At 55.4% G+C, this 165297-nt stretch carries 111 protein-coding genes, 1 tRNA gene and 1 CRISPR repeat array; of the genes, 52 read left to right on the top strand and 60 right to left on the bottom strand.

Annotation, left to right across the window (positions count from 1 at the left end):
- Positions 1-130: 130 nt before the first annotated feature.
- Complete coding sequence (locus tag OSO_RS0123750; RefSeq protein ID WP_237729328.1) at positions 131-1150, top strand: hypothetical protein; 1020 nt, start codon at positions 131-133, stop codon at positions 1148-1150.
- Between the two features lie 802 nt (positions 1151-1952).
- On the opposite strand, the gene OSO_RS0123730 is transcribed toward OSO_RS0123750, so the two are convergent.
- Both OSO_RS0123730 and OSO_RS0123725 read right to left on the bottom strand, forming a co-directional pair.
- A complete protein-coding gene (locus OSO_RS0123730; RefSeq protein ID WP_010585568.1) occupies positions 1953-3080 on the bottom strand; it encodes a S1C family serine protease in 1128 nt (375 codons plus the stop codon).
- A gap of 18 nt (positions 3081-3098) precedes the next feature.
- A complete protein-coding gene (locus OSO_RS0123725) occupies positions 3099-4871 on the bottom strand; it encodes a S1C family serine protease (protein ID WP_040593098.1) in 1773 nt (590 codons plus the stop codon).
- 303 nt (positions 4872-5174) lie between these two features.
- Between OSO_RS0123725 and OSO_RS0123720 the strand changes: the two genes are divergently transcribed.
- Complete coding sequence (locus OSO_RS0123720; RefSeq protein ID WP_010585566.1) at positions 5175-6638, top strand: amidohydrolase family protein; 1464 nt, start codon at positions 5175-5177, stop codon at positions 6636-6638.
- 200 nt (positions 6639-6838) lie between these two features.
- On the opposite strand, the gene OSO_RS44820 is transcribed toward OSO_RS0123720, so the two are convergent.
- A complete protein-coding gene (locus OSO_RS44820; protein ID WP_010585565.1) occupies positions 6839-8038 on the bottom strand; it encodes a PLP-dependent transferase in 1200 nt (399 codons plus the stop codon).
- Here OSO_RS44820 and OSO_RS52310 point away from each other — a divergent pair.
- Complete coding sequence (locus OSO_RS52310) at positions 8037-8159, top strand: hypothetical protein (RefSeq protein ID WP_261340391.1); 123 nt, start codon at positions 8037-8039, stop codon at positions 8157-8159. The genes OSO_RS44820 and OSO_RS52310 overlap by 2 nt on opposite strands.
- Here the strand turns inward: OSO_RS52310 and OSO_RS0123705 are convergent.
- Positions 8156-13897: a beta strand repeat-containing protein gene (locus OSO_RS0123705; RefSeq protein ID WP_010585564.1), complete on the bottom strand. Its 5742-nt coding sequence runs from the start codon at positions 13895-13897 to the stop codon at positions 8156-8158. The two genes, OSO_RS52310 and OSO_RS0123705, sit on opposite strands and share 4 nt — an antisense overlap.
- A gap of 765 nt (positions 13898-14662) precedes the next feature.
- Between OSO_RS0123705 and OSO_RS44815 the strand changes: the two genes are divergently transcribed.
- Both OSO_RS44815 and OSO_RS0123680 read left to right on the top strand, forming a co-directional pair.
- Complete coding sequence (locus tag OSO_RS44815; RefSeq protein ID WP_010585562.1) at positions 14663-15889, top strand: magnesium transporter; 1227 nt, start codon at positions 14663-14665, stop codon at positions 15887-15889.
- 445 nt (positions 15890-16334) lie between these two features.
- The gene (locus OSO_RS0123680) at positions 16335-16934 is read left to right on the top strand and encodes a DUF4126 domain-containing protein (protein ID WP_010585560.1); all 600 of its coding nucleotides are present in this window, start codon (positions 16335-16337) and stop codon (positions 16932-16934) included.
- Between the two features lie 47 nt (positions 16935-16981).
- Here OSO_RS0123680 and ku read toward each other — a convergent pair whose 3' ends face one another.
- The 5 genes from ku to OSO_RS44800 all read right to left on the bottom strand — a co-directional run bounded on the left by ku (position 16982) and on the right by OSO_RS44800 (position 25182).
- Positions 16982-17878, bottom strand: a complete 897-nt coding sequence (gene ku / locus OSO_RS0123675; RefSeq protein WP_029247392.1) for a non-homologous end joining protein Ku — start codon at positions 17876-17878, stop codon at positions 16982-16984.
- 259 nt (positions 17879-18137) lie between these two features.
- Positions 18138-19349, bottom strand: a complete 1212-nt coding sequence (locus OSO_RS44810) for a patatin-like phospholipase family protein (RefSeq protein ID WP_010585558.1) — start codon at positions 19347-19349, stop codon at positions 18138-18140.
- 202 nt (positions 19350-19551) lie between these two features.
- Positions 19552-23088, bottom strand: coding sequence for an efflux RND transporter permease subunit (locus OSO_RS0123660; protein ID WP_010585557.1), 3537 nt, complete (start codon positions 23086-23088; stop codon positions 19552-19554).
- Between the two features lie 12 nt (positions 23089-23100).
- A complete protein-coding gene (locus OSO_RS44805) occupies positions 23101-24300 on the bottom strand; it encodes an efflux RND transporter periplasmic adaptor subunit (RefSeq protein WP_010585556.1) in 1200 nt (399 codons plus the stop codon).
- A 192-nt stretch (positions 24301-24492) separates the two neighbouring features.
- On the bottom strand, positions 24493-25182 hold the full coding sequence (locus tag OSO_RS44800) for a TetR/AcrR family transcriptional regulator (RefSeq protein WP_010585555.1): 690 nt from the start codon (positions 25180-25182) through the stop codon (positions 24493-24495).
- Between the two features lie 319 nt (positions 25183-25501).
- Here OSO_RS44800 and OSO_RS0123645 point away from each other — a divergent pair, with 319 nt between their 5' ends.
- From OSO_RS0123645 to OSO_RS0123625, 5 genes are all read left to right on the top strand, one after another.
- The gene (locus tag OSO_RS0123645) at positions 25502-26176 is read left to right on the top strand and encodes a response regulator transcription factor (RefSeq protein WP_010585554.1); all 675 of its coding nucleotides are present in this window, start codon (positions 25502-25504) and stop codon (positions 26174-26176) included.
- The gene (locus OSO_RS0123640; RefSeq protein ID WP_010585553.1) at positions 26173-27633 is read left to right on the top strand and encodes a sensor histidine kinase; all 1461 of its coding nucleotides are present in this window, start codon (positions 26173-26175) and stop codon (positions 27631-27633) included. Before OSO_RS0123645 ends, OSO_RS0123640 begins: the two co-directional genes overlap by 4 nt.
- 135 nt (positions 27634-27768) lie before the next feature.
- On the top strand, positions 27769-29067 hold the full coding sequence (locus OSO_RS0123635) for an efflux RND transporter periplasmic adaptor subunit (protein WP_202799970.1): 1299 nt from the start codon (positions 27769-27771) through the stop codon (positions 29065-29067).
- A 225-nt stretch (positions 29068-29292) separates the two neighbouring features.
- Positions 29293-32370, top strand: coding sequence for an efflux RND transporter permease subunit (locus OSO_RS0123630; RefSeq protein WP_010585551.1), 3078 nt, complete (start codon positions 29293-29295; stop codon positions 32368-32370).
- Positions 32371-32608: 238 nt separating this feature from the next.
- Positions 32609-34135, top strand: coding sequence for a TolC family protein (locus OSO_RS0123625; RefSeq protein WP_010585550.1), 1527 nt, complete (start codon positions 32609-32611; stop codon positions 34133-34135).
- Between the two features lie 119 nt (positions 34136-34254).
- On the opposite strand, the gene OSO_RS48460 is transcribed toward OSO_RS0123625, so the two are convergent.
- Positions 34255-35133, bottom strand: coding sequence for a hypothetical protein (locus tag OSO_RS48460; protein ID WP_010585549.1), 879 nt, complete (start codon positions 35131-35133; stop codon positions 34255-34257).
- A 989-nt stretch (positions 35134-36122) separates the two neighbouring features.
- Here OSO_RS48460 and OSO_RS0123600 point away from each other — a divergent pair.
- The 4 genes from OSO_RS0123600 to OSO_RS0123575 all read left to right on the top strand — a co-directional run bounded on the left by OSO_RS0123600 (position 36123) and on the right by OSO_RS0123575 (position 43003).
- A complete protein-coding gene (locus OSO_RS0123600; protein ID WP_202799969.1) occupies positions 36123-38861 on the top strand; it encodes a chemotaxis protein CheB in 2739 nt (912 codons plus the stop codon).
- On the top strand, positions 38858-40483 hold the full coding sequence (locus OSO_RS0123595; protein ID WP_010585546.1) for a PAS domain-containing sensor histidine kinase: 1626 nt from the start codon (positions 38858-38860) through the stop codon (positions 40481-40483). Before OSO_RS0123600 ends, OSO_RS0123595 begins: the two co-directional genes overlap by 4 nt.
- A 1008-nt stretch (positions 40484-41491) precedes the next feature.
- Complete coding sequence (locus tag OSO_RS0123580; RefSeq protein WP_010585544.1) at positions 41492-42640, top strand: fatty acid desaturase; 1149 nt, start codon at positions 41492-41494, stop codon at positions 42638-42640.
- A gap of 159 nt (positions 42641-42799) precedes the next feature.
- On the top strand, positions 42800-43003 hold the full coding sequence (locus OSO_RS0123575) for a DUF4177 domain-containing protein (RefSeq protein ID WP_010585543.1): 204 nt from the start codon (positions 42800-42802) through the stop codon (positions 43001-43003).
- Positions 43004-43164: 161 nt separating this feature from the next.
- Here the strand turns inward: OSO_RS0123575 and OSO_RS52305 are convergent, their stop codons facing one another.
- Positions 43165-43293 carry a hypothetical protein gene (locus OSO_RS52305; RefSeq protein WP_261340390.1) on the bottom strand — a complete coding sequence of 43 codons (129 nt, stop codon included), beginning with the start codon at positions 43291-43293 and terminating at the stop codon, positions 43165-43167.
- A 537-nt stretch (positions 43294-43830) separates the two neighbouring features.
- Here OSO_RS52305 and ppk2 point away from each other — a divergent pair.
- The 6 genes from ppk2 (at position 43831) to OSO_RS0123535 (ending at position 49710) form a co-directional block, all read left to right on the top strand.
- On the top strand, positions 43831-45018 hold the full coding sequence (gene ppk2 / locus OSO_RS0123565; protein ID WP_010585541.1) for a polyphosphate kinase 2: 1188 nt from the start codon (positions 43831-43833) through the stop codon (positions 45016-45018).
- Positions 45019-45195: 177 nt separating this feature from the next.
- On the top strand, positions 45196-46602 hold the full coding sequence (locus OSO_RS0123555) for a TrkH family potassium uptake protein (RefSeq protein WP_010585540.1): 1407 nt from the start codon (positions 45196-45198) through the stop codon (positions 46600-46602).
- A gap of 36 nt (positions 46603-46638) precedes the next feature.
- Positions 46639-47295, top strand: coding sequence for a potassium channel family protein (locus OSO_RS0123550; protein WP_029247389.1), 657 nt, complete (start codon positions 46639-46641; stop codon positions 47293-47295).
- A gap of 208 nt (positions 47296-47503) precedes the next feature.
- The gene (locus tag OSO_RS0123545; RefSeq protein WP_029247388.1) at positions 47504-47950 is read left to right on the top strand and encodes a Fur family transcriptional regulator; all 447 of its coding nucleotides are present in this window, start codon (positions 47504-47506) and stop codon (positions 47948-47950) included.
- 268 nt (positions 47951-48218) lie between these two features.
- On the top strand, positions 48219-48635 hold the full coding sequence (locus OSO_RS0123540) for a DUF2946 family protein (protein ID WP_157605409.1): 417 nt from the start codon (positions 48219-48221) through the stop codon (positions 48633-48635).
- Between the two features lie 181 nt (positions 48636-48816).
- The gene (locus tag OSO_RS0123535; protein WP_029247387.1) at positions 48817-49710 is read left to right on the top strand and encodes a DUF1559 domain-containing protein; all 894 of its coding nucleotides are present in this window, start codon (positions 48817-48819) and stop codon (positions 49708-49710) included.
- Positions 49711-49864: 154 nt separating this feature from the next.
- On the opposite strand, the gene OSO_RS51750 is transcribed toward OSO_RS0123535, so the two are convergent.
- Positions 49865-51562, bottom strand: coding sequence for an FKBP-type peptidyl-prolyl cis-trans isomerase (locus tag OSO_RS51750; RefSeq protein WP_010585535.1), 1698 nt, complete (start codon positions 51560-51562; stop codon positions 49865-49867).
- A gap of 357 nt (positions 51563-51919) precedes the next feature.
- On the opposite strand from OSO_RS51750, the gene OSO_RS0123520 reads away from it, so the two are divergent.
- The 7 genes from OSO_RS0123520 (at position 51920) to OSO_RS0123485 (ending at position 59209) form a co-directional block, all read left to right on the top strand.
- On the top strand, positions 51920-52435 hold the full coding sequence (locus OSO_RS0123520; RefSeq protein WP_010585534.1) for a hypothetical protein: 516 nt from the start codon (positions 51920-51922) through the stop codon (positions 52433-52435).
- Between the two features lie 424 nt (positions 52436-52859).
- The gene (locus tag OSO_RS0123515) at positions 52860-53672 is read left to right on the top strand and encodes a YopT-type cysteine protease domain-containing protein (RefSeq protein WP_029247385.1); all 813 of its coding nucleotides are present in this window, start codon (positions 52860-52862) and stop codon (positions 53670-53672) included.
- A gap of 583 nt (positions 53673-54255) precedes the next feature.
- A complete protein-coding gene (locus tag OSO_RS0123510) occupies positions 54256-54828 on the top strand; it encodes a carboxypeptidase-like regulatory domain-containing protein (RefSeq protein WP_010585532.1) in 573 nt (190 codons plus the stop codon).
- 174 nt (positions 54829-55002) lie between these two features.
- On the top strand, positions 55003-56535 hold the full coding sequence (locus OSO_RS0123505) for a hypothetical protein (RefSeq protein ID WP_157605408.1): 1533 nt from the start codon (positions 55003-55005) through the stop codon (positions 56533-56535).
- 420 nt (positions 56536-56955) lie between these two features.
- Entirely contained in the window at positions 56956-57846 is an 891-nt protein-coding gene (locus OSO_RS0123495) for a PDZ domain-containing protein (RefSeq protein WP_010585529.1), read from the top strand.
- Between the two features lie 72 nt (positions 57847-57918).
- Complete coding sequence (locus tag OSO_RS0123490; protein WP_010585528.1) at positions 57919-58566, top strand: hypothetical protein; 648 nt, start codon at positions 57919-57921, stop codon at positions 58564-58566.
- 154 nt (positions 58567-58720) lie between these two features.
- Positions 58721-59209 (top strand): hypothetical protein, encoded by a 489-nt coding sequence (locus tag OSO_RS0123485; RefSeq protein WP_010585527.1) that lies wholly within the window; start codon positions 58721-58723, stop codon positions 59207-59209.
- On the opposite strand, the gene OSO_RS0123480 is transcribed toward OSO_RS0123485, so the two are convergent.
- A complete protein-coding gene (locus OSO_RS0123480; protein ID WP_157605407.1) occupies positions 59201-60211 on the bottom strand; it encodes a zinc metalloprotease in 1011 nt (336 codons plus the stop codon). The two genes, OSO_RS0123485 and OSO_RS0123480, sit on opposite strands and share 9 nt — an antisense overlap.
- A 1648-nt stretch (positions 60212-61859) precedes the next feature.
- Between OSO_RS0123480 and OSO_RS0123465 the strand changes: the two genes are divergently transcribed.
- A complete protein-coding gene (locus OSO_RS0123465; RefSeq protein ID WP_010585523.1) occupies positions 61860-62426 on the top strand; it encodes a DNA-3-methyladenine glycosylase in 567 nt (188 codons plus the stop codon).
- 808 nt (positions 62427-63234) lie between these two features.
- Positions 63235-66525: a CRISPR direct-repeat array (repeat unit 36 nt; unit sequence GCTTCAATGGAGCCGCGCTGGTTTAGCGCGGAGAAC).
- A 474-nt stretch (positions 66526-66999) separates the two neighbouring features.
- Here OSO_RS0123465 and cas2 read toward each other — a convergent pair.
- The 8 genes from cas2 to OSO_RS0123385 all read right to left on the bottom strand — a co-directional run bounded on the left by cas2 (position 67000) and on the right by OSO_RS0123385 (position 79591).
- Positions 67000-67293: a CRISPR-associated endonuclease Cas2 gene (gene cas2 / locus OSO_RS0123450; protein ID WP_010585520.1), complete on the bottom strand. Its 294-nt coding sequence runs from the start codon at positions 67291-67293 to the stop codon at positions 67000-67002.
- A 216-nt stretch (positions 67294-67509) separates the two neighbouring features.
- The gene (locus OSO_RS52070) at positions 67510-69438 is read right to left on the bottom strand and encodes a CRISPR-associated endonuclease Cas4/Cas1 (RefSeq protein ID WP_010585519.1); all 1929 of its coding nucleotides are present in this window, start codon (positions 69436-69438) and stop codon (positions 67510-67512) included.
- 609 nt (positions 69439-70047) lie between these two features.
- A complete protein-coding gene (gene csb2, locus OSO_RS0123435) occupies positions 70048-71598 on the bottom strand; it encodes a type I-G CRISPR-associated protein Csb2 (RefSeq protein ID WP_010585517.1) in 1551 nt (516 codons plus the stop codon).
- On the bottom strand, positions 71595-72701 hold the full coding sequence (gene cas7g / locus OSO_RS0123425; RefSeq protein ID WP_010585516.1) for a type I-G CRISPR-associated RAMP protein Csb1/Cas7g: 1107 nt from the start codon (positions 72699-72701) through the stop codon (positions 71595-71597). The genes csb2 and cas7g overlap by 4 nt, the downstream gene beginning before the upstream one ends.
- Positions 72694-76341 (bottom strand): type I-G CRISPR-associated helicase/endonuclease Cas3g, encoded by a 3648-nt coding sequence (cas3g, locus tag OSO_RS0123420; RefSeq protein WP_010585515.1) that lies wholly within the window; start codon positions 76339-76341, stop codon positions 72694-72696. Before cas3g ends, cas7g begins: the two co-directional genes overlap by 8 nt.
- A gap of 1339 nt (positions 76342-77680) precedes the next feature.
- On the bottom strand, positions 77681-77785 hold the full coding sequence (locus tag OSO_RS50010; RefSeq protein ID WP_010585513.1) for a DUF4269 domain-containing protein: 105 nt from the start codon (positions 77783-77785) through the stop codon (positions 77681-77683).
- A 628-nt stretch (positions 77786-78413) separates the two neighbouring features.
- Positions 78414-78884, bottom strand: coding sequence for a hypothetical protein (locus OSO_RS0123395; RefSeq protein WP_157605406.1), 471 nt, complete (start codon positions 78882-78884; stop codon positions 78414-78416).
- A 428-nt stretch (positions 78885-79312) separates the two neighbouring features.
- Entirely contained in the window at positions 79313-79591 is a 279-nt protein-coding gene (locus OSO_RS0123385; RefSeq protein ID WP_010585510.1) for a hypothetical protein, read from the bottom strand.
- A 904-nt stretch (positions 79592-80495) separates the two neighbouring features.
- On the opposite strand from OSO_RS0123385, the gene OSO_RS0123375 reads away from it, so the two are divergent.
- Positions 80496-81371, top strand: coding sequence for a hypothetical protein (locus tag OSO_RS0123375; RefSeq protein WP_010585508.1), 876 nt, complete (start codon positions 80496-80498; stop codon positions 81369-81371).
- Positions 81372-81714: 343 nt separating this feature from the next.
- Here the strand turns inward: OSO_RS0123375 and OSO_RS44790 are convergent, their stop codons facing one another.
- Complete coding sequence (locus OSO_RS44790; RefSeq protein WP_010585507.1) at positions 81715-82263, bottom strand: DUF4269 domain-containing protein; 549 nt, start codon at positions 82261-82263, stop codon at positions 81715-81717.
- Positions 82264-82542: 279 nt separating this feature from the next.
- On the opposite strand from OSO_RS44790, the gene OSO_RS50935 reads away from it, so the two are divergent.
- Together OSO_RS50935 and OSO_RS48455 are read left to right on the top strand one after the other, a co-directional pair.
- Positions 82543-82686, top strand: a complete 144-nt coding sequence (locus OSO_RS50935) for a hypothetical protein (protein ID WP_157605405.1) — start codon at positions 82543-82545, stop codon at positions 82684-82686.
- A gap of 437 nt (positions 82687-83123) precedes the next feature.
- Entirely contained in the window at positions 83124-85778 is a 2655-nt protein-coding gene (locus OSO_RS48455) for a hybrid sensor histidine kinase/response regulator (RefSeq protein WP_010585506.1), read from the top strand.
- Between the two features lie 83 nt (positions 85779-85861).
- On the opposite strand, the gene OSO_RS0123355 is transcribed toward OSO_RS48455, so the two are convergent.
- Positions 85862-86473, bottom strand: coding sequence for a hypothetical protein (locus tag OSO_RS0123355; protein ID WP_010585505.1), 612 nt, complete (start codon positions 86471-86473; stop codon positions 85862-85864).
- Between the two features lie 704 nt (positions 86474-87177).
- On the opposite strand from OSO_RS0123355, the gene OSO_RS0123345 reads away from it, so the two are divergent.
- The gene (locus OSO_RS0123345) at positions 87178-88020 is read left to right on the top strand and encodes a transglutaminase-like domain-containing protein (RefSeq protein ID WP_010585503.1); all 843 of its coding nucleotides are present in this window, start codon (positions 87178-87180) and stop codon (positions 88018-88020) included.
- Positions 88021-88424: 404 nt separating this feature from the next.
- Here OSO_RS0123345 and OSO_RS0123335 read toward each other — a convergent pair whose 3' ends face one another.
- Complete coding sequence (locus tag OSO_RS0123335) at positions 88425-90152, bottom strand: CocE/NonD family hydrolase (RefSeq protein WP_010585502.1); 1728 nt, start codon at positions 90150-90152, stop codon at positions 88425-88427.
- 653 nt (positions 90153-90805) lie between these two features.
- Here OSO_RS0123335 and OSO_RS44780 point away from each other — a divergent pair.
- Both OSO_RS44780 and OSO_RS0123315 read left to right on the top strand, forming a co-directional pair.
- Positions 90806-91420, top strand: a complete 615-nt coding sequence (locus tag OSO_RS44780) for a LysM peptidoglycan-binding domain-containing protein (protein ID WP_010585500.1) — start codon at positions 90806-90808, stop codon at positions 91418-91420.
- 54 nt (positions 91421-91474) lie between these two features.
- Entirely contained in the window at positions 91475-91786 is a 312-nt protein-coding gene (locus OSO_RS0123315; protein WP_010585499.1) for a hypothetical protein, read from the top strand.
- A 76-nt stretch (positions 91787-91862) separates the two neighbouring features.
- Here the strand turns inward: OSO_RS0123315 and OSO_RS0123310 are convergent, their stop codons facing one another.
- Both OSO_RS0123310 and OSO_RS0123305 read right to left on the bottom strand, forming a co-directional pair.
- On the bottom strand, positions 91863-92777 hold the full coding sequence (locus tag OSO_RS0123310; protein WP_202799968.1) for a phosphatidylinositol-specific phospholipase C/glycerophosphodiester phosphodiesterase family protein: 915 nt from the start codon (positions 92775-92777) through the stop codon (positions 91863-91865).
- A gap of 56 nt (positions 92778-92833) precedes the next feature.
- Positions 92834-94021, bottom strand: coding sequence for a hypothetical protein (locus OSO_RS0123305; protein WP_010585497.1), 1188 nt, complete (start codon positions 94019-94021; stop codon positions 92834-92836).
- A gap of 913 nt (positions 94022-94934) precedes the next feature.
- On the opposite strand from OSO_RS0123305, the gene OSO_RS44775 reads away from it, so the two are divergent.
- On the top strand, positions 94935-95345 hold the full coding sequence (locus OSO_RS44775) for a response regulator (protein ID WP_010585496.1): 411 nt from the start codon (positions 94935-94937) through the stop codon (positions 95343-95345).
- Between the two features lie 370 nt (positions 95346-95715).
- Here OSO_RS44775 and OSO_RS0123270 read toward each other — a convergent pair whose 3' ends face one another.
- From OSO_RS0123270 to OSO_RS0123260, 3 genes are all read right to left on the bottom strand, one after another.
- Positions 95716-96312 carry a cysteine hydrolase family protein gene (locus OSO_RS0123270; RefSeq protein ID WP_010585495.1) on the bottom strand — a complete coding sequence of 199 codons (597 nt, stop codon included), beginning with the start codon at positions 96310-96312 and terminating at the stop codon, positions 95716-95718.
- Positions 96313-96357: 45 nt separating this feature from the next.
- Positions 96358-97530: a zinc-dependent alcohol dehydrogenase gene (locus OSO_RS0123265; RefSeq protein ID WP_010585494.1), complete on the bottom strand. Its 1173-nt coding sequence runs from the start codon at positions 97528-97530 to the stop codon at positions 96358-96360.
- 92 nt (positions 97531-97622) lie between these two features.
- Positions 97623-98495 carry an SDR family oxidoreductase gene (locus OSO_RS0123260; protein WP_010585493.1) on the bottom strand — a complete coding sequence of 291 codons (873 nt, stop codon included), beginning with the start codon at positions 98493-98495 and terminating at the stop codon, positions 97623-97625.
- Between the two features lie 601 nt (positions 98496-99096).
- Between OSO_RS0123260 and OSO_RS44770 the strand changes: the two genes are divergently transcribed.
- The 4 genes from OSO_RS44770 to OSO_RS48450 all read left to right on the top strand — a co-directional run bounded on the left by OSO_RS44770 (position 99097) and on the right by OSO_RS48450 (position 104804).
- A complete protein-coding gene (locus tag OSO_RS44770; RefSeq protein WP_063710440.1) occupies positions 99097-99531 on the top strand; it encodes a hypothetical protein in 435 nt (144 codons plus the stop codon).
- 476 nt (positions 99532-100007) lie between these two features.
- A complete protein-coding gene (locus tag OSO_RS0123250) occupies positions 100008-102182 on the top strand; it encodes a catalase (protein WP_010585491.1) in 2175 nt (724 codons plus the stop codon).
- Positions 102183-102336: 154 nt separating this feature from the next.
- Complete coding sequence (locus OSO_RS0123245; RefSeq protein WP_010585490.1) at positions 102337-103557, top strand: NAD(P)/FAD-dependent oxidoreductase; 1221 nt, start codon at positions 102337-102339, stop codon at positions 103555-103557.
- 314 nt (positions 103558-103871) lie between these two features.
- Positions 103872-104804 (top strand): leucine-rich repeat domain-containing protein, encoded by a 933-nt coding sequence (locus OSO_RS48450; protein ID WP_010585488.1) that lies wholly within the window; start codon positions 103872-103874, stop codon positions 104802-104804.
- A gap of 312 nt (positions 104805-105116) precedes the next feature.
- Here OSO_RS48450 and OSO_RS49495 read toward each other — a convergent pair whose 3' ends face one another.
- The 4 genes from OSO_RS49495 to OSO_RS0123200 all read right to left on the bottom strand — a co-directional run bounded on the left by OSO_RS49495 (position 105117) and on the right by OSO_RS0123200 (position 110172).
- On the bottom strand, positions 105117-106943 hold the full coding sequence (locus OSO_RS49495; RefSeq protein ID WP_010585486.1) for a DUF4129 domain-containing protein: 1827 nt from the start codon (positions 106941-106943) through the stop codon (positions 105117-105119).
- Positions 106944-106946: 3 nt separating this feature from the next.
- On the bottom strand, positions 106947-108254 hold the full coding sequence (locus OSO_RS50930) for a DUF58 domain-containing protein (RefSeq protein WP_010585485.1): 1308 nt from the start codon (positions 108252-108254) through the stop codon (positions 106947-106949).
- Complete coding sequence (locus OSO_RS0123215) at positions 108254-109216, bottom strand: AAA family ATPase (protein WP_010585484.1); 963 nt, start codon at positions 109214-109216, stop codon at positions 108254-108256. The genes OSO_RS50930 and OSO_RS0123215 overlap by 1 nt, the downstream gene beginning before the upstream one ends.
- A gap of 473 nt (positions 109217-109689) precedes the next feature.
- On the bottom strand, positions 109690-110172 hold the full coding sequence (locus OSO_RS0123200; protein ID WP_010585482.1) for an Hcp family type VI secretion system effector: 483 nt from the start codon (positions 110170-110172) through the stop codon (positions 109690-109692).
- A 1000-nt stretch (positions 110173-111172) separates the two neighbouring features.
- On the opposite strand from OSO_RS0123200, the gene OSO_RS0123175 reads away from it, so the two are divergent.
- Genes OSO_RS0123175 through OSO_RS0123155 form a run of 5 tightly spaced genes read left to right on the top strand, consistent with a single transcriptional unit; the run spans position 111173 to position 115703 of the window.
- Positions 111173-112159, top strand: coding sequence for a DUF1559 family PulG-like putative transporter (locus OSO_RS0123175; protein WP_010585480.1), 987 nt, complete (start codon positions 111173-111175; stop codon positions 112157-112159).
- Between the two features lie 56 nt (positions 112160-112215).
- Entirely contained in the window at positions 112216-112662 is a 447-nt protein-coding gene (locus tag OSO_RS44760) for a hypothetical protein (protein ID WP_040593080.1), read from the top strand.
- Between the two features lie 40 nt (positions 112663-112702).
- Positions 112703-113866, top strand: a complete 1164-nt coding sequence (locus OSO_RS0123165; protein WP_010585478.1) for an ABC transporter substrate-binding protein — start codon at positions 112703-112705, stop codon at positions 113864-113866.
- Positions 113866-114924, top strand: coding sequence for a FecCD family ABC transporter permease (locus OSO_RS0123160; protein ID WP_010585477.1), 1059 nt, complete (start codon positions 113866-113868; stop codon positions 114922-114924). Before OSO_RS0123165 ends, OSO_RS0123160 begins: the two co-directional genes overlap by 1 nt.
- Complete coding sequence (locus tag OSO_RS0123155; protein WP_010585476.1) at positions 114921-115703, top strand: ABC transporter ATP-binding protein; 783 nt, start codon at positions 114921-114923, stop codon at positions 115701-115703. The genes OSO_RS0123160 and OSO_RS0123155 overlap by 4 nt, the downstream gene beginning before the upstream one ends.
- A gap of 214 nt (positions 115704-115917) precedes the next feature.
- Here the strand turns inward: OSO_RS0123155 and OSO_RS0123150 are convergent, their stop codons facing one another.
- Positions 115918-116619, bottom strand: a complete 702-nt coding sequence (locus OSO_RS0123150) for a hypothetical protein (RefSeq protein WP_010585475.1) — start codon at positions 116617-116619, stop codon at positions 115918-115920.
- Positions 116620-116627: 8 nt separating this feature from the next.
- Positions 116628-117257 (bottom strand): hypothetical protein, encoded by a 630-nt coding sequence (locus tag OSO_RS44755; protein WP_157605404.1) that lies wholly within the window; start codon positions 117255-117257, stop codon positions 116628-116630.
- A 555-nt stretch (positions 117258-117812) separates the two neighbouring features.
- On the opposite strand from OSO_RS44755, the gene OSO_RS0123140 reads away from it, so the two are divergent.
- A complete protein-coding gene (locus OSO_RS0123140; RefSeq protein ID WP_157605403.1) occupies positions 117813-119075 on the top strand; it encodes an MFS transporter in 1263 nt (420 codons plus the stop codon).
- 326 nt (positions 119076-119401) lie between these two features.
- Here OSO_RS0123140 and OSO_RS0123130 read toward each other — a convergent pair whose 3' ends face one another.
- The 5 genes from OSO_RS0123130 to OSO_RS0123105 form a co-directional block, all read right to left on the bottom strand.
- Positions 119402-120709 (bottom strand): DUF6161 domain-containing protein, encoded by a 1308-nt coding sequence (locus tag OSO_RS0123130; RefSeq protein ID WP_010585471.1) that lies wholly within the window; start codon positions 120707-120709, stop codon positions 119402-119404.
- A 192-nt stretch (positions 120710-120901) separates the two neighbouring features.
- Positions 120902-121546 (bottom strand): Gabija anti-defense Gad2 family protein, encoded by a 645-nt coding sequence (locus OSO_RS0123120; RefSeq protein WP_010585470.1) that lies wholly within the window; start codon positions 121544-121546, stop codon positions 120902-120904.
- Between the two features lie 4 nt (positions 121547-121550).
- Positions 121551-121757 (bottom strand): hypothetical protein, encoded by a 207-nt coding sequence (locus OSO_RS0123115; RefSeq protein WP_010585469.1) that lies wholly within the window; start codon positions 121755-121757, stop codon positions 121551-121553.
- A gap of 3 nt (positions 121758-121760) precedes the next feature.
- Entirely contained in the window at positions 121761-122078 is a 318-nt protein-coding gene (locus OSO_RS0123110; RefSeq protein ID WP_010585468.1) for a hypothetical protein, read from the bottom strand.
- A gap of 191 nt (positions 122079-122269) precedes the next feature.
- Positions 122270-122962 (bottom strand): hypothetical protein, encoded by a 693-nt coding sequence (locus OSO_RS0123105; protein WP_010585467.1) that lies wholly within the window; start codon positions 122960-122962, stop codon positions 122270-122272.
- Between the two features lie 358 nt (positions 122963-123320).
- Here OSO_RS0123105 and OSO_RS0123100 point away from each other — a divergent pair, with 358 nt between their 5' ends.
- A complete protein-coding gene (locus tag OSO_RS0123100) occupies positions 123321-123773 on the top strand; it encodes a hypothetical protein (protein WP_010585466.1) in 453 nt (150 codons plus the stop codon).
- Between the two features lie 37 nt (positions 123774-123810).
- Here OSO_RS0123100 and OSO_RS0123095 read toward each other — a convergent pair whose 3' ends face one another.
- The 9 genes from OSO_RS0123095 to OSO_RS0123040 form a co-directional block, all read right to left on the bottom strand.
- Complete coding sequence (locus OSO_RS0123095) at positions 123811-126366, bottom strand: hypothetical protein (RefSeq protein ID WP_010585465.1); 2556 nt, start codon at positions 126364-126366, stop codon at positions 123811-123813.
- 523 nt (positions 126367-126889) lie between these two features.
- Positions 126890-128833 (bottom strand): hypothetical protein, encoded by a 1944-nt coding sequence (locus tag OSO_RS0123085; protein WP_010585463.1) that lies wholly within the window; start codon positions 128831-128833, stop codon positions 126890-126892.
- A gap of 756 nt (positions 128834-129589) precedes the next feature.
- Positions 129590-129808: a hypothetical protein gene (locus tag OSO_RS0123070; RefSeq protein ID WP_010585460.1), complete on the bottom strand. Its 219-nt coding sequence runs from the start codon at positions 129806-129808 to the stop codon at positions 129590-129592.
- Positions 129809-129956: 148 nt separating this feature from the next.
- Positions 129957-130373 (bottom strand): hypothetical protein, encoded by a 417-nt coding sequence (locus OSO_RS0123065; RefSeq protein ID WP_010585459.1) that lies wholly within the window; start codon positions 130371-130373, stop codon positions 129957-129959.
- A gap of 94 nt (positions 130374-130467) precedes the next feature.
- Complete coding sequence (locus OSO_RS0123060; protein WP_010585458.1) at positions 130468-131037, bottom strand: hypothetical protein; 570 nt, start codon at positions 131035-131037, stop codon at positions 130468-130470.
- Positions 131038-131130: 93 nt separating this feature from the next.
- Positions 131131-131424, bottom strand: coding sequence for a DUF1580 domain-containing protein (locus OSO_RS44750; RefSeq protein ID WP_010585457.1), 294 nt, complete (start codon positions 131422-131424; stop codon positions 131131-131133).
- 113 nt (positions 131425-131537) lie between these two features.
- Complete coding sequence (locus OSO_RS0123050; protein ID WP_010585456.1) at positions 131538-132365, bottom strand: hypothetical protein; 828 nt, start codon at positions 132363-132365, stop codon at positions 131538-131540.
- A gap of 118 nt (positions 132366-132483) precedes the next feature.
- Positions 132484-133563: a tyrosine-type recombinase/integrase gene (locus OSO_RS0123045; RefSeq protein WP_010585455.1), complete on the bottom strand. Its 1080-nt coding sequence runs from the start codon at positions 133561-133563 to the stop codon at positions 132484-132486.
- Between the two features lie 141 nt (positions 133564-133704).
- Positions 133705-133777 (bottom strand) — tRNA-Lys (locus tag OSO_RS0123040).
- 198 nt (positions 133778-133975) lie between these two features.
- On the opposite strand from OSO_RS0123040, the gene OSO_RS0123030 reads away from it, so the two are divergent.
- The 6 genes from OSO_RS0123030 to OSO_RS0122985 all read left to right on the top strand — a co-directional run bounded on the left by OSO_RS0123030 (position 133976) and on the right by OSO_RS0122985 (position 148042).
- Complete coding sequence (locus OSO_RS0123030) at positions 133976-135175, top strand: class I SAM-dependent rRNA methyltransferase (protein WP_010585454.1); 1200 nt, start codon at positions 133976-133978, stop codon at positions 135173-135175.
- A 228-nt stretch (positions 135176-135403) separates the two neighbouring features.
- Complete coding sequence (locus OSO_RS0123025) at positions 135404-137083, top strand: rhomboid family intramembrane serine protease (protein ID WP_010585453.1); 1680 nt, start codon at positions 135404-135406, stop codon at positions 137081-137083.
- Between the two features lie 262 nt (positions 137084-137345).
- Positions 137346-139124: a 30S ribosomal protein S1 gene (locus OSO_RS0123015; protein WP_010585452.1), complete on the top strand. Its 1779-nt coding sequence runs from the start codon at positions 137346-137348 to the stop codon at positions 139122-139124.
- 687 nt (positions 139125-139811) lie between these two features.
- Complete coding sequence (locus OSO_RS0123005; protein ID WP_010585450.1) at positions 139812-140654, top strand: sigma-70 family RNA polymerase sigma factor; 843 nt, start codon at positions 139812-139814, stop codon at positions 140652-140654.
- A gap of 723 nt (positions 140655-141377) precedes the next feature.
- Positions 141378-144437, top strand: coding sequence for a hypothetical protein (locus OSO_RS0122995; protein WP_157605402.1), 3060 nt, complete (start codon positions 141378-141380; stop codon positions 144435-144437).
- A gap of 248 nt (positions 144438-144685) precedes the next feature.
- Positions 144686-148042 carry a PVC-type heme-binding CxxCH protein gene (locus OSO_RS0122985; protein WP_010585448.1) on the top strand — a complete coding sequence of 1119 codons (3357 nt, stop codon included), beginning with the start codon at positions 144686-144688 and terminating at the stop codon, positions 148040-148042.
- A gap of 1120 nt (positions 148043-149162) precedes the next feature.
- On the opposite strand, the gene OSO_RS0122980 is transcribed toward OSO_RS0122985, so the two are convergent.
- The 11 genes from OSO_RS0122980 to lexA all read right to left on the bottom strand — a co-directional run bounded on the left by OSO_RS0122980 (position 149163) and on the right by lexA (position 165116).
- Positions 149163-150311, bottom strand: a complete 1149-nt coding sequence (locus OSO_RS0122980; RefSeq protein ID WP_029247362.1) for a hypothetical protein — start codon at positions 150309-150311, stop codon at positions 149163-149165.
- A 214-nt stretch (positions 150312-150525) separates the two neighbouring features.
- Positions 150526-151443 carry a hypothetical protein gene (locus OSO_RS0122970; protein ID WP_010585445.1) on the bottom strand — a complete coding sequence of 306 codons (918 nt, stop codon included), beginning with the start codon at positions 151441-151443 and terminating at the stop codon, positions 150526-150528.
- The gene (locus tag OSO_RS0122965; RefSeq protein WP_010585444.1) at positions 151443-152273 is read right to left on the bottom strand and encodes a hypothetical protein; all 831 of its coding nucleotides are present in this window, start codon (positions 152271-152273) and stop codon (positions 151443-151445) included. The genes OSO_RS0122970 and OSO_RS0122965 overlap by 1 nt, the downstream gene beginning before the upstream one ends.
- Positions 152274-153149, bottom strand: a complete 876-nt coding sequence (locus tag OSO_RS0122960; protein WP_010585443.1) for a MotA/TolQ/ExbB proton channel family protein — start codon at positions 153147-153149, stop codon at positions 152274-152276.
- A gap of 194 nt (positions 153150-153343) precedes the next feature.
- On the bottom strand, positions 153344-154108 hold the full coding sequence (locus tag OSO_RS50000) for a GYF domain-containing protein (RefSeq protein ID WP_010585442.1): 765 nt from the start codon (positions 154106-154108) through the stop codon (positions 153344-153346).
- Between the two features lie 145 nt (positions 154109-154253).
- Positions 154254-157205 (bottom strand): hypothetical protein, encoded by a 2952-nt coding sequence (locus OSO_RS0122950; RefSeq protein WP_010585441.1) that lies wholly within the window; start codon positions 157203-157205, stop codon positions 154254-154256.
- Positions 157206-157238: 33 nt separating this feature from the next.
- Positions 157239-159866 carry a GAP1-N2 domain-containing protein gene (locus OSO_RS0122945; protein ID WP_010585440.1) on the bottom strand — a complete coding sequence of 876 codons (2628 nt, stop codon included), beginning with the start codon at positions 159864-159866 and terminating at the stop codon, positions 157239-157241.
- Between the two features lie 75 nt (positions 159867-159941).
- Complete coding sequence (locus OSO_RS0122940) at positions 159942-161252, bottom strand: hypothetical protein (protein WP_010585439.1); 1311 nt, start codon at positions 161250-161252, stop codon at positions 159942-159944.
- A gap of 84 nt (positions 161253-161336) precedes the next feature.
- Positions 161337-161954 carry a hypothetical protein gene (locus tag OSO_RS0122935; RefSeq protein WP_010585438.1) on the bottom strand — a complete coding sequence of 206 codons (618 nt, stop codon included), beginning with the start codon at positions 161952-161954 and terminating at the stop codon, positions 161337-161339.
- A 314-nt stretch (positions 161955-162268) separates the two neighbouring features.
- Complete coding sequence (locus OSO_RS0122925) at positions 162269-163576, bottom strand: hypothetical protein (protein ID WP_010585437.1); 1308 nt, start codon at positions 163574-163576, stop codon at positions 162269-162271.
- 895 nt (positions 163577-164471) lie between these two features.
- Positions 164472-165116, bottom strand: coding sequence for a transcriptional repressor LexA (gene lexA / locus OSO_RS0122920; RefSeq protein WP_010585436.1), 645 nt, complete (start codon positions 165114-165116; stop codon positions 164472-164474).
- Positions 165117-165297: the final 181 nt, after the last annotated feature.

The raw sequence follows: 165297 nt of genomic DNA, 5'->3' as shown, positions 1-165297 counted from the left end.
GCTGCCAGAACCAGAATTCACCCACAGATTCTGGTGAGGAGGCAATTGGAAAAGCAATACTCGCGGGAGTTCGAACTGAACAATGAAGAAGAGTAAGAGTTGCGGTCGCAGGTCTTGTGAGTCAAGTGCTGTGCCTGCGTTTTTCCTAATTATTCTCAGCAGCATTATCCTCGGGTTGCCGATCGGTTCTGTGTGCAAGGAAGTTGATTCCTCGGCGGCTGCGGCGGCATTGCTGCGCGGCGTCGCAACACGCCGGAATGAGTATCGGTCGATAAAGGCAGAGCTGATCCTTGAAACAAGGCGTGTGAAGACAGATCGAAACGCGGTGTCTTATCATTTTAATATTGAGCAAAGCAATGGAAAGAGGCGTTGCGAGCAGCTGAGCGATTCGATCGAGCCTTCGGTGTATATTATCAGCGAAGACGCGGTTTCTGGGTTTATCAGAAGGCCATCTGCCGATTTGGACTTGTTTGATTTGAGTGAAGGAGTCGGCCGCCGGGGCATATATGCTTTCGACCCTAAGATAATTGGATTGGCAAATATCCATGCAGCTCACGCGTCCGTTGACGGCCTTTTGTGGCTGGAGCGATATGACTCAATTACGCATGAAGGTGCAGAAAAGATTAACGGAGTGATTGCGACGCGGATTAAGCTGACTCAAAAAGATATGATATCAGAGTTTTGGATTTCGGAGTCGGATTTTCGTGTCCACAAGCGGACAAATGTATGGGAGCGATCTGGTGAAACGGCTGTCATTGAATCTATTTTTAACGGCGATGACCCAACGTCGCCTTTTCCAACAGAAGTTAGTATTCGGAGCTTCCGCGATGGTCAGGAAACGTATGATACTCTGAAAGTAATTACGATGAACCTTGCAGCGGAGATTGCCCCCCAGCGATTCGAGATCGCATCAATAGGCCTTCCCATAAATACGATGATAAACGATTATCGAATAAATCGGATTGTCGGCTACTGGGATGGAAGCAAGATTTCTCCGGACCCAGTTTTGGATCTCTCAAACCATGAAAAAGATGAGTTAAAAATGTCGACGAGTAACGGGATGCGGTGGCTTGTTGCGCTTGCTAATGTCATCGTATTGTTATTACTCGGCGTCTTGTTTTTGTGGTCGAAGAGGCGCAGGCCTCGCTAGCTTGCGGCTCAGTATTTTTTAATGAATCTAATAGATCGAAGGTACCCGTTCCAATGCTGTCCGGCACGGCATATCTTAACGAGTGAATTCAAGGGTCGAGCACATTTGCCGCGCGATGTGCATTCGTCAATGGCCTGTCTCCGGTGAATGTCCGTCAGTTGATGATCTTTCACCAGGGGGCGAAGTTGTCCCCCGAGTTCCTGGATCATCTCGATCAACTGTTCAGGATCGAAGATTATAGAAGTTTCGGACAGCGAACCGAGTGCCGCGCGACCACATCCTAATCGCGATTGGACATTGGGAAGTTCGCTCGCCTGCTGAGCGGCCCGCAATGATGATCAGGTCGGATTGAAGCGATAAAGCAGCACCAGTGCGGCGTACTGGTCGAAATGAAGTTCTCGGCTCCACGCTTTATCACGAGCGCCTCCGCCGTCGCGCTATCGCTTCAGAAGTGGAATCAACTGGTCGATATCTTTGGGACCGACGATATCTTTTGCTGTCATTGCGCTCGGAGAGTTCGCATTTTCAACTTCAGATGGCGTATCCATACGCTGGCATTAGCCAACGAAGTTGCTTGCGCAAAAAGCGTGCCAAGCTGTGTTGGAGCAGCCCCGAATTTCATCGGCAACGGGTTGCCTGGTTGATCCATTGGGAATCGAAAGAGACTGTCCGGTCCTTCAGACCTCAGAATCTTCTGATTGTGATCTGGTCCAGAACCTATGGCGGCGACGCCTCCGACTCTGGCTAGGAGACTTGCCGGCCAGTTCGGGCCTGAAGATCTGCCGTGCCCAAGAAGGGAAAACTACTCTTCTTCCTTCTTGGGGACGGCGAGAGTGAACGTGACGAGCTTGTCGTCGCGGCGGACCACCAGCTTCAGTTGGTCGCCGCTTTCCAGTCGTCCCAGCTCATCCTGCAGGATACGGCACGACGGAACGAGCAAGTCGCCGACGAACAGGATCAAGTCGTTTGGTTTCAGTCCGGCTGCTTCGGCCAGCGATCCCGGAAGAACACGATCGATGTAGGCTGGGGTTCGTGCCACGACATCGGGAATTGTCACAAAGCCAAAGTCCGCTGCCTCGTATCGTCGGGGTCTTGCTTTGACGATGCCATCTTCGTTTTCGTCGTCTGGTTTCTTGGACGAGAATCGTCCGGCGATGATCTGATCAATGGTTTCACGCAGTTCTTCGATCGGCATCACATAGTTCAACCAGGTGTTCGTCTGCGTGTTTCGTAGCTCTTTTCCGATCATGCCAATCAAGCGTCCGTCCCAAGTGGTCAGGACTCCACCCGCGGCACCGGAATTGTTCGTAACGGCATCGACGACATAGACGGGGCCGGTGTAGGGCGACTCGAAGGCACCGCGTCGTGCTGTCAGGTTGGTTTTTGCGGCGATCACTCCGTGAATCACAGACACGGGCTCGTCGCCGGTCGCGACTTTGAATGCATTGCTGAAGCCCAGTACGCGACTGCCGGGGGCGGCGGTGGTCGCCTGCGTCAGATCGAAATATGGCAACCCTTCTGCTTCGATTTTCAGAAGTGCCATGTCGAGCGGCGGTTCCGCGGCGATGACTTTTCCTTCAAACCGGCGTCCGTCGTGTAAGACCACGGCGACGGTGTCACTGTCCAGAATGTGGCTTTGCGCTGTGACGATATGCCCTTGCGGGGATACCAGAAATCCCGATCCGTACGAGTACAGATTTTTTCCGCCGCCCGCACCAAAAATCTTCACCACTTTGGGGGCGACACGTCCGATCGTGCCCGACATCGATTGTGCCGACGCTGTGGTCGAAGAGGTCAGCAGCACGCTCATGATCGCAAGAATGGGCAACGACCGGATCAGAAACGCGGGATATGAAGATCGCTGATGTCGTGCTGTCATGAGTTGTTGCCAGGTCTGAAAGGCGGGAATCGTCACTCGTGAGGAATTCATCTCAAGGTGAATCACCCGCTATTTGTTGGATTCGGTGGGTTTATCGGTTCCCGTTGATGTTGATGCTTCGACCCCGATCAAGTCGAAGATGCCGTATTCAGTGTCTCCATAGCGGACCATCCATCGGTTGGGAAAACGATTTCCCTGGAACTCGCCATACTGCAAAAATCGAATGTCACACGAATCGCTGTCGATGCCCAGGGACGAGTCGAAACCGATCAGGGTTCCGTCCGATGCCCGGAAGTACCAGCGGCACTCCAGCGTCGATTTTTTCGTGACCAGGACATCGACATGCATCGCCCGGCCGTCCAGCGGCTGACTGCCATCGTAAAAGACCTCATTGAATGCGGTTGGCCCTTCTGTCAGCAGCAACTTGAATTGATAGAGTGCCGCCAGTAAGCCGCCCGTGCCCGGCGGTTCGTCTAGAAAATCGGTTCCGTCGAGGTTCTGGAGTCCGGGGGCGCGTTTGGTGAACTGTGCGGTGAGAGCTTGGGGATACAATTTCAACTGGAAGGTATCTCCGTCAGCGGTTCGTCCTGAAAGATTCCATTTTCCGACGGCTCCGTGCCAATTCGCAAATCGCTCGAGCCCCGCGAGAACGCGTTGTTGTTCCAGGCGGTTGAAGTAGTAGTTGGCGTAACCGGCTTTCTTCTCGAAGAGTTGTTTGTATTCATCGGGAAGTTCGTCCTTGGGCAATTGAGCACTGGTGCCGTCGGAATGTGGCGGACCATCTGGATCGTGTCGTTCTGGGTGCGGCTGTTTGGAGCCTGCGGATTTGGCGATCTCTGACCGCTGATGCAGTGCGGGCAGTTGAACGATGATTTCGTTCTTCTTTCCATCGCGGCGATAGACCAAGGGCAACGACCATCCCGAGGGATAAATTCCCAGAATGTTTTTGAACTGATTCACGCTGCCGATGGGGCGGCCTGCAAACGAAATGATTTCGTCGTCTTCGCGCAGGCCACGTCGGTAAACATCCGACGTTTCGAGAATCGAATCGACCAGCACTGTTCGATCGGAACCTGAACGAACCGTCGCACCCAAGGTCGCATGGTCGACGATCTGGCCGCCTCGCAATTGATCCATGAAGTGCTTGATCTGATTGATCGAGATCGCGTAACCCGCGCCAATGTTCACGCGGCCGCGTTTCTCGACCGCAATCCGTCCATTGATTCCAATCAGCTCGCCCGCAGCATTGAACAAGGGGCCGCCTGAATTGCCGGGGTTGATCGACGTATCGACTTGAATGCAATCGGTGTATTCCAGAAACGTTCCGGCGGGGTACTGATAACGATGGACGCCACTGACCATTCCAAACGTGACGGTCGGCTGAAAGTCCGTTGCCAACAAGAATGGATTGCCCATAGCGTACGTCCAGTCGCCTGCCGAAACGAGATCGCTATCGCCAAGTGGCGCGTGAGGGAAATCGGTCCGTCCCAAGAGTTTCAGCAGCGCCACATCGCCCGTTGGATCAATGCCGACGATGACCGCGTCGTACAGCACACCATCGTTCAGGCCACACTTCATGAAGTCGCCACAGGCGCTCGTGACGTGATAGTTTGAGAGTGCATATCCATCCGGGGTGACCAGGACCCCTGATCCGCCGCCGTTACCGTCCGGCGAGAAGATCGCCACGACTGTCTTCGCGGCTTTGTTCACGATGTCCATCCGCGACTGCTGCGCCTCGAGCACCGCTGGATCGGCGGCGACAAGCGACTCGCCATTCAGGGCGATCAATCCGAAGAAGAGACTCCACAGCGTCTTTGAACACAGCGTTATTGAACTCTTCATGAAGCACTTTCTGAACGGCCATGGACGTGTTGCCACTGCAACATGTGGCTTCTTCTGTGATATCAGGTTCGCTGATCCGATGCCCTTGCGGAAGTGTAGCATCCGAAAAAAGTGAAAATCCGCCTGCGGCAATCGTATCTGATCCAGGTGATCTGCGTGGATCGGATTCCGAGATTTTGTCATCAGAATCGAATCGTGAAATCCTGGAATGATATACTGCCGCGCACGGTCTCGTGTCGCCGATTGAAAGACCTCTGTGATGACGTGGTCAACACCTCATCCCTTGAGCGAGAGTGACATTACATGGCGGATCGAAATGCTCTGATGGCCGTCGCGGTGAAATTCAATTCGGCGAAATTCAAGACGACGAGACGATCTCGATCGCCCATTGCGAAGTCGGGACCGGCCTTGGCGGTGTTCAGTGTTCTGCTATGGCTGATGGCCGATCATCGGACTGGCGAGACTGCTGAAGCCCGGACTTCGATCGAACAATGCAGTGTCTTGGATGTCGAATCCGGCGAAATGGTACCGAACCAGACGATCGTGATTCGCGGCTCGCAGATTGAACGCGTTGTCGGTGCACAGGAAATCGGTCCAATGCCCGGTGATGTTCGAAGGATCGACGGCCGTGGAAAATATGCGATTCCCGGTCTGATCGACGCGCACGTGCATGTGGTGCATGTCCTGGATTTCGCACATGTCACCGGTGACGAAGTCTTACCGCTTTATCTCGCCGCCGGAGTGACGTCGGTTCGCAGTACAGGAGACGAACTGGTTGCGGGCCGATTGGTTGCTCGGTTTGCAGCCAGTCATCCAGAACGTGCTCCGCGGGTCTTTACCTGCAGCCCGTTGCTCGACGGCGACCCACCCATTCATCGTGATATCGGCTACGCGATCACCGATCCGGGTCGAGTCGGCGAGCTGTTCGACGAGCTGAAGGCCTGGGACGTGCGTACGGTCAAAATCTATGCGGGGACCGCACGTCCTGTCGGACGGGCGATCATCGACGAAAGTCATCGGCGCGGACTTTTTGTGACGGCACACTTGGGACGATACTCCGCACAGGATGCCGTGGCCGACGGTGTCAATGGTCTCGAACATATCTGGTCGGTGTTCAACTATGTGATCCCCCCAGAGGTTTCGGGGCAGCCGGGTCATCGGGGGCGGCTGGACGTGAACAATCCACTCAGCGAATCGCTGGTTTCGGAACTGGCCAGACAAAAGATCTTTGTCGATCCGACGTTGAGCGTATTTCGCAATATGTTGCTACTGCCGGACGTTCTTGAGCCGTGCGATCAGCGTGATTGCGAGTCGGTTCCCAAACGATTGCGAGATTTTTGGCCGGTCTATCTGAAGCGATCAGGATGCCCGCAAGGGGGGCCGCTTGAGGACCGGCGACGTGAGTTCGCCAAATTTCAAGAACTGACCGGAAAGCTCTATCGGGCTGGCGTTCCGATTCAGGCGGGAACGGATGCTCCTGAACCGAATGTTCCGCCGGGTTTGTCCCTGCATCTGGAATTGGAACTGCTAGTCGGTTCTGGATTGCCTCCCGCTGCAGCGATTCGTGCCGCCACGCTGAACAATGCGACAACGCTTGGTGAACGCGATCGGTTGGGAACGATTACGGCCGGCAAAGTTGCAGATCTGGTGTTGTTGTCTGCCAATCCGCTGGACGATATTCGGCACACACGCTCGATCGAACGGGTGTTTCACGAGGGAATTGAATCGCACCCTGCCGACTTGTTGAAGCTTGTCCCACCCGAATGAAACCGATTGATCGATCTGTCCGCGGGCGACGTAGCCGTTCAAAGGCCGAGGACGAACTCATTTTCCGTGCTAAAGGGATGGTTGACTCCAGTCGATGCGCTCTGGATTCCAATTGAACCGGGAACATATGCCTGTCCCCTTGTCTTTGGACTGTGCACGATGACGCGGGCGACGTATGTGAAATGCGGCGTGTCCATGGTTCAGCGACGGTGCTCCGCAATGACGTTGCGAATCGATGTGACAATCTCACCAGCATCGCCCGGAAGCAGGCAGTTGGGATTCAGCACGGCCTGATCAGGATTGGTTTCGTCCTCGGCCAGGATGATTTTCTTTGGTCGCGAACGCAATTTCAGGATCAATCGCCGAACGGTCATTCCTGTCGGAGGCGTGCCAGATTCAATGAGCAGGTTGGGATACGGCTGTCCGTTTGCGGCTTGTGAACGTTTGGTAATCCGCAGTTCCGTAATTCCGCTCAACCCTTGTTGGATTTCGTCGATCGCCGCGTGCCATTGTACGATTTCCGCTTGATGATCCCGTTTTGCATACCGTTCGAGTGCCGCCATCAGGCCGATCATCGACTCTTTGCTGACTTTCATCGAGCGGCCAATTCCATGGCGGGGCGGCCGGCTGATCCAGCCTTCGTCAATCCACGCTTGCAGTGACCAGGTTCCCGCCCGAACGTCCATATCGACCATCTGTACCCAGGCGCTGCGGATGAGGCCTGTGCGGCCACACAGGATTCCCGATGCCTGGGGGCCGCCGAGATGCTTTCCGCCGCTGTAAGCCACCAGGTCGGCGCCGCGGTGGATGAAGGACGTTAAATTCTCGACGGGAAGCATTGAGAAGGCCGCATCAATGATGACGGGTAGCCCGTGTCGGTGTGCCAGTTCGATCAAGGCGGTGAGATCAGGGATCTCGGTCATTGACAGCCAGACCCAGCCGATCGCCGCGGTGCGTGCGTGAATCTGGCGTTCAATCTGTGCGAGGGCGTCCGGGGCTTTATAGTCGAGTGAGACCAGTTTTGCGCCGGACAGGCGAATCGGATGGTCGTAGTCGAATGGCCCGGCGAGGGGGTAAATGATTTCATCGCGCGGGCATTGAGACGCATCTGGCAGGGCGTCCATGAGTTCGGGGCGATTCCCCGCCAGGCAGGCCGCGGCCGCCAATGTCAGCGCGGCCGCGGCGCCGCAGGTGATGATTCCCGCTTCGGCCCCGGTGGAGCGCTGGATCAGTTGACTGGCGGCGCGTAGCACGTCGTCGATTTCGACGTATTGCGTACTGGCGGCGGCCATCGCCGCGATGACGTCTGGGTGGGGACAACTGCCACTCACACGGGAGGCATAGCCGACGGCATTGACGATCGGCGGAATTCCGAACTGGGCATAGATATCAGTAGTCATGACGTTCTTTCAAATTCTCAAATCACAAGTGGTGATCCTGCCAATCGAGAAAGACACAAAGCCGCCTCCAGAATTGGATGCGGCTTTGTGCGATGTCGTCAGGTCTGCAGAGTCAGACTAGTTGGCGAACGGGTCGCCAGGGTTCGTGCTTGCGTCCGAGGGGAACACTCCGACCGGATTCGGGAATGTTCCGGCCGCCGTGGGTCGCAAGTAGTAGTTTGCATCGTAGAGCTGAGCTTGAAGGTCTTGAGTCACTCCTACGCCCGAGATGCTTGAGATGAACGAGTTATTGCTGTTCACGTTGAACGCATCGTCGATCTGGAACAGTTGTGCCAATCGTGGGAAACCAGGAGGTCGCGTATCGAACGGATCCTTAAGTCCTTCCCAGATCCAAACGGCACCATTTGGGCTGTCGCTTCCCAGAAGTCCGCCGGACAGGTTGGTCATCGGATTGACGAAGTTCGCAGTGTTACCAATGTTGTTATTCATCCGCAGATCCAACTGAGCCGTTGGGTCAAGTTCGACTTGTGACGGTGTGGTGAGTGAGCCTTTGACACTCGGTAACTGGACGAGCACGGCACCGTTTGTTTGGTTGTACTGAATGAAAGACTCGGTTCGAATCGATGATCCCACGTTTCCTCGCAAGTCGTTGCCCTGGAGGTCTGCTGCCAGGTAAGAGCCGGTACCGATTCGCAGTTTGATGCCGTCGGCGTTGTTGATGTCCTGATTCTGGCCGTTTTCCTTAATCTTGTTGTTTGTCAAGAACAGTTGTGAGTTCGAGACGGTGGCGAGATTCATCCAGTTGCTCAACAGGAATCCGTCCTTGATTTTCGAACTGGCGATCCCGCTGGCTCCATAGTTCATCGCGTATCCGCCTGTCGAGTTCACATAGTCAACAGGGTTGAGCGGCACGTTCGACGATCCTGGTGGATCTGGTGGGCTGAAGAATCCATACTGACGTTGATCTTGGATGAGGCCTGGATTCGATTCGAAGAAGAGCCCGTAGGTGCCGTTGTTCGAAATCACGTTACCCGTAAAATTGAACGTGTTAATTCCGGATTGCCCACCATAGCGACTCCATCGGTCACCGCCCGAGTGTCCAAGCAACTCGATTCGAACCCCACTTTGACCATTGTTGACAATGGTACTGTTGGTGACGTTCGCATTGATCTGTCCATAGCCGTCGTACCAGCGAGTTGTGGTTCTCGTCGCGTATTCGGCAGGGTTAAATCCATCACCAAGCAGGCTGTTGTAGTACAACTGGATTCCATTGCCCTTATTATTGGAGATCGTGGTGTTGTTGACATTCAGCGTCCCGATTCCGGCATGTTCGTATTCGGTCATAAACGTTGCCAGTCCGACGGTATTGGGGTCACTCGAATTCAACTGCGCCGCGGTCAACTGTCGTGACAGGACGACGTCAAAGTCGATTCCATCGCCACCGTTGCCCTGGGCAGCCGTCCCACCGATCAGAATCGAATTCGCATTGAGTGTGACGTTCCCGAAGTTGCCGACGTCGACGTGGATCCCGTCGGCGCGATTGGACTGAATCACGGTCTGGTGGACAGGGGTGACATTTCCGTCACTCTGAATCGTCACATTGTGAACGCCACCTTCCATTTGCATCAGGAAGCCGTTGTTTCCATTATTGGAGATGACCGTATCGCCGTGGACCGAGTTGATATTGAACAACGTCCCGGACTCTGCGTCATCCAGTGGGGCATTCGTGACCTGACTGCTCAGGAAGATCCCGTTGGCACCGTTCCCCGTTGCCTCGATATGGTCGAACGTCGAAGCGATGTTGGCCGCGACGTTTCCAAATGCGGCACCGGGTGCCATGTCGATATGGAAGCCGTTGCCAAGGTTGTTGTTGAACGAACTGTTGAGGACGTTCATGACTTCAACGGATTGACCATATGCATTCATGCGAGCACCATCGATACCATTACCATCCATCGAGCTGTTGATGATATTGATGGTGTTTGCGGTTCCCGTTTGCTGCTGATTCGGATTGGTTGGGTCCGATCCGAGTCCCAGAAAGAACAGTCCGTTCGAAGCGTTGGAGTTCATCGTCGAATTCGAGATGTTCGCCAGGATGAGCGATCCCGCATAACGATTGATTCCAATTCCGTTCTCACCGTTGGAGTCCATGGCTGACTTGGAGATATTGACGTTCAGCAATGACGTGTCGTTGGACGCGAGCTGGATCCCGTTTGCTTCGTTTGCCGTAAACGTGCTGTTATTGTCCACGATCAAGTTCAGGATCCCTCGACCACGCGAGGTGGCGGACAGACCGCTTCCACCGGCATTGTTCGAAGTCAGTCCGTGGAAGGTGTAGTTCGCCGTCGAGTTTCCACCCGCCGACACCGCGATGTTGTCACCGCCCGTCAGAGAAGGATTCACAGCACTACCAATTCCGTTACCACTGACCTGATTGCCCGAGCTGTTGAAGTTCAGCGTGGCATTTCCGTTCGACGAAACGTTGAAGGCGTTGCCACCGTTTCCGGTTGGGTTCGTTGGGTCAGTCGAGTTACCCAGCAAGTTGTTAGAGAGGCTGTTGACGTTCATTGTTCCGTACCCGTCGGCAGAAACGTTAATTCCGTTGTTGAAGTTTGACGTCACGGTGTTGCTTTGCATCAAGACGTCGAATTCTGCGGTCGGTACGGTTCCGTTCATTTGGACCGAGATTCCACCACCCGTGAACACGGGATTGAAGTTGGCATCCGTTCCGATGCCGTTGAACTGCAACGTGTTGTTGGCAATGGTCAGGTCGGTTGATCGGGCGGCACCGTTGGTTTCGACATGGATACCAAATCCTGCGACACCCGAGATGTTGTTGTTTGTGATTGTCGAGGCATTGACTGTGGCATTGCCCGAAGCGGCAATATGGATCCCATCGCTGCCACTGCCGTATCCAGGATCAAGCGGTCCGAATGTCGTTGCGGTTGCTGATGCGGTCGTGATCCCGTTCAAGGTCGTGGTGTGAACGGCTGCACGAGCGGTAGAACCATCGTTGAATGTCACCGTGAGTGTGGAGTTGTTGACCTGTGCCGCCGTCGCGATCGTGGTTCTGTCGCCTTGCAACAACAGGACTGGTGCGTTGAACGATGTTCCGCTGGTGAAATTGGCCTGGTTGAATCCGAGCTTCAACTGTTGACCGAAATCGACCATACCGAGGTTGGCGTTGTCCGCTGGCAAAGCTCCTGCAGCGGCCACGGTGAGTGGACTTGTTCCCGTTTGTACTGCAACGTTGTTGACCGATGCGAGCAGGTTGTCGCCTGCGGCAGGCTGGATCACGACGGGGTTCGGTCGAAGTTCGGTCGGTCCACTTGGTGCGAGCAAGGATGCGGACGACGATAGGTCCCATGTCATCCCTGTGATCGTGGCAGCCGTTCGTCCCGCCAAGGCGGTGGACAGGTTTTGCAGTGTGAATGGATCGGTTCCACTCGTCCCGGTGAAGGTGAATGTGAACTGATCGATTGGCGGCGGTGCATTCAGCGTGTAGGTGTTCTTGATCAAGTTGTTGGTCAGGTTGTACGTGAGCACCGAAGTTCCCGTGACGGCAAAGTCGACGGCGTTGCCGGGGGTCAGGATCTTCGTACCGGATGAGCTGAAGACATCGTTGGCGTAGAACGAGTTGCCAGGATTGAAGGTGGAACCGTCAGGATTCGTGGACGTTGCGCCCCCGATGTTGATGACCGTCGTGCCGCTGTCTGCGACCAATCCGATTCCAAATCGATGGTTGGCGTGCGTCGAAGTTGGTTTGACGCCGAACTCGCTATTGATCACCGAGTCGGCCGCACTTCCAAACGTGTTCTTGAAGATCGAGAATGCCACGTTCGAGTTGTTTGTGCTGTCGATGTGCAATCCATCGAGCACGTTGGAAACGAACGTGTTGTTGACGATCCCGTTTGCTGAAGTCGCGGTGTTCTGGAAGTCCAGCGTTCCACCATTGGCGGTCAGGTTCAAACCATTCCCAAGGTTGCCATCAAAGGTGTTGGAGCGGGTGATGGCGGGAGATGTCGAGGTTGCCGCAGAATCCAGGCCCCCAATGAGGCCCCCGATTTTGGAACCGGCCAGGGCGTCAATTCTCAGGCCGTCTCCGCCGTTGGTCTTGAAGGTATTGTTCTGCACGATGACTTCCAGATTCGGAACAGACGGAGGTGATCCGTTGTTCGTGATCTGGATGCCGTTATTGATGTTGTTCTGGATGGTGTTGTTGAAGAACTGGGCTTGAGTTCCACCGCTGATGGTCCCCGACAGGTTGGTCAGCTTGACGCCGTTCAATCCACCCTCAATGGTGTTGTTGCTGATGTTCACCGCGGTATTGTTGTTACCGAAGATCCCATTGCCGGTCGAACTGCCGACGATGTCAAATCCAGAAACCTGTTGGGCTTTTGTATTCCCGCCCACGAGGGTGATCACGTCTCCGCCCGAGCTGTTGTACAGAATCGGTGCTGCCCCGCCGGTGAACCCAGGGATTGGCAAGGTGATTCCCGGCAGGTTTTCCGTCACGAAGGTCTGTTGAACCGTGGTACTGAGCAACTGCTGACCACTGTAGACGTTAAGCGTCGATTTCGTGTCCAGGTTGTCGTGTGTGCCGTTGATATTGGGGCGGACGAGGATGATGTCGTATCGCTGTTGTTGTGCAACGGAAACGGCCTCGTAGTTGGCGATGCTGCTGAACGGATTGTTCACACTGCCGTCACCGTTCGTCGTGGCATTCGGGTCAATGTTGGCGACGAAGTAAGCCTGATGAGTGTTGGGGTTAATCGCTGCGTCATACGTGGAATAGGTCTCGGTCTTGGCGACGACGCGATTCTGGCGGAAGACGTTCTGGACGAGCTTGTCCTGCACGCGAAGGTTGCGCATCCAGCGGCCGGGACGGCCATTCGGAATGTTCATGAAGACCTGGAACTGAGTGTTCAGGCCGAACATGTGATCGTTCGTCACTTGAACACCGAACGACACGTCTTCGTTGATTTGGGCTTGAATGCGTCCGCTGACCCCGGTGAAACTTCCGGCGTTGGCTCCGGAACCCATGTAGTAGTAGCCACCGAGATAGGCATTCAGACCATAGCGGCCCAGGAATGGAGTGGGACCACCCATTTCGGCGTCCAAGCCCGAGAAGGCTTGTTCAACCGTGTTGGTTCGCAGTAAGCCGATTCCATTTCCGAACAACGCCGCGGTTCCCACCAGGCTTGAATTCAAGACATGGTCGGCGCTGCTGACGGGCAGGTAACCGTTGATTCGGTAGTCGACGTAACGTCCAAGCGATTCCAGGCTCAAGCCCAACTGCTGGTAGGGCTTGGCGTGGCCGTTGTCGAAGTCGTAGAAGCCCGCCACACCAATGATGCGGTCAATGTCTTCCATCCAGTGCCGCCAGCCACCGCCGACGGTCGCACCACCGCGACCATCATAAGTGACCAGGCCCAGGCCGGTGGCGAACAAGATCGACGTGTCGTCGATTTTGTACGGCATGAAGACCCCGATATTGGAGTAGCCGGCGTTGTAGCCATACAGGCCCCCGCCGCGCGAATCCACGGTAAACCGCGGTGTCATCACCTGGTCGACCGCTGACACGCGGAAATAGTTCCCATAACCGGGCTGTCCGGGCCCTCGCGGCGCTGGCATGGATGGAGCGGCTGATGGGCCGAAATCCACGACACCAGGTTGGTAATTCGGGACCTCCTGCACTGTTCCCTGGATCTGCTCGATCTCGGGGACTTGTACCGGGGCCTGTGCTCGTCGACCGAGCTGGACGGTGCCGATGGACTCAGATTCCTGAGCCCAAACCATTCCGAACATGGCCGCCGGAGCGACCAGGCCCAATAAACACCGTTTGACTGTGAGATTCATCGGTTACTCCAGCGTCCTGCTGCGAAAACCCACCACTGTTCCGACCTTGTGTCAGAGCCGACCTGTTGTCAGACCCTAACGGTTATTCCGCCTCTAGCGGTTATCCTGTGTTTTCGGAAAAGTCGGGTGAGTCGGATGAGCGAAAAATCGTTAGAACTCTCACTTTTGGCGTAATCGGAAGATCTCACCTAATTTCCCAGGTTCAACAAGGCTCCGTGTGTTCTTCAAAATCACGGGTCGATCGAGATTCCGTCCCCAACTGACGGAAAATCCGCCGCTTCGGACAGGCAGATTCTGCCGAGCCGTTTCAAGTTGTGTTCGTGTGTTTAGGTGGCAGCTGAAACACGGCGACAGGCCGTTCGGTGATCTCAGCTCACACGTCGTTCAGCGTCGTCGGTCGCGAAGCGGGCAAAGTCGCAGAGTGGTCTTTGGGGAATTCGGTGAGCCGACAGGGCTCAACTGGACGTTGCGCCGTCGCATGTTCGAAGTCGAAACGCGGATTGGAATTCAGGTGAACATTTTTTGCGACAGCGAGTTACGTTGTGATCCGACACCACGGAAGTTACGTTACGACTTCAGTCTTGGGCTGGCCTGTCAATGAGAGTTGTCACGAAAGGCTGTCAAGTGGGGGACAGCTCGAGGTCTTTGATTGTGACAACCCGAATTGTTCTAAGAGCTTCACTGCAGTGACCGGGCTGGGGTGATCGAAGTTTTGACGTACTGACATCCGCGCGACGGACATCACCGCATTTGGGAAGGGATGCCATGACCAATGAACCGACGAGCCCTCTTCCTTCGCCGGATCGTCCTTTGAATTCGCCCAGCGATGTGCCTGCCAGCGGCGGCGGTCCGGTCAGAAAAGCTAGCATTACGACTACGGAGCAGACCGTCGAGGTTCGCGGCGCGACGGCTGAGGTGACGCCTGCCGACGTGATGTCGGCAGAGGTGGGGACGGCACCCGTTCTGCCGTCAGCGTTGAGGGACCCGTTATTCGTGACAAGCACTGGCAGTGTGCGGGATATCTTGAATGACCCTGTCACGCAACATATGAACGCGTTCGCGCCCCTACTCCGTGACGACCAATCCGTCGGGGCGTCTTTGGAACTGATCCGTGACAGCCAGATTCCTGGCCGCGTAATCTATTTCTATGTTGTCGATGGCGAGGGGCGGCTGAAAGGCGTGGTATCGACTCGCAAGCTGTTATTCACTTCGCCGCAAACGAAGATCGCCGAGATTATGGCGACGCAGGTTCTGTCAATTCCGTCGACGGCAACGGTGCTGGAAGCGTGCGAACGTTTCACCGTTCATAAGTTATTGGCGTTTCCCGTCGTCGACGACAACCAGAAGATTCTGGGGGTCATCGACATCGATTTGTATACCGACGAAATTCAAGAGATCGATCGACGCCACGACAGTGAAGACCTGTTCCAGCTGATCGGTGTGCACCTGACGGAAGCTCAAAAGGGCAATGCCGGGCAAGCGTTCATGGGGCGTTTTCCCTGGTTGCTGTGCAATGTCGCCGGCGGGATGCTGTCAGCTTTCATTGCCGACGCCTATCAGGACGTCTCGACTCTGGCCGTCGTCGCCCCGTTTATATCGCTCGTCACGGCACTTGCCGAAAGCGTCAGTATCCAGTCGGTTTCGCTCGCAATTCAGTCGCTTCATTCGCAGCCGTCTCAATGGTCGATGTTCGCGCGGCGGGTGGGACTGGAACTGCTGGTCGGTCTGTTTCTCGGCGCCGCCAGCGGCCTGACCGTCGCCCTGGTCGCCTTCGCCTGGAAAGGCAGCGTACTCGTCGCACTCAGCTTGTTCCTGGGCATCGCCGGCGGTGTCGTCGCGTCAGCGGGAATCGGCCTGAGCATGCCATACTTATTGAAACTCTGTCGCCTCGACCCTCAATTGGCCTCAGGACCGATCGCACTCACGCTCAGCGATATCGTGACCTTGTTCTGCTACTTTAATCTGGGACGAATGTTGCTCGGCGGATTCTGACACCGTCCCGGAAGAACTTTCGGCATGTTTTCGTCGGTGGCGAACATGCAGGATGAGGCCGGCATTCATGATCACGAAGCCCGAGACGAACGTTGTCCAACCGATTGCTTTGGCAGTGGGTGAGACACAAGCGCGAAGCAGTTTGAGAAGTGCCAGGTCGACCCATTGGGGGACTTGCCACTCGTTCGCGAGAAACTGCCCGAAACGCAACAGATTGATCGAGATCAGGACGGGCGCGATCATCGCGCAAAAGCCAGCCATCAAAAGGCAGAGAAACGGGTATTCAGCGATCAAGCGCTGTATACGAGACATCGTCAGATCACCAATCGGTTTTGCTCAACCAAAGTAAGTTGCGAAGGCCAATTCTAGCAACCACGTTCATTGCGGACATGATACGCTGATCCAGCACCCTTGTAATGTTCTCTCTGGAAACGAGACAGATCGCATGGATCTCCTGCTAGGCCTTTTCATCGGGATTGGATTGAGCGCCGCATGTGGATTTCGGGTATTCGTCCCCTTGCTTGGGATGAGTATTGCATCGCAGAGCGGTCATCTCACGCTGGCTTCCGGCTTTGAGTGGATTGGAACCTGGCCCGCGATGTTCGCATTTGGATCGGCAACGGTTTTGGAGATTGGCGCGTTTTACGTGCCCTGGATCGATAATCTGATGGACACCATTGCAACGCCGGCGGCGCTGGTTGCCGGAACAATGGTGACCGCTTCCCAACTTGGTGATGCGTCCCCGTTTCTGAAATGGTCCTTAGCCGTGATTGCTGGCGGCGGCGTTTGTGGATTAATTCAGTCCGGAACGGTCATCACGCGCGCTGCGTCGTCGGGATCAACGGGTGGGCTCGGCAACTTCGCTGTGTCAACGGTTGAACTCGTGTCGTCGATCACGATGACATTTTTAGTCCTTGTCCTGCCGATGATCGCCATGGCGGTTCTGTTCTGTCTGCTGGTCTGGACGGTCATCCTGATCGTTCGCTGGAAATTCCGCGCACCATCTGTCGCAGACCCGCACAGCAATCAAGTGGCCTCAATGTAATTCGTTCGAGTTCACTAAGGATTGGGCGTCAACTGTGTAACAGGCAGTCATGCGCGTTTCGCCGATTTACGTTTGGCCGCAATTGCCGAGCGTTTCAATTGTGCCATGGACGGTTCTGATTTCGCCGACTTCGCATTCCGTGATCTTGCGGTGGACTGCGGCTTGGCCGCCGCCAGACTCTTCTTCAACGCGTCCATGAGATTGATGACGTCAGGTTGATCCAGCTTGCGTGTTGAAGTCCGCTTGTGTCCCTTCAGCTTGTCTTCAATCAGTTCGGACATTCGATTGTTGTATTCATCTTTGAACTCGGCCAGATCGACAGTGTTGCTGTAGAACGCTTCGAATAGTGTCCGCGTCAGTTTCAACTCACTTGGTGTCACCTCCACATCTGTCAGTTGGGCTTCGTATTCGTCGGACGCCTTGACCTGCACCGCATTACTGAGCGTCGTCATGACAAGCAGCTTGCCCACCGGTCGAACCGCGACGAGACTGTCTCTGCCGTTGACAATCCGTTTCCCAAGCGCGATTCGATTCTGTTCGCGCAGACATTGCTCAATGACGGCGTAAGGCTTTCGGGCAATTCCGCCCTCAGGCAACAGATAGGCACTTTGTTCTGTCAGATAGATCGGATCGAGCGCCGACGTCGCAATGATTGATTGAATGTCGATGCTCTTCTCTTCCTTCAGGAATTGTTCCGTCAGTTCCTCTTTCTGGATCACGACATACTCACCTTTGGCAAACTCGTAACCAGAGACGATTTCATCTGCGGGAACCGCCCCATGGATCGGGCACGTCTTGACATACTTGATCCGGCTGCGGCACGACGCATGCAATTGGTGGAAGTGGATTTCGCCTTCGGTTGAGCTCACCGCCGAGTAAGATGTGACGGGGACCGAGACGAGGCTCAATTTCAGAAAGCCTTTCCAATTCGGGCGGGGCATCATTGGGATCACCTGTGAATGAAGGCAGGCCTCTCCTCCATGCACAATTCTCGAAGCTTCCCAAGCTCGCGGATGTTAACCGCTGCAATTCCAAGGCCGATGTCGGAAAAAACGAACACGCCGATGGGGGCACCAGTTGTCATTGAAGTCGGGGAAGGCATGGAGCCGACGTATGATCGATCTGCTTCCACTTTGAACGCGGATCGACTCGTGTTTCCAGTTGTTCACTCGCGATCCCAAATTGACGAGCAGGACCGCGCGATCAAGATCGGACGTCTCTGTCGTCCGTCTGAGAAAATCGAACTCCTGATCGCGGCACGGGCCATTCTGCGGGGGCGATGCCGGGAGGCTCGTGTCTCCACAAGGTCTCCGATTCTCCCATTGTTCGTCCCAGCTCGAACAGGTCTCGCATGGTTTGTGCACTGCCGTTCATGGAATCGAGATTGATGGTCGCATGTTGGGGAACCGCGGACAACCGAAAATCGGCTCCTGTCCGCTGCGCCAGCACATAGGCTCTCTTCAGATCACTTTCCATTTGGGCCTGCATCAATCCTCTCAGGGAGGCGTCCGAGACGCGCAAGATGCCCCCATCGACCGGCCGTCGATCCGGTGCCAACTTGCCGGCGACAATCACGTATACCGTCGAAGGTTTCTCGGCGGGATCTGTCGACCTTCCATCGCCGAGTCCCAGCATTTGTGGCAGCAGAAACAGCGAGTTGCTGACACCTCCATCGGCGTGCAATTCTGTATAGCGTTTGCCGTCGACATCAATGTTGATTTGAATCGGAGGTAGCAGTCCTGGAACCGAGCAGGAAGCCAGCAGAATGTTTCGGAAGAGCGGCAATTTGTTCGGATCATTTCCGGCGGCGATCGCGCCCAGGTCCCACACGACGAATTGTTGCGAGTCCAGGTTCGTTGTTCCGACGTAAAGCCGCCTGCCCTGTCGATGCTCGTGCGCAATCTTCTGCAGCATGTCGGCGGTGACTTCGGTGGCGATGCGTTGTCGCAGGGGTTCGGAATCGGCGAAGGCATTCGACCAGGGAAGTGCCAGAAGCGAATAAGGGCGATAAATCTTCATTCCACGCTGAGACGCGTACAGCCGTTTCAGATCGCCGTCGTAGTCTGAACCCAGAAAGGCGAATGGCGCGATTAACGCGCCTGTACTGACACCCGTCACCATGTCATAACGCGGACGATTACCGGATTCCGACCAACCATTCAGAACCCCGGCGACGAATGCGCCGTTCAACCCGCCACCCGACAAAACGAGGATCTGCTTGGTACGCGAGAATCCGTCGTCGCTTGCCGAACTCTGCTGAATTTCGGAATCTTCGGGCGTCGTCTGTGCGTCGCGATCGATCAGCCGAACCGCGGGATTCAAGGTCAACGGGGGAAATTCCCTGAATGTCGCGCAACCAGCGATCAGGGCGATCCACAAGGGCACAAATCCCCGGCGGATGCATTTCGATAACATGGACAACTCCTTTTGTCACGTTTTCGAAGCCATTCAATCGACAAGGGGTTCCGCGTCACTATCGTAGCGCTGTCACATCAGAATGCCAGATGTTTCGCTCTCAACGAACGCGTCTCTGCCGTGGGCCTATTGATCATTTCAATCTCTTCCGGCATTCATTGCCGATAGAGTGTCTCGACTCACATCGATTCTGACTGCATCGTCAATCCTTAGGCTGGCCCTTGGGGGCCGTCGCTTCGACAGGCTGAGGCGTCGTTGGCGCACTGTTCGTCACAATCGCGTGGGTGGAAGGGGCTTCGCCCCTGGGATGTGCGGCAAGTGCTGGCTTCGGGCCCGTTCCCATCCAGTCGCTCATTTGACGCACGACATAGAAGAACACAGGTGTTAAGTAGATTCCGAACAGTGTGACACCCAGCATCCCGGCAAATACGGCCGTGCCCAGGGTACGGCGCATCTCGGCACCTGCACCGTGAGAAATGACCAATGGCAGCACTCCCAAAATAAAGGCGAAGGATGTCATGATGATGGGACGCAAGCGAACTTTGGCGGCTTCCAGTGAGGCATCGTAGAGCGAGGCACCTTCTTTCTGACGATCACGAGCGAATTCCACAATCAGAATCGCGTTCTTACACGCCAGTCCGACGAGCACCACAAAGCCGACCTGTACGAAGATGTTGATGTCCATGCGGGCCATCGCAATTCCCGCCAGTGCACTCGACAAGCACATCGGGACGACCAGAATGACCGCCATTGGCAGCGACCAGCTTTCGTAGAGTCCGGACAGCACGAAGAACACCAGAATGACCCCAAGAGCGAACGCGCTAAAGGGGTTCTGTTGTAGATCGCGAAACGACTCAAGCTTGCTCGACTGTTTCTGAAGATACATCAGGTCCGTCCATTCGTAGGTCATGGACCGTGGCAATTCCTGCTGTGCTAAAGCTTCCATCGTGTTCAGGACATCGCCGGTACTCATTTCGGGCCGTGATGCCCCAGAGATGGTTGCGGCGGGGAACATGTTGTAGCGCGTGACGACCAATGGTCCGCCATTGTCGCGGATATTAAGAAGGCTTCCGAGGGGAATCATGTCGCCCGTGATGCTTCGAACTTTCATTTGCTTGACGGATTCGGCATCGATTCGAAATGGCGCATCGGCTTGAACATTGACTTGCCAGGTTCGGCCGAAGCGATTGAAGTCATTCACATAGTTTCCGCCCAGATACACCTGAAGTGTCGCGAAGACATCTGTCAGCGCGACCCCCAATGTTTTACATTTGACGCGATCCACATCGGCGTACAACTGGGGCGTACTGGCGCGAAATCCATTGAACAATCCGACCAGACCCGGTTGTTGGTTGCCCTTGTCGACCAGGTTGTCGGCCTGGCCCTGAAGTGTCACAAAATTCACATCGCCAATCGTCTCGACCATCAGCTTGAAGCCTCCCGCACTTCCTAGTCCGTCGACGGCCGGTGCCCCAAAGACGTTGACGCGAGCTTCAAGAATCTCTTTCTGAATCCGCTGACGAAGCTTTGCGGCAATGGCGTCAGCACTGAGCGACGGTGACAGTCGTTCGTCGAATGGTTTTAACGTGATGAACATCGATCCGAGGTTCGATCCCACGGTATTCAGCACGAATGAACGGCCGGGATTCCCCAGCGTATGGGCGACACCGGGCGTCTCGAGTGCGATCCGTTCGACGGCCAGACTGACTTCTTTCGTTCGCTCCAGGGATGCCGAGTCGGGAAGTTGGATCGTCGCAATCAAACGCCCTTTGTCCTGCGAGGGAATGAAACCGACTGGCACCCGGGTAAATCCGTATCCGGTCAATCCGATGATCCCACCGTAAATCAGCAGGACGATCACGTTCAATCTCAGTGCCCAGCCAACGCTTTTTCCATACAGGTCCGTCGTGCGATCGAAGATCCAATTGAAGGCCTGAAAGAACTTTCCCAGCGTCCAGTTGACGGGTTTGATAATCAATCGGCCGATAATCCCCCCCACGATCGCACCCGGAATGAACAGCAAGACCTGCAGACCCGCGTTGCGAATGACGTCCAACAGTGATTGAGGGCCCCCTTCTCCCGCCTCACCATGAACCGACAATCCCAGATGGGTGCCGAACATCAATTTCAGCAGCCAGACCGACACCATGCCGCCAACCAGTCCAAAGAACCACCACGGCAAAGCCTCTTTCCCTTCATGGCCATGCTCGCCAATCTTGCGCCCGGCAAAGATTGAGGCCGCGCGAGCGGGGGTCATCGTCATGGCGTTAATGGCCGAGATAATCATCGACGCGGCGATCGTGAGCGCGAACTGACGGAAAAACTGGCCCGTGATTCCGCCCAGAAAGGCACTGGGCAGGAAGACAGAACTGAGAACCAATGTGATGGCGACGATCGGTCCGGTGATCTCGCTCATGGCCTGGATCGTGGCCTCGCGCACGGGTAGGCCTTTCTCGAGCCACCGTTCAATATTTTCCAGCACCACGATGGCGTCATCGACCACAATCCCGATCGCGAGCACGAGGCCGAACAGAGTCAGGTTGTTCAGTGAAAACCCAAGAAGGGCCATCACGGCGAATGTGCCGATCAGCGACACGCCGACGTCGATGACGGGTAGCAGCAACGCTTTCCAGTCTTGCAGGAACAGCAAGACAACGACGGCCACCAGAATCACGGCGTCGCGCAGGGATTTGAATACTTCTCCGATCGATTCATGAATGAACGGGGTCGTGTCATACGCGATTTCGTATTTCAGCCCTTTGGGAAATCGTGACTCCAACTCGTGCATCTTGGCTTTAATCAGATCGGCCGTGTCGAGTGCGTTCGATCCTGGAAGCTGAAAGATGGCCAGCCCGACCGACGGCTTCATGTCGAGCGTCAAGGTTTGATCCTGGCTTCTGGCGCCGAGCTCCGTTCTTGCCACATCCTTGAGATAGGTGACTTCACCGTCGGTGCCGGTGGCCAGAATGATATTGCCGAACTGTTCGGCGTCGGTCAGTCGTCCCAGTGTGCTGACGGTGAACTGAAAGTTCTGTCCCTTTGGCACAGGGGCCTGCCCGATCTGGCCGGCAGCGACTTGAACATTCTGCTCACGCAGGACATTGACAACATCGCTGGCGGAAAGGCTACGTGAGGCCAGTTCATTCGGGTCGAGCCAAACCCGCATGCTGTAGTCTTGCCCGCCGAAGGTAAAGACGTCACCGACGCCCTTGAGTCGAGCCAGCGAGTCCAACAATTGAATCGTGGCGTAGTTGCTCAGGTAAAGCTGATCGTAATAAAGCTCATTCGTGGTCGGATTGACGTCGGAGTACAGATTCACGACGAGCAGGATGTCCGGTGATCGCTTTTTGACCGTGACGCCAACGGCCTTGACCACATCGGGTAGAACGGGCTGCGCAATGGCGACGCGGTTCTGCACCAGCACTTGCGCCATATTCAGGTCGGTTCCGAGCTCAAAGGTGACATCCAATGAATAGGAACCGTCATTGCTGCTTTGCGACGACATGTACATCATGTTTTCGACACCGTTGATCTGCTGCTCGATCGGAGCGGCGACGGTATCGGCAACGACTTGTGCATTCGCACCGGGATAGTTCGCCTTCACCTGGACGGTCGGCGGTGCGATTTGCGGATACTGCGCGACCGGTAGCAGTGCGGCCGCGATCAGTCCCATCAGGACGATGATGATCGAGATCACCCAGGCGAGCACCGGTCGATCGATAAAGAAGCGAGCGAGCATGTATGGGCCTCGTCAATGGGCAGGCGAGCGCTCTTCTGCGCTGCTGTCAGGTGAAGTGCTGGGCACAGACGAACCGGGCATTTCGACCAGTTTGGGATCGACGGTCACTCCGGGCCGGATGCGCTGCAATCCATTGACGATCACATGATCCGTCGGAGACAGGCCCGCTTCGATCACGCGCAAACCATCATCAACGGCACCTAAGGTGACGGGACGTGAATCGACTTTATTGTCTTTGTCGACGATATAAACAATCTTTTGGCCCTGATCGGTATCAATCGCGCGATCAGAGACAAGCAACGCATCATGTGGTTCGCCAATCGGAATTCGCACTCGTCCGAACATGCCCGGTGTTAGAAACTGATCTTCGTTCGGAAAAACGGCACGAATCCGCAACGTGCCTGTCTTGGGGTTCAGTTGGTTGTCGACAAAGTTGATCGTGCCGTCTCGTTGAAAGCCGCGTCTGTTCGCGAGTCCCAGTTTGACATGGATATCTGTGTCTCTGGCCGACTTCGCTTTCCCTTCGCGAATCATCTCGCGCACGTGAAGCACGGTTTGCTCGTCCACATCGGCATAGACGTAGATCGGATCGACCGAGACGATGGTGGTCAGCAGCGTGGTGTCTTGCTGGATCAAGTTGCCGACGGTCTGATTGTACCGGCTGACTCGCCCGTCGATCGGTGACAGGACTTTGGTAAATGCCAGATTGAGCTCGTTTGTTTCGAGCGTCGCCTTTGCGGTGCCGACGTTCGCGATTGCCTGGTCTTCTGCGGATTGGAATTGATCCAGATCCTGCTGACTGATGGTGCCAGGCGACTTTTGAGCCAGGGTCTTGTTGCGAACGTTATCCGCTTTGGCCTTGGTCAGCAGGGCTTCATTGGCGGCCACTTGTGCCTTGGCGAAGTTCACCTGAGCCTGATAGGGCCGAGGATCGATCTCAAACAGCAGTTCCCCCTTTTTGACCAGCGCGCCTTCTTTGAAATGGATCTTTTCGAGGTACCCGTCCACTCTGGCACGGACATCCACGGTTTCGACGGCGGACGTTCGGCCGGTCAGGTCCGAAAAGTCACTGACGTTTTTCTTGAGCGGAAGGCTGACTGTCACCGGCACAGGTGCCGTTTGGACGGGACCGGAAGGCCCCCGACCACAGCCGGTCAGTGGGAGGCTGAGCATCAACGATGCCGTCGTCAAAAACTTGATAAAGCCTCTCATGAGCGCCTCGCTTGGACATCGCAGGGGTCTGAACACAGAGAGATTTGGGCTGTCATTCGTGTCCTTTCTCGCAGGATCACTGGTGAGCTCAACAGATCGATGAGATTATTACGACAAACCCAGAATCGTCGAATCGGGATCTGCAATGTTCTCGAAGCCGTAAGCGTTCACTCACATTGATGGCCAACTCAACTATTCCGCGAACAGCAGCAACGCCTTCGGGTTGTAGTATCGAGAAATCGCTTCTTCCTTCAGTCCCATCCCACGTAGCGTGAACCACGCGACCTGCTCCACCAGTTTGTCGCGTGACACTCCGTAATGTACGACCGGCGTGGCCGGCATGAGATAGGTCCTGATCATCGCAGACAGATGATGCACAAACCAACAGCCCAGTTCAGGAATGACTGGGCCGTCGTAAGCGTCACCAGCGGCAATTGAAGCGTTTAGGCAACTGACCATCATCTGGTTCAGCCGCAAGGGCAATCCGTTCAGACACAAACGGACAAACTCGCCATCTTCAGTTAAGCTTCGCAGCATCAATCGAGCATGAATCGCTTTGTCTGGATGTCGTTCCGCATCAAACAGGACTCGCGAAACCATGAAATGCACGAGCAGGACAAGTGTGGATGCCGAGGGCTCAAGCGATTCCAGCCGGCCAATTTCATCAAAGATCCGCTCATTGCAGCAGGCCAATTGCATCGCGGTGTAGAGCGCTTCCTTATTCGGGAAATGCTTGAACATCAAGGCTTCCGAGACCCCGGCGGCGACGGCCAGTTCGCGCGTCGTCGTGCCATCGAAACCCTTCTCGGCAAATAACTGTCGCGCGGCCTGGATGATCTCCGCACGTCGCTGCTCGGCACTCAGTTTTTTAGCGGCCTGCATTCTCGCGTCCCTTGCATTCGCACACTTTCCCTCTCCATTGTGATGGTGAGTGTACGCTTACTTTGTGGGGTGGTCAAGAACATTTCGACGTGCGAGCGTGTCTTAACAAGCGATTGAAAACATAGGGACCTGTTCCACCCAGACTGAAATGACACCATGACTCTCGTGAAATCCAGTTAATGTCGACTGGGCGGACTTCTCCCATCACGACTGACATCCGACAATCCATTCCATCGTAAAGTGTCTCGTTGCTTGGCCCCCAGCGGTCACGCAGTGTCATCGCCCGATCCAGGTGAAATGGCAGCAGGTGATCCGTTCCATGACTCACGTCCTCGTCATTGAAGATCATCCGAAACTTTCGGCGAGCATTGTTCGCACCTTGCAAGAGTCTGGATTTGATGCCACGGGCGTTCTGACGCTGAATGACGCGACAAAAACGCTGTCACCTTCCATGGGCCTGGTGGTGCTCGACCTGATGCTGCCCGACGGATCGGGCCTGGAATGGCTGGCCAGTCTACGGAAGGCCGACAATCGCGTACCGGTCCTGATCCTGACGGCGCGCGATACGATTCAAGACCGCGTCGCAGGGCTTGATCTGGGAGCGGATGACTACCTGGTGAAACCGTTTGCCCTGGACGAACTTCTGGCGCGAATTCGCGCACTGCTCCGACGCGACGCCAATCCCAGTACGACTGCGCTGACGGTGGGGGAATTGACCGTCGACTTTCTCGCGCGTACGGCCATGCGCGATTCCCGTCTGCTTGACTTGCAGAACCGACAATTCGAATTGCTCGTCTACTTGATGCGGCATGCCAACGAGGTCGTCACACGGGAAATGATCGCGAGTGACGTCTGGAGGGAGCCGACGGCGACCTGGACCAACGTGATCGATGTGCACATCAATCAGTTGCGTAAGAAACTGGAGGGATCGGGGCGTCCGGCCCTGCTGCATACCATCCGCGGCAAGGGTTATGTGCTGGGGGATCTGCCATGAATCGACTTTCGATTCGCTGGCGCCTGACGCTCTGGTATGCAGGCGCCCTGGCCGCCGTTTTGATCGCATTCTGCCTGATCCTGATGTTGTTGACACGGCATCAACTTCTCGCCCGCACCGACGCCGCCTTGCGTGAAGAACTTCAGGAGTTGGCTCTGGAAGTCCGGCTCGCCCAAAGTACCGAAGAATTCCAGAAACATGTCCGGGCACGATTCTTTCAGCACGACATCTATGAGTTCGTGATCACAAACGATCGAGGAGACGTCTTATTTGTCAGTTCCGGTTTATCTGCGGCGCAGACGGAACGACTGCTGCCGACAAAGCCGAACGCAACACTCGAATATCGTGACCGGGAACTCGACAACCGCCATCTCGTCCGCGTGGCGAGTTCTTCGGTCCCGGGGCCGCAAGGGACCGTCATCCTCCAGTCACTGACATCGCTCAATCCTCTCAATGCCGATCTGCGGACCATGCAACTGCTGATGCTCGTGCTCCTGCCGCTGGGGGTGCTCTTCGCCGGAGCGGGCGGGTACTTCCTTGCGGCGCGTGCTCTGGCCCCAGTTGAGCAAATCGTCCGCGTGGCCGAGACCATCACCATTTCGAATTTGCATCAACGGATTCAGGTCGTCAATTCAAAGGACGAGCTTGGCCATCTCGCTGCGACGCTCAATTCATTGATTGGTCGACTTGAGCAGGCCGTCGATGAGATTCAGCGTTTTACCGCTGACGCATCTCACGAACTTCGCACCCCGCTGTCGGTCTTGCGTGCGGCGGCCGAGTCGACGTTGCGTCGACGCCGTTCGCCGGAAGAGTATGAACAGACCCTCACCTCAATTGTTGAAGAGGCAACGCGCTTGGGCCGCCTGGCTGATCAGTTGCTGAATCTCAGCCGCCATGATGCCGGCTTGACCCAATGTCGCCGCGATCCGGTCCGAGTCGATGCCGTGATTCTGGATGTGATCGAACAGCTTCGGCCATTGGCGATCAGTCGCGGCATTTCACTGAACGTGACGGAGTTGGTCGAGTGCGAAACGATTGGCGACGACGTGATGCTTGGGCAAGCGTTGTCCAACGTCGTCGAGAACGGGCTGAAATATACCTCAAGCGGCGGCCAGGTGACTTTGGGTTGCAAGATGGTTGGAGAGGTCATTCAACTGCGGATTCAGGATACGGGAATTGGGATCGCTCCAGAGCATCTGCCGCGCGTATTTGATCGATTTTATCGTGTGGATTCGTCGCGCAACTGTGCGATGGGCGGGGCGGGCCTGGGGCTCGCGATCGCTCGTTCGGCGATTCAAATCCAGGGTGGAGACATTGAGATCGAAAGCCAGCCGAGCGTCGGGACGACGCTCACGATTCGGTTACGAGGAGTGTCGGTGGAACAGGAGGTTTCATCCGTAGTCGAGGCGAACGCCACCGGAGTCGAAATGAGTCGTGGAGTTTCAAGCCTGAATTGACACGTCGATCGACTCGCCACGACCAGGCGAGCAAGCTTGGGGGCGAGGCTCGCCCGCCTGTCAGGATCGTGTGGCCATGCCGCAAATTTTGTTCAATCCGATTTCTGATTGAACGTCACGATGGGAATTCATCCAATGTTGATTTGGACAATGCCGTGTTCCTTGTCATCCCATCACTGGGGACTCGTCCTGAGCGCGAGCGTCATGATCGTCTCAGCAAATGGCTGCCAGAAGGAAGCTTCGTCTGCGGCGAAATCGGCGCCGATCACGGCCGCAAAGACAACATATCCCGTCAGCGAGGGGAAGCTGAACACGATCGAATTGACGGATGCGGCGGTAGGACGACTCGGCGTGGAAACGGCCAAGGTTGAAGAACGTACGATGTCGCGGAGCCGGCCGTATGGTGCCGACATCATTCTGCCGACAGGTTCCGCGGTGATTGTTTCGGCGCCGCTCGCAGGAAAAGTGACGTCGGTTGACCAGCAAAAATTCGTAGAAGCCGGCCAGCGGGTTCAGGAAGGACACGAACTTCTCAGGCTGCTGCCACTATTGTCACCGGAACGTTCGGTCCTGACGCCATCCGAACGAATCCGTTTTGCCGAGGCGAAGCAAGCATTGGCTCAATCCCGCATTGATGCGGAGGGGATTGTGCAACAGGCGACCGTTCAGGTTGAAGCGGCCAAGATTGCCCTGGAGCGTGCCGAGCGATTGCTACGTGACAAGGCGGGCACCGTGCGTGCCGTGGATGAGGCAACGGCTCAGCTGCAGCTCACCGAAAAGGCACTCGCAGCCGCAACGACGCGGAAGCAACTGGTCGACAGTGTAAAATTCGATGAAGAGGCGGGCACACTCGAACCGATTTCGATTCCTTCCCCGTTGTCGGGGATTGTCCGCGCGACACAGGTTCGGCCTGGAGAACTTGTCGCGGCGGGGGCACCCCTGTTTGACGTCATCGATGATGACATCCTGTGGGTGAAGGTGCCCGTCTATGTTGGGGATCTCGCCGAACTCGACCTGACTCAGACCGCGCGGCTGACATTGCTTAGCGGCCGCCATTCGGCGAGCGATATTTTCGTGAAGCCCGCGGCGCTGCCTCCGACATCGATTCCACTGGCGGCCGCAGTCGATGTCTACTACACCCTGCCCAATGACCAGCGTGCGTTCCAGCCCGGACAGAAAATCGCGGCTCATCTGGGACTGAAGGGCGATGCGAAACAACTGGCAATCCCCTGGTCGTCGGTTATCCATGATATTTATGGCGGGCAATGGGTCTATGAAATGACGGGCGAGCGAACGTTTGTTCGTCGCCGGGTGGATATCGGTTGGGTCGACGGCACCTGGGCCGCGATTCGACGCGGACTGCAGCCCGGAACGTCCGTCGTCACCGCGGGGGCCGCGGAACTCGCAGGAACCGAATTCGGGTTCGCCAAGTAGTCGTGGTTTGGGGTTGGTAACGCGTATTCGTGACCTCGTTACACAAGTTCCCGCTTGAGATTTCTCGTTACCAAGCTCCCACTTGGTAACGCCTATTACGATCTAATTTTCTGTCGAACAGTCACGTGGCCCGGGGCACATGCACATGTCTGATGTGTCGGAAGCGTTGCCAAGCGGGAGCTTGATCACAAGCAAATCCCGAACACGCACGAGAGGAATTTGCAAATGAGTTGGCTCGTAGAGATCGCGCTTCGGCTGCGGGTGGCCGTCCTGGCCCTGGCAGTTTTGTTGATCGTCGCTGGGATTCGACTCATACCCCACTTGCCCCTCGATGTGTTCCCCGAATTCTCACCGCCTTACGTGGAAGTTCAGACCGAAGCACCCGGGCTGTCGGCCGAAGAGGTCGAGAATCTGGTGACGTTTCCTTTAGAAAATGTCCTGATCGGCACGCCCGGTCTTGATGCGCTGCGGTCAAAATCGGTGCTGGGTTTGTCCCAGATCAAGCTGCTGTTGCATCAAGGCGCGGATCTCTACCGAGCACGGCAATTGGTGCAGGAACGGCTCGCAGCCGAAACTCCGCGATTGCCAGCCGTCTCACGTCCGCCGGTGATCTTGCAGCCGCTTTCGTCACTCAGTCGCATGATGAAAATCGGAGTCTGGTCCGAAAAGCTGTCGCAACGAGACTTGACGGAACTCGCGGTGTGGACAATCCGACCGCGTCTGATGGCCATCCCGGGCGTCGCGAACGTTGCAATCTGGGGACAGCGCGACAAACAGTTACAGGTCCTCGTTGATCCCGATCGACTTCGTGCCCATCACGTGACCCTCGATGCCGTGGTCAAATCCGCCGCCGATGCGGTGGTACTGGACGCCGGGGGATTCGTCGATACCCCCAATCAGCGAATGGCGGTCCGGCAACTGCCCCCGATTTATGGTCCAGAAGACCTGGCCAAGACGGTTGTCTCGTTTCGTGAAGGCGCCGTCTTGCGCTTGGGGGATGTCGCGCACGTTCAGATCGGCTCGCCGCCCGCCATCGGTGATGCCATCATTAATGATGGTCCAGGGCTGTTGCTCATCGTCGAGAAGCAACCGGCCGCCAACATGCTGGAGGTAACTCGAAAAGTCGAGCAGGCGCTGGAGGCTTTGAAGCCCGGCCTGAAGGATGTGGAGCTCGATCCCACCATCTTCAGGCCCGCGACCTTCATTGAACGGTCAATCGACAATTTGACCCATGCGCTGCTGACAGGGTGCATACTGGTTGTCATTGTGCTTGTGGCCTTCCTGTACGACTGGCGGACGGCCGTGATTAGCCTGACCGCCATCCCGTTGTCGTTGGTTGCGACAATTGTTGTACTTTACTGGTGGGGCCTGACGATCAACACGATGATAATCGCGGGCCTTGTCATCGCATTGGGTGAAGTCGTCGATGATGCGATCATTGATGTCGAGAATATCGTCCGGCGATTACGGCTGAATCGTGCCGCCGCGACGCCGCGTTCCGCTTTTCGAGTCGTCCTGGATGCGTCACTGGAGGTACGCAGCGCGGTGGTCTATGCGACTCTGATTATCGTATTAGTGTTCCTGCCCGTTTTCTTTCTGGATGGATTGCCCGGCGCGTTCTTTCGTCCCCTGGCGATTGGTTATGTATTGGCGATTCTGGCGTCACTATTGACGGCACTGGTCGTGACTCCGGCTCTGTCGCTCATGATCCTGCCGAACAGCCAGCAATCATCGCACGAGGCGCCATTCAGCCGCTGGCTGCGTCGACCCTACCAAAAGGTCTTGCCCTGGTTTGTCTCGCGTCCGAAGTCTTCACTTGGGTTTCTAGCAGTCGCGTTCATTGCGACCGCGTTTCTTGTGAACAGCCTCGGCCAGGAATTCTTGCCGAACTTTCAAGAAACCGATTTTCTGATGCACTTTGTCGAAAAGCCCGGCACGTCGATCGAAGCGATGGATCGAATTACAATTCAAGCGAGTCGCGAATTGCGGTCGATTCCCGGTGTGCGCAACTTCGGAAGTCACATTGGTCGTGCGGAAGTCGCTGACGAAGTCGTGGGGCCAAACTTCACCGAGCTTTGGATCAGCATCGATCCCAATGTGCCCTACGGGCCGACATTGAACAAGATTCAAGAGGCGGTCGACGGATATCCGGGGCTGTATCGTGATGTGCTGACGTTCCTTCGCGAACGCGTCAAAGAAGTGCTGACAGGAGCCAGTTCCAGTATTGTTGTGCGAATCTACGGAGCGGATTTGGCCGTCTTGCGCAGCAAGGCGAAGGAAGTCAGCGAGGCGATGGCAAAGGTCGACGGGGTCGCCAATCTGAAGGTTGAAGCACAGGTGCTGGTCCCGCAGGTGCAGGTTCGTCTTCGTCAGGACGCGGCTGAACGATTTGGGCTTACGCCCGGTCAGGTTCGACGCGCCGTCACCACCCTGCTTCGTGGTATGAAAGTTGGCGAAGTCTACGAGGATCAGAAGAAGTTTGATGTTGTGGTCTGGGGAATGGAAGACTCGCGAACAGACCTGAACGCACTACATGATTTGCGAATCGATACCCCAACGGGGGGACAAGTTCCGCTGAAAGATGTTGCCGATGTCGAAATCGTTCCTGCTCCGAACGAAGTCAAACGCGAAGGGGGATCGCGAAGAATCGATGTCACGTGCGATGCCAAGGGCCGCGATTTGGGGTCAGTGGCGCGCGATATCGAGGCCGTGGTCGGGACACTGCCGTTCGACCGAGGATATCACCCCGAATTCCTGGGCGAGTATACCGCTCGGCAGGAGTCCCAGCGGCGTCTATTCAGCCTGGGAGCCATCTCATTGATTGGTATCCTGCTCATTCTGTACATCGATTTCCAGTCGGTACAGCTCACGCTAATGGTCGCGCTGACGATTCCGTTCGCGTTGATCGGCGGCGTGGTGGCCGCATGGATCGCAGGCGGCGTCCTCTCGCTTGGTTCGCTGATCGGATTTGTCACCGTGCTGGGTATCGCCGCACGCAACGGCATCATGCTGGTCAGTCACTACCGGCATTTGCAAGAGGTCGAAGGCGAACCGTTTGGGTTGGGGTTGGTCATTCGCGGCGCTGAGGAGCGTTTGATTCCAATTTTGATGACCGTCCTCACGACCGCTCTGGCACTGCTACCGTTGGCCATCTCCGGGAATAAGCCGGGGCACGAAATCGAGTACCCCTTGGCGGTCGTTATCGTCGGGGGATTGGTCACTTCGACTGTTCTCAATTTGTTTTTGTTGCCCCCGCTATATTTACTGTGGGGACGGAATGCCGTCGTTCCTCCGGAAAACTGATAGGAACGGTGCGACCAATCCTGCCCGAAATGTCGACGCAGGCCCGATTGGCGGCAAATCCAGCAGTGTGCCGGTTGAAGTGGCGCGACTTTAATGCCTGCAGATGTCTCGAAGATTAACTCCATTTTTTTGAGTCAAGTTGGCTCCTTCCCTGGGGCACCCTTTCGCCGACTTTGAACTGTGAGCCCAGCGGGCGCGATCGCGCGAAGGAGGGGCGACAGGGATCGAAGGAGCGAAGATGGCCTCGTACACAAAGACTCTGTGTCTTTTGATGGTGGTTTGTTGCGGTTGCCGCGCGGCGGAGAATCGTCATTCCATCAGCCATCGTCCACGGCAGAAGGCCACTTCGAACAATGTGGTCGCGCGTTCCGACGGCGAAACGACGGATCGCAATCTCGTTGCCGATAACACCATCGCGAATGACGTCGAGGCAGACTCGGGCCGAACGATCCTGACGGTCTCTGGCGAGGAACCGGCGCGGGATGACGATGCCAAGACGCCGGTCCCACCCACGAGCAGTCTGTCATTGGCGAGCAGCATTGCGCTGGGGTTGTCGCAGAACCCTGATCTGACCGCGCTTCGGCAGGCCGAACATGTCAGCGTCGCGGCCCTTGGAGTCGCCGAGACGTATCCGTTCAATCCCTCCGTTCAAGTGCAGGCGACGCCCTATCAGGACAATGCGCGAACCGAAACCCCTGGGACGACCTATCACTACATTCTGCTCATGCAGACGATTCAGTTGGCACACCAGCAGCAGTTTCGCGAACAAGGGGCGGTGTCGACTTTGAACAGCACGCGATGGAATATCCATCAAGCGGAATTGCAGAACGTCGCTCAAACCGAGCGGCTCTATTTCACGACGCTCTATTTGAGCGGATTATTGGAGTTGGCCAAAGCGAACGACGACAACAACCAGCAACTGCTGCAGACGTTGGAAAAGCAGCTTGAGGCGGGACAGGCGACCGCGGCCGATGCGGCAATTGTGCGTGTTGATGCACGCTCCACACACCATCAGCTTCGGCTGGCCAAGGTGAATTACGAAACGGCGTTGCGCGACTTCAAGCGGCAGATCGGAATCGATCCTGATGACCCGTCATCCGTTGTCGGCGACCTGCGTGTCATGAGCTGGCGAACGCCGTCACTGATCTTTTTCGAGCCGCAAGCGATCAAGGCTGACCTGGTTCCAGAGCGCGAACAGCAGCGCGAAAAGTTCATGATTGCCAGCAAGGCCGCCGCGCGTCCGGACGTGATGGCCGCGCTGTCCGACATCGAAGTCGCTCGAGCGAACCTTTGCCTGGCAACGGCTTCTCGCACGCCAGACCTTCAAATTGGCCCGTACTATCAACGCACGGCCGATGGAACGACGTTCCTGGGGTTCAGGGCCCAAGTCGATTTGATGATTGTCAATTCGGGCAAGCCTCTTGAGCGACAGCGGGCTGCAGAACTGAATCAAAGGGCAATGATGTGGCAGCAGACGGCACGACGTGCCGAGCTCGAAGCCGCCGCCGCATGGGAACGGTACAAGCTGGCGTACGACGCCGTTGCGGAAGAGGCTCAATCCGGGATTGGGGAACTTCCGAATGAGTTGCAGCGTTTGGAACAGCAGTTCTTGGCCGGTGAAGTGGACTTGGTGCGTGTTGTCCAGGCCCGCGCCAGCATTATCCAGAACCAGCGTGCTCGTCTCGATCTGATGAATGAGCTTTCTCAATCCGCGGCCAATCTGACCGGCGTCACGGGAATTCCCGTCGAAGAATTGCTGGAATAACGCGTCTCGCTCGCGTGTCGAAACACGTGCCTGGTTCCCTATCTGTTCAAACGCGCCATGACATCGTAAACGCCAGCGTGCCTGTCTTTATTCACCAGGCTGTTACTGGGACGCGCAGTCTACGGATTCGAAGCATGAGCCGGAATGAGCTCTGCTGTGATAAGGTAGACTGTTTCGATCGTTGTCTTCGTCACCGTTGTTTTTTTGAATCGATCGCCGATGACGGGAAGGTTGCCCATCAAGGGCACGATCGACGTACTGGCCGCATTCCGTACGAGGGGCTCTCCCCATACGGCAATCGTCTGTCCAGGCTGTAGCAGTTGAATCGAATCGAGCTCGACCGGCGTCCCTTTGGAGTTCCGCGTCGATGCTTGAACCCGAACCTTGTTGCTCGATTGCAGCGTCGTTGTCATCACCAGGGAAGACGTTTGCTTCCAGTCGAATGTCTCAACCGCAGTCTGGTGGCGGTCACCCTCTTGCGTCGAGTCGATATTTGGAGACACGCACTGTTGAAACGCCTCGACTTCCGTCAGGTTGGTCCGATCAAGCTGCGCGAATGTGACCGGTTGACCATCATAGGAAATTCGGGTTTGCCCCCGACCAAGATGCGATTGATCGGAGCTGAGGAGTCTTGTGATCGACGGCCCGATGGACTTGCTCTTCAGGACTCGAGACTTGAAGGTCTGTCGGCCGATTGTCTCGGACGTCGCTTCTTCTGAAGACGATGCTGCAAAAAGTTTGTCAAATAGGGCGTCGGTGTTCGGTGCGCGCGTGTATCGCAAGCATCGCACCTGAATCGCAAATCGAGTTTCAGACGACTCGTCGACCTCGCGAACGCGGGCCGGCATCGTGAAGTCCAACTTTGTCGTTACGGTCGGATTTGTTTCACTGCCGATCGCCATTAAGGGAAGCTGCGGAGGATTTTGCTCGTAAGCACGTCGTTGGATCGTCACGAACAGCATCAATGTGCAGACGACGGCAAGAATCAAGTATTTCATGTCCGACTTCCATGTCGTAAGGAATTGTGTTGCCAGGCACAATCAACAGACTGCCAGGTCAAAACGACGTGGGCGAGTCTACATTAAACGCGCTTTCTGGTCGATACACGGCGGATTCCAATAAACTGGCAAAATGTGACGGTCCCCCTCGCTCCGGGCTATGAATGGATACGAGGTTGGTCTCTGCCGAATTGGAGCACTTGTTACTTCACCATCAATGATTGGGCGTTTCGTCTTCACTCTGAAGGAGTGCCCTCACCTGCTCCCAATTGAAGACCTGTGACAGCACTGGCCAAGCTCTAATCAATCGAATCAGGGTGGCCCAATCGCGTAGAATGGCACCGATTCCAATTCCAAAAAGCAGGAATGCAAACCGGATGTCCTCGTTTGCGAGAAAGAAAAATCCACCACTGACTGTGGCGACAAGGATCATGAGATGCGCCGGAAGGTATAAGCAAATCAAGCCCCCAAAGGATGGAGGCTTCTGGTGAAAACGTTGATACTGAACAAGCAAATTGCGTTGAAAATGGGTAAGCAACATGGATTGCAATCGTTCCTTGATAGATCGGTCAGCAGCGAAATTTGCTGTGAGAGACGATGAAAATCGGTAAGGCGATAGGCAAGTTCACGTGTTCGAAACTCGACGAAACGAGCGAAAGACGAAATTCGCTCGCGATTTCCCCGGACATATTACGGATTGCCAAGCGTGCGTGTACATTCGAGGTGCCTATTCGGACAAAATCATTGATCACTTGCCAAGTTTCGATTCCGAAGTACCTGTTGCGCTAGCAGCCTGTTGAAGTGACGGGGACTGGCTCCGACCAGATTAAAAAACGCCATGACATCGTAAATACCGATGTGCCTATTCCCCTTACTTTAACAGGCGGCTAGATGACGCGATCGGTGTTCCGCCACGAAGGGTTAGTACCACGAACACTCCCAACCGCTCCGATGATCCACTGTCCGAATTATCCACTAACAGCAATGAAGTGACTGCTGATACCTCATCGATCGCGGCTCCTCCACAAGTGGATGGTTCCACCATTGTCGGAATTGGCGCCTCGGCAGGGGGACTTGAGGCATTAGAGCTATTTTTCAAGAGCGTTCCAGTCGCCTCGGGCTTCGCGTTCGTTGTGGTTCAGCATCTTGATCCGACTCACAAGGCGGCGCTTGTCCAATTGATTCAGCGGTCCACGCCGATGCCGGTGGTCGAAATCGAGGATCAGATGCGGGTCGAAAAAGATCACATTTATGTGATCCCTCCCAATCGAGATCTGTCGATTTTCAGTGGCAGGCTGCACCTGCTTGAGCCGGCCGAGCGTCGCGGACTAAGGCTGCCAATCGACTTCTTCTTTCGTTCACTCGCCCAGGATCAAAAGGAGCGTAGTGTTGGCGTGATCCTTTCCGGTATGGGGTCGGATGGCACGCTTGGACTGCGAGCGATCAAGGAAATGGGTGGGACGGTCTTTGCACAGGCCCCCGGGTCAGCCAAGTTCGATAGCATGCCTCGCAGTGCGATTGATGCCGGGTTCTGTGACGTTATCGCTGCGGCCGAAGAACTCGGTCCGAAACTCGTCGCCGTTCTTCGGCACCTGCCTGGCTCCAGGAACTCTGCTGATCTGAGTGTCCGCGATGCGGATCGAGTGGGGTTGGATAAGGTGATCGTCTTGCTGCGCGAGCAAACGGGTCAGGACTTTTCACAGTATAAGAAAACGACGATCTATCGCCGAATCGAGCGGCGGATGGGCCTGCATCAATTGATCGGAATCAACGATTATGTCCGATACCTGCGCAATAATCCTCAAGAAGTCACCCTGCTCTTTAAAGAACTTCTAATTGGAGTCACGAGTTTCTTTCGCGATCCGCCAATGTGGGAACAACTCAAGGAGGAGATCTTGCCCGCTCTCGTGGCAGGACAACCTCAAGGAGGACAAATCCGTGCCTGGACCGCGGGATGTTCGACAGGGGAAGAGGCTTACACGCTGGCAATGATTTTTTATGAGGTTCTCGACGCCGCGAGCCCCCCTGTTCCATTGACGCTGCAAATCTTTGCAACCGATCTGGACAAAGACGCAATTGACAGGGCCCGCGCGGGGATTTTCCCGGACAATATCGTGGCGCATGTATCCGAGGAACGTCTTCAAAAGTTTTTTGAACGCGATGATCGCGGCTATCGAATCCGCGGTGATATTCGCGAAATGGTCATCTTTGCGCCACAGAACATGACGATGGACCCTCCGTTTACCAGGCTCGATCTGGTGATTTGCCGCAATGTTCTGATCTATCTTGAGCCCAAATTGCAAAAGGAGCTGCTTCAGCTCTTTCACTACTGTCTCAATCCGCGTGGAATCCTGGTCCTGGGAAATTCGGAAACGGTGGCGCAGTGTCCCGACCTGTTCGATTCCCACGCTGGAAAAACGCGAATCTATCGTCGACTTGACGATTTGATGCGCACCAGTCGCGTCGAACTTCCTTCCACGTTCGGTCGTGTTCGGACTACGTCGGTCGCGACGTCCAACGCACCCGCGCCGGTCACAAATCTACAGACGTTGGCGGACTCGTTGATGCTCAGCAGCTATTGTTCGCCCGCCGTGCTGACGACGGCATCGGGTGACATTACGTACTTTGGCGGAAAGGTGGGGAAGTATCTTGAACCCGCCGCGGGAAAGGCGAACCTCAGTATCTTTGCGATGGTACGTAAACGACTGGGAGGGGCGTTGCACGCGGCATTTGCCAAATCGGTTCGAGAGAAAATCCCCGTCACCATGAGCGACGTGCTCTTGGAAGCAGACGGCCGAGAGCAATCGGTCAAGATCACCGTTCAGCCGGTGATGCAGCCATCGGAACTCAGGGAATTGTTTTTGGTGCTCTTTGCCGACATCGATGGCGTCATCCGTGATCAACCAGGCAGTCAAGTCGAGCAAGTCTGGGCTTATGCCGATCGAATTGCCGAGCTCACGGAGGAAGTGCAGCAAGCTCGAAGCGAGTTGCAGGCCGCGCACGAGGAAATGCAGACGTCTCAGGAGGAACTGAAATCTGCGAATGAAGAACTGCAGTCGACGAATGAAGAGCTTCAAAGTACCAATGAAGAACTGACCACATCGAAAGAAGAGATGCAGTCGATGAACGAAGAACTGCAAACTCTGAATCAGGAGTTGCAGGCCAAAGTCGACGAATTGTCGGAAGCTAGCGATGACATGAAGAATTTGCTGAACAATACCGAAATTGCCATTCTGTTTTTGGATAACAATCTCAAGGTTCGGCGATTCACAAATCAAACGACGCGTATCATTAAATTGATTCCGAGTGATGCGGGCCGTTCGATTACCGATTTGGTCTCGGTTCTGGACTATCCAACGATGGCCCAGGATGTCAACGATGTGCTGCGGACTCTTTGCTTTCATGAATGTCAAGCCACGACAAACGATGGCCGCTGGTTCACGGTGCGCATCATGCCTTATCGCGCACATGACAATCGAATCGATGGAGTCGTGGTCACATTTGTCGATATCAGTGATTCGAAAAAACTCGAAATGACATTGCGTCAAACACTGGCAGCATTGCAAGATCGCTGTTCAGGACAAACAATAGAGCTTGAAACGGCCAAAACATTGGAACTGCTGATTCAACAGGCACAAGTTGTCCTCAATAAGAAGCTAACCGATCAATCGATTGAACTTTCTGTTCTTAAGGCAGACCTCAACACGAACAAAAAGAATCAACCATGACCCTGGAGCCGCGACCGGAGGGGGCCGACCTGCGTCGCCGAGCAGAATTGCGTCTTCCCAATGAGACGCCGCACGCCAATTCGCTTCGCTCGGGCGAAGAGACTGAACGATTGCTGCACGAACTACAGGTTCACCAGATTGAACTGGAAATGCAGAATGAGGAACTGCGCGAATCGCGATTGCAGTTGGAAAAACTGACCGCGCAGATGACTGACCTCTATGACTTCGCCCCGATTGGTTATGTCACCTTGGGCGTGGATGGCGTCATCAAACAAGCGAACCTGGCGGCGGCGGAGCTCATTGAAACTGAACGTGCACAAATGGTTGGGCGAAAGCTGGCTTCGTTCGTGCTGGATATGGATCGCAGGGCATTCAAAACGAAGTTCATGAGCATTTTTGACGAGGATTGTCCGCAGACCTTCGACGTGTGTCTCAAGCAAAAATCAGGTGCCGTAAGGATTGTACAAATCCGGGCGACTCGCACGCCCGATGCACAGGAATGCCGCGCCGCGCTGATCGAGATCACGGAACAGTCACAGGCGCAATCGGCTTTGCGTGAGAGCGATCAACGCTTTCGTGCCGTGATCGAGGCGCTCCAGGAGGGGTTCACGCTCGAGACTCCCGATGAGGGGGTCGTGCTATGCAATCAGAGCGCATGGCGAATTCTGGGACTGACTCATACGCAGTTGATGGGACGTCTGATGGTGGACCCACAGTGGCGAGCCGTCCATGAAGACGGGACCGTGTTTCCTAACGATGAATTTCCCGCCGCAGTCACGATGCGTGATGGAATCGCCCAGAGTCAAGTCGTTATGGGATTTGATAAGCCGAATGGAGACTTGGTTTGGATCTCCGTCAATTCCGTTCCGCTGAATCATCAATCGCTACCCAGGACGGTGGCCGTGACATTCACGGACATTACTGATCGCAAGCGGATCGAAAAGGCGCTAGCGGCCAGTCAACTTCGCATGGAACAGCTCTCACGACAGCTTTTGACAACACGTGAGACCGAATTGCAGGCGTTGTCGCGCGAGCTGCATGATGAAATTGGACAGTTGTTGACAGTGATGAGAATGAACCTGCGAAGGACGCAGTCCCTCGTCGATGACGAGATTCGTGGACGACTCGATGAGAATATCTCCTTGATCGATCAGGGGATCGGCAGGGTTCGCGATCTGTCGCTCCGGTTGCAGCCACCGCATCTCAAAGAGTTGGGGCTTGTCGCCGCGTTACACTGGTATCTAAGGCACCAGGGGGAACTGACGGGAATCGAGATTCATCTGGCGGTGGGAGACACCGAAATCGACATTCCGAAAGAACTGGGGTTTGTCTGCTTTCGAATCACGCAAGAAGCGATCACCAATGCCATTCGCCATGCCAATATGGCGCGTGCGGAAGTCGAATTGCGACGCGATGCCAATCAACTGGTGCTGACAATCAGCGATGATGGACGCGGGTTCGATGTCGATGCGGCATTTGAGCGTGCCGCTGTGGGGGGCAGCCTGGGCCTGATCAATATGTCAGAGCGTGCACGACTGGCAGGAGGTGACCTGAAAGTGACCTCCGCACCCGGTGCCGGAACGAAAATCTATGCCTGGTTCCCGTTCCTTCCGCAAGATTGACCACACGGATTGCCGACCTCGTCTGGCAGAGAGACTGAACGTTGAGTTGCCCCTTGTTCGTGGTCTCACAGTGAGACGGCGTCCTGTTGAAGCAAGTCGATGACGTCATCGGGTTCTCCCTCCCGAAACTGACCTCCCTGCAAAATCAGGGAACAGGTATACAGTTCGTTTTCCAGAATCCTGGGATGGTTTGGTATTCCCGGCTCGCGTTAGGAAAGGCGAGCCATCAAGTGTTCGTTCGCGACATGCCGTCAGGATCGTCGTTTCGAATTCGCCTTGTGGATCTTCGAACCTGAATTGCGCCGATGCGCTTATCGCGAGGCCAGCGGGCCTGTGGGCAAAGCTCGGGAATCTGTCATGTCAGGACAAGATGGTTGTCCCACAAGGTAGTCGTTCATAGGCCGGGGACTGACTCATTTTCATGCGGTCAAGAGAAGGCTTACCTAGTCGATGCAGTGTGGAATTTAATTTAATCGGGAATATATGCCTGCCCCCTCTCTTCGAGCTGCGAACGTTTACTCCGGCGAGTCAATGTTGTGATGGTAACTCTGAATTGGCGGACTCAAAAAGTTCGGATGTCGGGTTACGGAACGGGGAATGCACTGATCGTCGTGTGTTGACGCATTCCGAAACCGTTCACAGGCCGGGGACTGGTTCATTCTCCCGCGGTCAAGGGAAGGATTACTTGAGTCGATGCCCTGTAAATTCCAGTTTAACCGGGAAAATCTGTCTGTCCCGCTGTCTTCCGACCGTTAACGGTGACACGCAATCCGGTCGAAAGTCGGGATCGCGACGATGCAATCAACGAATGGATGTCTCAATGGAATGATCGGGCCAATCTTTCACTGCCAATCACGATCACAGCCTGCTGAAATCACGGGACTAGCTCAATACGGATTTGAAAACATACAGATTCGAATCGGTACAGATTCGAAAACGCCACGACCAGGTGAACACGAAGATGCTTGCCCCCTGATTTCAATAAGCTGATAACCAAGCGAGTGAAGTATGGACCCACATGCCAAAGCGATTCTCCATACCCTTCCGGATGATCGCCGCCAACGCAGTACCATGGTGGGTGTCGTCTTGTTTACCGTGTGTCTCTGCGCGTGGATGATTTGCGTCCTGACGGTTGCTCTGGCGCCCATTTGGCTGTCAGTTTTTGCATCAATTGTGAGTGGATTCGCCATCTCGACATTGTTTATCGTCGGCCACGATGCTTGTCATGGAAGTTTGGTTCCCTCTCGTCGCCTGAATCGAATCATTGCGACCTTAGCATTTCTACCGGCATTGCACCCCTTCTCGACATGGAAAAGAAATCACAATGGGATGCATCATGTTTGGACGAATCTCAAGCACGAAGATCCTGGTTACGCGCCGTGGTCCTTCGACGAATTCCGACGGCTGCCGCTCATCAGGCGGTTGATGGAACGCGTATATCGCACGCGGACGACGGCTGGGTTGGGGCTGTTCTATTTCGTAGAAGTCTGGTGCAAATATCAGATCTTTCCTGGGCGGGCTCACGGTCCAGCGAACCAACATGAGTTTCAACGAGATCGTTTGCTCGTCACCGTCTTTCTGATCGGGCAGTGCGCCGGAATGTACTTGATGGCGAGTGTCACCAATCGACCATCGCCGGTGTTGTTTACGATCTTTGCGATTGTGGCTCCGTATGCCGTCTTCTTTTCGTTGATGGGATTCGTCACCTTTCAACATCATACGCATCCAGAAATTCCCTGGTTCGATCAACGTGAGGAATGGACCTATTTTCAAGGCCAGGTCCGGGGAACCACGCACATTCAGTTTCCACGCTTCTGCGATGTCATTCTGTTGAACATTCTTGAACATTCTGCCCACCATGTTGACCCGTTGATTCCGCTGTACCGCCTTCCCGAAAGCCAAAACGCTTTGGAGGACGCCTATCCCCAGACCGTCAAAATCATCGCCTGGAATCCGCTCGTCCTCTGGAAGACACTCAGTTGCTGCAAGCTTTACGACTACGAACAGCATCGCTGGCTCGACTTTGCAGGAAAACCAACAACAGCAAGGCAGTACATTGCGGGCTCGTCGTTGGCGCCGTCTTGCAAGGACCACGTCAAGATCGCGAGCAGTGTTGTCGCGTGCGATCTCGTTCCGAGCGGGGTTGATCGCCTCTAAGTGCGGGATTCATCGACGTCTCGCGGGATTCGCCTTACGTTTGTGTGATCCGCGACGGCTGTTTCCACGTTCTAAGTCTGCTGCCGATTGACGGATTGCAGGCAACAACGGCAGACGCCGTCGGCCTGTCACCAGAAAATTCACGAACGGAATTGGGTCATGTCCACGCAATGGGAATATCAGACGCTGAAGCTGCAGACAGAGTTCGGCTACACCACCGGAACCGATTTTGATTCGAGCGGCTTTCAGGTCAAACTCAATCAACATGGCGAACAGGGGTGGGAACTCGTTTCCGTCTGCCCCATCGAAAAAGTCCGAGGGGGCGCGAAATTCCTGATTGCGGTCATGAAAAGACCAAGGTAATCCTTGGCAGAGTAACCGTCGATTGATGCCAGGGAGATCTCAGGCCGGGGATGGCTCATGTCCCCACGGCAACGTGAAGGATTGCTTTGGTCGAAACGATGTGGGTTCCGATGACCCGGGAAAATGCGCCCGTCCCTTGCCGTCGAGATGTGGCGCGGCGGTCATCCCCAGACGTGAAGCATGATTCGGCCGATCGTCCGGCGCATCGTGTCTGGCGGTGTCGTTACAAAGTAGGCAATCAGCGCAACGACGGCGCAAGGAATGGCTTTTTCGAGAATTGTGTCGCGCATCGTTCGTGTTCCCCGTGGCCCGAAGGAATCACTGAACCCTATTTCGAAAATATGACCGATTTGATCGCGCTCGCCAGATTGGCTTCGGATTGCGCAGAGTTCCGAAAAACCCGAGCCATCAATTAGGCTTGTATCGCTTTCTCTCGATTTTCGAGGTTTCGCGGTGCGTACGTTTAACGGTTCGCTTATCGCAACGTCGACCGTCTGGTGTGCGAGTAGGAGCCTTCAAATGTCGAATCACTCGATTATGGATTGCCCTGGGGTTGTGGGAATGCCCATAATTGCGGATGGCAATCCGTCGTTTGGAACGTGACCGCCCACTTCGATTACGACGTTCCAGTATCTGTAATCACGCCGCCCATCGAAACGTCATTGCGGTAGCCGCCTCTTGAAATCAAGGACGGCCACAATCGTGTTCATGATGTCATTGCGTTTTTAAATCGATGCGGAGTCAGCCCCGCTTAATCAACTTTCCACGTGTGGTCTTCGGGCAACTGCGCCGTAAGGCACTTCGAATATTTTGGGATTTGCAGATTCATGGTCAGAAATTCATCACGACCTCCGGACGATACGACGTCCAAACCGCCCGCATCGTCGAAGTCAGCTGCGGCAAGAAATGGTCGTAAACCGCGAACCGTCAAAAAAGGGGACACCGTCCCCGAACTCCGGGCATCCGATATCGCCAAGTTCGAGGCAGGGGAATCGGTCAACGCCGCGCAAGACGCGCTGGTCGAAGCCGTCAAAGACGTTGTCGACATCACGATCCCGCATGACGCTGCCTCACTGGCCCGCTCCTTGCAAGCGATTGTGGAAGGAGCATCTCCCGATGACGCGGCATTGTTGCGACAAGTGATGCAGCAGGTCGCCGTTCCCGAGTCCAGCAAGGACGTGAATCCCGACGCAGAGTTGGCTGAAGACTGGCGAGACGGCGGGTATCCCTACAAGAACCTGCTGTCGCGGAAAAGTTATGAAACCCAGAAGTATCATCTTCAGGTCGAACTGCTGAAGTTTCAGGCCTGGGTCAAGTCCGCAAAACAGAAGGTTGTGATCTTGTTTGAGGGCCGCGATGCGGCCGGCAAGGGAGGAACCATTAAGCGGTTTATGGAACATCTCAATCCTCGCGGTGCCCGCGTTGTCGCTCTCGAAAAGCCCAGTGACGTCGAACGGGGACAATGGTACTTCCAGCGCTATGTGCAGCATCTTCCGACCGCCGGCGAAATCGTGATGTTCGATCGATCTTGGTACAACCGCGCGGGCGTCGAGCGAGTCATGGGGTATTGCACAAATGAGGAATACTCCGAATTTATTCGCCAGGCGCCCGAATTCGAACGGAATCTGGTTCGTAGCGGCGTGCATCTGGTCAAGTTCTGGTTCTCGGTCAGCCAGTCTGAGCAGCGACGACGATTCGAAGAACGAAAGGCCCATCCGTTAAAACAATGGAAACTGTCTCCGGTCGATCTGTCATCGATTGATAAATGGAATGACTACACACGAGCGAAAGAAGCCATGTTTTTCAGTACGGACACGGCGGATGCGCCGTGGACCGTGCTGAAGTCCGATTGCAAGAAGCGGGCTCGTCTTAATGCAATGCGATATGTGCTTCACCGCTTGCCGTACACGAACAAAGACATCAAAGCGATCGGCCCGCTTGATGCATTGCTCGTCGGCAGGGCCAATATCGTCTACGAGCGGGGTGAGAATCCGGCGGGCGTCCCGGTGATGTAAACGGTTGTTGACACGCGATGGATTGCCGTCTTCGAATCGTCCGTATCGCACGCCCCGGAAAAACAAAAATGGCGGTGTGGATGCGAACGCTGCGGATCGCCGATACCATGAAGTGCTTTCGGATTCAGAAAGAACTCCCACCCACGCCTTCCGGGTAGAAGAACTCATCCCGTCATCATGATCGGTCAGAAACAGTCCGTCGTCCGGAAATGGGATTTTACCGTCGGACGCCTTCCCTGGTGGAAGCGATTGACGCCACCTCAATTGTTCGTGGGCTCCTTTGCGCTGCTCGTTGCATTTGGCACGATCGGCTTCAAGTGCCTGCCCGGACTCTACACTGGCGCGCCTCTGACCTGGGAAGAATCGCTTTTTACGACGACAAGCGCGGTCTGCGTGACCGGGTTGATTGTGGTCGACACAGCCACTCGTTTTACGCCGCTCGGTCAGGCTTATGTGCTCTTGCTGATTCAGTTGGGCGGGCTGGGGGTCATCGCCTTTACCAGTCTTGTCATGGTGATCCTGGGCAAGCGACTTTCGTTGCGGCACGAGTCGCTGGCGAGTGCCTCTGCGAGTGCCGCCACATCTCTCGAACCGCGACAACTGGTGTTCGATGTCGTTCGCTTTACGATCTATATCGAAGCGGCCGGTGCCGCGCTGCTGTATCTGATCTGGGTCCCTCGTCTGGGTTGGCGTGGAGCGATCTGGCCGGCCGTATTCCATTCGATCAGTGCCTTCTGCAATGCGGGTTTTTCGACATTCTCGGATTCGTTGATTGGCTATCAGGAATCTCCCGCAACACTGATTGTGATTTCGGCCTTGATCGTGGCAGGCGGTCTTGGTTTCTTGACGCTCGAAGAGCTCGCCCCATTTGTTCAACCTCACTGGCATAAACAGAAGTTCCGCGTATCGATCAACTCGCGGCTGGTACTGATCACAACCACGATCCTGGTTTTCGGTGGCGCGGCCGCCTGCGCGATCCTGGAGTGGAATCAAACTTTGAAAGATCTGCCGACCGGGGACCGTCTGGCCAATGCACTCTTTATGAGCGTCACGGCGCGAACGGCGGGGTTCAATTCCATCGACTATGCAAAGGCTTCAGACAGCACCAATTTCTTAACCATCCTGCTGATGACGATCGGGGGTTCGCCCGGGTCGACCGCGGGGGGGATTAAAACGACGACCTTCGCGTTGCTGGGCTTGCTCGCCTGGTCGCGGATGAAGGGGGACGATCCAATTCATATTTTTGGACGCTCGCTTCCCAAAGATACGATTGATCGAGCCGTTGGCCTGAGCGTCATTTCGTTTACCACTGTCACAGTCGGAATTCTGTTTCTGGCGGTGACGGAACGCGGAACGGAAACGGGAGGTTTTCTCGATCGGATGTTCGAAGCGGTCAGCGCGTTCAATACGGTCGGTGTTTCAACAGGCATCACGGCCAACCTGTCTTCGGCGGGCAAGGGAATTATCATTACATTGATGTTTGTCGGTCGCGTTGGGCCGCTCAGTGCTGCGGCAATCCTCGCCCGCCCGGCGAAAACGATGGCACGTTTTCGCTACGCATACGAAGATGTCATGGTCGGATGATGCTTTACGGCAGCGTGCGCCAGAGATAGGAATGAAATGAAAAGGTTTGTGGTGGTGGGCTTGGGAAACTTCGGCAGCAGCATTGCCGAAGCGCTCTATGGTCAAGGGCATGAAGTGATCGCCGTCGATCCTCGTCCAGATGCTGTCGATCGTGTCGCGGCGGTGGTGACGCGGGCGGCGGTTGCCGATGGAAAAGATCAGGAATCGCTCAAACGCATCGGGGCGAAAGGCGCCGACGTCGGCATCGTCAGTACCGGCGACGATATTACCGCCAGTATTCTGGCCGCGATGGCGCTGCGCGATCTCGATGTCAAAGATGTGTACGCCAAAGTCATCTCGCGCGATCATGCTCGCGTGATGGAACGCATGGGGGTGACGGAAACCGTCTTTCCAGAACGTGACTCGGCACTGGCACTCGCCTCGCGCTTGTCGGGTTTGGCCGTGCTCAACTATGTCCGCCTGGGAACGGGGTTCAGTATTCAGGAAATGGCCGTCCGCGACGAATGGATTGGCAAGTCGCTGCGCGAACTGGAGCTTCGCAAACGATACTCCATTTCAGTGATTGCCCTCCATGATATGCTGACGGATGAAATCACGTCGGCCCTTGATCCCGACGCACGACTCAAGGAATCCGAGACGTTGCTGGTCGCGGGGCAGGACGAGTTCCTGGCACGCGCGGCCCGGCAGTCGTAACGGGCGTAACTCACCCGCAGGCTTCACGTCACTCTGTAGTGTGGACTTGCGAATGGACGTCTCGATCACGTAACCGGAATGGCCGTGCTGGAGTAGGGGCTCGGGCCTTTCTGGACGGAACCACCCGTTGTGCGAATTGCCTCACATTTGCCTGGCCTTGTATGATTGGGCAGTTACCGCGTCGATTTAAGGGATGGATCGAGCATTCATGAAAAAGAAACAGGCAGAGTCTGGCGAGATCGAAGCGGTTGCTCAATTGCGGCAACTGCTGTCGGACGTTGGCCTGCGGACGACGGCCGCAAGGACGGCGGTGCTGCGCTGGTTGCAACGTTCAAAAGCACCCGCCACCCATGCGGAAATTGCGTTGGATCTCGTTCCCCTCGGTTTTGATAAGGCAACCGTCTTCCGAAACCTGAACGACCTTTCGGACGTGGGGCTCGTGACACGTTCCGAGTTGGGTGACCGTGTCTGGCGATTTGAGCTTCGGAATCCAGCGCATACGGACGTTCCACATCCGCACTTCGTCTGTATCGATTGCGGTCGAATCATCTGTCTACATGACCTGGATTTGCCTCATTCGGCGAAGAAAGAGTTAGCCCCCGTGGGAAAAGTGACCGAGATTATGATGCGTGGGCGCTGCGTCGCATGCGGCTGATTGTTGTGTGAACTGCCGCACGAAAATTCATGCTGCGCGGAAATCGTCGAAATTCCTTTTTTTGCATAAATTTGTTCTTGCACTTCGATTGCATTACGCGTAGGTTCAGTCAGGATCTCGTGGAGTTTCCAACCTGAATTGACACGTCGATGAACTCGCAAGAAGCAGGCCAACAAGCCTGCGGGCGGTGCTCATTAACATGTTGAGTCCGAACGGTTGCGCCACTTGTCGAAATTCAATCGGATTGATCTGCCTCGGGAATGATGTTGTGTTTGGCCGTCTGACACATCTGGTTGCTCTAGTCGCCATGGTGGCCCACATTTGGGTCAACCTGATTGTGGCGCCGTGGCACCATTTGGTCGCGCATCAACTGCCCGCCGCCCACGCCGGTGATCACGACCGAGCCTCGCGTGTTGAACATTGTCATTGCCATCACCATGTTCACTGCAAGCCCGCTTCGACTGCGACGCGGTCCGATCAACAGTCGTCGCAGGTGCCGATGGCTCCGCACGATGACGATAGTTGTCCCGTTTGTCATGTTCTGACGCAATCGTTTGCGCAGATCGAGATTCCGCCTGTTCTGCCCACGCGTGAGAGTCGCGAACAGACTCCACCCGTGTTCGTGATCCAGCCATCGCTGGGGGCGTTGATCGACCCTGTATCGCGCGGACCACCATTGGTCTGATTGCGTCTATTCTTTTTTGCGCCAGCGCGCTGCCCATTCGTTTCTGGCAACGCTAGCTGCGCCTCTCTTGCTTCGTCGCGGCATCATGACGTCGATTGCGGCCGCATCATTGCGCCACAAGATCGCTCGTTCGCCTGCGCATTTATCGATTTATCATTCGCCTTGTCTGAAGGACTGTGTCATGTTGCGCCCAAAATCGGTTCGTGGATTTACGTTGATCGAGCTCTTGGTGGTCATTGCCATCATTGCCGTTCTCATCGCCCTTTTACTTCCTGCCGTCCAGCAGGCGCGAGAAGCGGCACGCAGAACCCAGTGCCGGAACAATCTCAAGCAAATCGGTTTGGCACTACACAATTATCATGACATTTCGAATTCGTTGCCGCCCGGTTGGGTGGGAATTACGAATGGAGCGTCCGATATTTATGGAATAAATGGCTGGGGTTGGGCATCGCGAATCCTGCCTCAGCTCGATCAAGGTCCGCTGTTCAATCAGTTGAACTTCAACCTGAAAATGGAATCCACAACCAACGAGACAACACGCTTAACACCTCTTGCCGCCTTTCGGTGCCCTTCCGATGTGGCGCCAGGAACCACCTGGACAATCCAGGATGCGGGTGGAACCGATCTCGTCAAATTGCCCGTCGGCAATTACGTTGGCGTGTTCGGTACCAGCGACATCGACGATTGCGTGGGCCTTCCGAATAGCCCCTGCATGGGTGAGGGCGCGTTTTTTCAGAACAGTCGCATTCAATTTCGTGATTTCACCGATGGACTCAGTAACAGCATCGTGGTCGGAGAACACAAAACTCGCCGCGATGTCGGATTTAACTGGACGTCGACCTGGGCCGGTGTGGTCGCCAACGGTGACGACGCCATCGTGCGGATTCTGGGCACGTGCGATCACACGCCAAACAGCCCCGCGAATCATATCGACGACTTCAGCAGCTACCACGTTGGCGGGGCAAACTTTGTGATGGGCGACGGCGCCGTTCGCTTTGTCAGCACAAACATCGATCTTGGCGTGTATCAACACCTGGCCACGCGCGCTGCAGGGGATCTTGTCGGCGAATTCTAATCAAAGCCCGCTTCGATGTCCTGTTACGTCCTGAGACCAATCTCTGGACGTAACAGATATCCGGTCGATGTGATCCCGGTGTCAACGTAGCGATGGCCATCGCGTTCAGGAGGCGCGTTGCGGCTTGGGGGGCGACGCGGGTCTTTCACATCGATCAGGTCGAGGAAACCAGTTTTACGTCGAAGATCAAAACGCTGTTCGGGGGGATTTTTGCGCCTGAACCCGTCGTCCCGTAGCCCAATGCCGACGGAATGATGAGTTGGGCCACTGTCCCGACCTTCAGCAAGGCAAATGCTTCGTCCCACCCTTTGATGACCGAGCCCGCGCCAAGTGTGAATGTGTAAGGTTCTACATGGCCGAACTGCGGGTCGGTGCTGGAATCGAACGTTGTTCCCTTGGTTCCATCCGAATTCAGGACGTACCCAGTGTAGTCCACGCTGACACTTTTCCCGGCTGTCGGCACCGCACCGGTTCCCTGGGTCGTGATGACATAGTTCAGACCCGACGCGGTTTTCGTCGACGTCAAACTATTGTTGGTCAAGTATTTGCTGATGATGGCCTGTTCGCTGGTGATCGTACCGGTCCCGGTCGCAGAGTTACCACGCGAGTCGGAACTGGTGACGGTCACCGTTGTCGTCTGAGCGGTCAGCGGAGCAGTCGCCAGATTCAATGACCAGTTTCCGGCGGAAGGCGACGTCAGTTGGGCATCGGTTCCCAGCGTATACGTCTTGCCATTGACGGTGACCTTCAGAATCGGTCCATCCGTGGAATCGTATGTCCCCTTAATGATTGGCGTTGTTGTCGCCGCAGATTGAGAGGTGACGGTCGGCGTTGCGATTGTCGTGCTCGACATGACGACATGTGCGTGTTTGTATGTTGGGGTCGTCGAAGTTGACGAAACAGAACCCTGCCACTGATTCACGACAGTCTCGCCGCGCCGCATACCCCTGATCGAGACTGCACCCTTGAAGTCATTGGGGCCATCGGTGGACGTGAGCAGATTGATGACGCCGTCACGTCGCATATCGAATGAGACCGAACCGCTGAATGTCGAATCTTTTGAGTTGATCGTGCCGTCGCGACCCATTCTGACCATGACCGAACCGCCATACGTTGACCCCGTCGACGTGAAGGTGTTGTTCCTTCCTGCTTCGAGGTCGCGCAGGTTGCCGTTGATCGTTGATTGATTGACGATCAACTGACCGACTCGATCCGTGACGTTCCCTTTGACCGTCGTGGATTCGAGGTCAAGCGTATCCCCTGACGAGAATCCCAGGTGGACATCGAGATTGGAGTTCACAGTCGACTGGTCGAGCTTCACCGTGTCGTTGTGTCGTCCGCCGCTGATGCGAACCGAATCGGCGATGACCTTTGTCAGTGTTAACGAGTTGTCCTGTCTGCCAATACCCAGATTGATATTCAGCGATGACAGGGCGGCCGTGCCGTCGCCCGTCACGGTGACCGTGTTGGCATTCCGGTTCAATCGCATGGAGATTGCCGCCGGGCCAGTGATAGTTGCGGTATATGTTGTCAGCGTCTGGTTACCAACTTGGAACGATGTGCCGTTCTGACCGGTCAATACAACTTGCGTCCCCGTATAGGTGATACTGAAGTTGTCGCCCGTCGACTGACGGCCGCGAGTGACGTCGGTCAGATCAATCGAATTGCCATTCACTTGGACGGCGACGAGATTGGTCAGGAGCCGTCGCGATTCGAGAAGCTCCACTTGGGAAACCACCGCACCGCTGCGTGAGCCTGCCGTTGAGTGGATCGATTCCATCCGTCGACGAGGCTGACGATTTCGTGATCCGAGCAACCACGCAGCAACTCGCTGATTCCAATTCCGCAGCATTGTCTGGTCTCAAGCTATAGAGTGATGGCAGGTGCGAAATCATCCGCAACCCCATTCAAGAATGTTCGCCAGAGCGTAACCGACTTGGGATGGTCCAAGCAACTTAAATAATCGGAGATGAACGCAGAACATTGCATGAAATGATTGGAATTGCCTTTGAATCTGTCCGTCCTGCATTGGCCGTCGCAGAAGTTGCAAAGAGTTGTCTGCCGAATCGCCTGTTGAAGTAACGGGGACTGGCTCGGGCCAGATTAAAAAGTGCCATGACATCGTGAATGCCAAGGTTCCTGTCCCCCTGACTTCTACAAGCTGCTGAAGTGATTGCGTTGTATCGGATACGCTAGGATTCTTCGCACTATGTACATCCTTAAGGAAAAGATGGTCTTACAGGCGGTACCGATGTCGAATGTTGCAAAGTCGGCAAAATTCATTCGCAGGGGCTGTTGGTCAGCGGGGGCAGTGGCCGTCTGCGCGCTGGGACTCATTCTATACCAACAGACCAATAATCAATTGACGATCACGAATCATCTTGATGTTCCCGTGACGATTGAAAGCGTCTTGACTCAGGTGAGTGACGACGAGCCGGTGTCCGCGTTGCCGGTACTCGTCGGTGGTCAGACGGTCGCATCGGGACAGGCGTTTCGAAGTTCTTTTCGCGGTCAGCCTCACGCGCGGCTGCGGATCACTTATCATCTTGGTGATGGCCCAACGTTCTATCATGAGTATGGGACAATTCGAACATGGGGTTTCCGAGTCTTGATGACGTTTCAAGACAAATCCGCTCCGCATTTGGTCGTTACAGCCAGCCGTCTTCGTGAATGGATCGAGGTCCACCGCAGTTGGCTGCCGTTCCATGGAAAGTGGTTTGATTAGTAAATGAGTTCTCATTGTGACTGTCCGCTGGAATGACGGAATGGGTGGTCGATTGTGCTCAATAGGCCTCATCTCTCACGTACACAGGGTTTTTTGGAATTCCGAGCCGGGTATCAGAACAGGCTCCATTTTCTCGTTTCTTGAACCGATAACGAAGCGCTTCGTCGGATTCTTCAGCAAACGATATCCTGTGATCTGATGAGCTTGCAGAATTGCCTCCGTCGATTGGGTTTACGACGTATTGTTTCACCAAGCAAAACATGACAGCGTCGTGATGACTGCGGCTTTCCTTGATGTCAGTCCATGGTTTGAGTATTCGCTTGTGACGTGTCGGTCGTTAGTGATAACTTTTGCGGGCGATCCCCGCGTTTCAGGAACTTCGAGATTGGATTGAGCCACGTTGCGTGCTTGTCACGATCTCGGCATGTGGAGAATGTTGATGGGTATTACGAGCTATCTTGTCAACCGAATTCAAAAGTCTGCTGAAGAATACAAAGGGCATTGTACCCATACTTTCTCTCAGACCCTCGAACCCGTCTCGTCGATGATTGGCAAGAGCAAGAAGACGAAAGACGGAATCTGTCAGGCTCTTAGCGAAATGTGGATCGTCTTCCACGCACACGATGGATCGATCTGGAACTGGCTTTGCCCCGATGGCAAAGTGAACTCTTCGGCGCTGGCGAACGTCGCGTACAACTTCAACTATGGGACGTCCATGTTCGAAGGCAAAGGAAGTGCCATCACCGATCAGGATCAGAATTCGGATCTGTGGTTCCTGCAGTATGGAATTCGCCGCCGAACCGATATGAAAATGTCCAAGGTCAATATGTCCGTGGGCGGGAAACTGCAAAAGGTGAATGTCGCGAACCGGGCGACCGCATCGGCGGATCGTGGAGGAGGTTCGCGAATGGGACAGGGTAAGGCGTTGGGGAATGCACTCATCAGTGGCTCGATGGTCAAGAACATGGGGCTGGGTGATGGTACCTATCGCATGATCGGCATTCATGGTTCAGTCGGTGGACATTGCATGTGTGCCTTCGTTGGCCAGGACGTTTGTTTTTTTGACCCGAACTTCGGTGAGTTCTACTTCCCCAAACGCGATGATTTCGCGAAATGGTTTGGAGACTATTTTTGGCCGAAGTCCTTCTATGATTGGGCACTCTCCAATAAATTCGAACTCCGGGATTACGCACGCGCCGTCGGTGCGGGTGCAAAAAACTTCAGCGGCAAATTCTGACCGAAGTTGGAAAACCGTCTGAGCGTTCATGCTCGATTTTCATCATCCGTCGAAACCTGATTTGATCCGCCAGTCACGCGTCGGGGCAGGAATTCCGCCCCGCACATGACTGGCGTGATTGTCGGGTTGCAGGTTCCACACCGGAACGAAGGTCTCTAATCACGATTTCGGTGTTTGAGTGGTCCGTCGCCGACCGAAAATATTTCTCCAAATTTGGGGGCTGTACGAGCTCTTTTCGGCCAGCAGCCCGTTGAAATCCCGCGGACAAACACCTCGAAATCGATGAGTCGCATGCGGGGGTTCGTGCACTGACTGTCCTGACGCGCCTGGGGTTGCGGTGGGCGAAAGTATTCGACGGAACGGACGATTTCCTTTGAATCGGGTTTGCGGCAGTCGTGACGTACGCAAGTGTGGCGAACTTTAACGATTCATCTTAACGCACTGAACGAAAGCCCTGTGATATCACGATCCTGTAAGACATAGTGGACAAGCAGTTCCTAAAGTCCGGGCATCGTGGGCAGGTGGGGCATTTGTCTCTCTTCGAGGCGGATTGGCAATCTGACGTCAGTTTAGGAGCCGGGGCGTGAATAAAGGATTATTCCTTCTCAAGAATTCGGTGGTCGCGCTGGCCGCCGTCGGCGTCGTTTGTAGCCCTCCACCAATTTTTGCCGGACCAGCGACGCAGGCGCAGCCCGTCGTCAAAACCTTGCCCGCGACAACGATTCTCGACATTCGCCTGGAAAAGTCTGGGGCATTCGTGGGAAGGGTCGTCGATCATTCCGGTAACCCCGCGATCGGCGCAAAGATTGTCGTCAAACAGGGCCGGAACGAGGTCGGGCATGCGGTGGCTGATCAGCATGGCGCGTTCCAGATTCCCGCGATGAAGACCGGGATCTATCAAGTCCGCTCGGGCGCGACCGAGGGGCTTTACCGTTTCTGGACCGAACAAACGGCCCCTCCGACAGCGACACCACAAGGGCTTCTGGTCCTTGGCGAAAACGGTGCTCGCGGTCAATTCGGCTCCATTGGCCCGGCTGGAATTCTGATGGTTGCGACGGGGGCCGCACTGGTGGCGGTTGCCGTGACGGCCGTGGCGACGGCCCATGGCAACAAAGACGTCACTGACGACAGCGTGCATTGCTGCGTGTCTCCCTGAACGACACCAGGCCTGCTTGTGCCGATCCGTCCGCGGCCGCGAATCAAACTCCGGCTGCAACTCACACGGCGGATCCACCTCGCGAGAAGGCTGAATGAGTTCGAGAATCCGACTCACGACCGAGACCTCTTCTTCGGAAAGATGTCTCGAATTGAAATAGAAGGATCGATGACGATGAGAAACTTTCTTCAACCCTGCATGGCGTTCATTTCCCCCTGGGTGATCGCTGGAGGGCTCATCGGCGGACCGTCGGATGCCATCGCCGACGCGACGCAGCAATCCAAGCCGCGTAAGGCGGTACGAGTCTCGCGAAGGACGTCGCGCGTTGACGATGCCATCGTGCAAGTCAGCGGAACCAGTACCGACGAAGACTTCTTTGATCGTGCCCTGTTGCCTGCGAGTTCGATCGTTCCGTTCGAGGGAACGTCCTCGCAAAATTGCACGACCGGCACCAATGGACTGAGCCAACAGCAATGCGTGCCGGGTGGCATGCCAGGCACTACGCCGGGGGCCATGCCACCTGCGACAAATCCGCAACCAACGCTCGATACCCCGAGCGGACTTTCTGATCCGGATTCGGTATTTCCTCGATCGCCCGAACCACCCTCGCCAGCGATGAATCCGATTACATCGCTGTCCGCTGGTCAAGGTGCATCGACCGCCGCCAGCTATGTTCCGGCATTCATGGGGGACTTCTTCGGTCAGGGAAGTACCGTGATCTGTAACAATGGCAATGCGTACGGCGGCGACGGAGGTGGTTTTCTGGCTGGCAAGGGAAGTGTTTCTGTTGCCACGTCGACCCCAGTCGGGATCATGAAACTCGCCGAGAATACCAGCCCCCTGCCCCGTGATCGCGTCTTCTTGAGTTACAACTACTTCTCGAACGTGAGGCTGACGCCGGACGGCATTCCCGTGAATCGCCTGACGCCGGGGGTTGAAAAAACCTTCTTCAACGGAAACGCCTCGGTTGAAGTGCGGGTCCCCATGGCATTGACACTGGGATCCGGCACGACAATCGGACAGGGGTATGATACGAACCAGTACGAACTGGGAAATCTGACGACCTTCTTCAAAGGTCTGCTTTACCGGGACGAGCAGTATGCCTGGTCCGCGGGCTTTGGAGTAGCCGCGCCCACCGCCAATGGCACCACGCTGTTTGATGCTCAAGGAGCGACCGTCGCTCAGATCAACAATCAGGCCTGGCACGCTCTGCCATTCCTCGGCTGCGTGTATACACCCAACGATCGTTTTTTCGCACAGGGGCTGTTCCAATTCGATTTTGCCACCAATGGAAACTCGGTTTATACCCAGAATGATTCGCAGGTCCTGCAGAAGGACGGAATCCTCACCGACCCCGCGTACATGTTCACGAGCTTCGGTGCTGGCTATTGGATGTACCAGTCCCCAGACCCCACCTCGAGGCTCACCCGAATCGCGTTGTTGACAGAGCTGCATATCAATCGAACCCTTCAGTCCACCGATTCTGTCCAGGGGACCCAGGTGAACACCGGTGTGCGGCAAGACCCATTCCGAACGGTGAACGCGCTTGTGGGAACAAACATCATGTTGGGACAAACGAACTCGTTGCTGCTGGGTTACGTCTTTCCCATGGATGGTGGTCAACGCGTCTTCGACGGTGAATTCCGAGTCCTGTTCAACTGGTACTTCGGCGGCGTTCCCAATCGAGCCACTCGCGTCCAGTTCTAACCCGGACGTCGCCAGGGCTCTGTCGTGGTCTGTTCGTGTGAACCTCCCGGTGGCGGCCCCCTGCTGTCGCCGGTAGCCCAGGTTCAAAGAATCGAGCGAAAAGAACGTCGTTCCCGTTGCGGCTCCGATTCCCTGCCCCCGCAGCTCAACAAATTGGCTTGCGGAATCGTCATTCCCGTCGCGGATCGACATGCCTGTTGCATCAGATAAGTGGCCGAGCCAGGCGAAATTTGGGCGGCAACGGTGGGTAAACCGGATGTGCATTTCAGCGCCATCCCCACCGACCGTGATCGAACCCTCACTATTCGCTCTTCTCTCGGTCTCGACAGGCCAATCACACTTGACGACATCCGCCCAGAGACGCTGTGATACAGGGACTTGAATACGCCTTCCAAGTCCGAAATCGTAGGAGACTGGTCGATGCGACTTGCACATCTTTTTGTTCCGATTCTGCTGGTGACGTCGGTTTTGACGGTCACCGGCTCTCACGCCGCTGAAGACATGTTGGCGCTCGACACTCCCTTTATTGGCGCGAAGGTCGAACCGCTGGCCGACGCCGTGTTCGAAGCGAAAGAACGAACGAAAGAGTCCCTGCCCAAGTTCGGACTTGTCGTCCGTTGTATTGATGCCGGCGGTCCCGCGGCGGTTGGGGGATTGAAAAAGCTCGACATTCTCAATTCGATCAATTCGAAGCCGGTGAAATCGATCGACGAATTGCGTGCGGTGATGGATAAGCTGCCTAAGGGAACTCCGTGGACCATCGTGTACCATCGGCTGAGCAGCCCCAAAGGCGACGTGGCCACTTGGAAGCGTGAAACGGCGACCCTGACCGCGACGACCGCTCGGCAATATCTGGCAGAGTCGATGAAGTCGACGCATGACGAAGCGTCCGGTGCGACGTTCATCGAGTACTCGCACTCGCCCGAACTTGGCGAGGGGACGACCGTCGTGCCGTACATTGTGAAGGCGAAAGATGGAACGGTCGCCATGCGGATGCGAATTCAGTACTCGGCCCGCGATTGGATGTTTATTCAGAAGTTCGTAATTAAAGTCGACCGCGATGATTCCGATTATTTTGACGCGAATGACGAACACAAAGTCGAACGGGGTCACGCGGCGGGCATGATTTGGGAATGGATGGATTACCCTGTCACAAGCGGTCCAACCGACTTGCTGCGACGGATCGTGAAATCCAAAAAGGCCGTCCTGCGATATGAAGGGAAACAGACAAAACAAGAGCGTGAGCTCGACGATGATGACCGTCGTCGAATCATGTTCGTCCTGATGGCGCGCGACCTGATCAAAGCCTGAATGTCGACACGCGGTCCACGATGCGTTTGATCCCAGCGGGAACGATCGCTTGAGTGCCGCAGGACGCCGACCATGCCAAGCGTATCCCATGGCAGGCGAAACGTCTTGGGACTCGTGACGCTGGTGCTCGCGTGCCTTTGCGTGGCGGGTTGGGTCAGCAGCATCCGGCAGGAAGTATGTCTGTATCTGACGCAGAAGGACCGAACCCCGTTCATGGTGGTGTCCAGAGACCACTATCTGTGTGTCGTCGTGGCCCACCATTCGATCCCACTTGAGTCCCGCCTCGGGCCGTTGTGGTTGGGATGGCGAACCGGCGATTCCACGCCAGAATCCAACGAGGCATATTGGACGTTGGTGAATTTCGATTCTCCCGAAATTAAGAAGTCGCATTGGTACCTCGGGCCACTCTGTAACCGTCCACAGACTGAAGAGAGGGGGACAGGCACATTTTCCCGGATCAATTGGAATTCACAGTGCATCGACGAGGGTAAGCGTTCCCTTTACCGCGGGAAAATGAGCCAGTCCCCGGTCTGTGAACGGTTACGGCCAATACTGCTCGGAACCAACACCGATACGACCCCAACGTATCAACTGACGAATTGGTTTGTTGCCGTTCCATATTGGCTCATTGGTGTTCCGCTCACGATACCGGCCGGATGGTTGCTGCTTTCCCAACCGTTGCCGCGGCCTTCGCAATCCAAAGCACTAACAGACTGTTGAAGTGGCGGGGACTGGCTCCGACCGGATTGAAAAACGCCATGATATTGTGAATGCCGAGGTACCTGTCCCCCCTTACTTCTACAGACTGCTGGTGCCTTCGCTTTCGTCTTCGAAACGCCTTGCGGAAATCCATTCAGCGAAAGTGGAGTGACCCATGGGGAACTTCTTCCACAGCCGACGGCGACGTTTGGGAATCCTGTTTCTCCTTTGTTCCGGTGCGTTTGTGGTCGGCTGGGTTCGCAGCCTGTTTCTGGCGGACCTGCTTGTCACGTCGATGGGCCAGCGATGGATCATCAATGTTCGATCCGATCAGTGTGGACTTGGAGTGATTGCCGCGGCCTATGGTTCTGACAGTCCTTCACTGAGTGGCTCGTGGTCGTCGCATCCCATCGATCCTGCCAGCTCATCCGATCCGATGTCCGAGGTGTCGGTCCCGGTGCGTCTGGATTTGCCAGGCTTTCATTTTGGGTGTTCTGGAAGCGATCTCTCGAAAGACCGCTACTACGCGATTTGCTTTATCTCGTATTGGCTGATTGTGATCCCCCTGTTGCTCATCACGAGTTTTCTGCTCTTCAGTCATCGTTCGACACGCAAACCGAGTTCGCTTGTCGAGGTCCCGGCGGCGCCTGAAGTCTCACAATAGCTTCGGCTGAACTTTCGTGCGGGAGACGGCCCAGTCTTCGGGTTTGGTTCCGGTATGCAACGCCAGTCGGCTGGCCCAGGGGGCGGCATTGGTTTCGTCGAAGTTTGTCCCGCCGCCCATGACGTTGGCGCCGCGATCGGGAACGCCAAAGGTGCCGTAACAGGCCTGGCCGTTGCTGCCGCCGTTGAACAGTCCGGGCAATGCACTGGGATTGGGCACGTGCTCGTCCAGAAAGACCGCGATCTGACAGAGATTATCGTTGTGACTGACCCCGATGTGCGGCAGGCCCAACGCATGGCCGACTTCATGAACCACTGTCGAGTATTTTTTTGCTTCGTGCCACGCTCCGGTGTTGTCCTGGCTCCATTGTGATCGTGTCTTCACGTCGAGCGCATCGTACTGGTCGGCGTCTGAACGGAAGGCCCCGCTATTCATATTGGCGTCGGTCACACCCAGTCGCGTTTTAGCGTCCTGCAAATCCAGGTTGACGACATTGATGGAGCGATGCGCACCCGCGGCGCTTCCAACAATGCTGACGTACAGATGACAGTAGATATTCGGACGGACGCTGCGACTGCCCTGTTTGACGTCGAGCGCCGAGAAGCTTGCCGGGGGAATCAGCCAGAAACGATCGTTCCACTTGGCGCATTCTCGTTTGAAGCCCGTCGTGAAATTGGTCCATTCCGGCTTACCCCAGGGGCGGATCAAGAACATTTTCGGCGGAGTGTCGGCGTCGAAAAACGGGAGCCGCAGCCAGGTGGGAAGGATATCGGGCAGGATCGGATTCAGATTGATTTTCAGGACCAGAGTCAGTGTATGATTCTGACAGCCGTCATGCAGGATCAAACTGGAATCGTACGCGACGGTGAAACCGCCGCCACTGCTGGCCGTACAGATCATCTCGGTCGCCAACCCCGTTTTAGGATCGGTCTTCGTGGTGCGTGGGACGGAACCGTTGGCGAAAAGGGCGCTGACCCAAGTGGAACTGACGGGAACAGCCATGATCGCATCCCCCATTCTGAAAAGAGGCGTATTTCGAACTCGCCCGCTGGAATCTATTGTCCACCCGTGCCCGCGAAACGTTGCGTAAATTCCGTGGGCATCCACTCGTTTCTCGTCGTCGTTTTTCTCGTTACCAAGCTCCGCTTGGTGACCCCTCCTTGGGTGTCGCTTTCTGTCGAGCTGGAAAGTGGTCTGGGACCTCGCATGTAATTCCTATGGGGAGGGAGCGTTAAGCGTTACCAAGCGGGAGCTTGGTAACGAGGAGAAGGCGCGGGGAACGCGAGAGGAGGAGGAAACCCGAACCAGGAAAAACGCCAATCATGCCGATCGTGGAGAAGTTCTTGTCTTTGAAGGACTTCCATGATGCTGGCGAACGGTGCCGTTCGTTTGCAAAAGGAGTTATGTCGTCTCCCTGAGGAAGGCCATCGGGACCCTGCGGGTGCACAGTGGAATCGCTCAAGCAGAGTTTGGATGTTTGCCGATTTCCATAGTGTCACACAGCGACCGCGGGACTGAATGCCGCGACGACGCTGAACCAAATCCAGCAGGGGCTGGCGGTGCCCGTAGGCCAAACTACGGATTCTTTCGCCTTTCGCGAATTTCCCAACGAAATGTGCTCACGTTTGAGTGCTTGATCTTTCCTTGGGTCGGTGTGCCGTCGCTTTGCGATGCCCGTAATCACGCCCCTGTTCGGAATCTGTGTCATGTCGGATCGTACTTTCCTGCGCCTGGTGTGCGCCCTGGTTGCCGCGACGTTTGCCATGTTTCTGACCACCACCGTCACGATCGCGTCCGTGTTAATCGCCATTCACTAACGCGCAGTCAGAACGAACAATGACAGGTCGGGCGGCCGGGGCTGGACGAGCAAAACGCTGGATGCCGCAGGGTTTCGGTAAAGACTTCCTGCTCCGACCGCACGAAGATTGACGGATGATCAGACGCTCGCCGCACCTCGTGTTCAGTTCCATCATTTTAGCTGAGGGGGGCAATCCTGAGATTCGCTGATCATCTTGATCATGTCGATCGCCTTGTTGTGGAAGATCCCATTTCTTATGGACTTATGTTTGCATCCCACACGATGCTCATGATGCGCAAGATGCTCATTTGAGCGCCTTGATGCATCATGCGGGAGCAGCCTGTGGAACTGGCGGGAGCGGGCTCCGTCTTCCACGGCGGGGACGGATTGACGTTCCCGCGTCAAAGGAAAGACTGGCTTGGATCGAATCACGGTAGATTCCAATCATCTGGGAAAATGGATTTGTCCACCTCACTCTTCACGTCACGAGATCATACGATTTGTACCGATCGCGTCAGGGCCAAACTGGCTCATTGTTCTAAACGTTTGGAAGACTGGTCGCAGAGCGTCACGGGTTTCAAAAACAGTGAGGGGCATCGGGTGTGTCGTTCAGGGGCCAGAGAGCGGAACAACCCCCGTTCGTCGGCAACACGTTTTGGGGTGACGAATGCCTCGCATGGTGTCGCGCGGTTTCCGCGATCAGAATGCGTCAGTCCGCAACGTGTGAGCGATGAGGCTGCCGCGCGGTTGCTGGTTTGGTGACGCTGCGAGTCTTGCAGAGGGCTAAGAAAGAGAAACGGCAGTCGCGAACGTACGAGGGCGATTCACGAGAGAATTGAGAATTGAGTGGTGATGAAACTGGAGCAGAATTTTTTCGCAAAGCCCGCGATTCAGCTCGCGCAAGATCTGATTGGCAAAGTCATGGTCCGTAGGATCGGGACGGAACAGTTCCGCGCGCGGATCGTGGAAACGGAAGCGTATGTCGGCGCACACGACTTGGCGTGTCACGCCGCGAAAGGGCGAACGAAGCGAACAGAAGTTATGTTTGGCCCTTCGGGCCGCGCGTACGTCTACCTGATTTATGGCATGTATGACATGTTCAACGTGGTTGCGGCCGAAATCGATGATCCGCAAGCCGTTCTGATTCGCGCCGCGGAGCCATTGGATGGATGGCCCGTTGATCTCTCGGGACCAGGCAAATTCGCTCGGGCATTTGGCATCACGCGCCGCGACAATGAGCTGGATTTGACCGGGGATGACTTGTACTTCATTGATGACCCGCACGACCGCCCGCAGGTTTGTGCAACGCCGAGGATCGGCATTGATTATGCGGAAGAGTGGAAGCACGAATTGCTTCGCTTCGTCGACCCGGAAAGCGATGCGCTCTCGAGTCGAAAGTGGCTCAACGAACGCCGGTAATTGGACCCGTCGCCGACGTTTTTCGTCAGCTCTCCTTTCTATTCCTCGTTACCAAGCTCCGCTTGGTAACGCCTCTGAGGCTCCCGAGCCCCTTTCCGGCTGGTCGGATAACGAGATCGTATGAGGCGTTACCAAGCAGGAGCTTGGTAACGAGGAGCGAAGATGGAGGAGCGAACGAAAAAATGAACAACGGCCTGTAGGGCTGGCAATTCGAATGCAAAGCGGATTCGGTTCGAGTGAATGGTCGGCCCTACAGGCCTTCAAGGAGTTTTGTGGAACTGGACCCAGCCCGTCGGAGTCCTGCGGCCTCCTTTGGACTGGGCTGGTGGAATGGCTGGGCCTTTGGCCCGCAGGAACCGCCACGGTTGGATCACCTTCTCTCGTTACCAAGTCCCCGCTCCCCTCTCGTTGTTCCTCGTTACCAAGCTCCGCTTGGTAACGCCTCTTGCAATCTCGGTTCCTTCTGACCACCACAACGTGGTGGAGTGAACAAGCCCAGGGGAACGATCGTTTCGATCGTTCCCCTGGGTATGACCATCGTCAAGATTTTGCCCTGTCAGGGCAAAAGGACAGTCCAAATCGGATCATCGATCGCTTCCTGCCGCCCGTTACAGGGCGGTGAATCTTGTGGAGATCTGTTACCTAGGGCCGCGATCGAAGCGATCACAGCCCTGGGCTTTCACCCGTCCGCCCGCTGCGGGGCGGAAGAACGAGCTCACACTCGACGGATCGAATCTCGCAACGGGGCCGCGCGGGATTGGCGCGGAGAACATAAACGCATCGACGTAGGTGTGCGCGACGCAAACCAGCTTCAATGGAGCCGCGCTGGTTTAGCGCGGAGAACACGACGAACAAGCAAACGCGGGTGACGCCGCAAGGGGCTTCAACGGAGCCGCGCTGGTTTAGCGCGGAGAACTCAAGCTGCCCCTGGCTTCAATGCTCTTTGCGCGTCGCTTCAATGGAGCCGCGCTGATTTAGCGCGGAGAACGGGACCGGGGCAGATGGTGATTTCTACCTCGACGCCGCCCTTCAATGGAGCCGCGCTGATTTAGCGCGGAGAACAATGGACTCGGTCCGGTCACCACGTATTACGAGCACCTTCAATGGAGCCGCGCTGGTTTAGCGCGGAGAACCCCAGCCGTAACGACGAAAAGGCGGATGGCCGACTCGCTTCAATGGAGCCGCGCTGGTTTAGCGCGGAGAACTATTTCGTCGAGTCGTCATGCGGTTGCCCCTGGATGTCGCTTCAATGGAGCCGCGCTGGTTTAGCGCGGAGAACTTACCACAACTGGAGTGTTAGACTTAGCCACAATCCGCTTCAATGGAGCCGCGCTGATTTAGCGCGGAGAACGCACCTGGTCGGATCGTTCGTTCGGAAAATAGCCGTGGCTTCAATGGAGCCGCGCTGATTTAGCGCGGAGAACGTGAATACCATTCGGGATTCGGACAGACTACCGCTCGCTTCAATGGAGCCGCGCTGATTTAGCGCGGAGAACAAGGAAGCTGCTATGGAACGGGGAACCGATCGTACAGCTTCAATGGAGCCGCGCTGATTTAGCGCGGAGAACGAACCTGTCCTGGAAACGCGGCGGGCCCGGCAACTCGCTTCAATGGAGCCGCGCTGATTTAGCGCGGAGAACGTGGCGTGTACATCACGTGTCGATCGGCTTGATCGCGCTTCAATGGAGCCGCGCTGATTTAGCGCGGAGAACTATCAGTCGCTCTCGGCACTGGAACGCAACCTGCCCGCTTCAATGGAGCCGCGCTGATTTAGCGCGGAGAACCTCTCTACTGCTGTTAGTGCAGGAGAACCGATTTTCGCTTCAATGGAGCCGCGCTGATTTAGCGCGGAGAACTCACGCGGAGGACGGTTCCTTCAACCAGGGACGACGTGCTTCAATGGAGCCGCGCTGATTTAGCGCGGAGAACCAGAAAGCAATAAAAAGTATTGCTCCGGAGTCCATCGCTTCAATGGAGCCGCGCTGATTTAGCGCGGAGAACGACGCCTGTTCGTTGGACTTCCCATGCCCATGAAACGCTTCAATGGAGCCGCGCTGATTTAGCGCGGAGAACTCGTCGTCAGGGTTGTAAACGCGAGGGGCAGCAACCGCTTCAATGGAGCCGCGCTGATTTAGCGCGGAGAACGTACCGGATTGTGTCCATGATCAACTGATCCCTCTGGCTTCAATGGAGCCGCGCTGATTTAGCGCGGAGAACGGCATGACTCCAGAAGAGGAGTCGGCCATCGAAAAGCTTCAATGGAGCCGCGCTGATTTAGCGCGGAGAACAAAACTTCGGTGCCAGATCGATCGTGCTGGCACACAGGCTTCAATGGAGCCGCGCTGATTTAGCGCGGAGAACGCTGGAATCCGGTGAACCAGAGATCAGTCAGATGCCGGCTTCAATGGAGCCGCGCTGATTTAGCGCGGAGAACGTACTCTTCCGATCTGAGCCGATACGCGAAACGTTGCTGCTTCAATGGAGCCGCGCTGATTTAGCGCGGAGAACCTACTACACAACGACGACGACTCTTCCGAATCAGCAGGCTTCAATGGAGCCGCGCTGATTTAGCGCGGAGAACCAGAACACCGGCCACTTTTTCGTGTCCAAGCATTGACGGCTTCAATGGAGCCGCGCTGATTTAGCGCGGAGAACGAATCAGCGTGCCGTTTACCGCAGTCGTGGCAACATTGCTTCAATGGAGCCGCGCTGATTTAGCGCGGAGAACAACGCTGCGGGAACGATCGTGAACAAGTGGAGAATCGCTTCAATGGAGCCGCGCTGATTTAGCGCGGAGAACCCACTGGCAGCAAGACAGCTTGCTGCCAGTTCTCTTGCTTCAATGGAGCCGCGCTGATTTAGCGCGGAGAACCAGATGAGTGCCATCTCTGCCCCCCTGGCGGTGATGGCTTCAATGGAGCCGCGCTGGTTTAGCGCGGAGAACGGGCACACCATCTTTACTTAACTCCTTACCAACCAAAGCTTCAATGGAGCCGCGCTGGTTTAGCGCGGAGAACTCGTCAACTCGTAGACTCCCACCAGCGTCATCATCCGGCTTCAATGGAGCCGCGCTGGTTTAGCGCGGAGAACGTCCGATGTACTCGCGAAGAAAGGGTCCCGCAACACGCTTCAATGGAGCCGCGCTGGTTTAGCGCGGAGAACCTCGCAGGCGAGCACCTTGCACTTTCCCACAACCGGCTTCAATGGAGCCGCGCTGGTTTAGCGCGGAGAACCTCTTCGTGGTTCTTTATACGCTTTCGCGTTTAATAGCTTCAATGGAGCCGCGCTGGTTTAGCGCGGAGAACCGACTGGACTGGCGCCACGGCAACTGTTGAGTTTGGCTTCAATGGAGCCGCGCTGGTTTAGCGCGGAGAACTCCAAGCTGCCTGCGAACATACATACTTCGGCTCAGCTTCAATGGAGCCGCGCTGGTTTAGCGCGGAGAACCTTGACCGTCGATCAGCTTCGTCGCGGAATTGTTGGCTTCAATGGAGCCGCGCTGGTTTAGCGCGGAGAACGAGTCGGCGTCGGGGTATGTCGAAGATTCGATCCGAGCTTCAATGGAGCCGCGCTGGTTTAGCGCGGAGAACCCGTCCAGTATGAGCCGGGCCACAAGCCAGACAAATCGCTTCAATGGAGCCGCGCTGGTTTAGCGCGGAGAACTAGGGCCTCGCGTACCATGTCCCGCCGATTCTCCGCAGCTTCAATGGAGCCGCGCTGGTTTAGCGCGGAGAACGCTTGATCGAATTGACGATGCAATCAGTTCCGGTCTTGCTTCAATGGAGCCGCGCTGGTTTAGCGCGGAGAACAATATGCGGGTTGTCGGACTGACCGCTACTCCGTTTCGCTTCAATGGAGCCGCGCTGGTTTAGCGCGGAGAACCGTCTCGCAGGGCAGGTTTGACCCGAAGTGCGAATCGCTTCAATGGAGCCGCGCTGGTTTAGCGCGGAGAACAGTGTGACACATGTCATCGAAGGACGAGGACGCATGGCTTCAATGGAGCCGCGCTGGTTTAGCGCGGAGAACTGCCAATGTCAATCTGCGGAGGGTGCCCGTCCGCCTGGCTTCAATGGAGCCGCGCTGGTTTAGCGCGGAGAACCGCCCGGGGTCTAAATCTTGACGGGGTGGGCGGTTGTGGGGGCTGTTGCGAGAGGTTGTGATTTTTTTGATTGAAAATCGGCATCTTTAACAACAGCCTTTCTGGAAGGCGTGACAGGCCTTGTGGTTAACGGCTTCGAGCGATCACGGGGTTTCTTGCGGCACCGTACCGCTCGAACAATCGATCTGTCGGATTTCACTCGAATTGCCAAAGATCGTCATCGTCAACCGAAATGACTGTTTGCGAACGGCGATCATATCCGTGTGCGACGCAATTTCAAAAGGATCGTCCACTGCAGTCGCGAAGGCAGGTGATGTCTGCGTGTACTCTGATTGAGTCATCAGTGTGCGGTGAATGGGGTGTCCGAGTTTGCATGCGGGGCGTTCACCGCCGAAGGCAACGCCGGATGGCGTCCACGATTTCATGGCATTTGTAAATCTCGGCGGAGCCAGTCTTCGTGATTTCGAACGGCCGTCACACGATGACGGCCGTCCGAGTGGGGACTGCCATTCGTGAACTGCCCCAGAACTCGACGCACTCGTCGCCGCGCGCGCCTGCGGGGCCCAGATCCACAATCATCACTCGGTCGACGTCCAAGTTGAGGATGTCCCAAAGCTGCTCTTTCAGGGACTGACGTTGCATCGGACTGAGTTCGCAACGGAAGACCGAGTACTGCAGTGGGGTGCCAAATCCACAGAGCTTGCGGTACGTCAGGCGCAGCCGCTTGGCGTCGCAGACGTCATAGCTGACAAGATACACGTTCTTCATGATGGTTCCCTTGATCTTGTTCTTCAATCAGACGCCTGGGCAAATCGTCCCCAACGGGCGGGATCGGAGAGGGACACAGACCCATTTTCATCGGCATGGGGTGGCTTAGTTGCAAATGCCTCGCGCTGTGTCTCGTATTCTCTGTGATGAAAACGCGCCAGTTCCCAACCCGTGGATGGAGAGCTGCAAACAATCGTGAGCAGGCAACATCGGCAATCATCTCGTACAAAATCCCGGGTACGCGGCAAGCTCGCCCAGCACAACACGTGAGAGCAATCGCGCCTGGACCTCAAGCACTCGTCGATAGCTGATCTTGTATCCAAAAATTGGATGCGTGATCTCTTGTTCCATCCGTCGTTCGAACGCAGCGATTACCGCCTTGCGACCTGGCTCGGTCAGCGTGACGGCACCCGCTCGCGACAAAAAACTGGACTGCGCAATTTCCCCGTTGTTGATCAGCATCATGACGGTGGAATCACCGATCAGAGGACGAAACTCTTCCGCGAGATCCAGGGCCAATGACGGCCGGCCGTAGCGTGGCTTGTGAAAGAATCCCAGCAGCGGATCAAAGCCGACGGCCTGCACGGCGATCGTCACTTCTTTCGCCAGCAGTGAATAGACGAAGCTGAGCAGCGCATTGATAGGGTCACGCGGGGGACGTCGATTTCTGCCGCGAAAGTCAAATGTGTCTCCGCCTTTCAAAAGCTTTGCCAAGCCGGAGAAGTAGATCTTGGCGGCCATTCCTTCCAACCCCAGCAGTGATTCGGCCGACGGCGCTCGTTGGGCCTTTTGCGCCCATTCTGCCAGTTGCTCCAAGTCACGGGATGATCCGTTTCGGCTCGCCAACGTGGGATCGTGATCGGAAGGCTCGAATACAGGGGCGTCTTCTGTGACGGGAGGTGTCTCGTTTGGTGGTGCTGCCGCGCTGCCGTTGTTTTTTGCGTGGGCATGCCGCCTGAGCATGGTGCGGCCGTTTTTGATTTTTGCCGTGATGAATCCCCTGGCCAGGGAGAGTGACGTCTCGGGATCGGCGGCCGCGGCGAATTGAGCGATTCTCAGTTCGATGTTTTTCCGGACGTGTCCTGTTGTCATGGCGACGAACCAGCCGCCGTAGCTGAAGTGGCAGACGGGAATGCCTCGGTCAACGACTTCTCGCAGCGCCTGCGCCGACATCTGCACGTTCCCAAACAATGACAGTTGTGAGACTTCGATGAGGGGAACGCTGACCAGTTTGGCCTCGCGATGACGTACGACCAGACGTTCGCCATCTTTTCCCACGTACGCCCCCTGCTCTTTGATATAGAGCGGCAAGGCGTCATCGCGCGCGGGAATTAGTTGCCGGATTGCCGGAGTGCCCAGCGCGCCGAGAGGCCTACGAGGAATGGGGGGTGTGTTTGTCGTAGAGGCGGCGTCTGCCTGGTTGTCTCGGAGAAGGAGATTCGTTTCATCAGGCAGGCAGATTCCGACCAGGGAACAGCGTGGGCATTTGGGGCTGTCGACCAGCGGCAGCGGGATCTGTTCGGTCCGTCCCATTTCTCGCAGCCGCCGGACGAGTTCACGGGTTCTGAGGATCAACGCGTCGTCAAACGGTACGGTGACACGATGCCGGGACTCGATGTAGTAGAGTTCGCCGGAATCGCATTGATATCCATTTTCTCGCAGGATCAAGCCTTGCGCACAAAGCTGCACGCGTTCGGGTTCCCAGGCCTGATGTGGATTCGGCGGAATCGCACCTTTCTTATATTCGACAGGCGTGACGGATGAACCTTCCAGTTCTAGCAGATCGAGCTTCGCGACCAGCCCTTCCCGGTATGCGGACAACGTCAACGCACGCGTTTTCAGTAACGGTTCCGTTGCAGCAGTCTCGTTGTCGCCCGCGGAGTCCTGGCACGGACCCTGCGCCGCAGGGATCGGACGAGCCGACGGCCGATCGACATTGCGATGACCGAAAGTGCCTTGTTTGGTATCGAGATTGTCGGTGAATTCCCCTTGGACCCATTCGAGATAGGCCAGTCGCGGGCAGTAGGTGAATTCGTTCAGCATTCGAACGGGGATGAGTTCTTCGTCAGTGAAGAGCAATTCCGGTTCGTCATCTCCCAAAAGAATCGCGGCCAGATCGAGGGATGAGGTAGACAGTGACGGCATAGATCACCTGATTCATGGTGGATCGTCATCCATAACGAAGGGGCTGGACCAGAAATCATCGCACGCAGAAACCTCGGCGCATGACAGCGCACAATCGGATTGAGTGCGACAAACAATCAAAGCAATTCAAATGCGACGAATCGCGTGTTTCGACAATTGAAATGCCGTCATTTGGACCACGGACCACGGACCACGGACGAATGACGGGGCGAATCCGAAGCCTGATTCCAATCGGAAGCACGGGTGGTCATTTCGGACCAGTCCGCGAGTGTCGTAATTCTTCCGTCCCGAATTGCCGATGGACCGCGTGGTCATTAATTCGGGTGAGCCGAGACGCGTTCACTCTCGGAACTTTATTACTCTCTCGAAGAAACACACAAACTGATGACAATGGACGTGACCCGAGTCAGAACGTGTCATACGACGCGCGCTTGAACAACTTGAATTCGAACGCGGAAGGTCCGAGGGCTAACGCTTCTTGACGCCTAGTTGTCTCTTTGCATGTCGTGGATCTCCCCGCGATTCGAAGTACAGGCGATGCGGAAGCACCGCCTTGGCGGTGGCTGGACAATTCAAGTGACCATTCAGGGGGGACCTTTCGGGACGAACTCACGACTCGTCCAGTCTTGCAAACAGGCCGAAGCCCCGAAATCGACCGCTTCCGACGACGATGGGACCGCGGATCGGAAATGGGAAGCGAATCTTGACGTGATAGCGAGGTGATTGATTGAGGTTCTCCGGAGGCAGATATCGTGACGCCAGATCCACGCCAGAGTGAAATCCGACATTGCGACATTCGAGTTCGGTCTGGGTCATGAGGTCCTCTGCGTAACCTGCTTGCCGGAACGCTTTTCGAAGCAGCGAATCCAATCTGCTATCGAGGCGGGCGAGGTATCGCTTCTGAGTCTCGGCGTCACGCACGTCTTTGAGCTTACGACGTAAGTGATCTGGGTCGTCGTAGCCGGGAAGAATTACAGGTGTCACGGTCGACCATGTTCGGGCCTCGTCAGTGTACTGTCTTAAGACTGCGTCGGAGGTGGGAAGGATCGTCATGAGTCCCGCGACGTTGTTGTGATGAACCAGTTCTGTACCTGCCATTGCCTGCAATGCCCACTTCGCTTCTTTGCTGCAGTGCGCCGGTGCTGCAATCAGGACACGACGAATTGCCTCGACTCGTTTCAGTGCGTAATTGATGGTGGGCAAAGGCAAATACTGAAACCGATCTGGGCTTATGCTGCCATTTGATGGTTGTGAACCATCGGGCACCTTACCATGAACAAAGACATTGATCCGTTCGTCGGACCAACCTTGATTGTGCGCCACTTCTGCGACGGCATGACGCAGCATTCCAGCGATGTCGCGAGTGCGGCGGATTGGATCAAACGATTTCATGCCGCTCGCATCTGGTTTCAAGATCGTGAACGCGGCAAACTGCCGCCGTGCGGGTTCCATCGCGCGGCGATACCCCATAATCCGAAACTTCGACAATGGGGGCACTGGTTTAAAACCATCTGGACCAATTCGTTCGAGGAATGCCCGGTGTTTGGCGTTCAATGCGGCGAGCGTGCCATCGATCGGAACACGTAAGGAAGTGGTGCGAGATCCTTCAGAGGGATGCCAGACTTCTCCGTTGAGTTGGGCCACTTCTGTGCTGCTGAGAAGTTCTGCATTTCCGGCGACCATATCAATCCCCCATCCCAAATGGGTGACGGATCTTGCCGCCGCCTGAATGACGTCGAAGTACTGACAGATCCCCTCTTCGAAAGGAAACAAGAATCGAATCGTTTCCTCGAGCAAGTTTGTAGGCCGAACATCTTTTTCGACCCGATATTTGGCCATACTCGATTCGGTGTCACCGCGGGCCCATGCGGCGGTCATCAAGTCTCCTGAGTTGTTTGGCACATACGTCCGGTAACCGAATCGTTCGTGTTGAAACGCAGGCGTTACGATTGATGGTTGAATCCGTTCCAGCCACTGGAGGGCTGGGGTCGCAATCTCCGCGAATTGTTGTTCGCTCCACCGTCTGGCCGATGCCGAAACCAATGCCTGGAAAAGCCGTAGTGGCGATGGTGGCCACTCGGGATTATCGTCTGGTCCGCGTCCGTGAAATTGCGGTACTGGATCAAGGAATCGCAGCGTAAGACAGAGTACTGAAGTCATTCGGCCCCCTCCGTCGTGTCGGCGGTTGCCGCATTTCGTCGGCCGCGAGAGCGGGTAGGTTTGACGTCGCCTTCGCCTTTGATATCCGCGCTGGCGAGCTTTGAATCGAATGTCACCGTTTTCCCTTCTCCAACTCCGAATGCCTTGGCGACAGCGGTCGCGTACTTGAGCGCTTCAGCGTTTGTCAGTTTCAGCGGCTCACGTTTTCCGTCGGCGTGCACCAATTCAAATTCGCGAGGTTTGGACCCGGGGACAAGGTTACATCCCTGGCGAAGGTAAGTCGCTGGATTGGATGTGAATGCAACGAGTGATAGCCCGAGCACGTACCTGCGAAGGGTGACGGTCTTTTTGGGATCACTTCCTGCGGAAAGCAGACGCAATGCACCAAGGCTTAACGTGGCGTCCCGTCGTACCCCTCCAGATGCAATCACGCCGCCATGCGAGCCCGTCGCGGGAACGTGGACAAACCCGCGTTCGGCGTAGGCGTCTTTCTGTGACTTGTCTGTTGTCTCGGGCAGAAGATTGTCGCCGATATAGTCGGTTGAGGGATTATATTGGGCAGATCGCTTGAGACGCTTCACATCAAACGCACGGATTGTCGACGCAATTAATCGCGGCAGCTTTGCCTGGGTGTCTCGAGAATCCCAGACTCCGAAGACCAGCGAAGTCGGAGCGATCTTTGCCATCGGCTCGGCGTCGCCTTTGAGAACGGACTTGAATGCGTCTTGGAGTTCTTTCTGCAACGGCGTGCACCGCACGAGTGCATCCCCCGCGCGATGGCCGGCTTCCAAAATGCTAATCGACTTTGGTCCGGCCGTGACGGAGATCTGTGGTATTAGATGTGCAAAATCAGGTTTTGCAAACATCGGCTCGATACGGTTGGCCTGCGACCCGATGCTGTCAACCAGACAGATGTTCTTGTCACCTTCGGGTGGATCGATGTTGTAGCCACCGGGAAACACTTTTTTGTCCTCGGCCGCCGCGTAAGTTGCCGGGAACAGGACACCATCGGGGCCTTCGACAGGTTCAAGAAATTCACGGATGACGAGAGCCGCAAATTCATCGGTCGTCAGCCAGGCGTCAAATTGTGAAACGTCACTCATCGGAGTCTCCAGTAAACGGAATGGCGGGCAGAAAACTTTTCAGGTACTTCGTGCGATACAAGAGCCGAAATTCGAACTGATCTGATCCGGGAACGGGCAGTGCATTCGCAGCCGCGGCAGACGCGATGCTGGCCGGAAGTGGTCTGTTCCAGACGACATAGAGAAATCGATTGTCATTTGAAATCTGATGGGGGCGAAATCGTTGGAGCCCGATGAACGCGAGGAGTTCCAAGGCGGGGCGAGCTGTGGACTCGATTCGCGTCAGAGCGCTTGCCGCGAGTGGGTCGAAACTGAATCCCACATCAATGGCTCCCCCTTGGCTTCCAAGATCGGAATCGAAATTGAACGGTAATCCGCATCCAATCGACGAGAACTTCAGGCAGTCCTCATTTCGCCACGAATTCTGTTCCAGGTTGTCTTTCATTGATGTGGCGATGCCGAGCACGGATTGTTGACCAGCCCAGGTTTTGAACCGACTGCCGCCCGCGGCATCGTCGACGAACCAATCCAGTCGAAGATCGAATGGGGCTTGAAGAGCGAGAGGTGCCTCGCGCAGGAGCTTCCCCAAATCCTTGTACTCGTCCTCAAGTCCCGCAACGTTCTTCCGTTCTTTCGCTGACATGGACGATAGTTCTTTGAACCGAGCATGTTCCGTCACAGTCATGATGTTCGTGAGTTGGCATTCCACGAATGTGTTCAAAAGGGTTTTCAGGTCGCCCTGACAGGCGAGGCAGAAGCGACTCGCATCAAACCAACCTTCGACCCCGGGCCAGAGGCATTCGGCAAGTTCAAACAATCCACAGCAGGCAAAAAACTGCCCTGGATTGGCGGGATTCAGGTTGACCTGAATGGAAGGTGTCGCACGGGGACGCACCGGGGCTCGCAGCGTTTTTGTTACCGGTTCTGGCCAGATACCTTCTTCAGTGTTGCCAATCGGCGTGGCATCGATTCGCCTTGAATCAAGAGCGTCGGCCGCACGCAAAATCGATTCCAGATAGGCCAAGCCCCAGCGTCCGAAGGTGCGCTGCAGCCGGGCAAATCGTGCTGGGACTTCCGCCAGAACAAACTCGATGATGTCTGATGAGGATTCGCTGTCGTTCGCCTCGGAATTTGTGAAATGAGGTCGGCCGCGACCGTGATGCGTGCCAATCAAATGCAGAGCGAGATCGCGTTGTTGATCGTTCAGGGTTGCGAGCTCTTCGACAAATTCTGGCACACCATGCAGATCGATCAGAGAACCAAATTCATGACGATAGCGTTTGAGATTCTCGGGAGGTCGCCCATGGATGGTTTTGCAAACAGGCGAATTCGTCTTGTCGTTTCCGGCTCCTCGCTGCCAGACGGCTCTTCCTTTTCCAAGATCATGCCAGACTGCTGCAAGCTCGATTGCGCGAGTCAATTCCTCGGTGAATCCGAGACCACGACAAATCTTGCGAGCATAGAGCCGTACGCCTTCGAGGTGCTTTTGCAGGATGGGCCATTCCGGTGTTCCAGCGGTTTCCTTTTTTGAGGAGATCAATTGCAGAACAAGATACTCCTGCAGGCCCAGGCCGTCAGAATCTTCTTCCACCATGCCTTGGAGGCTGAGGCTGAATTCCAAATGTGCCGGCGGAAGCTTGTGTTCTCGAAAGAGCCGAGTAAGTTCGCGATACCGCTTGTTTTGGAGGTTGATCTGGCAACGAACGTCCTCAGAAAGACCTGGGATTGGTGAAACCGGGATGAGCCAGCTTTGACCCTCCGAATCGGTGCTAATGGTGAATCTCAACCGCGAATTCTCGATCGCACTGGCGAACACGTCATAGTGACGTGCTGCAGAATAGGCTTCTGCACCTTCGAGCGTGCCGTCCGACGATAGTCCCCCAGCCTGAGGTGGTAATACGACCGTCCGCCCGGCCAAAGTGACGACAAAGCCCGTACCTCGCTTCGCGACGATGTCAGAGACGTTTTTGTCGCTGATGAGCGAGCCATCGGGCTCGATGATCCAGAGCGGAAGATCGGGGGTTCGCGTCGCAATTTTCTGAAGCTGATCGTAAGCACGGCCCTTGCCATAGGTGGCGACTCGCAAAAGTTCGTGTGGCTTGAGAGGGACGTGATCAAGCAGTTCTTCGATGTCTCTTGTCGAGACTCGTCCAGCGGTCAACGTGACTTCGTTGCGCCAGGCAAACTGTGTCTCTGCCGTATCGTCGTTTTCGATTCCGTGAAGATAGGGTATGACGGGCGGACGACCTGGAAGTTTCGATTTGATTGTCGTAAGAGCCCAGGCATCAAACAGGATCTTGGACGTTGGCAAGATTTCTGGTGCTGGAGCGAATGCCGCTTCCTTCTCTTGAGAAGTCAGTTCTCCAATGGCCTTCGGGCTGGCGTTGCCGTGGAGATCGCTCAAGAGCTTGAGCGTTTTTGCTCGGCGTCGATCGAGTTCGTTCTCTGCTGACATGTCGGTCGGGTGGACGACATGGATCTCAGAGTCGGGCTGAGATCCAAAGCGGTTCACGCGTCCGAAACGCTGTGCCATACTGTCGAATGTGGACAGATCGCAGACGAGATGATCGGCAGAGATGTTGACCCCGACTTCGCCCGCGGACGTGCAGACGAGGAAGACTGTTTCATTCGAGCGTGGCGCCTCGGGAAGAAATCTCTTGAAGAGTGGTTGATCTGCGAGTCGATCTCGTTCGAGTCCGCGTAGCGTACCGGTGAGTTGTTTGACCTTCTGGTGCGCGGCTTCCAATCGAGTCACAATTTTGGCAACGTCATCGATTCGGCGTACAAACACAATAATGGCTTGCTTCGAGTCCTTGTACTGCAAAGCCAATATTGCGATCTGATCGGCAACTGCTTTCTCGTCTTTCACTTCGTGCAGTCGAACAGTTTTCTTTGCACACAGCCGACGCCAGACGAAATGGATGGGTTCGGTCGGAGTGGCGGGCTGTTTTGGAGGGGGATTTTTTTCGGCCTCGGTCAGCGCAAACGTCTCTGCACTTTGGCGTGGCGTTGCTGTCAATTCCATGACGTGAAACTGGCGAAACTCTTTGCAGCGATCTTGCTCCTTTTGGATGGAAACGAGGCACGCTTGAAACGCCGGTTCCAGATGTGCCTCATCATGGACGAGCAACACGTCCTGTCCCAGAAATCCGGCGTGTAACGGTTTCGACTTGAACCCAAGTCCGTACCCACCGAATAGCAGCCGACTGCCGATCATATCCACGGTGCCAATGATGACCGCAGGTCGAGCCGGGTCTGCGGACCATTCGCGATTGTCCGCGAACTGGCCGCGAAGTGTGCTGATCGCAAGTGGTGGCTCGTCAGTTGGTAGGTCGAGTCCGCAGAGTGCCAGCAATGGCTCGTGAAGTCCCGCTGCCATGAGATTGTTTCGCAGCCGCATGACTTCCGTTGTCGTTTGGTCTACGACCGTGCGTCGATTCACAACATAGACCAGACGACGTGGAACTTGAGTCGGGTGCTTCGCAAGCGCCATAAGCCAAAGTGCGACGACGGATGTCTTTCCGATACCAGTTGGCAGGCTGCATGCCGATGGGAATTTTCCCATTCGGAACCAGTCTTCATAAAGAGCGTGTTGCCACGGGAATGGTCGTTGCGTTGTAAGCTTCTGAAAAGCATAGTCAAACTGCTCTGAATCATTCATTTTAATTGCCTATACAGAGCTTGCCGTCGATCCGATGTTTAGAAGACAAGTAATTGCAGTGGTATGAATGGCACGTGAGTTTGTGCTCAGATGCAGCCGTGGGCGGTGAAAGTGTCTCTCAAGACTGAGTGCACTTCGGTTATGGGAAACGTGCTCTCACATCGCATTTGCGACAGGGCAACCGCACGGATACCTGCCGTCCTCTGGCAGCGAATCTGCACGAATTCGCGTCCGCGAGTTCGATCTGGCACGCGATGACAAGAATGTTACGGAGGAAGGAACCTTCCTCCGTAATTTGCAATCGGCGTCAACTAGCGGCTAGCGTGGTTTCGGATTGCTCAAGATGGGGGGCTCTCCTTCAGGCAGGTCGAGTCCACCTTTCTTGTTTCCGCGTTTGCGCAAAAGGATCAATCGGCGGAGCACGTCTTCAATTGAAAACGCGTGGCAGCCAGCACTGAGTCGCTGAAGTACAGCCTTCGCGAAATTCGTTGCCATCCGCTGGATGGATCAGAATTTCGTCAACTGACTTGTTAATCTGATGATAGATCTGGCGAACTGCTCCATCAATCGGACTGTCTTTAACTCTTGCCATTCTCTTTGGCTCCCGCCCCAACTCAGAATTGACTGAAGGGAGTGCAAATGCGAGGATCAAGAACGTCGGGGGGCGACGAGTTCCGGCTCGGATTTGCCTCACAAGCGACACGCGGCGTCCTGGGGTAACTGCCAAGTAGTCAGGACGCCGCTCGATTTTAATTATTTGTGCATAAAAATGCAACGTAAATGGTGCGTTTAATTTATTTGTTTCCGAACTAATTAATTCAAATATCTAGAACATGCTGATAGGCTGCTGTCCGCGTAGACGTTGCGCGGCTCCATTGAAGCTAGATTTTTGACTGCGTAAGTTCCGTACGTACTATATTTCCGCAGCGAGAGCTGTGGCCCCATTGAGAGTATTGTGCGGTCCATAAGTTCCCTCTTGTCACTGTCATCGGGGCGACCCGGGAGTGTCTGGAAGAAGCTTCGCGAGGATTTGTCGAGTTGAGGTAATGCCGCTCCCCACCCCAGTATCGAGTCAATTTTGTCGAACGCCGTTTGCGCCGACCTTTAGAAGTGAGTGGCCGCCAACGGGTCGAGAAGTCGTCGGCCGAGATCCTGTGAAACCGCTTCGAACCAGGTCAAGCAGTTAGGTGCGCGCTTCGTCGCGATAACGACTCCGCGGTAGTGCCAGATGATCCACAGCCGTTCGCTTACGAGAAGGGCATTGCAAGTTCGCGATGCGATTTCCTTCACCATCACTTTGGTGGAGCGTTTCCGCCAAAGCAGGCGAGCGATTCTGTGGCTAAGGCTGCGAGGTCGGGACGGTGGCCGTCTCGAGCGTCAGCAGGGATTCGTAGGGGTCGCTTTGCAGACCCAGAGCCTGTGCGAAGGCGGGCTCGGTTTTCATGCCGGATTGTTTCCATCGTTTCCAAGTTCTTGCTCCCCTCTCGTTGTTCCGCGTTTCCTCGTTACCAAGCTCCGCTTGGTAACGCCTCTGAGGCTCCCGAGCCCCTTTCCGGCTGGTCGGAAAATGAGATCGTATGAGGCGTTACCAAGCGGAGCTTGGTAACGAGGAGCGAACTGGACTCAGCCCGTCAGAGTCCTGCGGCTTCCTTTGGGCCGGGCTGGTGGAATGGCTGGGCCTTTGGCCCGCAGGAACTGCCCCGGTTGGATCACCTTTTCGGGATGTCAAACGTTAAAGCCATTCCGATGTCACCCATTTGTGGGGACACAAATGGGTGACATCGCGATTCTGGTCCAGATGCCGGGGACGAATCGCCCTTGGGGCTTGCCGACTCTCGTGGCGTCATTGGAGTTTTGAACAACCTGAGTACAAAGCGGTCGTCGAAAGACTATCGCGCGCACGAAAAATACAATTGATCGAAGTCATCACACTCGCGTTGTGACGGAAAATGTCCAGCGAACATGTCCGCACAAGTTCGAAAATATTCTCGGCAATTCCACCAGTTCCTTGGACTTCGTAAAGAATGAGCACACAGTACTGACGAGGGCGCGATGCCGCAGCGAAAGCCAGTTCAGACATCAGAATGACGGCATTTGCGTATTTGGTTGGCGATCAAATCTGCGAAGGCCTGGGCGCCGGCCTTATCAGGACCACTTGCAAAGAAATCCAGTACGATGATCGATCCTTCATTCGAAAATCGATAGATCATTTGGCGTCGGATCCGACGAGCCGCGAGAACAAAAAACCAACACGAGGAAATGACGGCAAAAGGCCGCGTCCAAAAGACTAAAGTTTCCGTCGGAAGTCCCTCGGTGACGAAGCCGACGAGAACCGCCGCGCAACCAAATACAAAAGACGCTATCACATACAGGATGAAAAGGCGGCTACGAAAAGTGATGTAGCCATAGACGGGTTGAAGGCTCACGAGCGGCACCGTTGCTTTGATCTCATTTCGTTGAACCGTGCCAGTGACAATGACCTTGTCGGGATATAACCGAAAGTCGCGCCTGATGGTGAGGTACCTTTCGCGATAGATCTGCAATAGATCATCAGACTCGTTGTCGTTCAACATGAGAGTTCAATCAGGATGTGACGCAGCAGGATGTGACGCAGCAGGATGAGCGTAAGCACTCCATGCACGATATCGCTCAGGCTGCAAGCGAACAAGCACTTGAGCAAACTCTCGTTGCGTTAGATTATGCACGTCATCACGTTATCTGACACACTCAAGTCCGAACATCAAGGCAGTCCAAGACGTCAGGGCTTGGCGTCAGTTTTGAGTGCTCAGAAGTTTTCTTGCTTCACTGCGAAGATGGAAGCGGTGGTGGATCACTCGACTGCGTGTGGCGTCCACCGTTTGGCGATTCGAGGTCGCGGGTTCGCAGGAGGCGTCACCAAGCGGGAGCTTGGTAACGAGGAAAAACGAACGAGGAATTCTCAAGACGGAATAACGAGAACCTGGTTCGCAGGCTAATTCATCGATGGAACGGGAATCAGGCGGCGGTGACGCAGGCGAATCATCACTTCCAAATACCCTTGCTCGGTGCTGCCAGCGACAGTGGCCAATTCGTCGCCGAATCGGTCATTTCCGAAATGGCTGAGCAGCTTTTCAATTCCGAGCTCGGGTGTCTTTCCACCAAAAGAAATTTGCGGTTGGTCTTCGAAGGATGCAAACCAATAGCCGCCCATTTTCTCGACGATGACTTTGATGAGTTTTCGGATGATGTCAATTCCGCAAAGTGGTTTCACAAGGGTGTCACTGACGGGTGTTGTCGTGAAATGCGAAACGCAAAACGTGTTCCCGATGCCCTCATTTGTGTGGCGAAGTCTGTGTTGCCGAAACCTACGGATGGATTGATCAAGCAGCCTATTGAAGCCAGGAGGGCAGGCACCTTGACCGCCGGGATTTCTTGGCGTGTTTTCATTAGGGCTGAGTCAGTTCCTGTGACTTCAGCAGGGTGCTTGACGTCGAAAAGAGTGGTCGTCAAACGTCCAACAGGCAATCCAGTTCGGTCGGCCATCCACCGCTTCCGTGATACTGTTAACGATGATTGGGAATACGTCATCCATACCCTCCTTCTCCATACCTTCTGATCGCGATCGAGATTCGGCTCGAACATGATTCCTGACCGAATATTGAACCACGCGACGTGTCTCGGTGATGCGACCATGACTCGTTGAAATCGATTCAATCGGGCCGAGATGCAAAGTCAGTAATGTGGGGGCAGCCTTCCCAATTGGCCGTGGAATCCGCTATTCCCGATGTTGCCACGTGATGCACGGACTGAAACGTGGTCTCTACCGGAATTCAACTTGGGAATTCCACTGGTCCTGACTTAGCAGCCTCTTGAAGTCAGGGTGACAGCCGCCTTGGTCTTTACGGTGTCATGGCGTTTTTCAGTCTGATGGGGGCCAGTCCCCGTGACTTCAACAGGCTGCTCGATCTGAGATGAGACATAGACGCTCAATCTCGGCTTCGGTATGTTACCTTCTTCGCTCAGGTGCGATCTGCGAGGGAGCACACCAGGACGGGGTTTGACAGCCTGTTGCAGTCAGGGGGACAGGCACCTTGGCGTTGACGACGTCATGGCGTTTTTTAAGCTGGCGGGAGCCAGTCCCCGTTACTTCAACAGACTGTTAAGGAGAATCTGGAATGCAGGGCCTGTTTCAGGGATGGCGGCGTCGGTGTGGAATTGTCACGCTCGTGATGGCGTTTGCGGCTTTGGGCGGCTGGGTGCGAAGCCTGACCGTGTTTGATCATCTCGGGTATCGAATCACGAACGGATTTTATTCGCTCGATTCCAACCTGGGGACGTTCATGACGCGCCGTTCGACGACATCGGCCACGATCAACGCGAATATGTTGAATCTGGCGGCGCCGATGATTTTCAACACCGTTTCGATTCAGCCTGCGACGGGTCCCGTGTCTGCGATTCCGAATGCGGCCACACCGACCATGACGGGCGTCATTCTGGCAGTGGATGCGTCGACGATCCAAATGCCGCCGGTCAACGCCGCCGTGTTTGTCGCTGGTAGCCCCACGATTGCCGCCACGACCGAGCCGAGCACGGTCAGTCCGACGGATGACAATATCGAATCTGAGGAACCGGCCGAGGACTCGGAGCCGGTCTCGTCGGCCGAGCCTGCTGGATTCACGGACTGTGTCGTCAGCAACTTCCAGGTCCAGCCCGTTCCGTCGGGAAACACGACGCTGGTGTTGACCACGTTGCCTTCGACCTCTCCGTTTCGCTGGATCACAAGCCGCACGGTGGATCAGAGTCACTTTCTGAGTGGCATGCCGATTGTGAGCGAATGGAAGTTTTGCGGCGTGCATTACATGCTGTCGCGGATGGACATGACAGACGGCGATGGAGTGATCAAACCGTTGTCTGAAACCATATCGCTGACGGTCCCCTACTGGATCGTCGCGATTCCTCTGATTTTGCTGAGCGCCTACTTGCTGGTCTCGGCCCCAAAACTCAGAGCAAGTCCCGCAATTCCGCCAATCAACTCCGCAACCTCCTCCTGATCGATCTGTAAGATGAGACCGGTTATGAGAAAGGCATCAGAATCGAAAACATGTCAGCAGCCTGTTGATGTGAAGGCGACAGACACCTTGGCAGTCACGATATTATGGCGTTCGTTAATCTGGTCGGAGCCAATTCCCGTTACTTCAGCAGGCTACAAAGTGGATTTGTGGCGACTCACCTGCGAATGTTTTCCCTAAAAGGTTCCTGACACCTTTTAGGCTATTCAGGAGTCTCTGAATAGGCCGAGCGGCATTTTCGTGCGTTCTCACTGGCGGCAAGGTGACGAATCTCACTTGCCGAACGACACGCGTGGCGCGGATAACGTCGATGATCGAAGTCGGATTATGACTCGGTCGAGATGATGCGGTGGTTGTGGAGCGATGCGGCGGCCAAGGCTGCGAGGTCGGGATCGGTGGCTGTCTCGAGCGTCAGCAGGGATTCATAGGGGTCGCCAGGCAGGCTCAGGACCTGTGCGAATGCGGGTTCGGTTTTCATGCCGGATTGTTTTCGCTGCAGGATCAATGGCCTCAGGCGTGGTTCGAGTTTCAGCAGGCGCTGCTCGATCAGAAAATGTCGGACTCCCCATTGTGATTCGACGGGGGTTGATTGGCAAAACAACTCTATCTGCCACCCGTGCGAGTCAAAAGAGGCGACCACCGAGGGTTCGCCGCGTGCCTCGATGGTGCGACATTGAAATTGCGGTCTGGTGCCGAATTGCTGGGTCGCGAACTGGCGGAATTGCGACAGATCGGACGCGCTGCAGGCGACATCAATGTCACTGGAGGGAACTTCGAGCCCGAGAGGCGGCGTTCCAATCACGATGGGCCGATACTCTTGAAGGATCGAGAGCAGGTCCAATTCGTTGAGCACGATTTCATAGTCCGGTCGCATTGGTTCCTCGGCGGTGTCTCGAAAAGTGAGGCGGATGTTTATTGGGTAAGTTTGGGGTAGTGCCCCTGCTCCGAGTACTTCGATTCGTATCGCGTCGCACGCGCTTGTCGGCGCAATGTTGCCTCAGTCCGCGTAGAACGATGTTTGATGGAGTGGTTGTTTCGAAACCACGGGGTAGACACTCTGGTATTGCCGATGTCGCGGAGTTGTCTCCTGTTCATCGGAACCCGTTCTGATAGTGTTTCGAGGCACTTTGATGCAATGGGGCAGGAACAAAAGATGCGGAATATTGACGCTGACCAAATACTTGCCGCAATCGAGAAGGGTGAGCTCAAAGCGATTGGTGACGATGGTGTCATTGTGCTGACCGCGAATGGATCACTGTTTTGGACGATCACCGAAGCGCCGACGCCTCAAGTCTAAAAAGGTCACCGACCACACTGTGACAATCCTGAGCGGAGAGGTATCCGTTGCCGAGATTGACTGTCAATCCAACATGGACGCAGGAAAGATTTCGTCAATCCTGCGAGAACTGCTGGTCATGGTTTGACCGCCGATTGTAATCCGTTTGCAAACTCATCTGGGGCATCACGATGGCATGTTGGCTTCAAATTACCGGAAGAGGGTCTCCGTGATTTCCAATCGCTGTTAACCTCTGCATGGCTGAACGGTGTCTTCGTGGATTGCTCCTGAATAGGGAATCGACACGTGAGCTGAATTTTGAATCCGGGCAACCATCGCAAGTGGTTTTGGGTATGCTTGACCGGTCTTTTAATCACGTTCATTGAAAATATTGAACCCGCTCGATGATCGCCAGCTGACGGGGCTGTGATCGAGTTGGGACCTGAGGCGGAGGCGGTTTGAAAACGTTGGTGAAAACGTACGGTGTGACGGTTCTCGCAGTGGTGATCGCCACGGTCGTCCGTTGGGTGCTGAATCCGCTCCTGGGCAGTGAAGCCCCTTTTTCGACATTCATCATCGCGGTTGTGTTTGTCGCCTGGTGGCAAGGATTCTGGGAAACTGTCCTGGCGATCGCTCTCGGCTTTGTCGCGGCCGCAGTCTTCTTCGTGCCTTTGCCGCTTTCCCTGTTTGAGATCTCCGTTCCGGCGTTCAGTCGGTTTGGAATGTATCTGCTCATTTGTGGTGCCATCGCGACGTTTGGAGAGAACGCCCGGAGGGCTCAACGAAGCACGCAAGACGCCAGGGATCTAGCTGAGCAACGCGCGGAAATGCTTCGGATCACATTCGCCAGTATTGGTGACGCAGTGATCACGACGGATGGGCTTGGCAACGTCAGCTATTTGAATAGCGTAGCCGAGACGTTGACGGGATGGGCCAGTTCCGAGGCATCGGGACAACCGTTGCAAACCGTGTTTCAAATCGTCAACGAAGCGAGCCGACAGGCCGTTCACAATCCTGCTTTTAAAGCGCTGAAACTTGGTGTCATTGTCGGACTGGCGAATCATACGGTTCTGATCGCGAAAGACGGAGTTGAGCATCCGATTGATGATAGTGCCGCGCCGATCTTCAACAAAAATGGCGAGATCGTCGGTTGTGTGCTCGTGTTTCGCGATGTCACCGAACGGAAACAGCAGCAAAAACAATTGGAGGACGCACTGTCTCGATTGGAGTCGACACTGGTTGCCGGAGAGATCGGAACCTGGGAGTTTGACATCTCTCAGAACGCCGTTCGCGCCGACCAAAATCTGGCTCGAATGTTTGGTGTGTCATCGCAGGACGCTTCTGGCGGACCTCTCGAAGCATTTACGCGAGTGATCCATCCCGACGATCATCCGCGTGTTGCAGAATCCATTGGTCGTGCGATCGAAAGCGGAACGAATTTCGAATCGGAATATCGTGTCATCGATTCCAACCAATCGATTCGTTGGGTGATTGCCCGAGGGCGAATTGAGCGCGATGCGACGGGGAAGGCGGTTCGGCTGCCGGGTGTTGTGGTAGATATTACGCAGCAGAGAATGGCCGAAGAGCGACTTCGAGCGAGTGAAGAACGTCGAAGGCAAGCGTTGGACTCTGCGGAACTGGGTGCCTGGCATCTTGACCCGGCGACGATGTCACTTTCGACTGATGAGCGTTTTCGAGCCATCTTCGGGGTCAAGGACGGTCATCTTCCCTACGAGGCGGCGGTCGCTTTGATTCACGAAGAGGATCGACCCCGAGTTCAGCAGGCGGTTGATGCTGCCACCCGTGCCGTGAATCCGCTCCCTTACGAAGTGGACTACCGGGTCATCCTTCCGAATGGCGAACTTCGCTGGGTCTTTGCCAAAGGACGGGCAAACTACAGCCAACGCGGAACCGTACGGCAATTGGTCAGCTTCGATGGAACCGTTGCAGATATCACAGAACGCAAAAGAATGGAGAACGATTTGCGGCAGCTCGCTGCGGATTTGTCAGAGGCAGATCACCGCAAAGATGAGTTTTTGGCGACACTGGCCCATGAGCTGCGCAATCCTTTGGCTCCCATTCGCAGCGGTCTCGAAGTGATGCGTCTGGCGGGGCGTGACCCCGGGTCTGTTGAACAGGCTCGGCGGATGATGGAGCGGCAGCTCACGCAACTAGTGCGGCTTGTCGATGATCTGATGGACGTCAGTCGCATCAGCCAGGGGAAACTCGAACTGCGGACGGAACCACTCGATCTTGCGACGGTCATTCATAGCGCGATCGAAACGAGTAAAGGTTTGATCGACGAGATGGGGCATCAGTTGATTGTGGAGTTGTCTTCACAGCCGGTGATCGTGCAAGCCGATTTGACCCGGTTGGCTCAGGTGTTTATGAACCTTGTGAACAATTCGGCCAAATACAGCAATTGTGGCAGCCGGATCTGGATCACGACGACACTGCGCGAACGAGATGTCGTCGTCACCGTTCAAGACGAAGGAATCGGGATTGCGCCGGATCACTTGCCGATCGTGTTTGATTTGTTCTCGCAAATTGAGCACTCGCTGACAAAAGCCCAGGGTGGGTTGGGGATCGGATTGTCATTGGTGAAGCGACTGGTCGAAATGCACGGCGGGCACGTTGAGGCGCGGAGCGAAGGGACGGGCAAGGGAAGCCAATTTTCGGTGACATTGCCGTTGCTGACGAAGAAGCCGGATATCGAGGTGCCCACCGCGGACAACGGTTCCATCACTTCAACGACGTTGCGGATTCTGGTTGTTGACGACAATCGCGACGGGGCGGATAGTCTCTCGATGATGTTGACGTTTTTGGGGAATCAGATTCGGACGGCCTACGACGGCGCCGAAGCCGTTGTGGCGGCCGAGGAGTTTCAGCCCAATGTGATTTTGCTGGACATCGGACTGCCTAAGCTCAATGGGTATGAAGCCTGTGCACGGATACGCGCGTTGCCGGGTGGCAAGGATGTGATCATTATCGCACTCACGGGGTGGGGCGCGGATGAGGACCGGAACCGGACGCGGGCTGCTGGATTTAATCATCACATCGTGAAACCCGTCGACCCGCAATTGCTCATGAAAATGCTCGCCGAGATTCCATGACGTCGTGACGACGCGGCGTGAGAAGGATAGATCGTACGACGCTGGCGGGTGATACTCGCAGAGCGAGCACGGCAAAGTGGCTGTTAGCTCGCGAGCCGTTCGACGATTCGTTCGGCCATTTCGCGGAGTTTGGGGATCTTCTTCCAGTGGCCGATCTTGTTGTACGACTTGTCGTCAGGGAACGCTTCGTAGATGACCTGGCAGCCTTGGACTATCGTGGAACACGGTTTCGTGCCAGCGAGAAAGTTGTCGGTGACCTTAAGGATCATCGGGGGCAGTTCGATGCCCCACTCGGGCTTGTTTGCCTGGACGACGGTGAGGTCCACCAGACCATGCCGCTCGTCGAACAGATGCGGCACGATGACGGCCAGGTGACCGGACCAGTGGTTGTGTGGCAGCAGGTTCTCGGGGGTGTACCCGATGTAGACATGTGCGCTACCCGACTGATTGAAATCGGCAATTTCCGCTTCCGTGCGGGGGATGCCGAATTGTTCCATCCATTCGCGGGCTTTGGCATTGTAGATCGAGACGCGTACCGTCATCGGATAGGCATCGGGGTATCGCCAGGCGCGAAGGCACCGGGTGAGTAGTGCCGAAACGGTGATGCAGGAGTTGTGGTCTCGGTACCTTTGAAGTTCTCGCATCACTTCCGTGCGGAGAACTTCGATTGAGTTCGAAACATCTTCAATGGACATACGCTGTCCCGTAACCTTGGTGAGCGAGGCCGAACTTACGAGGGAGGCAAATGTGCAACTATCGGCCCGAAATTTCGAACGCCCTGAACGAGCGTGCAGAGATGCCCTACGGCTATTGGGGATCTGGCAGGATGAGTTTCATCCGATTGTTTCAGCTTTCGGAATTTCGGTTGTCAATCTGTCAGAAAAACGACGTATCGGAACTCGTTCTGACGCTTTCTTTTCCATGCCTGAATTTTAGTGACTTGTCAGGCAGTTTCTGCGGAAGGCGACGTCAGCAAATCCGAGTTGTCTGAACTGGCGTGCTCAGGAATATCCTGAGTCCGACGAGATGTGATGTCTACGAATGTGCATGTTGTCCGCGCGGGTTGGTTGTTTGGCGTTCAGCATTCGCCGAGATGGGGGTTGCGTCATCATCGATTGAGTTTGGGGCCACTTGCACGCTGCGCGTCCGATGGGAACGCACTGGAGGGGGGACACGGAGACGCAGAGACACGGAGAGGAACGGTAATGAAATGCGATTGCGGTATGAGTTGTGCGTCGACTGGTCGCGGGACGCATGGCAGATTGTATTCGGTCACAGAGTTTGTTGCGCGCAGGGGCGCGGTTTTGCGGAGGGAAACGGAGCCCTTTAACGGCCTGTGAACAGTGATCATCGTGGAGTCTGCCGATGTGTGCGGAGAAGTGGCTGATCGAACTTAAGCATGATTCTGGAAAGCGAGACCGTCATTCAGATTAAGGTTGGATACGAACTGGTTTTTGATTGCCCGCAACCGACGCCGATGTTGCTGATGCTGAACATTCATTTCAGTCATGCGTATGAGATCGTCAAGCCGGACCAACTCGTCGTCAGTCCGTCAGTCGACATTCAGTGTTATCGCGATGGATTTGGGAATTGGTGCAGTCGGCTTGAGGCGCCTGCCGGTCGCACGAAGATCAGTACGTCGGCCGTTGTTCGTTGCAATGGAACGGTTGATGCCGTTGCCTTGGAGGCGCGTCAGCATCCGGTCTGGGAGTTGCCTGAAGAGACTTTGGTCTATTTGCTCGCCAGTCGGTATTGTGAGACCGATTTGTTAATGCAGACGGCATGGAGCTTGTTTGGCGGCACGCCACTGGGGTGGTCTCGCGTGCAAGCGGTGTGTGATTTCGTCCACAACCATATTCGCTTCGATTACACGAAGGCTCGAGCCACGCGCACGGCTGTCGAAGCCTACAACGAGCGGGTCGGCGTTTGTCGCGACTATGCACATCTGGCGGTGGCACTCTGTCGTTGCCTGAACATTCCCGCGCGGTATTGCACGGGGTATGTGGGTGATATTGGCCGTCCGTACAACCCGGCTCCCATGGATTTTGCGGGATGGATCGAGGTGTTTCTTGGCGGTCGGTGGTACACATTTGATCCGCGCAACAATGATGCGCGGATGGGACGGGTGTTGATTGCGCGGGGCCGCGATGCGGTCGATGTGGCCATCAGTACCACCTTCGGTCCAAATACGCTCGCAAGTTTCTCGGTCATCTATGAACAACTCGCCGACCCAGGTTCCTGATGTGAAGGACGTGTTTCAAGCGTCAAAAGTCACGGTTCAGGGACCCGAGTGGAGACGCTGTTTCGCTGGGCATTTTCGGCCGCGGCTGCCTGTTCTTCATGCAGGATTGTGGAGCTTTGTCGCGGTTCAGTTGGATCGGGTGACGCTCCACACGATCTACTACTCGTCACGGCGGAAGGAATGCATCGTTTGCCCAATTTGGACCGTCCGTTTGCCATGACAGAGCAAAACTTTGCGGCGTCATTCCCAGGGGAACGATCGTACTGATCGCACCCCTGGGCTTGTTCACTCCACCACGCTGTGGTGTTAAGAGAGACGGAAATCGTTCACGCAGCGTCCTCGTGAGAGCAGTGTTTCTCGAAGAACGCAACTTCAAAACGATTCGACAGGAATGCCAGTCGAGTTCAAGGCAGACAAGGCAGCAAAAGTCGCGAGCCTGTTTTCAAGCCATGATAGACTTTTTCGGTTGAGATCGTCGTCTTCTTTCCAAATGGTCCCTCGCCAGTGTTGGGATTGCGGTCGAACAAGGGAAAGTAGCTGCCGCAAATATCGATGCGCAGGCGATGTCCCGGTTGAAGTTGTGCGGCGATCGGGCCCAGGTCGATGAGCAATCGATAAACTTGATCCGGTTGCAAGAGCGTCGGGGATTGCTCTGAGTCGCGGAAACGGCCTCGCAGAATGCCGACGGCCAGATTTTGCGAGAAACCGTTGGGATGCACGTCAATCAATTTTGCAACCCAATCCGCATCCGGGGTGTCGGCCGAAACGAACAGTTCCAGTTGGGCGTCACCGGCAAATGTGAGGGGTTCTTTGAGAGGCTCGGTCGAATAGACCAGCACATCGTTTCGTTCTTCGATGGTCCGTTGATCGACCGGTGCCCACGTGGCGGCAAAGAGATCGCGGGACGACGTGACGGGACAGGCGGGCACTGGGTTGTCTGGATCGGCCCGGAACGCGTCGGCGGGTTCGTCGGCCTGAGGAGGGTGTCGATCCAAGCGGCCATTGCCCTGGCTGGTGTTCGCGCGGCCTTCGGAGTGGAGGTAAAAGCGAGTGGGATCGGTGGAATGCGGTGGCCATGTGGCGGCTTCGTGCCAGGCGTTGTCTCCCATCGAGAAATAACGAACGGCGGGAATCGGCTTGGATGCGGCCGCGGAATTTGGCTTGAGGACTCGATCAAACCATGCCAGGTTTTCTCCCAACGCATCAAGTTCTGCGCGTGGACCGAAATCGATCTCACCGACTTTCGATTTTCCAATGGTGCCGTGATCCCAAGGGCCGAGAATCAACTGCTGAGTTCGTCGCGTTTCTGGATCTTTCGCCTGCTTCTGCATGCGGACGAAATTGTTGACCGATTCGCGAGAGAAAAAGTCATAGACTCCGACGACATGCTGGATGGGCATTTTCAGATCGGTGATTTCGTCCGTCATGTCGAGCCGCTTCCAATAGCCATTTGGTGTCGTGTGTGTCAGCATGCCTTCCAGCCAGGGGATGGGCCAGCCGATCTCGCGATCGATGTTGCTCAGCGGGAGGAAACGAATGGTGTGATTCCAGTCCTTGGTCAATTCGGCATTAGCAGGCCGGACGGACTGTGACGAGGCCCAGCCGGTGATCAATGACAATCGCACCGCGCCGCCCAGATACAGATTGCGATAGAAGCTGCTGAAGGTCGCGGTGGGGGTGATCGTGACCAGGCCGGGCGGATGTTCGACCGCGGCCTGCCATTGCGTGGCTCCGACATACGAACTGCCCCACATTCCGATCTGGCCGTTGCACCAGGTCTGTTGCGTTAGCCATTCGATTGTGTCAAATCCATCCTGCCCTTCGTTGTTGTAGGGGACGAAGGTCCCTTCGGATTCATGTCGTCCACGGCAATCCTGTACGACGGCAATGTATCCCGCGGCGGCGAATCGTTCGGCTGCCGATTTTCCACCGAGTTTGTTGTAGGGTGAGCGCATCAGCAGCACGGGACCGCGCGGAGTGTCGGGCAGGGAATAGACGTCCGTGGCCAGAAGAACGCCATCCCGCATCGGAACTTTGATGGTCTTCCGAGTGATCGTCGGAGGCGTGTCGCCCCAGAGGGTGTTCGGTCCGGCAATCGTCCAGATCAGGAGAAGGATCAAGGCGTGTCGCATGCAAATCCCTGTTCAGAAGGTGTTGATTTTCCAGGCTCGCAGTCTGTTGAAATCAATGGGCGGGCAACTTGCGGTTCACAACGTCAGGCATTGTTGGATCTGCATGGAGTCGTCCTCGTTGTTTCAACAGACTGCCAGAACGAAGCTTCGACTCAGGCAGTGCCCGATGGACGCCGAAGATTGACGGATCATGGTCGGCATTTCGCCAAATCGCAATCCGACCGAGCCTTTCAACCTCAGATTGAATGAGGTCCTTAGGGCGTCACCCTGCAGAAGCAAGAAAGGCGAAACCAGGGGCATCTTCTGTCGTGCGCGAATAGCGAGGCGAGGGTGCTGCTGTTGCTGACCTTCCAGCTTTGAAGCACTCGCGCACCTCGCGATGGATTCGGTGTGACATTGGGGCTCTTGCAAGATGCGACAAGGTTAAACCCTTCGCGACTTTCGCGAGCGATCCTGGATGAGCAACTTGAGCGTCGCGTTGCGGACGGAGGCCACGAATTCATCCGGCAACATCGGATGCGTGACGAGTTCACATTTTGAGTTCGAAGTGGTAGTGTTCTCATTATCACTAGCGTTAGTGGTGTTTCGATGTAGGCCGCTTACGGGAAATGGCATGTGAATTCCAACAAACGGTTTGTGCAACGAGGTTCGCTATGAAAACAAAGTCGCACTCGGTTAAGGCTGGCGAAACATTGGCGTCAATCGCAAAACATGAATATGACGACGCTCATTTGTATCGAGCGCTTGCGCGTTACAACCGAATCGTTAATGCAGATGTCATCAAGGTTGGGCAAGTCATCCAATTGCCTTTGATGGAAGACCTTAAAAATCACTCGAAAGTTGCGCCGACTTCGGCCGGCAATTCATTTGAACATCAGAGTTCGGCGAAAGCATCCGCCTCGTCGTCAACTCGGCCAACGCGAGCCGGTCCAAAGTCTGCTGCGGTCAAAGGGGGCAAATTCAAGGCGACTCCTGCCGTCGTCGTTGTCGTCAAAAAAGCGACTGATGAAGAACTGATGTCTTGGGTTTACTTCGGGAGATTGCCGTTGTCGGGCGGAAGCGTTCCCGTCGATCGAGGACGTCGGTTTCCCAAAGAGCAACTGAAGGACTTTGCAAAGTTCAAAGATTTCATGACTGGCGTTGAGCAAGAGGCTTATAACCGAAAATTGCCTGTGTACGGCAAAGAATCGTTCCCCGTGAAGGGCACCGAGCCGCTTGATGGAATGGGAAACGTGGTCACTCGCAACATGCTCTTGAATAGTCAGTAATCACCAGAAACAGTGTTTCGGTCTTGTTTTTCAACCCCGATTCAAAGTGGCTCGATGCAAATCATTTACGAATCATTTATGGGACCGCTTCCGTCGTCGTATGTCGAAGTGCACCGCTGGGCAAGTTCAGAAGAGGTTGAACAGTGGAAGTCGGCGCCGACACATATTCCTTTGACTTTAAAAGGCGGAGAACGTGTCTTTGTCACATTGCCGGGAGCACCGAAGCCTGGTGGTACAGGTCCATTTCGTATTGAGTTTGCGATTCCGTCGGCGATGCTTCAACCCGCCGGTACCCCTCAATGGCGACAAATCTTCGGACCTGTCGCGAACGCTCCGCTGCTCAATCTTCGAATTGTTCGTCCGTAAAGGTGTTTTGGGGGCACAATCCGCCTGCTAATACGTCTGCGCTTTCCAAAATTGTGACGGCGTTGGAGATCACTCATCACGGTGTGGGCGAATCGAGTGATTGCGAGATCAGGAACTTGCGTAAGCCAACTAAGTTGTCGGTGTTAATGAGATCGACTTTGGCCGACAGCAGTTCTTTCCACGCGAGTTCGTTTTCGGGGGTGGCCCAGAAGCGGACCTGTTGGCCGCGTTCATGAGCGCGTGTGACCAGATCGACCAGTTTCGCTCGTTCGTCGGCTGGCAATGGTCCTTCGCCCTTCCAGGTGAAGAGTGCGCCCCAGCGGGCGCTGATCCACGGCATCAACTCGGCGGCGAACTGCAAATCGAGATCTTCGGGACGGCCGTCGATGCCGACATAGCGTATGGGTTGCTTCGTGATGAGGTCGCGGGCGCGGTTTCCGCTGAGGACGATCGTCACCGCCTTTCGTTCGAAGCGGCGGTTTTGCGTTACAGAAAGGATGTCGGCGTAGCGGGTGAGAGTTCGGTCCAGCACCGTGTATGTCTCGTCGGCGTCTGTTTTGACGTCGATCAAGAGTGAGAAATGGAAGCCTGGACCATAGACCCAACCTTTGCGCGATCGAATTCGTTCGCGGAGTGGATCGAGGTAAAGCGACTCCAAGGTGCGTCCTGGCAGCAGGTCTTTTTCTTCGTGACCGATCAACAGTTGATCGCCCTTCAGGAAGATGTCGGCTTCGACACTGCCGAATCCTTGGTCGAGCGCGTCTTGCAGCGGACGAGCGTGCAAGTAGTCGTTGTGTGCATGGGCCTGTTTGAAGGGAATCACGGCAGACGCGTCATCCGCGACGACTAAGGACGGGCCTCCTGAGGCCATAAGACTGAGCACGAGCACCATCCAGTATGCCCTGGGCTGGCGCGTCATGAGGGACGCTGCCGTGGGCGGGTGTACCGGATCACCTAGCGGACCATGCAGTTGGCGTCTGATGTGGCGCATAAGAAAGGCTCCGATGATTGAATGAAGAGGTGTCAAGGCCTCGGCAATCCGACATGTTACAGCAGCAGTTCGAGCAACTTTGGCAGGATTTCATTCAACGGGATCACGGTGGCAATCAGCGGAACCATCGGAAGCAGGGCAGACACCACCAGTACTGCAAATCCCTTCAAGTCGAACGGGATCAACCACATATCATCGACGTGGTTGTACGCAGTGGCGATGTCCGCGAGCGATTGAACATCCGAAGAGCCAAGCAAGGGCTCGCTCGCCTTGGTTGCGGGCTGGGGATTTTCAATCCACTTCTCATCGAATGCACGATCGTGGCGTAAAACCAGCCGGCTGTAGTTCAGAAGTCCACGAAATCGCAAACGCGATAGGCCACCGGCGAAAGCCAGAAGAGGCATATGGATCACGATGATTGCCAGAATCACAAACACGATGACGTGGTACTTCAAGCGGTCAAGCGATTCATGGCCGTGCAGGATTTCGTAGGCAAACCCGGCCGAAATCACGGCCGACACCGCCATGAGAACGGACGCGAAACTTGCGAGTCCCCAACCAAGAAAGCCCAGACCTCCCGCGTGATCTGGGTGAGTCGGAGTCAAGCGCAGGTCCAGTCGCGAGACACGGAACAAGAATAGCGCCCACAGCGAGAAAATGAACAACCAGCGAATGAGGAAGAACAAGAGAACCGGCAGGCTGACGAGGGCGTACCACCATCCTGCGGGAGTGATCGAACTGTCGAGATGTTCCCAGCTCGAGGCTTCTCCCCGCATGATGATCAGTCTCATGGTGATTGAGATTCCCCATGCCAGCGCGGCGATTGCAAGCTCGGCATAGATTGAGACACGGATCCTGATCACTTCGTTGACGGCAGCGATGAACCGCGTTCTTTCCTGTTCAGGAATGATGGCCGATTGAATGAAATGCCGCACTTGAACAATCAGGCTGAGAGCGACGACGACCTCCGCCAGTTCCAAGACCGGCAGCACAAACAGGAACCGACCGTATAACGCCGGGTCATGCAGCAAGGGAACGTCGACGCGCCCACTGACGGCGTGGCCCGAAGCCAACGACAACAACAGGAGTGGGATCCACGTCACGGCGACGAGAACGACGACTCGTGTCAGTCGGATTGCAAACTGTGTTTCAGAATTCGTGATCCTTCTCGTGAGCAGTTCGTCAAAACCACCTGCCACAAGCGGAAAATCGATCGAGTCTGCGGTATCAGGAGTGGTCGTCACAGCAGTTCCGCTATTTCAGAAGAGGATCGCTCGATCATGATTTGAGAGGACTCTCAATCAGAGAATAGCGCTCTTATGACAAATTCATACGTTGAATACCACTCGTGTCGCGTTGCGCGATTCGCAGGACCTCGCTTCTTCGAGGTTGAGATGCCATCTTCACCGTCTGCAGAAGGAACGGTGGCTGGTTTCACTTGGATGTGAAAGCTCGTGATATTGCAAATGCCGAGCGGCCCCCTTGCTGCTTCACCTGCTGCTAAAGGTGCGAACGGACGAAGGATATTCTTTCGTGTTCGGCATGCGCATGAAATCCATCATCAGATTGAGACGCCACGCGTCTTGATCGTGAAGCTGCTTCTGATCGTGAGAGCTGGTTTGACATCAAAACTTTGCCATCCGGCACATTTCGTAATTCATCACGCTCCACTTCGCTTGAGTCAACGGGTCAGGAACTTGGGGCGGTCAATGATCACGACGCTTGTGAGCGGCCTTTACGACCTCAATCCTCGGCACGTTCGCGAACGATTTCATCCGTCGAGTTCCATCAAGACCCGGAGCAGAGAATCGATATGTCGTCGTTCATGTTGCCGAATCCTGCGATGTCAGCTCAAACGTTCACGCGATGTGTGGTCGTTCTAGGATGAAAGTCCGCTCGCGTGACGCAGGACACTTTGGCTTCAAGCGCTAAGTCTGTCATAATAAGTGCGGAGTTCATCAAGGGAGAATGGTACGCGGTTGCAGAGGTCATGGAGGTTCATGAGTTTACAGCCGATCCCTTTCAACTTCCTCAGATACGAATCGACGGTCTTGACGCGTTTCGTATCATGATGACATCGACAAGCCGGAGTTCGTGGGGCCTGCCATCGCGGTGGCGTTGCCGGACTCAAATTTCGCCAAATGGATTGAATGAAGCATGAAGCAAGCCGCATCTCCTGGATATCGCGCCTCCACTGTCAATCCCCGAGTCCTTGTCGTTGATGACAATCCTGACATCACTTCGACGTTGGCGGTACTTTTACGAGAGGATGGATTCGAGACGTCGGTGGTCCACAATGGTGTCGATGCATTGACATCGGTTGAGAGGTATCAGCCCGACGTTGTCCTGCTTGATCTGAACCTGCCCAGGATGAATGGCATTCAAGCTTGCGCGGCCATTAGGCAAATGGACCTGACGTCCCAACCTGCCATCATTGCCATGACAGGCTACGGCGCGGATCGAGACGTGGAGTTCTGTCTCACGAATGGCTTCGATGGACATTCTGTTAAGGGGCGGCATGTCTCAGAACTGAAGGCCTTGATCCATCAGCTCCTTGCGAGAAAGTGATCTGTCTGGGATCGGGATTCTCGCAACCCGGTATTGCGGAATTTTTGTATCGAAGCCGTTCGATCCCGATCGTTATGGCGCTGTCCAAAGCCGGTTCATGCGTGGCCGCAGGAGTCGCATGACGAGATCACAATCGATCGAAGGCTGGCCGCATTTGCGATGTTCGTTCGTTGATCGATCTCGTTCGATTTGGCGGCCTGTTGAAGTCAGGAGGACTGGCACATGCCATTCATGATGTCATGGCTTTTTGAACTCGTCAGAGCCAGTCCCCCGTTACTTCAATAGGCTGTTGAATGTCGTCAGTGACGTCTGTTTTTTTCAGCTCAACAATGATCTGCAACATGGCCATCGGCCATCGGGGGAAGATCTGTCATGTCTTCTGCCGCAGTTCGATTGCGTCTGAACGGCGAAGATCGGCCTTGAGAATCGTACGCATTTCGTCCAACGCAAATCGATTCAATTCTGTGGTGTTCGATGCAACGCAATCAGAAGGCACGATGAGCGAAAAATCTCGCATGTAGGCGTCATTGGGTGTGAAGAGCACGCGGATGTTCGTTGCGATTCCCGTGACGATCAATCTTTCGGCACCATGATATCTGAGCAGTGTCTCTAAAGTCGTCGAGAAGAAGCCAGAGTGTTTCGGCTTCAACACGAAGTAATCGCCTTCCTCAGGACGAAGCTGCCGAACGAAATTTTCCCCTCGTCCTTCGTCGTGCAGGCAATGCGCGATTTGCGCCCGGAGATCAGAACGCCATCGACCGAAGTTATCGTTCACGTAATGGACAGGAACTCCGATTGACCGAGCCTTTTGAGCCAGTCTCGCGATCGCTGGTGCGATACCCTGTGCCTGCGACAGCAGTTGCTCTCCTTCTGGGAAATCGAAGTCGTTAATCACATCAATGAGGAGCAGTGCCAGGCCACACTTATCAGGCGCATTCCCATGCAAGTCGGGATTAATGGCTGGCATCAGAAACTCTCCGCCATGCGGCCGAACCCATCTGATCCGCTCTGCTTATGGTGTTAGCACAACTTTGATGCAGCCCTCTTTTTTGTCTCGGAATGTCTTATACGCTTCGGGGGCATCGGCGAGCTTCACGCGATGCGTGATGATCGCTGACGGATCGATCAAGCCGTCTTCGATCTTCTTCAAAAGCGGTTTCATATATTTTTGCATGTGCGTTTGGCCCGATTTCATTGTCAGGCCCTTGTTCATGAAGGCTCCGAAAGGAAGCTTATCGGGGTAGCCTGCATAGGCACCGGGAACGGAGATGGTTCCTCCTTTTCGACAGCTCATAATCGCCTGCTGAAGGACATAGCCTCGGTCTGTTGACATGCTGACCGACGATTTGAGTGCATCATATGCGGCACCGGTCATTCCGGCGGCGTGCGCTTCGCAGCCTACAGCATCAATGCATCGATCTGGACCGCGTCCTTTTGTCATCTCATCCAAGCGAACGGCGACGTTTTCCTTCTCAAAATTGATGACTTCCGCTTTTCCGTACGTTCGAGCAAGTTCGAGACGTTCCGCAACGCGATCGATTGCGATGACCCTTTCAGCACCCATCATCCAGCAACTTTGAATGGCGAACTGCGCGACAGGTCCGCAACTCCAGACGGCGACCGTGTCACCGGCTTCGATCCCGCAGTTCTCGGCTGCCATGTAACCCGTGGGAAAGATATCGGACAGGAATAAAACCTTTTCGTCGGGAAGTCCCGATTCGATTTTCAACGGGCCGATATCCGCATAGGGGACGCGAAGAAATTCTGCCTGTCCGCCCGAGAAGCCGCCAAAGAGATGCGAAAAGCCGAATAACCCTGCGGGGGCATGGCCCATTGCGACTTTCGCTTGATCCGCATTCGGATTCGAGTTGTCACAGCAGGAATAAAGCTGTTTTTGACAAAAGAAGCAGCTTCCGCACGAGATGGTAAACGGTACGACGACGCGGTCTCCGATTTTCAAATTGCGAATGGCACTTCCCACTTCGACCACTTCACCCATCGGTTCGTGACCGAGAATATCGCCGCTCGCCATCGTGGGGACGTACCCATTGAGAAGGTGCAAGTCTGAACCGCAGATACCGCTTGCGGTAATTTTGATAATTGCATCGCGAGGATCCTGGATCTTGGGATCGGGAACCGTGTCGACTCGAACGTCGCCAACCTTGTGCCAACAGAGAGCTTTCATATTCGACCTCATCCGCTCGAGTGAAATTGCCATGAGAATTTTGCAGTTGCTTCGATTTCGGTCGGGACAGAATGGTGGAAAGCGGATGGGGATCATCCTGCTTTCGTTTCGCCTCCGAGAATCGTCAGGACCTCGCCGCTGATGTAGCTTGAGTCGACTTCTGACGCGAAGAACACATACGCTGGCGACACCTCATCGGGCTGGCCTGGGCGCCCCATCGGTGTATCCTGTCCATGTTTAGCGACCTTTTCCGCCGGTTTGGAAACGGGTTGCAGTGGTGTCCAAATGGGACCGGGCGCGACGCAGTTCACCCGGATGTGACGATCGGCGAGATTCTGTGCCAGTGATTTCGTGAAGGCATGGATTGCGCCTTTCGTGGAGGCATAGTCAATCAGGTCCTTGCTGCCTTCGAGGCCGGTAATTGACCCTGTATTAATGATTGAGCTTCCCGATTTCAGGTGAGGCAACGCCGCACGAACGAGGTAGAAATAACCGAAGATGTTTGTGCGGAATGTCTTTTCCCACTCTTCATCGGTAATGGCTTCGGGTGATGCATGTGTTTGTTGATACGCTGCGTTATTCACAAGGATGTCGAGCTTTCCGAAATGCCGAATCGTCGCTTCAACGGCCTGCTTGCAAAACACGCTGTGCGTGACATCGCCGGGGATGAGAAGTGCCCGACGGCCTTCTGCTTCAACGGCTGACTTTGTTGTCTCTGTGTCCGATTGTTCGGCAGGGAGATAGATAATTGCGACATCGGCACCTTCGCGAGCGTAAAGGACGGCGACCGCGCGGCCGATGCCAGAATCGCCGCCGGAAATCAGCGCGACTCGATCGAGCAACTTCTCCGCACCTTTGTACCCGCGAGCTTGATACTGGGGTTGTGGACTCATCTCTGAGTCGAGGCCTGGCTTGGGTTGCACTTGTGGTTTCATCGGTGACTTGGGACGTGTATCGGTCGACATTGGCAAATCCTCTCAGGACGCGGCAACGGATTGGTAGAGTTCTGGCCTACAGACTTTGAGGCTGGAAACGAGGCGAACAGAAGTTCTGATAAACGTTTGGCCTGTGAGCATGAATTGTTCCCGAGTCTTCGTTTGGATGCCGTCACCGAGATGAAGGGATGCGATTCACGCAATTTTGCATCGACTATCGTGACCTTCGCTTGACCGCGGGAAAATGAGCCAATCCCCGGCCGGTGAACGGTTACCCCTAAAACTTAGGCATATTGATCGGTGATTGCGGACCTCTCGGGTCGACGATTCGAATCGGGCGTGAGGTCTGCAGGCGACGCCGAGTACAACCAGGTGAGGGTTTGGGACATGTGCAATCGGGAACGGATTGCGCGCTTGGCTTTCGGCGTGGATTGCAATCGATCAGGGACGGTGAGACCGATTGGCCATTAGGGCCCATCTTGAGCAACAGACTCGCCGCATTCCGCTGGAAATAAGACGTATGGGAATTGGTACGCCTTCTGCAACGGCTTGTGAATCAGCAGGCACCACTCTGTCGGAGTTGCGTCTGGGTGACTTCAATCCGAATTCCCATCACAAAGGATCAGTTCCAATGGCAACCACACAATATACTCGTCCCTCCTGGTACACCGATGAAGACGATTCCGCCTGGTCGAAAGTCCAAGCAGCGTTTCGCCGTGATTGGAAACAGACCAAGCACGATTTCGGCGGAAATGAGCCGAATTTGAATCAGCAAGTCGGCGATACGATTTCTCAAGCCGCGGGATCGAAACCGATTCCGCCTGGCAATGCAAAAACGCCACATTCCAACGATGGCAAGCTCGACGCCTACAACGACGACGATGAGCCAGCGTACCGCTATGGGTATGCGGCAAGTCGACACTTCAACAGTGAGTGGGACGACAAGACCGAAGCGGCGTTGCGCAAAGACTTTGGCGACTCAACGGAATGGGAACGCCGGCAAGCGGCCATTCGACGCGGGTGGGCCTACGGCAAGAACAAAGACTGCGGTCCGTGCGACAAATAGTGGAATAGGTTTTGCGCCTTGACGACGTGGCGCTGGCTGCGTCTTGAGGGACAAAACTTCAAAGCTGGAACTGAGGTGAGGTCGGGGGCTCGCGATCACGATTGCGAGTTCCCGTCCTTCTCAGTTTTCAATCCATTGCGCTATTGTTTCTTGGATGGAACTCATCATCAGCACGTGGTCGTCGCAGTACTACGATCGTATTGCGCGTGATCGCCGGTGGCTGTTGCCTCTTCGCTTCAGGTGCTCTGGGCGATGGTCATTGCGACGACCTAACGGCATTTTTGGTCACCTGTCGCGGCATTTCGAGGTGCCTGGTGACTGAGGAGCGGCATTGGATCGTCCTGATTCGACAGCATTTCCCCACTTCAGGGGTGTTCTCTCAACTTGTCGTCTCGTGCATTCGACAATGCCGAATCCAGCATGATGCGGTGATGGCGATCCTAATTATACGTTCGCAGTTGTAGGAAAAAATCTCCATGGCGAAGAAACGTTCGACACATCCATCAGCAAATTCGTCACCTAATGCCAAGGCCATCGATCTCGATCAGCATACGGTTGATGGAGCCGGAGAGTTCTTGACGAGCAATCAAGGCGTGCGGATCAACGACGATCACAATTCGCTAAAGGCGGGGGATCGAGGACCGACGCTACTCGAAGATTTTTTGTTACGTGAAAAAATTACGCACTTCGACCACGAGCGGATTCCCGAGCGCGTGGTTCATGCGCGAGGCAGTGGAGCGCACGGATACTTTGAATTGACGCAATCGATGGCCAAGTATTCGCGCGCGTCGTTTCTACAGGAGGCTGGCCACCGAACGCCGGTCTTCGTCCGTTTTTCAACCGTTGCTGGATCGCGCGGTTCATCGGATCTCGCCCGTGACGTGCGTGGGTTTGCTGTGAAATTTTATACCGACGAGGGGAATTTCGATCTTGTTGGGAACAACATGCCGGTGTTCTTTATTCAGGACGCGATGAAATTCCCTGATCTGATTCACGCGGTCAAACCTGAGCCGCACAATGAGATTCCGCAAGCAGCGAGCGCTCACGATACCTTTTGGGACTTCATCTCACACACGCCAGAAGCGGCGCACATGATCATGTGGGTGATGTCCGATCGTGCTCTTCCGAGAAGCCTTCGCATGATGGAAGGCTTCGGGGTTCACACATTTCGATTTATTAACGCCAACAATGAATCGTACTTCATCAAATGGCATCTCAAGCCTGTACTGGGCATGAAGTCTGTATTGTGGGATGAAGCGGTTCGGATCTCGGGTGCAGATCCGGATTTTCACCGTCGCGATCTGTGGGAGTCGATTGCGAGTGGCAATGCGGCCGAATGGGACGTCGGCGTGCAATTGATTCCCGAGAAAGATGAACACAAGTTCGATTTTGACCTGCTTGATCCAACAAAGCTGGTCCCTGAAGAACTCGTCCCGATCACATCGTTTGGACGCCTTGTGCTGGATCGCAATCCGGACAACTTTTTCGCGGAAGTGGAGCAGGTTGCGTTTCATACCGGCAACATCGTTCCGGGAATTGACTTCACAAACGATCCCTTGCTGCAAGGACGATTGTTCTCGTATACGGACACGCAATTGATTCGCCTGGGTGGTCCGAATTTCCATGAGATTCCGATCAATCGCCCAATCAATCCCGTGCACAATAATCAGCGTGACGGGTTCATGCGTCAAATGATCAATCGAGGTAAGACGGCCTACGATCCGAATTCACTTGGGGGAAATGATCCTCACCAGGCCAAGAGTTCTGAAGGCGGATTTGTGTCGATGATGGAACGGATCGACGCTGCGAAGGTTCGAGCTCGCAGTCGCAGTTTCACGGATCACTTCAGTCAAGCGGCGATGTTCTTTCAGAGCCAGTCGCCCATCGAACAAACCCACATCATGAACGCACTTCGTTTTGAATTGGGAAAGTGCGACACGTTGGCCGTCCGCGAACGCATGCTGTACCTGCTGTCACAAATCGACGGTGGGCTGGCTGACGATGTGGCGACTGGATTGGGAATGCATGTTCCCAAAAAGATCGACGGATACTTGAATGCGAATGTGGGAGCCGACACAGACGCAAAAGCGTTGCAACCGAAGAAGTTCGTCGGCGAGGCCCCCCAATCGCCGCCCCTCAGTATCGTGCTCTCGGCGAAGCCTGGAATGAAAACGGCTCGAATTGCCATGCTGGTGACGCCTGGCTTCGACGAGAAAAGCTTCCTTGTTGTCAAACGTGCCCTGATCGCCGCGGGGGGCGACCCCAAGGTGATTGCACCTCACGCCGGGATGGTTATGGGGGATGAGAAAACGGAAATCGCGGTCGACTTCAGTCTGCCCACGGTGTGTTCGGTACTATTCGACGCCGTCTATGTGGCGGGGGGAACTGAGAGTAACACCATCCTTGAGAGCGATCCGCGTGCTATCGAGTTCGTGGAGGAAGCGTATCGACATTGCAAAGCGATCGCAGCCACCGGAAACGCCGTTGAATTCCTGATGACAACCCGGGTTAGCAAGGGGATTACGGATCATGACGATGCGATCGCGACCGGCGAAGATCGCACGGCCGGACGAGTCGCCGACCTGTTTGTGAATGCGATCAGCCAGCATCGCAACTGGTCTCGCGAGCCGAAACTATTTCCAATTCGTTAACAGCCTGACGAAGTAAGGGGGGCAGTCATCTTCGCTTTGACGATGTCAGAACACTTGTATTTAAGCGAGCCAGAGCCAGTTCCCGTTATTTCAGCAGACCATTAATACGACGAAAACTTCTGTTTAATCTCAACCCGCAAAGTGCGTTGAATTCATGAAACTTCATTCCGAGCGGCCATTCTGGTTTTTGAACAATGGACTGATTCAAAGTTATCCCACGCTGGAAAACGCCGTCACCGCGGACGTCGTTGTTGTCGGTGCGGGAATCACGGGTGGCTTGATTGCAGATCAATTAACTCAGCACGGCCTGTCAGTTGTCATGCTGGATTCGCGCGATGTCGGGTGTGGAAGTACCTGCGCGAGTACCGCACTTCTTCAGTACGAAATCGACACCTTGTTGCAAGATCTTCAGCGGTGGTGCGGCCCCGTCGCGAACGATCTCTATCGGTCCGGGGTCGATGCCTGCCGCTATCTCAAATCGATTAGCGACGAACTGGATTTCGACGTGGGGTTCCGTGAGCGACCTTCGTGCTACTTAGCCTCTTCGGAAGCCGACGTCGCGAAATTGCGTGTGGAGTGTGACATCCGCCAGGCGGAGGGACTTCCGGTTGAGTTTTGGGATGCGGATGTTGTGGAGTCCCGATTCGATTTTCCGGCTCCAGCGGCCCTGTGGTCCCGCAGTACTGCACAGCTTGATCCGTATCGAATGACGCATGCGCTGTTACGACGAGTGATCGATCGAGGGAGTCAAGTCTTTGACCGGAGTGGCGTCTGTGATTTTCGAATTGGAGAGAATGACGTTACGTTTGTGACGGAGCGGGGATCCGCGACAGGACGGTATGGAATTATCGCATGTGGTTACGAAAGTCAGACGTTTCTTCCGACGAAGGTTGCCAAGCTGCAAAGCACGTTCGCCTTTATTAGTGAACCGTTAAGTCATTTTCCGGGTTGGCCGGAAGAATGTCTCATTTGGGAATCTGCACGACCCTATCTGTATTTACGAACGACTCCGGATCATCGCTTGCTGGCGGGTGGCGAAGATCTTGCATTCCAAAACGAGGCACTGCGCGACAGCTTACTGTCAACCCGCGTCGCCTCGATTGAAAAGCGGGTTCGCCAAATGTTTCCACGAATTCCGTTTCTCATCGATCACTCTTGGGCAGGTACATTTGCTGAAACGGACGACGGCTTGCCGTTCATTGGCACCCACGATGAACGACCGGGGCTTCTGTTCGCACTTTGCTATGGGGGAAACGGAATTACGTTCAGCGTGTTGGCGGCACAAATCTTGCGAGACCACTTGCTCGGAAAAGTGCATCCGCTTGCTTCGGCTGTTGCCTTTGATCGGCCTTCGCTGAAGTACGTTGACAAGTGAGGATGACCAGAATGCAGGCTCGTCGATTCCTGAGAGTGATTCACGATGACCGTATGAATTTCCGAAATGGTGATCCGGCACAATCGAAAACGAGCTCAGCGAATTCGATTTGGCGATCGCAATGTTTCATAAAGTTTAATGCAGTGGTGTGATCTGGCGGTGAGCAAAAATTGGCCCGCTTGATGTACCAACGCAATTCGATCAAACGCGGCGTTTCGATGAGGTTGACGACTTGAGACATTTCGGCTGGAATTTCTTTACGCAAGAATTTCATTCGCCGGAATTACAACATCGTTGAAACCAATTGGGACGCAATGGGCTATTCATCTCGCCAGCAATCCGTGGTATTTCGATGGGGGCGGTATTGTTGGGGACGGATCGCGATTGCCATCGCACTCATTCTGGCGTTCTTTGCGTATCATTGGCTGCAAAACATCCGCGAGTATCAAATTGAGCAGCCGCTTGTTCGAAAAATCCAAGCCGCTGGCGGCAAGCTTCAATTTCGAGTTCCACGAAGGGTTTTCCCGTACGCGCTACCTCTGCCCGTCTTTTTTCGTGTGAACGGAGTCCAATTCATCGATTGCAAAATTCCAGGCGAGGTTTTCCCCGTATTGGCGTCTCTTAATCATTTGGAGCATCTGGACTTTTACAATTCGAAAATCGGTGATTCGCGGTTCGGAGATGCCGAACTGAAACTGATGGCAGGACTGAAATCCCTTCGCTCAATCAATGTCGTCCTCTCACAAGTCACCGATGATGGGCTGAAAGAGTTGGAGTCGATGGACCGTTTGGAATCACTTGCTTTGTCATCGACAAAGATCACAGATGCGGGACTTCGGCATTTATTGAGGTTGAAGAAGCTCTCACGGCTTCAACTTGCACAAACGGCGGTCAGCGACGAAGGGTTAAAAACGATCTCATCGCTGCACAGTCTTAGTTTGCTCGATCTCTACGGGACACGCATTACGGATCAAGGGCTGAAGAGTCTCGAATTGCTGCGGAAACTCGAATATCTCGACCTGGGTGGGACGGCAATTTCGAATGCGGGGTTGGCACACTTAGGGGTATTGCCGAACCTCGTGACTGTGGGCGTTCGCGGCACCCAAATCGGAGACTCTGGACTTGAGCAACTCACGTCGATCTCCAGTCTTCGGTATCTGTATTTGAATATGGCCCAAACCACGAAAGAGGGACGAGCCGACTTTCGACGCGCGCTGCCAAAATGCGAAGTCGATCCGAATCCGTAGTCCGTGAATGTGACGCAAGTTTGCGATGGTTCTATTGGGGGATCCTCGTATTGCCGCAGTATCACTTCACGTCGAAAGTGGATATGCCAATGATTCGTGCATCGTCCAAGTTTTGATCGAAGCGAAACACATCGTTGACGTCAACGACATCAGATTCTTCCGTAGCCGTCCACAGCCCGAAGAGAGGGGGACAGGCACATTTTCCCGATTCATTGGAATCCGCAGTGCAATTACCAGAGAAATCCATCCTTTTGTCGCGGGAAAATGAGCCAGTCCCCGGCCTGTAAACGGTTACGATTCTTCCGCGAGCTGCTACTTGCGTTTGGCTCTGCGATTTGTTGAGACGGAGGCCTCTGGATTGCGATCCAGGCTGGTCCAAAGGTGTTGCAGCACGGTTATCGTTTCTCGACTGGGGCTTTGGTTGCCGTAGGCGATTCCCGCGTAAAGCTTTGCAGTCGGCATTACACTTTCCGCCAAATCGGGAAAGCGTAGAGACAGCACCTCGGCGAATTCGAGAGGAGTCTGTTCCTCGGCTCGGCCGAGATTCCGTTGGTCGGCCCATGCCGTCAAGGCATCGAAGGAATAGACCACGATGGCCACTGGGGACATCTGCAAATGGGCTCCCGATACGAAGGGGTTGGTGAAGGACGAGAATAGACGCTTCGGCCGTTTTGGAGGCTCGTCAATCGATGGTGCTGAATTGTGAGTTGATTGCCACTGGAAGAGGGACATTAAAGCGTCCCATAGTCGTGCCAAGGTTGCCAGAATCCGTTCGCGGTAAACGATGACTAAGAAGGCCGCCAGCAGGAACAACGCTCCATAGACCATCCATTTGAAGAATGACGCGATCATCGCGAGGAGAGGCCTGTGTCCTGCGACGGGTGGCTGGGACGGTTGTGACGAAGGCCGTGTCACGGACTGTTCTGTGGGCTTCTGCATGCCTGCAGTCGGCTCCGGCCCTGGTTGATTCTTTGGCCCACTTGCGTCTTGGGGCCTTTCACCAGAATTCTGTTTGCCGTTTCCAGACGTCGATTGGTTTGAGGGTGAGGATTTTGATGAGGTTGACTGCGAATCATCTTTGCTCGAAGGCCCGCGCGAGGATTGCGTTTCGCCCTGTTGAGATGGAGACCGCGAATCTCCGTTGGCTGTCGGTGACGGGTCTGATTCGTTCGGCTGCTTCTGAATCGACGGATCTGACGATGGGGGCTTATCGGTTCTGGCTTGCCTCCCGTTGGGATCAACTTTCCCAATGGGACGTCCCGGGCTTTTTCCCTTGTCATTCCCCATTAGCGCGAAGCGGGAGGCTTGTTGAAGCTTTTCATCCATTCGGTCGATCAAAGCCGTCAGCGTATATTCCCCTTGGGGTCTGGGAATCAGCATCGCAATCAGCAGGATGATGCCAGCCAGCAGACTGCCGCCCATCAACCAGTTGGCGGCCATTGTGGGCGGCATGTGCAAATTGCGCTGCCTGAGATATCGACGCAATCCTAGAAAGCTGGTGGCGAGTAGCAGCCCCAAGGCTGATGTGACGTAGACCGTCAAAAGTTGAAACCCGTAGGCTCGCCGTGCCGAGTCCTGAAGGGGAATAAATAACTGGCCGACTCCGAACAAAGGCAGAGCGGTCAACGAGAAGTAAACGACCCACAATCCGGGTGTATGCGGGCGTGCTTGCGAGGCGTCCAGAGGCGTCTGGTGATCCGTTTCGGTGAGATCCTGCGGACGTTCCGAAAGTTGAGCGATCTGCAATAATCCTTCCCCGGACGCATCCTGGCTGTCGTCGATCAGAGTGCAGTCCCAGGTCAACTTTCCGGCACACCACCAGATGACGCCAAGAAGGATGAAGGCGATCAGAATCTGGTCGGCATACGTTGCCGCAAACAGCCCTGTCACGGCGGCCAGTCCGATGCCGAATAGTGCGGCGTGTTGACGTCCTTCTTGAATGGCGATCCGGGCGATCAAAACCGATCCGAACACGAACCAGCCGAGAACCCACAGCATCCGTTCGCGATACCGTCCGGAATAACTGATTTCCAACAGGAAGAAGGCCAGGCTGCCGATGAGCGACATGATAAGTGCCGGACTGATGGCGATCACCAGATAGTCGGCCAATGTCATGACTCGTCGCGCCGTTTTCGCCATAGTCTATCGCATCCACGGTTCGGAACTGAGATTGGCAATATCCGCTTCGCTGGTGATCGTTCGCACGGGGATATGATTGGCGATCAATTGACCAATCGCCGGCCGGTCGCTGATTTCGTCCGGCATGATTAACACGGCAGAGACTGCCCAGCCTTGTTGCCTGAGTGAACCGAGCACGACGGCTGTTTCCATGGAAATCCCCGCCAGAACGGCGGCAATCGTGGCATCGCGGGGAAAATGACTCGATGACTCTTGAACCAACTCGGCCAAGGTCAAACCCGTCGTGAGTTCCAGGCGGGCCAGTGATTCCCGAATTCGATACAAGGTGGATTCTCCCCGTCGTGTCTCGACGATGACTGGACGAAGTCGGTCGTTCGCCTCATTCAATTTGACGGCCTTCATGGCCAGGGAACGAGTTCGAAATTCGTTTCGCATGCCTTCCGTTCGAATTCGATCTGCCGCGTCACGTCCATTCGTCACTAGTCCGGTCTGTTGGCCAAGTTCATAGACGGCATTTGCCAGCGATAAGGCCGTTGTGACCGCCAAGTCCGATCGATAGGGTTCGCCTACAGGGGGATAACTGGACTCGTGAAAATCGAGCAGTACCGTCACACCCGCCACGCAGGATGGTTCAAAGACTTTAGAATGTAGTACACCGGTGCGAGCGGTGGACTTCCAATCAATTCGGTTCAGAGCATCTCCCCGGCGGTATTCTCGCACTCCCGCAATTCGCGAAGGGTCTTCAAACAGACGATGCGTCAGGCGGATCTCTCCGACGGGTCGACGTGAGGCCAGATCATAGCCGGGGATGGGAACGATTCTTGGGAAGACAAGTACATAGTTGGGATGGGTTGCCACCCGAAACCTGCGGTGAAGTCCAAAGAGATCGCCACTTTCGAACAGCGTAGGTCCGAGCTGAAAATAGCCACGACCTTTGAATGTGACTTGGTAACGCAACGCATGAGTGCCTCGACTTCCCAGTTGAAAAATCGCAGTCCGCCGACCGCTCAACGCGATGCGTGGCGGTTTTTGAAGGAGCGCTGCCGATGGGACAGAATCCTCGACCAGCAGCCAGGGAATCGGTAACCGGCCACGATTTCGAAAGTGTACGATCACGGCGACTTTATCGCCGATTTCGGCCGAGACTCGGCTGCATTCCCGCGTGACTTCGACGTTCTCAATCCAGTCATGGGCGAGAAGCCGGCTGACGAGCATGACACCGAGCAGCACGTACATCGCGTAGACCAGAAGGCCCAGTTGAAACGTGATGCCGATCGCGAGCAAAGTGATGGCCCCCAGCAGCCACCGCATCAACATTCCTCCTCGACTCGGTCGGGCATAGTCGGGACAGAGATCTCGTCGAGAATTTCCTGAACGACCTGCACCGGAGTGATCTTTCTTAAACGGCTTTCCGGACGAAGAATGAGCCGATGGGTTAACACGGGCAGCGCCATTCTTTTGACATCGTCTGGCAAGACGAATTCGTTTCCTCGAATTGCGGCACAGGCTTGTGCACCGCGAAAGAGCGCTATCGAAGCTCGAGGACTGCCACCCAACGCCACGTCGTTGTGGTCCCGGGTCGCTCGAACGATTTCGACGATATAGTCACGCACGCGCGGGGCAACATGAATCTCATGGACGGCCGCCTGGCAGGCCAGGACTTCGGCCGGAGAGACGACGGGCGTCAGTCGCTCGATCGGATGTTCGCGGCGCAAGAGTTCGAGCATTCGGGACTCTTCGTCTTGACTGGGATATCCGAGTGAAAGACGCAAGAAAAAACGGTCAAGCTGTGCTTCAGGAAGTGGAAACGTACCTTCGTGATCGATGGGGTTTTGCGTCGCGATCACGAAAAAGGGGGATTCCAGTCGATGCGTGGTGCCGTCCACGGTCACGGAACGCTCCGCCATCGCTTCCAGCAATGATGCCTGCGTTCTCGGTGTTGTGCGATTGATTTCATCTGCCAGGACGATCTGCGCGAACACGGGACCGGCGCGAAATTCAAAATCGGTGGTCTTCGGGTTGAAGATCGAGGCCCCGGTCACATCCGATGGCAGCAAATCGGGCGTGCATTGGATTCGCTTAAAAGAACCGCCGACACTCACGGCCAGGGCGCGGGCAAACATGGTTTTCGCAACACCCGGCACATCCTCCAGCAGAACGTGCCCCTCGCACAGGTATGCCGCCAATGCGAGCAGAATCTCCTGTCGTTTTCCGACGACAACCGTTTCGATGTTCGCCAGAATCTTCCGGGCAACGGGTTTTACTTTCGACATCCGTCGCTCCGTGGATTCTGAGCCGGCCGTACATGACTGCGGCGGGATTGGTGATGGCCGATGGGTATCCGTATTTCGAGATACCGCCGGCTCGACCTTCTTCGGCGGTTGTTGGCGTAGCGATTGTACGGAGCAAGACTCTTATCGAGGATAAAGACGCAATGACTTTAATTGCGTCTCGCAATTGTGACAAGCTCGCGAGTCGAATTCGTCCAAAATACGGAATTGAAATGAATGGCGTTGGGGGGGCGTGTTACGATCGGCGAACCGGCTGATTGTTGTCCACAGTCGAATCGCCGAAGCGATGGAAGTAACCGAACACCACGCCTCAAACCATCGTCATCATGGTTTAAGGCATGGTGTTCGGTGCCCTGATAGTCGCACGTGTAGAGGCACACGACGCGGCAAAAACAAAAGCACTTCGCAAGCCCATTGAAGAACTCGCGAAGTGCTTTGTGGTGCGTGAACGTTGATCAGTCCGAGGCGCCCGTGACGATGTTCCAGTTGACGGGGACTTCGCCGCCCTTGGTTCCGTCGTCTTTTTGACCCGTGTAGGTCACGGTGACTTTTCGGAAGGACAGAGAAACGCTTTCCATCCCGTGCTGATCACCGCCGCAGGAAGGGTTCCAGCTCGTGACAAACACGCCTTCCATTTCCATCTTGTAGTATTCGATCGGATCACCGCCGCTGGACAGGCGAAGGATGAGCGTCGCTTTTTCGAAGTGCGTTCCATTCATCGTCTTCAAGAAGAACTCAGGGCTGGCGTTGTCGATGCGTTTGACGATCGACAGATCGTGGGTGTCACCCTTGGCGGTGCCTGCCCCCCCACCGAAGTGGACTGAGGACGCGTTTGCGGCACCCCAGGAGATGCTCAGAACGTCGATCCAGCCTTCCTTGCCCTTGATCTTCGATTCGCCCGTGATTCCTTCGACTTCCAGCAGAATGTCAGCGGCCATGATTCGTCACTCCTAATTACTTGAAAGATTGTTTCGACTGTGTTGTTCGACGTGCGTTTGTCGCACTGGGCACGAGAATGATCTGCCCTTGAAGCGAAAGGTTGCGTGCATTTCGCTTGTCTTTTTAAAGACGACCCAAAAAAGTCAAGAATTCTGGGTTTTCAGCCGTCGATTGCTCATCAAGGGTGTTCGTCGAACGATCGAGTTGACTTCGGAGAGGAATCCGTACCCGTTCACAGGCCGAAGCGAGGGAGAAAGGCAAAAGTTCCCAGTTCAATCGAAATCCACAGAGCATCGACGAGAGTCATTCTTCCCTTTACTGGGTGAAATCGAGCCAGTTCGCGGCCTGTGAATGGTGACGAGGAATCCAGACATCGCATCGGCAGGTGACAGATTCACCATCGTGATGAAAAAATCACCAACCGTTCAAGTTCTCTGAGAACCGGCAATTGGTTGGGGTCTCCACCAATCCATGAAGCAACCGCTGCTAATCATTCCCGATTCCGCACCCGCAGCCGATCCAATTGGCGTCGCTTAGCATGGTCGCAAAGAGCGGCACAGCCTTTGCTTATCGGTTCGTTCTTGGTCATCCCGGCATCATGCGCGTGAGGACCACGGGGGCAGAGAATTCCGCGTGGGATTCATTCTCTTTCCTTGTGAGCGGGAGCAAAGCCATGATCAAAATGGCGGTCTGCTTGTCAGGAAATCTACCATCAAATTTGCGAGTCAAAGCTCGGCCGATCAAGAGCGTGTGCCCTGTGTGCTCGACTCCTGAAGCGCCCGTCACGAATCCGCGGATTCGTGGCGGATCGAATCTCGTACCTCGCCTGTGACGAAGAATTATGAAAAGAATCCTCAAAGATACACCGATCGCACGCGAGCTGAACACAGGATCCCAACGTTTTTCGGCTTCCTCGACTCGCAAGACAACGCTCGCTTTTCATTCGTCGTCATTCGCGGCGAATGCCTTATGAAACTTTAAGAAGAGACTCCGTCGGTTATGAGAAAAATGCGTGGCTTCACACTCATTGAACTTCTGGTCGTGATCGCCATTATCGCTGTCTTGATCGCCTTACTGTTACCTGCCGTTCAACAGGCTCGCGAAGCGGCTCGCCGCACTCAATGCAAGAACAATCTCAAGCAGTTGGCGCTCGCAATGCACAATTACGCCAACGACTATGGAATGCTTCCGATTCCTGACATCGGAATCACGTTCGCGCCGCGTACCCCGACGCACTGGGATATGAGTTGGGGAATTTCTCTCTTGCCGCAGTTGGATCAAGCTCCCCTATTCAACCTACTCAATCAGAGCGCGCCGAACGGCGTTTCCGATGCGTTGAATCAGGCTGTTGTCTCCGCAATTCTTCCCGCTTTTGTTTGTCCGACGACGCCTCGAAGCGGGTTGATCCAAGGCATTATTGAAATCCAAACTCCGATTGCGTCTGCGGTTGTCAATCCGTCGTTCACGGCGGCTCCGGGGGATTACCTGATTCCTCGTAGTTTTCAGGATTCGGCATTCACGCCGAGCGAGGTGTTTGGCGCATTCTGCTACGCGAATGGCTCCGGGACGCTCGATCAGACCCGTGCAGGTGCCCGATTTCAAGATGTTACGGACGGACTTTCGAACACCGTGTTGCTGGTGGAACGCGCCGGGTTTCCGACCTTGCTGGTCTCGCAAGGCGGTGTCACCAAAAGTCCCACGAATTCCACTTTACCTGTCGTCGTCCAGAAGCATTTCAATGGGTGGTGGGCCTCCACACAAAACGATCGAGTGCGGGCCTGGAATGCTCAAGGGACGACTTACGGTGCCGGCCCTTGCGTCATCAATTGTTCCAACGATTGGGGTGGGGCATACTCATTTCATACTGGTGGAATGCAGTCGCCGCTGGCGGATGGTTCCGTTCGGTTTTTGAACGCGAACCTTGATAAAGGGGTCTTTCGCGCCTTGATTGGCAAAAGCGATGGCATCGTCGTCGGTGAATTTTGAACGTGGATCTTGTGAAACGGTCGGAGTTTGACCGATGTCGATTTTTGGAAGATCGCATGATCCGATGGTGGACTGTATTCCTGATGGTGGTGCCCCTGATCCTGCAGGGTTGCAGCGACAAACCACAGGGAAATGACTGGCTTTCGACGTACTCCAGCAAGGGATATGTCATCGTCAAAGGTGACCCTGCCAAGGGTGCGATCGTCCGCCTGTTTCCGATGGCTCCCCAGGCAGGTGCGAAATCGCCTGTGATACCGACAGGAACTGTGAATGAAGACGGCCTCTTTGAGTTAACCTCGTACCGCACCGGCGATGGTGCTCCAGAGGGCGACTATTGGGTCACCGTGGAATGGCCCGATCCGACGATGAACGCGACCAAAGGCGGCATGCCTGAAGATCCACCGGATCGACTCTTGGGCCGATTTTCCGACCCACGCCGTTCGAAATTGAAGGCTCACATCTCTCCTCAAGATAATTTGCTGGAAGACATCTCACTCGATTGAGTTTGATTGTCCCGATTCGCCATTGAGATAAGGCCCGACGATGCGGCACAGGGTTTTCGCGAGTGTATTGATACTGTTGTTCTGCGCGTGCCTTACGGGCTGGTGGATCAGTCGCTCGTCGACCCCGTTACCACCGCCGACTACCAGTTCGAGGCAGGTCATCGATCTTGCCGGGCGTCAGGTCCTCATTCCCGAACAAGTGAATCGTTTCGTTCTGATGCGCGGGATGGGCCTATACGATGTCGCCGTGTTGCTCGGCGAAGAAACCCCACAGAAGCTTGTCGGCTGGGATTCTTCTCTGAAGTCGAGCGACCGCGACGCCTACGAGAAATTCGTCGAACGATTTCCGCGGCTGGCGGAGGTTCCGATGCTCGGTGATACTCTTCGCAAAGGAGTCAGCGCGGAATCGATCCTAGCGCTACAGCCGGATCTTGTGATCGGCGGCACTTATATGATCGGCCAAACAGAATGCCTGGAGCAAGTCGCGCAGGCCGGCGTGCCCGTCCTGTACTTGAGTTCCGACGATCCGTTCCATGATCCACAACAGAGTCTAGCGCTGCTGGGCGAAGTCTTTGGGATGCAGCAACGAGCCCAAGAAATGATCGAATGGGTGAACCGCGAAATGAACGTTGTGCAGGATCGACTGTCGCGTCTGGATGGGCCGATTCCATCAATTTACGTCGAGGCGGGAAATTTTGGACCCGGGAAATATGGCAATACGTTTGGTTGCAATCTGCAAAAGCAACGGATGAATTGGGGCAGCATTCTGGCTCAGATCCGATGTCAGAATGTTGCCGAGGATCTTTCCGGTCCTTACGGAATGGCCGTCATTCAACCCGAATATTTGCTGGCGCGCAACCCAGATGTCGTCGTGATCACCGGTGCCTGCTGGGAGGCATTTCCCGAAAGCCTGCACCTGGGATATGCCGCCGATCCAGAGAAAGCTCGCAGCAATCTACGGGATTACCAGGCACGTCCCGGCTGGTCCGAATTGAACGCGGTGAGGGATGGACGTGTCTATGGTTTGAATACACGTCTGGGCAGCCATATCATGAGTTTTGCCGCCGTGCAGCAGCTCGCCAAATGGCTTTATCCTTCCCAATTTCAGGATCTCGATCCACGTCAGCGGCTGCAGGAATTTCATGAAAAATACATGCCGATCGGCTTTAGTGGCACTTGGATGGTCGAACTAAAGGATCGTTGATGTCTTGTGATTCTTCGGCATGCCAATTCAACGATGAATATCGTCGGCGAAGATTGAAACGGCTGTCGATCCTGATTGTCGTCGCACTACTGACGGCCGGTTCGTTCGTTGTGGACCTGATCACAGGCCCCGCGGCTCTGTCTCTGCAGGAAATCGCATCGACGATCTTTCGACCAACGACAGTGAGCAGAACGCAACAGGTGATCGTGTGGTCATTTCGACTTCCCACTGCGATCCTGGGTATTGCCGTCGGCTCTGCACTGGGCTTGGCGGGAAGTCAAATGCAGTCGGTGCTCAACAACCGACTGGCCAGCCCGTACACCCTCGGAGTTTCCGCTGCGGCCGCGTTTGGAGCCGCGCTGGTCATTGTTTTCGGGACGGGGCGAATGGGGCTGGCGTCAACAGTTGCGATACCAGCGGGCGCATTCATCTCTGCGCTAGGATGCTCATTGGCGCTATTTGCCATCGGACGTTCCCAGGGCGGCGCATCCGAGACGCTGATCGTGGCTGGAGTCGCCTTGCACTTTCTTTTCAGTTCTGGTCTCGCGTTACTTCAATACACGGCAACCAATGATGCGCTCAATGCCATTATCTTCTGGACGTTCGGTAGCCTTCAGGGAGCGACATGGCACAAAGTGGCCATTCTTGCGGTCGTCCTGTGCGGAACGTTTGCAGTGATTCTGCCCAAGGTGTGGCAGTTAACCGCTCTTCAGCTCGGTGATGAGTATGCATTGAGCTTGGGGGTCGACGTCGGGAAATTGAAATTGCAGACGATCCTTGTTGTTTCGGTCTTGACCGCGACTGCTGTCTGCTTCACCGGTTCAATCGGGTTTGTTGGATTGGTCGCTCCTCATCTCGCGCGAATGGCGGTTGGTGAAGATCAGCGTTTTTTTATCGTTCTCTCGGCGGGCTTCGGAGCATTGCTCGTTTCGCTTGCAGCGGTACTCTGCAAGACGGTCGTCCCGGGAACCGTGTTTCCCATTGGAATTGTGACGGCGGCCATCGGCTCGCCTGTCTTTGCAGCCATGGCGATCTGGACGCGGAGAACTCGGCCATGACGTTGCATGCGGCCGACGTGTCGTTTCAGTATGGCCCCCGCCGTGTTCTCAATCAGGTGAGTCTTTCCTTTGCCCCCGGCGTCACAGGACTGGTGGGGCCCAATGCTGCGGGAAAATCGACCTTACTAAAATGCCTGTGCGGCGTCCTGTCGCCAACAGGCCATATCTCGTTGATGGGGCGATCAATTCGCGAATATTCACGGCGTGAAATCTCTCAAGCCATCGGGTATTTACCTCAGGCTGGCTTCCATCGCGGGGGGCTGACCGTTTTTGAAACGGTACTATTAGGGCGGCTACATGATCTCAGTTGGCGAATTTCTTCGACGGACGCTCAGTGCGTCCATTCGCTGTTAGAAGAGATGGCGCTGACGAGCGTCGCCAATCGTATGATTCAAGAATTGAGCGGTGGTCAGGCGCAGCTTGTCGCCATTGCCCAAGCCTTGATTCGTCATCCTTCGATCCTGTTGCTCGATGAACCCACGTCGAATCTCGATCTTCGCCGTCAATTCGAGATCTGTTCTCGAATCCAGCAAATCACCAAGTCCCGTGGCGTCATCACTGTCATTTCGTTGCATGATTTAAACCTGGCGGCTCGGTTCGCTGACCATATCGCGGTGTTACGGGATGGCGCGATTTATGCCGCAGGTACTCCTTCCGACGTATTGACTGCCAAAATGATGGCCGATGTTTACCAAGTCGACACTGAGGTCACCCATGACAGTTCGGGCAATCCCACGGTTTTCGTTCGAGGCCCCAGTCTGGGAGTGCCATCGGTGTGATGAAACGGTCAGGGCATAAGACTGTGAAATGCCTTTCTGGCGATATCGTTCACGGATCCGTTTCTGGTTCTTGAGCGTCAGCCCTTAGCCGCCTGTAGAAGTAAGGGAGGCACGACTTGGTCATTGATGATGTCGTGGCATTTTTCTATCGAGTCGGAGTCAGTCACCATTACTTCAACAGGCTGTTCGCCGATGTGACCAACGGACCCAGGGGTCAATAGGATCTCGTTGGGGCGTACGGCTGATAAGCCAGTACCTCTTGCGCCAGCTCGGGGCGATAGTGATTATTCATTTGCATCCACAGATCTTCATCCACGGATTCTTGTTCCTCTAAACGCCGTACAGCGCGTAACATCAGGCGCCACCCTTCTGCGTGTGCTGGCGCATCGCGATGAAATGAGCCAAATCTCATCTTCACGAGTTCGCCAGGCCGCAACCGAGAACGTTGTAGCTTACCGTTCGCAACCATTCGTTCGATCGCCAAGTTGTACAGAACCTGTTGAGGATGCCCTAAGGGATAATCGGGCAGTTCAACTTCGCCCGTGATATATTCGGTTAACGAGACATCGCCGAATACACAAATGATCGTTTCGAGCTTGCGCACGCTTTCATCGCAATTCTGATAATCGGGACCGCTGCCGTCGGCGCGGCCTGGAACAAGATCGGAGTGCCAGCCGAGCAATTGATGGAGCGGATACCAATCTTTGCGAAGCCAGGCGAGCTTGGATCGAATCGTCAATCGCGGGTCTTCTTGCCACGATTCGGGCAGTAATTTAACAAAGGCCTTTGTGGCGGGGCCACCGAGCCGTAGTGCTGTGTCTCGAGAGGCTTGAAAGAGATTGCGTTCCTCAGCGATGATGTGCTGCGGAAATTCGGGGGCAATCGCAATCGTTTCAAAACGCGACTGAAAAATCATCACAAGTCTCACAAGTTGGTCGCATTGCGGATACCGTTGACGAGAGGTCGATTGTCGTTTCGCGTGGCGCGAATCCAGAACTGGAAACCGCTCGCAGTCGCTGCGCTGTGTCGGTGAAAAGAACCCCAGGGATAGCGATACATCGTGTATGCTGGCACGGAATGGACTGTCAAACGCTTTGCGTCAATTTCCGCTTGAAGCCGAGAATGCCGCTCACGGATCAGATTCATGGATTGCGGTTCAACGGCGTATTCGGCTTCTGCTGCTTTCCCTTCCAGAAACTCAATCCCTGAAGGGCCAAAACAACAGGCGATATGCTCAGCCTCGCGCTGGGCATTTGATTGTGCTGGTGCACCGTCAATACGTCCTGGAAACGGTTCATGACACCAGTACACGTGCCCCTGCCGAAAACCCGGGCGGAGCCAGACAAGCGTTGAATCGATGACGAGATGGCCAGCCGTCCATTCCTTGGGCAAAGCATCGAGAAACGTCGTCGCGATGGGCCCCGAGGTCTCTCGTGCGAACCCAAGCCCTGCCGCAAACAATGGCGTTTCATTGCGGGGGTTGAGATGCGCAAGTTTGAGTTCATCCAAGCAAACGACAACCTCACGAGTCTGTGTCCCGACCACCGCAGTCATTCGCAAGCTTCCTTGATCTTTACGCTGACCGATGAGGGAGAGTGGTTCCGTTCTGTGGTCCGCGGAACGTCGAGTCCTTCGCAAGCGGACAACACCAATCTCATCTCGAATCAAGCGAACCTGAAAAGCCGTTTTCTCTTGAAATAGATCGTCAGCGTCTACGGCAAATTGTATCGCCAATCTGAAGAACATTCGATCACTCGTATCAACGACACCTCAGTCCGAAAAGAGAAACTTGGCTCACGTTCGATGGCTGCTCACCAAGAGTGGAGCTTGAAGGCGACGCAAGTGCTGGGCCGGGGCTCCGTCAACGCAACCTCGCGACTCCGACCGAGCATGTATTTCACTCTCGACGGGACGTCAGTCCGACTTTTGGTGGCGAGCGACTATTCCGGCCGCGACGCAAGTTGTATAAGCCGTTTATTGGGGACGACGACCGAGGCAGAGGCCCTGAACACGTCCCCGAGTTTTGCCTGGAAACGATCGGCGTCGGTCCCTCACGATGCTTTCGACGTTTGCGTGATACCGTGCTTTTTTTCTGACCGACCATCCGTGATGCTGTTCCGCTTTTCGCTCTACGGTTTCCTCAAAAATCAAACCTATTTCGAGCCGTTCATCGTCCTGTTCTTCCTGGAACAGGGGCTGCACTTCTTCGAGATCGGGATCGCGATGGGAGTCGGCGCGGCTGTCTCGAACATGATGGAAATTCCGACCGGCGCCCTTGCTGACCTTTATGGTCGTCGTCGCTGCATGATCGCGTCATTTGTCATCTACATCCTTTCGTTTCTCGTGCTCGCCACAGGTACCCAATATTGGCAGCTACTGTGTGGAGTCGCAATGTGTGGTGGTGCCGATGCATTTCGAGGTGGCATCCACAAGGCGATGATCCTGGATTGGTTGCGCGCTCAAGGACGCGAGAACGAACGGACACGTATTTACGGTTACACGCGGTCGTGGTCGAAGATTGGTTCGGCCGTGTCAGTCCTGATCGGTGCCGGATTGGTTTTTGCCACCTCCAATTACCGAATGATTATTTACTTTGCGATCATCCCTTATGTGCTGAACCTGATTAATCTGGCGACGTACCCTGCGTATCTCGATACGGTGCCGAAACAGAAGGTGTCACTGAGGGCGGTCGCATGGCACATGTGGCAAGTGGCTCGCGAATCACTGCACCATCCGGCGCTGCGGCAGCTGACCGCCGAGACGATGGGATTTCAGGGCGTCTATGAAGCTGTCAAAGATTACTTGCAGCCAGTACTGAAAATGACAGCACTCTCGCTGCCGTTGTTCTTAAGTTTTGGAGACAAGCAGCGGTCGGCACTGCTGATCGGCTTGGTCTATTTCTTCCTGCATTTACTCGCAAGCGCCTCATCACGGAACGCACATCGTGTGTCCCGATGGTTCGGAGGTGACGAACGGGCTTCTCTGCGGGTTTGGCAATTTGTCGCGCTGGCCTACATCGTGCTCTTGCCCGCGCTTTATTGCCAAGCCTCCTGGATCGTAATCCCCATCTTCGTGCTGCTCGCCTGCGCGCAAAACATCTGGCGTCCGATGGTCATCAGCCGCTTCGATGCTCATTCTGATCCAAGCATCGGTGCGACCCTGCTCTCCATCGAATCGCAAGCGGCCTCGCTGGCGACTCTGATTCTCGCGCCGCTGCTCGGATGGCTGATCGACTTGGCAACGTTCCTGGAAGCCAGCACCACTGAACGCAGTTTCTGGCCAATTGCGATCATCGGAGCCATCCCCGCGATCCTATTTTCGATTCGCCGACAGACGCTTCCAACGGCCGTTTCAAAACAGGGCTCAGAATAAGGCGATCGTTTTCCGATCCCTCACCAGCCGAATTCTCGCCGCGACCTTTGCAGCACTGCCGGATACCGGCCAACGATGCAAGTCATTGCTGCCAATGAAAAAACCGCTCAGTCGATTCGACTGAGCGGTCAATTTGCCCCCACTAGGGCTCGAAGCCAATTCGAAAAACACGCTGATTTCGCAAAACGACCTATTTAATAGGCTTTTCAGGATGATAACGCATTCGCAAACGAACGCAAGTCGGCGCATAAAACAGCGTCTTTCGACAGTATTCCGGGGAAAATCCGGTCAGAATCCGGTCATCGCGCAGCAGTGGCGAGCACAGGTCAGGATATACCGCCTGAACCGCTGGAACTGCTCTTCTTGCCAAATGCCTCGCTAATCGACTGCCACGGGATTCCGTCATCTTTCACTATTCCGTCCGACGTGTGCCGGAAAATGTTTTGCAGCGCGTGCGGAAGTATTTGCTCTTTGAGGTCTTCTTTGCCCACCAAGTCGGGGTCATTCAGAAGCGCCAAGTAAGTCCTGACAACTATCTCTCTTTCCATCGCATCAGCTTCTAGGTGGGAATGGCTAAGGTAATTTCTCACGAAAAGGCGAAGTGGCCACGCGGCAATCATTGCCATCACAACAAAACGAATCGCCGATGTGACTGTTGAATGCGTGAGCAGCGTCGAAACTCCCGCAGCGTCAATGTCTCCGCTTTTAATGAGCAGCTTCACTTCCGTCGGTATCCCACTCATCATGTACTGCAACCATGGGAGAAGGATGAAAGCTGCTGCAGCATAAACGAGGGCAACTTTGCCCCATAAATTTGACTTCCCTCGGTGATGCCCTGCCCGACTATTCCAAAACTCAACTGCGGATCGAACTGCCAGTTCGTCTTGAAATTTCTTCTGGATCGATTCCATCTCGTCCGCATGACCCTGAACCATCTCTTCGTGTTCTTTGGCCGCCTCCGCCATTTGCGACTTAAGATTCGCAATATGTTCGGCTGACTCTCGCGCCAGGGCCGTAGCGAGATCACGCTGTTCTTGAAAAACACGATGCTCGTCCCCGAGGATTTTCCTCCACTCAGCTTGTAGGGACTTCATCGCCTTTTTCTCGGCAGCCGATGATTTAAAACCTGTCAAAAACTCGACGCCCCTGAACGCTGCGGTCAACATCTGAGGCCGAAGCACTCCGCTAGAATCAGTACTTATCTGCCCAGGACGATGCCAAATCCACCAAAGCCACATCGCTTGCTCTTGGTCTTGATCTTTCATGTCGAGGATAAACACACCAAATCGGCCTCGCGAATGAGAGTAAAGCCGCTTGGTAACGTAGTATTCGACGATCTTGCTTTTGAACTGCTCAATTAAACGAGTACTCACCGTTTCGGTTGAATCACCACTATTCGACCACTGATTCGCCCTTCGATCCATCTCAAGCTTCACTTCTCGAAGATTCTGCAACCCATCCGTGCGCTGCTTGTTCGGGCCAGATTGATCATTGACAAACACCCAAACATTGCACTCTCGATCGATCCATTCGTACATCTCTTTGATTGAAAAGAATTCGTTGACTCCGCCATTTTCCCCAAGATCAAGAGTCAACAGAGGAGCATGCGGTTTCTCAGCAGTCTTTTCGGCCATTCTGATGTCTCGGTTGCTCAAGTTTTTAGGTTTACGGAAGTGCCGTATATTGCGCTTTGGAGCTAACGGTTGTCATCCGCGAAAACCTGTCTCCGAAATTCCAGCAACGAAAACGCCCCGCCATAATGAACGGGCGGGGCGGAAACGATCGCAATCGATTCAGCGAAACACAATGCGAATTTACATGGATGCCTAGAACCAAGGATATGGCGCTTCGTGGCTCATGGCCGCGACCAGCTGTCGCTTGGGTGCTGAGTCAACAGCCTCAAAACGACCGAACCGTTGCCCGCCATGCGAGTAGAACTGAAGTTCGTTCTCGACGGGGTTTGCGAAGTCGACGGATTGCATGGCCTTCGCCAGCTTCAGCAGGGTTCCCTTGCACGGCTGAAACCCCTTTCCGATGTACCTCGGCAACCGGGCAAGCGTTCCCAGGGGATAGTCAAGCTGGTTGATCGAAAGCCGGTTTGCTGCCAAGTCTTCGAAGAAATCCTCGTGCACGTAGACGAGCCCTGATTGGTCGATCGCCGCGCAGCAGACCGTGAAGTCAAACTCGGCGATCGTTTCCTCTGGACCGTCGAAGAACCGGTTCTTGATCAACTGGATATGCTGCCCCTTGAACATGTATCCACGGATGTTCGGTTTGTCATAGATCCTCGTGGAGTTGGTTCGTTCGATGGTCCAGATTCCCTCGGCGAGATCGTCTGGATTGCGGAAGAAAACGTCCACATCGCTGTTGCAGGGCTTCCGCTGGAAGTAGTCGCGAAGACTTCCGCCAGCAATCCAGCCGGTGGGGAGTGCCTGCAAGGTTTCGCGGAACCAGCCGTAGCATTCGGACATGGATTTATCGCTTGGATGAACACAGATTGGTTTGTTTTTCATAACGAGTGACCTTCGTTGAACGTGTGAGTTTTGATCGGTGTAGATTCAGGTAGTCACGTCCTTTTTGGGTGATCGTGACGTCGATTCGCGCATCAGCGTCGAACGGCTCGCCATCTGGTCGTTGCCAGATGATCAGAATGGCGGGAATTCGCGGGACGGTTTCCGCCATGGGTCAACCGCCTTTCGCCGCTGCCAGCTTCCTTGCGTACTTTTGGCTTGCCCGCTCAGCACGGTACAGGTTGCCATTCGCTCGCCAGAATCGTTCGTCCTCACACCAGCCGGACTGAATCGCTCGACACTCTTCCGCAATCTGAAGCGGGGTCGGCAGGTAGCCGGGAGACTTTTGCATCCCCCCTTTCAGATTCGCGAGTTCATGAATCCGGTCGTCGTCATCGTCCGGTACGAAAATCCGCAGTTCATCGACTGCCAGGTCAGGCGAATGAATCGCCAACGGTGCTGTCTGCGCGTGCAGATTCAGAGATACGTGCATGGGGATGCACCTTTCTTTCATCCCGAGAGTGGGGATGAAAAGGAAGCCCGTCGCTCCACGACTGACCCTAGGCGGCTACGAACCGCCCGCACGCCTCGCGGTTATGTGCACAGTTGCAGAGCGACGGACTTTTTCTTTCGTAGATGATTTAGGGTTCGTAGTTGTCGCCGGTGGTTGTAGATACCGGCAGATCATTTAGGACCGACATTCTTGCCGTAGTCCATGGGCGTTGTCAACGGTTCGCGGGATGGCGGTAGGTGGGAAGAAGATCGCATCGCCTCGACGAAGTCACAAATATGCTTTGCTGCCGGGCTTTTGAATATGGGGATGACGCCTTCGCGCCCGATCCACTTCTCAAGCCTCCAGGCTATGTAATTCCACGAATTCTTCAACGTGCCGAATCGAACCCAAAGCGGAATCTCTGCGATTAGGTAATCCTGAGAATAAATCCCGAGCCGAAACCTGCTAGACATCATTCCCGCCATACTTTTCACGGCCGTGGCCAATGCTTGCTCGTAAAAATGGGACTTGAGTGAGAAGACGGCAATCATTCCCGATTCGAATGGGCCATTGTCCTTCACGATTACCTCTCGCTTGCGGTATTCGACTTGCGACAGCTGAAATGAATACTCTGTATCGTCTGCCTCAAACAGCAAATTCACTTTCAGGCCGTGAACAGCCAAACCTCGGTTTCGAAGAATCACGTCAAAACAATGAAATAGCTTGCCTCCATTTTCAGTATGGTTCCATCTGCCTGCCCCATCAAACCCTATCGCTTGAATCCAGACGGTTGCCGTTACTCGATAGGCGAGCCATGCAATCCAAAGCGCGACAGCAGACAGGATAAGCGACAGGAAGTTGAGGTCAGGCATCCAGTCAGACATAGTGCAATCCATGCGTAAGGTTGAACGTCCAATACTAGAACGCATTCTCCAGCAATTTGGATTAAAATCCGCTGGAAAGATTGCACAATTACCAACCAGAGAAGCCGCAGCAATCAAGAAAATGTGGACGAAAAAGCCCAATTGAAGCCACATAGTTTGGAAACAATTGTTTCCAAACTGCCATCAACTGAGTCCCAGGCTCACGCAATCGCCCGCTGTGATGACGACGACGAGGCCCGTGCTCAAGTCTGGTCCGCAGTCGTAGCCGAATCTGGCGAAAAACCAGTTACCCTTGCCCCTCACCCTGAGGGCTGCCAGAATACAGACGAAACGTCACGAATTGTCCACGAGCCAGACCATGCGCGAATTCTTCAGTGGCTGGAAACGCAAGCTGGGCGTCTTGACGCTGCTGATGGCGTGCTTGTTTGCGGCGGCGTGGACAAGGAGTTTAGGAAACCTCGATCTCATCTATCTGAATGGAAAAAAAACAAACCTAATTGTCGTTTCAGGCTGCCAGAAGCTTCAGTTCGCTGCTGGCGGTCGATTCAGTCTGGTTTACCCGAGCTCACAGGAAATTCCGAACCGTCAGTACGGGGTGTACTGGCAGCCCGAGAAGCTTCTTCCAAGTCGATCTATCATTGATTTCTTCGAGTATCCAGCATCAGAGATTAAGATGTATACAGATGAGAACGGGAATGAAGAGGCAATGATTCCGTATTGGTCGATCGTCCTCCCGCTGACCGCGTTATCCGCCTACCTGCTCCTCAGCAAGCCACGGGTGAGAACGCCAGTTCCAGAAAACCGGGTTTGACGAATTCATCAAACCCGGTCCAACCGCCAGCCAGCCGCTACTGGCCAATCATCCCCAATTGGTTTTGAGTGTTCTGAGCGGATTTCGTTGCCGCAGCTTTTTGGCCCTTCTGAGCCGCCATGATCTGTTGCACGACCTGTTGAACGCCTGCCAGGGCTTGCTGCTGTTGTTCCATCGTCTTGAACGTCTCAATCATTGACGCGACCATCGACTGATTGACGCCTGACTGTTGCCCGAACTGCTGAAGTGTCGCTGACGCGACTTTCGCTTGTGCCTGCTCAACTTCGCCCTGATTGAGATTTCCGTTCTCAAAATCGTTCACGACAGACCGGCGAGCCTTCGACTCGGCAACCTTCTGATTTCGTTCGTACGTTTGGCGAGCCCGTCTCTCGGCAGGCGATTCTGGCCCCCCGCCTTCGTGCATCTGATTAATCAGGTCTACGTCTTTATCCGCCTGGGCGTCCATCGCCTTCGAGGCGCGGGCCTTCTGCATTGCCTTCAAAACGTCTTGCTGATTGGTGTTCGCCATCATGGCCTTCGGATCGAACGCCTGAGACAACGCCCCTTGTTCGAGGGCCTTCGCTTTGTCGTGGCGTTCCTGTTCAGCGCGGAACATTTCAGCCTGAGCCTCACGATACTTCGCGGAGTTGGCTTCAATCGTGTCACGCTGGAATTTGCCATTCTCGGCCATGCGAGACTTTTCGCGGTCGAACCGAATCTTGTCAGCGTCACTCAACAGTTTGGCGTCGGCGACCGCCTTATCCGTGGCGCTGGCCTTAGATCGGTCGTTTTCAACTCGCTCTTTCTGGATCGCGTCCAGCTTCCGTTTCGTCTCGACGTCGATCTGACGCAGTTTCTCGTCGTGGAGACGCCCGGCAAACTCCTTATCCATCGCCGCCATCTCGGCTTTGATGGCGGGTTCCTTCGCACCACCAGACCGCATTTTCTCAGCGGCAATCTGTTTTGCGATCGCCAGTTCCTCTTTGGCCAGTGTGATCTGCCGTTCTGCAGCCTGATCCTGCTTTTGGTGTCCCAAGGCTTCGGCGAACTTGTTGTAGGAATCAGCCCGTTTCCGCTCTGCGTCCATGACCTTCTGCATTTGGGCAACGCGATTCTCTTCAGCCTTGACCAATTCGGCGTAACGCTTCTGACGTCCCTCGTGAGCCTTCTTTTCGGCTTCCTCGGTTTCCTTGATGACAGCCCGCTTCCGGTCTTCAACGGCCTTCATTGCTGCCGCGTGCGCCTGCGCTGACTCTTCAGCCGCCTTCAGCGCCCGTTGGTTGTTTTCAATTTCCGCCTTCGTGGCCTTCTCTGGGTCGATTTTCTTGACTGCCCAGTCCGTTCGAGCCAGCTCGCCACCCTTCTTTTGGAGGGCCAGAATCTCGTTGTTGATCCCCTCAATCGTTTTGATGGACGCGACACGCTCCTTTTCTTCACGGTCGCGAGCCTCGTCCGCCATTTGCTGTTGGATCGATCGCAATCGTTCAAATCCTGGGGCTTGCCGTTCCCGCATGGCTTCCAGCCCCGCATGGACTTCCTTTAGCTCACGGATTGCAAGGATCTCGTCAACGTATGCTTGATAGCTCCCGCCAGACATCTGGACAGCCAAGGCGCGGGCGGAAATCACCCCATCATCAAGAGCTTTGTTCAGACTGTTGACGCTATCTGTCAAATACGTGGCGGAAGCCGTCACCGATTCGTCGAACATCTTCCCCAGCCCGGTCGACAAATCAGGAATCAAGTCGATCAGCGCCCCGATCGCTTCGCCGGATTCACCCATGTTGAGAGAAACCGTTGATCCGAGATCGCCAAACGCGGAACTCAAACGATCGAGATTGCTCGAATACTTCTCGACCGTCTTCACACCGAAGGTTTCTTCAAGGTATTTGTTAACGTCCTGAACCCCCCGCGACGTTGCAAGTTCGTCGAGAGTCATGCCCAGGCGTTCCGCTTCGGCAATGAACTTGTCGAACGCCGCAGCCTGTTCCGATGTCTGATTTGTCACGTCCTCGGTGAATCCCTCGAACTTCTTGCCGGTGTTGTCCAACACGAGCTCAAAGCCCTTCCAGGCAGCGATACCAGCTAGAACGTACGGGCCTGCGGTGGCAGCCGCGCCAAGGGTCGCGCTGCCGGTGGCGATTGCGGCCTGTTCGACACCGAACAGTGCAGCCTTTTTGGCTGCCTGCAGGGCGACAAATTTGGCGGTATCAGACGCGGCCGATGCCATGTATCCGGCTGCCGCGCCAGCAGCTAGGCCGTAGAAGCCGTTCGAAGCTTCAGCAGCTTCACCGAAAGCGGCCTTCAGCCCGCTGATCGCCACGGTTCCGCCGATTGCCCATCGTGCAACCGAAGCGCCCTCTTGAATCGCAGCTTTCGACACTTCGCCGAACGTGGTTATGGCAGTCTTGCCAAGATCGGCGAAATTCGTGCTGGCTTCGTTCAGCACAATCGTTTGTTCGGTGAACGACTGATTGAGAACATTGACGGACTTGGCGGATTGCTCCGCTTCAATCGCCATCTCTTCGAGATGCTGGTTGATCAGGTCCAAGCCGTTCGAGACTTGGTCATCGAGATTCAAGGTCATGGTCGCCATTGCGAATCCTTTCGCGTTTGGTGGGAGAGATTGCCGTCCGGAACATCCGGACGGGTGGTTTTTTCGTCGTTCGCCAGTTCGGCAGGTTCTTCCAGCGAGATGGTTGGTACCCACTTACGTGTTGGGTGCGTGATCAAACACACTTGCTTGGCTTTTTTGACTGGCCGATAAACCACCCAGTTTAACATCGTGCTAAATAACTAAAGTGTGTTGCGCACCGCACCTATACCGTATGTAGGCTCCTTTCAATCCCTCGGGAGGACCCGTTGCCGACCCGGCAATCGTCGCCATGAGGTCGCTGATCAACCAACCGACGACACTCTGCCGCAACTGTTCCGCAACAGTTGCGATGTGATTTGGAGTAGTTTCAATCACTGGAATACTCTACAAAAATAGGATTATTTAAGAACTCTCTCTATTACTACTCCAACTATTGCACCCGGTCTTCAGCCTGCCCACGCTCTCCTCCCTTATGCATTGAGAGGTGGGTGCAATAGTGCAATAGTTGCAACAGTTGGAGTAGTTATTCGGCGATGGCCATGAACCGGATGCTCTTCGGCCCTCTGACGGGCTGGTACAATTCCGACGTCAGTTGTTCCATTTCGATCAGCTTGGCCAAGGTTTCGTCGAGTTCTCTCTTCGACGAGTTGCGAATATGGCGACTCAATTCGGATCGTGTCCTACCTTCAGCCCCTGCTGCACGAATGAATCTCATCACCTTCTGACCGCGTGCATCGAATGCACCATCAGCGACATGGTCGTTTGCCAGTTGCTCGATGCGTGCGGTCAGCATCAATGAGAGTTCACAACCCCAACGGGCAGACTCACCAGTGATGGCAGCGGATTCACGATCGCGAGAACACTGCTGAATGAGCGCCAGCTTCTTGGCGTTCTCGACACACCTAACCCATATTTGTGTGCCACGGGATTCCTCGATTCGCCTGTTCGCCCGGACGATCGAGTCGAGTTGAGTGTATGCCTCTCGGGCCTCGGGGCTGATCACCAGCTTGCGGGCTGCTGGGAGCTTTCCCTCGTCGCATGGAACGTGATTGATCCACCAACCGACAGCTTCCCGCAGTGGTTCGGGTACGTCGGCAAACTCGGGTTCCTGCGAATCTGGATCGTTGTCTGAGACTTCAATGATCAAGACGCGGCTTATGAAGCCATCTGATAGGGCTTCGCGTGTCAGAGAACTGAAGAACGACCCGGGCACGGTGGTTGCGAATAGAACGCAATTCGGAAAGAGGATTCGAACGTTCTTCTTTGGATCACTGTAGCAAGGGGCCGTGTATACCGAATCAGCCTGACTGTACAGCTTAAGCAAGACGTCGACAATCTGCGACAGGTGCGGGGAGTTGCCCGGATTCCCAAGGGTCGCCATGAAACGGCCGAATTCGTCGATCTGAAGAATAAGCGATGGACGTTGAGCCAAAGCCGAATGTAGGCCAGATGACGACGCAAGCGAGTCCTTTGCCATTTCGTCTGCACCAACAGAAAGCAGCAATTGCTTGTTGATGCGCCTACTCTGTTCTTTCCCGCAGCCGCTCGCCCCAACCCCGACAACGTAGATGTTTGGGCAGATGCCGCTGGAATCTCTCACCTTCTGGCCGGTGATCGTGGCGACGAACGTTAAGGCACCGCCAAGGGCAAGTTCAGGCTGTCGGCGCGGGGCCGTTCGAAGGTTGAAATCAATGATTTCCTGCATCAGTCCGCCAGGATTCCAAATCTGATCGAGGCTGACACCGAAAACCGATTTGAAAGCGGGCTTGGTTTTGGCAACGGTTGGCGATGATTGGATTGGCTCAGACGTAGCGGCTTCCTGCTCGGTTTCCACAAGATAAAAATCCTTGAAGACGGGTTGGCTACAATCTGCGTTCACCCAATCCCGGAGGCTTTCGACCCAAGATTGGAACGCGGGAACATGTTGGCGGATGAACGTAAGAATTCCGGCTTGCTTGGCGTCGAACTCTTGGTCCGCAAGCTCTCGCTTGGGCGAAGTCCCGCAAGCGATTGATTCAGCCAGTTCAAACAAAACGATTCCGCTGATAAGCCCGTGGTGAGCGCCACGCGTCCGGGCGGCTTCGACTTCGTGACCATCTACATAAATTCCGAAGTGACTGCCGACGCTGGCTTTTTCGCGAGCCTGGGCACGAGCGGTCTTCGCTGCCTGCTCCAAGTCGTAAATCTCACTGGCGACGTCGAACGGCTCAAGCGACGAGCTTTTGAAGATAAGCAGTGTTTCGGCTGCAGATCGCTCGAACGCCACTCGGTAAGCCTTCTCGGCTTCCGGATTGCCGTGATCGTAATTATCTGCATAGAACGCACAGTGGCCGGGCGAATTGCGGAGTTCAATTTCTCGCTCCAACTCGTCCTGATCTGCGAAAACCGTATTACTACAAATGTCGTCAAACTTGCAGTTTGACTCGAAATTCTTATTGACCAATAGCGAAGTGTTTGATACAGTCATTTCAGAAGAAACCTTTCGACCCCGTTCGCTCCACCTTGGCGGGATAGCAGCGAACGGGGCTGTTGTTTTTATGGGTAGGCGGTCATGCGGCCGGACCGCTGCCGCGAAAATCCAGTGAAGTCATCTCGCGGCGGGAAGAATTGGCAGACTCGCGAGTGAACCGGCCCAGGCTGGCATTGAATCGGGAGAATTTGAGAGATGATCGCTGTTGTTTAATTTGTCGAATATCTTCTTCAATTCGTTTCCGGCGAGGATCACCCAGGGAGAGCCGGTTGAGTTCAACGAATTTTGTGGCCAGTCGTTCAGTCTTAGCCCGCCGAGCGGCGTCATTCTTATGTGAATGGAACCGTTTCGCCATTTTCGACTTTTACCTCCAAAAAACCTGACCGGACGCAAAGCCCGATCAGGTTCACTTCCCGATCCTACGAAACGAGCCGCTTCAAATCCCCGACGAGCGTACGCAGCTTTTCGTGATTGGCTTTCTCGTTCGGACTTTGGCCAAACGTCCGGGAACACTTGAAAGTCAGGGAGTCGAGGTTGCTCAATCCAGTTCGAAGCCTGTCGAGATCGTTCGTTACGGCGGACTGATCCAATCCGTTGCGCTTGGATAGGCGACGGAGATTTTCGCCCTCCGATATGCGAGCAACGAGTTTCGAGCGAAGGTCAGAGACTGCGGTTTCCAGCGTCATGTGTGATGCGTCCTTGCATGCGAGGATAAAAAGTGGAGCAACTAGGCGTTGCTCCACTTGCTGACCGTTAAGCCTGGCACTCAGGTACGGCCAAGATTTCGTTAAGCAAGCGGGCCGCTGCCTGCTTGACCGCTGGACTCGGTCCGCGAGCAAAGTTCATCGTTGCCGGGTGGTAAGCCCGGCCGAACTCGTCGCGAGCCAATCGAAGCGACCCCAATTTGCCGGGATTCTTCGAAAGGATTGAATCAGCGGTCTTCATCATCGAAGTGTAGATGCTCTTTGACACGGCGAGGTTTCCTCAAAAAAGGGAGATTGAATTTACGGCCTTGCAGAACACACGACCGTGGTGGGATCGAGGTCGTTAAACCTGAAAAGCTGTTAGAGGCACGAAATCGGGTTGGCAGAATTCTGCAAACCCGATTAACACGAACCGGTCAGACCGCTTGGGTGGCCGGGGCTTCACTTGCTGGCGCAGGCGCGGGGGCTGGCTTCACGTTTTCAGGGCTTCGGGTGTAGTGCTCATTGATCGCCTGATAGACGGGATCGATCGCCTTCGGATTTTGGGCCATGAACAACTTCAGGTTGTCCATTGAGAACGCGACGGGCTTGCCGGTTTCGTCCTCAATGCCATTCCAGTCTTTGATGCAGTCGAGTCGGCGACTCAGATCATTAACCGTTGCATTCATTCTGGATTTCTCGTCGTGCATATAGCCCAGCGAAGCCAGAAATCCATCTTTTAAGAGCCGATCGTCGAGCGTCAGCGGACGCAGAACGATCGTGATTGGTCCGCCTTCGAAATCGATCTGAACTTCACGTGGCTCTGGAATGCGGAGGCGAATACAAACTGACATAACGTGGTTCATCCTTGAAATTGGCTGTTAAAAAAGGCCGTGAGGCACCCCCCACGGCCGCGTATGGGAGAGATAGACCAAACTGGCGGGCGAATCAGATCGCCGCTAGAACCTTCTGCTTGTATGCTTCAAGTCGTTGCCTGACGGTATTCACAAGTTCTCGGTTGTTCCGAAGCACCTCGGCGAGAGACGTGGTAATTTCCCGAAGTGCTTCGGCCCGCTCGTTGCCTTCGCGGACAGAGACGTGGCGAATGATCATTCCTGGGATGTAACTGCCACGATCCCCGTCTTCTGGGGCGATAAACCCGAGATCAAGAAGCCCCTGATGAACCTTTGCCTTTGCGGCATCGGTGTCTTCGATTGCCTTTTGGTACATTTCGTGGAGGGCATGCTTCAGTTCGGTTTCGATGAAATGCTCGATCGAATCGCAGATCGGCTCGATCTGGCAAAGCAACTCACGACTCCTTTTTTGAAGCTTTAAACCGTCCGATTCAAAGTTGGCGCTGTCGTATTTTTCTCCGCTGAGAACTTCAGTTTTCGCATTGACCTCTTCACAGCCTCGGACTCGCGAATCGTCCTTGGGTTTGATGTCGTCAAAAATCTTCACGACATGCTCAGGCAGTCCTTCGGGCATAGCCGGAAATGCAATTCGATCGATAATCATTCGTCACAGTCCTTTGTGAAAATAGGCGACGGTCAAGAGAGTTAGCCCAGGCAACGCCGTCGATCGGGCTGGGCTGGTGAGAGAACGTCGCGGTTAGATACCGTGTTGAGCGAGCACTACGCGCGCGGCCTCAGATTGCCGCTGACGTTGAGCAGGCGAAATCGCTGCGGGTTGCTCGGATTTGTTCTGAGCGGCAACCCAACGGCTTATGGCTTGGCGGCTCGTATAACGCTGGCCCGCCACTTTTGTAGTTTCAAGCCGTACGCCGTTCGCGCCACGATCGGCCCATCGGTAGATTGTGGCCTTGTGGACTTTTTTCCGGCCGGGAAAGCAATCTGTGCAATCCTTCAGCGGAATCAATGCTTCAATTTCTGTGTCAATCGCCATGTCTGCCTCCTGTCATTGTGATTTGCGTTGGAATACTTCCGCACGCGACAGGATCAGACATTAAGAGATCATTGGCCCCAATTGGTGACATTAAGGTTATGTGTCACAAGATGTCACGGATTAGGTTTTTCACCTGAAACTCGTTTTCTTTCCCGAGAGATGCTCTGACGTACGGTTTCTTTTGATACGGTATCGTTGTGCTGTGAGTTCCATTTCTGGGCGATCGCAGAGTCGTCCAATCCGGTTTCGTGAAGACGCAGAAACTCACTATTCCGTTGAGCCGTTGGTCGTGGCCGTGGCTTCCGCTTGGGGCGATCTTCTGGAGCGTCAAGCAGGTTGTTTGCTCGAAGCGAAGCAAAAAACAGCTCAACAGTCGGCTCAACGATTCGAACGAATTCCGAAAGCCTCTCCTTAAGAGCTTTTGTGGATTCTGTCTCGTCGTCACCTAACTCCCTGACGTCGAGTACGCCGCTTTCCACTGCTCCGATGGTCCAAGCATCTTCTATCAAAACTCGACAGTTTTGGTTGGCGATCTTTGCAATCCAATAGAGTCTATGCTTGGTCAATTCTTTCATGATCGACACTGATGGTTCTGTTCTCTTCTTCGCCCAAAAGTCGTTGGCGAGGAGTGAAGCCATCATTTCTTCGAAGAACTTTGACTTCGCCGCAGCGATTTGAAGTCCACAAAGGTCTCTCCATGGCTCCTCAACTGCGACTTCGCCAAGCCAATACGTGCAATCGTCCAACTCATCAGAACGATCCAGCCATTCAATGGAGGCGATTTCGCCCCAAAGCCATTCCAGAAGTTCTGGCACAGTTCTGTCGGGCGAAAAACTCTCCATATTGGAATCAGGGCTAAAAAACGGCTCTAACCCAATCTTGGGAATCGGCAGGGGGACGACATGAACGTCACCCCAAGGATTTAGGTTTTCTGCTTCCACGTCGTCGGCTCCTGCTTGCCGATGCCTGAATTTAAAAACAACTCGGAAGCGGGTTCAGGTTTCCCGTTTGTCGACTGGCCGGTCTATCCGAGTTGAATTTCCAACGATCAGAATGCCGTTAGCCGTGCTGGCGGGCAACATTCAACGCTCTGGTATCTTTCACGTGAGCGTAGATTTGAGTTGTCCGCTGATCGCTGTGCCCCAGGATCGCCTGGGCGTCATCTAGATCGCCAAGCTCACGGATGTTCGTCGCGCAGTTGTGCCGCAGCCAGTGCCCCGTGAATTTTGGCAACTCAAGTTTCGTGCACCAGTACACGATCGTTTTCGAGAACGAGTCGCGACGGACTGGGAACAGCTTTGCCGACGTATTTGATCGAAGGTACTTTTTGAGGATCAGTTTCGCCTTTGGACCGAAGGCCAGTACGCGAGTTTTCCCCTTGTGACGCATCTTGTGGTCCGCAAGTGTTGCCGACCAGACGTCGCCGGTTGCGTCGATCATTGCCGTCGTGAGCGAGACCAGCTCCCCAGGTCGAGCCCCGGTCAGTAAGCAAAGGTCGATCATGTCCCGCGTACGGACGTTCACCTTGGCTCGCACGGCTTCAATGTGCTCGATCGGAACGGCGACTCTCGGTGGCAGTTCGACGGCATCACACCGACCTTCGAGCAGGGGTTCCAGTGTTTTCAGCTTTTCAAGAACTTCGGGGCCGACGAGATCGTGCGAAACGGCAAATTTGAAGACTTGCCGAATGCGGCCTACGCTCTTGTTGATGTACCGGCGTGACCAGCCAAGCTCGATCATCTTGTCTCGCACTGCTCGAAGCTTTGGCGCAGAGAATCCAATGTCCTCGTCTTCGGATCTTGTCCGTCGCCAAGCTTCCGTCATTCCGTAAAGTTCGACCAAGGGACGAAGAGCCGATTGAAAAGAAGCGTATTCGGCGGTTTGCTCGCCATCCTTCCGATAGTGCTTTTCGGCGTGTTTCATGAAAGCCAATACAACCTCGGCGATCGTGATCCCCATCGTAGGGCTGGCGATTGCCCTGACGGTTGCGCCAGAAGAATGTTGAGCGATCACTCGCCCGTAGGCTTCATGACTCTCGATTGAACCATAGGGGCCAAGATAAATGTCGCGACCGTTAATGGTGACGACTGCCCTGCCGCTGGTTTTGTTGTGCCGGTACGATGGTACTCGTTTCGCCATGAATGCAGCTCCTGTTGAAATCCGGTCAAACTGACTGGAATATTTCAGGCGTTTTGCTGCACTCGCGAACACCGCGAGGTAACGTTAACTCGTTTCAGCTCGAGAATTTAGCGGGGCGGAAAATCAATTCCGCCCCGCCATTGCCCCCACTAGGGCTCGAACCTAGAACCTAATGATTAAGAGTCATTTGCTCTACCAATTGAGCTATAGGGGCTGCGAGGCGGGATTCTAATGTTGGGGCATTCGTTGAGCAAGCGAAGGGATGCGTTACGGGGATAAAAATTGCGGAAGCTGTTTGATCGGCGGAGGATGGGGCTTCCGTGTGTGAGGATTCGACTGGCTGGGAAACTTGATCCAGGCGGGATTACGAGCATCCTTTCGTGTCGCGGGGGAATCCTTTATCGTTTTGAGGATGTCGCTCATTCAACTCTCTTCGTCGCCGGTGGTTCTGCGATTAAATCGCGATCTCGTTCGGACTATCAAACGTGGTCATCCGTGGGTTTATGCGGATGCGCTGCGCGAGCTTCCCAAAGCCAAGCCGGGAACCCCCGCCGTGCTGCTGGATAACAAGAGGGGCCAGGCGGTTGCTCGGGGGTACTATGACCCGGGATGCCCCGTCGCGCTACGGATCTGTGAGACGGAACCCGATGTGGCGCTGGATGATCGGTGGGCTGAACGACGGCTCAAGACCGCTCGATCGCTGCGAAATGTGTTCGCGGCAACGGGGACGACGAACGGGTATCGGCTGTTCAATGGAGAAGGCGACGGGTTACCGGGGTTGGTGGCGGACGTCTATGCCGACACGGCCGCGGTGAAACTCGACGGCGATGGGCCGGTTGGTTTCTGGGACGCTGCCGAGATTGCCGAATGGATGACACGCGAAATCGGTCTGAGTCGGATTTATGAGCGGCGAAAAGAGCGCGGCGCGGGAGGGCGCAATCTGGTGGGGGCGGTTCCTGAACAGCCGGTTGAGTTTCTGGAAAATGGTCTGACGTTTACCGCGGACGTTGTTCGCGGACAGAAGACCGGCTTTTTTCTGGATCAAAGGGACAACCGGCAGCAGATTCGCGGGTGGTCGCGTGCGAGTCGGGTGTTGAATGTGTTTTCGTACACCGGCGGTTTTTCGATCGCGGCCGGGGCGGGTGGTGCGTCGCACGTGACGTCGGTCGATGTGGCTCCAGCGGCGATTGACGCGGCGAATGATCATTGGCTGCGAAATGGATTTGACGCGAGCCAGCATGAGGGTGTTGTCGCGGACGCGTTTGAATTCCTGGCGGATGCGGCGCGCGACCGGCAGAAGTGGGATTTGGTGGTGCTTGATCCACCTTCGTTTGCTCCGAATCGGGAATCGGTGCCGAAAGCGATGACCGCCTATCAGAACGTGATCGAAGCCGGGGCCCGCGTGACGGCCAATCGAGGGTTACTCGCCGCGGCGTCGTGTTCGAGTCATCTCGATCTGCCGATGTTCTTGGAGTGCTGCGAAGAAGGGGTTTCGAAAGCCCGTCGCCGCGGAACGGTGGTCACAATCGGCGGTCAGCCGTGCGATCATCCCACGCCGCTCGCCCTGCCCGAGTTTCGGTATTTGAAGTTCGTGTTACTAAGACTCGACTGACGGAAAGCGGACTTAGGGCCCGGGCTGGATCTTTTGGGACGTGATCTTCGTGAGGGGCGTTACCAAACGGGAGCTTGGTAGCGAGAAGGAACCAACGAGAAGGAACCAGAAGGAGAGTGATCAGGGCCGACGAAGGCGCTAGTGGACAAAACCTCCACAGCGGGGTATCACTCATCTCTTCCATGCACGGATTTTCACACCCCTCCCCTTCTTGGCAGCGGGTATTCGATGATCATTCCGTATAGCACCGACGCTCCGATCTACCATTTCCCGTGGATGACGATCGTGTTGATCGTCGTGAATGGCGTCACATTCGCCATCACAGCGATGGGGTTTCAGAGTCAGGGGTGGCTGCTGACGTACGGAAATGGCCTGCATCCGCTGGAATGGGTGGCTTACAACTTTCTGCACTTCGGACCATTCCATCTGGTCGGGAACATCTTCTTCCTATGGGCCTTTGGGATTGTGGTCGAAGGCAAGCTGGGCTGGTGGAAGTATCTGCTGCTGTACCTGGGAATTGGAGTGCTCGGCGGCGTGCTGATTCAAACGGCGATGCTGGGCTATATCCGAGATGAAGATCTTGTTGCTCGCCACGGGTGGGAATCGGGCGGTGTAAATTCGGATCGCCGTGCATTACGGCCGTTCGCACCACACCAGTGGTTGTGGAGCGGCAATTCGCTGTTCGCGCAGGATGAGGTCGCGCGGGACCGGGATTTCGGTGACGAGCGGGATGACGACGAGCCACTCGGCAATCCGAATGGGGTGGGGCAGCCCGCTCAAGTCCGATTGCCGAATGGGCGCGTGCTCAAGTTTGACGAAGCGGGCGAAGCGGACGGCAAGGATTTGCATTTCTATCACGCGGGTGCGGGTGGCGCGTCACTGGTGATTTATGGATTGATGGCGATCGTGTTGATGTGGGCTCCGCGAAACGAGATTTACTGCGTCTGGATCGGCGGGTGGGTAGGGCTTCGAGCGACCTTAATTGAGTTCGAATATCTCTACTTTTGTGGATTTTACATTGTCATTCAGGTGCTCACCGCGGTGTTCAGCGCCAGTGGGTTTGAAGTGACCGGGGCCGTCGGGCATGCGCTCGGGGCGCTCATTGGATTTGGCGTGGGCGCGTTGTTCGTCAAGCAGAAGTGGGTCGATTGCGAAGGCTGGGACCTGTTCTCGATCCTGCAGGGCAAGCAACCGGGGACGGAGCTGGTGGGCGGCTGGCAGGGTACCTACGTCCATCGATCGAAAGAGCGACGCGATATCGTCGTGGCCCTGGGTGAAGATGTTCCTGACCAGACGAGGTTCGGTGCGGCGAAAACGAAAAAGAAGAAACGCCTCAAGCCGAAGCTGAGGGAGCTCAAATCGCTTGAAGAGACGGCGGATTCGGCCGCGGATTCTTCTGTGATTGACGTTGTGCCGCGTTCAAAAGTGCGACCAGCCCATGCGGAACCCCCGCCGGTGGTGCCGCCCGTGGCTGCTCGGACGAGAGAACTGGGTGGTGCAGATGAGTCTCTCGACCCCCTATCGCGGATTCGGCAGTACTTGTTTGAGGGGGAAATCGGCCGGGCGTTGGGGGAGTTTCGCGATTGTCGTGAGGCGGACAAGTATTTTCGGTTGCCGCGGGAAGAGCTGCGGATGATGGCCAACGAGTTGTTCAAGCAAAAGGCGATTCCGGAGTCGGCGGCCCTCTTGGAAGAATACATTCAGCGGTTTCGAGATGATGCGGACAAGCCGCGAGTCAAATTGGCCGTGCTTTACGTGAAATATTTGAAACGGCCGACGGCGGCGCTGAAGCTGCTGGCGACTGTTGAAGCGGCCTCGCTTCCCGAAGACTATCGGGGAATCTATCGCACAGCGGGCCGTGAGGCGCAGCGGATGATTTCTGAGGGGGCGACGGACGCGACAGGATGAGTGGCAATTGGTGAGATGGTCGTTTTTCGGCCAAATCGGCGTGAAATTGCCGTCAAAGTGAGCGTTGGTCCCCTAGCCCGAAACGGCGTAAGTCTCTAGAATTCCGTTTCTCCAAACTCGTAATCAGGCGCGGAAGGTCCGTGTTGGCGGGATTGGCGTTCTTTATTTCCTTGGAAGAATGTGGCGATTCGTCGCGACAGATTTCCTCGGTGATGCGTCGAAGTGTGTTCGAGCATTGCCGTAAAAGTACATCGGAATCAGCATGGTTGATCGGAATTTACTGCGAGAGTTTGATATCACGGACGAAGAGCTGGAGATGGCTGCCGACATCTCGCTCGCCGAAGCAGAGCATCTGGAAGAGGGAAGTCTCGACCATCTCTACAACCGTCGTGATGAAGGTTACGACGTCAACGCGGTCCTCGAAGGAACCGTCGTTCGCGTCGAAGGCGAAGAAGTTCTGATCGACATCGGGTACAAGAGCGAAGGCATTGTCCCGATCGACGAATGGGAAATTCCCCCCGTCGCGGGCGACAAAGTTTCCGTGCTGCTCGAGGAAATCGAAGACGAATTCGGCCTGATTCTGTTGTCGAAGAAGAAAGCCGACCGCATCCGCGAGTGGGAAAAGGTCATCAGCACCCACAAAGAAGGCGACGTTGTCGCTGGAAAGGTCTTGCGAAAGATCAAGGGTGGTTTGCTGGTCGACATCGGCGTGAACGTCTTCCTGCCCGCCAGCCAGGTCGATATTCGCCGTCCACAAGACATCGAATTCTATCGTGACAAAGTCATCGAGTGTCTGATTCTGAAGATCGATGAATCCCGCCGCAACATCGTCGTTTCTCGTCGCCGCCTGATCGAGCTGCAGCGCGAGAAGATGAAGAAAGACCTGCTGTCGGAAATCACCGAAGGTCAACTGCGCAAGGGAACGGTCAAGAACATCGCCGATTTCGGTGCGTTCGTGGACCTGGGCGGTATCGACGGTTTGCTGCACATCACCGACATGAGCTGGGGACGCATCGGCCATCCATCCGAGATGGTGAAGATCGACCAGGAAGTCGAAGTCATGATTCTGCACGTCGATCGCGACAAAGAAAAGATCGCTCTCGGCCTGAAGCAGAAGGAAAAGAGCCCTTGGGACAACGTCGAAGGCAAGTACCCAGTCGGAACGAAGATCCGCGGGGAAGTCGTCAACGTCATGTCGTACGGTGCGTTCGTCAAGCTGGAAGACGGCATCGAAGGCTTGGTTCACATCAGCGAAATGTCCTGGACGAAACGCGTCAATCACCCGACAGAACTCGTCAATCCTGGCGACGAAGTCGATGTGGTTGTGCTCGGCATCAACAAGGACAAGCAAGAAATTTCGCTGGGCATGAAGCAAGCTCAGCCGAATCCTTGGGACGAAGTGGCGGCCAAGTACCCACCAGGCGCCAGCGTCAGCGGTACGGTTCGCAACCTGACCAACTACGGTGCCTTCATCGAGTTGGAAGAGGGCGTGGACGGCTTGCTGCACGTCAGCGACATGTCCTGGACCCGCAAGATCTCGCACGCCAACGAAATGCTGAAGAAGGGCGATCCGATCACCTGCCAGGTGATCTCGGTCGACCAAGAGCGCAAGCGAATTGCACTCGGCCTGAAGCAGCTGGCTGGGGACCCATGGGAAACCACGATTCCCGAAAAATACCAACCCGGTGCCCAGGTTATCGGCAAGGTTACGAAGATCACCAACTTCGGTGTCTTCGTCGAGCTTGAGCCGGAACTCGAAGGCCTGCTTCACGTTTCGGAACTCTCAGACCAGAAGGTCGAGAACCCCGAAACGTTCGTCAAGGTTGGTCAGGAACTGGACGTCCGTATCCTTCGCATCGATTCGACAGACCGCAAAATCGGTCTCAGCCGCAAGTCGAACCTCGATCTGAGTGGTTCGGAAGAAGGCAAGTCGGGCGATTCCAGCGGGGCTCCAAAGCCACGTACGGAACTCAAGGGTGGTATGGAAGGTGGATCGGGCGGTCCACTGTTCTCGCTGGGTGGAAGCACCGAGAAGGAATAGTGGTACAGCCACGTTATGCTGACGCACCTGCGTGCATTGCCCGCAGGTGCCTTGGCTCGATGATCGCGAGTGGACCGGCTTGGTCGCTCGCGATTGAGGATCCGATCGATTCGAGATAGGTCGATTCGGCAGGTTGTGTTCAGTCGATTGTGTGAAGACCTGCCATCTACGAGCAGTGATGGCAGATTGATCGCGATCTGAAGACGATCTGAAGACGATCTGAACGAAATTGCAGAGATAGAAAACGCGGCGGAGGCATTGCCCCCGCCGCGTTTTTTTACGTCTAGATGGCCAATTTGTTGCCGCAGTTTGCCCGCGCATTACAACTGGCCACGAGACGCAACTCGATGGCCGAAAATGTGATGTGTTTTCCTATCGGCGGCAGACGATTCGCGTCGTGTCCGAAGCTGGTGGAGGCCGCGTACGTCACGTTTTGGCATTCGTCAATGTCTACGCCTGCGGATTTGGTGAAAAAGTCGACCCCTGTTCGTCATCTTCCGCAGGTCCGTTTTTTTGCGCCCGCAGACAAGTTTCTCTGACCGAAACCAGCGTTCAGATCGTCTCGCTCTGAAATTTCCGACTGGTCAAACCGATAAATGAGATAGAGCTGACAAGCAGCCATTGGTGTTGCCACAGGAGGTGGCCGCGTTGTAAGTCTCGAAACTCCTGAATGGCAGACCCCCTGAGATGGCCAAAACAACTCGAATTCGCGAATCGTTCTCCGCGGTGCAAACCCCGCTGGAAACTTATCTTCGCGAAATCAATGAAACCGCGCTGCTGACCGCCGATGAAGAGAAAGAACTCTCACGCCAGATTTCGAATGGCGAGACGGCGGCCCGCGACCGCATGGTTCGTGCGAACCTGCGATTGGTTGTGAATATTGCGCGGGCCTACACGAACAAAGGCCTGCCGCTGCAGGATTTGATCGAAGAGGGCAATTTGGGTTTGCTGCGGGCGGTCGAGGGCTTCGATCCCGACATGAACACCCGCTTCAGTACCTATGCCAGCTACTGGATCAAGCAGTCAATCAAGCGATCCCTGATCAATTCTGCGAAAACGATTCGCATTCCCGCCTATATGGTGGAGTTGCTGACGAAATGGCGGCGTGCGACGGCCAAGCTGAACGATGAACTGGGCCGGGTTCCCACTCAAGATGAAGTGGCCAAAGAGCTGGGGCTTCCCAAGAAGAAGATGAGCATCGTCAAGACGGCGATCCAGCTCTACACGCAAACTCCCCAGACCGACGACGAAGAGAGCGGTTGGATGATGAGCGACATGGTCGCTGACGAGCGTGCGAAGGGCCCCGAAGACGAACTGTTGGATACGGACAATCTGAAGCACGTCTTCCGAATGCTCGATACGATGGATCCGCGGGAAGCCACCATCCTGCGGATGCGATTCGGTCTGGATGATGCCGAACCACGGACGCTGAAGGAAATTGGTGAATCGCTGGGGCTGACCCGCGAACGCGTTCGCCAGATCGAAAGCGATGCCTTGAAGCGAATCGCCAAGGAAATCCTCGGCGAATAGGGAGACTGACGCTCTGTCCTGACAGACTGTTGAATACCGTCTGCAGGTTCATTCGCCTGCAGGTTGCGTGTTTCTCAACATGTCAATTCAGGGTTGAAGCTCCCGTCGTGTGATGTTGGGTTGGTCGATGGTTGCCGATGATGTGAGGCCTGTTGAGGCGGTTGGTACTCCGCCAGCCTCGGTGCACTCAGTCGGCGCGGGTTTGAGCGAATGTGGATTCCTGTGGACGGACGCGTCGGCTGGAATGAACGTTCAAGGCTCCCCGCAGCGGAACGTGGGATGATTGGCGCACCGTCTCCCACTCTGGTCTGCTGATCGGTCACGATGGGCAACGTGAGGGATGCGCACCCTCACGGAATGCCTCATGTGCCGCAAGCTTCTTAAACCTCGCAGCTTTTCATGTGGCCGGGGCATGGCTCCTCGCGTGGACCGTATGTCGCGAACGTCCCCTGCGGAGATGGAGCGGGACTTTTTGATGCGTTTGCGGCCCGATTTCCTGAGCGATTTCGGTGTGCGTTACGAAAATCTTCGAATAGCCCCTCGGAAACGGGCCAAGTCCGGCAGATGTTGCCGGAACCCAAATTGACCGGTTTTTTAACCGGGCCTATACTCCCGGCCCTTTCGTGGCCAAGGGAGAAGATCACATTCGCCACTGCGCGATGTCCGCGCATCGATCCTTGTCATCTACTTATCGTTGTAACACCCTTCGAATCGGGAGCGCCCGTGTCGGGCAGGAACCACCTGTTAACTACCGGTTGGTTACTTGTGGCGTCGGCAGTGATCATCACTGCGGGCGTGATGCTGTCGCGCGCACCGATTCGGGGATCGGACGATGCGTTGGTCGGCAAATCGGTTGCCACCATCCAGATCAAGGCCGATTGGAGTCAGGAATGGACGGACGAGAACGGCACGATTGCGTTGTTTCGTGGAAATTGCCGCATCGAGCAGGGAAATACGCATTCGACTGCCGACAGCATGGTCATCTGGGCTCATCGCTCGGACGACGAAACCGGGAAAGTCGAGCGGTTGTCCGTCTATCTGGAAGGTGACGTCCGGATTGAAGATCTGAACGGCGCGCGGAACGAATCGTCGCACTCATTAGAACTCGATGCGGCCCGCGGTATCACGCTAACTGTGCGTGGACGCACGACCGATCGACCCGGGGAAGATGATCCGCTTTACAAGCGGGCGGTATTGCGGAAGTTTGGCCCGTCGCGAAGCAAGTTGCGTCAGACACAGTTGACTGTTCCCGTTGCTGCGGCCCAGCCGACACAGGTTTTGCCGGGATTGGGAATCCCAGGTGCCGCCGGCACTCGACGGATTCGCGTGTCGCCGCGCAGCATGAGCAGCCCCTTTAACATCCACAGTGAACTGTCCACGGATACGACCCCGTACGAGCAGGTCACGCGGATCACTGGCGGAGTGAACATCCTGATCGAGGGAATTCCGCTCGAAAATGGGATCGACTTGGGTGTGATCGACCTCTCGGCGGATCGTGTCGTGATCTGGACCGACGATTTCCAGGAAATCCAGCAGCAGTCCACCGATCAAAAGTACCAAATCTATCTCGAAGGAAATATCGAGGTACGACAGCGAGACAACGAACGACAAATCGAAAACGTGATCAAAGCCTCGCGCGCCTACTATGACATTCGCGATCATCGTGCGACGATCCTGGACGGCGAGCTCGACGCCTACATCGCGCAGCTCGATACCAGCGTCCGATTGCGTGCGGATCGGATCATGCAGAACTCAGAGAAGAATTTTCATGCCCAGAATGGGTGGGTGACCACCAGCCAATATGGCGTGCCTGGCTATCGCATCCAATCGAGCGACATCTACTTCGAGAGCCGCGACCAGGGGCTGTTTGCGAACGACGCACCACCACGCGTGAATCCGCAAACGGGGACGGTCATTCCTGAAGATCACTACTGGATCACGGCACTCAATACGCAGTTCCTGGTGGATCAATTCCCGCTGTTTAACATTCCTCGCGTCAGCGTGCCGGCCGAAGACATTACGACCAGCACCCCGCTTCGAACCGGCTCGGTGGGATTTGACCGAATCTTTGGAGCTCAACTTCGGACGACGTGGGATGTGTTCTCGTTGTTCAGTTTGAACCGACCTCAGAATCCCGACACGACGTTGTTGCTCAATGTCGACTACCTCAGTAATCGCGGAGTCGGAGCGGGCCTACAAGGAAACTATAAGGGCACGGACGATTACGGCCGCAAGTATTTTGGAACTGGATTCGGTTCGTACTTCAACGACAGCGGAGTGGACAATCTCGGTGCCGACCGCCGTAGTCTCGTGCCGCCGACCACCAATCGTGGTCTGTTCCAGTTGGAACACGAGTATGATCTCGACGACATCAACGCGAAGCTGTTCGGAGAACTCAGTTCCGTCAGCGATCGCAACGTTCAAGAGCAATATCGCGAGCGGTTGTTTGATACGGGCAAAGATCTCGAGACGAAACTTCAGTTCAATCAAAACCTGACAGACAACATCGCCTATACGGTGCTCGGTCGCACGCAACTGAACTGGTACGACAACAATACACAGTGGTTGCCGCGTGGGGATCTGTATGTCCTCGGTGAGCCCATCCTGGGTAATCTGATCAACTACAGCAGCCATTCGTCGGTTGGTTACGGGGTGATGACCCCGGCCGCGGCTCCCACCGATCCGCAAGAAGTGTTTACTCCCCTGCCCTACTATCAAAATGCCAGCGGGCTGGTGGCGCAGTCACGGCACGAGGTTGAGCTTCCGTTCAATCTTGGCGCGTTGAAAGTGGCACCTTACGCCCTGGGTGAAGCGGCGTATTGGGGCGACAGCATGTCGGGCGACCCCATCAGCCGTCTGTATGGACGCGGTGGTTTCCGATCGAGCATTTCGTTCCAGCGAGTCTTCCCGAATTTGCAAAGCGAGATCTTCAACCTGAATGGGTTGGTCCATAAATCACAGGTCGATGTCGACTACAGCATTTCAGGGTCAACCCGACGGCTTAATGACATCCTGCAGTGGAATGAGTTCGACGACAACGCTCAAGAACGTTTTCGTATGCGATTCGTTCAGGACACTTTCGGTGGTGTGCTACCGGTGCAGTTTGATCCGCGATTCTACGCCGTTCGATCAGGGGCGGGATCGTCTGTAACGGCACCGTACGGTGAACTTGTCGACAGCCAGCAGGTCGCGCGATTCAACTGGCATCAGCGGTTGCAGACGCGCGTCGGCCCGCCGAATCTGCAACGCGTGAAAGACTGGATGACCTTGGACCTGGGGGCGTCTGTCTTCCCCGATTCGAACCGCGATAACTTTGGTCAGACGTTTGGGTTGGTCAATTCACGTTACGCCTGGCACGTGGGGGACCGGACGTCGATTCTGGCAAGCAGCCTGTACGACTTCTTCCCGGAAGGACAACAGCTTTGGAGCGTCGGTGTCCTGACACAGCGAAGCCTGCGAGGCAGCGTCTACGTGGGGCTTCGCCAGGTGAAAGGCGGACCGCTCGACAGCCAGATTGCGACCGTGACGCTCAGCGAAGTGCTGAGTCCCAAGTGGGTCGTTTCGGCGACCACGGGGTACGACATCGCACAAAGCCGCAGCGCCGGGCAGGGATTCACGATCACGCGTGTCGGCGAGTGGTTGCTGGTGCATGTCGGCGCAAACATCGACGTCAGCAAGAACAATGTCGGCATGGGGATTTCCCTCGAGCCACGTCTGGGACGCGGCGCGATTTCCTCGACGCAACTGGGCTCGCTGCTCGGGGTCGCACAGCCGCAGTATTGATCCGCGCGTTGTCGAACCCGATAGGATTGAACCTCTGGGGACGGCGTGTTGAATCTCACCCCACTGTGGTCTGTTGAAATCATGGGGCGCTCGATCGACGCTCAAAAATGCCACGACATTCTCTGTGACAAGATGCATGATTTCTCACTCAATGCCTTGGGTGGGAAAACCGTCGTTGCCCTGAATTTACTGGGCCGAGTAAGATTCGTTCGGTACTGTTTGCCTTCCTTCCAGACCACGGATGTCACATGCCTTGTTCGCCCGTCCGGTTGATCCCTTCATGTCGTACCTTCGTTTTGCTGGGCCTTCTCTTTGCCTCACGAACTGTCCTGTCTGACGAAATTGGTGTTCGCGTTCCCGAGGGGTTCGAAGTCACCGAGTTCGCGAGTGACGATTTGGCTCACAACATCTTCTCGATGACGGTGGACTCGAAAGGCCGCGTCGTCGTCGCGGGGGCGGGCTACGTCAAGATCCTGATCGACAGCGACGGTGATGGAAAAGCGGATCGTGCCCAGCTCTTCTCGGAGTTTCCCAAGAGCGGAGCTCAAGGGATGTACTTTAATGGTCGCTCGCTGGTGTGTGTCGGCGACGGTGCCATTCTGCGGCTGAAAGATGCCAATGGTGACGACGTGGCCGATGGTCCGCCGGAAACATTCTTGAAACTGCGTGCGGGGGGCGAGCACGATGGCCACTCGATTCAACAGGGTCCTGATGGCTGGTGGTATGTCATCGCGGGAAACACGGCAGGAGTGAATTCGCGCTATGCGACGTTGGCCACTTCGCCCGTTAAGAATCCGCGAGCGGGCGTGCTGTTCCGCTTGAAACCTGATTTGACCGGAGGGGAACTGCTGGCCGACGGGTATCGCAACACCTATGACTTTGCCTTCAACCCCCAGGGTGACATCTTCACCTATGACAGCGATGAAGAGCGGGAGATCTCACTTCCCTGGTATCGACCGACGCGAGTTTATCACTCGCTGACCGGAGCCGACCACGGCTGGGTCAGCAAGAGCTGGATGCGACGTGACGGTTACTTTGATATGCCTCCCGCGGTGGCGTCGTTTGGACGCGGTTCTCCAACCGGGGTGGCGTGCTATCGGCATACTCAGTTTCCCGAGAAGTACCGCGGAGCGTTGTTTGTTCTCGACTGGACCTACGGACGGGTTCACGCCCTGCCCCTCAAACCGGCGGGTGATACGTGGTCGAGCGAGCCCGAACTGTTCATGAGCGCGACAGGTCAGAACGGATTTGCCCCCACCGATGTCGAAGTTGGGCCGGATGGATCGTTGTATGTCAGCGTCGGCGGGCGTGGCACTCGCGGTGCCGTCTATCGCATTCGACACCGTGACAGTGCGAATGCCGGAAGTGAGCCGAAGACGCTGGAAGCGGTCACGGGCGAGGATCGCTTGAACGAAGTCCTCACGGCAAGGCAACCGCTGAGCAGTTGGTCGCGTGCGAGCTGGAAACCGCTGGCGCTGGAACTGGGGCCGGTGGCATTCAAGAACGCGTTGCTCGATGAATCGCAGGCACCTGCCAACCGCGTCCGCGCGATCGAAGTGCTGGTCGAGATGTTTCAGGGAATCGACACCGCCACATTGAATGCCGTTGCGAAAAGTTCTTCCGAGGAAGTGCGTGCGCGGGCGATCTGGGGGTATGGCCGGACGACGGCGGCACCACTGGATGCCACGGCGTTCGCCCCGTTCCTGGACGACCCCAGTCCATTGGTGGGACGCTGTGCGCTCGAAGCCTGCATGAGCCTCAATCCGAATGGCTTCGACTGGTCCAAACTCGTGGGCGGCCTGGCCAAACGGCTGGGCGGACCAGATCGATTCAATCGCAGTCTGGCAGCGTCGATCGTAACGCGCATGGACGAGCGGCTGCTGTCGACGATGTCGGCCGAAGCCACGAAAGTGGGAACGCGCGCGGTGATCAGCTATGCCTTCGGCTGGCTCGGTCGTTTCAACGACAGTACGCAACGCGTGCGAAGTGTGATTCCCTCGATCGCCGTCGCGGTCTTGAAGAAGCGAGACAATCCCCTCGAACTGAAACGCGACGCGGTCCGGCTGCTGCAAATTTCTCTCGGTGACATGGGGCCGGGTGCCGAAAAGGCGACCGCCTTCGATGGCTATTCGAGCAAGATTGCGCTCGAACAGTTTGAACGCGAACTCGATCCGCTGCGGGTTCAACTGGCGGAAGTCTTTCCCACGGGGGATACCGAACTCGACCTCGAAATGACGCGACTGTTCGCGATGCTGACGACGTATAGTGCCAAAGTCATCGACGCGGTCTGCGGACGACTGACGGAAGAATCCGACCCGATTGACGATATTCACCAACTGGTGTCGCTGGCTCGATGTCCCATGACGCACTCGGTCAGTCAGCGAGACAAGATCGTGCGAGCGCTTGTGCTGCTGGAAGAGAAAATTCGCACGCGCAAGTTGGCTCAAGACGCCAGTTGGGCCGATCGCGTGAAAGAAACGTGGGTCAAGCTGGCGCTCGCCGATCAGTTTCTCGCGCCGTCGATCGTGGGGCATCCCAAGTTCGGCTGGCCGGGGCATACCATTTTTCTGAATCAGATGCCGCCCGAACTGCTGACGGTTGCTCGTGCGGCGTTCGTCAAAGCGATTGCCGAAACGCCTGACTATGGCTGGACGAACGATGTGGTGTTTGCCCTGGGCGATTCCGAGGACCCCGCCCATCGCAATCTGCTGCGTGAGCAGTTTGAGCGGTTTCCCGTTCGCGGAGCCGTGCTGGTTGTGCTGAGTCGCAAGCCGGAAGCGATCGATCGATCGAAGTTCGTTGCCGGATTGGAGTGGTCGCAGACCGAAGTGCAGTCGGCCTGTCTGACGGCATTGGAAAAGCTGGGACCGAGCAGCGAACCGGCGGAACAGGTTGCCCTCGTTAAATCGCTCCGACGCCTGGGAGCCGACGCGTCGGAGTATGCGGCGCGCGAGAAGGTGGTGGCGCTGCTGGAGCGGAACAACAAGACGGTGTTCCCGTTTGAGAAAGGGAAAGCGGGTTATCGGCCTCAACCCGAGACCGTCAAGAACTGGACCAAATGGGTCGAAACTCACTTCCCGAATGAACCGGGCCTGAACACGGGAACGAATGAAGCGGAACTGGCCGATCTGAAACGGCTCTTGGTCGAGACCAACTGGGACCAAGGAGACGTGGCTCGGGGTTCCGAGTTGTTCACGCGGCGAAGCTGTCGACAGTGCCACGGGGGACGGACAGCGCTGGGACCAGACCTCGCGGGCGCTGCGGGCCGATTCTCGCGCGAGGATCTCTTTTTGGCGATCTTGCTTCCCAGCCGCGATGTGTCGGCGCGGTATCAGACGACGGTCGTTTCGACCCATGATGGGAAGACCTACACGGGCCTGATCGTCTACGAATCGGTTGACGGTTTTCTGTTACGCAATGCCACGGGGCAGACATTCCGCATCGAAACACCGCAAGTCGAAGAGCGACGAAAGTCACCGGTATCGCTGATGCCGACGGGACTGCTGAAGGGATTGACGTCACAAGAAATCGCGGATCTGTATGCGTACTTGAAAAGCATCAGTGAAATTCGCACGTCCGACAACATCAAGACGTCTGCGGAATAGTCGGCCCCAGGTTTCCCCCCGATCCGAATCTCTCTCGGGGGAACACGACCACGTTGATCGAGTCCCGCCGCCCCGTAGGTGGCGGCAGGAACCCACACGAGTCCGCGCCGTTTCGCGGGCGGTACCGTTCACAGGCCGGGGACTGGCTCATTTTCCCGCGCCAAAAGGATAGGTTTCTCGGGTTTTTGCACTGCGGATTCTAATGAGCCGGGAAATTGTGCCTGTCCCCCTCTCTTCGGGCTGTGAACGGTGACCGCGAGACGGTACGGCCACATTGATCGTGTCCTGCCGCCCCTGCAGGGCGGCGTTGCCCAGATGCCGGTAACCTAGGGGAGCGATCGAAACGCTCGCACCCCTAGGCTTGTACCCTTCCGCCCGCTACGGGGCGGAGGATGAAGGCGCACGTTGGACGATTGATCCTGGCGATGGGACGGAGGTTTTTTCCGCTGGTTCCCGAGTCACCATAAGATGACGTTCGAGTGAGATGATGTCACGGTGAGATGATGTCACGGTGAGATGACGTTCGAGCGCGATGATCTCACCATCAGTTGACGTCCGAAGAATCCTCGGGCCTGTAAGGCCCGACGGGTACCAGCCCAGGGTTGCGATCGTTTCGATCGCTACCCTGGGTCACAGTCGGCCATTGTCCCGCCGCCCCGTAGGTGGCGGCAGGAACCCATACGGGCCCGCGCCGTTTCGCGAGGCGGTACGGCCACAGGCCGGGGACTGGCTCATTTTCCCGCGACAAAAGGATAGGTTTCTCTGGTTTTTGCACTGCGGATTCTAATGAGCCGGGAAATTGTGCCTGTCCCCCTCTCTTCGGGCTGTGAACGGTGACCGCGAGACGGTACGTCCACATTGATCGTGTCCTGCCGCCCCTGCAGGGCGGCGTTTCCCAGATGCCGATGACCCAGGGGAGCGATCGAAACGCTCGCACCCCTGGGCTTGTACACTTCCGCCCGCTTCGGGGCGGAGGATGGAGCTGCATCTGCACCGACAACCGTCGAACCGCGCATCGGTCTGAGGCTTCTTCGAGCTGACGGACGCATGTAAGCTGCTTCACGTCCGACTGACCGCAATTGCTCGCGCTCATGTGTGCGGGAATTCCCCATCGTCCGCGTCAATTTCTTCGTTGCGCCACGTCGGGGTCTTGGCCGGTGAAGCACGCCTGGCAGTCGACGCGTCCTCGTCCGCTGCAGGTGGGGCACGCGACGAGCGTGTGGACCGGCGTCACGGTCGATTGGTTGCCCAACCCCAGATTCCGCGTTTGACCAACGGCATCCGACCTCACGGCCGTTTTCTTGCCGGCACAGGTGCGGCAGGTGACGGTTTGTTTGCCCTGGCAGTAGCAGCACGATCGATCTTCAAGCTCCGACGTCTTGCTGAACGATTTGTATTCCTGAAGCGACTTCTCGGTGCGATCGAGAGGCATGTAGAGCCAACCAACTCCCTGTTGATAGGCGTCCTCATTCGGTTTGAGGGCGATGATCGTTTTCAGTTGGTCGTTCTTGATCTCGAGGATCTTTGCGCGGTTCAGCATCCGTCCGAGATTCTGTTCGACTTCCTTGGGCCGTGGGTCGGATTTCAGTGCCTGGCTGAAGTAATTTCGTGCCGCCGGATACTTGCGGGCATTGATCGCAACCAGCCCCAGATTGTTTAGCGTCGGGATATGATTGGCTTCGCGCTCCAGCACACGCTTGAGGTGAATTTCGGCATTCTTCGGCTCGTTGAGGCCGATTCCGGAATAGATCAGTCCCAGATAGAAGTCGGCACGAATCTCTTTGGGATAGGCCCCGCTGGCCTGCTTGAGTGTGATGATCGCCTCTTTGCCCTTTTGATCACGGATGAGCTGTGCCGCTTTGACGATCCGTTTTTCGAAATCTTCGGCCGTCGGGTTGGTCGATTCGGGAGTGACCTCGTCGGGTTCTTCTTCGGGCATCGGTTCCTCGGGCACGCTCGCGCTCGTGGATGCGACTTCGGCCAGCGCGGTGTCTGTGTGTGCCTTTGTCGTGGCCTCGGGGCTAGGGCTTTCATTGACCGGCGAATCGGTGTCCGATGGACTGAGGTCCGCGAGCGGTTGTTGGTCTTCGTCGCTCGGTTGTGATTGCGTCATGGGGGACGTGACGTCGAGTTGGGTCGTGTCGACGGCCGGCGCAGTGGATTCCGCTTGTGCCACCGACGAGTCGTGATGCAGGGCGCGCTGTTGCAGGATGGCGACAATGATCAGCATTCCCAGGAGGAGGCTGGCACCACCAATCATGAGCGACATGGTGGATGAGGCCTTCTGTCGAGACCTGGGGCCCGAGCGACGATTCGCGCCAAGTGGTTGGCCGTTGGATCTCTTCGATCGTGGTGGTGCGGAACTCTGTTCGGAAGAGTCGTCAAAGTTGTGCCGAGACGGCTTGCCCATGGTTCGGTCCTTAACACGGATTCTGACGGTTTGAGTTGCGATGGATCGTCGATGGATGTTGGGTCTGCGTGAGCTACTGCACTTGATCGCGGCCTTGGCCACTATCCGAAATGGGGTCGCCTTCACGTGTGGGGAAGATGCGATATTCAAACCCCATCTCGATCGCGCGATCCCGCGCGTAACGAAATTCTTCGAACGAGTCGGGGCGGACGACAAAGCACAACGTGCAACGGCCCGGCGGGAACGGCTTCAACGCTCTGCGGACCGCCTCTTTCGACAGTTTGGAGTCGTCCAGCGGGATACCGGCCAGGGGGTTGGGTTGCGTCACCAACCAGTCAAATTCGGCACCGACGACAACAAAGTCGTCCAAGTTCAAACCCGTTCGTTCCAGTCCGTCGTACTTGTGCCAGACATACAGGCGACCGTAATTCAGAATGAGGGCGATCTCGATTTTGTTCTTCGCGGCGTGCATCACGGGCATTTTGGTTTCGTGGACCCGCGACTGTTGCTCGGCGGCCAGTTTGGCTTCGGCCGCGGCCAGCCGTTCCTGGGACTCGGCCAGCTTCGCTTCGATCGTCTTGGTTTCCTGTTCCAGAGTTTCGACGTCGATGACTGCTTCCGTGTTGGCGATCAATTGTTGATCGACGTCGCGCTGGAGTGCGTCTTGTCGAGCGGTCAGTTCGGCGCGTGTAACGAGAAGCTGCCGATGCGATTCGGGAGCGAAGTCTTGGACGAGCAAATTCTGAGCGTCACGGTTGAGTCGTCGCCGCGCCAGTTCCTCGACGGCCGACTCGAATCGCTCGGTCGTTTTTGCGAATTCGTCTGCGGAAACCGGAATTTGATCAGGGGTGGTTGAGACGGGGCTGGCGCCGGTCTGCTGTAAGAGCAGCACGACCAGGATCGCAATGAACAGCACACCTCCGAACGTATTGCAGATCGTGTCGAGCAACAGTTCGAGGCTATCCTGCTTGGATGCGTGACGACGAGCCATCAGGGAACCGCTCCTCGTTCGGGATGGAGCAACACCTGATCGTCACCGATCAAATCGGAGCCATGCGTGATTTGCTTCTTTTCCAGGGCATCGAGAACCTCTTCGAACGATCGCGTTCCATTGGGGCGGACGAGCACGAGGAAATAGGAGGAATACAGATTCTGTTGATCGATCCAGAGCATCAGTTGCTTGACGGCCGAGGAACCCAGCAGCGTGAGCCCTGAGACAAATCGACGCGGCTTGGCCGCACGACCCATCGGAGCGACGACGAGGTCGGCTCCATCAATCTCGATGATCCAGCCCGTGCGCGTCGTTCCTCGCGGCATGGCATAGATGAGACGATTCTCGGCCTGTTCCTCGCTGCGTTGCCGTTCGAGATCGGCGATGAGCGTTTCGTTTTTTGCGGTCTGCTGTTTGGAGGGTTCGAGTTCGAATTGCTCGACCAAGAGCAGTTTGCGGCGTGTGGCGGTGGACTCGGCGAGTTGTCGCAGACGGGTGCGTTCGAGTTCCAGCGCGGCGATCGCCCTTTCGCGTTCTTCGATGTCGGCTTGCAGTTCCGCGGGCGACGTGGCGGCAACGTCGCGAATCAAATCGTCAGTGGTGTCGGAGGCCTGCTGCAGTTGAGCCAGTTCCGCCTCAACCTGCTGCAGCCGTTCGACGACTTCGAGGGCGAGCACCGTCGAGGAATCATTCGCCTGGGACTGCTTCCGCTGGACGAGATCCAGGGCGAGCAGCAGCGTGACGACGGTCACGATGGCGGTGACGGACGTAATGATGTCCTGAAACGAGAACAGGGAAATCGTGGGGCCGGAACGACCGCGACGGGACATTTACTCGTCTCCCCGCAGTTCGAACGGCATCAGTCTGAGGCGACTGACGATTTGTTTTGAGCAGTATTCGCTGCACGCATCGAGAAATTCCTCTTCACTTTTCTTGAGCGCGGTTTGAATGAGTTGAATGACGAGTGCCGCCACCAGGCCGTGGAGCGTGGTTTCGAAGGCGGTGGAGAGCCCGCCCGTCACCCCGCGGAGCGCGACCTTGATCTGTTCGAAATCGGTCGAGGACGAAAGAACGTTACCGAACCCGCCGATCGCGACGGATAGACCTTCGACCGTGCCGATGAAGCCCAGCACGGGGATGGCCCAGACGAATCCTTGAAGCAGCGAGTAACTCGTTTCCATCCCCGACTCGTCGGTGTCTGCCTGCGCACGGAGGATGTCATCGACATCCGTCACGCGTCCCAGGTTTCGCAAGTTGGAAAGCGCCGTCATGATTCGATGAAAGACGACGAACTGGCGGGGATCGTCGACGCATTCGTGCATGCGATGGAACACTTCGTCCACGGTTTGTGGCGTCAGCACGAATTCGGGATCTGAAGGAACGATCGCCAATTGCAGCGCCCGTTGCTGCATCCGCAGTTTGCTCCATTTCAGGCAGAGAATGGCGATCGACCAGCACGATAAAAACACGATGCAGGCGGGGGTTTCGCGATTGCGGTCGAAGAAAAAGCTTCCGGCGATCCAGTTGTCGTGAAACGGAAACAGCACGGCGTAAAAACCAGCCGTCATCAAGACCGCGAGTGAGAAGGCACACCAGGAATTGACGCGCGTAAACCGGCCACCTCGGAACAGCAACTTCTGTTCGATGTCATCCCGAGCCCAGGAAAGGGCCGGTTCGGACACGGTCGTCGGTAAGGTCTCGCGCATTAGGCGTCTCAATTCGTCGATGTAAATTCGTCTTCGTGTTCTGTCACAACAAAAAAACTTGGGTTGAGGGAGCGGGGATGGACGAGCGAAACACTGGAGACCCAGAGGGTTTTGGAATGGCGTCCAGCTTTGTTCATCCTTATTTCAACGGACTTGGCTTTAACGTTCTGAGGGGACACGGCTGCCTTTGGGCGTCAGGCATACTTGGCGTCGAAGTTTGCGTCCGTCATACACAAGAAGATGACAAATTCGACCCATGCTGCGATCGCGGGAATAAGGGTCAGGCAGAACACCAGATAGAGAACTCCCAACGCAACGTTTCCGAGGTAGAAGTGGTGGATTCCAATACCTCCTAAGAAGAGGGCGAGCAGCGCCGCGGTGACTCTTTCTCGTTTCCGATTGCCCGAACTGCTTCGTTGGCGAACTCCGCATTTCGGACAGACTTCGGCGCGGGAATCGGTTGGTGAGCCGCAGGCGAAGCAATAGACGTGGGTGGTTGAGGTAATCGATCGTCCGTTGATGTCCGCTGAGCTGTTCGACTTCTGAGCGATGGACCGCAGTTCCGCGACCTCGCGAATGGGCTTCCAGTCGTCCATCCCATCTTTCCAGACCAGATCATCGACCATGAGCTGGTTTCCGACGATCATCCCGCGCAGTTCCAGCAGGGTCGTCGGACCGCACTGTTCTTCGCCGACAGCATAGTGCCAGACCCGTCCTGTGGATTTGCTCGTTGCACTGTCGCTGGCATCGTCGTCGGTCGCGGCACGTGCATTTTTCGAGGCTTCGGGCGCGAACAGGTGTTCGATTGCGGCTGCCGATTCCCAGGTATCGCGATCCAGCGAAACCTCATTGGCGCGGCCAAACTGACCGCGCGTGCGCAGCGTCTTGAGCTGGCCGAGGCTGTATGGGCCCAGTACGCGACCGCGGACACGGATGTAGTATTTGTCGTTCTCATCCATCGAAACAGGTTCCCGGAAAACTTAATTGTGATGGTCGTGATGAGCTGTCGTAATCGGTCGATGCCGTGATTTCGGGGCGAATCGTCGGGCGATTTTCCCCGTTTTAAAAGAGACGCTTCGCCTCTCGGTGGACAGCGTTCTCAATTCAAGGGGACTTGGTTGTTAGCGTGTCGATTGCCTTTGGGGACGCAAACACAACGGCCGCTTCACCGACGGATTGAGCCGATGATTTGTCGAGTGAGAAACTGCGATCTTTGACCTTGCCCAAGGTCGTCCAGGTGCGTTGCCCGTTACTGTCGGGACGCGAGGCGGCGACCAGTGAGTATTCGCCGTCGGGCATCCATTTCGTGCGACAGGTCCAGCCGTCACGCGCAGATTGATCGAGCCATCCCACGGCGAATCGCAGACCAAAGACGTCGTGTTCCAGTCTCTGTTGGCGTTTCAGCGCCTTCTCGAACAAAGGCTCGATCGGCGGCAGTTCGGACAGGACCTCTAGAGCCTGTTTGCGTGCCTCAGCGACGGCGGGGCTGATGGGGTCCATCCAGGGGACGGACCGATCGAGCTCGGTATTACTGAGTTTGTCCCGTAGTGGAGTCAGTTCCGGCTCGAGCAGACTGTCACCACGTCCGGCGTACTCGGTCGTTTTCAGCAGCAACAGATATTTGAGGAGCGGATCGACCTTTTCGGCGTTCTTGAGTGAATCGAGGAAGCCGCGAAAGCAGTTCTGCCAACCGTCGATTTTGACATTTCGGATCTCGGTGCGAATTTGTGCTGCCAGTTCCTGGTGCGGTGCCGGGATCGATTTCGGTGTGAGCAGGTCGGAGGGGTTGAAGCCCAGCTTGGTGGTCTCACCGTTGAACCCGATCAGAAATGTGATGTTCGGTCTGTCGCCCAAATTGCCGGTGAGAGGTGTGGGGACGTAGTACGTCTTTTGCTTGTTGTCGACCATGACGTGTCCTTCCCTGATCAGCTTGCTGTTGAAGAGCGCGGACAGCCGCTTTTGCACACCTTCATCGGGGTCCCCATCTTCTTCGAATCGACGCAGGACGGATGCCAGCCAAGTTTCGTACTGCGTCAGCGATTCGCGATCGGGCGCGTGGGGAAAATCGGTCTGGTACGTTCGAATCTCGCGAAGCCGTGATTCCACGTCCCCTTTGTCGGTGGGAGCGAATCGCTTCCAATGCTCCACCAGTTTTTGACGCGCGAAGACGGCGGGCAGCGGGCTCGAATCGGCCGCGGCGTTCATGTTGGGTGTTCGAGGATCTTTAGGCAGCGTCGAGGCGAATTCTCGCAGGGCCGCTTCGTACCGTCCGGCTTGTGCCGTCGCCTTACCTGACTCGGGTAAGATCAATGAGGCATCGGTCAGTTTGTCGAACAAGATGGCCCGGCGCGTGAAATCGGCGGCAGTCTGATGCGCGGCATTCAGACGCGTTTCCAGCAACGTCCCTTGTGAGGCCAGTTCTTTGGAGATCGCGCTGCAAAATGGTCGCAGGCGAGCCATTTCGGCATCGGCGTTGCCGAGCAGCTGATGAATCGTGTCTTTGTCGGTGGATTCTGTGGCGCCCAGGGCCTTGTCCAGGGACTTCAGTGCACCCGTGACCGCCGTGATCGCCTGGCGCGCCAGGACTTCCCGTTCCGCCAGTTCAGTGGCGGCTCGTTTTTGCCAAGTCGCTTGAAGCTGGCCCAGTTCAATTTTCTCGTCGGCTGTTTTCGAGAGTTCCCGTGCGCGCTGCAGGGCGGCTTCCGCGACAGAAGTCTGGGTTGCATCCTGTACTGCGGCGACTTCCGACTTCCAGCGGGCGACCCGTTCTTTTTCGGCCTGTTCGGCGTCCGAGAGTCGCTTCTTGACCGCCAGCCACGCTTCCGATGTGGATTTGGCGGCGTGTTGCTGGATCAGACTTTGTGCGTCGTTCAGGCGACCTTCGTCGAGATAGGTATTGGCGGCGGCGACCAGTCGCTTGGACTTTTCGCCTTCGACTGACAGATAGACAATGCTTCCGAGCAATCCGACGACGACAACAACCGCGCTGGCGGCGGCAAGCATGATCAAGCGGCGGCGGCGATGTTGTGACAGTTCTTGATGATTGAGTCGCGAACGGAACCGCATCTCGACGGTTTGCGGCAGCCTTCGTGGGAGTTGATCCACGGTTCGTCGGAGTCGCTGCAGGACATCGGGCTCGACGTCATCCGTGTCGAGTACTCGTTCGACCTCCGCGACGACTTTGGCATAGGCACGCTCGTCATCCCGCTTGCGATCTTCGTCCTTGAGCCACCCGAGAATCGGCTCGACCTGTTCCACGAGTGGGTCGGCTTTACCGAGCCCGGCAATCTCCTGGTGCTGATTCCATTCGTCGCGTAGCGGGCGGGCGGTTTCCAGATCGAGTGCGGAGAACGCAGTATGCAGTTCGTGGGTCAGTTCGCCGAGTCGCCGTTTGGCGGCGGTTTTTACCGTTTGGTTTGTCCGTCCCTTCAGATCGCGAATCAGCGTGGCGGGAACCGCCTCTCGCCACCCAGCCGCCTGAGCTTCATTCAGGAGTGACTTGAGCGCGGCGGCGTCACCGGCTTTGGCCGCGGCGAGCGATGCGGCTTCGATCTCGCGGAGTCGGGCGCGTTCCATCTCAGCAACATCTGCCTCCCAATGCGGCGAAGCGGGGTCGAGATCGGCTAGTGAACGCAGCACGTCCAATCGCTGCACGAGCGGGGCGCGGGCCAGGGCGAGCAGCCGGTGTCGATCCATCAATTTTTGGAGCGGCTCTTGTTCGGCATACGCCGCATTCAGGGTCGATGCGACTTCGACGAGCAAGGGTTCGGGTGGTTGAAGAAAGCACAGATTGACGACTTCAATCAGTTCATCGCGTTCGGGAAAATCGAGAATCGCCACAGAATCCAGCAGATTCGGCTTCGCTTCGGCCAGATGCAGCGCTTCGGATCGCAGTCCCTGCTTGATGCAGTCATCACACCGCCGCAGTCGAACATTGACCTCATGACAAAGCCGCGAGTACTCCTTGACCAAAGTCGACAGTTCACCCGTCTGCGAGATGACCTCCCGCTGCAAGATAAACCGCAATTCGTCGACGACTTGTTGGATGTCACTCATGATGAATGGAGCCTCAACGCAAAAGAAAAGAAGTTACTTCGCTTCGCGTTCATTAAAATCAATTAGTGGAGCTGTGCAACATTTTTCTAAATGCTGTTTGTTGAGTCGAAATAAAGTATAATTTATGCTCAGCGATTTCAGGCGAATAGTGTTAAAAATATTCTCGGCAGTTATTAACTGCTTATGGCGCTTTTGAAGTTCAGCGAGTTTAGACGGAAGGGCGCTTAATTGAGTCTCTATCTGATCAATTTGATCAGTCCGAGCTTGAGTTATCTTGTCCTCCTTCCGAAGTTTAGGGATCTGCGTGTTAACAAAATTCGAAATTTGTGATTGTAACGCGGCGATCGCTTGTTTCCCCTTGTCTTCATTTTCGAAAAGGTTCTTTAGCGGTTGGAGCTCGATCTTGTGACCGTCGAAGTCACTCAAGTTAATCGTTAGTTCGCTGGAAAGTTCGCTTAAGAGCTTCTTTTTTATTTGCTCCAGAAGCCCACCGGAGTGGAACAGGCCCGTCAGTTTGGCTGTAACGGTGACATTTGGTTCTTCGCCTGAGAATGATATTGTCAAGGTAACTGGTGAGTGTGACTCCAGGTATGACTCAGGTAAGTCAAGTACTTTTTGAACCTGCGAGGTGAGCGATTGCGTGCATTGAATTGGAGTTCCCGTGCTCGCTGGAGTCCATTCGCTTGCATCAATCGGCCACGAATCGTCTCCGCAGGCGATCCATAAATCGGAGATTCGATTTGGTGTCTCCATTCTGTCGTCGGTTGGGATGTCGGAGACAATTCTTATTGCCTTACCTTGAAGTTTATTTCCATCTGGCGTGAAGGATGTGCGGTTGCAAAATGAGATCCGACGTGGAAGCCCCGACGCGTCGTCAACGGTCTCAAGTTGGAGGACACACCACTTAAGCAAGTTGGTTCCGTTGGTGGTAACACGCGATTGAATGTTGTAGGAGAATGTCGATGGTTCTCGTTTTGAGAGCGAAAAGGAAGCGTGCACAACAGTTCCGTTCGGTGGATTGTCGACTATTTCGGTTATTGTTCTGTCATTTGAAGAAAAGTCTTTCTGCAGTTTCCACTTCAACCAAAGCGGCGTTAATAGAGTGAGACGCGGCAATTCTGTTCCGTATGTGCTTGCAAACTCCGGTTTGTCCGCGAATCCCTGTTTGATCATATTGTAGAGCGTGTCTGCTGTGATGGGAGGACTCGAATTTAGCTGAAATTCTAGAATGGGTGTCTTTCTTAGATCATTTGAGAGTTGCCTGTAGTCAACGACTTCTGTACGGGGTGATCGTTGGCGAGTGATTTGTGTCTTGGTGGCAGAGGCTTGAGAGGCGCGTTCCTCAGGGGGTTGTGGTAGCGGAGGCTGCGAATCTATGTCACTCTCAAGTTTCGCATCGTTTGGACTTTCAGCCGCGGGACTTTCAGCGGCGGTGCCACTAGATTCTAAATTGTTCGTCGGCAATTCAGATGCGATGGTAGCGACAGAGTGTGTTTCAGAGTGCTGGTTGTTCTTTGAAGGGGAAGTTCGGATTGTCCAAATAGCTACGCTCGTGGCAGCGAGAAGCAACACGATGAATGAGAGCGACGTAAATAGAAGTCTTCTTTTGATCTGGAAAGATGTGATAAATTTAGCGTGATCGGTGGGGCTGTCGGCTAATTTGTTATTGGTGTGGGCTCGGTGTGACTTGGGTTTCGAATTCGATTTGATACGTTGGGGAGGTGCGAGAGGGGGGATTGGCATCGGTGGTGCGGCTGGTATTCCGTTTACGACTTGGTTAGATGTGGTTTTGGGCCCGTCGAATACGCTCGACGATAACTCGCTTTCCTTCGTTAGAAGGCGTTCAGTCTGATGCAGGTGGCTGGATCGGGCGGCAGACACCAGGTGAGTTTCGTTGATTGTGAGCGATACACTGTCGTTACTGAGATCAAGTCTTAGCGCATTTATATTTCGAAGCGATTCCGTTGCCTCTTTCGATCCATGAACAATCGCCCGCCAGTTGCATGTCGTTCCTGTCGCCAACCCCGTGAAATAGGTGCTGAAGGTCACGTCCCAGCGTTTTTCGCGCGGCAGCAGCGAGATGGCTTCGGCGATGAGGGGTAAAATGTCTTGACCGGGTTCAAACAGCAGAATGACTTGGCGGTCGGGGTCGTTCAGGAATGATTCCGCGACGACGCCAGCCCAACCGGCATCGCCGGTGACCTCTTTCCATTGTTCGCAGACGCCAGTGTGCGGACGCTGTTCGCGTGTGATTGGTTTGGGGGCGACAAGTGTGGGGTCGCCTTCCCATGATTCGCGCATGAAGCCGGATGTTGATAGCAGGTTGGCGGGGCCGCCTGGAAGCTGTTCGGCGGGATTGTCCAGAATGACGTGATGCGCCAGTTTGTTGGGACGCTGCGAATAGTCGAGGCCGTAGTCGGCGATGCGGGAGAGCACGTGCCACGATCGGCCGGTCGCCTGCATTTTCAGATGAGAATAGACCACCGGGTTCCGTGCGGCTCGTTCGTCGCTCGGTGGATAGATTGCGCGGTAGCCGGACAACGCCTCGACGGCGGACGCTAACGGGGCGGGCATTCCCTGCGTGGCCAGGACCGTGCAAAAGCCGCGACTGCCCGGCTTAAGGCCTCGGGGAGCGGAGGTGTAGAGAAGTTCTTGAGCCATGAGCAACTTTCAAATCGCGCTGAAGCGAGGGCTTCGATTGTGGTTTCTGTTTCAGCCCGACGAACCAGCGAGACCCTACGACGATTCCTGTTTGCGTTTGACGGCGGTGGGGATCAGGCCCGGCAGGGCGCGCGTCAATCCGTACAAGAAGGGAACGGTGGCCCAGTAAGGGGCGGCTTCCGAAGGCTTGATGGCGGGCAGGCCCGAACGCGAGTCGATCGAGACTTTCCACCCCACGGCCGTCACCGGGATATAAGTGACGTCTTCCGCAAAGTTCTCGGCGGCGGTCACGATCTCGGGTGATGTCTTCAGCAGCACCGCCCGGGCCAGTTGGGATTGTTGCTCGACCGCGTTGGTGTCGAAGGCGTGAAAGACGTCGTCGGCGTTGGTCGTCGAACGCGCTTTCACCCAGGGATCGGGACAGGGATCGCCGCCCAGCAACTGCCACCAGCGATCGAACTTGGTGAGGATCACCACCAGCGGGCGTTTGTGTTTTTCGGACTGCGTCAGTCCTGCGAAGCGACGCACGCGGGCAATCGCCTCTTGCAGAATCGGTTCCTGCCGCATGGAACGGATCGCCGGGGCCTCGTTTACCGAGTTCTGGCCGATTAGGCGTTGAAAGCGCGCGTCCTGCGTGGGGTCGAAGACGAAGAACAAAACCCGCGACTGTGCCATATGGCGTGTCACGGGGGTGGCGGCCGAGTCTTTTCCTGGCTGAAACGATTCGCCTGCATTGTCATACAGGCAGACGGTTCGCCCAAGTTTCGTGGAACTGCGCGCGTTCCGATGATCGGGCTGGGGTTGCACGGTGAACAGGAACGGGCGGGGATAGCTGACCGTCTGGTTTCCGAAAGAGACCGTGTCGTACAGATCGCCCTGCTCTTCCGTCTTGCGAATCAGGCTGGCGAGGGGCACCAGTTTGTCGCTTGAATCCCCCGAGAAGACGGATTCTTCGTATTCGTTCAGTTGCTGGTTCATGACCGGATCGGCGTCGGCGAATGACGCGCGAAAGACCAATGGCAGGGTCTTACGCAGTTCCCAGGTGAGCGCGGCCAGGAAGTACGACTTCCCGCTGGCGGGGGCACCGAAGATCGACAGAAACAGTGGTTCCAGTTCCAGGAGCGAACGGGGGATGGTGAGGTGGCAATGAGGGCAGGCCAGTTGATGGCAGGGAAACCCTTTGGCGTCGATCGCTTCGCCGCTGACCGTGAACCGGGTGGGTAAAAATCGTTGCGGCTGATCTGGGCCGAGGCGATGATCGCCCAGCAGGTCGGTATGTTCCGCGGTCCACAACAATTTTTCGGGTGCGAACTGTTCCCAGCAATGGGGACAAGTTGTTCGGGTCAGTAAGCCCGAGGGGCGTGTGGAAAGTGAGGTCGCTGACATTTCTCCGGGCCTGTCTGCTGATTGTCGCGGGCGTCGTGATTCGGATGAATGAACGGTTGCGGTTTGGGGGCTGTCAGTCCGGCGTCATTTGACGATCAACCGTGAGTGAGTACTTCGCGTTCGATAGCGATCATTGGCGTTGGGGGCCAATTCCTGCATTTCCTTGGCGAGTTGTTCTGCGAGCGCGCGGCACTGTGCATCGTTCGGGTGCGATCGCGCGGCATCCCAGGCTTTGGTGACATCCTGAAACGCTTTGCCCAAGTCGCCTTGGTCCCTCGCACGCTTCGCATCTTGTCGCAAGGTATTGATCTGCTTGATCGTGGAATTGAGGTCACTCGGTTTCTTTTTACCGCGACCTCGTTGCGATGCGGTTGCTTCGCTTGGATCGCTGCTATCGCTTGAAGGTGGATTTTCGGCGGAGCCATCCAAGTCATTCGATGTGGATTCAGCCCCGTTTGGTGAAGAGGAAGCATGTCGCTCGATCGGGGGGTGACTGGCAGGGGCTTTGTCTGAATCGCCAGAGGTGGTTTCTTGCGCCGTATCATCTGCAGACGTTGTAGGTTCCGCTGATTCGTCTGTTGGTTGTTCAAGGGGTGACGCAGGAGGGCTGACCGCGCACCCTTGGCAACCGGGAAGCGCGGTCATCAGACAGGCCCACATGAAAAAGCAGCAATAACGGGGTGGTTTTGAGACGCTTTCCATTTGGCGAATTCGTTCAAATTCTCTGCGACATCGATCCTTGGCTCGGGCTTGATGGATCTATGTCGAGAGGTGTTGCGGTGTGCGGCGTAGCACCGCTGCTGTATATTAAAATCATGCAATCTCACGATACCATGTCACGTTTCTGATCACAAACGTTTGGTTCTCGCGCGCGAGGACGGAAAGTGGCATTCCGATTTCGCATCGTCTCTTTGAACTTCAGAGTTCCGACACATCGGGAAGCTTGCCTGAAGCTGATCGTTGGTGCTCAACGGATTGAAAAGTTGGGGGGATCGATCGAATCTTGATCAAGAGGACTAACGCAACGATGATTTAAGGTCGTTCAGAGTCCGCTGGTAGATCTTGCTGAATTCCAGGATCTGAGTCTTGCCTGCAAGAGTGTTTTGTTCTGCGGGAATCTGAGTTCTTTGATAAATCACTTCGACGGTTTTCGAGTACAGATCCCAAGCTGGGGAGTTGAGATCGATGAGCTCAATCCAGGCAGGCGTCGTAAATTCGTCCTCCGACTGCTGATGTTTTGGCTTTACAGGCCTTCGTGGGACTCTCGCGAAGAGCGTATCAAGCTTGCGGAGCACCGATCGCTTTTCTGTGGCATCAATTGGTACGGGCAGATTGTTCGTTCTGATCTCGCTCTCCGCGGCGATGCGCCGCGCTGCTTCGAGCAGGGGCGGAAAGGTTGAATCGTATAAGTCGTAACGCTCTGCGATCTTCCAAGGTGTTTTTGCATGATGCATGAGTTGTGTTAGTGCGAGGCGAATCGAATGTTCTGAATCGTGCACATTTTTCCATCTCATTGATGCGTCTGTGTTTGTGCTCATGTCGAGGTCAGACACCGGATTGTCCGCGTATAACTTTTTGTGAATTTGATTGAGGTGTCCTTCGATCACCCCCAAGCTCATTTCGATTTCATCCGTCTTCGGAAGTTTTTGACGTAGCTTGCTCCACTGATTGATCGCCTCGCGCGCCAGGGCCTCGTCCAAGCTGACCTTCATCAGTCGGAGAGTTGAGTCTGTGTAGTACAGCAGTTCGAGCAGTGGATCTTTCACTGCCTCCGATTCTGTATCGGCCATGAAATTCGAGCGCGTGGATTTCGGCTTTCCGCTGACGAAGTTGAAGAGAATCCAGAAGGAAACTCCGACGATCGCGACGCACAGCAGCGCGAGGACGACTTTCGCGGAGTTGTTTGCACGCACAGCGGGTTCTTCGTCGACAAATACCGGCGCGGACGGAGCCGTTCGTCGTACCGGCAGTGGCGGCGGTGCTGAATCGACGTCGCTCGTATCAAACTCGTCATCGCTTTTCGACGAGGATCGTCTGGGGGGCAGCGAGTGGAGTGAATCGAGGTCGAGGTCCGCGAATGGATCATCAGACGCAGTTGGTTCTGGAGCAACTTGCACGGGAGGCGGCGCGGAGGCGAAGGCGATGTTTGTCGTTTGCGGTGGTTCGGCCGAGACTGCGTCATCGGCCGGCGCAGCGGCTGGCAGCTCGGCGATGAATTTGGTGCCGCAGCCTTCCGTGGCGCAGGTGACCTTTTTGCCCAGGATTTTTTCTTCGATTTTGTAGGTGCGCTCGCACTTGGGGCATTTGATTTTGATAGGGTCCATGCCGATCAGTTCCTCTTGAAACGCTCGGGTGAATTGATGCTGGGGCCTCGCAGTGCGCACGCCGTCCTTGTCGTGCGCACCGTGGACTCGGCTGAGTCACATTCTGTCTTGGTCTGATGTCGATTGGGCGTCCGGCGTGTCGAGGACTCGGTCGGAGTGCCCAGTGTGGCGGCGTCCCCAAGCGGGAGCTTGGGAACGAGGATTTAAGCAATCGATCGTGTCCTGCCGCCCTGTTAGGGCGGCGAATCTTGTGAGTTCTTTCACCCAGGGCAGCGATCGAAGCGATCACAGCCCTGGGCTTGTACCCTTCCGCCCGCTACGGGGCGGAGAACCGAGAAAACGTTTTACCGATCAATACTCGCGACGAGGGTTGCGAACGTTTCATGTGGATGTACCAAAAACGTAACTTCAAATGCAGGAGCCTAGGAACGACGAAAACAGGCGTCCCCAAGCGGGAGCTTGGGAACGAGGAATTAGGCAATCGATCGTGTCCTGCCGCCCTGTTAGGGCGGCGAATCTTGTGAGTTCTTTCGCCCAGGGCAGCGATCGAAGCGATCACAGCCCTGGGCTTGTACCCTTCCGCCCGCTACGGGGCGGAGAAGACAACTTTCTGCCGGGCGAAACGCGTCACTGGGGTCGCGAACTTTTCATGCGGGTGAATCCGAAAACGTAAGCTCAAAAGCAGGGGCTTGAGATCGAGGAAAATGGCGTCCCCAAGCGGGAGCTTGGGAACGAGGAAATCGGACGAGGAAAACAAGGAGCGACGAACACGAACGAGACAATCGACAATGCGTTAGCAGCCTGTTGAAGTAAGGGGGACAGGCACCTTGGCGTTCACAATGTCATGGCGTTTTTTAAACTGGCCGGAGCCAGTCCCCATTACTTCAACAGGCTGTCACGCCATGCGTTTGACCGCGACGACTTTGCCGACGATCCGCAGGTCGTCTTCGGGGCCGATGGGGATCGGCTTGTAACGGTCGTTTTCCGGCAGTAACTGAATCTCGCCCTGCCGGTGATGCAGTCGTTTCACGGTGGCCTCGTCGTTCAGCAATGCCACGACGATGTCGCGATGTTCGGCCAGCGGTTGCTGGCGGACAATCAAGACGTCTCCGGAATGGATTCCGGCTTTGATCATGCTTTGGCCCGTCACCTTCAGGGCAAAGTGACGTCCCGAACGAACCGTCGCCGCTTCGACGAGCAATTCGCCCAATTGATTTTCCGGTGCAAACAACGGATTTCCCGCCGCCACGGTTCCCAACAGCGGTATCGAGACCAGGCCGACTGGTTCCGATTCGTGAGCCGATCGGACTACGGTCAGGCTGCGTGATTTTCCGGTCGTGCGACTGATGTAGCCGTTGCGTTCCAGTCGCTGGATTAACTTATAAATACTGGGAACGCCCTGCCCCAGATCGTCTGCCAATTCCCGGAACGTCGGTGACATTCCGTGCTGTTCAATGCGCGCTTCGATCACCTCAAGCAGCCGCCGCTGCGGCGCTGACAATGTTTCCACGATCGGACGTCCCCGTCCTCGCTTCGCCATGGCAATCCGTTGAGTTAAACCCTGCTGATAACGTGCGATCTTGAGGCGGTCTCGCCCGTCGATTTATGGGATACATAAGTATTATTATGGCAAATAAATCCATTTGCAACTGTATTGTCATGATTTCGTGCTTCTTTTTTGTGGGGAGATTGGGGGGTAGACGGGCTGGGGCTGGGCTGGG

This window comes from Schlesneria paludicola DSM 18645, from assembly GCF_000255655.1.
GTDB lineage: Bacteria > Planctomycetota > Planctomycetia > Planctomycetales > Planctomycetaceae > Schlesneria > Schlesneria paludicola.
This window is presented reverse-complemented; position numbering and strand designations above follow the sequence as displayed.

Bases quoted from the DNA above. Each gene is read 5' to 3' on its own strand.
- OSO_RS0122925 (WP_010585437.1), bottom strand. From the start codon at position 163,576: ATGGACCCTATCAAAATCAAATGCCCCAAGTGCGAGCGCACCTACAAA.
- OSO_RS0123705 (WP_010585564.1), bottom strand. From the start codon at position 13,897: ATGAATCTCACAGTCAAACGGTGTTTATTGGGCCTGGTCGCTCCGGCG.
- OSO_RS0123660 (WP_010585557.1), bottom strand. From the start codon at position 23,088: ATGCTCGCTCGCTTCTTTATCGATCGACCGGTGCTCGCCTGGGTGATC.
- ku (WP_029247392.1), bottom strand. From the start codon at position 17,878: ATGATGCCCCGCCCGAATTGGAAAGGCTTTCTGAAATTGAGCCTCGTC.
- OSO_RS44820 (WP_010585565.1), bottom strand. From the start codon at position 8,038: ATGACTACTGATATCTATGCCCAGTTCGGAATTCCGCCGATCGTCAAT.
- OSO_RS0123245 (WP_010585490.1), top strand. From the start codon at position 102,337: ATGAAACTTCATTCCGAGCGGCCATTCTGGTTTTTGAACAATGGACTG.
- OSO_RS0122935 (WP_010585438.1), bottom strand. From the start codon at position 161,954: ATGGAAAGCGTCTCAAAACCACCCCGTTATTGCTGCTTTTTCATGTGG.
- OSO_RS0122950 (WP_010585441.1), bottom strand. From the start codon at position 157,205: ATGAGTGACATCCAACAAGTCGTCGACGAATTGCGGTTTATCTTGCAG.
- OSO_RS0123630 (WP_010585551.1), top strand. From the start codon at position 29,293: ATGAGTTGGCTCGTAGAGATCGCGCTTCGGCTGCGGGTGGCCGTCCTG.
- OSO_RS52305 (WP_261340390.1), bottom strand. From the start codon at position 43,293: ATGCGCGACACAATTCTCGAAAAAGCCATTCCTTGCGCCGTCGTTGCG.
- OSO_RS0123640 (WP_010585553.1), top strand. From the start codon at position 26,173: ATGAATCGACTTTCGATTCGCTGGCGCCTGACGCTCTGGTATGCAGGC.
- OSO_RS52070 (WP_010585519.1), bottom strand. From the start codon at position 69,438: ATGCCGTCACTGTCTACCTCATCCCTCGATCTGGCCGCGATTCTTTTG.
- OSO_RS0123085 (WP_010585463.1), bottom strand. From the start codon at position 128,833: ATGACTGTATCAAACACTTCGCTATTGGTCAATAAGAATTTCGAGTCA.
- OSO_RS0123625 (WP_010585550.1), top strand. From the start codon at position 32,609: ATGGCCTCGTACACAAAGACTCTGTGTCTTTTGATGGTGGTTTGTTGC.
- OSO_RS0123315 (WP_010585499.1), top strand. From the start codon at position 91,475: ATGCAAATCATTTACGAATCATTTATGGGACCGCTTCCGTCGTCGTAT.
- OSO_RS0123130 (WP_010585471.1), bottom strand. From the start codon at position 120,709: ATGGCCGAAAAGACTGCTGAGAAACCGCATGCTCCTCTGTTGACTCTT.
- OSO_RS0123495 (WP_010585529.1), top strand. From the start codon at position 56,956: ATGCGACTTGCACATCTTTTTGTTCCGATTCTGCTGGTGACGTCGGTT.
- OSO_RS0123065 (WP_010585459.1), bottom strand. From the start codon at position 130,373: ATGTCAGTTTGTATTCGCCTCCGCATTCCAGAGCCACGTGAAGTTCAG.
- OSO_RS0123480 (WP_157605407.1), bottom strand. From the start codon at position 60,211: ATGGCTGTTCCCGTCAGTTCCACTTGGGTCAGCGCCCTTTTCGCCAAC.
- OSO_RS0123680 (WP_010585560.1), top strand. From the start codon at position 16,335: ATGGATCTCCTGCTAGGCCTTTTCATCGGGATTGGATTGAGCGCCGCA.
- OSO_RS0122965 (WP_010585444.1), bottom strand. From the start codon at position 152,273: ATGTCCCGTCGCGGTCGTTCCGGCCCCACGATTTCCCTGTTCTCGTTT.
- OSO_RS0123595 (WP_010585546.1), top strand. From the start codon at position 38,858: ATGACCCTGGAGCCGCGACCGGAGGGGGCCGACCTGCGTCGCCGAGCA.
- OSO_RS50000 (WP_010585442.1), bottom strand. From the start codon at position 154,108: ATGGATGAGAACGACAAATACTACATCCGTGTCCGCGGTCGCGTACTG.
- OSO_RS0123095 (WP_010585465.1), bottom strand. From the start codon at position 126,366: ATGGCGACCATGACCTTGAATCTCGATGACCAAGTCTCGAACGGCTTG.
- OSO_RS0122980 (WP_029247362.1), bottom strand. From the start codon at position 150,311: ATGTCGCTCATGATTGGTGGTGCCAGCCTCCTCCTGGGAATGCTGATC.
- OSO_RS0123165 (WP_010585478.1), top strand. From the start codon at position 112,703: ATGCGGCACAGGGTTTTCGCGAGTGTATTGATACTGTTGTTCTGCGCG.
- OSO_RS0122940 (WP_010585439.1), bottom strand. From the start codon at position 161,252: ATGTCAGCGACCTCACTTTCCACACGCCCCTCGGGCTTACTGACCCGA.
- OSO_RS0123030 (WP_010585454.1), top strand. From the start codon at position 133,976: ATGTCGCTCATTCAACTCTCTTCGTCGCCGGTGGTTCTGCGATTAAAT.
- OSO_RS48460 (WP_010585549.1), bottom strand. From the start codon at position 35,133: ATGAAATACTTGATTCTTGCCGTCGTCTGCACATTGATGCTGTTCGTG.
- OSO_RS50010 (WP_010585513.1), bottom strand. From the start codon at position 77,785: ATGAAAACCGAGCCCGCCTTCGCACAGGCTCTGGGTCTGCAAAGCGAC.
- OSO_RS0123025 (WP_010585453.1), top strand. From the start codon at position 135,404: ATGATCATTCCGTATAGCACCGACGCTCCGATCTACCATTTCCCGTGG.
- OSO_RS0123120 (WP_010585470.1), bottom strand. From the start codon at position 121,546: ATGTCCGAATGCTACGGCTGGTTCCGCGAAACCTTGCAGGCACTCCCC.
- OSO_RS0122945 (WP_010585440.1), bottom strand. From the start codon at position 159,866: ATGGCTCAAGAACTTCTCTACACCTCCGCTCCCCGAGGCCTTAAGCCG.
- OSO_RS0123645 (WP_010585554.1), top strand. From the start codon at position 25,502: ATGACTCACGTCCTCGTCATTGAAGATCATCCGAAACTTTCGGCGAGC.
- OSO_RS0123545 (WP_029247388.1), top strand. From the start codon at position 47,504: ATGAAAAAGAAACAGGCAGAGTCTGGCGAGATCGAAGCGGTTGCTCAA.
- OSO_RS0123375 (WP_010585508.1), top strand. From the start codon at position 80,496: ATGCAGGGCCTGTTTCAGGGATGGCGGCGTCGGTGTGGAATTGTCACG.
- OSO_RS0123215 (WP_010585484.1), bottom strand. From the start codon at position 109,216: ATGTCGAAAGTAAAACCCGTTGCCCGGAAGATTCTGGCGAACATCGAA.
- OSO_RS44790 (WP_010585507.1), bottom strand. From the start codon at position 82,263: ATGCGACCGGACTATGAAATCGTGCTCAACGAATTGGACCTGCTCTCG.
- OSO_RS0123140 (WP_157605403.1), top strand. From the start codon at position 117,813: ATGCTGTTCCGCTTTTCGCTCTACGGTTTCCTCAAAAATCAAACCTAT.
- OSO_RS44780 (WP_010585500.1), top strand. From the start codon at position 90,806: ATGAAAACAAAGTCGCACTCGGTTAAGGCTGGCGAAACATTGGCGTCA.
- OSO_RS0123505 (WP_157605408.1), top strand. From the start codon at position 55,003: ATGAGAAACTTTCTTCAACCCTGCATGGCGTTCATTTCCCCCTGGGTG.
- OSO_RS44755 (WP_157605404.1), bottom strand. From the start codon at position 117,257: ATGACTGCGGTGGTCGGGACACAGACTCGTGAGGTTGTCGTTTGCTTG.
- OSO_RS0123575 (WP_010585543.1), top strand. From the start codon at position 42,800: ATGTCCACGCAATGGGAATATCAGACGCTGAAGCTGCAGACAGAGTTC.
- OSO_RS44775 (WP_010585496.1), top strand. From the start codon at position 94,935: ATGAAGCAAGCCGCATCTCCTGGATATCGCGCCTCCACTGTCAATCCC.
- OSO_RS44810 (WP_010585558.1), bottom strand. From the start codon at position 19,349: ATGTTATCGAAATGCATCCGCCGGGGATTTGTGCCCTTGTGGATCGCC.
- OSO_RS44800 (WP_010585555.1), bottom strand. From the start codon at position 25,182: ATGCAGGCCGCTAAAAAACTGAGTGCCGAGCAGCGACGTGCGGAGATC.
- OSO_RS0123175 (WP_010585480.1), top strand. From the start codon at position 111,173: ATGAGAAAAATGCGTGGCTTCACACTCATTGAACTTCTGGTCGTGATC.
- OSO_RS51750 (WP_010585535.1), bottom strand. From the start codon at position 51,562: ATGCTGCGGAATTGGAATCAGCGAGTTGCTGCGTGGTTGCTCGGATCA.
- OSO_RS0123115 (WP_010585469.1), bottom strand. From the start codon at position 121,757: ATGGCGGAAACCGTCCCGCGAATTCCCGCCATTCTGATCATCTGGCAA.
- OSO_RS0123550 (WP_029247389.1), top strand. From the start codon at position 46,639: ATGAAAAGGTTTGTGGTGGTGGGCTTGGGAAACTTCGGCAGCAGCATT.
- OSO_RS44760 (WP_040593080.1), top strand. From the start codon at position 112,216: ATGATCCGATGGTGGACTGTATTCCTGATGGTGGTGCCCCTGATCCTG.
- OSO_RS0123005 (WP_010585450.1), top strand. From the start codon at position 139,812: ATGGCCAAAACAACTCGAATTCGCGAATCGTTCTCCGCGGTGCAAACC.
- OSO_RS50930 (WP_010585485.1), bottom strand. From the start codon at position 108,254: ATGCGGTGGCTGCTGGGGGCCATCACTTTGCTCGCGATCGGCATCACG.
- OSO_RS0123580 (WP_010585544.1), top strand. From the start codon at position 41,492: ATGGACCCACATGCCAAAGCGATTCTCCATACCCTTCCGGATGATCGC.
- OSO_RS0123045 (WP_010585455.1), bottom strand. From the start codon at position 133,563: ATGGCGAAACGAGTACCATCGTACCGGCACAACAAAACCAGCGGCAGG.
- lexA (WP_010585436.1), bottom strand. From the start codon at position 165,116: ATGGCGAAGCGAGGACGGGGACGTCCGATCGTGGAAACATTGTCAGCG.
- OSO_RS44770 (WP_063710440.1), top strand. From the start codon at position 99,097: ATGGCAACCACACAATATACTCGTCCCTCCTGGTACACCGATGAAGAC.
- OSO_RS50935 (WP_157605405.1), top strand. From the start codon at position 82,543: ATGCGGAATATTGACGCTGACCAAATACTTGCCGCAATCGAGAAGGGT.
- OSO_RS0122970 (WP_010585445.1), bottom strand. From the start codon at position 151,443: ATGGCTCGTCGTCACGCATCCAAGCAGGATAGCCTCGAACTGTTGCTC.
- OSO_RS0123720 (WP_010585566.1), top strand. From the start codon at position 5,175: ATGGCGGATCGAAATGCTCTGATGGCCGTCGCGGTGAAATTCAATTCG.
- OSO_RS0123160 (WP_010585477.1), top strand. From the start codon at position 113,866: ATGTCTTGTGATTCTTCGGCATGCCAATTCAACGATGAATATCGTCGG.
- OSO_RS0123520 (WP_010585534.1), top strand. From the start codon at position 51,920: ATGTACATCCTTAAGGAAAAGATGGTCTTACAGGCGGTACCGATGTCG.
- OSO_RS0123015 (WP_010585452.1), top strand. From the start codon at position 137,346: ATGGTTGATCGGAATTTACTGCGAGAGTTTGATATCACGGACGAAGAG.
- OSO_RS0122960 (WP_010585443.1), bottom strand. From the start codon at position 153,149: ATGCGCGAGACCTTACCGACGACCGTGTCCGAACCGGCCCTTTCCTGG.
- OSO_RS0123110 (WP_010585468.1), bottom strand. From the start codon at position 122,078: ATGCACGTATCTCTGAATCTGCACGCGCAGACAGCACCGTTGGCGATT.
- cas3g (WP_010585515.1), bottom strand. From the start codon at position 76,341: ATGAATGATTCAGAGCAGTTTGACTATGCTTTTCAGAAGCTTACAACG.
- OSO_RS0123260 (WP_010585493.1), bottom strand. From the start codon at position 98,495: ATGTCGACCGATACACGTCCCAAGTCACCGATGAAACCACAAGTGCAA.
- OSO_RS0123310 (WP_202799968.1), bottom strand. From the start codon at position 92,777: ATGCGCCACATCAGACGCCAACTGCATGGTCCGCTAGGTGATCCGGTA.
- OSO_RS52310 (WP_261340391.1), top strand. From the start codon at position 8,037: ATGACGTTCTTTCAAATTCTCAAATCACAAGTGGTGATCCTGCCAATC.
- OSO_RS0123200 (WP_010585482.1), bottom strand. From the start codon at position 110,172: ATGGCCGCTGACATTCTGCTGGAAGTCGAAGGAATCACGGGCGAATCG.
- OSO_RS0123555 (WP_010585540.1), top strand. From the start codon at position 45,196: ATGATCGGTCAGAAACAGTCCGTCGTCCGGAAATGGGATTTTACCGTC.
- OSO_RS49495 (WP_010585486.1), bottom strand. From the start codon at position 106,943: ATGGCGAAAACGGCGCGACGAGTCATGACATTGGCCGACTATCTGGTG.
- OSO_RS0123100 (WP_010585466.1), top strand. From the start codon at position 123,321: ATGCGCGAATTCTTCAGTGGCTGGAAACGCAAGCTGGGCGTCTTGACG.
- OSO_RS0123105 (WP_010585467.1), bottom strand. From the start codon at position 122,962: ATGTCTGACTGGATGCCTGACCTCAACTTCCTGTCGCTTATCCTGTCT.
- OSO_RS44805 (WP_010585556.1), bottom strand. From the start codon at position 24,300: ATGAGAGGCTTTATCAAGTTTTTGACGACGGCATCGTTGATGCTCAGC.
- OSO_RS0123490 (WP_010585528.1), top strand. From the start codon at position 57,919: ATGCCAAGCGTATCCCATGGCAGGCGAAACGTCTTGGGACTCGTGACG.
- OSO_RS0123725 (WP_040593098.1), bottom strand. From the start codon at position 4,871: ATGAAGAGTTCAATAACGCTGTGTTCAAAGACGCTGTGGAGTCTCTTC.
- OSO_RS0123535 (WP_029247387.1), top strand. From the start codon at position 48,817: ATGTTGCGCCCAAAATCGGTTCGTGGATTTACGTTGATCGAGCTCTTG.
- OSO_RS0123150 (WP_010585475.1), bottom strand. From the start codon at position 116,619: ATGATTTTTCAGTCGCGTTTTGAAACGATTGCGATTGCCCCCGAATTT.
- OSO_RS0123060 (WP_010585458.1), bottom strand. From the start codon at position 131,037: ATGATTATCGATCGAATTGCATTTCCGGCTATGCCCGAAGGACTGCCT.
- OSO_RS0123730 (WP_010585568.1), bottom strand. From the start codon at position 3,080: ATGAATTCCTCACGAGTGACGATTCCCGCCTTTCAGACCTGGCAACAA.
- ppk2 (WP_010585541.1), top strand. From the start codon at position 43,831: ATGGTCAGAAATTCATCACGACCTCCGGACGATACGACGTCCAAACCG.
- OSO_RS0123465 (WP_010585523.1), top strand. From the start codon at position 61,860: ATGAAACTGGAGCAGAATTTTTTCGCAAAGCCCGCGATTCAGCTCGCG.
- OSO_RS0123635 (WP_202799970.1), top strand. From the start codon at position 27,769: ATGTTGATTTGGACAATGCCGTGTTCCTTGTCATCCCATCACTGGGGA.
- cas2 (WP_010585520.1), bottom strand. From the start codon at position 67,293: ATGAAGAACGTGTATCTTGTCAGCTATGACGTCTGCGACGCCAAGCGG.
- OSO_RS0123355 (WP_010585505.1), bottom strand. From the start codon at position 86,473: ATGTCCATTGAAGATGTTTCGAACTCAATCGAAGTTCTCCGCACGGAA.
- OSO_RS0123515 (WP_029247385.1), top strand. From the start codon at position 52,860: ATGTGGAGAATGTTGATGGGTATTACGAGCTATCTTGTCAACCGAATT.
- OSO_RS44815 (WP_010585562.1), top strand. From the start codon at position 14,663: ATGACCAATGAACCGACGAGCCCTCTTCCTTCGCCGGATCGTCCTTTG.
- OSO_RS0123265 (WP_010585494.1), bottom strand. From the start codon at position 97,530: ATGAAAGCTCTCTGTTGGCACAAGGTTGGCGACGTTCGAGTCGACACG.
- csb2 (WP_010585517.1), bottom strand. From the start codon at position 71,598: ATGACTTCAGTACTCTGTCTTACGCTGCGATTCCTTGATCCAGTACCG.
- OSO_RS0123485 (WP_010585527.1), top strand. From the start codon at position 58,721: ATGGGGAACTTCTTCCACAGCCGACGGCGACGTTTGGGAATCCTGTTT.
- OSO_RS0123155 (WP_010585476.1), top strand. From the start codon at position 114,921: ATGACGTTGCATGCGGCCGACGTGTCGTTTCAGTATGGCCCCCGCCGT.
- OSO_RS44750 (WP_010585457.1), bottom strand. From the start codon at position 131,424: ATGGCGATTGACACAGAAATTGAAGCATTGATTCCGCTGAAGGATTGC.
- OSO_RS48450 (WP_010585488.1), top strand. From the start codon at position 103,872: ATGGGCTATTCATCTCGCCAGCAATCCGTGGTATTTCGATGGGGGCGG.
- OSO_RS0123335 (WP_010585502.1), bottom strand. From the start codon at position 90,152: ATGCGACACGCCTTGATCCTTCTCCTGATCTGGACGATTGCCGGACCG.
- OSO_RS0122985 (WP_010585448.1), top strand. From the start codon at position 144,686: ATGCCTTGTTCGCCCGTCCGGTTGATCCCTTCATGTCGTACCTTCGTT.
- OSO_RS0123250 (WP_010585491.1), top strand. From the start codon at position 100,008: ATGGCGAAGAAACGTTCGACACATCCATCAGCAAATTCGTCACCTAAT.
- OSO_RS0123270 (WP_010585495.1), bottom strand. From the start codon at position 96,312: ATGCCAGCCATTAATCCCGACTTGCATGGGAATGCGCCTGATAAGTGT.
- cas7g (WP_010585516.1), bottom strand. From the start codon at position 72,701: ATGAGTGACGTTTCACAATTTGACGCCTGGCTGACGACCGATGAATTT.
- OSO_RS0123345 (WP_010585503.1), top strand. From the start codon at position 87,178: ATGATTCTGGAAAGCGAGACCGTCATTCAGATTAAGGTTGGATACGAA.